At 56.7% G+C, this 228113-nt stretch carries 213 protein-coding genes, 2 tRNA genes, 1 pseudogene and 1 other annotated feature (1 of these 217 only partly in view); of the genes and pseudogenes, 107 read left to right on the forward strand and 109 right to left on the reverse strand.

Features of this window, described 5'->3' with window-relative positions; genetic code table 11:
* Positions 1-226: 226 nt before the first annotated feature.
* A complete protein-coding gene (locus tag HFD92_RS00875; RefSeq protein WP_167428114.1) occupies positions 227-562 on the reverse strand; it encodes a DUF1493 family protein in 336 nt (111 codons plus the stop codon).
* 246 nt (positions 563-808) lie between these two features.
* Between HFD92_RS00875 and iraP the strand changes: the two genes are divergently transcribed.
* From iraP to HFD92_RS00900, 5 genes are all read left to right on the forward strand, one after another.
* Positions 809-1171: an anti-adapter protein IraP gene (gene iraP, locus HFD92_RS00880; RefSeq protein WP_033736214.1), complete on the forward strand. Its 363-nt coding sequence runs from the start codon at positions 809-811 to the stop codon at positions 1169-1171.
* A gap of 196 nt (positions 1172-1367) precedes the next feature.
* Positions 1368-1541 (forward strand): hypothetical protein, encoded by a 174-nt coding sequence (locus tag HFD92_RS00885; RefSeq protein ID WP_009089766.1) that lies wholly within the window; start codon positions 1368-1370, stop codon positions 1539-1541.
* Positions 1542-1773: 232 nt separating this feature from the next.
* Positions 1774-2016: a hypothetical protein gene (locus tag HFD92_RS00890; RefSeq protein ID WP_167428115.1), complete on the forward strand. Its 243-nt coding sequence runs from the start codon at positions 1774-1776 to the stop codon at positions 2014-2016.
* Between the two features lie 132 nt (positions 2017-2148).
* A complete protein-coding gene (adhP, locus tag HFD92_RS00895) occupies positions 2149-3168 on the forward strand; it encodes an alcohol dehydrogenase AdhP (RefSeq protein ID WP_167428116.1) in 1020 nt (339 codons plus the stop codon).
* Positions 3169-3382: 214 nt separating this feature from the next.
* Positions 3383-3520: a hypothetical protein gene (locus HFD92_RS00900; protein ID WP_009089769.1), complete on the forward strand. Its 138-nt coding sequence runs from the start codon at positions 3383-3385 to the stop codon at positions 3518-3520.
* A 79-nt stretch (positions 3521-3599) separates the two neighbouring features.
* On the opposite strand, the gene HFD92_RS00905 is transcribed toward HFD92_RS00900, so the two are convergent.
* The 8 genes from HFD92_RS00905 to betI form a co-directional block, all read right to left on the reverse strand.
* The gene (locus tag HFD92_RS00905; RefSeq protein WP_009089771.1) at positions 3600-3785 is read right to left on the reverse strand and encodes a hypothetical protein; all 186 of its coding nucleotides are present in this window, start codon (positions 3783-3785) and stop codon (positions 3600-3602) included.
* 109 nt (positions 3786-3894) lie between these two features.
* Positions 3895-4155 (reverse strand): hypothetical protein, encoded by a 261-nt coding sequence (locus tag HFD92_RS00910; RefSeq protein WP_167428117.1) that lies wholly within the window; start codon positions 4153-4155, stop codon positions 3895-3897.
* Between the two features lie 147 nt (positions 4156-4302).
* Entirely contained in the window at positions 4303-5445 is a 1143-nt protein-coding gene (locus HFD92_RS00915; protein ID WP_167428118.1) for an acyltransferase, read from the reverse strand.
* A gap of 199 nt (positions 5446-5644) precedes the next feature.
* On the reverse strand, positions 5645-5974 hold the full coding sequence (mdtI, locus tag HFD92_RS00920) for a multidrug/spermidine efflux SMR transporter subunit MdtI (protein ID WP_058957316.1): 330 nt from the start codon (positions 5972-5974) through the stop codon (positions 5645-5647).
* Positions 5961-6311 (reverse strand): multidrug/spermidine efflux SMR transporter subunit MdtJ, encoded by a 351-nt coding sequence (gene mdtJ / locus HFD92_RS00925; RefSeq protein WP_111207554.1) that lies wholly within the window; start codon positions 6309-6311, stop codon positions 5961-5963. The genes mdtI and mdtJ overlap by 14 nt, the downstream gene beginning before the upstream one ends.
* 425 nt (positions 6312-6736) lie before the next feature.
* Positions 6737-8419, reverse strand: a complete 1683-nt coding sequence (betA, locus tag HFD92_RS00930; RefSeq protein ID WP_009089779.1) for a choline dehydrogenase — start codon at positions 8417-8419, stop codon at positions 6737-6739.
* A gap of 26 nt (positions 8420-8445) precedes the next feature.
* Positions 8446-9918, reverse strand: coding sequence for a betaine-aldehyde dehydrogenase (gene betB, locus HFD92_RS00935; RefSeq protein ID WP_167428119.1), 1473 nt, complete (start codon positions 9916-9918; stop codon positions 8446-8448).
* Between the two features lie 14 nt (positions 9919-9932).
* Entirely contained in the window at positions 9933-10526 is a 594-nt protein-coding gene (betI, locus tag HFD92_RS00940; RefSeq protein ID WP_009089782.1) for a transcriptional regulator BetI, read from the reverse strand.
* A 261-nt stretch (positions 10527-10787) separates the two neighbouring features.
* On the opposite strand from betI, the gene HFD92_RS00945 reads away from it, so the two are divergent.
* From HFD92_RS00945 to HFD92_RS00960, 4 genes are all read left to right on the forward strand, one after another.
* Positions 10788-12818 carry a choline transporter gene (locus tag HFD92_RS00945; RefSeq protein WP_009089785.1) on the forward strand — a complete coding sequence of 677 codons (2031 nt, stop codon included), beginning with the start codon at positions 10788-10790 and terminating at the stop codon, positions 12816-12818.
* Between the two features lie 135 nt (positions 12819-12953).
* Complete coding sequence (locus HFD92_RS00950; RefSeq protein WP_167428120.1) at positions 12954-14303, forward strand: MFS transporter; 1350 nt, start codon at positions 12954-12956, stop codon at positions 14301-14303.
* A 126-nt stretch (positions 14304-14429) separates the two neighbouring features.
* Complete coding sequence (locus HFD92_RS00955; RefSeq protein ID WP_111207558.1) at positions 14430-14642, forward strand: DUF1272 domain-containing protein; 213 nt, start codon at positions 14430-14432, stop codon at positions 14640-14642.
* 109 nt (positions 14643-14751) lie between these two features.
* Complete coding sequence (locus HFD92_RS00960) at positions 14752-15399, forward strand: metallophosphoesterase (protein WP_167428121.1); 648 nt, start codon at positions 14752-14754, stop codon at positions 15397-15399.
* 2 nt (positions 15400-15401) lie between these two features.
* Here HFD92_RS00960 and rsmF read toward each other — a convergent pair whose 3' ends face one another.
* From rsmF to yebS, 3 genes are all read right to left on the reverse strand, one after another.
* On the reverse strand, positions 15402-16829 hold the full coding sequence (gene rsmF / locus HFD92_RS00965; protein ID WP_370525214.1) for a 16S rRNA (cytosine(1407)-C(5))-methyltransferase RsmF: 1428 nt from the start codon (positions 16827-16829) through the stop codon (positions 15402-15404).
* Positions 16830-17140: 311 nt separating this feature from the next.
* The gene (locus HFD92_RS00970) at positions 17141-19774 is read right to left on the reverse strand and encodes a PqiB family protein (RefSeq protein ID WP_167428123.1); all 2634 of its coding nucleotides are present in this window, start codon (positions 19772-19774) and stop codon (positions 17141-17143) included.
* Positions 19743-20987 (reverse strand): membrane integrity lipid transport subunit YebS, encoded by a 1245-nt coding sequence (gene yebS / locus HFD92_RS00975; RefSeq protein WP_009089797.1) that lies wholly within the window; start codon positions 20985-20987, stop codon positions 19743-19745. The genes HFD92_RS00970 and yebS overlap by 32 nt, the downstream gene beginning before the upstream one ends.
* A 214-nt stretch (positions 20988-21201) precedes the next feature.
* On the opposite strand from yebS, the gene HFD92_RS00980 reads away from it, so the two are divergent.
* The 4 genes from HFD92_RS00980 to htpX all read left to right on the forward strand — a co-directional run bounded on the left by HFD92_RS00980 (position 21202) and on the right by htpX (position 25688).
* The gene (locus tag HFD92_RS00980; protein ID WP_009089799.1) at positions 21202-21702 is read left to right on the forward strand and encodes a GAF domain-containing protein; all 501 of its coding nucleotides are present in this window, start codon (positions 21202-21204) and stop codon (positions 21700-21702) included.
* A 96-nt stretch (positions 21703-21798) separates the two neighbouring features.
* The gene (proQ, locus tag HFD92_RS00985; protein WP_167428124.1) at positions 21799-22500 is read left to right on the forward strand and encodes an RNA chaperone ProQ; all 702 of its coding nucleotides are present in this window, start codon (positions 21799-21801) and stop codon (positions 22498-22500) included.
* 19 nt (positions 22501-22519) lie between these two features.
* Complete coding sequence (prc, locus tag HFD92_RS00990; protein ID WP_009089803.1) at positions 22520-24559, forward strand: carboxy terminal-processing peptidase; 2040 nt, start codon at positions 22520-22522, stop codon at positions 24557-24559.
* 244 nt (positions 24560-24803) lie between these two features.
* Positions 24804-25688 (forward strand): protease HtpX, encoded by an 885-nt coding sequence (gene htpX / locus HFD92_RS00995; protein WP_009089804.1) that lies wholly within the window; start codon positions 24804-24806, stop codon positions 25686-25688.
* Between the two features lie 53 nt (positions 25689-25741).
* Here the strand turns inward: htpX and HFD92_RS01000 are convergent, their stop codons facing one another.
* Positions 25742-27112, reverse strand: coding sequence for an MFS transporter (locus HFD92_RS01000; protein ID WP_167428125.1), 1371 nt, complete (start codon positions 27110-27112; stop codon positions 25742-25744).
* Between the two features lie 183 nt (positions 27113-27295).
* Here HFD92_RS01000 and kdgR point away from each other — a divergent pair, with 183 nt between their 5' ends.
* Positions 27296-28087: a DNA-binding transcriptional regulator KdgR gene (gene kdgR, locus HFD92_RS01005; RefSeq protein WP_009089808.1), complete on the forward strand. Its 792-nt coding sequence runs from the start codon at positions 27296-27298 to the stop codon at positions 28085-28087.
* Positions 28088-28117: 30 nt separating this feature from the next.
* Here the strand turns inward: kdgR and HFD92_RS01010 are convergent, their stop codons facing one another.
* Positions 28118-28354 carry a YobH family protein gene (locus HFD92_RS01010; protein ID WP_009089809.1) on the reverse strand — a complete coding sequence of 79 codons (237 nt, stop codon included), beginning with the start codon at positions 28352-28354 and terminating at the stop codon, positions 28118-28120.
* A 212-nt stretch (positions 28355-28566) separates the two neighbouring features.
* Here HFD92_RS01010 and HFD92_RS01015 point away from each other — a divergent pair, with 212 nt between their 5' ends.
* The 4 genes from HFD92_RS01015 (at position 28567) to rlmA (ending at position 31668) form a co-directional block, all read left to right on the forward strand.
* Positions 28567-28839 (forward strand): YebO family protein, encoded by a 273-nt coding sequence (locus tag HFD92_RS01015; RefSeq protein ID WP_009089811.1) that lies wholly within the window; start codon positions 28567-28569, stop codon positions 28837-28839.
* Between the two features lie 18 nt (positions 28840-28857).
* A complete protein-coding gene (locus HFD92_RS01020) occupies positions 28858-29862 on the forward strand; it encodes an MBL fold metallo-hydrolase (protein ID WP_167428126.1) in 1005 nt (334 codons plus the stop codon).
* Positions 29863-30511: 649 nt separating this feature from the next.
* Positions 30512-30721: a transcription antiterminator/RNA stability regulator CspE gene (gene cspE / locus HFD92_RS01030; protein WP_003852684.1), complete on the forward strand. Its 210-nt coding sequence runs from the start codon at positions 30512-30514 to the stop codon at positions 30719-30721.
* A 137-nt stretch (positions 30722-30858) separates the two neighbouring features.
* Positions 30859-31668 (forward strand): 23S rRNA (guanine(745)-N(1))-methyltransferase, encoded by an 810-nt coding sequence (gene rlmA / locus HFD92_RS01035; RefSeq protein WP_167428127.1) that lies wholly within the window; start codon positions 30859-30861, stop codon positions 31666-31668.
* Here the strand turns inward: rlmA and HFD92_RS01040 are convergent.
* The 4 genes from HFD92_RS01040 to manX form a co-directional block, all read right to left on the reverse strand.
* Complete coding sequence (locus HFD92_RS01040; RefSeq protein WP_009089817.1) at positions 31665-32123, reverse strand: DUF986 family protein; 459 nt, start codon at positions 32121-32123, stop codon at positions 31665-31667. The genes rlmA and HFD92_RS01040 overlap by 4 nt on opposite strands.
* A gap of 90 nt (positions 32124-32213) precedes the next feature.
* Positions 32214-33059, reverse strand: coding sequence for a PTS mannose transporter subunit IID (locus tag HFD92_RS01045; protein WP_009089819.1), 846 nt, complete (start codon positions 33057-33059; stop codon positions 32214-32216).
* A 15-nt stretch (positions 33060-33074) separates the two neighbouring features.
* Positions 33075-33875, reverse strand: coding sequence for a PTS mannose/fructose/sorbose transporter subunit IIC (locus HFD92_RS01050; protein ID WP_009089820.1), 801 nt, complete (start codon positions 33873-33875; stop codon positions 33075-33077).
* Positions 33876-33941: 66 nt separating this feature from the next.
* Positions 33942-34904, reverse strand: coding sequence for a PTS mannose transporter subunit IIAB (manX, locus tag HFD92_RS01055; RefSeq protein WP_167428128.1), 963 nt, complete (start codon positions 34902-34904; stop codon positions 33942-33944).
* Positions 34905-35408: 504 nt separating this feature from the next.
* Here manX and HFD92_RS01060 point away from each other — a divergent pair.
* Positions 35409-36989, forward strand: coding sequence for a TerC family protein (locus HFD92_RS01060; RefSeq protein WP_167428129.1), 1581 nt, complete (start codon positions 35409-35411; stop codon positions 36987-36989).
* Positions 36990-37120: 131 nt separating this feature from the next.
* Here HFD92_RS01060 and HFD92_RS01065 read toward each other — a convergent pair whose 3' ends face one another.
* The 4 genes from HFD92_RS01065 to pabB form a co-directional block, all read right to left on the reverse strand.
* A complete protein-coding gene (locus HFD92_RS01065) occupies positions 37121-38689 on the reverse strand; it encodes an EAL domain-containing protein (RefSeq protein ID WP_167428130.1) in 1569 nt (522 codons plus the stop codon).
* Between the two features lie 224 nt (positions 38690-38913).
* Positions 38914-40278: an L-serine ammonia-lyase gene (locus HFD92_RS01070; RefSeq protein WP_046101949.1), complete on the reverse strand. Its 1365-nt coding sequence runs from the start codon at positions 40276-40278 to the stop codon at positions 38914-38916.
* 186 nt (positions 40279-40464) lie between these two features.
* A complete protein-coding gene (locus HFD92_RS01075; RefSeq protein ID WP_140028624.1) occupies positions 40465-41028 on the reverse strand; it encodes a CoA pyrophosphatase in 564 nt (187 codons plus the stop codon).
* Positions 41012-42391 carry an aminodeoxychorismate synthase component 1 gene (gene pabB / locus HFD92_RS01080; protein WP_046101947.1) on the reverse strand — a complete coding sequence of 460 codons (1380 nt, stop codon included), beginning with the start codon at positions 42389-42391 and terminating at the stop codon, positions 41012-41014. Before pabB ends, HFD92_RS01075 begins: the two co-directional genes overlap by 17 nt.
* Before the next feature lie 110 nt (positions 42392-42501).
* Between pabB and HFD92_RS01085 the strand changes: the two genes are divergently transcribed.
* On the forward strand, positions 42502-42696 hold the full coding sequence (locus HFD92_RS01085) for a YoaH family protein (protein ID WP_009089830.1): 195 nt from the start codon (positions 42502-42504) through the stop codon (positions 42694-42696).
* 12 nt (positions 42697-42708) lie between these two features.
* Here the strand turns inward: HFD92_RS01085 and HFD92_RS01090 are convergent, their stop codons facing one another.
* Together HFD92_RS01090 and HFD92_RS01095 are read right to left on the reverse strand one after the other, a co-directional pair.
* A complete protein-coding gene (locus HFD92_RS01090) occupies positions 42709-43053 on the reverse strand; it encodes a RidA family protein (protein ID WP_009089831.1) in 345 nt (114 codons plus the stop codon).
* Positions 43054-43114: 61 nt separating this feature from the next.
* The gene (locus HFD92_RS01095; RefSeq protein WP_167428131.1) at positions 43115-43474 is read right to left on the reverse strand and encodes a hypothetical protein; all 360 of its coding nucleotides are present in this window, start codon (positions 43472-43474) and stop codon (positions 43115-43117) included.
* Positions 43475-43791: 317 nt separating this feature from the next.
* Between HFD92_RS01095 and HFD92_RS01100 the strand changes: the two genes are divergently transcribed.
* From HFD92_RS01100 to rnd, 6 genes are all read left to right on the forward strand, one after another.
* On the forward strand, positions 43792-43959 hold the full coding sequence (locus HFD92_RS01100) for a hypothetical protein (RefSeq protein ID WP_167428132.1): 168 nt from the start codon (positions 43792-43794) through the stop codon (positions 43957-43959).
* 652 nt (positions 43960-44611) lie between these two features.
* Complete coding sequence (locus HFD92_RS01105; RefSeq protein WP_140028622.1) at positions 44612-46528, forward strand: ATP-dependent DNA helicase; 1917 nt, start codon at positions 44612-44614, stop codon at positions 46526-46528.
* Between the two features lie 44 nt (positions 46529-46572).
* Positions 46573-47271 (forward strand): tRNA (adenosine(37)-N6)-threonylcarbamoyltransferase complex dimerization subunit type 1 TsaB, encoded by a 699-nt coding sequence (gene tsaB / locus HFD92_RS01110; RefSeq protein ID WP_167428133.1) that lies wholly within the window; start codon positions 46573-46575, stop codon positions 47269-47271.
* A gap of 60 nt (positions 47272-47331) precedes the next feature.
* Positions 47332-47928 (forward strand): Slp family lipoprotein, encoded by a 597-nt coding sequence (locus tag HFD92_RS01115; RefSeq protein WP_167428134.1) that lies wholly within the window; start codon positions 47332-47334, stop codon positions 47926-47928.
* A 205-nt stretch (positions 47929-48133) separates the two neighbouring features.
* The gene (fadD, locus tag HFD92_RS01120) at positions 48134-49810 is read left to right on the forward strand and encodes a long-chain-fatty-acid--CoA ligase FadD (protein WP_140028620.1); all 1677 of its coding nucleotides are present in this window, start codon (positions 48134-48136) and stop codon (positions 49808-49810) included.
* 98 nt (positions 49811-49908) lie between these two features.
* The gene (gene rnd / locus HFD92_RS01125; RefSeq protein WP_167428135.1) at positions 49909-51030 is read left to right on the forward strand and encodes a ribonuclease D; all 1122 of its coding nucleotides are present in this window, start codon (positions 49909-49911) and stop codon (positions 51028-51030) included.
* Positions 51031-51083: 53 nt separating this feature from the next.
* On the opposite strand, the gene minE is transcribed toward rnd, so the two are convergent.
* Genes minE through minC form a run of 3 tightly spaced genes read right to left on the reverse strand, consistent with a single transcriptional unit; the run spans position 51084 to position 52916 of the window.
* Positions 51084-51353: a cell division topological specificity factor MinE gene (gene minE / locus HFD92_RS01130; RefSeq protein ID WP_009089844.1), complete on the reverse strand. Its 270-nt coding sequence runs from the start codon at positions 51351-51353 to the stop codon at positions 51084-51086.
* Between the two features lie 3 nt (positions 51354-51356).
* Positions 51357-52169, reverse strand: a complete 813-nt coding sequence (minD, locus tag HFD92_RS01135) for a septum site-determining protein MinD (protein WP_046101942.1) — start codon at positions 52167-52169, stop codon at positions 51357-51359.
* Positions 52170-52202: 33 nt separating this feature from the next.
* The gene (gene minC / locus HFD92_RS01140; RefSeq protein WP_167428136.1) at positions 52203-52916 is read right to left on the reverse strand and encodes a septum site-determining protein MinC; all 714 of its coding nucleotides are present in this window, start codon (positions 52914-52916) and stop codon (positions 52203-52205) included.
* Positions 52917-53071: 155 nt separating this feature from the next.
* On the opposite strand from minC, the gene HFD92_RS01145 reads away from it, so the two are divergent.
* From HFD92_RS01145 to HFD92_RS01155, 3 genes are all read left to right on the forward strand, one after another.
* Positions 53072-53347, forward strand: coding sequence for a YcgL domain-containing protein (locus tag HFD92_RS01145; protein ID WP_009089851.1), 276 nt, complete (start codon positions 53072-53074; stop codon positions 53345-53347).
* 316 nt (positions 53348-53663) lie between these two features.
* Complete coding sequence (locus HFD92_RS01150) at positions 53664-54323, forward strand: fumarylacetoacetate hydrolase family protein (RefSeq protein WP_009089853.1); 660 nt, start codon at positions 53664-53666, stop codon at positions 54321-54323.
* 64 nt (positions 54324-54387) lie between these two features.
* A complete protein-coding gene (locus HFD92_RS01155) occupies positions 54388-54834 on the forward strand; it encodes a YcgN family cysteine cluster protein (protein WP_009089856.1) in 447 nt (148 codons plus the stop codon).
* 57 nt (positions 54835-54891) lie between these two features.
* On the opposite strand, the gene dsbB is transcribed toward HFD92_RS01155, so the two are convergent.
* Positions 54892-55422, reverse strand: a complete 531-nt coding sequence (gene dsbB, locus HFD92_RS01160; protein ID WP_167428137.1) for a disulfide bond formation protein DsbB — start codon at positions 55420-55422, stop codon at positions 54892-54894.
* A gap of 330 nt (positions 55423-55752) precedes the next feature.
* Between dsbB and fadR the strand changes: the two genes are divergently transcribed.
* A complete protein-coding gene (fadR, locus tag HFD92_RS01165) occupies positions 55753-56472 on the forward strand; it encodes a fatty acid metabolism transcriptional regulator FadR (protein WP_009089861.1) in 720 nt (239 codons plus the stop codon).
* 35 nt (positions 56473-56507) lie between these two features.
* On the opposite strand, the gene HFD92_RS01170 is transcribed toward fadR, so the two are convergent.
* The gene (locus tag HFD92_RS01170) at positions 56508-58043 is read right to left on the reverse strand and encodes a SpoVR family protein (protein ID WP_009089862.1); all 1536 of its coding nucleotides are present in this window, start codon (positions 58041-58043) and stop codon (positions 56508-56510) included.
* A gap of 504 nt (positions 58044-58547) precedes the next feature.
* Here HFD92_RS01170 and HFD92_RS01175 point away from each other — a divergent pair.
* Positions 58548-59849: a D-amino acid dehydrogenase gene (locus tag HFD92_RS01175; RefSeq protein ID WP_009089864.1), complete on the forward strand. Its 1302-nt coding sequence runs from the start codon at positions 58548-58550 to the stop codon at positions 59847-59849.
* A 19-nt stretch (positions 59850-59868) separates the two neighbouring features.
* A complete protein-coding gene (gene dadX / locus HFD92_RS01180) occupies positions 59869-60939 on the forward strand; it encodes a catabolic alanine racemase DadX (RefSeq protein WP_009089866.1) in 1071 nt (356 codons plus the stop codon).
* Here dadX and HFD92_RS01185 read toward each other — a convergent pair.
* From HFD92_RS01185 to yeaG, 6 genes are all read right to left on the reverse strand, one after another.
* Positions 60932-62125 carry a multidrug effflux MFS transporter gene (locus HFD92_RS01185; RefSeq protein ID WP_140922926.1) on the reverse strand — a complete coding sequence of 398 codons (1194 nt, stop codon included), beginning with the start codon at positions 62123-62125 and terminating at the stop codon, positions 60932-60934. The two genes, dadX and HFD92_RS01185, sit on opposite strands and share 8 nt — an antisense overlap.
* Before the next feature lie 127 nt (positions 62126-62252).
* Entirely contained in the window at positions 62253-63719 is a 1467-nt protein-coding gene (gene wbaP, locus HFD92_RS01190; protein WP_033736229.1) for an undecaprenyl-phosphate galactose phosphotransferase WbaP, read from the reverse strand.
* 376 nt (positions 63720-64095) lie between these two features.
* Positions 64096-64329: a DUF1480 family protein gene (locus tag HFD92_RS01195; RefSeq protein WP_009089872.1), complete on the reverse strand. Its 234-nt coding sequence runs from the start codon at positions 64327-64329 to the stop codon at positions 64096-64098.
* A gap of 78 nt (positions 64330-64407) precedes the next feature.
* Entirely contained in the window at positions 64408-66135 is a 1728-nt protein-coding gene (locus HFD92_RS01200) for a potassium/proton antiporter (protein WP_009089874.1), read from the reverse strand.
* Between the two features lie 277 nt (positions 66136-66412).
* Positions 66413-67690 carry a YeaH/YhbH family protein gene (locus tag HFD92_RS01205; protein WP_111207572.1) on the reverse strand — a complete coding sequence of 426 codons (1278 nt, stop codon included), beginning with the start codon at positions 67688-67690 and terminating at the stop codon, positions 66413-66415.
* Positions 67691-67778: 88 nt separating this feature from the next.
* Complete coding sequence (yeaG, locus tag HFD92_RS01210) at positions 67779-69713, reverse strand: protein kinase YeaG (RefSeq protein WP_167428138.1); 1935 nt, start codon at positions 69711-69713, stop codon at positions 67779-67781.
* A gap of 420 nt (positions 69714-70133) precedes the next feature.
* Here yeaG and HFD92_RS01215 point away from each other — a divergent pair, with 420 nt between their 5' ends.
* Together HFD92_RS01215 and HFD92_RS01220 are read left to right on the forward strand one after the other, a co-directional pair.
* Positions 70134-70883, forward strand: a complete 750-nt coding sequence (locus HFD92_RS01215) for a MipA/OmpV family protein (protein WP_167428139.1) — start codon at positions 70134-70136, stop codon at positions 70881-70883.
* 72 nt (positions 70884-70955) lie between these two features.
* Positions 70956-71807, forward strand: a complete 852-nt coding sequence (locus HFD92_RS01220; RefSeq protein WP_111207573.1) for an aldo/keto reductase — start codon at positions 70956-70958, stop codon at positions 71805-71807.
* Here HFD92_RS01220 and HFD92_RS01225 read toward each other — a convergent pair.
* Both HFD92_RS01225 and gapA read right to left on the reverse strand, forming a co-directional pair.
* Entirely contained in the window at positions 71804-72703 is a 900-nt protein-coding gene (locus tag HFD92_RS01225; RefSeq protein WP_167428140.1) for a D-hexose-6-phosphate mutarotase, read from the reverse strand. The genes HFD92_RS01220 and HFD92_RS01225 overlap by 4 nt on opposite strands.
* 74 nt (positions 72704-72777) lie before the next feature.
* The gene (gene gapA, locus HFD92_RS01230) at positions 72778-73776 is read right to left on the reverse strand and encodes a glyceraldehyde-3-phosphate dehydrogenase (protein WP_046101933.1); all 999 of its coding nucleotides are present in this window, start codon (positions 73774-73776) and stop codon (positions 72778-72780) included.
* A 341-nt stretch (positions 73777-74117) separates the two neighbouring features.
* On the opposite strand from gapA, the gene msrB reads away from it, so the two are divergent.
* Positions 74118-74528 (forward strand): peptide-methionine (R)-S-oxide reductase MsrB, encoded by a 411-nt coding sequence (gene msrB / locus HFD92_RS01235; protein ID WP_046101932.1) that lies wholly within the window; start codon positions 74118-74120, stop codon positions 74526-74528.
* Positions 74529-74533: 5 nt separating this feature from the next.
* Entirely contained in the window at positions 74534-74815 is a 282-nt protein-coding gene (locus tag HFD92_RS01240) for a YeaC family protein (protein WP_009089887.1), read from the forward strand.
* Between the two features lie 29 nt (positions 74816-74844).
* Here the strand turns inward: HFD92_RS01240 and pncA are convergent, their stop codons facing one another.
* From pncA to sppA, 3 genes are all read right to left on the reverse strand, one after another.
* Positions 74845-75453, reverse strand: coding sequence for a bifunctional nicotinamidase/pyrazinamidase (pncA, locus tag HFD92_RS01245; protein ID WP_058957288.1), 609 nt, complete (start codon positions 75451-75453; stop codon positions 74845-74847).
* Positions 75454-75470: 17 nt separating this feature from the next.
* The gene (ansA, locus tag HFD92_RS01250; RefSeq protein WP_009089890.1) at positions 75471-76484 is read right to left on the reverse strand and encodes an asparaginase; all 1014 of its coding nucleotides are present in this window, start codon (positions 76482-76484) and stop codon (positions 75471-75473) included.
* Between the two features lie 85 nt (positions 76485-76569).
* Positions 76570-78432: a signal peptide peptidase SppA gene (gene sppA / locus HFD92_RS01255; RefSeq protein ID WP_009089892.1), complete on the reverse strand. Its 1863-nt coding sequence runs from the start codon at positions 78430-78432 to the stop codon at positions 76570-76572.
* Between the two features lie 173 nt (positions 78433-78605).
* On the opposite strand from sppA, the gene HFD92_RS01260 reads away from it, so the two are divergent.
* The 3 genes from HFD92_RS01260 to HFD92_RS01270 all read left to right on the forward strand — a co-directional run bounded on the left by HFD92_RS01260 (position 78606) and on the right by HFD92_RS01270 (position 81567).
* Positions 78606-79157, forward strand: coding sequence for an NAD(P)H nitroreductase (locus tag HFD92_RS01260; RefSeq protein WP_009089893.1), 552 nt, complete (start codon positions 78606-78608; stop codon positions 79155-79157).
* A 188-nt stretch (positions 79158-79345) separates the two neighbouring features.
* Positions 79346-81262 carry a DNA topoisomerase III gene (locus tag HFD92_RS01265; protein ID WP_009089894.1) on the forward strand — a complete coding sequence of 639 codons (1917 nt, stop codon included), beginning with the start codon at positions 79346-79348 and terminating at the stop codon, positions 81260-81262.
* Entirely contained in the window at positions 81259-81567 is a 309-nt protein-coding gene (locus HFD92_RS01270) for a YnjH family protein (RefSeq protein WP_009089895.1), read from the forward strand. The genes HFD92_RS01265 and HFD92_RS01270 overlap by 4 nt, the downstream gene beginning before the upstream one ends.
* A 33-nt stretch (positions 81568-81600) precedes the next feature.
* Here HFD92_RS01270 and xthA read toward each other — a convergent pair whose 3' ends face one another.
* Complete coding sequence (gene xthA / locus HFD92_RS01275) at positions 81601-82407, reverse strand: exodeoxyribonuclease III (RefSeq protein WP_167428141.1); 807 nt, start codon at positions 82405-82407, stop codon at positions 81601-81603.
* 32 nt (positions 82408-82439) lie between these two features.
* Between xthA and HFD92_RS01280 the strand changes: the two genes are divergently transcribed.
* Positions 82440-82634, forward strand: a complete 195-nt coding sequence (locus HFD92_RS01280) for a hypothetical protein (protein ID WP_167428142.1) — start codon at positions 82440-82442, stop codon at positions 82632-82634.
* Here the strand turns inward: HFD92_RS01280 and HFD92_RS01285 are convergent.
* The 4 genes from HFD92_RS01285 to HFD92_RS01300 form a co-directional block, all read right to left on the reverse strand.
* Positions 82596-82680: transfer RNA gene (locus HFD92_RS01285), tRNA-Tyr, on the reverse strand. The genes HFD92_RS01280 and HFD92_RS01285 overlap by 39 nt on opposite strands.
* 37 nt (positions 82681-82717) lie before the next feature.
* Positions 82718-82802 (reverse strand) — tRNA-Tyr (locus tag HFD92_RS01290).
* A 144-nt stretch (positions 82803-82946) separates the two neighbouring features.
* Positions 82947-83795, reverse strand: coding sequence for a formyltetrahydrofolate deformylase (purU, locus tag HFD92_RS01295; RefSeq protein WP_009089897.1), 849 nt, complete (start codon positions 83793-83795; stop codon positions 82947-82949).
* Between the two features lie 56 nt (positions 83796-83851).
* Entirely contained in the window at positions 83852-84307 is a 456-nt protein-coding gene (locus HFD92_RS01300; RefSeq protein ID WP_072052716.1) for a YchJ family protein, read from the reverse strand.
* 96 nt (positions 84308-84403) lie between these two features.
* On the opposite strand from HFD92_RS01300, the gene rssA reads away from it, so the two are divergent.
* The 5 genes from rssA to HFD92_RS01325 all read left to right on the forward strand — a co-directional run bounded on the left by rssA (position 84404) and on the right by HFD92_RS01325 (position 89911).
* Positions 84404-85309, forward strand: a complete 906-nt coding sequence (rssA, locus tag HFD92_RS01305; RefSeq protein WP_009089899.1) for a patatin-like phospholipase RssA — start codon at positions 84404-84406, stop codon at positions 85307-85309.
* A 98-nt stretch (positions 85310-85407) separates the two neighbouring features.
* On the forward strand, positions 85408-86424 hold the full coding sequence (gene rssB, locus HFD92_RS01310) for a two-component system response regulator RssB (protein WP_009089900.1): 1017 nt from the start codon (positions 85408-85410) through the stop codon (positions 86422-86424).
* Between the two features lie 193 nt (positions 86425-86617).
* Entirely contained in the window at positions 86618-87526 is a 909-nt protein-coding gene (gene galU / locus HFD92_RS01315) for a UTP--glucose-1-phosphate uridylyltransferase GalU (protein ID WP_009089901.1), read from the forward strand.
* Between the two features lie 22 nt (positions 87527-87548).
* A complete protein-coding gene (locus HFD92_RS01320) occupies positions 87549-88889 on the forward strand; it encodes a UDP-glucose/GDP-mannose dehydrogenase family protein (protein WP_046101926.1) in 1341 nt (446 codons plus the stop codon).
* A gap of 14 nt (positions 88890-88903) precedes the next feature.
* Entirely contained in the window at positions 88904-89911 is a 1008-nt protein-coding gene (locus HFD92_RS01325) for an NAD-dependent epimerase (protein ID WP_154928226.1), read from the forward strand.
* A gap of 75 nt (positions 89912-89986) precedes the next feature.
* On the opposite strand, the gene hns is transcribed toward HFD92_RS01325, so the two are convergent.
* Positions 89987-90394, reverse strand: coding sequence for a histone-like nucleoid-structuring protein H-NS (hns, locus tag HFD92_RS01330; RefSeq protein WP_009089904.1), 408 nt, complete (start codon positions 90392-90394; stop codon positions 89987-89989).
* A gap of 409 nt (positions 90395-90803) precedes the next feature.
* Between hns and tdk the strand changes: the two genes are divergently transcribed.
* Positions 90804-91424, forward strand: coding sequence for a thymidine kinase (gene tdk, locus HFD92_RS01335; RefSeq protein WP_009089905.1), 621 nt, complete (start codon positions 90804-90806; stop codon positions 91422-91424).
* Between the two features lie 66 nt (positions 91425-91490).
* On the opposite strand, the gene adhE is transcribed toward tdk, so the two are convergent.
* Positions 91491-94178 carry a bifunctional acetaldehyde-CoA/alcohol dehydrogenase gene (adhE, locus tag HFD92_RS01340; RefSeq protein ID WP_009089906.1) on the reverse strand — a complete coding sequence of 896 codons (2688 nt, stop codon included), beginning with the start codon at positions 94176-94178 and terminating at the stop codon, positions 91491-91493.
* Between the two features lie 460 nt (positions 94179-94638).
* Between adhE and HFD92_RS01345 the strand changes: the two genes are divergently transcribed.
* The 7 genes from HFD92_RS01345 to oppF all read left to right on the forward strand — a co-directional run bounded on the left by HFD92_RS01345 (position 94639) and on the right by oppF (position 103243).
* Positions 94639-95286: a YchE family NAAT transporter gene (locus tag HFD92_RS01345; protein WP_009089907.1), complete on the forward strand. Its 648-nt coding sequence runs from the start codon at positions 94639-94641 to the stop codon at positions 95284-95286.
* Between the two features lie 582 nt (positions 95287-95868).
* On the forward strand, positions 95869-97491 hold the full coding sequence (locus HFD92_RS01350; protein WP_167428143.1) for an ABC transporter substrate-binding protein: 1623 nt from the start codon (positions 95869-95871) through the stop codon (positions 97489-97491).
* A 151-nt stretch (positions 97492-97642) separates the two neighbouring features.
* Positions 97643-99283, forward strand: a complete 1641-nt coding sequence (oppA, locus tag HFD92_RS01355; protein ID WP_167428144.1) for an oligopeptide ABC transporter substrate-binding protein OppA — start codon at positions 97643-97645, stop codon at positions 99281-99283.
* Between the two features lie 93 nt (positions 99284-99376).
* Positions 99377-100297 carry an oligopeptide ABC transporter permease OppB gene (gene oppB, locus HFD92_RS01360; protein WP_009089910.1) on the forward strand — a complete coding sequence of 307 codons (921 nt, stop codon included), beginning with the start codon at positions 99377-99379 and terminating at the stop codon, positions 100295-100297.
* A gap of 14 nt (positions 100298-100311) precedes the next feature.
* Positions 100312-101220, forward strand: coding sequence for an oligopeptide ABC transporter permease OppC (gene oppC / locus HFD92_RS01365; RefSeq protein WP_046101922.1), 909 nt, complete (start codon positions 100312-100314; stop codon positions 101218-101220).
* 11 nt (positions 101221-101231) lie between these two features.
* The gene (locus HFD92_RS01370; protein ID WP_009089912.1) at positions 101232-102245 is read left to right on the forward strand and encodes an ABC transporter ATP-binding protein; all 1014 of its coding nucleotides are present in this window, start codon (positions 101232-101234) and stop codon (positions 102243-102245) included.
* On the forward strand, positions 102242-103243 hold the full coding sequence (gene oppF, locus HFD92_RS01375; protein WP_009089913.1) for a murein tripeptide/oligopeptide ABC transporter ATP binding protein OppF: 1002 nt from the start codon (positions 102242-102244) through the stop codon (positions 103241-103243). Before HFD92_RS01370 ends, oppF begins: the two co-directional genes overlap by 4 nt.
* 84 nt (positions 103244-103327) lie before the next feature.
* Here the strand turns inward: oppF and HFD92_RS01380 are convergent, their stop codons facing one another.
* Positions 103328-103651: an HI1450 family dsDNA-mimic protein gene (locus HFD92_RS01380; protein ID WP_111207578.1), complete on the reverse strand. Its 324-nt coding sequence runs from the start codon at positions 103649-103651 to the stop codon at positions 103328-103330.
* Between the two features lie 45 nt (positions 103652-103696).
* Positions 103697-105157: a cardiolipin synthase gene (gene cls, locus HFD92_RS01385; RefSeq protein WP_009089916.1), complete on the reverse strand. Its 1461-nt coding sequence runs from the start codon at positions 105155-105157 to the stop codon at positions 103697-103699.
* A gap of 158 nt (positions 105158-105315) precedes the next feature.
* Between cls and HFD92_RS01390 the strand changes: the two genes are divergently transcribed.
* Entirely contained in the window at positions 105316-105489 is a 174-nt protein-coding gene (locus HFD92_RS01390) for a YciY family protein (RefSeq protein ID WP_128084052.1), read from the forward strand.
* Between the two features lie 78 nt (positions 105490-105567).
* Here HFD92_RS01390 and HFD92_RS01395 read toward each other — a convergent pair whose 3' ends face one another.
* Entirely contained in the window at positions 105568-105885 is a 318-nt protein-coding gene (locus HFD92_RS01395) for a hypothetical protein (protein WP_009089920.1), read from the reverse strand.
* Between the two features lie 344 nt (positions 105886-106229).
* On the opposite strand from HFD92_RS01395, the gene ycgZ reads away from it, so the two are divergent.
* The gene (gene ycgZ / locus HFD92_RS01400; RefSeq protein ID WP_009089921.1) at positions 106230-106472 is read left to right on the forward strand and encodes a regulatory protein YcgZ; all 243 of its coding nucleotides are present in this window, start codon (positions 106230-106232) and stop codon (positions 106470-106472) included.
* An 85-nt stretch (positions 106473-106557) separates the two neighbouring features.
* On the opposite strand, the gene HFD92_RS01405 is transcribed toward ycgZ, so the two are convergent.
* Both HFD92_RS01405 and HFD92_RS01410 read right to left on the reverse strand, forming a co-directional pair.
* Positions 106558-106743 (reverse strand): hypothetical protein, encoded by a 186-nt coding sequence (locus HFD92_RS01405; protein WP_058958173.1) that lies wholly within the window; start codon positions 106741-106743, stop codon positions 106558-106560.
* A 71-nt stretch (positions 106744-106814) separates the two neighbouring features.
* Complete coding sequence (locus HFD92_RS01410) at positions 106815-107111, reverse strand: YciI family protein (protein WP_009089924.1); 297 nt, start codon at positions 107109-107111, stop codon at positions 106815-106817.
* A 195-nt stretch (positions 107112-107306) separates the two neighbouring features.
* On the opposite strand from HFD92_RS01410, the gene tonB reads away from it, so the two are divergent.
* Positions 107307-108074: a TonB system transport protein TonB gene (tonB, locus tag HFD92_RS01415; protein WP_167428145.1), complete on the forward strand. Its 768-nt coding sequence runs from the start codon at positions 107307-107309 to the stop codon at positions 108072-108074.
* Positions 108075-108109: 35 nt separating this feature from the next.
* Here the strand turns inward: tonB and yciA are convergent, their stop codons facing one another.
* The 4 genes from yciA to HFD92_RS01435 are packed head-to-tail and all read right to left on the reverse strand — an operon-like array spanning position 108110 to position 110361.
* The gene (gene yciA / locus HFD92_RS01420) at positions 108110-108532 is read right to left on the reverse strand and encodes an acyl-CoA thioester hydrolase YciA (protein ID WP_167428146.1); all 423 of its coding nucleotides are present in this window, start codon (positions 108530-108532) and stop codon (positions 108110-108112) included.
* A 59-nt stretch (positions 108533-108591) separates the two neighbouring features.
* A complete protein-coding gene (locus tag HFD92_RS01425) occupies positions 108592-109131 on the reverse strand; it encodes a septation protein A (RefSeq protein ID WP_046101919.1) in 540 nt (179 codons plus the stop codon).
* A gap of 51 nt (positions 109132-109182) precedes the next feature.
* Positions 109183-109917, reverse strand: a complete 735-nt coding sequence (locus tag HFD92_RS01430; protein WP_009089932.1) for a YciC family protein — start codon at positions 109915-109917, stop codon at positions 109183-109185.
* A gap of 27 nt (positions 109918-109944) precedes the next feature.
* Positions 109945-110361, reverse strand: a complete 417-nt coding sequence (locus HFD92_RS01435) for a YkgJ family cysteine cluster protein (protein WP_009089933.1) — start codon at positions 110359-110361, stop codon at positions 109945-109947.
* A 254-nt stretch (positions 110362-110615) separates the two neighbouring features.
* On the opposite strand from HFD92_RS01435, the gene ompW reads away from it, so the two are divergent.
* Positions 110616-111248: an outer membrane protein OmpW gene (ompW, locus tag HFD92_RS01440; protein WP_009089935.1), complete on the forward strand. Its 633-nt coding sequence runs from the start codon at positions 110616-110618 to the stop codon at positions 111246-111248.
* A gap of 48 nt (positions 111249-111296) precedes the next feature.
* Here ompW and HFD92_RS01445 read toward each other — a convergent pair whose 3' ends face one another.
* The 6 genes and pseudogenes from HFD92_RS01445 to HFD92_RS01475 all read right to left on the reverse strand — a co-directional run bounded on the left by HFD92_RS01445 (position 111297) and on the right by HFD92_RS01475 (position 118324).
* Positions 111297-111611 (reverse strand): BON domain-containing protein, encoded by a 315-nt coding sequence (locus tag HFD92_RS01445; RefSeq protein WP_009089937.1) that lies wholly within the window; start codon positions 111609-111611, stop codon positions 111297-111299.
* Between the two features lie 149 nt (positions 111612-111760).
* Positions 111761-112564: a tryptophan synthase subunit alpha gene (gene trpA, locus HFD92_RS01450; protein ID WP_009089939.1), complete on the reverse strand. Its 804-nt coding sequence runs from the start codon at positions 112562-112564 to the stop codon at positions 111761-111763.
* Entirely contained in the window at positions 112564-113754 is a 1191-nt protein-coding gene (gene trpB, locus HFD92_RS01455) for a tryptophan synthase subunit beta (protein WP_009089941.1), read from the reverse strand. The genes trpA and trpB overlap by 1 nt, the downstream gene beginning before the upstream one ends.
* Before the next feature lie 46 nt (positions 113755-113800).
* Complete coding sequence (trpCF, locus tag HFD92_RS01460) at positions 113801-115162, reverse strand: bifunctional indole-3-glycerol-phosphate synthase TrpC/phosphoribosylanthranilate isomerase TrpF (protein WP_167428147.1); 1362 nt, start codon at positions 115160-115162, stop codon at positions 113801-113803.
* Between the two features lie 2 nt (positions 115163-115164).
* Positions 115165-116759 (reverse strand): annotated as a pseudogene (gene trpD / locus HFD92_RS21735) (bifunctional anthranilate synthase glutamate amidotransferase component TrpG/anthranilate phosphoribosyltransferase TrpD).
* Complete coding sequence (locus HFD92_RS01475) at positions 116759-118324, reverse strand: anthranilate synthase component 1 (protein ID WP_009089949.1); 1566 nt, start codon at positions 118322-118324, stop codon at positions 116759-116761. Before HFD92_RS01475 ends, trpD begins: the two are co-directional and overlap by 1 nt.
* Before the next feature lie 23 nt (positions 118325-118347).
* Positions 118348-118449, reverse strand: a sequence feature (Trp leader region).
* Positions 118450-118602: 153 nt separating this feature from the next.
* On the opposite strand from HFD92_RS01475, the gene HFD92_RS01480 reads away from it, so the two are divergent.
* Together HFD92_RS01480 and HFD92_RS01485 are read left to right on the forward strand one after the other, a co-directional pair.
* On the forward strand, positions 118603-119487 hold the full coding sequence (locus tag HFD92_RS01480) for a PHP domain-containing protein (RefSeq protein ID WP_167428148.1): 885 nt from the start codon (positions 118603-118605) through the stop codon (positions 119485-119487).
* Positions 119488-119499: 12 nt separating this feature from the next.
* Positions 119500-120120 (forward strand): L-threonylcarbamoyladenylate synthase, encoded by a 621-nt coding sequence (locus HFD92_RS01485; RefSeq protein ID WP_111207586.1) that lies wholly within the window; start codon positions 119500-119502, stop codon positions 120118-120120.
* Between the two features lie 10 nt (positions 120121-120130).
* Here the strand turns inward: HFD92_RS01485 and HFD92_RS01490 are convergent, their stop codons facing one another.
* Positions 120131-120778 carry a hypothetical protein gene (locus tag HFD92_RS01490; RefSeq protein ID WP_009089953.1) on the reverse strand — a complete coding sequence of 216 codons (648 nt, stop codon included), beginning with the start codon at positions 120776-120778 and terminating at the stop codon, positions 120131-120133.
* A gap of 780 nt (positions 120779-121558) precedes the next feature.
* Between HFD92_RS01490 and rluB the strand changes: the two genes are divergently transcribed.
* Positions 121559-122449, forward strand: a complete 891-nt coding sequence (rluB, locus tag HFD92_RS01495) for a 23S rRNA pseudouridine(2605) synthase RluB (RefSeq protein WP_058958472.1) — start codon at positions 121559-121561, stop codon at positions 122447-122449.
* Between the two features lie 53 nt (positions 122450-122502).
* On the opposite strand, the gene cobO is transcribed toward rluB, so the two are convergent.
* Both cobO and HFD92_RS01505 read right to left on the reverse strand, forming a co-directional pair.
* The gene (gene cobO / locus HFD92_RS01500) at positions 122503-123093 is read right to left on the reverse strand and encodes a cob(I)yrinic acid a,c-diamide adenosyltransferase (protein WP_140925463.1); all 591 of its coding nucleotides are present in this window, start codon (positions 123091-123093) and stop codon (positions 122503-122505) included.
* Positions 123093-123854 carry a YciK family oxidoreductase gene (locus HFD92_RS01505; protein ID WP_167428149.1) on the reverse strand — a complete coding sequence of 254 codons (762 nt, stop codon included), beginning with the start codon at positions 123852-123854 and terminating at the stop codon, positions 123093-123095. Before HFD92_RS01505 ends, cobO begins: the two co-directional genes overlap by 1 nt.
* Before the next feature lie 173 nt (positions 123855-124027).
* Between HFD92_RS01505 and sohB the strand changes: the two genes are divergently transcribed.
* Positions 124028-125074, forward strand: coding sequence for a protease SohB (sohB, locus tag HFD92_RS01510; protein WP_009089960.1), 1047 nt, complete (start codon positions 124028-124030; stop codon positions 125072-125074).
* A 28-nt stretch (positions 125075-125102) separates the two neighbouring features.
* On the opposite strand, the gene HFD92_RS01515 is transcribed toward sohB, so the two are convergent.
* Positions 125103-125351: a YciN family protein gene (locus tag HFD92_RS01515; RefSeq protein ID WP_167428150.1), complete on the reverse strand. Its 249-nt coding sequence runs from the start codon at positions 125349-125351 to the stop codon at positions 125103-125105.
* A gap of 372 nt (positions 125352-125723) precedes the next feature.
* On the opposite strand from HFD92_RS01515, the gene topA reads away from it, so the two are divergent.
* The 4 genes from topA (at position 125724) to acnA (ending at position 133416) form a co-directional block, all read left to right on the forward strand.
* Positions 125724-128321, forward strand: coding sequence for a type I DNA topoisomerase (topA, locus tag HFD92_RS01520; RefSeq protein ID WP_154928219.1), 2598 nt, complete (start codon positions 125724-125726; stop codon positions 128319-128321).
* 184 nt (positions 128322-128505) lie between these two features.
* Positions 128506-129480 carry an HTH-type transcriptional regulator CysB gene (gene cysB, locus HFD92_RS01525; protein WP_009089966.1) on the forward strand — a complete coding sequence of 325 codons (975 nt, stop codon included), beginning with the start codon at positions 128506-128508 and terminating at the stop codon, positions 129478-129480.
* A 495-nt stretch (positions 129481-129975) separates the two neighbouring features.
* Positions 129976-130134 (forward strand): YmiA family putative membrane protein, encoded by a 159-nt coding sequence (locus HFD92_RS01530; RefSeq protein WP_009089968.1) that lies wholly within the window; start codon positions 129976-129978, stop codon positions 130132-130134.
* Between the two features lie 600 nt (positions 130135-130734).
* The gene (gene acnA, locus HFD92_RS01535; protein ID WP_140925459.1) at positions 130735-133416 is read left to right on the forward strand and encodes an aconitate hydratase AcnA; all 2682 of its coding nucleotides are present in this window, start codon (positions 130735-130737) and stop codon (positions 133414-133416) included.
* A 216-nt stretch (positions 133417-133632) separates the two neighbouring features.
* Here the strand turns inward: acnA and ribA are convergent, their stop codons facing one another.
* On the reverse strand, positions 133633-134226 hold the full coding sequence (gene ribA / locus HFD92_RS01540; RefSeq protein WP_033783243.1) for a GTP cyclohydrolase II: 594 nt from the start codon (positions 134224-134226) through the stop codon (positions 133633-133635).
* 226 nt (positions 134227-134452) lie between these two features.
* Between ribA and pgpB the strand changes: the two genes are divergently transcribed.
* The 5 genes from pgpB to yciH all read left to right on the forward strand — a co-directional run bounded on the left by pgpB (position 134453) and on the right by yciH (position 138070).
* Entirely contained in the window at positions 134453-135211 is a 759-nt protein-coding gene (gene pgpB, locus HFD92_RS01545) for a phosphatidylglycerophosphatase B (protein WP_150029531.1), read from the forward strand.
* 134 nt (positions 135212-135345) lie between these two features.
* Positions 135346-135654, forward strand: a complete 309-nt coding sequence (locus tag HFD92_RS01550; RefSeq protein WP_046101909.1) for a LapA family protein — start codon at positions 135346-135348, stop codon at positions 135652-135654.
* Positions 135655-135660: 6 nt separating this feature from the next.
* Positions 135661-136830, forward strand: coding sequence for a lipopolysaccharide assembly protein LapB (gene lapB / locus HFD92_RS01555; RefSeq protein WP_046101908.1), 1170 nt, complete (start codon positions 135661-135663; stop codon positions 136828-136830).
* Positions 136831-137027: 197 nt separating this feature from the next.
* A complete protein-coding gene (gene pyrF / locus HFD92_RS01560; protein ID WP_167336720.1) occupies positions 137028-137747 on the forward strand; it encodes an orotidine-5'-phosphate decarboxylase in 720 nt (239 codons plus the stop codon).
* Entirely contained in the window at positions 137747-138070 is a 324-nt protein-coding gene (gene yciH / locus HFD92_RS01565) for a stress response translation initiation inhibitor YciH (RefSeq protein WP_167428151.1), read from the forward strand. The genes pyrF and yciH overlap by 1 nt, the downstream gene beginning before the upstream one ends.
* Before the next feature lie 78 nt (positions 138071-138148).
* Here yciH and osmB read toward each other — a convergent pair whose 3' ends face one another.
* On the reverse strand, positions 138149-138364 hold the full coding sequence (gene osmB, locus HFD92_RS01570) for an osmotically-inducible lipoprotein OsmB (RefSeq protein WP_003853848.1): 216 nt from the start codon (positions 138362-138364) through the stop codon (positions 138149-138151).
* A 347-nt stretch (positions 138365-138711) separates the two neighbouring features.
* Between osmB and araD the strand changes: the two genes are divergently transcribed.
* Both araD and HFD92_RS01580 read left to right on the forward strand, forming a co-directional pair.
* Positions 138712-139410, forward strand: a complete 699-nt coding sequence (gene araD / locus HFD92_RS01575) for an L-ribulose-5-phosphate 4-epimerase (RefSeq protein ID WP_009089984.1) — start codon at positions 138712-138714, stop codon at positions 139408-139410.
* A 357-nt stretch (positions 139411-139767) separates the two neighbouring features.
* Positions 139768-140634 (forward strand): crotonase/enoyl-CoA hydratase family protein, encoded by an 867-nt coding sequence (locus tag HFD92_RS01580; RefSeq protein ID WP_009089985.1) that lies wholly within the window; start codon positions 139768-139770, stop codon positions 140632-140634.
* Between the two features lie 12 nt (positions 140635-140646).
* Here the strand turns inward: HFD92_RS01580 and pdeR are convergent, their stop codons facing one another.
* From pdeR to HFD92_RS01605, 5 genes are all read right to left on the reverse strand, one after another.
* On the reverse strand, positions 140647-142632 hold the full coding sequence (gene pdeR, locus HFD92_RS01585) for a cyclic di-GMP phosphodiesterase (RefSeq protein ID WP_009089987.1): 1986 nt from the start codon (positions 142630-142632) through the stop codon (positions 140647-140649).
* Between the two features lie 159 nt (positions 142633-142791).
* On the reverse strand, positions 142792-143082 hold the full coding sequence (locus tag HFD92_RS01590) for a YbdD/YjiX family protein (protein ID WP_111207591.1): 291 nt from the start codon (positions 143080-143082) through the stop codon (positions 142792-142794).
* A complete protein-coding gene (locus tag HFD92_RS01595; protein WP_111207592.1) occupies positions 143075-145144 on the reverse strand; it encodes a carbon starvation CstA family protein in 2070 nt (689 codons plus the stop codon). Before HFD92_RS01595 ends, HFD92_RS01590 begins: the two co-directional genes overlap by 8 nt.
* A gap of 199 nt (positions 145145-145343) precedes the next feature.
* Positions 145344-147278 carry an exoribonuclease II gene (locus tag HFD92_RS01600; RefSeq protein ID WP_167428152.1) on the reverse strand — a complete coding sequence of 645 codons (1935 nt, stop codon included), beginning with the start codon at positions 147276-147278 and terminating at the stop codon, positions 145344-145346.
* A 110-nt stretch (positions 147279-147388) separates the two neighbouring features.
* Positions 147389-149692, reverse strand: coding sequence for an FdhF/YdeP family oxidoreductase (locus tag HFD92_RS01605; RefSeq protein ID WP_046101901.1), 2304 nt, complete (start codon positions 149690-149692; stop codon positions 147389-147391).
* A 261-nt stretch (positions 149693-149953) separates the two neighbouring features.
* Between HFD92_RS01605 and HFD92_RS01610 the strand changes: the two genes are divergently transcribed.
* From HFD92_RS01610 to HFD92_RS01620, 3 genes are all read left to right on the forward strand, one after another.
* Positions 149954-151540 (forward strand): PTS transporter subunit EIIC, encoded by a 1587-nt coding sequence (locus HFD92_RS01610; RefSeq protein WP_058957880.1) that lies wholly within the window; start codon positions 149954-149956, stop codon positions 151538-151540.
* 161 nt (positions 151541-151701) lie between these two features.
* Positions 151702-153246, forward strand: a complete 1545-nt coding sequence (locus tag HFD92_RS01615) for a methyl-accepting chemotaxis protein (RefSeq protein ID WP_167428153.1) — start codon at positions 151702-151704, stop codon at positions 153244-153246.
* A gap of 167 nt (positions 153247-153413) precedes the next feature.
* Positions 153414-154136 carry a YoaK family protein gene (locus tag HFD92_RS01620; protein ID WP_167428335.1) on the forward strand — a complete coding sequence of 241 codons (723 nt, stop codon included), beginning with the start codon at positions 153414-153416 and terminating at the stop codon, positions 154134-154136.
* Between the two features lie 23 nt (positions 154137-154159).
* Here HFD92_RS01620 and HFD92_RS01625 read toward each other — a convergent pair whose 3' ends face one another.
* Positions 154160-154309, reverse strand: coding sequence for a hypothetical protein (locus tag HFD92_RS01625; RefSeq protein ID WP_167428154.1), 150 nt, complete (start codon positions 154307-154309; stop codon positions 154160-154162).
* A 708-nt stretch (positions 154310-155017) separates the two neighbouring features.
* Here HFD92_RS01625 and HFD92_RS01630 point away from each other — a divergent pair.
* Positions 155018-155914, forward strand: coding sequence for a LysR family transcriptional regulator (locus tag HFD92_RS01630; protein ID WP_033736237.1), 897 nt, complete (start codon positions 155018-155020; stop codon positions 155912-155914).
* A gap of 27 nt (positions 155915-155941) precedes the next feature.
* On the opposite strand, the gene HFD92_RS01635 is transcribed toward HFD92_RS01630, so the two are convergent.
* The 7 genes from HFD92_RS01635 to sapA form a co-directional block, all read right to left on the reverse strand.
* Positions 155942-157054 carry an oxidoreductase gene (locus HFD92_RS01635; RefSeq protein WP_140925449.1) on the reverse strand — a complete coding sequence of 371 codons (1113 nt, stop codon included), beginning with the start codon at positions 157052-157054 and terminating at the stop codon, positions 155942-155944.
* Positions 157055-157271: 217 nt separating this feature from the next.
* Positions 157272-158060, reverse strand: coding sequence for an enoyl-ACP reductase FabI (gene fabI / locus HFD92_RS01640; protein WP_009090006.1), 789 nt, complete (start codon positions 158058-158060; stop codon positions 157272-157274).
* A 140-nt stretch (positions 158061-158200) separates the two neighbouring features.
* Positions 158201-159004 (reverse strand): putrescine export ABC transporter ATP-binding protein SapF, encoded by an 804-nt coding sequence (gene sapF, locus HFD92_RS01645; protein ID WP_009090008.1) that lies wholly within the window; start codon positions 159002-159004, stop codon positions 158201-158203.
* A 1-nt stretch (position 159005) separates the two neighbouring features.
* The gene (gene sapD / locus HFD92_RS01650; RefSeq protein WP_167428155.1) at positions 159006-160001 is read right to left on the reverse strand and encodes a putrescine export ABC transporter ATP-binding protein SapD; all 996 of its coding nucleotides are present in this window, start codon (positions 159999-160001) and stop codon (positions 159006-159008) included.
* Positions 160002-160892 carry a putrescine export ABC transporter permease SapC gene (gene sapC / locus HFD92_RS01655; RefSeq protein ID WP_009090011.1) on the reverse strand — a complete coding sequence of 297 codons (891 nt, stop codon included), beginning with the start codon at positions 160890-160892 and terminating at the stop codon, positions 160002-160004. It abuts the gene before it with no gap.
* On the reverse strand, positions 160879-161844 hold the full coding sequence (gene sapB, locus HFD92_RS01660; RefSeq protein ID WP_009090012.1) for a putrescine export ABC transporter permease SapB: 966 nt from the start codon (positions 161842-161844) through the stop codon (positions 160879-160881). Before sapB ends, sapC begins: the two co-directional genes overlap by 14 nt.
* Positions 161845-163467 carry an ABC transporter substrate-binding protein SapA gene (gene sapA, locus HFD92_RS01665; RefSeq protein WP_167428156.1) on the reverse strand — a complete coding sequence of 541 codons (1623 nt, stop codon included), beginning with the start codon at positions 163465-163467 and terminating at the stop codon, positions 161845-161847. It abuts the gene before it with no gap.
* A gap of 170 nt (positions 163468-163637) precedes the next feature.
* Here sapA and HFD92_RS01670 point away from each other — a divergent pair, with 170 nt between their 5' ends.
* A complete protein-coding gene (locus HFD92_RS01670; protein ID WP_167428059.1) occupies positions 163638-163781 on the forward strand; it encodes a hypothetical protein in 144 nt (47 codons plus the stop codon).
* Between the two features lie 48 nt (positions 163782-163829).
* Here the strand turns inward: HFD92_RS01670 and pspF are convergent, their stop codons facing one another.
* Entirely contained in the window at positions 163830-164831 is a 1002-nt protein-coding gene (gene pspF, locus HFD92_RS01675) for a phage shock protein operon transcriptional activator (RefSeq protein WP_046101896.1), read from the reverse strand.
* 165 nt (positions 164832-164996) lie between these two features.
* Here pspF and pspA point away from each other — a divergent pair, with 165 nt between their 5' ends.
* The 6 genes from pspA to HFD92_RS01705 are packed head-to-tail and all read left to right on the forward strand — an operon-like array spanning position 164997 to position 169010.
* Positions 164997-165662 (forward strand): phage shock protein PspA, encoded by a 666-nt coding sequence (pspA, locus tag HFD92_RS01680; RefSeq protein WP_009090020.1) that lies wholly within the window; start codon positions 164997-164999, stop codon positions 165660-165662.
* 35 nt (positions 165663-165697) lie between these two features.
* Positions 165698-165925, forward strand: coding sequence for an envelope stress response membrane protein PspB (gene pspB / locus HFD92_RS01685; protein WP_009090021.1), 228 nt, complete (start codon positions 165698-165700; stop codon positions 165923-165925).
* On the forward strand, positions 165922-166272 hold the full coding sequence (gene pspC / locus HFD92_RS01690) for an envelope stress response membrane protein PspC (protein WP_167428157.1): 351 nt from the start codon (positions 165922-165924) through the stop codon (positions 166270-166272). The genes pspB and pspC overlap by 4 nt, the downstream gene beginning before the upstream one ends.
* A 53-nt stretch (positions 166273-166325) precedes the next feature.
* Entirely contained in the window at positions 166326-166574 is a 249-nt protein-coding gene (gene pspD, locus HFD92_RS01695) for a phage shock protein PspD (RefSeq protein WP_009090024.1), read from the forward strand.
* Positions 166555-167952 carry a YcjX family protein gene (locus tag HFD92_RS01700; protein ID WP_009090026.1) on the forward strand — a complete coding sequence of 466 codons (1398 nt, stop codon included), beginning with the start codon at positions 166555-166557 and terminating at the stop codon, positions 167950-167952. The genes pspD and HFD92_RS01700 overlap by 20 nt, the downstream gene beginning before the upstream one ends.
* Positions 167949-169010, forward strand: a complete 1062-nt coding sequence (locus HFD92_RS01705; RefSeq protein WP_046101895.1) for a YcjF family protein — start codon at positions 167949-167951, stop codon at positions 169008-169010. Before HFD92_RS01700 ends, HFD92_RS01705 begins: the two co-directional genes overlap by 4 nt.
* Positions 169011-169055: 45 nt before the next feature.
* On the opposite strand, the gene HFD92_RS01710 is transcribed toward HFD92_RS01705, so the two are convergent.
* From HFD92_RS01710 to HFD92_RS01720, 3 genes are read right to left on the reverse strand one after another with little or no spacing between them, the layout of a single operon-like run.
* The gene (locus tag HFD92_RS01710; protein ID WP_111207601.1) at positions 169056-170474 is read right to left on the reverse strand and encodes a hypothetical protein; all 1419 of its coding nucleotides are present in this window, start codon (positions 170472-170474) and stop codon (positions 169056-169058) included.
* Between the two features lie 49 nt (positions 170475-170523).
* On the reverse strand, positions 170524-171474 hold the full coding sequence (locus tag HFD92_RS01715) for a glycosyltransferase family 2 protein (RefSeq protein ID WP_111207602.1): 951 nt from the start codon (positions 171472-171474) through the stop codon (positions 170524-170526).
* Complete coding sequence (locus HFD92_RS01720; protein ID WP_111207623.1) at positions 171471-171830, reverse strand: GtrA family protein; 360 nt, start codon at positions 171828-171830, stop codon at positions 171471-171473. The genes HFD92_RS01715 and HFD92_RS01720 overlap by 4 nt, the downstream gene beginning before the upstream one ends.
* Positions 171831-172059: 229 nt before the next feature.
* Here HFD92_RS01720 and tyrR point away from each other — a divergent pair, with 229 nt between their 5' ends.
* Positions 172060-173625, forward strand: coding sequence for a transcriptional regulator TyrR (tyrR, locus tag HFD92_RS01725; RefSeq protein WP_046101894.1), 1566 nt, complete (start codon positions 172060-172062; stop codon positions 173623-173625).
* A 50-nt stretch (positions 173626-173675) separates the two neighbouring features.
* Here the strand turns inward: tyrR and tpx are convergent, their stop codons facing one another.
* The gene (gene tpx, locus HFD92_RS01730; protein ID WP_046101893.1) at positions 173676-174179 is read right to left on the reverse strand and encodes a thiol peroxidase; all 504 of its coding nucleotides are present in this window, start codon (positions 174177-174179) and stop codon (positions 173676-173678) included.
* A gap of 146 nt (positions 174180-174325) precedes the next feature.
* Here tpx and ycjG point away from each other — a divergent pair, with 146 nt between their 5' ends.
* Complete coding sequence (gene ycjG / locus HFD92_RS01735; RefSeq protein ID WP_009090037.1) at positions 174326-175309, forward strand: L-Ala-D/L-Glu epimerase; 984 nt, start codon at positions 174326-174328, stop codon at positions 175307-175309.
* On the opposite strand, the gene mpaA is transcribed toward ycjG, so the two are convergent.
* Positions 175284-175991 carry a murein tripeptide amidase MpaA gene (gene mpaA, locus HFD92_RS01740; RefSeq protein ID WP_058957867.1) on the reverse strand — a complete coding sequence of 236 codons (708 nt, stop codon included), beginning with the start codon at positions 175989-175991 and terminating at the stop codon, positions 175284-175286. The genes ycjG and mpaA overlap by 26 nt on opposite strands.
* Positions 175992-176143: 152 nt before the next feature.
* Between mpaA and HFD92_RS01745 the strand changes: the two genes are divergently transcribed.
* The 3 genes from HFD92_RS01745 (at position 176144) to HFD92_RS21890 (ending at position 179308) form a co-directional block, all read left to right on the forward strand.
* Positions 176144-177763 (forward strand): ABC transporter substrate-binding protein, encoded by a 1620-nt coding sequence (locus HFD92_RS01745; protein ID WP_150029542.1) that lies wholly within the window; start codon positions 176144-176146, stop codon positions 177761-177763.
* Positions 177764-177881: 118 nt separating this feature from the next.
* Positions 177882-178865: a zinc transporter ZntB gene (gene zntB / locus HFD92_RS01750; RefSeq protein ID WP_009090042.1), complete on the forward strand. Its 984-nt coding sequence runs from the start codon at positions 177882-177884 to the stop codon at positions 178863-178865.
* A 116-nt stretch (positions 178866-178981) separates the two neighbouring features.
* Positions 178982-179308, forward strand: coding sequence for a hypothetical protein (locus HFD92_RS21890; protein ID WP_140925444.1), 327 nt, complete (start codon positions 178982-178984; stop codon positions 179306-179308).
* Positions 179309-179354: 46 nt separating this feature from the next.
* On the opposite strand, the gene ttcA is transcribed toward HFD92_RS21890, so the two are convergent.
* The 3 genes from ttcA to HFD92_RS01770 form a co-directional block, all read right to left on the reverse strand.
* A complete protein-coding gene (ttcA, locus tag HFD92_RS01760; RefSeq protein WP_150029543.1) occupies positions 179355-180290 on the reverse strand; it encodes a tRNA 2-thiocytidine(32) synthetase TtcA in 936 nt (311 codons plus the stop codon).
* Positions 180291-181383: 1093 nt separating this feature from the next.
* Positions 181384-181644: a hypothetical protein gene (locus HFD92_RS01765; RefSeq protein ID WP_167428158.1), complete on the reverse strand. Its 261-nt coding sequence runs from the start codon at positions 181642-181644 to the stop codon at positions 181384-181386.
* Positions 181645-181874: 230 nt separating this feature from the next.
* On the reverse strand, positions 181875-182531 hold the full coding sequence (locus tag HFD92_RS01770) for an MgtC/SapB family protein (protein ID WP_033736241.1): 657 nt from the start codon (positions 182529-182531) through the stop codon (positions 181875-181877).
* 184 nt (positions 182532-182715) lie between these two features.
* Here HFD92_RS01770 and HFD92_RS01775 point away from each other — a divergent pair, with 184 nt between their 5' ends.
* A complete protein-coding gene (locus HFD92_RS01775; protein ID WP_009090053.1) occupies positions 182716-182991 on the forward strand; it encodes a DUF333 domain-containing protein in 276 nt (91 codons plus the stop codon).
* A gap of 31 nt (positions 182992-183022) precedes the next feature.
* On the opposite strand, the gene HFD92_RS01780 is transcribed toward HFD92_RS01775, so the two are convergent.
* The gene (locus tag HFD92_RS01780; RefSeq protein ID WP_167428159.1) at positions 183023-184015 is read right to left on the reverse strand and encodes a 2-hydroxyacid dehydrogenase; all 993 of its coding nucleotides are present in this window, start codon (positions 184013-184015) and stop codon (positions 183023-183025) included.
* A gap of 146 nt (positions 184016-184161) precedes the next feature.
* Between HFD92_RS01780 and HFD92_RS01785 the strand changes: the two genes are divergently transcribed.
* Genes HFD92_RS01785 through HFD92_RS01795 form a run of 3 tightly spaced genes read left to right on the forward strand, consistent with a single transcriptional unit; the run spans position 184162 to position 187327 of the window.
* A complete protein-coding gene (locus tag HFD92_RS01785; protein WP_167428160.1) occupies positions 184162-186792 on the forward strand; it encodes a YdbH family protein in 2631 nt (876 codons plus the stop codon).
* Positions 186789-186977, forward strand: a complete 189-nt coding sequence (locus HFD92_RS01790; RefSeq protein ID WP_009090058.1) for a YnbE family lipoprotein — start codon at positions 186789-186791, stop codon at positions 186975-186977. Before HFD92_RS01785 ends, HFD92_RS01790 begins: the two co-directional genes overlap by 4 nt.
* A gap of 11 nt (positions 186978-186988) precedes the next feature.
* On the forward strand, positions 186989-187327 hold the full coding sequence (locus tag HFD92_RS01795) for a YdbL family protein (protein ID WP_009090060.1): 339 nt from the start codon (positions 186989-186991) through the stop codon (positions 187325-187327).
* 64 nt (positions 187328-187391) lie between these two features.
* Here HFD92_RS01795 and HFD92_RS01800 read toward each other — a convergent pair whose 3' ends face one another.
* A complete protein-coding gene (locus tag HFD92_RS01800; protein ID WP_009090062.1) occupies positions 187392-187991 on the reverse strand; it encodes an FMN-dependent NADH-azoreductase in 600 nt (199 codons plus the stop codon).
* A gap of 256 nt (positions 187992-188247) precedes the next feature.
* Here HFD92_RS01800 and hrpA point away from each other — a divergent pair, with 256 nt between their 5' ends.
* The gene (hrpA, locus tag HFD92_RS01805; RefSeq protein WP_167428161.1) at positions 188248-192150 is read left to right on the forward strand and encodes an ATP-dependent RNA helicase HrpA; all 3903 of its coding nucleotides are present in this window, start codon (positions 188248-188250) and stop codon (positions 192148-192150) included.
* Positions 192151-192204: 54 nt separating this feature from the next.
* On the opposite strand, the gene HFD92_RS01810 is transcribed toward hrpA, so the two are convergent.
* From HFD92_RS01810 to rstA, 5 genes are all read right to left on the reverse strand, one after another.
* Positions 192205-193014: a serine protease gene (locus HFD92_RS01810; protein ID WP_009090066.1), complete on the reverse strand. Its 810-nt coding sequence runs from the start codon at positions 193012-193014 to the stop codon at positions 192205-192207.
* Positions 193015-193290: 276 nt separating this feature from the next.
* Positions 193291-193818 (reverse strand): acid resistance repetitive basic protein Asr, encoded by a 528-nt coding sequence (gene asr / locus HFD92_RS01815; protein ID WP_009090070.1) that lies wholly within the window; start codon positions 193816-193818, stop codon positions 193291-193293.
* A 156-nt stretch (positions 193819-193974) separates the two neighbouring features.
* A complete protein-coding gene (locus HFD92_RS01820) occupies positions 193975-195462 on the reverse strand; it encodes a carboxypeptidase M32 (RefSeq protein WP_058957861.1) in 1488 nt (495 codons plus the stop codon).
* Between the two features lie 19 nt (positions 195463-195481).
* Positions 195482-196783, reverse strand: coding sequence for a two-component system sensor histidine kinase RstB (gene rstB, locus HFD92_RS01825; RefSeq protein WP_009090073.1), 1302 nt, complete (start codon positions 196781-196783; stop codon positions 195482-195484).
* Positions 196780-197505, reverse strand: coding sequence for a two-component system response regulator RstA (gene rstA, locus HFD92_RS01830; RefSeq protein WP_009090075.1), 726 nt, complete (start codon positions 197503-197505; stop codon positions 196780-196782). Before rstA ends, rstB begins: the two co-directional genes overlap by 4 nt.
* 178 nt (positions 197506-197683) lie before the next feature.
* Here rstA and HFD92_RS01835 point away from each other — a divergent pair, with 178 nt between their 5' ends.
* Complete coding sequence (locus HFD92_RS01835; RefSeq protein WP_167428336.1) at positions 197684-198097, forward strand: hypothetical protein; 414 nt, start codon at positions 197684-197686, stop codon at positions 198095-198097.
* Positions 198098-198111: 14 nt separating this feature from the next.
* Here the strand turns inward: HFD92_RS01835 and HFD92_RS01840 are convergent, their stop codons facing one another.
* Positions 198112-199503: a basic amino acid/polyamine antiporter gene (locus tag HFD92_RS01840; RefSeq protein ID WP_167428162.1), complete on the reverse strand. Its 1392-nt coding sequence runs from the start codon at positions 199501-199503 to the stop codon at positions 198112-198114.
* 205 nt (positions 199504-199708) lie between these two features.
* Entirely contained in the window at positions 199709-200662 is a 954-nt protein-coding gene (gene ydgH, locus HFD92_RS01845; RefSeq protein WP_046101882.1) for a DUF1471 family protein YdgH, read from the reverse strand.
* A 542-nt stretch (positions 200663-201204) separates the two neighbouring features.
* On the opposite strand from ydgH, the gene pntA reads away from it, so the two are divergent.
* The gene (gene pntA, locus HFD92_RS01850; RefSeq protein ID WP_167428163.1) at positions 201205-202737 is read left to right on the forward strand and encodes a Re/Si-specific NAD(P)(+) transhydrogenase subunit alpha; all 1533 of its coding nucleotides are present in this window, start codon (positions 201205-201207) and stop codon (positions 202735-202737) included.
* A 3-nt stretch (positions 202738-202740) separates the two neighbouring features.
* Positions 202741-204129, forward strand: a complete 1389-nt coding sequence (gene pntB / locus HFD92_RS01855) for a Re/Si-specific NAD(P)(+) transhydrogenase subunit beta (RefSeq protein ID WP_111207614.1) — start codon at positions 202741-202743, stop codon at positions 204127-204129.
* A 44-nt stretch (positions 204130-204173) separates the two neighbouring features.
* Here the strand turns inward: pntB and uspE are convergent, their stop codons facing one another.
* Both uspE and HFD92_RS01865 read right to left on the reverse strand, forming a co-directional pair.
* Complete coding sequence (gene uspE / locus HFD92_RS01860; protein WP_046101879.1) at positions 204174-205130, reverse strand: universal stress protein UspE; 957 nt, start codon at positions 205128-205130, stop codon at positions 204174-204176.
* Between the two features lie 117 nt (positions 205131-205247).
* Positions 205248-206000, reverse strand: coding sequence for an FNR family transcription factor (locus tag HFD92_RS01865; RefSeq protein WP_009090088.1), 753 nt, complete (start codon positions 205998-206000; stop codon positions 205248-205250).
* A 316-nt stretch (positions 206001-206316) separates the two neighbouring features.
* Here HFD92_RS01865 and smrA point away from each other — a divergent pair, with 316 nt between their 5' ends.
* Entirely contained in the window at positions 206317-206883 is a 567-nt protein-coding gene (gene smrA, locus HFD92_RS01870; protein WP_009090089.1) for a DNA endonuclease SmrA, read from the forward strand.
* Here the strand turns inward: smrA and HFD92_RS01875 are convergent.
* The gene (locus HFD92_RS01875; RefSeq protein ID WP_009090092.1) at positions 206880-207800 is read right to left on the reverse strand and encodes a LysR substrate-binding domain-containing protein; all 921 of its coding nucleotides are present in this window, start codon (positions 207798-207800) and stop codon (positions 206880-206882) included. The two genes, smrA and HFD92_RS01875, sit on opposite strands and share 4 nt — an antisense overlap.
* 322 nt (positions 207801-208122) lie before the next feature.
* Here HFD92_RS01875 and HFD92_RS01880 point away from each other — a divergent pair, with 322 nt between their 5' ends.
* The 4 genes from HFD92_RS01880 to HFD92_RS01895 all read left to right on the forward strand — a co-directional run bounded on the left by HFD92_RS01880 (position 208123) and on the right by HFD92_RS01895 (position 214634).
* A complete protein-coding gene (locus tag HFD92_RS01880; protein ID WP_046101878.1) occupies positions 208123-209457 on the forward strand; it encodes an aromatic acid/H+ symport family MFS transporter in 1335 nt (444 codons plus the stop codon).
* Between the two features lie 67 nt (positions 209458-209524).
* Complete coding sequence (locus tag HFD92_RS01885; RefSeq protein ID WP_167428164.1) at positions 209525-210868, forward strand: VOC family protein; 1344 nt, start codon at positions 209525-209527, stop codon at positions 210866-210868.
* A gap of 363 nt (positions 210869-211231) precedes the next feature.
* Positions 211232-212752, forward strand: coding sequence for a carboxylesterase/lipase family protein (locus tag HFD92_RS01890; RefSeq protein ID WP_167428165.1), 1521 nt, complete (start codon positions 211232-211234; stop codon positions 212750-212752).
* Positions 212753-212969: 217 nt separating this feature from the next.
* Entirely contained in the window at positions 212970-214634 is a 1665-nt protein-coding gene (locus tag HFD92_RS01895; RefSeq protein WP_009090099.1) for a methyl-accepting chemotaxis protein, read from the forward strand.
* On the opposite strand, the gene HFD92_RS01900 is transcribed toward HFD92_RS01895, so the two are convergent.
* Complete coding sequence (locus HFD92_RS01900) at positions 214592-215473, reverse strand: LysR substrate-binding domain-containing protein (protein WP_167428166.1); 882 nt, start codon at positions 215471-215473, stop codon at positions 214592-214594. The two genes, HFD92_RS01895 and HFD92_RS01900, sit on opposite strands and share 43 nt — an antisense overlap.
* Before the next feature lie 125 nt (positions 215474-215598).
* On the opposite strand from HFD92_RS01900, the gene HFD92_RS01905 reads away from it, so the two are divergent.
* On the forward strand, positions 215599-216765 hold the full coding sequence (locus HFD92_RS01905) for a methionine aminotransferase (RefSeq protein ID WP_167428167.1): 1167 nt from the start codon (positions 215599-215601) through the stop codon (positions 216763-216765).
* Positions 216766-216822: 57 nt separating this feature from the next.
* Entirely contained in the window at positions 216823-217599 is a 777-nt protein-coding gene (locus HFD92_RS01910; protein WP_167428168.1) for an ABC transporter substrate-binding protein, read from the forward strand.
* 36 nt (positions 217600-217635) lie between these two features.
* On the opposite strand, the gene pepT is transcribed toward HFD92_RS01910, so the two are convergent.
* Positions 217636-218862, reverse strand: coding sequence for a peptidase T (gene pepT, locus HFD92_RS01915; RefSeq protein WP_167428169.1), 1227 nt, complete (start codon positions 218860-218862; stop codon positions 217636-217638).
* Between the two features lie 127 nt (positions 218863-218989).
* On the opposite strand from pepT, the gene HFD92_RS01920 reads away from it, so the two are divergent.
* Complete coding sequence (locus tag HFD92_RS01920; protein WP_111207620.1) at positions 218990-220585, forward strand: ABC transporter substrate-binding protein; 1596 nt, start codon at positions 218990-218992, stop codon at positions 220583-220585.
* Positions 220586-220631: 46 nt separating this feature from the next.
* Here the strand turns inward: HFD92_RS01920 and aldA are convergent, their stop codons facing one another.
* Positions 220632-222068 (reverse strand): aldehyde dehydrogenase, encoded by a 1437-nt coding sequence (gene aldA / locus HFD92_RS01925; RefSeq protein WP_167428170.1) that lies wholly within the window; start codon positions 222066-222068, stop codon positions 220632-220634.
* A 197-nt stretch (positions 222069-222265) separates the two neighbouring features.
* On the opposite strand from aldA, the gene HFD92_RS01930 reads away from it, so the two are divergent.
* Entirely contained in the window at positions 222266-222532 is a 267-nt protein-coding gene (locus HFD92_RS01930; RefSeq protein WP_009090111.1) for a DksA/TraR family C4-type zinc finger protein, read from the forward strand.
* A 63-nt stretch (positions 222533-222595) separates the two neighbouring features.
* Here the strand turns inward: HFD92_RS01930 and HFD92_RS01935 are convergent, their stop codons facing one another.
* Positions 222596-222694 carry a YoaK family small membrane protein gene (locus tag HFD92_RS01935; RefSeq protein WP_008925225.1) on the reverse strand — a complete coding sequence of 33 codons (99 nt, stop codon included), beginning with the start codon at positions 222692-222694 and terminating at the stop codon, positions 222596-222598.
* A gap of 41 nt (positions 222695-222735) precedes the next feature.
* The gene (locus HFD92_RS01940; RefSeq protein ID WP_167428171.1) at positions 222736-223059 is read right to left on the reverse strand and encodes a hypothetical protein; all 324 of its coding nucleotides are present in this window, start codon (positions 223057-223059) and stop codon (positions 222736-222738) included.
* A 359-nt stretch (positions 223060-223418) separates the two neighbouring features.
* Here HFD92_RS01940 and rhaT point away from each other — a divergent pair, with 359 nt between their 5' ends.
* Positions 223419-224453 (forward strand): L-rhamnose/proton symporter RhaT, encoded by a 1035-nt coding sequence (rhaT, locus tag HFD92_RS01945; protein WP_009090114.1) that lies wholly within the window; start codon positions 223419-223421, stop codon positions 224451-224453.
* A gap of 272 nt (positions 224454-224725) precedes the next feature.
* Here rhaT and rhaR read toward each other — a convergent pair whose 3' ends face one another.
* Both rhaR and rhaS read right to left on the reverse strand, forming a co-directional pair.
* The gene (rhaR, locus tag HFD92_RS01950) at positions 224726-225592 is read right to left on the reverse strand and encodes an HTH-type transcriptional activator RhaR (RefSeq protein WP_046101868.1); all 867 of its coding nucleotides are present in this window, start codon (positions 225590-225592) and stop codon (positions 224726-224728) included.
* Between the two features lie 11 nt (positions 225593-225603).
* Positions 225604-226425 carry an HTH-type transcriptional activator RhaS gene (gene rhaS / locus HFD92_RS01955; RefSeq protein WP_167428172.1) on the reverse strand — a complete coding sequence of 274 codons (822 nt, stop codon included), beginning with the start codon at positions 226423-226425 and terminating at the stop codon, positions 225604-225606.
* A 291-nt stretch (positions 226426-226716) separates the two neighbouring features.
* On the opposite strand from rhaS, the gene rhaB reads away from it, so the two are divergent.
* Positions 226717-228113 carry the 5' portion of a rhamnulokinase gene (gene rhaB, locus HFD92_RS01960; protein ID WP_167428173.1) on the forward strand. The gene runs 76 nt beyond the window's last position, so the window shows 1397 of its 1473 coding nt (coding positions 1-1397); it begins with the start codon at positions 226717-226719; its stop codon lies off the right edge, out of view.

The following is a 228113-nucleotide window of genomic DNA, read 5'->3' on the forward strand; positions in this document are numbered from 1 at the left end:
TGCCTAAAATAGGTATCCAGTATCCAATAAAAGCTTAGGGTTAGTTGCATAGCTGAACCTTGGCTTTTTGATTGAACCGTTAGACAGGGCTGTTAACCGCATTTTTCAATCTCAAGCCAGCGACGCAGATTTGCACTCAGAATGCTGCAGCTAAGCAGCAACGCTAATCCGTGCACAACCTGATGCAGCCCGATACAAGAATAGCTCCACAAAAAAAAGACTTTTGTTATTTACCCAGCCAGCGACCGGCTTTTGCCGATTCTACCAATAGACGAATGGTCAGTGGATCAGGTGTCTCGGAAAAATCTTCCGGGAAGTATCTATTGAACGTGATTGAAGCAGGGTCAATGCCAGATATAACGGCATATCGCTCAAGCAATTCATACGCGTCAAGAGGATCCATGCGAAAGTCATTGTTCAGGTCGGTGTCAGGCTCAAGATTATAGCGCCGAAAGGTAAAAATACTTCTGCCGTTATAACCCTCTACCAGCGCAAACACGGCCTTCTCTATATCTTCGTCAACCCTATCCTGTCGTCCTTGTGAGTAATCAGCTCTCTCCATATCATCCTCTGCAAAAGTAATCGCGCTGATCAGAAGGTTACGCTAGTCAGTCTGCCTGTCATGCGTTTTTTCCAGCCAGTCCCGTCCTGCTGCACGTAGATTTCAGTTTTCAATGTGCGCACGGCAGACCAGAAACACCGTTAACTCACAGGCATTACCGCTGTTAAAATCACCAACTTTCAGAATAATGATATTTTCAGCCTGCTCGCGGAATCATAAAATGCTGCTTTAACAGGGAGATATACCATGAAGAATGTTGTGCTAAGTATGCTTGCCAAGATTTCACAAATAGATGCAAGCACCAAACAACTCACCGCGCGCGTTGAGGCGCAGTCTCTGTTGATCAGTGCGCTGGTGCTCGCGGTAAGTAAGCAGGGCGGCGTAACGGAGATGATCGAGGGCGCGAACAAGGCGATCAACACGGTAATTGACTCCGCAGACTCAGATGAAATGCTCAAGTCTGATGCGGCGCTTCTTTTAAGCGAACTTCAGGATTTACTGATTATCTCCCGCGCGGTTGATGGCGCAGATGAAGAAATCAATCATGAGGCACTCAATGAACTGGCCGGGGTGACCTCACCCGCACAGCTTCTTCAGGAAGATAATTGATTCGTTGCCTCTGGCCCGCCGCGCGCGGGCTTTTCAGTTCCATTTCTCGTTGAGCAACGCTCTCAGATCCCTTTCAGACAGGCTGTCACCCAGGGTGAGATATTTCCGTGCAGGGCAGGGCGTTTAATGAAGCGACAGGGCAAAAAAGGCTCTGTCATTATCAAAGGAACGTTATGCAGCGCAATCAGAGACACCCATGAAACGTGCATTATTGTGGCTGCTTCACTCTTTTTCAGATTGGATTGCTATTGCCGTTATTGTGGCGGGCATCTATCTCTTCATTAGCTTTGTGCCGCAGCATGCAACGCTGCTCAGTGTTGCATGGGTTGTCACCATTTCTTATCTCTATATCCGATACAGTCGCGGATAGTGATGACGTCCTGCGTGTAATCCGCCCTGATTCTTAGCCCGGGAACCACCCGAAGAGGACACATTGTCGTAACGTAACAGGGTCAGAAGCACCGCAAAACCTCATCCGTAATCGCTTCACGTTGACCATAGTCAATGTACTCTGCGAGCCTCCGCAAACGCGTAAATACGTTTATCCCGCGTATAAAAAAGCAGACGTACCCTGAGGCGGTGATATTCAACCAGGATGCGTTATGTTTTTGAAAAAAGTTATACCCTGTCTGATTTTAGCGCTGGCAAGTTCAGCCATGTCCGGCTGTGTGATGGCGGAAGGTGGTCGTCATCATTATGGTCACGCTTCTGACTGGCATCATCATGGCCGACCGGCTATGCCAGATGCGTCGCAGCACATGGGGCCGCCGCCTGCGGCATCCCGGCATATGGGCCCCCCGCCGGCACCGTCCTCTGACAGCGGCATCCATCGCTGGCATGCATAAGCGCCACGCATGTGGCACCGCCTTCACAGAATGCAACACAACCTCACTGGCTCGCACCCAAAGCTCAACAGCTAGCTTGTTATCACGGCCGTTTGGCTTATTCTGAACGTTCAATCAAATGGAGGAACGTTTATGAAAGCGGCAATAGCAAATAGTGAACACCAGGTTGAAGTTGTTGAGAAGACACTACGTCCTCTCAAAACCGGCGAAGCACGGCTCAGGATGGAATGCTGTGGTGTATGCCATACCGATTTACATGTGAAGAACGGGGACTTCGGCGATAAAACCGGTGTCACGCTGGGTCACGAAGGTATCGGGATTGTTGAGGAGGTTGCGCCGGATGTGACCTCTCTCAAGCCGGGCGATCGCGCCAGCGTGGCCTGGTTCTTCAGGGGCTGCGGTCACTGTGAATACTGTAACTCCGGGAATGAAACGCTCTGCCGGGAGGTGGTTAATGCGGGTTATACCGCCGATGGGGGTATGGCTGAAGAGTGTATCGTGGTTGCAGACTACTCGGTCAAGGTTCCCGAGGGGCTGGACCCTTTTGCCGCCAGCAGCGTAACCTGCGCCGGCGTCACCACCTATAAAGCGGTAAAGGTCTCTGAGGTCAAACCGGGCCAGTGGCTGGCGATTTATGGTCTCGGCGGGTTAGGCAATCTCGCCCTGCAGTATGCTAAAAATGTTTTTAACGCCAAAGTGATCGCCATTGATGTGAGCGACGGCCAGCTGGCGCTGGCGAAAGAGATGGGTGCCGACCTGGTGGTGAACTCCGCCAGCGAAGACGCGGCGCGCTTTATTCAGGAAAAAACCGGCGGGGCGCACGCAGCCGTCGTGACCGCCGTGGCCAAAGCGGCCTTTAACTCGGCGGTAGATGCGGTCAGAGCCGGGGGACGGGTGGTGGCAGTCGGACTTCCGCCGGAAGCGATGAGCCTGAATATCCCGCGTCTGGTACTCGATGGCATTCAGGTGGTGGGATCGCTGGTCGGCACCCGCAACGATCTGGCGGAAGCTTTCCAGTTTGCGGCGGAAGGAAAAGTGGTGCCTAAAGTCACCAAAAGAAAGATTGGCGAGGTGAACGACATCTTCGATGAGATGATCCACGGCAAAATTCGCGGCAGGATGGTGATCGACTTCACCGGTCACTCTGCCTGATCAGACGCACCTGACCTGATGCTGAAGCCCGCCCCGAGCGGGCTTTTTTGTGCCTGAAATGTTAAATGCTACGGGTTGTGCAGTTACCGCCAGGGTTAAAACATTAATAAGCACTGCTTTATGTTTCATGATGTTTTTTTGGCTTGCACTTTACCGGTAACATTATAGTTTAAGAGGTGATGTCGGATTACACACAACTGAAGGAGGGTTATTTATGGCGAAACATCATCTGCTTAAATCCATTGAAATTGCAGCCATTGTGCTGTTTGTCCTGATACTGGCGTATCTGGCGATCACCGGGATTTTGTCCTCAACAGGTATGGACCACGCCTGGCCTTACCCCACTAAGTAACTGAATGCAGCACCAGGGAAAATCATCAATATTATAAACAGATAACCCCCAGCCCACACCTGTGAGGCGGAATACCGGGTTACACCAGACTGACCGAAAGCAGCGTGAGCTCTTCCGTGTCCAGTGACAGACTTTTTTTCGTTTCGAACATAAACTGTTCCAGCGCCTCTTCCACATCATCCCCTTCGATAAAGGCGTGCGTGGTGACATGATGTTCACCTTCCGGCTTAATGACGTAAGACACAAACCACTTTTTCTTCTGCATGATGCTTCTCCTTCTGATGCTATAACGCGTTAAGAGCGGGCAATCGGTCGTGTGCTGTCCGGCATGGCGAACAGCGTGCTGCCGCGCTTGTCAGGGCTGATGACAGGGTTTAATCCAGCGGTGCGGGAAGGAGCAGGTCGATCACATCATCGATCTCGTTACTGGCCGCATGACGATCGAGGGCGACAGCGTAGTAGCGTCCTTTGCAGTAGTGCCGGGTCACCGCAACGCGGTGGCCGGTATCGCTGTCCGCTTCGCCGCCGGTGGCGGTCTGCAGATGGGGCGGGATCACCAGCTCACTTTCAAGTTGATCGGCTTCAATGATTAACGCGCCACCGTCGCTGGACAACAGCAGATGCTGAATGCGCATAGATTTTCCTCTCCGTCGGATTGCTGACCGGGAAAGTGTAGTTCACTCCGGCAGGTGTGCAGGGCGTAAGACGTGGTTCCCTCCTGGTCACGCCGTCGCAGGCCATAAAAAAGCCCCGCGAACGGGGCTTCTGAATCCATCTGTCACTCAGCTGGTCTGGTCAGCCAGCTTCGGGGCCAGAACGCGTTTACCCATCCGGATGCCGGGCTTCTCAACATATTTGTAGAGCAGCGACGCCAGCGCATAGGTCACCGGGATGGCGGAGACGCACACAATCAGGAAACGCATCAGATCGCTTTTGAATTCGATATCGGTGTGATTCAGCAGCAGCGCGATCAATGGAATGACAATCAGCAGGTGCAGCAGGTAGACCGAGAACGAGACGTCGCCCAGCCAGGTGCTGAGACGGTTGTTCAGCAGCTTACGCGGCAGAGCAATCAGCTGCGCCATCCGGCTGCCCTGCGGATACTGCCAGAGAATGGCTGTCATACCGACGATCATCAGCGCTTCCATAATCACCTGCAGCTTGATGAACCCCAGACCCATTGCCACGCTGGCAACCGGTCCCAGCAGCGCAAAGGCGACGTAAAGCAGCGATTTGCGGCGAATGGCTTCTGCCAGCAGCATGCCTGACAGGAACATATTCAGCTTAATCAGGATCATTGAAGGCATCTCAAACGCCTCATAATAATCGGCCAGCAGATAGCGTCCGGCGCAGCAGAGCACCATGATACCGATCAGGGAGGCAGCATAGCCAAACCGCAGCGTCACTAGCATGATGAACGGGAACAGCAGATAGAACTGCATCTCCAGTCCGATGCTCCAGTCAGGCAGTACGGTGTTAAAGCCGTAATCGGGCAGCATGCCGAACAGGAAACTGAAGTGGGTCAGCACATTTGCCAGCGACTGGTCGGTGTAACGTGACGACTCGGTTGCCGTGCCGGAGTAGAAATGCGCGATGGTGTCACGCATCTCGCCAAACCACGGCCCGTAAATCAGGGCGATGATTAACAGCAGATAGTAGAGCGGCGCGATGCGGAAAAAGCGACGGATCCAGAACTTTTTGATCGTTGCGGCGCTTTGCCATGGCTCTTTCTGCTGTCGCTCGACATAGTTTTTCGCCATCAGGTAGCCCGAAAGCAGAATAAACAGATCGACACCGATGCCAGGGGATGAAATCAGTGTGATATGGCAGTGAATCAGCAGGCTGATATGACCTACCAGTACCCAGAGAGAGGCGATGCCGCGTAATCCCTCAAGCTCAGTTGACCAACCTCGTGTTGCAGACATAACTCTTCCTCGTTTTTATCCGACCTTCGGCGCTCACTAAGCCTCAAGGCAACAGATATGTAAACGGCCCTTTACAAAAGTAAGAGGAATCTGAAGAAGAGAATGCTGAAAAAATCAACTTAAAAAGGGTAAAAACGCACAGAAAGTTAAGGGCATGCAGCCGCACACCCTTAACCATTATTACAGCCCGGAACCTCTGTCAGGCCAGTTTTAACAGGAGCATACCGGCCAGCAGCAGGCTCAGGCCAGCCCAGCCTTTGCGGTTAAGCCGCTGACCAAACAGTACCCAGCCCGCCGCGACGGTGGCGATAATGCCAAAGCCACCCCAGACCGCATAGGCTATCGACAGGTCGATACCTTTCACCGCCTGGGCAAGCGCGCTGAACGCGAGCAGCACACAGCAGAGTGAAAGCAGCCCGAATAGACGTTTTTTGAATCCATCAGAATATTTAAGGAATATATTGGCGGCAATCTCCAGCAGGATAGCGAGTGCCAGCCAGGCCGCATGGACAAAATCAGCGATGACCATGGTTAACCTCTGCTGATGATTCGGTGCCGGTTTTGATCAGGATGATCCCGACAATCAGTGTCATCAGGCCGCCGATCTTCAGCGGTGACAGCGACTCGCCAAACAGCTGCACGCTGAACAGCGTAATCAGCAGGATGCCGATACCTTCCCACAGAGCATAAGCCACGCCCAGGGCAATATGTTTGATGGCGAAACTCAGCAGAATATAAGAACAGGCAATCATAGCCAGCATCATCAGGTAGCCATACTGGCTGCCGCTGAGGCTGGACCATTTCATAAACAGCGTACCGATTATTTCAGTCACGATAGCAAGTGATAATAAAACCCAGGCGTACATGGGGATCTCCAGCAACGAATTAATGACGACCTGCCACGCGTGATTGCGTGCAGACTCAGAACCATATCGAAGCGGAAGGGGACTACAGGGCGTTACGCCAGTGCTTATCAGCGACGTTCCGGGCGGAAAGGAAAGCAGGGGAAATCAGGGAATAAAACACAAAAAGTTTGCGCATAAAGTTTACAACGCATCCACATTGTTGCTTCTCATCAGTGGACGGAAAGTGCCTCCGGTTATCTACACGCAGGATTTATAGCATCCGGCATATCGTGAAATCAACAGCAGATGCTGCTTTGTTTGATTTTGATTAAGGTTTGATGATTTGCAGATGCAGGTTAACGGAAAACAATGTGTGGAATGGGAGGGGGAATAAAAAAGCCGGGCAATAAGATGCCCGGCGAGGTTTAAAGTGACACTGTCACGATTTAGTCGCTGCGCTGTGGGGTGGTGCGCACAGGCGCCTCTCCAGCCACGTAGTAGGCCGCAGTGCTGCGCGGCAGCGGCTCGCGTCCACGGATCTTATCAGCAATCTTCTCACCGATCATGATGGTGGTGGCATTCAGGTTACCGGTGATGATCAGCGGCATGATGGACGCATCCACAACGCGTAATCCCTGCAGGCCATGCACCCGGCCTTCGCCATCGACGACCGCCATCGGGTCGTTGCCCATTTTACAGGTGCCGCACGGGTGATAAGCGGTTTCGCCGTGATTACGCACGAACTCATCCAGCTCCTCATCCGTCTGACATTCAATGCCCGGGCTGATTTCGCGGCCGCGATACTTATCCAGCGCGGGCTGGTTGATGATCTCGCGGGTGATGCGAATCGCATCGCGGAATTCATGCCAGTCCTGCTCATGCGACATGTAGTTAAACAGAATCGCCGGATGGCGGCGCGGATCACGTGATTTCAGGCGCACATGACCGCGGCTGGGTGAACGCATCGAACCGACGTGACACTGGAAGCCGTGGGCATCAACGGCATTGGAACCGTTGTAGTTAATCGCCACCGGCAGGAAGTGATACTGAATGTTCGGCCAGCTGAACTCTTCACGGCTGCGGATAAAGCCACCGGCTTCAAACTGGTTACTGGCGCCGACACCAGTGCCATTGAACATCCACTCGGCGCCGATTTTAGGCTGATTCCACCACTTCAGCGCCGGATAGAGGGAGACCGGTTCTTTACACTCATACTGCAGATACATCTCCAGATGATCCTGCAGATTTTCACCCACGCCTGGCAGGTCGTGAACCAGCGGAATATCAAACTGCTTCAGCAGTTCGGGCGAACCGACGCCGGAGCGTTGCAGGATCTGCGGCGAGGCGATAGCCCCGGCACAGAGCAGCACTTCACGGCGTGCGGTCGCTTTGTTCAGGGTGTTGCTGTCGCCCTGCAGAAACTCCACGCCCACCGCACGCTTACCGTCAAACAGGATACGGTCGGTGGTGGCATGCGTAATGATCTTCAGGTTGGCGCGGCCTTTAGCCTGATCGAGATAGCCGCGCGCGGTGCTGGAGCGGCGTCCCTGCGGCGTCACGGTGCGGTCCATCGGGCCAAATCCTTCCTGCTGATAGCCATTGAGGTCATCCGTGCGCGGATAGCCCGCCTGCACGCCCGCCTCAATCATCGCTTCAAACAGCACGTTGTTGCCCGCTTTTGGCGTTGCGACGCAGACCGGGCCGTCACCGCCGTGGAAATCGTTCGGGCCGATATCGCGGGTCTCCGCCTTGCGGTAGTAGGGCAGGCAGTCCAGATAGCTCCAGTCCTCCAGCCCCGGCGCGCTGGCCCAGTTATCGAGGTCCATGGCGTTACCACGGATGTAACACATCCCGTTAATCAGCGACGAGCCGCCCAGGCCTTTACCACGGCCACACTCCATGCGGCGATTATTCATGTAAGGCTCAGGTTCTGTTTCATAGGCCCAGTTGTAGCGTTTGCCCTGTAACGGATAGGCGAGGGCGGCAGGCATCTGGGTGCGGAAATCAAAACGATAATCCGGGCCGCCCGCTTCCAGCAGCAGGACGCTGACGTTGCTCTCTTCGGTCAGACGGGTAGCCAGAACGTTTCCTGCGGATCCAGCGCCGATAATAATGTAATCAAATTCCATTCATCGTTCCTCAGGTTAAAGGGTGATTAAAAGACTGACTGAAAACGCGTCAGCTCAACCTGCACTGACTTCACCTGGGTGTAACTCTGTAAGGTCATCAGGCCATTCTCACGGCCAATACCGGAGTGCTTGTAGCCTCCGACCGGCATCTCTGCGGCGGATTCACCCCAGGTATTGATCCAGCAGATGCCGGCTTCAATCTGGTGAATGACGCGGTGCGCACGGTTGAGATCCTGCGTCACCACTCCGGCAGCCAGGCCATATTCGGTGTCATTGGCGCGGCGGATCACTTCCTCTTCGCTGTCATAGCTCAGGATCGACATCACCGGTCCGAAGATCTCTTCACGTACAATCTTCATCTCATCACGGCAGTCGGTGAAGACGGTGGGTGCCACCCAGGCCCCCTGATCGAAGTCGCCGCCGGTCAGGCGTTTGCCGCCGCACAGCACGCGTGCGCCTTCAGCGATGCCCGATTCGATGTAACGCATCACGTTGTCGCGATGAGTGAAGCTGACCAGCGGACCAAAATTGGTGGCCGGGTCGCGCAGATCGCCAGCCCTGATGCGGGCAACGCGCTCGCTGATTTTTTCCTCAAAAGCCGCTTTCAGCGACGCGGGGACAAAGACGCGGGTGCCGTTGGTGCAGACCTGACCGGAGCTGTAGAAATTCGCCATCATGGCGATGTCGGCGGACAGATCGAGGTCGGCATCATCAAAGACGATCAGCGGAGATTTACCGCCCAGCTCCATGGTGACCTCTTTCAGGGTTGATCCTGCGGCATTGGCCATCACCTTTTTGCCGCTGACGATGCCACCGGTGAAGGAGACTTTGTCGATACCCGGATGTTCGGTCAGCAGCTGACCGGTAACTGCGCCGAGGCCTGGCAGCACGTTGAAGACCCCATCCGGCAGGCCCGCTTCGCTGTAGATTTCCGCCAGTTTCAGGGCGGTGAGCGGGGTCACTTCACTCGGTTTGAAAATCATCGCGTTACCCGCGGCCAGTGCAGGCGCGGATTTCCACAGGGCGATCTGAATCGGGTAGTTCCAGGCACCAATCCCGGCCACCACGCCCAGTGGTTCGCGGCGGGTGTAGACAAAAGAGGTGTCGCGCAGGGGGATCTGCTGGCCTTCGATGGCGGGGATCAGCCCGGCGTAATATTCCAGTACGTCTGCACCGGTGACGATATCGACAGCAGAGGTTTCGCTGTAAGGTTTACCGGTGTCGAGCATCTCCAGCTCTGCCAGCTCATCGTTACGCTGACGCAGAATATCGACGGCGCGGCGCAGAATGCGCGAACGCTCCATCGCGGTCATCGCGGCCCAGACCTTCTGGCCTTTTCTGGCGGCAGCAACGGCGCGATCGACATCTTCCTGGCCGGCGGCATGAACCTCTGCCAGTACGTCGCCGTTGACCGGATTGATCGTCTGGAACGTTTCGCCAGACGCTGCGGCCACATAGGCGCCATCGATGTAGAGTTTCTGCTCGTTGAATCGGGACATGTTTTCTCCTTCCGTTATTCGTGCTCGCCAGCCAGTTGCTGACGGATGAACTGGGTGGTTAGTGTGCGGGCGATGACCGGGTCAAAAGGCTTACCGCTCAGCGCTGCGCGCAGCCACAGACCATCTATCAGGGCGGCCAGGCCATGCGCGGCCAGACGCGCTTTTTCCAGCGGCAGCTGACGCCGGAACTCCACCGCCAGGGTGGAGTAGAGCCGCCGGCTGCTGACCCGCTCCAGGCGGTTGAGCTGGGGCTGATGCATGCTGCTTGACCAGAAATCGAGCCAGGCCTTCATCGCTGCGCTGTGCACCTGGGTTTCATCAAAATTCCCGTCAACGATGGCACACAGTCGCTGTTCAGCCGGGGCATCGGCAAGCGGCCGTAACCGCGTCAGAACCGCTTCGCGCAGCTGCCGGGTCACATCACGCATCGTGGCTTCCAGCAGGCCGTTCTTATCTTTGAAGTAGTGACTGATGATGCCGGTCGAGACCCCCGCCCGCCGGGCGATCTGGGCGATGGTGGCATCATTGATTCCAACTTCGTTAATCGTACTCAGGGTCGCATCAATCAGTTGCCGACGTCGTATCGGCTGCATCCCTACTTTTGGCATAGCTCCGCTCCGGCTCCGCCCTCAAATTGAACCCCTATTTAAACTTTTTTTGATTGCACGTTCAATATAAAAAGAAACTTTGTTAGTGTAGTGTTCTTTAAATGTAGCGTAAGCGAAACGGCAATGAGTGCTAAGCTCACTGTCAGCCGTTACGCTTAAACAGGAAGTAACAGAACGATAGGAGGCCGCACGGCCTGAACACCCCGTGAGCGGCAAATGTTATCCATTGCGTATTTTCAGGATATTAACCAGAGGTAATCGATGAATAATCCACCTGCCGGTGAAAAAGACAGACTCAATCCCGTTGTATTTTATACCTCTGCCGGATTGATTCTGACGTTTTCACTTGTGACGATTCTCTACAGTGAACTGGCCGCGAGCTGGATCCTCAAGGCGGTTAACTGGGTCTCCGCCACCTTCGGCTGGTACTACATGCTGGCTGCCACGCTCTACATTGTCTTTGTGCTCTACATGGCCTGTTCGCGCTTTGGCTCGATCAAGCTGGGGCCGGAGCACGCCAAACCGGAATTCAGCATCCTCAGCTGGTCCGCCATGCTGTTTGCCGCCGGGATCGGGATCGACCTGATGTTCTTCTCGGTGGCTGAACCGGTGACGCAATATATGCAGCCGCCGGAAGGGGCGGGGCAGACGCTGGAGGCGGCCCGTCAGGCGATGGTCTGGACGCTGTTTCACTATGGCCTGACCGGCTGGTCAATGTATGCGCTGATGGGGATAGCGCTGGGCTACTTCAGCTATCGCTATAACCTGCCGCTGACCATCCGCTCCGCGCTCTATCCCATCTTCGGCAAACGCATCAATGGCCCGATTGGTCACACCGTCGATATCGCCGCCGTAGTGGGTACGATCTTCGGTATTGCGACCACGCTCGGCATCGGGGTGGTGCAGCTTAACTATGGCCTGAAGGTGCTGTTTGATATCCCGGAAGGACTGACCGCGCAGACCGCGCTGATCATCCTCTCGGTGGTGATCGCCACTATTTCGGTGACATCCGGCGTGGATAAAGGTATCCGTATCCTCTCCGAGCTCAACGTGGTGATGGCGCTGGGGCTGATCCTCTTCGTGCTCTTCTTCGGCAACACCGAATTTCTGCTGAATGCGCTGGTGCTGAACGTGGGGGACTACATCAACCGCTTCATGGGCATGACGCTCAACACCTTTGCCTTTGATCGTCCGACACAATGGATGAACAGCTGGACGCTCTTCTTCTGGGCGTGGTGGGTGGCCTGGTCGCCTTTTGTCGGCCTCTTCCTGGCGCGTATCTCACGCGGTCGTACCATCCGCGAGTTCGTGCTCGGCACCCTGATCATTCCCTTCACCTTTACGCTGCTGTGGCTGTCGGTGTTTGGTAACGCCGCGCTCTATCAGATTATTCATGGTAATGCGGGCTTTGCTCAGGAGGTGATGAATCATGCAGAGCGTGGCTTCTACAGCCTGCTGGCGCAGTATCCGGCCTTTAAACTCAGCGCCTCTGTCGCGACGATCACCGGTATGCTCTTCTACGTCACCTCTGCGGACTCCGGTTCGCTGGTGCTGGGGAACTTCACCTCACGTCTCAAAGACATCAACAGCGATGCGCCCAACTGGCTGCGTATCTTCTGGTCGGTAGCGATCGGGGTCCTGACCCTGAGTATGCTGATGGCGAACGGCATCTCGGCCCTGCAGAACACCACGGTGATCATGGGTCTGCCGTTCAGCTTTGTGATCTTCTTTGTGATGGCGGGGCTCTATAAATCGCTGAAGATTGAAGATCACCGTCGCGCCAGCGCCACGCGTGACACCGCGCCCTATCTGGCCCACGCTACGGATCGCCGCACCTGGAAAAAGCGCCTGTCGCGGCTGATGAACTATCCGGGGTCGCGCTATACCCAGCAGATGATGGAAAAAACCATCTATCCGGCGATGGAAGAGGTCGCGAAAGAGCTGGAGCTGCGGGGTGGTCGGGTGTCGCTGGAGAGCGTCGCGCCGGATGCGGCCAACCCGATCGGCTATCTGGATCTGCGCGTGCATCTGGGCGAAGAGCAGGACTTCATCTATCAGGTCTGGCCGCAGCAGTACTCGATTCCGGGCTTTACCTATCGCGCCCGCAGCGGTAAATCGACCTACTACCGGCTGGAAACCTTCCTGATGGAAGGCAGCCAGGGTAATGACCTGATGGACTATAGCAAAGAGCAGGTGATCATCGACATTCTGGATCAGTACGAGCGGCACCTGAACTTCATCCATCTCAACCGTGAGGCACCGGGCAGCAATATCAGTTTCCCGAGCGCCTGACGCCAGGCCCGTCCGCACACTGCGGGCGGGCTTTTTTTTTGCCGTCAGCGGCAGGCAATGCCGCGCCGGACGCGGATATCGACTATCTTTAGGGCTTAACTGGCCTGATGCCTGAAGGTGTAGACAGGGAGTCATATGGGAAAAATATTCAGTACGTTTCTGCCGCTCTACACCACCACGCTGCTGATGTTGCTGGGCTCCGGTCTGCTGACCACCTATGTTTCACTCCGGCTGGCGAGCGAGCAGGTGAACGGGGCGCTTATCGGTGCCATCATCGCGGCAAACTATATTGGTCTGGTGATTGGAGGCAAAGTCGGGCACAACCTGATCGCCCGCGTCGGCCATATCCGCGCTTATGTCGCCTGTGCCGGGATCATTACCGCCTCGGTGATTGGCCACGGGCTGACCGACTTTATTCCGCTGTGGGTGTTTCTGCGTCTGATCATCGGGCTCTGCATGATGTGCCAGTATATGGTGCTGGAGAGCTGGCTCAACGACCAGGCGGAATCCTCTCAGCGCGGCATGATTTTCGGCTTGTATATGGTCGCGACCTATCTGGGGCTGAGCGGCGGTCAGGTGGTGCTGAGCCTGCAGAGTGGCTTTGGCGTGAGTACGCTGCTGATCGTGGCGCTCTGTTTTGCGCTCTGTCTGGTGCCGATTGCGCTGACCACCCGTACCCATGTCAGGCCTATGACCCCCGCGCCGATGGAGCTGGGCTACTTTATCCGCACCATTCCCAAACTGCTCGGCACCACGCTGGTAACCGGCATGGTGATCGGGGCGTTTTACGGGCTGGCGCCGGTTTACGGCAGCAGCAAAGGCTTCACCACCAGTCAGACCGGCTACTTTATGAGCCTGACGATTTTTGCCGGTCTGGTTTCACAGTTCCCGCTGAGCTGGCTTTCCGACCGCTACGACCGTCAGCGGCTGTTATTTATCATCGCGCTGCTGTTTGCCGTCTCCTGCGTGCCGCTGATTATGCTGCCGCATCTTACCTTCCACTGGATGATAGGCATCGCCTTTGTGGCCAGTATGATGCAGTTCGCGCTCTATCCGCTGCAGGTTGCGCTGGCGAACGATCAGGTTGCCGCCGAGCGACGGGTGTCGTTAACCGCCTGTCTGCTGATGGCGTTTGGGATTGGTGCCAGCATCGGGCCGCTGGTGGTAGGGGCGCTGATGCAGCCGCTGGGCAGCAATATGCTCTATCTCTTCTTCGCCGTCTGCGCGCTGGTGACGTGCGGGCTGAGCTATGTGCGAACGCCACGTCCGCTGCCGACAACCGAAGTGCCGCTGCCGCATGTGGTAATGCCTGATAGCCTGGCAACCTCACCGCTGGGTGCGGCCCTGAACCCGACGCTGGAAGAGGAGGTGATCCAGGCGTCAATGGGCGGTCAGGAGCCGGAAGATGAGAGCGATGAATCTGAAGAGCAGCCAGAAGCCGGGGAAGAGCCGGACGACCGCGCCACGGATAAGACGCAACTCTAGCGCCGGGCCACAGTCTGCACCCTTGAGGCAGAATGTCCCGATCTGACCCCGCTTTGTCTCTCCGCTGACTCGACAGCCGGGCCGCTACGCGCGAAGCTGACGCATCATCCTGACAGGAGTGCCGCCATGCCTGAACTTCGCCCCCGCTGTGAACGCTGTGACTGTGACCTGCCGCCATCTTCCCTGGCGGCACGGATCTGCTCATTTGAATGCACCTTCTGCGCGGAATGTGCCGAACACCTGCAACATCGTTGCCCCAACTGCGGCGGAGAGATGGTGCGCCGCCCGGTGCGTCCGGCGGAGAAGCTGGAGGCGTATCCGGCGAAAACGCGCCCCTGATCTGCCGCGGGGCCTGCCCGCTTTCCCACTGCGCTGCCGTTGCTTGTGTCGGTGCAGAGGCGGATCTGGCTATACTGTGCAGAGGCTTTGCGACGCAGGCGGAGGATCAATGTCTTACCAGTTTCTCGAGGGGGCAGCGTGGCGGCATATCTGGGTCGTGGGCGATCTGCACGGCTGCCGCGCTGAACTGGATGCGCGGTTACAGCAGCATCAGTTTGATCCGCAGCAGGACCTGCTGATTGCAGTGGGTGACCTCATTGATCGCGGGCCCGACAGCCTGGGGTGCCTGGCGCTGCTTAAGCAGCCCTGGTTTCGCAGCGTGAAGGGCAACCATGAGGAGATGGCCCTGTTGGCGTTACAGGGTCACGAAAAGCAGCGCTGGCAGATGAACGGCGGCGACTGGTTCTGGCGGCTGCGCGGCAGTGCCATCGTTTCGGCGCGTCACGCGCTGCTGCGCTGTCGCGATCTGCCGCTGATCGTGCATTTACAGCTGGGGGCGCGTACCGTGGTGATTGCCCATGCGGATTACCCCGCCGCGGAGTACGCCCTGGATAAACCGCTGGACTGGGAGCAGGTGGTCTGGAGCCGTCAGCGGCTGGAGGGGCTTCAGGCCGGCGCAGAAAGCGGCATCCGCGGGGCAGATGCCTTTTATTTTGGTCATACTCCGCTGAAGGAGCCGCTGACGGTGGCCAACCTGCACTATATCGATACCGGTGCGGTGTTTGGCCATCATCTGACGATGGTTCAGCTGCAGTAATTTCAGCGGAACAGACGCCCGTCCCGCACCAGCTCGCGGGGGTAGCTGTTCTTGATACGGCTGCCGACTTTCTTTGCCAGCCCCAGCGGCTGCTGCTGATAAGTGACAATCATCTCATTACCGGCGGGTTCGCTTTCCGGATAGACATCCCGCCCGCGATACCACTCTTCTGCCTCGGCTGCCGTCAGTTCGAAGGCGTGCTTCGCATCCGGTTGCGCCAGCGCGATGACCGCCTCATGCTGCCAGCGATAGCCTTTCGCGAAGGTTTCAGCCAGCTTCAGGCCAATTCTTGAGAAACGCACTCTGCCCAGCAGCGGGGTGACGGCCGCCGGGAACAGCCAGATCTCTTTATCACGCTGCCACAGCACCAGCGAATCGTCCCAGCGGAGTGAGACGGCGGCGGCGGCCTGAATGATGTCGCTCTCCAGCTTGCGGCTGACGTGCGAGAAGGGCAGCTTGCCGACTTTATAGCCCGGTGCAGGCAGCGGATCGACCGACGCGGTTTTGCGCAACCGGGCCACAAAAAAGCCTTCGCTGTCGAACATCTGCGGGAAAACGTGCAGATAACCCTCTGGCGTGGCGGCCTGCTCCGCCCCTGCAAACAGTTCGTTGAGCGGCAGGATCTCCACGGCGTCGGGGTAACGCTGCAGCAGCCAGGCGATGACCTGCTGATTCTCAATCTGATTCAGGGTGCAGGTCGAGTAGACCAGCGTGCCGCCCGGTTTGAGGGCATGGAAGGCGCTGTCGAGCAGGTCGCGCTGGGTGGCGGCAATCTCTTCTGTACTGGCCAGCGACCAGTTTCTCAGGGCATCGGGATCTTTCCGCATCACCCCTTCGCCTGAGCAGGGGGCGTCAAGCAGGATGGCGTCAAACTGTTCCGGCAGCGCAGGACCGAATACCCGGGCGTCGAAATGTGTCAGCGCACTGTTGGTGACGCCGCAGCGGGTAATGTTGGCGTGCAGGACTTTCACCCGGCTGGAGGAGAATTCATTGGCCAGAATGATCCCCTGATTGCCCATCCGGGCCGCAATCTGGGTGGTTTTTGAACCCGGTGCCGCCGCCATATCCATCACGGCGCTGACCGCTGTCTCCGCGTCGAACAGGGCGGTGACCGGCAGCATGGAGCTGGCTTCCTGAATATAGAACAGGCCGCTGAGGTGTTCCGCGACGCTGCCCAGTGGCAGGCTCTCATCTTCCCGGCTGATCCAGAATCCCTCTTCGCACCACGGCACCGGCGTAAGCTGCCACTCATAGTCAGCGGTGAGACGCAGGAAGTCAGCCACGCTGATCTTCAGGGTATTCACCCGCAGCGTGCGGCGCAGCGGCTGCTGACTGATGGCGATGAACTGCGCGAAGCTGGCCTCATCGGGCAGGCTCTGGCGCATTAAAGAGAGAAAATCGGCGGGGAAAAGCGAAGCAGCATCTGACACGAGTACATTCCAGTTAAGGCAAAGGCGGCAGTGTACCATGCAGAAAGGAAACGGGCAGCCAGGCTGCCCGTCTCAGGAGGAATAAGTCTGGCGCGGTTTTGCGCAGATGAGATTGCTCAGGCATACAGGCCGCGGAAAGATGAAGCGATGGGAGCATACGCCCGGAGTAAAGCATAGCGGGCCAGGGATGGTCCGCGCTGAGCCCGCCAGAGATGGCGGTTTTTGCGTCTTTGCGGAGGGCGTATACTCCCTGAGCCTGCTCGATGCAAAGCAACCAGGCGGGCAGCATCAGACTGCCCGCCTGACCTGACTTAGCGCGGAGACGGAATCGCCGTTCCCCAGTTGCGCCAATCTTTCGGCGCTTCATCCTGCAGCAGGAAGTGTTTATCCGGCGTCGCCTGCGGCGCCAGCGGCACCGTTGGCGGGGTGGCAAACTGGATGCCGCCGCGAATAAACTGCTGGAAGGTGCCGGTTTTCACCACGCCGCCAATCAGACCGAAGTCGAGATTGTAGCCGGACGCCAGCCAGAACACCGAGTTATTCCGCACCAGATGCTGATACTTCTTGCTGATACGCAGGGCAATCTGCACGCGATCCGCCATATTGCCCAGCGACGTGCCGGTCACGGTGCCCACTTCCACGCCGCGGAACAGCACCGGGGTGCCCAGCGACAGGGAACCGGCTTCGGTGGCATCAACGTAAATATTCAGGCCATTCAGGTAGCGCGAATCGGTAATGGTGCTCTCCTGCAGCTCAAAGGTGCGCACGGCACCGCCTTTGCCCGGGTCCACGTTTACGTAAGGCTGCAACAGCGTTTCCAGATGATTCACCCCCGTTGCGGAAATCTCTGGAGAGACCACCGAGAAACGGCTGCCGAGGCGGGCAAAATCATCCACATATTCGGGATAGAGCACCGCTTTGGCGACGACCTGATTGTTATCTTTACTGAGCGAAAGCGACTCCACCTGGCCGACATTGATGCCCAGGTAACGAATCGGCATCCCGGCTGAAAGCTTGCTGGCGTCATAGGTGTGCAGGGTAATCTGACTGCCCACCGCGCGGGCGGCGGTTTCAGACGGGTAGAGCACACGCTTGACCCCTTTGGCCGACTTCGCACCGGTCATGTTGTCGAAGCTGATTGCACCTTTCAGCGCCCGGTTTAGCGGCGATGCCTGAACTGTCAGGCCGCTGCCGTTAAGACTGACGCGGGCGCCGCCCTCGGCCCAGAAGACGCTTTCGCTGGTCAGCAGCTTGCGATACTCCGGCTGGATGTGCACCGCGATATCAAAGGCGTCAGCGCGCGGCGTGACTTTCACAATCTCACCGACCTGAAACTTGCGGTACAGCACCACCGAACCCGCCTGCACGTCAGGCAGACTGTTGGCGGTCAGCGTCAGGGTGGTGGAGGGACCATCACCGGTAATGCCTTCTTCCGCTTTTTCCGCATCGGCAAACAGCGGATAGGCGGTTTTCGGCTCGCCTTTCCTGCCCGGCTCCAGCCGGATGCCGCCATCGACCCATTCACGGGCGCTGGCACCTAACACCTGCATTCCGTCGAGACCAAATTTCACATCGAGCCGGCTGTTGACGATAAATTTGCTGTCCCCGTGCACCAGGTTGCGATTCTCAGGATTTACCGCGACCACGAAATTGACGCCATTCTCATCCAGAGAGCGCGACATCACCTGACCAATCTGCATGCCGTGCAGCATCAGCGGCTGCCCCTGATCGATACCGTAGCTCTCCGGCGCACTCAGTCTGACCGTCAGCACGTTGGGTTTCTGCAGCAGCGTCTCATTTGACGCCAGCACGGTGTAGTGCTGCTGCGGCTCACCTTCGCCGGGAACCAGTTCCAGCGTGTTACCGGTCAGCAGCGCGCTGAGGCTGGTATCGGTCAGACTGATTTTCGGGCTATGCATCTCAATGCGGGTGCCGCTGCGCATCAGACCGACCACCGACGGATCAATCGTCAGCTCGCCGGTTACCTTGCCGCCATCCTGCAGGTTGAGCTTAGTCAGCGTGCCGACCTCCAGTCCCTGATAGATCAGCGGCGTGCTGCCTGCTTTAAGGTTATTGCCGTTGGGCAGATCCAGGGTAATCAGCACGCCGCGCTGACTGTGCGCCAGGTCAGGGTAGAGCCGGTAGTTCTGCTCCGCTTTGGCCTCTCCGGCATTTTCCGGGGAGTCAAAGGCAATCGCACCATTTACCAGCGCCGCCAGGCTCTCCAGCTGTACTTTGGCACCGCTCAGGCTGACGTCAGCATTGACGCCGGAGACGTTCCAGAAGCGACTGTTGGTTTTCACCAGATGGGTGAAGCGGCGGTCAATCAGCACATCAATCGCCACCCCGTCGGATTTGCTGTTGATGTTGTAGTCATAGACCCGGCCGACCGGAATCTTGCGGTAGTAGACCAGCGAACCGGTGTTGAGCGAGCCGAGATCGGGGGCATGCAGATGGATCAGCAGTTCGCCGGTGTTCACCCGATATTTCGGCTGGGTATCGAGCGCGGTAAAGGCCTCGCTGGGTTTCCCTTTGCCGGGCATCATGCCGATATAGTTACCGCCGACCAGCGCATCCAGTCCCGACACCCCAGCCAGTGAGGCTTTCGGCGTCACCAGCCAGAACTGGGTGTCTTCGCGCAGCGCGTCGCGCATATCGCTCTTGATGCTGGCTTTGATCTGAATGCGGCGATAGTCGTCGCTGAGATTAATGCCCTGCACGGTGCCCACTTCCACACCCTGATAACGGATCGGGGTACGGCCCGGCACAATCCCATCCGCCGTCTGGAAATTGATGGTGATGGTGGTGCCGCGCTCCTGGTAGTTGGTCCAGAGCAGCCAGCAGGCGATCAGCATCGCAATTATCGGCAGCAGCCAGAAGGGCGAAACTTTACGCTTATTGCGCAGCGTGGCGTTAGTCGGTGTAGTCGGCGTTTCCTGTTGCATGTGCATCCCAGAGCAGGCGGCTGTCCAGCCACTCAACAGACATAATGGTCAGGATAACGGCGGCGCCAAAAAAGAGCGCCGCCGGTCCCATGGTAAAAGCCAGCAGCTGATCGCGATTGACCAGCGACATGGTTAACGAAATGACAAACAGATCCAGCATTGACCAGCGGCCAACCCAGGTGACAAACCGCAGTAACCGGATGCGGGTGCGCAGCCCCTGTTCACAGCGGAAATGGATGCTGAGCAGCAGGGTCAGCATCACCAGCACTTTGGTAAAGGGCACCAGAATACTGGCGATAAACACAATCGCGGCGACCGGCACATTGCCTTCACCCAGCGACAGTATGCCCGAGAAGATAGTGTCCTCACGCCGTGATCCGTTGAGGTACACCACGGAAATAGGCAGCAGGTTCGCCGGGATCAGCAGCACAATCGAGGCAATCAGCGCCGCCCAGGATTTTTGCAGGCTGTGGCGGCGACGGAAGTCGAGCGGCGTGTGACAGCGCGGGCAGCGCCCCCGTTCGTCCGGCAGGCCGGTATGGTGACAGTTCAGACAGACCTGCATCTCGTCACGCGCCATATTGCCGGGCTGCTGCGGGTAGAAATGCTCCCACAGCTGCTCCATGTTGAGATGGATTAGCGTCAGCACGCTCAGCACCGTCAGGGCGATGTAAGCCGCCAGCCCGTACCCAATCTCCAGCGAAGCATAGTCCTGCACCTTAATCGACGCCACGGCAATGCCGATCAGGTAGATATCGAGCATCACCCACTCTTTAAGCTTCTCCAGCATCAGCAGCACGGGCCGCAGGTTCATGCCCAGCCGGTGACCGATACCGAGATAGCAGATGCCGGCCACCAGGGTGATCGGCGCGCCCAGGGTGCAGAAGGCCACCATTGACGCCGTCAGGACATCCCCCTGCTGCGTCATCTGAATCACGCCTTCGAGCACGCTGGCATTGATGCGCATACCCAGCAGACGGATATCCACCAGCGGCAGGGAAAACGCGAACGGCATCAGCACCATCATGGTGGCGGCCATGGCCATCAGACGTGTCATCGACCAGTCGTGACCGCTGACTATCCGGGCGTTGCAGCGCGGACAGTAGGCCGCCTGATGCGATTTCACATCCGGTAAGGAAAAAAGGGTATCGCATTGCGGGCAACGCTGATAACGTGCGTGAGGCAATGTCTGGCTGATAGCGTGAATTTTCATAGGATGGTGCAATTTTCGCTCGTCAGAAGTAACAGATATCGGTCATTAAGACATTGTCTGTGTGCCTGTCTCGGGCATCACGCTTCGATCCACAGAATGCTAAGGTTATAGTAACTAACGCTATGATTCACCTTGTCGCTCTGGATAATTAAAACTTATTTTTAACGAACGGTCTCAATAAACCCGTTCAGATGTCATTGGTAACGGTTGAATAATGAACAAAACTGCCTTTTACGCCGATCTAAATCGCGATATGCGAGCCCTGCTGGCGGGCGAAACGGCGTTTCTCGCCGCGATGGGAAACTTTAGCGCGCTGCTGTATGAACGTCTCGATGGCGTGAACTGGGCAGGTTTCTACCTGCTGACGGAAGCCGATACGCTGGTGCTGGGTCCGTTCCAGGGCAAAATCGCCTGTGTGCGCATTCCGGTCGGTAAAGGTGTGTGTGGCACGGCGCTGGCAGAAGAGAAAGTGCAACGCGTGGATGATGTGCATGCCTTCCCGGGCCACATCGCCTGCGACGCTGCCAGCAACGCTGAGATTGTGATTCCTCTGAAAGTGAATGGCACTGTGGTTGGGGTGCTGGACATCGACAGCGTGGATTACAATCGTTTTGACAGCGATGACGAATCAGGGCTGGTCACACTGACTGATGGGCTTTGTGAAGTGCTTGCGAACAGCGACTTAGAAAAATATCTGCAGCTGACGCGCAGCTAATCGACTGGATCACATGGCATTTAGCGATGTTGTCATTATAATGTCGCCTGTTCATGCCTGCGCTGGTCGGCAAACCCGTTGTAATCAGGAAATTTCATGGAAAATCAACCTAAGTTGAATAGCAGTAAAGAAGTCATCGCTTTTCTGGCGGAGCGCTTTCCGCACTGCTTTAGCGCTGAAGGTGAAGCGCGTCCGCTCAAAATCGGTATCTTTCAGGATCTGGTCGAGCGTGTTCAGGGCGAAATGAGCCTGAGCAAAACACAGCTGCGTTCCGCGCTGCGTCTTTATACGTCGAGCTGGCGTTATCTCTACGGCATCAAAGCCGGTGCTATCCGTGTCGATCTCGACGGTAATGCCTGTGGCGTGCTGGATGAGCAGCACGTCGAGCATGCGCGTAAGCAGCTTGAAGAAGCGAAAGCGCGTGTGCAGGCACAGCGCGATCAGCAGCGTGCCGCCCGTCGTGAAGCGGGTGAAAGCGAAGAGGGCGCGGCACCGCGTCGCGCGCGCAAGCCTGCTGCACGTAAGCCTGCCGAGGGCGACGCCGCACGCAAACCGCGTCCGCAGACTGCTGCACCGCGTGCGACCGCCTCACAGCATCGCAAACCAGCCCCACGTCCGGAGCAGGAAGCCCGACCCATCACTGATACCTCAACTTTGCAACCCGGCCAGAGTATTAAAGTTAAAGCAGGCAAAAGTGCGATGGACGCTACCGTTCTTGAAGTATCGAAAGACGGCGTTCGGGTCCAGCTCGCTTCCGGCATGGCAATGATTGTGCGCGCAGAACACTTGCAGTTCTGAAACGGAGGCTAACCCCGGCATGAACACCCTTTTCAAAGTTGGACTTATTGCGGGCCTGCTGTTAGCAGGCCCAACGTTCGGCGCGGAGAATATCACCCGCGCCGATCAGATCCCCCAGCTTCACGAAGACCCGCAGGACCCGACGGTCAGTGAGCGCGTCACCTCACGCTTCACCCGTTCCCACTACCGCCAGTTCGACCTGGATCAGAACTTTTCAGCGAAGATTTTCGATCGCTATCTGAACATGCTCGACTACAGCCACAATGTGCTGCTGGCGTCGGATGTGGCGCAGTTTGCCAGCAAAAAAACCACCGTCGGCGATGAGCTGCGCAGTGGCAAGCTGGATCTCTTTTACGATCTCTATAATCTGGCGCAGAAACGCCGTTTTGAGCGCTATCAGTATGCGCTGACGGTGCTGGCGCGTCCGATGAACTTCAGCGGCAATGACACCATCGACATTGACCGCGGCAAGGCTCCCTGGCCGAAAGATGAAGCCGAGCTGAATGCTCTGTGGGATGCTAAGGTCAAATATGACCAGCTGAGCCTGAAGCTGGCGGGTAAAACCGACCAGGAGATTCGCGACGTTCTGACCAAGCGTTATAACTTCGCGATTCGCCGTCTCGCCCAGAGCAACGGTGAGGATGTTTTCCAGCTGGTGATGAACGCCTTTGCCCGCGAAATCGATCCGCACACCAGCTACCTGTCGCCACGTAACACCGAGCAGTTCAACACCGAGATGAGCCTGTCTCTGGAAGGGATCGGTGCCGTGCTGCAGATGGATGACGACTACACCGTCATCAACTCGATGGTTGCGGGTGGACCGGCAGCGAAAAGTAAATCCATCACGGTGGGCGATCGCATCGTTGGCGTCGGTCAGCCCGGCAAGCCGATGGAAGATGTGATTGGCTGGCGTCTGGATGACGTGGTGGCAAAAATCAAAGGACCGAAAGGCAGCAAAGTGCGCCTTGAGATCCTGCCTGCCGGTAAGGGCACCAAAACCCGCACCGTGACGCTGACGCGTGAGAAAATCCGTCTTGAAGATCGCGCCGTCAAAATGAGCATCAAGAATGTCGGTAAACAGAAAGTGGGCGTGCTCGACATTCCTGGTTTCTATGTCGGTCTCACCGATGACGTGAAGGTTCAGCTGCAGAAGCTGCAGAAGCAGAACGTTGACAGCGTCGTGATCGATCTGCGGACCAACGGCGGCGGTGCGCTGACCGAAGCGGTATCGCTCTCCGGTCTGTTTATTCCGAGTGGTCCGGTTGTTCAGGTGCGCGACAACAATGGTCGGGTGCGTGAAGACAGCGACAACGACGGCGTAGTCTATTACAAAGGACCGCTGGTAGTGCTGGTTGACCGCTTCAGCGCCTCAGCCTCTGAGATCTTCGCTGCGGCGATGCAGGATTACGGGCGTGCAGTGATTGTCGGCGAGCCGACCTTCGGGAAGGGCACCGTGCAGCAGTATCGCTCTCTGAACCGCATCTACGATCAGATGCTGCGTCCGGAGTGGCCGGCGTTAGGCTCCGTCTCCTATACCATTCAGAAGTTCTACCGGATTAACGGTGGCAGTACACAGCGTAAAGGCGTCACGCCCGATCTGCTGATGCCAACCGGGGTGGAAGCGGCTGAAACCGGTGAGAAGTTCGAAGATAACGCACTGCCGTGGGACAGCATCAAAGCGGCGACCTACGTTAAAACCGGCGACGTCAAACCGCTGGTGGCGCAGCTGACGAAGCAGCACGCTGAACGTATTGCCCAGGATCGTGAGTTCCAGTACATCATGAAGGACATTGCGCGTTTCAATGCCCTGAAAGATAAACGCAACATTGTGTCGCTCAACCTTGCTCAGCGCGAGAAAGAGAATCACGAAGATGATGCGTTACGTCTGGAGCGTATCAACGCGCGTTATCAGGCCGAAGGCAAAAAACCGCTGAAAAACCTGGACGAGCTGCCGAAAGATTATAAAGAGCCCGATCCTTACCTCGATGAGACGGTGAAGATTGCGAACGATCTGGCGCAACTGGAGAAATCCCAGCCGGAAGCGCCCGCGGCGAAATAACCTGCTGCGATGAGAAAAAGCACCGCCTGGCGGTGCTTTTTTTTGCCTGCGGGAGGGCCATTTAGCCGTAATCATTAGCCGCTGTAATCGTGCCAGCGTGACGGTCGGCGCAGCAGGCGTGACAAAATGTAAAGTTATGTCTTTTTAGGCACTTAAACGTTAAGGTCGCTTGAAAAGCGGCCCAATGCACATAGGATATCTATCCGCGTATAGGCGCGTGAACTACTGAGGAAGATTAACGATTATGATGCGTATTGCTCTTTTCCTGATGACCAACCTGGCTGTGATGTTGGTATTCGGGCTGATTCTCAGCCTGACAGGGATCCAGTCAAGCAGTGTCCAGGGCCTGATGATCATGGCAGGCCTGTTTGGCTTCGGCGGTGCGTTTGTTTCACTGCTGATGTCGAAGTGGATGGCACTGCGATCGGTGGGTGGTGAAGTGATTGAACAGCCGCGCAATGAAACGGAGCGCTGGCTGATGGAGACGATTGGCCGTCAGGCTCAACAGGCGGGCATTGCGATGCCACAGGTCGCGATCTATCACGCGCCTGACATCAACGCCTTTGCCACGGGTGCACGTCGTAACGCCTCGCTGGTAGCGGTTTCAACCGGTCTGCTGCAGAACATGAGCCGCGATGAGGCTGAAGCGGTCCTGGCGCACGAAGTGTCGCATATCGCGAACGGCGACATGATCACCATGACCCTGATTCAGGGTGTGGTGAACACCTTCGTGATTTTCGTGTCCCGTATTCTGGCGCAGATCGCGGCGGGCTTCATGTCCGGCAACCGTGATGATGGCGAAGAGAGCAGCAACGGCAACCCGCTGGTCTATTTTGCGGTGTCGATGGTGCTGGAGCTGGTGTTTGGTATTCTTGCCAGCATCATCACCATGTGGTTCTCCCGTCACCGCGAGTTCCACGCCGATGCCGGTTCAGCGAAGCTGGTCGGCCGTGAGAAGATGATTGCGGCGCTGCAGCGTCTGAAAACCAGCTACGAACCGCAGGAGCCGAGCAGCATGATGGCGTTCTGCATCAACGGCAAAGGCAAGTCGTTCAGCGAGCTGTTTATGTCGCATCCCCCGCTGGACAAGCGTATTGAAGCCCTGCGCAGCGGCCAGTATCTGAAATAGCCCTGAGCGGCATAAAAAAGGCGACCCCCGGGTCGCCTTTTCTTTTTCTGCCCTCAGGCGCGATTCTGCGTCATCCGTGACACGCTGACCAGCGCCGCCACGGCGGCAAAACTGCCCGCCAGCAGCAGCGAGGCGTGCGTGCCTTGCTCATCAAACAGATTAAACATCAGCGCGACCAGCGCGGCACCCGCACTCTGACCCAGCAGACGCGCGGTACCCAGCATGCCGCTGGCACCGCCGCTGCGATGACGGGGCGCTGAGGTGACAATGGTATGGTTGTTGGGCGACTGAAACAGCCCGAAACCGGCACCGCACAGCATCATGCGCCAGATGATATCGCCATTGCCGGGATTCGCCGGCAGCCAGGCAAGCAGAAACAGCCCCAGCGCGAACATCGCCAGACCGATGCCCCCCAGCAGCCCGGCGTGCACCCGCCCAATCAGCCGGCCGGCAATCGGCGCAAACACCATGGTGGCCAGCGGCCAGGGCGTCAGGAGTAAACCGGTGGCCACCTCATCACGCTGCAGGACGTTTTGCAGAAAGAAGGGCAGCGACACCATGGCGAGCATCTGCGCGCAGAACGAACAGACCGACGTCCCCATCGACAGGCTGAAAATCGGGATACGCAGCAGGTCAACCGGTAACAGCGGCACCGTCATCGCGAGCTGGCGACGGATGAAGAACCACCCGATAACCAGCAATCCGATCACTTCTGACAGCACCAGCAGGTGACTCTGACCCTGAGCAAAACCGCTCAACGCGGAGATGATCAGCCCAAAGAACAGGGCGTTCATGATGGCGCTGGGCACATCAAATTTCTGCGTAGTGGCTTTCTGCGGATTATCGGGCAGCGTCCGCAGCGCCAGCCAGAGTGCCACGGCACCCAGCGGGACGTTAATCAGAAACAGCCATTTCCAGCTCGCCACCGACAGAATGGCGGCCGCCACCGTCGGGCCCGCCGCCGTCGAAACCGCCACCACCAGCGAGTTGATGGCCATACCGCGCCCCAGATAGCGCTGCGGATAGATAATGCGTATCAGGGCGGTATTGACGCTCATCAGCGCCGCGCCGCCCAGCCCCTGCAGAACGCGGGCGCAGGTCAGCATGGTGAGTGAGGTGGAGAAGGCGCAGAAGACCGACGTCACAATAAACAGCGCCAGACCTGTCTGATACACGCGACGATAGCCCAGCATGTCACCGAGGAAGGAGAGCGACAGCAGCGAGACGATAATCGCAATCTGATAGGCGTTCACTATCCAGATGGACTGCGCCGGGCTGGCGTTCAGTTCACGTGAGATGGTGGGCAGCGCCACGTTGGCGATCGCGCCATCTAATACCGCCATCGTGAGTCCGAGCGCGATGGTGATAATCGCCATATAGCGCTGAGCGCCGGGTAAACCATCCTGAGGAGGGGAGAGTGTCATAAGTTAATTACTAAAGAGGGTGAATATCATCATGCTAATGAAGTTGACGCGAAATTGCAGCGTCCGGAGGTGAAAAAGATCGCGTGACCGGCGACACCGGGGTGAAACCATTGCCGCTTTCCGCTGCGTCACTCTATACTGGCGTTCTGTCTTATTTCTGTAACTGATTGAACAAGGTGCGCGATGTCCTCTGCTGAAAATGGCAAACAGCCCGATTCCGTCTCCTCCGTGCTGAAAGTGTTTGGCATTTTGCAGGCGCTGGGTGAAGAGCGCGACCACAGCATCACTGAGCTGGCGCAGCGTGTGATGATGTCAAAAAGCACGGTCTACCGTTTTTTGCAAACCATGAAAACGCTGGGCTATGTCACCCAGGAAGGTGAGAGCGAAAAGTATTCCCTGACGCTCAAACTGTTCGAGCTGGGGGCGAAAGCGCTGCAGAATGTCGATTTGATCCGCAGCGCGGATCTGCAGATGCGGGAGCTGTCGCGTCTGACCCGGGAAACCGTGCATCTGGGCGCGCTGGAAGAGGAGAGCATTGTCTACATCCATAAAATCGACTCGCTCTATAACCTGCGCATGTATTCGCGCATTGGTCGCCGCAATCCGCTCTATTCCACCGCGATTGGCAAGGTGCTGCTCGCCTGGCGCGACCGCGAGGAAACGGAAGAGATTCTGCGCCAGGTAGAGTTCAGACGCAGCACGCCGAATACGCTGACGAGCGCGGACGCTCTGCTGGCGGCGCTGGACGAGGTGAAGGCGCAGGGTTATGGCGAAGATAATGAAGAGCAGGAGGAGGGGTTACGCTGCCTCGCGGTGCCGGTCTTTGATCGCTTCGGGGTGGTAATTGCCGGCCTCAGCCTCTCTTTCCCCACGATCCGTTTTTCAGAAGAGGCGCGGCAGGATTATGTGGAGATGCTGCAGCGGGCGGCGCGAACGATTTCCTCGGAAATGGGCTTTCACGCCTATCCTTTCTGAACAGCGCGGGCCATGCGGCCCGCGCTTTCATCAGTTATCGATCACTTCTCCGCTTTTTTTCAGCAGCGGACAATCGGTTACGCCGACCACGCCGCTGTCCGTGTGCAGATACTGGGCGTTAATCACACCGCGTGCGGTAAGATAGCTGCACTGCAGGCCCAGTCCCGCTGCATTCTTAGTGCTGCCGGTTAACACGCCATAACCGGTAAAGAGCATCGCCAGCCAGATCACCGCCAGCAAGCCTACCATGCGAATAAACAGTTTCATTGTATCTCCTTGTGAAAGGTAACTCAGCGCTCCACCTGGTGCTGCCGGTCAGAATGATAGCAGCATGCCTGGCTTTTCGGCGGGAATCGATCAGAGATAACTGAAACGGCAAATTCTGCTTTGCCGTTAACCCCATTATCTTTTGTGATGGCGACAGGTAGAATACGCGGTTGTCGTGTTCTGGCGTTTTCACTTCGTTTTATGAGGCAGTTATGAATGAGTTAGCCGCAAATCCGGGCCCCCTGGTCAGCTATGGCCTGCTGGTCATCATTTTGATTGTGGCGTTTATCGCCTGGTTCTTCGTTAATCGTGCCAGCGTTCGAGCCGGTGAGCAGATCCGTTTGCTGGAATCGCTGCTGGAAGAGCAGAAAAAACAGAATCAGCTGCTGCGTCGTCTGATTGAGCTGCAGCCCGGCGCGGAGAGTAAAAAACCCGAGGATGAGCGGGAGAAGCGCGACTTTATCCGGTTAATCCCGGAACGTTAATCAGAACAGAGAGGCGGGATGAGCGGGAAGAATCCGTGGTATGACAGCAGCAAAGCGCACCATACGCCAGAGGGTTTCCGTAACCCTGAGCCGGAAGCGCGTCAGCCTGGCGATCTCCGGCGCTGGCGTCGGGAGCGAAAAGCGCAGGGTCTTCCGATGCCACCGCAACAGGGCTATGACGCTTTTGTTGAAGAGTGGTGGCAACCCGCCGATCTCAGCGGCAGTGACGATCGCCTCTGGTGGCTGGGTCATGCCGCCGTGCTGTTGCGGCTCAATCAGCGTTACATTCTGATCGATCCCGCCCTCTCATCCCGCGCCTCGCCGTTCTCTTTTGCCGGACCGCAGCGCAAAACCCCCGCGCCACTCAGAATTGCCGACCTGCCGCATCTGGATGTCGTGCTGATTTCTCACAATCATTACGACCATCTGGATCGGCCGACGGTCAAAGCGATCGTCCGGCGTTTTCCGCAGGCCACCTTTGTTGTGCCGCTGGGCCTGGCGGCGTGGTGCCGCGCCCGGGGAGTGCAGCAGGTACATCAGGCTGACTGGTGGCAGCAGGTCAGGGTGGGCGATCTCTGTTTTGATGCGGTTCCGGCGCGTCACTGGAGTATGCGGTCGCCCCGCGATCGCAACCGTTCGCTCTGGTGCGGATGGGTCGTACGTTCATCCTCCGTGCGCTTCTGGTTCTCCGGTGACAGTGGCTACAGCGACAGCCTGCTGGCGATCCCCGCCCGGCTTGGCCCCTTCAGCGTGACAGCCTTACCGATTGGTGCCTATGCACCGAAATGGTTCATGGCAGGCCAGCATATGGACCCCGATCAGGCCGTGGCACTCTGGCAGGCGGCGGGCAGACCGCTGACGCTGCCTATCCACTGGGGCGTATTTGAACTGGCTGATGAGGCACTGGATGCGCCTCCGCAGGAACTGGCTGCGGCACTGCGGCGGGCAGAGGAGGAGCAGGGCAGCTTCGCGCCCTGGCGAATAGGGGGAAGCCGCAGCCTGAATAATCCACCCCAGGAATAATCCTGGAGCCGGGGGAGCCGGTTACACCGGCTTTTTTTAACAGAAATCTTTTTTTATCACATTAATGGTTAAATTTTTAATAAGCCGGATTCGCGCGGCTGCTTTTATTTGGAGCAGAGCGCAGAGCAGTTTCCTGTTTTTGGTGCAGGAGAGAAGATACCTGTACCAAATAAAAAGTGTCGTACAGGATTAACGTCAGGTTATTGCTGCTTCGCTTTCCTGTCGCTTCGCTTATCAATTCGCTTACTGCCATATTTGTGAAATATTAATTTCTTATGGTATCCATTGAGTTAGCCCGGAAGAGAAGGCATCCGGAGGAAATGAACCTGCGGGTTCGTTATATTTATGCCGGGTTTTAGCGCCGCGACAGAACAGGCTGTGTGAGCCTTCTGGCAATTGTGCGTGCTGCCTCTCTGAGACTTTAAAAATGGCTTGCCATTGTTTTTAGGATATGTGATAACAATTCGTGGGTTAAACGAGGTACAGTTCTGTTTATGCATGGCATCTTCAGTGAAGAAGTACGAGTAAAGACGTTGACGTTGAATACCGCTTCCTTGCCGAACCTTAATTAGTGCCTCATGCAGTAACGTCTCTGGTTTTTCTGTAAGACAGCCTTCGGGCTAAATAAACATCTAAAGGAATTTGCAAAATGGCAAAGATTAAAGGTCAGGTTAAGTGGTTCAACGAGTCTAAAGGTTTTGGTTTTATCACCCCTGCAGACGGCAGCAAAGATGTGTTCGTACACTTCTCTGCCATCCAGGGCAATGGTTTCAAAACCCTGGCTGAAGGCCAGAGCGTTGAGTTCGAAATTCAGGATGGCCAGAAAGGCCCGGCAGCTGTTAACGTCACTGCTATCTGATTCGACTCCGCCTCGGTGCATCGCACCCTGATATGGATTCTCAAAGCCCTGGCCGGTCGGCCGGGGCTTTCTTTATGCTTCCGATGCGTAAACGATAAGGTTACACTGCGCCGCGTTATCTGATGCCGGAGTCCCCTATGTCGTTGATTTGCCCGCTTTGCCACTCTCCTCTGACTTTCCATGCCCGCAGCTGGTCCTGCGAGAATCGCCATCAGTTTGATCAGGCGAAAGAGGGGTATGTCAATCTGCTGCCCGTTCAGCATAAACGGTCGCGTGAGCCAGGTGACAGTGCAGAGATGATGCAGGCTCGACGGGAATTTCTGCAGGCGGGCTATTATCAGCCGCTGCGTGAGCAGGTCGTCGCGCTGCTGCAACCGGTGCTGAACCTGCCGGAGAGCCAGATTCTGGATATCGGCTGTGGCGAAGGCTACTACACCGCTGCGCTGGCAGAGGCGGCAGGGGAAGGCGGACAGGTGTATGGCCTGGATGTGGCCAGAATGGCTATCCGCCTCGCCGCTAAGCGTTATCCCGCGGTGCGGTTCTGCGTGGCCTCCAGCCAGCGTCTGCCTTTTGCCGATGGCTCGCTGGATGCCGTGGTGCGGATTTACGCGCCCTGCAATGAAGCGGAACTGGCCCGCGTCCTGAAGTCTGGCGGCACGGTACTGACGGTGACACCGGGACCGCATCATCTGCAGCAGTTTAAAGCCCTGATCTATCGCGACGTGCAGCTGCATGCGCCAGAGCAGAAAACCTATCCGGGCTTCCGTCAGGTGGCGCAGCATACGCTGCGTTATCCGATGGCGCTGACGGGCGGGGCCGCAACGACCCTGCTGCAGATGACGCCTTTTGCGTGGCGGGCGCGGGAGGCGGTCTGGGAGACGCTGCAGCAGAGCGAGTCGTTCAGTTGTGATGCCGACTTTACCCTGACGCAGTGGCAGCGCGACTAGCGCGCCTCAACCAGCGTGTTATAGATGCGCTCCAGGTCGTCGAGTTGCTGCACCGCAATCAGCAGCCGGCGCTGCTCAAGCTGAATGACCAGAATGCCATCCTCAGAAAGATTCATGCCCTGAATCCGCCGGTAATCAATCCAGACACCGGCATAAAATAACCCTTCGGCCTTCATCAGCAGCGTGGGCCTGCGCAGCCAGAAAAGCCAGAACGCCAGAAAGCTCAGCACCATCAGCAGGGTAGTGGTGAGCTGCGGGCCGTGATGGCTGATGTTGTTTCCCAGCAGAATCAGCAGCAGCCCGATGAAAATCAGGCTGTCGATTTTGTGCCGTCGCTGCAGGGCGACCCGCAAGCGGACAGGCCCGCGTCGACGCGGCAGAATCACCTCGTCATAAAGGGCAAACAGCAGCAGGGCGGCAATGCAGAGCGCGATCAGCGCATCAGTTAATGACATAACATCTGGCCTCAAACGGGGTGAGCTCAGCCGGTTGTGGCTCAGCTCACTACGCTTAAAAGCCGGGCGCAAGCGCCCGGCCGGGTGCGATTACAGACCGAGCAGGCCGATCCAGTAACCAAAAATACCGATGGCAAAGAAGCCGACGATAATCCACAGCGCGTTGACCTTACGGCGCAACAGCCACATACAGCCGAAGGTCAGCAGCAGCGGCACGATGCCTGGCATCAGCTGATCGAGGATCGACTGCACCGTGGTAACGGTGGTCTTACCGGTGGAGTCGGTGATACGCGACACCACCAGCGGGATGTTGACGTGCGTCCACTTGTTCACCAGCGCGCCCATCACAAACAGGCCGAGAATCGAGGCGCCCTCCGTGAGCTTCTGCAGAAATCCGCCGCCCATATCGCTGACGATATCGATCCCTTTGCGATAGCCATACGCCACGCCGTAGTAGCGGGTCAGCAGGCGCGCCAGGTTAAACAGCACAAAGAACAACAGAGGGCCCAGCAGGCTGCCGCTCATCGCGATGCCGGCACCCAGCGCGGCAAACACCGGACGCACGGTGCCCCAGAAGATCGGGTCGCCGACACCCGCCAGCGGGCCCATCAGACCGACTTTCAGGCCGTTGATGGCACCGTCGTCGATAGGCGCGCCGTTGGCACGCTGCTCCTCCATCGCCATGGTAACGCCGAGCACCGGCGCGGCCACATAAGGGTGGGTGTTGAAGAACTCCAGATGGCGCTTGATTGCCTGCCTGCGCTCATCATTATTCTCCGGATAGAGACGGCGGATCACCGGCACCATTGAGAAGCAGAAGCCCAGCGCCTGCATACGTTCAAAGTTCCACGATCCCTGAAACAGGTTCGAGCGCATAAAGACGGCGCGGACGTCACCGGGTGTCAGTTTCTTTTCGACTTTCGTAATATCAACCATGTGATCACCTGTTCCTTAATCGAGTTCGTTATCAAGATCGTTCGCGGTCGCCGGGCCGGAAGGAGCCCCCGCTACACGGTTGTATTTCGGGCTGAGCTGAATGTAGAGCACCGCCATCACCACGCCAATGACCCCCAGCGCCACCAGGTTAAAGTTGGTAAAGGCCGCGGTGACAAAGCCGAGATAGAAGAAGGGCATCAGGTAGCCCGCGCGCATCATGTTGATGACCATCGCGTAACCGACCACCACAATCATGCCGCCCGCGATATTCAGACCATTGGTGACCACTTCAGGGATCGAACTGAGCAGGGCGTGAACCGCACTGGTGCCGACGGAGATCGCCACAATCAGCGCCGGGATAGCGATACGCATCGCCTGCAGCAGCAGGGCAGAGACATGGATCCAGGAGATAGCAGTGAGGTTGCCTTTCTCTGCGGCTTTGTCCGCGGCATGCTGGAAGGCAACGGTCAGGGTTCGCACGATGATGGTCAGCACCTGTCCGGCTGCGGCCAGCGGGATGGCCAGCGCGATACCGGCTCCCACACTCTGACCGCCCGCGATCACCAGAATGGTGGAGATGATGGAGGCGAGAGCGGCATCGGGGGCCACGGCGGCACCGATGTTCATCCAGCCCAGCGCAATCATCTCCAGCGTCCCGCCGATGATAATGCCGGTTTTCATATCTCCCAGCACGATACCAATCAGGGTACAGGCCACCAGCGGACGGTGAAACTGGAACTCATCCAGAATCGACCCCATGCCGGCAATACAGGCAACGATAAAAATCAGAATAATTTGTAGCGAGGTTATTTCCATCATACTTCTTGTCCTCAGCAGGATAGCGAAAATGAGCCCGGAAACGCGGGCGCAGCAGCTCTTCTGTTACGCGTTTACTTTCGCAATCAGATCCATCATTTTCAGTTTCTGATCGCTGGAAACCTTACGCACTTCCAGTTCAATATTGCGTTCATTCAGTTTGCGGAAGGCGGCGATATCTTTTTCATCCACCGAAACCGCATTGTTGACCTGGGTTTTTCCCTGACGGAACGCCATCCCGCCGATGTTGACGGTCCTGATATCGACACCCTGTTCCACCACGCGCAGAACGTCGGTGGGGTTGGTAAACAGCAGCATCACCCGATCCTGACCATACTTTGGGTTATTCCACACCCGAACCATCTTATCGACATCGACCACATGCGCCGTCACGCCGGGCGGCGCGACCTGCGTCAGCAGGGTTTTGCGGACGTGATCCTTTGCCACCTCATCGCTGACCACAATAATGCGCTGAACGTTTGTCTCTTTGGTCCAGCGCGTCGCGACCTGGCCGTGGATCAGGCGATCATCGATACGCGCCAGCCCGATCTTCATATGGTCGCCGGGGGCCATCGGCGTAGCCGGTTGCGCGGGCGCAGCCGGTTTTGCGGCGGCGGGCGCGGGTGCCTCCTCTTTGGCTTTCAGCGCTTTAACGCCTTCACGGCCGGTCTCAACCGCCACTGCCACCAGCTCGTCGAGCGTCGGGTTGTCATCGCGCGCCATCAGCGTTTCGACCAGCATCGGGATATTGACCCCGGCGATGACCTCGTACTGCGGTTTATCCACCACGATACGGCTGGCCGCATTAAATGGACTGCCACCCCAGGTATCGACTAAAAAGAGTACCCCCTGCGTCGTATCCAGTTTTGCCAGCTGCGTTTCATATTTTTCGATCAGTGTTTCTGCATTTTCACCCGGCACAAAGTCTATCCAGCCGACGTTCTCCTGCTCACCTAACAGCATTTCTGCCGTTTTAAGCAGTTGTTCCGCTGCCCAGCCGTGAGTACCAATTACAATCGCAATGGTCACGTGCTACCTCCGTTCACTAAAGAAGCTCATCTGAGTAAATGGCCCTGTCAGAATCGTTTCGGTTATTTTTAACAGGGTGCTGGCGATGACTGGCTGAGCGCCAGAAATCATCGGTTAACACCGTTAAGGCGGTTAGGTCGTGATTTATTTTAGTGATCGAAAAAATAAATTTTGTGACATTGGTCAGTTATTTACCCCACGGCAGAACGAGTGAATCGTTTTATGCATACGATCAACCTCATTGCAGATTGTAAAAATAAGAAAATTTTTTGACGCCATTTACCGACCTGATACATTAGCCTTCTGTTTATTACTCAGGAGTGTCGGGCTTCAGCCCACCTTTATGGATCGTCACCGACGTCGCTTAATCTGTTCTTTGCGCCTGCTGGCGCGTCACCTTTCGCCTGACGGCGTTTTCTCTGTTTTCCCGACGACCCGGATGTCACGCCTCGCTGCGCCGACAGACACCGGCTTACTCTTTTCCCTGTTCAGGAGTCATAAATAATGGAATTTTTATTCGACCCCTCAATCTGGGCGGGTTTACTGACGCTTGTCGTACTGGAAATAGTCCTGGGCATCGACAACCTGGTGTTTATTGCCATCCTGGCCGACAAACTGCCGCCGAAGCAGCGTGATAAAGCGCGCCTAATCGGCCTGTCGCTGGCGCTGGTGATGCGTCTGGGTCTGCTCTCGCTGATCTCCTGGATGGTTACGCTCACCACGCCGCTCTTCAGCGTCGGCGGTTTCAGCTTTGCCGGTCGTGATTTAATCCTGCTGGCCGGGGGCCTGTTCCTGCTGTTCAAAGCGACTATGGAGCTGCACGAAAGGCTGGAAAACCGTCAGCTCGAGGGCGGCGGGAACCGCGGTTATGCCAGCTTCTGGGCCGTGGTGACACAGATTGTGGTACTGGACGCGGTCTTCTCACTGGATGCCGTTATCACTGCCGTGGGTATGGTGAACCACCTGCCGGTGATGATGACCGCCGTGGTGATTGCGATGGGTGTGATGCTGCTGGCGTCCAAACCCTTAACCAACTTCGTTAACGCGCATCCGACGGTGGTGGTGCTCTGCCTGAGCTTCCTGCTGATGATCGGCCTGTCGCTGGTGGCAGAAGGCTTTGGTTTCCATATTCCGAAAGGTTACCTCTATGCGGCGATTGGCTTCTCAATCCTGATTGAGCTGTTCAACCAGATTGCACGCCGGAACTTTATCCGCCATCAGTCAAACCGGCCGATGCGTGAGCGCACCGCAGAGGCGATTCTGCGCCTGATGGGCGGTCGCAACCGCACGCAGACGGCGAGCAGCAGCAATGCAGGCAGCAGCGAAGAGTCTGCGCTGGCCGAGGCGATGCCGCAGGAAGCCTTTAAAGATGAAGAGCGCTTCATGATTAATGGCGTACTGACGCTGGCGTCCCGCTCCATCCGCAGCATCATGACGCCGCGCGGCGAGATCTCCTGGGTCGATGCGAACCGTCCGCTGGATGAGATTCGCGATCAGCTGCTGGATACACCTCACAGCCTCTTCCCGGTCTGCCGGGGCGAGCTGGATGAAATTATCGGTGTGGTGCGGGCGAAAGAGCTGCTGGTGGCGCTGGAGCATGGCGTGGATGTGGCGACGTTTGCAGCGAATACGCCTACCATCGTGGTGCCTGAAACGCTGGACCCGATTAACCTGCTTGGCGTGCTGCGTCGTGCACGTGGCAGCTTCGTCATCGTCACCAATGAGTTTGGCGTCGTGCAGGGGCTGATTACGCCGCTGGACGTGCTGGAAGCGATTGCGGGTGAATTCCCGGATGAAGATGAAACGCCGGAGATCGTGGCTGATGGGGATGGCTGGTTAGTGAAGGGCGGCACCGATCTGCACTCGCTGCAGCAGCTGCTCGACTTCCATGAACTGGTCGATCCGACCGAAGATCACGCCTCGCTGGCGGGTCTGCTGATTGCGCAGAAAGGGCAGTTGCCGCTTCCGGGGGACGTGATCGATATCAGCCCGCTGCACTTTCAGATTATCGAAGCGACCGACTACCGTATCGATCTGGTGCGCGTCACCAAAGATAAGCCACACGATGAGGATGAAGAGGCGTAACGCTTTTCGATGCGCGGCCTGTTACTGAGGCCGCGCTGACTCTTTCCGACAGCCGCTGCCTGACCGCCGCGGCTGTTTTTTTTTATCGGTGGCGGCAAAGCGCCAGGACACATCGCTTCCGACGCGTCCGGTTATGAGGGCTGCCGCACCTCCAGCCGGTGCTGCGTCAGCCAGGCCGGGAAGTCCTCCAGCGGCATCGGGCGGGCGAAATAGTAGCCCTGCAGATGATCTACCCCGCGTTCGCACAGGTAGGCGGCCTGCTCAGCCGTTTCTACTCCCTCGGCCACCAGGCTGATGTTCAGGCGCTGCGCCAGGGAAATCACCATATCTGTCACCGTCGCGTTGATCGCGTCCGTGCCGATGGCCGCCGTAAATATCTTATCGATCTTCAGCACGTCAGGCTGCAAATCCTTCAGATAGGAGAGTGAGCTGTGACCGGTGCCGAAGTCGTCAATCGCCAGCCGCACGCCGATCTCGTGCAGTTGCGCAATCACCGACTGATCGACCACCGGCAGGGCATCCCGCTCGGTCAGCTCGACCACCAGTTTTGGCACCGGATTGGCAGGCCACCAGAGGTTCTGCAGATCCTGCAGGATGGCGCGGTCCCGGAAATGGCTGGCAGCGACGTTGATAGCGATATGGAAGTTGCGGTCATCCGGTAGCTGGGGTAACTGCCTGACCACCTCATTCAGCACAAAGCGGGTCAGCGGCTTAATCAGGTTCTGACGTTCGGCCAGCGGGATGAACACATCCGGTGCAATCCAGCCCTGGCGGGGGTTATGCCAGCGCAGCAGCAGCTCGATGCCGTCGCACTCGCCGCTGCTGCTGTTGATCAACGGCTGACAGTAGACCATAAACTCATTAGCCGTGATGCCATAACTGATTTGCCAGCTCAGGCTCATCCGGTTTGCGGTCGCCAGCCAGACAATGTAGCCCATCAGCAGACTGAGCAGCAGCGCCAGCGGCAGTTGTGAGGGCAGGGTTGCCAGGGCCAGTCGGGTCGGTGAGGGGCCATAGAGCGTCAGAGTAAAGGGGTAACGCAGCGAGCCCTGCTCATAGCTCACCTCATCTTCCGAGGGTACGGTCGGCTCAATAAGGGGATTACCATACTCCAGACTCTGGCCGTTAACGTTGAACACGGCACGTTCCACCCAGGGCAGCTGCGGTTCGAGCACATAGTTGCTCATCATCTCGATGTTAATTACCTGCAGGATCCCGGCGCGGTTATCGAGGCTTCTGGGGGTCCACAGCAGCAGAACCGGCGAGCCTTTCAGCAGGTATTGGTCGGTGGACAGGGTCATACGCTGGTTATTAAAAGCTAAATCGGGGTAGGTCTGGCTGAAGGGGATGGCGCGAGGCCCGTAAATACTGGAGCAGTAGATGCTGTCGTTATCCACCAGCAGAATTGCCCGGACGGTCTGCAGGGAAGAGATTTTTTCAATCAGCGGAAAGCGAACGTCCTGACAGGGGACGCCGACCAGACCCAGCGTGTTATTAGCGGATACCTCCAGCGGCGAGAACATCCGGTCAAAGCGCATAATCGCTTTGTCGGCAAAATCCATTGCCTGCTGCTCAATACGTGACTTCTCTTCGATATAGCGAAAGGCCAGCGTGAGTATCAGCACTACGGTGGCGATTGACAGTGCAATAAGCAAACGCTTTCGTCTGAATTGTCCAACAAATTGCTGGGCCATATACATCAGTATCCACCTTCCCTAAAGCCAGAAAAAAGCAAAAAATATCGGGGTTAATATCGGCACGGCCCCATTAAAATTGAGGCCGGAATGCAGAAAAGCGGGTCTGGATAGCTGCGCAGGCCGGACGGCTGCGCGGAAAATACTCTACCGTGTAAACCTGCGCTGAGATAGCGCAGGATGCGGATTTGATTACGTTTGCACGTTATTTGAACGTTTAAACGTTTCGCTTAATCACACTGTACTTTAATGGCCAGACCGCCGCGGGAGGTTTCACGATACTTGGCATTCATGTCTTTGCCGGTTTCATACATCGTCTCGATAACCTTATCCAGAGAGACGCGCGGCTCACTGGTGCGGCGCAGGGCCATACGCGCGGCGTTAATCGCTTTGACAGAGGCGATAGCATTACGCTCAATGCAGGGCACCTGCACCTGTCCGGCGACCGGGTCACAGGTCAGACCCAGGTTATGCTCCATGCCGATCTCAGCCGCCACGCAGACCTGCTCCGGGCTGCCGCCCAGCAGCTCTGCCAGCCCGGCCGCCGCCATGGAGCAGGCAACGCCGACTTCACCCTGGCAACCCACTTCTGCGCCCGAGATGGAGGCGTTCATCTTATAGAGCACGCCAATCGCCCCCGAGGCGAGGAAGTAACGCAGGAAGATATCGGGCGTTACGGGTTCGATAAAGTGATCGTAGTAGGCGAGCACCGCAGGCACGATACCGCAGGCACCGTTCGTCGGGGCGGTCACCACCCGGCCGCCCGCCGCGTTCTCTTCATTGACGGCCAGCGCAAACATATTGATCCAGTCGATCACAATCATCGGGTCGCTGGAGTGTTTGGTTGAGGAGGTGAGCAGGCGACGCAGCGACGCGGCGCGGCGTGGCACACGCAGAGGACCGGGCAGGACGCCCTCGGTGTTCAGACCGCGATCGATACAGGCCTGCATCGTCTGCCAGATCGTGGCGAAGTAGGCATGGATCTCGTCGCGGCTGTGCAGCGCCAGCTCATTTTTCATCACCAGGCCGGAGAGTGACAGGCCGGTTTCACGGCAGTGCGCCAGCAGATCTTTGGCAGAGTGGAACGGCCACGGAACCGAGACCTCATCCAGCGCCGACTGGCCGAAATGCTCTTCATCAACAATGAACCCGCCACCCACGGAATAGTAGGTTTTTGACAGGATCAGCAGGTCGCCGGCAAAAGCCAGCAGGCGCAGGCCATTTTCATGCAGCGAGAGATTCTCACTGCGAAATACCATGCCGCCTTCGCGCGGGAAGTCGACTTCGTGTGCACCTTTCGCCACCAGCAGTCGCTCACGCTGCTCGACGTCTTTGATAAAGGCGGGGATCGCATCAATATCGACGGTGTCCGGCGATTCGCCCGCCAGACCCATAATGATTGCGATGTCGGTGTGGTGACCCTTGCCGGTCAGCGACAGGGAACCGTAGACATCCACAGCGATTCGGGTGACCTCCTGCAGCTTTCCCTGTTCGCACAGCAAGTCCACAAACTGTTTACCCGCTTTCATCGGGCCGACAGTATGCGAACTCGAGGGGCCGATGCCCACTTTGAACATGTCGAAAACACTAATCACAGGTGACACTCCTCACAATTATTCTCACTCTGCCGGGGCAGTTTATGGCGCTAATAGTAATGGTCATGCACCGGAAAAGAGCAGCTTTTCGCATGAAATAAACTTATCAAAACCGATAGAAAATATTATAGCGGGGCCCGGCAGGGAGTTGACGGGCTTCCATGAGGTTCGTGCGGGAAAAGGGGGTCAGAAGGCGATCTGCGTGCTCAGTGCGCGGATTATTCCGGCGGTCATCCCCCACACCAGGTAATCCTGATAGCGTGACAGCCAGACCGGGTGCCGGACACCGGCCCGGTGAACCTCCAGCGAACTGTAGCGGCTAAGCTGTAACGCCTCAGCCAGCGGCATCTCAAAGGCGCTGTGCACCTCATCCGGGTTGAGGGTTAAACGCAGACTGGCCGGAATGATCCCCAGCACCGGCGTCACCTGAAAACCGGTACTGCTGGTCACCGCAGGCAGCGAACCCAGTATCTCGACCTGCTGCGGTTCGATGCCCACTTCTTCATGGGCCTCGCGGAGTGCTGTGGCGATCAGCGAGGCGTCGTCGTCATCCTGCATTCCGCCGGGAAAGGCGACCTGTCCGGCATGTTTGCGCAGGGCGTGCGAGCGCTGTGTCAGCAACAGGCCCGGCTCAGGCCGCGCCACGATGGGCACGAGGACTGCCGCGTGCCGGCCAGAGAGGCGCTGCGTCGTGCGCGCCGGCTGCTGCAACAGAAAGCGGCAGCGAAAAGTCTCAAGCGTCAGAGCCAACTGAACCTCCCGATTGTTCCAGTGCCGGTAAGATCCGGCTCACTTTATCCAGCGTCTCCTGATATTCCGCGTGCGGATCGCTGTCTGCCACCAGGCCGCCACCGGCAGCACAGTAGAGCTGCTGGCCCTCGGCAATCAGGGTGCGAATGGTGATGCTGCTATCCATCCGCCCACAGAGGCTGAGATAGCCAATGCTGCCGCACCAGGCGTTGCGCCGCTGGGGCTCCAGCTCATCGATGATCTCCATGGCCCGGATCTTGGGCGCGCCGGTAATCGAGCCTCCCGGAAAACAGGCCCGCAGCAGGTCGGTGGCCTGAAGAGGGTCGGGCAGTCGCGCACGAACCGTACTCACCAGATGATGCACGGCGGGGAAGGGTTCCACCTCAAACAGTGCCGGCACGGTAACGGAGCCGGGCTGCGCCACGCGGCCAATGTCATTACGCAGTAAGTCGACGATCATCAGGTTCTCGGCCCGATCTTTCTCCGCATGGCGCAGCGCCTCCGCCTGCTGGGCATCCGCTATCGGGTCCGCGCAGCGTGGCCGGGTTCCCTTAATCGGGCGGGTTTCGATCTGCCGGTTATTCAGCGAGAGGAAACGCTCCGGCGACAGGCTGAGGATGGCACTCTCCGGCAGGCGAAGAAAAGCGCTGAACGGCGCACGGTTAGCGTCATTCAGCTGACAGAACGCCTGCCACTCATCTCCCTGATAAGCCGCCTGGAAACGCTGTGCCAGATTAACCTGGTAGCAGTCACCGGCCTGGATATAGTCCTGAACCGCCGCGAAGCGGGCGGCATAGTCGGCGTAGCTCAGATTAGAACGCCAGCCGCTGGTCAGTGAAAAGGGCAGCGCCTCACGCGCGGGCCACTGTGTCAGCCAGGCGAGCCGCGCCTGCGCCGCCTCCAGCGCCACCAGGGTCAGGGTCTGCTGATGGTGATCGGCAATCAGCGCCCAGTCATAGATCCCTACGGCCATATCGGGCGTGATGAGGTCGGCCTCGGCCCTGGCGGGCAGCGTTTCAAACCGGCGGCCCAGGTCGTAGCCAAACAGACCCAGCGCGCCGCCCTGAAACGGCAGCGTCTCACTGGCGGCAGGCGTCACGCCCAGCGCATCGCACTGCTGCTGCACCAGCAGCAGAGGGTCGGCGGCCGATTCACGGGTGCCGCTGCGATCGCTGATCGAGGTGATCGCCCCGCGGGTCACCAGGGTGGCGCGGGGATTGGCTGTCAGAATATCAAAGCGGTTATCGCTGTGGCTGGCCTGGGCGGAGGAGAGCAGCATCGCCCAGGGCAGATGGGCAATGGGGGCAAAACGCCGGGTCAGCGCATCCGGGGTATAATCAAGCGTGAGGGTTTCAACAATCATCGGGCAGAAAAATCAGCAAGCAAAGAGGCGGTCAGACTGACATATTTTTTCCTGACTGGCACCTGTTAGTTCCGCGTGGGATACTGTCTGACCCAACACAGGAGCAGAACATGTTTACAGGATTACCGGCGCTCTCTCATGAGCAGCAGCAGCAGGCCGTCGAGCGTATTCAGGAATTGATGGCAGGGGGTTTATCGAGTGGTCAGGCTATCGCCCAGGTGGCGCAGGAGATCCGGCAGACTCACTCGGGCGAACAGATCCGGGCGCTCTTCGACGACGAAGATGACGAAAACGAAGAAGAATAACGCCCGCTCTGCTTAACGTGCAGCGATAATTTTTATCTCAATTTTGTACTTTGGATTTAACAGCCCGGCCTGAACCGTACAGCGCACCGGTGCATTACCGGGAGAGACCCAGGCGTCCCAGGCGCGGTTCATGGCAGGGAAATCAGCCTTATCCACCAGAAACAGCGTGGCATCGAGAATTTTGCTCTTGTCACTGCCGAGACGCGTCAGCATCGCATCAATCACCGCCAGCGCATTGGCCGTCTGCGCTTCGGCGTCGGCGTCCAGGTTTTCCGGTACGCTGGTGTAGTAGATCGTGTCATTGTGAATCACGGCTTCGGACATACGGTGTTCCGGGTCAATACGGGTAATACTCATCGGCTTCTCCCTGAATAAAGTGGGAGGTAGCCTGCCATATTCCCCGCATCGCTGTCACCCCTCACAGGCAGCGCTTAACAATCGCCTGCCTGTCTGCCATCACCTGAGGTGCCATCCGGAAGGTGGTAAAATATTTGACCTCTGCCCCTCGCCCGTGAGGCGAGACATCCGCAAAGATGGAATCCTCCCAGGTAAAGACGCTGATCGCACTGCCGCTGGGCCGGGTATGGGTCGTGTCATCGCGGGCAACCACGCTGGTCGTGGACCAGCCGCGATAAATGCAGTCGCTGAGTTGAGGAACGGTGCGGGTGCTCTGGCCCTGAAAGAGGGGTTCCTGCAGACGCGCCTGATCGGGGGTGGGGGCCTGACAGCTGCAGAGCAGCAGCACGCCAGTCAGAGAGCCGATGCGGAAAGTATTCATAGCAATCCTCCGCCTGAGTCAGGCAGTCGGGTTAAGGCCATCTGCTTAACGCAGCCTGAAGACATCGTTAAGCCAGTCTCAGCACGTCAGCTTACGGGTACCACATCCCAACGGTAAGCCGATTTAATCATTATAATTCGGGCGGTTATTTCCTGCTGTTATCCTCTGTATTTGCTGACTGCGTCACAGGCTTTAGCGGACAGGCGGGGACGGAATGCGGCAGCAGCCGGCTGGCGAGGCGCGGGAATGCAGGACAGGCCAGGCGTAAAAATGGTATAAATCAGCGAAATATCGCGCCACAGGATGAGGATGAGCACATGGCGAATACGCAGTATCTGTTTTGGGTGATGGCGGGCGCACTGACGCTGCTGTTTATTGTGATATCGGCCTTTGTCGGTCTCTCTAAAGGCAGTAAGCAGGGTTTTATTACCTTTGCCCTGCTGTTTGTTGCCATGCTGGCGGGCGCGTTTTATATCCGGCACTAGCACAGCGCGGCGTCACCTCGCGATCGTTTTCAATCTGTTACAACGATCTTACGCCTGGCTCACAGTTCACAAGGAAACTCAGCGGCCTCCGGCGCCGGTTAACTATGCTCAGATCAAATAGCAGTGCTGCTATTTATCACCGGAGGTAATTATGTCTGAACGTCCAGATTACGATGAGCCATTGCCAGATGATGCTGAGATCTACCCGGAAGATGAAGAAGAGGATGAGGAGGACGATCCGACCGTAAGGGATGTCTGACACCGGTCGCCCCCTCTGCTAACACCGCAAAACCGCCTGTGCGCCGTTTTGCGGTTCTTTATTTCCGCAGCAGATTCATGTGCGATGAAAATAGCGTTCAATCCCTGCTTAAATAATCCTGCGCACGCACAACGTTAATGAAACCCGCCTCTCTTCAGTTGTTACTGGGTTATTTTCTCTCCGTTCCTTCCCCGCATTCACGGACACGCGAATTAAACGTTCAGTGGATGTGACTTTATGCCGCAGGGGAAGCACTAACAGCACGTTCAGGAGAACACGCACGCTGTCGGAGAACTGACCATTCCTGCATAACTTATTGATAAGCCTCCGTTTTGCTTTGTCTGTGCAATACTGACATAATTACAGTGTTTTTGCCGTTCTTAGTGAGGGTATGTGGCAGACGATTTTGCAGTGGATGGCGCGCTGGCGCTGGGTATCCCGGGTTTTAAGCCGCGGGAAGCACAACGCGAGATGGCGCAGGCGGTCTCTGAAGCCGTAAAAGAGCAGGGTGAACTGGTCGTCGAAGCCGGTACCGGTACCGGTAAAACATACGCTTACCTGGCACCCGCCTTACGGGCCAATAAAAAAGTGATTGTCTCGACCGGATCCAAAGCGCTGCAGGATCAGCTCTATGGGCGCGATCTGCCTACCATGGTCAGGGCGCTGAAGTTCAAAGGCAAAACCGCACTGCTGAAAGGCCGCTCTAACTACCTCTGTCTGGAACGCATGGAACAGCAGTCGATGGCGGGTGGCGATCTCACCGCGCAGGCGCTCACCGATCTGGTGACGCTGCGCAGCTGGTCATCACAGACCGAAGATGGCGACATCAGCAGCTGCGCGGGCGTGACCGAAGACAGCCCGGTCTGGCCGCTGGTCACCAGTACCAACGATAACTGCCTGGGCACCGACTGCCCGCGTTACAAAGAGTGCTTTGTGGTGAAGGCGCGAAAGCGCGCCATGGACGCGGATGTGGTGGTGGTGAACCACCATCTTTTTCTCGCCGACCTGGTGGTTAAAGAGGGCGGTTTTGGGGAACTGATCCCTGAAGCGGATGTGATGATCTTCGACGAAGCCCATCAGCTGCCCGACATCGCCAGCCAGTATTTTGGCCAGCAGCTCTCCAGCCGTCAGTTGCTCGACCTCGCCAAAGATATCATCATCGCCTACCGCACCGAGGTGCGCGATGCCCAGCAGCTGCAGAAATCCGCTGACCGTCTGGCGCAGTGCGCGCAGGACTTTCGCCTGTCACTGGGCGATCCCGGCTATCGCGGGAATCTGCGTGAGCTGCTGAGCGACAACGCCATTCTGCGGATGTTTACGCTGCTGGATGATGCACTCGAACTCTGTTACGACGTCATCAAGCTCTCTCTGGGACGTTCAGCCCTGCTGGATGCCGCTTTTGAGCGCGCCGCGCTCTATCGTACCCGGCTGAAACGGCTGCGGGCCATCAACGAGCCAGGCTACAGCTACTGGTATGAATGTACCTCACGTCACTTTATCCTGGCGCTGACGCCGCTCTCCGTCGCGGAGCGTTTTCGTGAAGTGATGGATAACCGTAAAGCCGCGTGGATCTTTACCTCAGCCACCCTGGCAGTGGATGAGAAGATGGCGCACTTCTCAGAACGGCTGGGTGTCAATGCGGCAAAAAGCCTGATCCTCAACAGCCCATTCGACTTTGCGAAGCAGGCGCTGCTCTGCGTGCCGCGCAATCTGCCGGAGCCAAACCGTCCGGGGGGGGCCCGCCAGCTGGCCGCGATGATGAAGCCGCTGATTGATGCCAACAAAGGTCGCTGCTTCTTCCTCTGTACTTCACACCTGATGATGCGTGAGCTGGCGGCCGAATTTCGCGCCTCCATGACGCTGCCGGTGCTGGTGCAGGGTGAAACCAGCAAAGGCCAGTTGCTGCAGCAGTTTATTGAGAAGGGGAATGCGCTGCTGGTCGCGACCAGCAGTTTCTGGGAAGGGGTGGATGTGCGCGGGGATGCCCTGTCGCTGGTGATCATCGACAAACTGCCTTTCACCTCACCGGAAGATCCGCTGCTGAAAGCCCGGATGGAAGATTGCCGGATTCGCGGCGGCGATCCCTTTGCGGATGTGCAGTTGCCGGATGCGGTGATCACCCTGAAGCAGGGCGTGGGACGGTTAATCCGTGACACCGACGATCGCGGCGTGCTGGTGATATGCGATCAACGGCTGGTGTCACGCCCTTACGGTGCGCTGTTCCTGAACAGTCTGCCGCCGACGCCGCGCACCCGGGACATCCGTCGCGCCATCGCCTTTATCCGCCAGCAACCCGAACCAGACGCATAATTCTGTGCTAAGATGCGCGCCGTTTTCTTTCTTCTGAGGTAGTCATGTCAGCCCGAATTTTAGCGCTGGATACGGCGACAGAAGCCTGTTCAGCCGCCTTGCTGAATCAGCAACAGATCGATGCCCGATTCGAAATCGCCCCGCGCGATCACACCCAGCGTATTTTGCCGCTGGTCGAAGAGCTCCTGCTCGCCGGTCAGCTGGAACTGACCGATCTGGACGCGCTGGCCTTTGGGCGCGGCCCCGGCAGCTTTACCGGCGTCCGTATCGGTATTGGTATTGCGCAGGGCCTGGCACTGGGCGCAGCCCTGCCGATGATCGCGGTCTCGACGCTGGCGACGATGGCGGAAGGGGCGTGGCGTCTGCACGGTGCCCGCCGCGTACTGACCGCCATTGATGCGCGAATGGGTGAAGTCTACTGGGCAGAGTATCAGCGGGATGAGCAGGGGCGCTGGCAGGGTGAAGCCAGCGAAAGCGTGCTGACGCCCGAGGCAGCGGTGGCCAGAATGCAGGCGCTTACCGGTGAGTGGATGACCGCCGGCACCGGCTGGGAAGCCTTCCCGGCATTGCAGCAGGGGCACGCACTGATGCTGACCGCCAGTGAGGTGACCCTGCCTGCCGCACAGGATATGCTGCCGCTGGCAACGCTGGCGCTGGCGGACGGGGATACCCTGCTGCCGGAAACGGCGGAGCCGACCTACCTGCGCAATGAAGTTGCCTGGAAAAAGTTACCTGGCCGCTAAGTCGCACGCAACTTATTGTTATGCGTCCAGTCTAAGACTTTACCTAACGGGAGAGCGTCTATGTCGTCAATGTGTGGTAAAGGGCTTTCAGGTCTGCTGCTGACCTGTGTGCTGGTGTTAACGGGTTGTGTCTCTATTCCTGACACGCTGCAGGGCAGTTCCCCTCAGCCTCAGCAGGATCTGCTGCGGGTGATGAATGATCCTGCTATCTATGTCGGCCAGGAGTCGCGCTTTGGCGGTAAGGTGGTGAACGTCACCAACCTGAACGGCAAAACCCGTCTGGAGATTGCGGCACAGCCGCTGGATGAGAGCGCCAGACCGCGTCTGGGCGCGGCGTCAGTCGGCCGGATCTATGCTGACATCCACGGTTTTGTTGATCCGGTGGATGTCAGAAATCAGTACGTCACGGTGCTGGGCACGCTGAAAGGCACGGAGCAGGGCAAAATCGGCGAGGCAGATTACAAATTTGCCGTCATCGATGTGCGTGGTTATCAGCGCTGGCGTCTCGCCCAGCAGGTGACCGCACCGCCACAGCCGATGGACCCCTGGATCTGGTACGGTCCGACCCGCCATCGCGGGGGACACTGGGGACCCAATCCCTACTGGGGCATGGTTAACAGTGGCCCGACCGAGGTGCAGACCATACTGACCGAGTAACATTAAGACCTGCTATTCAGCCCGGTCGCGGTGCTCGCTGCCGGGCTTTTTATTTGTCTGTTTTCACAGCACGAAATTTAGTGATGGACTTCGCAACCTCAACATGCCGAAACAGGCAAACTGGTACAATCAGTTAAAATATTGTTAACAAACCAGATTGGCTGAGGCGGCGATGGAAATACAACATAATTATCGGGGTGGATCCTTGAATAAGGTTTGGCTGAAACGCTACCCGGCAGATGTGCCTGCCGAAATAAGTGCAGATCGTTATACCTCTCTGGTGGATCTGTTTGAGCAGGCCGCAAAACGCTACGCTGATCAACCCGCGTTCCTGAACATGGGTCAGAAAATGAGTTATCGCCAGCTGGAGGAGAAGAGCCGCGCCTTTGCCGCCTATCTCCAGCATGAACTGGGCCTGAAAGCGGGTGACCGGGTGGCGTTAATGATGCCTAACCTGCTCCAGTATCCGGTGGCCCTGTTTGGCGTGCTGCGCGCGGGAATGGTGGTGGTCAATGTCAATCCGCTCTACACGCCGCGAGAGCTGAAGCATCAGCTTAACGACAGCGGCGCCAGCGCCATTGTCATCGTCTCCAACTTCGCGCACACGCTGGAAAAGGTGGTGGGGGAAACCGCGGTCCGTCATGTCATCCTGACCCGGATGGGTGACCAGCTCGCCCCCATTAAAGCGACGCTGGTGAATTTCGTCGTCAAGTATGTCAAAAAGCTGGTGCCGAAATACCATCTGCCGGGCGCTATCTCATTCCGTCAGGTTCTGGACGTGGGGGCGACGCTCAATTATCGCCGTCCGACCGTGTCGAATGACGATCTCGCCTTCCTGCAATATACCGGCGGCACCACCGGGGTGGCTAAAGGGGCGATGCTGACGCATCGCAACATGCAGGCGAATCTCGAGCAGACGAAAGCGACCTACGGCAAACTGCTGCGTGACGGCAAAGAGTGCGTCGTCACCGCGCTGCCGCTCTATCACATCTTTGCATTAACGGTGAACGGGCTGCTTTTTCTTGAGCTGGGCGGTCAGAACCTGCTGATCACCAATCCGCGCGATATTCCTGGCTTCGTTAAAGAGCTGAGCAGGTTTCCGTTTACCGCCATCACCGGGGTCAACACGCTGTTTAATGCGCTGCTGAACGATGAGCAGTTTACGAAACTCGATTTCTCCACGCTGCGGCTTTCCGCAGGCGGCGGGATGGCGGTGCAGAAAGTCGTGGCTGAACGCTGGGAAAAGCTGACCGGGCACTATCTGCTGGAGGGCTACGGCCTGACGGAGTGTTCGCCGCTGGTTTCGGTCAATCCCTACGACATCAGCTGTCATACCGGCAGCATCGGCCTGCCGGTGCCCTCGACCGATGTGCTGATCCTGGATGAAGCGGGAAATGAAGTGGCACCGGGCGAGCCGGGTGAGCTCTGCATCAGCGGCCCGCAGGTGATGCTGGGTTACTGGCAGCATCCGGAAGCGACGGCGGAAGTCCTGAAAAATGGCTGGCTCCACAGCGGTGATATTGTTACCGTTGATCAGGAAGGCTTTATTCGCATCGTCGACCGTAAAAAAGATATGATTCTGGTGTCAGGCTTTAATGTCTATCCGAATGAAATCGAAGATGTGCTGATGCAGCACCCGAAAGTGCGTGAAGCCGCGGCCATCGGGGTTCCCAGCGATCTCTCCGGTGAGGCGGTCAAAGTCTGCATCGTGAAAAAAGAGGCGTCGCTGACGAAGGAGGAGGTGCTCGATCACTGTCGCCGTCAGCTGACTGGCTACAAGGTGCCCAAAATCATTGAGTTTCGTGATGAGCTCCCCAAGACCAACGTTGGCAAGATCCTGCGGCGTGAGCTGCGCGATGAGGTGAAATCCGGCACCCGCTGAATCCGGATAAGAATTGAGGTTGAACGCCGGCATGTCCGGCGTTTTTATTGTTTTTAACATGGAGCGCCGCGCGGAGTCTGCTGCGGTGGAAATCAGACGTGAACTATTCCCTTATCGACCAGGATGATCAACTGGCAGACGTGTGCCAGAAAGCGCGCCAGCACGCGGCGGTGGCACTGGATACCGAGTTTGTGCGCACCCGCACGTATTACCCTCAGCTTGGCCTGATCCAGCTGTATGACGACGAACAACTGGTGCTGATAGACCCGCTCAACATCCGCGACTGGTCACCCTTTGTGGCGCTGCTGACCGACACCGCCGTGACCAAATTCCTGCATGCGGGCGGCGAAGATCTGGAGGTGTTCCTGCACCGTTTTGGCGTGCTGCCGACACCGATGATCGACACCCAGATTCTGGCGGCCTTCTCCGGCCAGCCGCTCTCCTGGGGCTTCGCTGCGATGGTGGCGCACTTCACCCAGGTTGAACTCGATAAAAGCGAATCACGCACCGACTGGTTAGCCCGTCCCCTGACGGAACGCCAGTGTGTCTATGCGGCAGCCGACGTTCACTACCTGCTGCCGATTGCCCGTCAGCTGATGGTCAATACGGAAGAGGCGGGCAACATGGCCGCCGCACTCAGCGAGTGCGATAACCTCTGTCAGCGCCGTCTGGATAGTCTGGCCCCGGAAGAGGCCTGGCGCGATATCACCAACGCCTGGCAACTGCGTCCGCGTCAGCTGGCGGCGCTGCAGCGCCTGGCGGCCTGGCGTCTGACGTTGGCGCGTGAAAAGGATATGGCGGTTAACTTTGTGGTGCGTGAAGAAAACCTGTGGAAGGTGGCGCGCTTTATGCCGGGCTCGCTGGGTGAACTCGATCATCTGGGGCTGTCAGGACACGAAATTCGTTTTCACGGCAAAACGCTGGTCGCGCTGGTGGCGGAAGCGGCGGCACTGGAGGAGAGGGAATTACCGGCTCCGCTGGGAAATCTGATCGAACATCCGAATTACAAATCGGTCTTCAAAGCGATGAAGGCGCTGGTGCAGCAGGTCAGTGAGCAGAGTGGCTTCAGTCAGGAGTTGCTGGCGTCACGCCGTCAGATTAATCAGGTGCTGAGTCAGCACTGGGGCATTAAGCCGCAGGGGCGTCCACCGGAGTTACTGACCGGATGGCGGGGCGAACTGCTGAAACCCGGCATTGATGAGATCCTGGCGGGTTGCTGACCGGATAAATTTCCCCTGCCACTGCGCAGGGGAAATTCAGGCGGCGGTCAGAATCATTTAGTCGCGTCTTCCGTCTCCGGAAGCGTCACGTTCAGCTCCAGAATCGAGATATCATCACCTTTCTGATCGAGCTGTACCGTGACCATCTCTGGATCGATCTTCACATATTTGCAAATCACTTCCAGAATGTCGCGCTTAAGTTGCGGAAGATAGTGGGGCTCACTGTCGCCCCTTCTCCGTTCTGCCACGATAATCTGCAGCCTTTCCTTGGCTATGTTGGCAGTGTTCTTCTTCCGGGATAAAAAGAAATCAAGTAATGCCATGGTTTATCCCCCGAACAGGCGTTTCAGGAAACCCTTCTTCTCTTCTTCAATAAAGCGGAAGGGGCGTACTTCACCGAGCAACCGTTCAACGGTATCGGCATAGGCTTTGCCAGCATCAGATTCACCGTCCAGGATCACCGGTTCGCCCTGGTTGGAGGCACGTAATACCGACTGATCTTCCGGAATGACGCCGACCAGAGGAATTCGCAGGATTTCCAGCACATCTTCCATGCTCAGCATATCGCCACGGCTGACGCGACCCGGGTTGTAGCGGGTCAGCAGCAGGTGCTCTTTTACCGGCTCCTGACTGTTTTCTGCGCGACGGGATTTAGAGGAGATGATACCGAGAATACGGTCGGAGTCACGGACTGAAGAGACTTCCGGGTTGGTGGTGATGATGGCTTCATCGGCAAAGTAGAGCGCCATCAGGGCGCCGGTTTCAATCCCTGCCGGTGAGTCGCAGACGATGAAATCGAACTCCATCGCGGCCAGATCGTTCAGGACTTTTTCAACGCCTTCACGGGTCAGCGCATCTTTGTCGCGGGTCTGTGACGCAGGCAGAATGTAGAGCTGCTCGGTGCGTTTGTCGCGGATAAGCGCCTGGTTCAGGGTGGCATCGCCCTGAATGACGTTGACGAAATCGTAGACCACACGGCGCTCACAGCCCATGATCAAATCCAGATTACGCAGACCGATATCGAAGTCGATCACGACCGTTTTCTTGCCTTTCTGCGCTAAACCGGTGGCGATGGCCGCGCTTGACGTGGTCTTACCAACGCCCCCTTTACCGGATGTAACTACAATAATGCGTGCCATAAATGTTGATTTCCTTAACAAAAGAAAAGGGGCCTAATTAAGTGTCTGGATAGTCAGCGCGCCATCCTGCAGGCACAGGCGCGCAGCTTTACCAAAAAATTCTTGCGGGATCTGATCCATGATCCAGTACTCCCCGGCAATCGAAACCAGCTCTGCGGCCAGGTTAGTACAGAATATCTGGCAGTTGCGGTCACCGCTGGCACCCGCCAGGGCGCGACCGCGCATCATGCCGTAAATGTGAATATTGCCATCAGCAACCAGTTCGGCACCGGCGCTGACGCTGCTGGTGATGATCAAATCGGCATCACGTGCATAAATCTGCTGGCCTGAGCGCACCGGGGTGTTCACGATGCGGGTTTTCGCGGCCACCGCTTCCGCGGCCACCGACTGCGGTTCAGGCACAGCGGCAGGGGCAGGGGCTTGCACCTGCGGCCTGGCCTCTTTACCCTCTGCCAGTACCGGCAAACCGGCACGGGCGATCATGCGTTTCAGCGCCTCATCCTTGCAGCCGCTTACGCCAACAATGCGTAAGCCGGTGGCAAGAATCGCCTGCTGCAACTGCTTCCAGTTAACATCGGCACTCAGGGTGGCAACGTTAAGCACCACCGGGGCGTTTTTCAGGAAGTCCGGAGCCTGGTCAATCTTGTCCTGAAGTGCCTTGCGAATCACCGCCGGGTCATGGTGATGCAAATGGACGACAGACAGGGTGAAACTGCTACCTTTGAATTCGATTGGCGTTTGCGACATCTGTCCCGACTCAGTCCTGTTTTCACTACCGTCAGCCAGGCGATGATAAAATCGTCACTGAAGCGCTAACGGTGAATATTCGAAGTTCTGCAAGCATGTTATAGTTACAGCTATATTCAGACAAGCCTCAACCCCGGTTAATTCGAGTAAAAAATATGTTTTGTGTGATCTACAGAAGCCCGTTACGTGACCAGACTTATCTCTATGTTGAAAAAAAGGACGATTTCTCCCGCGTGCCGGAGGAATTGCTGAAAGGGTTTGGCAAGCCGCAGCTGGCGATGGTGCTAAAGCTGGCGGGGCGCGACAGGCTGGCAAATGCGGATATCAATAAAGTTAAGCAGGGATTGAGCGAGCAGGGCTATTATTTGCAGATTCCACCGCCGATCGAAAGTCTGCTGAAAATTCATTTAGAGGCCGATAAAAAAGTTTAACTCGGATTCTTCTGTAAATATAAATCCTGCCGTCGCGATTTTGTCAGGATAATATTGCTCTGAGGCTGCGCAGAATTAACGGCGCAGCTTATCTGTTTTCACTCTCATTAAATTTCCTGCCCGGCTTTTTGTCCTTATTTGTACGATTATTCAGCACTTCGGCGGTGCTGTTTACGCTTTTTGACAAATTCCGCACCCCTGACCGTTAAAAGGATCTTATTATCTCGCCATGAGGCTGGCAGATCGACCAGCGCAAAAGCAAACATCAACCCGCCAGCAGTGCTGGCATCACACCTAACCTGAACAGGGGATGAGCATGTATCAGCATCGTAACTGGCAAGGCGCTCTGTTAGATTTTCCGGTCAGCAAAGTGGTTTGCGTCGGCAGTAACTACGCAAAACACATCAAAGAGATGGGGAGCGCCACCCCAACAGAACCGGTGATCTTCATCAAGCCGGAAACGGCGCTCTGTGATCTGCGTCAGCCGCTCTCTATCCCAGATGCGTTTGGCGAAGTGCACCATGAAGTTGAACTGGCCGTGCTGATTGGCGCAACCCTGAAACAGGCAACCGAAGAGCATGTGGCGAAGGCCATTGCAGGCTATGGTGTGGCGCTGGATCTGACGCTGCGTGACCTGCAGGCCGGGCTGAAAAAAGCGGGCCAGCCGTGGGAAAAATCGAAAGGCTTCGACAATGCCTGCCCCATCTCCGGTTTTATCCCGGTCGCGGAGTTCAGTGACGACCCGCAGAATGTTGAGCTTAAGCTGCTGGTGAATGGTGAAGTGCGTCAGCAGGGCAGCACGGCAGATATGATTCATAAAATTCTGCCGCTGATTGCCCATATGAGTCGCTACTTCACCCTGCGCGCCGGCGATGTGATTCTGACCGGTACGCCGGAAGGAGTGGGTCCGATGCGCGCAGGCGATCAGCTCGAAGTCTCGCTGGCGGGGCGTGGGATCAGCACGCGCGTGCTCTAAAGACTTGCATCACCACCGCATAGGCTTTATAAGGTGCGGTTTAGGCACACTGCGGACAATCATCATGACTGACACCCCTTTCTGGCAACATAAACGCCTGGCACAAATGAGCGATGAGGAATGGGAATCCTTATGTGATGGATGCGGCCAGTGCTGCCTGAACAAGTTGCAGGACGCCGACACCGATGAGATCTATTTCACTAACGTCGCCTGCAACCAGCTCAATATCAAAACCTGCCAGTGCCGCAACTATGAGCGCCGCTTCGAGTTAGAAGAGGATTGCATCAAGCTGACGCGTGAAAACCTGACCACCTTCAACTGGCTGCCGCGCACCTGCGCCTACCGGTTGCTGGGCGAGGGCAAGGGCTTACCGGCCTGGCATCCGCTGCGCGCCGGTTCGAAAGCGCAGATGCACGCACAGCGTATTTCGGTGCGCTACATTGCGGTTCGCGAGAGTGAAGTGCGGGACTGGGAAGATCACATCATCGATCGGCCCGATCGCAACGGCTGAGTGCCGCTGTCCCGGACAGGATGTAAAAAAGGCTGCCACGGGCAGCCTTTTTTCTGTTCAGCGACCAAACAGGTCGCGCCGTTTTGCTTTAAAAGGCTGGGCAATCAGCACCAGCACCGCCACCAGCAGATAAGCGGCAAATACCCCAATCATCCATTGCGGCATACTGAGCGTCAGAAAGGTCCAGCTGCGCTCGGCGCAGTCACCGCTGGCGAGAAACACCGACGGCAGCCACTTATCCAGCGGCAGACCGCTGGGGAAGCGGGCGGCAAAATCACAGGTGGTAAAGGGGTTAGGGTGCAGCTGAATCATGGTGTGTTCCCAGGAGAGACGCAGACCTTCCCAGGCACTGTAGATCCATAACGCCAGCGCCGCCAGACGCAACGGCGATTTTGGCGCAATCGCGCCGACCAGACCCGCGGCCATCACACCAAACAGCGCGTTGCGCTCGTAGATACACATGACGCAGGGCTTCAGGCCCATCACATGCTGAAACCATAATGCCGTGAGCTCCAGCGCCAGCGCAGTCAGTGCCAGTAATAACCAGGCTCCGCGGCCCCGGGAACAGTGATTCAGATATCGCAACATATTGCATTCCCTGTAAACGTTAATGCCACGCAGTGTAAACCAAAAGCGGGGGCAAACCAGCCCGGGCCAGGGAAAAATCGTATCCGGACATGACCTCAGACTGATCCAGAACAGGTTATGTGAAAATAAGCCGCGTGTTTTGCGATTATGGGGCGTCTGGCATTTTGCTGCGCAATCAACTTTACTCCGTTAGCCCCCAGGAGCACCGGAGAGGCAACCTGAAATATGCGCTGCGCCCGGTTTTAATGGTTGCGCAGGCTATATCCGCTATAGGGCGTCTGGTATGATGAGTGCCCATCACGATTAGAAAAGCAACGAGAACACATTGCTATGGTTATAAAGGCGCAGAGTCCAGCGGGATTTGCTGAAGAGTACATTATTGAAAGCATCTGGAACAGCCGCTTTCCCCCGGGGTCGATTCTTCCTGCTGAGCGTGAGCTTTCTGAATTGATCGGGGTGACACGTACGACCCTGCGTGAAGTGCTGCAGCGCCTGGCGCGTGATGGCTGGCTGACGATTCAGCACGGTAAACCGACCCGGGTGAACGATTTCTGGGAGACCTCTGGCCTGAATATCCTCGAAACCCTGGCGCGTCTCGACCACGACAGCGTGCCGGTGCTGATCGACAACCTGCTGTCAGTGCGCAGCAATATCTCTTCCATCTTTATCAGCCGAGCACTGCGTCATCATCCTGACAAGGCGCGTGAGGTGCTGGAGACGGTCGATGCGACGGCCGACCAGGCGGATGCCTATACCGAACTCGACTACCGCGTCTTCCGCGGTCTGGCATTTGCTTCCGGCAACCCGATTTATGGTCTGATCCTTAACGGCCTGAAAGGGCTCTACACCCGTGTGGGACGTCACTACTTCTCAAATCCCGAAGCCCGTCAGGTGGCGCGTGATTTTTATCTGACGCTGCTGGCGCTGTGTGACACATCGCCGGGACAGGATGAGATTGTGGAGGTGGTGCGCAACTACGGTCGCCGCAGCGGTGAAATCTGGCACAGCATGCAGAAGAATCTGCCTGACGATCTCGGCAATAAACGATAAAAAAAACCGGACATCGCGTCCGGTTTTTTATGCGGTCAGAGTGAGGTATTTCGCGGCGGGTTGCGGTCCAGCAGCTCAACGCTGCCATCCTCATTCTGTTGCTCCAGAATCACATCAAATCCCCACAGCCGATGCACGTGCTTCAGCACTTCGCGGCGGCTCTTGTCCAGCGGCGTGCGGCTCTGCGGCACATAACGCAGGGTCAGCGAACGGTCACCTCGCAGATCGACATTATAAACCTGAATATTGGGTTCGAGATTACTCAGGTTGTACTGGGCGGAGAGCTGCTGGCGAATCGCCCGATAGCCGGCCTCATCGTGAATGGCGGCGATTTCGAGATAGTTGTTGCGGTCATCATCCAGCACGGTAAACAGCCGGAAGTCGCGCATCACCTTCGGCGACAGGAACTGGCTGATGAAGCTCTCATCCTTAAACTCACGCATCGCAAAATGGAGCGTATCCAGCCAGTCAGAACCCGCAATATCCGGGAACCAGTAGCGATCCTCTTCGGTAGGGGACTGACAGATACGCTTGATATCCTGCATCATCGCGAAGCCCAGAGCATAGGGGTTAATGCCGTTATACCACTGGCTGTTGTAGGGCGGCTGATAGACCACATTGGTATGGCTGTGCAGAAACTCCATCATGAAGCGTTCCGACACTTTGCCTTCGTCATAGAGGTGATTAAGGATGGTGTAGTGCCAGAAGGTTGCCCAGCCCTCATTCATCACCTGAGTCTGCTTCTGCGGATAGAAATACTGGCTCACCTTGCGCACAATGCGCAGGATCTCACGCTGCCACGGCTCCAGCAGCGGCGCATTCTTCTCCATGAAATAGAGCAGGTTCTCCTGCGGCTCAGAAGGGTAGCGTGCGGCTTCGAACGTGACCGCCTCTTTTTCACGCCGCGGCAGCGTGCGCCAGAGCGTGTTCACCTGACTCTGCAGATACTCTTCCCGGCTTTTCTGGCGGGCTTTCTCCTCCTGCAGGGAGATCTTCTGCGGGCGTTTATAGCGATCCACGCCATAATTCATTAAGGCGTGGCAGGAGTCGAGCAGCCGCTCCACCTCTTCAACGCCATAGCGCTCTTCGCAGTCACTGATGTAGTTTTTGGCAAACAGCAGGTAATCGACAATCGATCCGGCATCCGTCCAGCTGCGGAACAGGTAGTTATTTTTGAAGAAAGAGTTATGACCATAGCAGGCATGTGCCATCACCAGCGCCTGCATGGTCATGGTGTTCTCTTCCATCAGGTAGGCGATGCAGGGATTGGAGTTGATGACAATCTCATAGGCCAGGCCCTGCTGACCGTGCTTATAGCGCTGCTCGGTTTCGATAAACTTTTTGCCGAATGACCAGTGTGAATAGTTGATTGGCATGCCGACGCTGGAATAGGCATCCATCATCTGTTCAGAGGTAATCACTTCGATTTGGTGCGGGTAGGTATCCAGACGGTAGAGCTTCGCGACGCGGTCGATCTCCGCTAAGTAGACATCAAGCAGTTCGAATGTCCAGTCTGGTCCGTCATTGAGTCGTTTGCTGTCTCTGATGGCTTCGTCAAAGATTGTCGTCATAGCGCACCTCTTTGTGGCAAACCGGCTGACCCGAAAGACAACCCGTTCTGGTTATTTAAGGCTTCATCCTGAAAAAGGGAACCCGAAAAAAACTGAGCGAACACAACAATGATAGCCCACTGTCGCCTATCCGAAATGCGAACTCAAATGAAATCTTTGGCACAAAATCATTAAGTGTGAGGCAACAGGGAATTTAACCGTTTTTAATTCGACTCATACGCCCGATTGCGGAATAAAATCCTGTTTATAAGTGGAATGTATGAGGTTGAATGATTCTCCTGCCATGCGCAGATTTAACTGTCTTTGTTGTCATTTATTTCTGCGTTTAAGGAATAAGGCGCATAAAGCGCTGAAATTCATCGTGCAGCAAGATTTTAGTTACCTGAAAAGTGAAAAAGATGTGAAATGGATGCTGTGATTTCGGGGTGGTGTCCGCTGCGGTGATCCGCTGACTATCATCTTCTGAACAGTGAATTATGCTTTTAGACGTTGGGTGGGGAAACTATGCACGTAGTGATTCTTGGAAGTGGGGTTGTCGGCGTAGCCAGTGCCTGGTATCTGGCGCGAGCCGGACATCAGGTCACCGTCATCGATCGTCAGCCTGCCGCGGCGATGGAGACCAGCGCGGGCAATGCCGGTCAGATCTCGCCAGGTTATGCCGCCCCCTGGGCCGCGCCAGGCGTGCCGCTGAAAGCGGTGAAGTGGATGTTCCAGCGCCACGCGCCGCTGGCTATCCGGCTGGATGGCAGCAGCTTTCAGCTGGAGTGGATGTGGCACATGCTGCGCAACTGCGACATCAACCACTATCAGCAGAATAAAAGCCGCATGGTGCGGATTGCCGAATACAGCCGGGACTGCCTGAAAGCGCTGCGGAGTGAAACCGGCATCGCCTATGAAGGTCGTCAGGGCGGAACGCTGCAGCTGTTCCGCACCCAGCAACAGTTCGACAGCGCCAGCAAGGATATTGCGGTGCTGCGTGACGCGGGGGTGCCTTATGAACTGCTGCAGGCCGATGAGCTGTCACGCGTGGAACCTGCACTGGCGGCAACCCGGCATAAACTCACCGGCGGATTACGTCTCCCCAACGATGAAACTGGCGACTGTCAGCTCTTTACCCAGCGGCTGGCCAAAATGGCCGAAGAGGCGGGCGTGGTATTCCGCTTCAACACCCCGGTCGATCATCTGCTGCGCGATGGAAATCGCATTTATGGCGTGAAGTGCGGTGATGAGATCATCAAAGCAGACAGCTATGTGGTGGCCTTTGGCTCTTACTCGACGGCGCTGCTGAAGAACGTTCTGAGCATCCCGGTTTATCCGCTCAAGGGTTATTCACTCACCATTCCAATCAAAAATCCCGACGCCGCACCGGTTTCCACCATCCTCGATGAAACCTATAAAGTGGCGGTGACCCGGTTTGACGATCGCATCCGCGTTGGCGGGATGGCAGAGATTGTTGGTTTTAACACCAAACTGACCGAAGCGCGGCGGGAAACGCTGGAGATGGTGGTCAGTGATCTCTATCCTGAAGGCGGTCATCTTGCACAGGCGAGTTTCTGGACCGGTTTACGTCCGATGACGCCAGACGGTACGCCAATTGTCGGCGCCACCCCCATCTCTAATCTCTGGCTCAACACCGGTCACGGAACGCTGGGCTGGACGATGGCGTGTGGTTCAGGGCAGTTACTGGCCGATCTGATCTCCGGTAAAACGCCGGCGATTGCGGCGGATGACTTAGCGGTATTCCGCTACTTACCTGGTTTCGCGGCGACCTCATCGCCGCTGCGTAACGCCAGCGCAACTCGTTAAGTATTCAGGGAGAGAGAGGATGTCACGTCCGATTGTCGCGACCATCAACCCGGAGGCGTTACGTCATAACCTGGCTATCGTGCGCCAGGCCGCCCCCGCATCCCGCGTCTGGTCAGTGGTTAAAGCCAATGCTTACGGCCACGGTATCGATCGGGTACGCGAGCCGCTGTCTGACACCGATGGCTTCGCGCTGCTCAATATGGAAGAGGCGATCCTGCTGCGTGAGCGCGGCTGGAACAAACCGATTCTGCTGCTGGAAGGCTTTTTCAGGCCGGAAGATTTGCAGCTGATCGACCGCTATCGCCTGACCACCAGCGTTCACAGTAACTGGCAGATTAAAGCGCTGGCGAACGCCAGACTCTCAGCGCCGGTGGATATCTATCTTAAGGTCAACAGCGGGATGAACCGGCTCGGTTTTCGCCCGGAGCAGGTCAGCGGGGCCTGGCAGAGCCTGCGTGCGCTGAGCAACACGGGCGAGATGACGCTGATGGCGCATTTTGCCGACGCCGAAAACCCCGAGGGACTGATTGCGCCCATGCAGCGCATTGAGCAGGCGGCAGAAGGACTCAACTGTCCGCGGTCGCTCTCCAACTCCGCCTGTACGCTGTGGCATCCCGAAGCGCATTTCGACTGGGTTCGCCCGGGTATCGTGCTCTATGGTGCGTCACCCAGCGGCGACTGGCAGGATATCGCGGGCAGCGGCCTGAAACCGGTGATGACGTTAAGCAGTGAGATCATCGCCGTGCAGCAGCTGCAGGCGGGCGACGGGGTCGGCTACGGCTACCGCTATCATGCCAGCGCCGCGCAGCGGATTGGCGTGGTCGCCTGTGGTTATGCCGACGGCTATCCACGGCATGCCCCGACCGGCACCCCCGTCTGCGTTGACGGCGTGATGACCCAGGTCGTCGGCGCGGTGTCGATGGATATGATCACGGTGGATTTGACCCCCTGTCCCCAGGCGGGAATCGGCTCAGCGGTTGAGCTGTGGGGCGAGCAGGTGAAAATCGATCAGGTGGCGAAAGCAGCCGGAACGGTAGGGTACGAGCTGATGTGCGCGCTGGCACCCCGCGTTCCGGTCACTCTCAGCTAAGCGCGGTCAGACTGCCGCGCATTTTTCTGCTGCAGCGCCAGGCGATAAAGGCCAGCGCTGCACCCATCAGCATCATCAGACTCAGTGACAGCTTCTCCGCCACCGGCAGTGTGACAATAATCAGGCTGCCTGCGGCACCGCCCGCCATCTGAATAAATCCCTGTAACGCCGACGCCACACCGGCCTGCTGCTGGTAAGGCTCCAGCGCATAGCTGGTGGCCGGGCCGACGGTGAAGGCCAGACCGGCAACAGAAACCGCCACCGGGAACATGTAGAGCGCCCAGTGCGTCTGCATCGCCGCCGGGAAGATCTGCATCCCGGCAACCAGCAGCACCGCGCCCAGCAGCATGGTGAAGAATCCCATCGCCAGGCAGAAAGGCCGCCCAGCCTTGCGAATCGCTTTATTGACGAACATGCTGACAAACATGATCCAGAAACCATTTGCGCCAAAAGCAAAGGAGAACTGGATCGGCGTCAGCCCGCCTTCGGTCATCAGCACCTGAGGTGCCAGCGATACGTAGGTCAGCACCATGCCCAGTGCTCCGGCATTGGCGAACGCAAACGCCAGAAAGCGTGGCTGACGCAGGATGGCGGCGTACTGCTTCACCGGTAAGCCTTTTACCCGCAGGGTATCTGCCGGACGCGTCTCGGGCAGGCCGATCAGCACCAGCAGCGTAATCACCACACCATAGGCGCAGAGGAACCAGAAGGGCGCGCGCCAGCCGAAGGCGCTGGCCAGCAGGCCGCCTAGCAGCGGGGCCAGCGCCGGAACAATGTTCAGTGCGCCATTCAGAAAGCCGTAAGCGCGGGCGGCGGCATCGCCACTGAGGCGGTCACGCACGCCGCTGAAGGCGACGACCGCGCTGCAGCAGACGCCGCAGCCCTGCACCAGACGGGCAATCACGAACAGCGGGAAGGAGGTGGCGGTGGCGGCAATCACGCTGCCGGCGATGTAGAGCGCCAGCCCCAGCAGGGCGATGGGCTTTCGGCCATAATTGTCCACCAGCGGCCCGGTCACCAGTTGCCCCAGCCCCATCACCAGCAGAAAGAGAGGAATGGTGGTCTGCACCAGACTGACCGGGGTATTCAGCCCTTCAGCAATCTGCGGCAGCGTGGGCAAATAGAGGTCGATGCCTAAGGGTGCCAGCAGCACCAGGCTCAATAACAATAAAGTAAATTTTTGCATAACAACCAGAGGGTAAACGTTCTGTTAAAAAACGAGCCGAAGAGGGTAATGATTCAGAGGGGAAAAAGAAAGCGTAAGCTGTGCGGAAAGTGCGATGCCTGCTTTTTACAGGCATCGCGGCTTTAACTCAGTAAGCGCCGTCGCGACGTAACACGACGCCTGCGGTTTTAAACAGAATGGCAATATCGGTCCAGAGTGCCCAGTTTTTCACATACCAGGAGTCAAAGTAGACGCGGGTATCGTAGTCGATATCGTTGCGTCCGCTGACCTGCCACAGGCCGGTCATGCCGGGCTTGGCCATCAGGTAGTAATCTACATCGCCGGCGTAACGCTCCAGCTCCGCCTCAATCACCGGGCGCGGGCCGACCAGGCTCATCTCACCGCGGATCACGTTCCACAGCTGCGGTAACTCGTCGAGGCTGGTTTTACGCAGGAAGCCACCGATACGGGTAATGCGCGGGTCATTCTTCAGTTTGAAATCTTTGTCCCACTCCATTCGGGCTTCTTCACTGGTCGCCAGCAGCTTCTCCAGCACCTCTTTAGAGTTGGTCACCATGGAACGGAATTTCAGACATTTGAATTTTTTGCCATCCTGACCCACACGCTCATGCCCATAAATCGCATTGCCGCCATCGCGCTTCACCATAAAGCAGAGCAGGGCGAAGATCGGGCCGAGGAACAGCAGCAGCATGGAGGCGACGACAATATCAAAGGTCCGCTTCAGGAAGCGCGAAGAGTGCTTCGCCAGGTTGTTGCTGACACGCAGGATCATCACTTCATGACTGAAGATAAAGGACATGTCGGTGCCGTAGAGCGGCACGCCGCGCAGCGTCGGGATCACGGAAACCGAACGGCAGTTCATCTTCGACAGGAATTTCAGCCAGCGGTCACGCATCGGCTGCTGCTCATACTCCATGGCCACAATAAACTGCACGTTGTCGCGGTCAATGGTCTGCCAGTTAATGTCTTTCCAGGTGATCACTGGCACGCCATTGACGCTCTGCTGAGAGGGCTCATCGTCGACAGAGATAAAGGCCTGTACGTTGTAGCCCAGGATCTCCTCACTCTGCAGGGCGGCATAGGCTTCGGTAGCGTTGCGGCCGGAGCCGATGATGATGGTCTCTTTCTGCCACTGGCCCGCCCGGTTAATGGCGCGTTTGACCAGCGTTCGCATCAGCGGCAGCAGCAGCAGGGCATATGTCCAGCTGAAAACCCACACCATGCGGGAGAAGTCCCATTTCGAAAACGCGATCAGCGCGAGGTCGAGCAGTGAGAAAACAAACAGCGTTTTCACAATCTCCTTCAGCTCGAACCAGAAGGGTTTGCGATAGGTGTAGTGACGCAGACGAACCCAGAACCAGCCGGTGCACATCACGGACATAATAAACTGCGCCACAAAACGGTATTCAATCTGATGCGGGGGAATAAACGTATCCAGCTCGCCCCAAATACCCTGTATGGTTGCGGCGGATAAAAATAATGCGAGGTTGAGTGCAATCAGATCGGAAAAGCTCAGGGCGAATTTCACGATGATATTTTTACGCGTGCCGCTCCATGAGCGGCTCGGGCTATTCATTATCAATGTACTTGCCATAAAACCTGCTCTCTTTCTTAAGTAAAAGATGGCCTGACCAGAATCAGGGACGCGCTCAGGAGTGAGCCACCGAAAAATTAAAAAATAATTTTCAGTCTGTTGCAGTCAGTAAAGCCAGTACAGCTGCAAAAAAGATGAAGATTAAAGCGTGATGGTACTCACGAAATGTTGCAGCATTGAGAATGAGTATGCAGGAGATATTTGACGGCGTTAATACGGAAAAAATCTGAAAACAACAAAAGTGATTAAAGTTTTAAACGGCTAACGCCATGTAATATAAGGATAAAATAAGCAGGGGTGCAGTTATAACTAAACTGTTTAAGACGCTTTTTAGGAATTACCGCCAAATCTCGCGACTGGCGGTAGTGATAAGGCATCAGGCGGGTCTTTTTAAAATCCAGCGGTCCTGCTCTTTATCATAATGACCAATCTGCAGATCCACCGGTTTTCCATCAATCCACGCCGGTACGCTGGTATCGCGATCCCAGCCGTCGAGTTGGGTAATTAAGCCGGGATTGGTGTGACAGGGAATGCTGACGGTGTCAGGGTGCTCACCGTCAAGATCGGCATCAACAATCTCATAACGACCAATTTTAACCACGTGTCCCATTCATTTCTCCCGTTTTTTCTGGCACAGAGCTGTAAGCTTAGCGTATCAACAGAAAATAACGTGGCTGAATGATTAGGATTATTCCTTCTCTTCTGCCGGCCGGACACCAATTTTCACGATACGATTATCCTCTTTTTCCGCCACGGTCCAGGTCAGCTCATTCCATTCAACCTGATCCCCGACCACCGGCGCGCCACCCAGCATGCCCAGCATCAGCTGTCCCAGCGACTGCTGATCGTTGGTGCTCTCATCCAGTTCCAGTCCGTAGATCTGCGCGACGTCGCGCAGGCGTGCTTCTGCATCCAGAATAAAGTCACCAAAGAACCGCTGGTCGAGCGAAACTGGCGGCGACTGACTGAACATTTTGCCCAGGGCTGGCAGGTCGCGCTCACGGCCAATCACGCAGATCACATCGTTCTCTCTGAGGCGTGTCCCGCCGTTGGGATGCATCAGCACATTGTCACGAAACAGGGCGGCGATGCGTGTCTCACGCGGCATCTTCAGATCGCGCAGCGCAGCCCCGATACACCACTTGTCGGCGCTGAGCTGATAAACAAACTGCTCCCACGGATTCTCCGGATGGATATCCAGACCGATACGGCTGATGGGGGAGGCCGTCGGCGGCACCACCACCTTCGCTTTTTTTGCCGCAAAGCCCAGCGAGGTTCCCTGCAACATCAGCGAGACCAGCACCACAAAGAAGGCGATGTTGAAATAGAGTGAGGCGTTTTCTAATCCGGCCATCATCGGGAACACCGCCAGGATAATCGGCACCGCTCCGCGTAACCCGACCCAGCTGATAAAGAAGCGTTCACGGGTGGTAAAACTGCGGAACGGCAGCAGGCCAACAAACACCGACAGGGGGCGCGCCACCAGAATCAGCCACAGTGAGAGGATCATCGCCGGCACGGCGATGTGCCACAAGTCGGAAGGGGTGACCAGCAGCCCCAGCACAATGAACATGCCTATCTGGCTCAGCCACGCCATACCATCAAAGGTCTGCAGAATACCGTGGCGGTTGCGAATCGGACTGTTGCCGAGTAAAAAGCCGCACAGATAGACCGCCAGGATGCCGCTGCCCTCCAGCACGGTGGTCAGCGCGAACACCAGAATGCCGCCACTCAGCGCCAGCAGCGGATAGAGGCCACCCGCCAGGCTGATGCGGTTAATCAGCTGCTGCAGCGCCCAGCCGCCGCCCAGGCCCAGCACGATCCCCAGGCCGAACTGCTGCACCAGGTGCACCAGAAACATCCAGTCAAGCCCGCTGCGGCCCTGTTCGATCATCTCAATCAGGGTGATGGTCAGAAACACCGCCATCGGGTCGTTGCTGCCTGACTCGATTTCCAGTGTCGAGCTGACGCGCTCGTTCAGGCCCTTATCACCCAGCAGGGAGAAGACCGCGGCGGCATCCGTGGAGCCGATAATCGCGCCAATCAGGAATCCCTGCATCATATCCAGCTTAAACAACCAGGCGGCAACCACACCGGTTAAGCCGGCGGTGATCATCACGCCGATGGTAGCCAGCGACAGCGCGGGTCCCAGCGCGACCTTAAACGAACTGGCTTTGGTGCGCATGCCACCATCCAGCAGGATAATGGCCAGCGCCAGGTTGGAAATCAGATAGGCCGCCGGATAGTTATCAAAGGCGATGCCTCCGATACCATCGACCCCGGTCAGCATACCCAGCGCAAGGAAGATGACCAGAATAGGAATGCCCAGCCTGGATGAGAAAGAGCTGAGCAGAATGCTCGATGCGACCAGCACGGAACCGATGATAAACAGACTGTAGACGATAGTGTGGTTCAAACCCGGTCTCCTGAGATATGACGGTGCGATGCCCAAGCGGTGATAAATATCCATGCTATCTCTGAAAGATAATGGTTTATCAAGGAGTTGTCATTGTGAAAATGCACATTATACGAATTGCTTAAACGTATACGGAATCAGATTAATGTGAAGAATGAGGGGGTTGGCAGGCAAGGGGAGGAAAACAGGTTGTTTTAACAGGTTATTCAGCTGATAAAAAAGCCGGTGGTTAACCGGCTTCGTGTAAAAAAGAGCGTCACTCTGCAATGTCTGCGAATCAGGCTTCCGTGGCCTGTTTGTGAAACAGAGAACGAAACACCGGGTAGATATCTTCCGGTTCACGGATGTGCTCAATCGCAAAGTTGTCGAACATCGCCTGCAGATGCTCATATTCGCGCCACAGCGTCTGATGGGCACGGCGGGTGATTTCGATATAGCTGTAATAGCGCACCACCGGCAGAATGTGCTTCGCCAGAATCTCATGACAGAGGGGCGAATCGTCGGCCCAGTTATCGCCATCGGACGCCTGCGCCGCATAGATGTTCCACTGCGCCGGGTCATAGCGATCCTTCACCACCTCATCCATCAGTTTCAGCGCACTGGAGACGATGGTTCCGCCCGTCTCCTGCGAGTAGAAGAACTCCTGCTCATCCACCTCTTTCGCCTGGGTGTGGTGACGGATGTAGACCACATCGACGTTCTTGTAGGTGCGGCTCAGGAACAGGTAGAGCAGGATATAGAAGCGTTTCGCCATATCCTTGGTCGCCTGATCCATGGAGCCGGAGACATCCATCAGACAGAACATCACCGCCTGGCTGGAGGGCTCCGGGCGCTTCTCAAAGTTTTTGTAGCGCAGGTCGAAGGTGTCGATAAAGGGAACCCGCTCAATGCGGGCCCGCAATTCGGCAATCTCTTTGCGCAGCCGCTCCTCCTCCAGCAGCTGTGCCGGTTCGGTGTTCTCCACCTGCAGAAGCGTCTCTTCCAGTTCGTGCAGCATCCGGCGTTTGCCCGCCGTCATCGCCGTACGCCGCGCCAGCGAGTTCTGCAGCGAGCGCACCACGCTGATATTGGCGGGTACGCCGTTAGAGGTAAAACCCGCCCGGTGGGTCTTATACTCGTTCAGCTGACGATGCTGGTTGCGGCGCAGGTTAGGCAGGGCGAGGTCTTCGAACAGCAGGTCGAGATACTCATCTTTCGAGATCTGAAAGACAAACTCATCCTGACCTTCACCATCCTGACTGGCATTGCCCTGACCACTGCCGCCACCGCCACCACCCCCCTGGGGCCGTTCGATGCGGTCATTCTGCACAAAATGGTCGTTACCCGGATGGACCCGATGGCGATTACCGCCCCGTCCCTGATGGAAGATCGGCTCATTGATGTCGTCAATCGGGATTGAGACAGACTCACCGCTGCTGACGTCGGTCACCGAGCGTTTATTGATGGCCTCGGAGATCGACTGCTTGATTTGTGACTTGTAACGGCGCAAGAAGCGCTGGCGGTTGACCGCGCTCTTGTTCTTGCCGTTCAGCCGGCGATCGATGAAATAGGCCATGGTATTCCCCCAAACTGCATTGTAAGCAGGCCGGGCGAACCCGACCTGTGGTGCCGGTCTGACATCCCGGCATGCTTACAGACTCTTATCAGGACGACTTGCGCACTCGCAGATACCACTCACAGAGCAGGCGAACCTGTTTGCGGGTATAGCCTTTTTCCATCATGCGATCGACAAAATCATCATGCTTTTTCTGCTCATCGGTAGAGGTCTTGGTGTTGAACGAGATGACCGGCAGTAACTCTTCCGTGTTCGAGAACATCTTTTTCTCGATGACGGTGCGTAATTTCTCGTAACTGGTCCAGTTCGGATTACGACCGTTATTGTGTGCCCTGGCACGCAGCACGAAGTTCACGATCTCATTACGGAAATCTTTCGGGTTACTGATACCGGCGGGCTTCTCAATCTTCTCCAGCTCCGCGTTGAGCGATTCACGATCGAACAACTGTCCGGTATCGGGATCGCGGTACTCCTGATCCTGAATCCAGAAGTCGGCGTAAGTAACGTAGCGGTCAAAGATGTTCTGACCATATTCAGAGTAGGATTCCAGATAGGCGGTCTGAATCTCCTTGCCGATGAACTCAGCATACTTAGGAATCAGGTAGCCTTTGAGGTGCTCAAGGTACTTCTCAGCCTGATCCTGCGGGAACTGCTCACGTTCAATCTGCTGCTCCAGCACATAGAAGAGATGGACCGGGTTAGCCGCCACTTCTGTGTGGTCAAAGTTAAACACCCGCGACAGAATCTTAAAGGCAAAGCGGGTCGACAGGCCGTTCATTCCCTCATCCACACCGGCGTAATCGTGATACTCCTGCCACGACTTCGCTTTCGGGTCGGTATCTTTCAGGCTTTCACCATCATAGACCCGCATTTTGGAGTAGATGCTGGAGTTCTCCGGATCTTTCAGACGCGACAGGATGGAGAAGCGGGCCAGCGTTTCCAGCGTTCCGGGCGCACAGGGCGAGGTAGCCAGCTCACTGTGGTTCAGCAGCTTGTCATAAATCTTGATCTCTTCAGAGACGCGCAGGCAGTAAGGCACCTTAACGATGTAGACACGGTCAAGGAACGCCTCGTTGTTTTTGTTGTTGCGGAAGGTGACCCATTCGGATTCGTTGGAGTGCGCCAGGATGATGCCGTTGAAGGGCAGCGCCGAAATTCCTTCGGTGCCGTTGTAGTTCCCCTCCTGGGTGGCGGTCAGTAACGGATGCAGCACCTTGATCGGCGCTTTAAACATCTCTACGAACTCCATAATCCCTTGGTTGGCGCGGCAGAGGGCACCGGAATAGCCATAAGCATCCGGATCGTTCTGCGCGTGGTTCTCCAGTTTACGGATGTCCACTTTACCCACCAGTGCGGAGATATCCTGGTTGTTCTCATCACCCGGTTCGGTTTTCGCGATGGCCAGCTGTTCCAGAATGGATGGCCAGACTTTTACCACCTTAAAGCGGGAGATATCGCCACCGAAATCGTGCAGCCGTTTAGCGGCCCACGGCGACATGATGGTACCTAGGTAACGACGCGGAACGCCATACTCTTTCTCAAGAATGTGCGCATCTTCCTGCGGGTTAAACAGGCAGAGAGGGTGATCGTTCACCGGACTGCGCTCGCCGTCGGCGCTCAGCACATAGATGGGCACCCGCTGCATCAGCGATTTGAGTCGTTCCGCCAGTGACGATTTACCGCCACCGACCGGGCCGAGCAGATAGAGAATCTGTTTCTTCTCTTCCAGTCCCTGGGCGGCATGTTTCAGGTAAGAGACAATCTGTTCAATCGCCTCCTCCATACCGTAGAACTCCTCAAACGCCGGATAGCGTCCCATCACACGATTGGAGAATATTCTGGAAAGGCGTGGCTCCTGAGCAGTGTCGACCATTACCGGCTCTCCGATAGCCATTAACAGTCGTTCTGCAGCGTTGGCGTATGCACTGCGATCCTGCTTACAGATGGCAAGAAATTCCTGCAGTGTGAACTCTTCGTCCTTGGCAGCTTCATAACGCTGACGATAGTGATCGAATATATTCATAGCGATGCCCGTCCTTTCGTTTTTAGCACAGGTAAGGAGCGTAATTAGAGGCTTGTAGCAGCTCCCGGAAGATATTCTCTGTTGAGTACAGCAACCCTTATGCCAACCTGATCTTTTTTATCGGGATACACCACGTTTGTGGTTACTCTGCTCGTCCAAACTCTTTGCTGTTACTTCTAACTGTAGATGGCTTCTAAGAAATTTCCTCCGTGGGTTTGCGTGAATGCGGGGAAGATCAACGGCAATTTTGATTTGTTGTGAGATGGGTTCAACTGACTGAAGCATTAACTTAACGTACTTTTAACCTTTAATGCCACCTGCATCGGTAACTGACTTAAAGGATTTTGATATAAGTTAATCCAGCGGTAAAAAACCGTTAGACTTAGGGTTTGATTGTTATATTTATGGAATGAATAAATTGTGAACCAATTCAAATTTAAGACGCTTGTTGCCCTTCTGCCCTGTTATTTACTTACCGGGCAGGCGAGTGCCGATCCGCTTTCTCTGGGTGCATCGGTCATCTACGCTGAGTCACCGTATCGCGGCGGACAGGACCGGTATCTTCCGGTTCCGGTGATCAACTACGAAGGTGAAAACTTCTGGTTCCGCAGCCTGCAGGGCGGTTACTACCTGTGGAAAGATCCGCAGAATCAGCTGTCGCTGACCCTGCTGGGGTCACCGCAGGAGTACAAACCCAGCGACAACGATCTGGGCGATATGAAAGGACTGGATAAGCGCCGCATGACGCTGATGGGCGGTGCCACTTACCGTCACACGGCAGACTGGGGGATTGTCCGCACCGCGTTGCTGGGTGATGTGCTGAACAACAGCAACGGCGTCATCTGGGACCTGACCTATCTCTATCGCTTCCAGATGGGCGACTTCAGCCTGACGCCAGGCATCGGTGCCATGTGGAACAGTGCCAATCAGAACCGTTATTACTACGGTGTCTCCGGTCATGAGAGCGCCCGGACCGGCATCAATCGTTATAATCCGGATGACAGCTGGTCACCTTATGTTGAGCTGAGCGCCAGCTATCAGATTGACACGCAGTGGAACGTCGGAGTAGTAGGGCGTTACACCCGCTTTGACAGCGAAATCAAAGACAGCCCGATGATTGATAAAAGCGGGCAGGCGACGGTCTGGACCGGCGTCAGCTACAGCTTCTGAGTATGCACTAAAAGAGGGCGTTTACCGCCCTCTGTTCTTTTACAGGGCCCCGTAATGGGGTAAGGGAAGAGAATGCGCAACAGAATGACGTTTGCCGGCCATGCGTCGCTGCCGGTTATCGGTCAGGGCAGCTGGTTTATGGGTGAAAATCCGTCGCAGCGTGCCCGTGAAGTCGCTGCCCTGCAGGCCGGACTCGACTGCGGGTTACGGCTGATTGATACGGCCGAAATGTATGCGGATGGCGGCGCGGAAGAGGTCGTCGGTGAGGCGCTGCGCGGCCGCCGCGATCAGGCCCTGCTGGTCTCCAAAGTCTATCCCTGGAATGCAGGTCACTCGGATGCGATTGAAGCCTGCGAGCGCAGTCTGCGCCGGTTACAGACGGATTACCTCGACCTCTACCTGCTGCACTGGCGCGGAAATATTCCACTGGAAGAGACACTGCGCGCGATGGAAACGCTGCAGCAGCAGGGCAAGATTCGTTTCTGGGGGGTGTCAAACTTCGATACAGATGACATGGCCGAACTGTGGGATGAACCCAATGGGGAACACTGTGCGACCAATCAGGTTCTCTACCATCTGGCGTCACGCGGTATTGAGTTTGATCTGTTGCCAGCCTGTCAGCAGCGGGGCGTGCCGGTGATGGCCTACTGTCCCCTGGCGCAGGCGGGTCGGCTGCGGGATACGCTCTTTACCGATCCTCTGCTGACTCAGATTGCACAGCAGAAGGGCATCAGCGTGGCGCAGCTTCTGCTGGCGTGGGTGATTCGTCAGCCTGGCGTGATCGCTATCCCTAAAGCCAGCTCTGTGGCCCACGTGCAGGAGAATGCTGCGGCGCTGGAGGTGGTGCTGACCGACGAAGAGCTTCAGCTTATCGATCGCGCCTGGCCTGCACCGCAGCATAAATTACCGCTGGATATCGTTTAGCCGATAGCCTTGTCGCTGGCGGCGGCTTTCTTTTTCAGACGGAACGTCGTGGCCAGCCGTGCCGGTTTCTCGCCCGCACTGCGCAGCGGTTTACTGATGCGCGCGGTTTCCACGCAGACCATCGTTTTATAACCCTCATTCGCCATATCGGCCATGCTACAGGAGAGTTCTACGCCGGGGTTCCAGGTGACAACGTCACTTTGATGGTGATGATAAACCTCGACCTGACGCTGACCCGCTGTGTCATGAATCACCGAGCAATTTTCCGGCGCGGTGAAGATGCGGTCGATGCGGCCAGGATAACGCTGTCTGCCGTCGCTGCTGCCGGTCTCGCCGTTGTTCACTTTATCGATATAGCTGTTGCCGAGACCGGAGACCTCTACACCACTGATATCGCTCACGCTGAAGTAGCTGTGCAGCGCCGCCGTGGCCTCATAGTCACCATAGGCTTCCAGCTCAATCTCGCAATGCTCACCCAGGCGGAAGCGGGCAATCAGGGTAAACTCATGTGGCCAGAGTTTCAGCGTCTGGGGATTGCTCTCCAGCACCAGCGTCAGCATCACCCCCTCATCATTTTCGTCATGCGCGGTCAGCTTCCACGGCTGAACCCGGGCAAAACCGTGTGCCGGTTCACCAGCGGGGCCAAACCAGGGCCAGCAGATTGGCACGCCGCCGCGAATGGCTTTACCCGGTGAGAAGAGGCTCTTATCACTCAGCCAGAGCACCGGCTTTTCACCGCTGGGTTGCCAGGCGATCAGGTGTGCGCCCTGCAGCGTAATCGCCGCCCGGACTTTAGGATGGCTGACGACAATGGTCGGTAATTCACCCACCTGGCGCTGCGAGAGGTAAGGGGAGATCTGCGTGACTACCGGCAGAGAAAACAGTTTGTCTTGCATGTTCGATTCCTTCCTGTGCGGATCAAAAAAAGGGCGACCGAAGTCGCCCTTGTTCTCAATGATGTATGGCTGCCTTATTTAGCAGAAACCAGTGCAATCAGGTCGAGAACTTTGTTTGAGTAGCCAGTTTCGTTGTCATACCAGGAAACCAGTTTCACAAAGTTGTCGTTCAGCGCGATACCCGCTTTAGCGTCAAACACGGAAGTCAGGACTTCGCCGTTGAAGTCGGTAGAAACCACGTCATCTTCAACGTAGCCCAGAACGTCTTTCATCTCGCCTTCTGCAGCAGCTTTAATCGCAGCACAGATTTCTTTGTAAGATGCCGCTTTTTCCAGACGCACGGTCAGGTCAACAACGGAAACGTTAGGGGTAGGCACGCGGAACGCCATACCGGTCAGTTTGCCGTTCAGCTCTGGCAGAACTTTACCAACGGCTTTCGCTGCGCCAGTTGATGAAGGGATGATGTTCTGCGATGCGCCGCGGCCGCCGCGCCAGTCTTTGTGAGACGGGCCATCAACGGTTTTCTGCGTAGCAGTGGTCGCGTGAACGGTGGTCATCAGGCCTTCAACGATACCAAACTTGTCGTTGATGACTTTTGCCAGCGGTGCCAGGCAGTTAGTGGTACAGGATGCGTTAGAAACGATATCCTGGCCTTCATATTTGTCGAAGTTTGCACCACGAACAAACATTGGGGTGTCATCTTTAGATGGACCGGTCAGAACGACTTTCTTAGCACCTGCGGTGATGTGTTTGCGTGCGGTTTCGTCGGTCAGGAAGATACCGGTTGCTTCTGCAACAACGTCAACGCCTGCTTCATCCCACTTCAGGTTAGCCGGGTCACGTTCAGCAGTAACACGGATTTTTTTACCGTTTACGATCAGTGCGCCATCCTGAACCTCTACGGTGCCGTCGAAACGACCGTGAGTAGAGTCATACTTCAGCATGTACGCCATGTAATCCGCGTCCAGCAGGTCGTTGATAGCAACGATTTCGATGTCAGAACGCTTCTGTGCAGCACGGAAAACGATGCGACCGATACGGCCGAAACCGTTGATACCTACTTTGATAGTCATATATTCCACCAGCTATTTGTTAGTGAATAAAAGGTTGCCTGTAAAATTACAAAAACCTTACCAGGCGTCAAGCGGAATCGTGTCAATTGTTGCGACAAATCAATTCGCCTGAGAGGAATTATTCGGTGCGCAACCGCTTGCGCGCCGCCAATGATATCGCGCTTCATTGAATCAATCGCCGAATATATAGGGATGCTCCGGATAAAAGGTGATCGAAGTCACAAATCCGCTTTGCGATGGGCAGAGTGAAAGGGTGAGCACAAAAAAAGACCCGGGTTATGTTGATCATTTGTTAGAATAATAGACGAAATTTTCAGAATGGCACTGCCCGGAATCCTAAAATGGCTAAAGAGACCGCACCCGAAGCAAAAATTGCGCAGCTGACTGAAATGCAGCGCTACGTTACTCAGCATCGCGGAACGGAACCGCCTTACAGCGGCGCCCTGTTGCACAACAAGCAGGAGGGCATCTATCACTGTCTGGTGTGTGAAGCGCCCCTTTTTCTGTCAGAAACCAAATATGACTCAGGCTGTGGCTGGCCCAGCTTCTATCAGCCGGTCAGTGATGAGGCGATTCGCTATATCGAAGACAACTCTCACGGTATGCAGCGCGTGGAGATCCGCTGCGGCAGCTGTGACGCGCACCTCGGGCATGTTTTCCCGGATGGTCCGCAGCCTACCGGCGAACGCTACTGTGTAAACTCCGCCTCGCTGAATTTCACCGATGAGCAGGGCGAACAGACCAGAGGGTAAAGGCGATGAAGGAACAACTGGAAGCCATGCTGGCGTCAATGACGCCGGAAGTCTATCAGCGTCTGGCAACGGCGGTGGAGATCGGTAAGTGGCCGGACGGCGTGGCCCTGACCCAGGAGCAGCGTGACAACTGCCTGCAGCTGGTCATGATGTGGCAGGCGAGACACAACGATGCGCCGCAGCACATGACCATAGGCAAAGGGGGGGAGATGGTGATGAAGTCAAAAAAAGAGCTGAAGGAAGAGTTCGGCATTGAATCGGATGTGACCCGTATTCATCTGCACTAAAAAAAAGCTGGCGTCCTGCCAGCTCTGTATTAAATCAGAACCGCGCCCTGCGCGGTCATCTGCGCAAAAGCGATCTCGCTGTCTTCAGGATTCAGATTGACGCCGCGGCAGCCCTCTTTGACCACCTCAACGTGATAACCCAGCTCCAGTGCATCCAGCACGCTGTATTTAACGCAGTAGTCGGTCGCCAGCCCCAGCATCACCAGATGAGTGATGCCACGCTCGCGCAGCCAGCTGTCCAGCTCGGTTTTACGGCGATGACCATTGTCAAAAAAGGCGCTGTAACTGTCGACATCCTGGTCCTGACCCTTGTGGAAGGTTGCATCGAACAGCGAACGATCCAGGCCGGGGTGAAAGTCTGCGCCGGCCGAGCCCTGTATGCCGTGATCCGGCCACCAGATCTGTGCCAGACCGTTCAGCTCACCCAGGGTATAGACCGGCTCACCGGAGACCGAGGCGAAACTGCCATGGTCGGCCGGATGCCAGTCCTGCAGGGCCAGCACGCATTCCCCGTTCTCGCGAAAGGCTCGCGCATAGCGATTTGCCACGTCGACCGTCTGGTCTCCCTCATGGACTGCCATCGGGCCGCCGGGGCAAAAATCGTTCTGTATATCAATAATGATGAGTGCCCGCTTCATTCTGATTCGCTCCGTAGTCAGTCTTCGGTCAGTTCGCCGCGCAGATTCTGCTGCATCCGGGCGCGGATTTGATCGGCAGAGAGATCCTGGCTGAGTAAAAAGTGTAGTTTGGTCAGTGCCGCTTCCACGGTCAGATCCGATCCGCTGATCACGCCCGCATGTTCCAGCGCATTGCCGGTGGCGTAGCCGCCCATATTGACCTTGCCTGAAATACACTGGGTGAGGTTCACCACGACGATGCCACGTTCGCTGGCCTGTTGCAGTTCAGCCAGAAACTCTTTGTTCTGTGGCGCATTACCTACGCCATAGGAGCGGAGGATCAGCGCTTTCACCGGCTGACGCAGGAAGTTACGCACCACATCCGCAGAGATACCCGGATAGATAGTGACCACGCCAATCGGCTGCGGGGTAATGGTGTGAACTTTCAGCTCTCCCTGACCGGCAGGGGCTGGCGGCGTATTGAGGCGGCGGATATGAATACCCGCTTCCAGCAGCGCCGGAAGGTTAGGCGAGGCAAAGGCGTTAAAGCCATCGGCATGCGCCTTGGTGGTCCGGTTACCGCGATAGAGCGTGTTGTTGAAAAACAGCGACACTTCGCTAATCGGATAGTTGGCCGCCACATAAAGGGAGTTCAGCAGATTCTGCTGACCGTCCGAGCGTAATTCCGCTAGCGGAATCTGTGAGCCGGTGACGATAACCGGCTTGGCCAGATTTTCCAGCATAAATGAGAGCGCGGAGGCGGTGAAGGCCATGGTGTCTGTGCCATGCAGGATCACAAATCCGTCATAGCGATCGTAGTTCTGGCGGATATCTTCAGCGATAGACTGCCAGTCCTCCGGCGTCATGTCAGAGGAGTCGATCAGCGGCTGATATTCGTGAATCGTGAAATCAGGCATTTCAGGGCGGTGGAACTCCGGCATGTCTGCCAGCTGTTGTTGCAGGTGGCCGGAAACCGGAATATAGCCCTGCGCCGAACGCTGCATACCGATTGTCCCGCCCGTGTAGGCTACATAGATATTTTTCTTTTGCATGAAAACACTCAGACTTGCCGTAAAACGCGCAGTATAAGGGGAATAGCGGGGAAAAGCAGCCCGACCAGCGGCCGGGCTGCGAGGTTTATCGCACTTCGCCGCAGTTGAGGCAGAATGCGTAACGGTTCTGCGGATCGTTGAGATGGTCCAGCAGACCCGGCTGGGCTTTCATCGCACTCATCACATCCAGCATAGGAGCGGGCAGCCAGGCCTTAAGCGTGGCAGGCAGCACGGCCTGCACTGAGGCATTCATCTGACCCAGGATCAGATCCAGGAAGCCCGGCTCATCCTGATACCAGCTTAGCTGCGGCTTGCTGACTTTGGCCAGCTCACCCGCTTTCTTCACCGCATCGTCAAAGTCACCCAGCGCATCCACCAGACCATTGGCTTTCGCATCGCTGCCGGTCCAGACGTGGCCCTGGGCTATCGCATCGATCTGTTCCGGCGTTTTATGGCGGGACTTCGCCACCAGGCCAACGAAGTTGCGGTAGCCATTTTCGATGGTCAGCTGCATCAGCTGCTGCACTTCAGCAGGCAGTGCCTTGGTGGTGGAAATATCCGCCAGCGGCGAGGTTGCGACACCATCGGTGTGAACCCCGATGCTATCCAGGCTGTTTTCCAGGGTATTGATGACCCCGAAGATGCCAATCGAGCCGGTGAGCGTGCTGGGGTTCGCCACGATATAACTGGCAGGCGTTGAGATCCAGTAGCCGCCGGATGCGGCCATACCGCCCATCGAAACCACAATCGGTTTGCCCGCTGCCTGCGCCGCCGCCAGCTCTTCGCGAATCGCTTCAGAGGCGGTGACGCTGCCGCCCGGGCTGTTCACCCGCAGAATAATCGCTTTGATTTTGGGATCGAGACGCGCATCGCGGATCTGCGCCGCCGTGGTGTCGCCACCGACGTTGCCCGGCGTCTCTTCACCATCCATGATAGCACCGCTGGCCAGCACCACGGCGATGTTGCCATCCTGCTGTGCTGAGGCGGACTTCACGCTGTAGTCATAGATGCTGACGCTGCGGTAATCGTTAGTCTGCTTATCCAGACCAAAGGTTTTTACCAGCTCCTGATCGGCCGCCGCGCGCGAGTCCAGAACATCGACCAGCTTGTTATCCAGCGCATATTGCGCGGTGTCACCTTTGACTGCATTCAACCCGGCAATAATCGCCGCCGCACCCGGGAACAGCTGTTCCGGCGTAATCTGACGATTCGCCGACACGGTGTTCAGGTAGTTCTGCCACAGCTGACCAATCCAGCGGCTGTCTGCGTCACGGGCAGCAGGGGACATATCATCCCGCAGGAAAGGTTCGACCGCCGATTTGTAGGTGCCGACGCGGAAAACGTGCGAGGTCACTTTCAGCTTTTCCAGCAGGGTTTTGTAATAAAGCCCGTTGGTGGCGAAACCGTGCAGATCCACGGTGCCCTGCGGTGAGAGATAGATTCTGGTGGCGTAGCTGGCAAGGTAATACTGCGCCTGGCTGTAGCTGTCGCCCAGAGCATAAATCGGCTTGCCGCTGTCACGAAATTCCCGCAGCGCTTTACCCACATATTGCAGTGACGGCTGATCGCCGCCCGCAAACTCACGTAAATCGAGCACCATCCCTTTGATGTTGCTGTCATCTTTCGCCTGGCGAATGGCATCGACCACATCAAACAGTGAGTTTTCCTGCAAACGGTCGCTGCTGGCGCCCAGTAACTGACGGCCAATTTTGCTGAGGCGGTTGCTCACTGAGGGTTTATCGACCAGCACACCGCTGAGATCGACTTTCAGTGCGCCCTGCTGAATGGGGGCTGAACTGCTGCCAGAGCCACTGACCTGCAGCCAGATCCCTACACCCACCACAATCAACAAAATCAGGAAAATATTCAGAATGAATTCCCTGATAAAATTTAATACCCGCCAGCTCCAGCGGAACAGACCTGCGATTATTCGCCACAATGTGCGCATCAGACTCTCCATAAATATGTAGCAGGAAGTGGCCGCCGCGCGGCCCCGGCTTCCCCGACGAGCTCATCCTAAAGAGCGTCGTGTTAAAAGTCAGCAGGAAATCACCGCGCACTGTTACAAAAAATCTGGCTGTGCCAGGATGAAGGCAACAATACAGAGATCGGGAGAGAAACATGGACGCCCTTGAATTACTGGTAAATCGTCGTTCGGCCTCACGCCTGAGTGAACCTGCCCCGGCGGGTGAGATCCTTGAAAATATCCTGCGAGCGGGCATGCGCGCCCCGGATCATGGCACCCTGCAACCCTGGCGCTTCGTCATTGTGGAAAAGGAGGGGCGCGATCGGATGAGCCAGCTGCTGGAGCGGGCGGCACGGGAAAAACAGCTGGATGAAAAGGCGATTAACAAAGCAAGTCAGTCGCCGTTTCGCGCTCCGATGATCATCACGGTGGTGGCCCACTGCGAGGAGCATCATAAAGTGCCGCGCTGGGAGCAGATTGCCTCAGCCAGCTGTGCAGTCATGGCAATGCAGATGGCCGCCGTCGCGCAGGGTTACAACGGCATCTGGCGCAGCGGTCCCTGGACCGATGACGAGCAGGTGCGGCAGGCATTTGGCTGCCGGGAGCAGGATGCCATTGTCGGCTTCCTCTATCTGGGCACGCCACAACTGAAATCAAGCACTACGGTTCTCCCGCCTGACACCACGCCTTTCGTGCGTTATTTCTGATCCTCTTTATCCGCTGGCAGCAGGGCCTTCTCAGCCCTGCTTTTTGCACGGTTCCTGTGCGAACGATCGCTAACACTGCGCGTCATGCTTACGCCAGCAGGCCTGCCAGGCTAACATAGCCCTGAATTTACACCGACAGCCGAGCCGGTTACTCTCCGTTTCCCTGATGTTAAGGACTAGCTGATTCAATGCGTTTGTTTATTGCGGAAAAACCGAGCCTGGGACGTGCGATTGCCGATGTACTGCCGAAACCGCATCGACGGGGTGATGGATTTATTGCCTGCGGCAACGATCAGATTGTCACCTGGTGCGTAGGGCACCTGCTGGAGCAGGCGCAGCCCGACACTTATGACAGCCGCTATGCACGCTGGTCGCTGGCGGATCTGCCGATTATTCCCGAAAAATGGCAGCTGCAACCGCGCCCGTCGGTCGCGAAACAGCTGAAGGTGGTCGAGGGACTGCTGGCACAGGCGACAGAAGTGGTGCATGCCGGTGACCCGGATCGCGAAGGTCAGCTGCTGGTCGATGAAGTGCTCGACTACCTGAAGCTGCCCGCGGAAAAGCGCAGCAAAGTGCAGCGCTGCCTGATCAACGATCTCAATCCGCAGGCGGTGGATCGGGCGGTCAACCGTCTGCGTGAGAATCGCGAATTTATTCCGCTGTGTGTTTCGGCGCTGGCTCGCGCCCGGGCAGACTGGCTCTATGGCATTAACATGACCCGCGCCTGGACACTGCTGGGGCGAAATGCAGGCTATGATGGCGTGCTGTCGGTTGGCCGGGTGCAGACCCCGGTGCTCGGGCTGGTGGTGCGGCGTGATGAAGAGATTGAAAACTTCCTGCCGAAAGAGTATTTCGAAGTTAAAGCCCATATCGTCACGCCTGATGGCACCCGGTTTGTGGCCAGCTGGATCCCCAGCGAAGCCTGTGAGCCGTGGCAGGATGAAGAGGGCCGTCTGCTCAGACGCGCCCTGGCAGATCATGTGGTGGCCCGGATTACCGGTCAGCCAGCGACGGTCACGGCCTACAGCGATAAACGGGAAAACGAGGGGGCACCACTGCCATTCTCCCTCTCCAGCCTGCAGATTGAGGCGGCAAAACGTTACGGGCTGAGTGCGCAGACGGTACTGGATACCTGTCAGCGGCTGTATGAAACCCACAAGCTGATTACCTATCCCCGTTCGGACAGCCGCTATCTGCCCGAAGAGCATTTTGCCGGGCGTCATGCAGTACTTAAGGCGATTCAGGCGCATCAGTCACAGCTGACCCCGCCCGCTGATTTCGATGCGGATCGGCGCAACCGCTGCTGGGATGATAAAAAGGTGGATGCCCACCACGCCATTATTCCGACGGCCCGCGCCGGCGCGGTAAAGCTAACAGAAAACGAGCAGCATATTTATGAGCTGGTGGCGCGCCAGTATCTGATGCAGTTCTGCCCGGATGCGGTGTTCCGTAAGTGCGTCATCGACCTCGAAATTGCCGGGGGAAAATTTGTTGCGAAAGCGCGTTTCCTGGCGGAGGCGGGCTGGCGTGCACTGCTGGGCAGCAAAGAGCGTGACGAGGAGAATGACGGCATGCCGCTGCCGGTGGTGGCGAAAGGGGATACGCTGTTGTGCGAGCGCGGCGAGGTGCTGGCGAAGCAAACTCAGCCGCCGCGTCCGTTCACCGATGCCACGCTTCTCTCTGCGATGACCGGTATTGCCCGGTTCGTTCAGGATAAAGAATTAAAGAAAGTGCTGCGTGCGACCGATGGTTTAGGAACGGAAGCGACGCGGGCTGGCATTATTGAACTGCTGTTTCGTCGTGGTTTCCTGGTGAAGAAAGGGCGATATATCAACGCGACCGAGGCCGGACGCGCCCTGATTCACTCGTTGCCCGATCTGGCTGCCCGCCCGGATATGACGGCGCAGTGGGAGTCGACACTGACCCGTATCAGTGAAAAGGCCTGTCGTTATGAGGAATTTATGCAACCCCTGGTCCAGACCTTAACCGGTCTGATCCACCAGGCGCGACAGCAGCCTGCGGCGCATGCCTTTCGGGGATTACCCTCCACCGGACAGAAGCGTCCGGTGCGCAAAACCAGACGTAAAGTGAAGGAGACGGAATGAGGCGTTACTCAGTATTGATGGTGCTGGCCCTGTCGCTGGCAACCAGCGCAGTTCAGGCCAACGGTCGCTATCAGTCGATGCCACCCGGTAATAACGGTGTGAACACCGATGTGGTAGTGGATATGCCGCCGGAAGCCTGGACGCAGGCAGAGCGACGTCAGCCAGACTGCCTGCGCTGCTGTATTTTTGAAAACCGTAACTACAGTGAAGGCGCGGTGGTGAAGTCGGAAGGGGTGCTGCTGCAGTGCGCCCGGGATGAGCACTCCATCGGCACCAACAACCTGATCTGGAAGATCGTGAAATAAGTGTCGCGTGGCGCTCTGCCACGCGACCATCAGTTAAAAGCGAAACAGCGACCAGATGGGAGCGTGATCAGAGGGCTTCTCCATGCCACGGATCTCATAATCAATGCCGGTTTCAACGCAGTGTGCTGCCAGATTTTTGCTTGCCAGCACCAGATCGATGCGCAGGCCGCGATTATCATCGAAACCTTTTGAACGGTAATCAAACCAGGAGAAGCGATCGGCGACTTCCGGGTTATGTTCACGCCAGGTATCAACCAGGCCCCAGCCCAGCAGCCGATCCATCCACTCGCGCTCTTCCGGCAGGAAGGAGCATTTACCGGTTCGCAGCCAGCGCTTGCGGCTATCCTCGCCAATTCCAATATCCCGATCGGTGCTGCTGATATTCATGTCACCCATGATCAGAACCGGTTTATCGGCAGGCAGATCTTCGGTCAGCAGACGCTGCAGGTCGCGATAGAACTTCTCTTTTGCCGGAAACTTGGTGGGATGGTCGCGGCTTTCACCCTGCGGGAAATAGCCGTTAATGACCGTGATGTCGCCGACCGGGCTGGGAATTTCCGCCATGATCAACCGGCGCTGTGCCTCTTCATCCTCTCCCGGAAAGCCCCGGCTCACTGAAACCGGCTGCATTCTGGTGAGCAGTGCCACGCCGTAGTGGCCTTTCTGACCGTGATAGAAAACGTGATAACCCAGCTTTGAGACCTCTTCCAGCGGGAACATTTCGTCATGGACTTTGGTTTCCTGTAAGCCAATGACATCGGGCTGATGCTGTTCAACCAGCGCCTGAAGCTGATGAGGTCGGGCGCGCAACCCATTGATGTTGAATGAAACAAATTTCATGAGGTCAACCATGGTTCAGAAAATGAGAGGCGGTGATGGTAGCGATTTTTACTGAAAAAGTCATGGCAGAAGAGGGGGCAGAACGTTTGAAAAACGTGGAGGTGCTCTGTCAGCAGGGGGTTCTCATCCCTCTCCCCGCAGAACAGGAAGCTGATGTATCGATTAGGGGAAATGTGCTGAATGCAGGATGGTGGTGGGAGAAGGATTCGAACCTTCGAAGTCTGTGACGGCAGATTTACAGTCTGCTCCCTTTGGCCGCTCGGGAATCCCACCGGGGATAATGCTGGCTTGAGGCGTATTCAGATTCAGATGGTGGTGGGAGAAGGATTCGAACCTTCGAAGTCTGTGACGGCAGATTTACAGTCTGCTCCCTTTGGCCGCTCGGGAATCCCACCATGGCCTGAATCTTTCACTCTCAAAGCGGGGCGCATCATACCAAATGCGATAAGGGTGTAAAGCGCCCACTGGCAAAACAGGAACTGTTTGCCCACTTTTTACGCGTAGCGCTGAATCCGCAGTCAATTCAGCGCGCTGGCTGATTAAAGAATAATCGTACGGTTGCCGTAAACGAAGACGCGCTGCCCCAGCACTTTATAGAGGGCGTTGCTCAGTACGTTTTTTTCGACGTCACGACCCGCACGCATCATCTCGTCAGCGGTATAGCTGTGATCGACATTAATCACATCCTGCATGATGATCGGGCCTTCATCGAGATTGTCATTCACGTAGTGCGCGGTGGCACCAATGATCTTCACGCCACGCTCGTAGGCCTGATGATAAGGCCGGGCACCGATAAAGGCAGGCAGGAAAGAGTGGTGAATGTTAATAATCTGGTTCGGGAAGCGCTGCACAAAGGCAGGGGTCAGAACGCGCATATATTTCGCCAGCACCACATAATCGGGCTGATAGCGGTCAATCTCTTCCACCATGCGGTTATCATGCTCTTCCCGCGTCAGTCCCTCGTGACTCACCAGAACGAAGGGAATATCAAACCGCTCAACCAGCGAACGCAGCGTGTCATGGTTACCAATGACCGCGGCAATCTCCATATCCAGACCGCCAAACGCGCTCTTCATTAACAGGTCACCCAGGCAGTGCGCCTCTTTGGTGACCAGAATCACCACGCGACGGCGACCGGCGCTGTGCAGTTCACGCACTGACCCCTGGGGCAGGGCGCTGTCGAGATCGGCCAGCAGGGTGTTGTCGTTGAAGATGCCTTCCAGCTCGGTACGCATGAAAAAACGCCCGGTGCGATGATCAACAAACTCATTGTTCTGCACGATATTGAGTTCGTGCTTGTAACAAATATTGGTGATTTTGGCGATCAGACCTTTTGCATCGGGACAAATGGTTCGTAAAACTTTTCTTTGCATGGTTTGCGCTTGCATCTCAATCAGAGTCCTGTCAAAGCATTAGGGGTTAAACTGCGGGCTCAGCCTTCAGCTCAACCACAACATTTTTTGTATTTCTTATCACTGCCGCACGGGCAACGATCGTTGCGCCCAACGGGCGGCACGGAACCGTCAACATAGTACCAGCGTTGATCCTCGCGAAGAAAGCGGGAACACTCATGAATGGCATGAATGTTCGTTTTCTCGCGGTATCGCGCAAAAAAAGTCACGAACGCTTCATTATCATGGCTTCCATGATTACAACGGGTTACATTCAGGCTAAGCCAATCGGTACCGGAAAAACTTTCAGATAAAAGCCCTGACATCTCCGGATGACGTTTGTCAGGATGCCAGGTCGCGACCAGATATTCGGCATTGTGCTTAACATAGGCACAGTAGCGGGAGCGCATAAGTTGTTCAGCCGTAACAGGAATCTGGTTACCCTGCAGAAAGGGCTCGCAACATACGCTATACTGCTGTCCGCTACAACATGGGCAGGTTTCTGACACATTAGCTCCCGAAAATGATGAGTCGGTTTCATAAGCGCGCTATGTTAGCTGACCCCACGCTGTGACGCTACGTATTGACGGCAGGACCAGATACAAATGAGAAAGGTAAAAATAGGATTGGCGCTGGGGGCCGGCGCGGCGAAAGGATGGGCGCACATTGGCGTGATCAACGCACTGGAGCGTGCGGGTATCGGGATCGACGTCGTGGCGGGTTGCTCTGTCGGCGCGCTAGTCGGGTCAGCCTATGTGAATAACCGGCTGCCGCTGATGGAAAAGTGGGTCAGTGCGTTTCGCTACTGGGATGTGATCCGGCTGATGGATGTCTCCTGGCAACGGGGCGGACTGCTGCGCGGTGAGCGGGTCTTTAACCATGTGCGTCAGCTGATCCCCAATGATGCGATAGAGCAGTGCAGTAAACCTTTCGGCGTGGTGGCCACCAATCTCAGCACGGGGCGGGAGCTCTGGCTGACGGAGGGCGATCTGCATCAGGCGGTTCGCGCTTCCTGTAGTATGCCAGGTTTATTACCGCCGGTGGGCTACAATGGGTATTGGCTGGTGGATGGTGCCGTCGTCAATCCGGTGCCGATCTCACTGACCCGCGCGCTGGGTGCAGACATTGTGATTGCGGTTGACCTGCAGCATGACGCGCATTTAATGCAGCAGGATCTGTTTTCCGTTACGCCTAAAAATAGTGAAGAAGAAGCCGCTGCAGCGGCATTGAGTTGGGGTGGAAAGCTGCGTCAGCGACTGGTGAGTTTCACCCAGCGCCGTGCGTCTCAGTCACCGGGTGCGATGGAGATTATGTCAACCTCTATCCAGGTGCTGGAAAATCGCCTGAAGCGCAACCGTATGGCAGGCGATCCACCCGATGTTTTAATACAGCCGGTCTGTCCGCAGATTTCAACGCTGGACTTTCATCGGGCTGAAGAGGCCATTGAGGCAGGCAGGGCCGCCGTGGAAAAGAAAATGGATGAACTGTTACCACTGGTCCGTGGCAGATAATCAGGTTGTTCATTCAAAACGGTGACTTTACGCAATTCTGAAGGCGCAACTGCGTTTTATGAACCACTATTGAATTATCTGGCAGGCAGGGGGAAAGAATGGAAAAACCACTACTCGGCAAAAAGATACTCATTGTCGAAGATGAGGCTGTTTTCCGTTCGTTGCTGGACCAATTTTTGTTATCGATGGGTGCTGTAACGTTAAAAGCGGAAGATGGACTGGAAGCAATTGCACAACTACAACAGCATACTGTCGACCTGATCATCAGCGATCTCGAAATGCCCCGTATGAGCGGTATTCAGTTCGTTGAGCACATTCGTACCCGCGGTAACGTTGTGCCGATTTTGATTATCTCAGCGACAGAAAATATGTCTGACATCGCACATGTGCTGCGCCTTGGCGTGCAGGATGTGCTGCTTAAACCACTGAAAAATCTGGAACGCTTCCGCGAAGCGGTCTATGAATGTCTCTATCCCTCCATGTTCACCTCAAAGGTGGAAGAGGATGAGCAGCTGTTCCAGGACTGGGACGCCCTGGTCCGCGACCCGAAAGCGGCCGCCAAACTGCTCAAACAACTCCAGCCGCCGGTGCAACAGACCGTCGCCAACTGCCGGGTTAACTATCGTCAGCTGACGATGGCCGAACAGCCGGGCCTGGTGCTCGACATTGCGGCGCTCTCTGAAAAGGACCTGGCCTTCTACTGTCTGGACGTCACCCGTGCGGGTGATAATGGCGTGCTGGCCGCTCTGCTGCTGCGTGCGCTGTTTAACGGCCTGCTTCAGGAGCAGCTCTCCGGGCAAAAACAGCGTCTGCCGGAACTTAACGGGCTGCTCAGACAGGTCAATCTGCTGCTGCGCCAGGCGAACCTCAGCGGCCAGTTCCCTCTGCTGGTGGGCTACTATCATCGTGGTCTGAAAAATCTGATCCTGGTCTCGGCCGGATTAAATGCCACGCTTCACGTTGATACCCATCAGATTCAGCTCAGTAATGGTGTTCCCCTTGGCACTATGGGTAGCACCCACCTCAATCAAATCAGTCAGCGCGCAGACAACTGGCAGTGCCACGTCTGGGGCGCGGGTGGTCGCATTCGGCTGATGCTGTCAGCAGAAGAATAAACGGCAAAAATGGAAAGATTCTGGCGCTGAGGACAGGGCCAGAACTTAGCTTTACAGTTGGGTAATAGTCTTAATTTCGACGGATTGATGCCTTCCAGGATAAATCCGTTCGATACTAACTGATATACTCATTTTCGATTTTAAACCGACATATCAAGTATTAACTTGAACGGCCTATGAGAGAGGTAACTTAATGTCTGCCAATAATACCAAAGTAAAAAAAGCGGTAATCCCGGTCGCGGGTTTGGGTACGCGTATGCTCCCGGCCACCAAAGCGATTCCAAAAGAGATGTTACCGCTGGTTGATAAGCCGTTAATCCAGTATGTCGTTAACGAGTGTATCGCTGCAGGCATCAACGAGATTGTGCTGGTTACGCATTCATCTAAAAATGCCATCGAAAACCATTTTGATACCAGCTTCGAACTGGAATCTATGCTGGAAAAACGTGTTAAGCGTCAGCTGCTGGATGAAATCCAGTCAATCTGCCCGCCACACGTGACCATCATGCAGGTTCGTCAGGGTATCGCGAAAGGCCTGGGCCACGCAGTGATGTGTGCACACCCACTGATCGGTAACGAGCCGTTTGCCGTTATCCTGCCAGACGTCATCATCGACGAATATGAATCTAACCCAACCAAAGATAACCTGGCCGAGATGCTGACCCGTTATGAAGAGTCAGGCCGCAGCCAGATTATGGTTGAGCCGGTTGCCGATGTAACCGCTTACGGTGTTGTCGATTGCCAGGGCGCAGAACTGAACCCAGGCGACAGCGCACCGATGGTGGGTGTGGTTGAGAAACCAAAAGCGACCGAAGCGCCATCTAACCTGGCGGTCGTAGGTCGTTATGTTCTGTCTGCAGACATCTGGCCTCTGCTGGCGAAGACGCCTCCGGGTGCGGGCGGCGAAGTTCAGCTGACCGACTCTATCGCCATGCTGATGGAAAAAGAGACCGTTGAAGCTTATCACCTGAAAGGCGTAAGCCATGACTGTGGTAACAAACTGGGCTACATGCAGGCTTTCGTTGAGTACGGTGTTCGTCATCCGGTATTGGGCAAAGATTTCTCTGAATGGCTCGATAGCGCAGTTGGCAACAAAAAGTAATTTATAAACACAGGATAACTCGATGAAAGTCACTGTATTTGGTATCGGCTATGTCGGTCTGGTTCAGGCTGCGGTGTTAGCCGAAGTCGGACATGACGTTCTCTGCATTGATGTCGACGCAAACAAAGTCGAAAATCTGAAAAAAGGCATCATTCCTATTTTCGAACCAGGTTTAACCCCGCTGGTAATGTCCAATTACGAAGCGGGTCGTCTGAAGTTCAGCACTGATGCTGCACAGGGCGTAAACCATGGTGTTATGCAGTTTATTGCAGTAGGTACACCACCGGATGAAGACGGCTCTGCCGATCTGAAATATGTGACCGCCGTAGCGCGCACCATTGCGCAGCATATGAACGATCACAAAGTGGTTATCGACAAATCAACCGTACCGGTTGGCACAGCAGACAAAGTTCGTGCGGTGATGGCGGAAACGCTGAAATCGCGTGACGCCAACATCACCTTTGATGTGGTGTCGAACCCGGAATTCCTGAAAGAAGGTGCGGCAGTGAATGACTGCATGCGTCCTGAGCGCATCGTTGTCGGTACCGACAACGATGACGTGGTCGAGCTGTTACGCGAGCTTTATGAGCCGTTTAACCGCAACCACGATCGCATGATCATGATGGATATCCGCAGCGCAGAGCTGACCAAGTATGCAGCAAACTGCATGCTGGCGACCAAAATCAGCTTTATGAATGAGATGTCCAACCTGGCTGAGCGTTTAGGCGCGGATATTGAAAAAGTACGCCAGGGCATCGGTTCCGATCCCCGTATCGGCTACCACTTCATCTATCCTGGCTGTGGCTACGGTGGCTCCTGCTTCCCGAAAGATGTGCAGGCGTTAATCCGTACAGCGGAGTCTATTGGCTATCAGCCACGTCTGTTGCAGGCTGTGGAAGATGTCAATGACAACCAGAAAAACAAGCTGCCAACCTTCATCAAACGCCATTTTGGCGACGATCTGAAGGGTAAGACGTTTGCTCTCTGGGGCCTGTCATTTAAGCCGAACACTGACGACATGCGTGAAGCCTCCAGCCGTGTGCTGATGGAAACGCTGTGGGAAGCAGGCGCGTCTGTTCAGGCGTTTGACCCGGAAGCGATGGATGAAGCGCAGCGTATCTATGGTCACCGCAGCGATCTTAAGCTGATGGGAACCAAAGAAGCGGCACTGCAGGGCGCAGACGGTCTGGTCATCTGTACGGAGTGGCAGAACTTCCGTGCGCCAGACTTCGACGTTATCAAAAATGCGCTGAAAGAAGCCGTGATTTTTGATGGTCGTAACCTGTATGATCCAGAGCGTATCAGCAAACGCGGTTTCGTTTATTATGCAATCGGCCGCGGAGCGTCTATTCAAACTGCATAATTAACGAGGGATTTATGAACTTTCTGGTCACCGGCGCCGCAGGCTTTATTGGTTTTCATGTCAGTCAGCGTCTGCTGGCCGCCGGTCACCAGGTTGTCGGTATCGACAACCTGAATGATTATTACGACGTAAATCTCAAGCGTGCCCGTCTCGATTTAATTAATGCTGAACCTGGCTTTACTTTTATCGAGCGGGATCTGGCCGACCGTGACGCGATAGCGTCACTGTTCGGGCAGTATAATTTTCAGCGCGTTATTCATCTTGGCGCGCAGGCTGGCGTCCGCTACTCCATCGAAAATCCCCATGCTTATGCAGATTCCAATCTGACAGGTCACCTCAATATTCTTGAAGGCTGCCGTCATCATAAAATTGAACATCTGCTCTACGCGTCGTCGAGTTCCGTTTATGGCCTGAATCGTAAAATGCCGTTCTCAACGGACGACAGTGTGGATCATCCTGTCTCTTTATATGCAGCGACGAAGAAAGCGAACGAGTTAATGTCTCATACTTACTCGCACCTTTATCAGCTGCCGACCACTGGATTACGCTTCTTCACCGTCTATGGCCCGTGGGGCCGTCCGGATATGGCACTCTTTAAATTCACCCGCGCAATGATTGCCGGTGAGGCGATTGATGTCTATAACCAGGGGCAGATGAAGCGCGACTTTACCTATATTGATGACATTGCGGAAGCGATTGTGCGTCTGCAGGATGTGATTCCGCAGCAGGACGATCACTGGACGGTTGAATCGGGATCGCCAGCAACCAGTTCAGCACCGTATCGTGTTTATAATATCGGTAACAGTCAGCCGGTAACGCTGATGAGCTATATTGAGGCGATTGAAAAAGCACTGGGGATGGCCGCGAAGAAAAATCTGATGCCGATGCAGCCCGGTGATGTGCTGGAAACCAGTGCCGACACCGAAGCTCTGTTTAAGGCGATTGGTTTTAAACCCCAGACCAGTGTGGAGGAGGGCGTAAAGCGCTTCGTTGACTGGTATCGTGATTTCTATCGCGTCTGAATAAAAAAGGAAGCGTACGCTTCCTTTTTTTTATTCCACCTCAGGCTGCCCGTCGGGCAGCAAAATAACGCGCCGTTACAGTAAAAAATCGTCCAGCTTTTTACCCTCTTCTTCCAGCGCTTTTTTAATTATGGCTGGCGTGCGGCCCTGACCGGTCCAGGTCTTTGACTCACCTTTTTCATCGGTATAACCATATTTAGCCGGACGCACCGAACGTTTGCTTTTTGCTGTCGCGCGTGTTTCAGTCAGCATGCTGACCAGCTCAGAAGGGTCAATACCATCAGCCAGCAGCATTTCACGATACTGATTCAGCTTGCGCGCGCGCTCTTCATTTTCAGCCTGGAAATGCGACTCTTCTTCGCGACGTTCTTTTACCACTACGTCCAGTTTTTCCAGCATCTCTTCCAGTGTTTCAATGGAATACTCTCTGGCCTGGGCGCGCAGCGTACGAATATTATTAAGAACTTTTAGTGCTTCGCTCATTGTCCTGGTCTCTGAATAAGGGAGAAGTTGTGTTGCCCGCTAATAGTAGTGGTGACATTAAATAACTTCAATCACAAACGTATTTCTTCAGCGAATAAAATGAAAATTAAAAAATAATGTTGATCATAAAAAATCAAAGCGATGCCCGGAAGAAATAATCTCCCTCATGCCGTTATGAAATAAATTTAATGTATTTAAGTTGCTGCAAATAATGTCATCTCTTTTATTGCGGTTGAAATAAGAAAAACCTATTTCACTCTGCGACAGAGCCCATCGGCACTGGAAACGGTTCCTGATGAAAATTCCGGCTATCTGTCAGGCATTCTCCCTCTCTCAGCAGCAATGCATGGGCTGTGCTTTGTGATAATATGCGCACCATTCTGTTCAGTCCTGATGAAGATACGCTCCTATGGCCCAACTCTATTTCTATTACTCTGCGATGAACGCAGGGAAATCGACCGCACTGTTACAATCCTCCTATAACTATCAGGAGCGGGGCATGCGCTCGCTGGTCTACACTGCCGAAATCGACAACCGTTTTGGGGCTGGTCAGGTAAGCTCACGTATCGGACTCTCGTCACCAGCCTTGCTCTATAATGCCGATACCGCGCTGTTCAGCGACATTGCGGCGGAACATGCCGCACAGCCTATTCACTGCGTGCTGGTCGATGAGAGCCAGTTTCTCACCCGTGAGCAGGTCAAAGCGCTCTCTGATGTGGTCGACGATCTTGATATTCCGGTGCTCTGTTATGGCCTGCGTACCGATTTTCGCGGCGAACTCTTTGTTGGCAGTCAGTATCTGCTGGCGTGGGCCGATAAGCTGGTCGAACTCAAAACCATCTGTCACTGTGGCCGCAAGGCCAGCATGGTGCTGCGACTGGACAGCGAAGGGAAGCCTTTCAGTGAAGGTGAGCAGGTAGTCATCGGGGGGAATGAACGCTACATCTCGGTCTGCCGTAAGCACTATAAACAGGCCATAGAGCAGGGCTCGCTGCAGGCGATTCACGGCGCACATACGCCGGTCATCTGACATGCTTTTAGCCAGTAAAAAACCCGCCGCGGCGGGTTTTTTTATCAGGTTATCAGAACGGTACTATCAGACTTTCTTCGCTTTCTTCTCCGCTTTAACTTCTTTTACCGGCTGTTCAGCGACCGCTTCGGCAACGCTTGAGAAAGGTTCGACAAACTCACGGCCGTAGTAGGTGTCGAGCATAATCTGTTTCAGCTCGGCAATCAGCGGATAGCGTGGGTTTGCGCCGGTACACTGATCATCAAACGCATCATCGGCCAGCTTGTCGACTTTGGCCAGGAAGTCCGCTTCCTGTACGCCGGCTTCACGGATAGAGGTCGGAATGCCGAGCTCAGTTTTAATCTCATCCAGCCAGGCCAGCAGCTTCTCAATTTTCTGCGCGGTGCGGTCGCCAGGGGCGCTCAGGCCCAGGTGGTCAGCAACCTCCGCGTAGCGACGGCGCGCCTGTGGGCGGTCATACTGGCTGAACGCGGTCTGCTTGGTCGGGTTGTCATTTGCGTTGTAGCGGATGACGTTCGAGATTAACAAGGCGTTAGCCAGACCATGCGGAATATGGAACTCTGAACCCAGCTTATGCGCCATGGAGTGACAGACCCCAAGGAAGGCGTTGGCAAAGGCGATACCGGCGATAGTGGCCGCATTGTGAACACGTTCGCGCGCCACCGGATTTCTGGCACCTTCCGCGTAGCTGGCGGGCAGGTTCTCTTTCAGCAGTTTCAGTGCCTGCAGTGCCTGGCCGTCTGAGTATTCATTCGCCAGCACAGACACATAGGCTTCCAGCGCATGGGTAACCGCATCCAGGCCGCCGAAGGCACAGAGTGAGCGGGGCATTTCCATCACCAGGTTGGCATCGACAATCGCCATATCCGGGGTCAGCGCATAGTCAGCGAGAGGATATTTCTGGCCTGTCGCATCATCGGTGACGACGGCAAACGGTGTCACTTCTGAACCGGTGCCGGATGTGGTGGTGATGGCCACCATGCGCGCCTTGACGCCCATTTTCGGGAACTTGTAGATACGTTTACGGATATCCATGAAGCGCAGCGCCAGCTCTTCAAAGTGGGTTTCCGGATGTTCATACATGACCCACATGATTTTCGCTGCGTCCATCGGAGAGCCGCCACCCAGCGCGATGATAACGTCCGGTTTAAAGCTGTTCATCTGCTCGGCACCTTTACGCACAATGCTCAGCGTCGGATCGGCTTCCACTTCAAAGAAGACTTCCGTTTCAATACCGTGTGATTTCAGGACGCGGGTGACCTGATCGGCATAACCGTTATTAAACAGGAAGCGGTCAGTCACGATAAAGGCCCGTTTCGCGCCGTCCGTTGCCACCTCTTCCAGCGCAATAGGCAGGGAACCGCGACGGAAGTAGATAGATTTAGGAAGTTTATGCCACAACATATTCTCAGCTCGCTTGGCGACAGTTTTGGTGTTGATAAGGTGTTTCGGACCGACGTTCTCTGAAATCGAGTTGCCGCCCCATGAACCACAACCCAGCGTCAGAGAGGGGGCCAGTTTGAAGTTGTAGAGGTCCCCGATACCGCCCTGAGAAGCGGGCGTATTGATCAGAATACGTGCGGTTTTCATCCTGTCGCCAAAGTAGTGAACACGCTCGGTCTGGTTATCCTGGTCGGTATAGAGGCACGAGGTGTGGCCGATACCGCCCATGGCGACCAGTTTTTCTGCTTTATCTACCGCGTCGTTGAAATCTTTCGCCCGGTACATTGCCAGGGTTGGCGAAAGTTTTTCATGGGCAAAGGGTTCAGATTCGTCCACCAGCTTCACTTCGCCAATCAGGATTTTGGTGCTGGGTGGCACGCTGATGCCTGCCATCTCCGCAATTTTGAACGCGGGCTGGCCGACGATGGCGGCGTTCAGACCGCCGTTTTTCAGAATGATATTCTGCACTGCGCTCAGCTCCGCGCCCTGCAGCAGGTAACCGCCGTGGCTGGCAAAACGCTCACGCACTGCGTCGTAGACCGCATCAACCACGATGACCGACTGTTCCGAGGCGCAGATCACCCCGTTATCGAAGGTTTTGGACATCAGAATCGAGGCGACGGCCCGTTTCAGGTCGGCGGTTTCATCAATCACCACTGGCGTATTACCGGCACCTACGCCGATGGCGGGTTTACCGGAGCTGTAGGCCGCTTTCACCATACCCGGACCGCCAGTGGCGAGGATCAGGTTAATGTCAGGGTGGTGCATCAGCTGGTTTGACAGCTCAACGGAGGGGGCATCGATCCAGCCGATAATATCTTTTGGCGCACCGGCTGCAATGGCAGCCTGCAGCACGATGTCCGCCGCTTTGTTGGTGGCATCTTTGGCACGGGGGTGTGGCGAGAAGATAATACCGTTGCGGGTTTTCAGGCTGATTAACGCTTTAAAGATGGCGGTAGAGGTGGGGTTAGTGGTCGGCACAATGCCGCAAATCAGACCAATAGGTTCGGCGATAGTGATGGTGCCGAAGGTGTCATCGGTGGCTAACACACCGCAGGTCTTTTCATCTTTATAGGCGTTGTAGATATATTCTGACGCAAAATGGTTTTTAATGACTTTGTCTTCGACAATGCCCATGCCGGATTCGGCAACGGCCATTCTGGCGAGAGGAATACGAGCGTCTGCGGCGGCGAGGGCGGCGGCACGGAAAATGGCGTCGACCTGCTGTTGAGAAAAATTGGCATATTCACGCTGGGCTTTTTTTACACGTTCAACCAGTGCATTGAGTTCAGCGACATTCGTAACGGCCATGGTGTTCTCCTGAGGAAGTTAAACTTTTTTAGTAAACAATCCTGCGCCCTGAGTATAGTCACGCCGTCATAACGCGTCCTATCGGCCCGAAATGCATGGATTTTCAACTGTTTACTAAAAGAGTCTTGTCAGGCAGTCCGCCAGATTTTCATTGAAACTGCTAATACTTCCGTTACGAAAAGATTACCTGGTTTGGGGTAGGGTAATTTTGATGCAAATCAATTTAACCCCATGCTGACACCTTTCAGCCGGGCTTTTTGCGCCACCTTGTTTCGAATCTGTTTGCACCATGTAAGCCGGCTTGCCATAGCGACAAAATCCAGTCTCATTCGGAACGCTGGGGGAATCCGCTATGGGTTCCGCCTTAAGTGGCATAAATAGCGGCGTATGCATCTGGCGTCTGTGCCGCTTTTCACTTACATTAGGCGCGATTTCCCCCCCAGCGTTACGGAGCCATGTCGTGAACCCTGCACTGTTAGATCTTTCAGGCTATATAAAATTCTTTGTCGGGCTGTTCGCGCTGGTTAATCCGGTCGGCATTATTCCGGTGTTCATCAGTATGACCCGCTATCAGGCGGCAGCTGAACGCAATAAAACGAATCTAACCGCCAACCTGGCGGTGGCTATTATCCTCTGGACCTCGCTGTTCCTCGGCGATGCGATTCTGCGGGTGTTTGGCATCTCGATTGACTCGTTCCGCATTGCGGGCGGGATTCTGGTCGTGACCATTGCGATGTCGATGATCAGTGGCAAGCTGGGCGAGGATAAGCAGAACAAACAGGAGAAGTCAGAAACGGCCATTCGTGAAAGCGTTGGCGTAGTGCCTCTGGCGCTTCCCCTGATGGCCGGTCCGGGTGCCATCAGTTCGACGATTGTCTGGAGCACCCGCTATCACAGCTGGCTTAACCTGCTGGGCTTTACGCTGGCGATTGCCATTTTTGCCTTATGTTGCTGGCTGCTGTTTCGGGCCGCGCCTTTGATGGTGCGGATACTGGGACAGACTGGTATTAACGTGATTACCCGTATCATGGGACTGTTACTGATGGCCCTGGGTATTGAGTTTGTTGTTACCGGCCTGAAGTCTATATTTCCCGGACTGCTCAATTAACGCCTCACTTATTTCAGGCAGCGAAGCGTAAACCTGATCCGTAATGGTGCAATCGACGGTTTTATTGCACCATTACAATGCAATTATTCGTCGCGCTTAAAAGATTCAGTCGATTATAAATTTCATTACTGCTGGCCGGTTCACAGACTTTTGTCAGCGAAATAATGTCACGATTTTCACACCATATTCTTCTGTCTTGATTCTTCCCTCCCTCATAAACACCCGCCTGAGAGCCATCAGGCTGGATTTTTCTCACGCCAGATGCCGACTTTGGAAGATAAGTGCCAAAAACCGTGCGTATTCATGATGCAAAGCACGTCTGCACAGGGTTTTCGACGAAAACGCCTATTTTTCATATCGATATGATATTTTCAGGTCAAAAATTAACACTTCCGCTGCGTGACAACTCGTGATAAAAGAGAATTAGTTAACATTTTAGCTATTTTACTTTGGCGCCCTCTGATGGCTTCTGATAATTTCTGGCCCAGCGTGAATTTTTTTCTCCGAAAGTGCAAAGTGAGAACGCTTTTTGCTTAAGCCTGTCGGGATACTTAAAAAAGGTTGGCGTTTCGGATGACTGGGATGATGAATGTGCAGCAACAGCGGCTGACTCTCGCCGCACTGTTAATAGCGTTTACGCCGGCTTATGCCGCCACGGTTCCGCCCGGAACGACGCTGGCCGCGCAGCAACAGATTGTGATTAACAATGGCAATGAAGTCTCTTCGCTGGATCCCCATAAAACCGAAGGTGTGCCGGAATCCAATATTATTCACAACCTGCTGGACGGTCTGGTTAACACCGATAATTTCGGTCAGGTCGTCCCCGGCGTTGCCCTGAGCTGGGAGAATCCGCAGCCCACCGTCTGGATCTTTAACCTGCGGGATGATGCTAAGTGGAGTAATGGTGAGCCGGTGACCGCCGCAGATTTTGTCTACAGCTGGCGTCGGCTGGTGGACCCTGCCACCGCGTCGCCTTACTCCAGCTATCTGCAGGCCGCCCATGTTGCCGGGATCGATGCGATTCTGGCTGGTAAAGCGTCACCCGATCAGCTGGGCGTGAAAGCACTGGATGACCACCGGCTGCAGATTACGCTGACTGAACCAGTGCCTTACCTGGTAGCCATGCTGGCGCACACGGCGCTGAAGCCGGTTTATGCACCCGCTATCAAAGAGTGGGGCGATGCCTGGACCCGGCCGGGCCACTATATCGGTAACGGTGCTTATACCTTAAGCGACTGGGTAGTGAATGAAAAAATTGTTCTGAAGCGCAATCCTCACTACTGGGACAATGCCCATACGGTGATTGAGCAGGGGACCTTCCTGCCCATCGCCTCTGAAAACAGCGATATCAACCGCTACCGCAGCGGCGGAACGGACATCACCAACAGCGCCCTGCCGCCGGAGATGTTTGGCAAGCTGCGCAGGGATCTCGGCGATGAGGTGAAGATCAGTCCGCTGCTCTGCACGTTTTATTATGAAATCAATAACAAAAAGGCGCCGTTCACCGATCCACGGGTGCGCGCCGCCCTAAAGATGACCCTCGACCGTGAGGTGATTGCCAGAAAAATCATGGGGCAGGGACAGATTCCGGCTTACAGCCTGACGCCGCCCTTTACCGCCGGTATTAAGCTGACACCGCCAGCCTGGTTTACCTGGACGCAGGCGCAACGCAATGAGGCGGCGAAAAAGCTGCTGGCAGAGGCGGGATTCAACGCCGCCAATCCGCTGACCTTTACGCTGCTCTATAACACTTCCGATCAGAATAAACGGCAGGCGATTGCGGCCGCTTCAATGTGGCAGAAAAATCTCGGCGCAAAAGTCACCCTGCAGAATCAGGAGTGGAAGACGATGCTGGAGACCCGCCATCAGGCCCAGTATGACGTGGTGCGAGCCACCTGGTGCGCCGATTACAATGAGCCTTCAACCTTTCTCAACATGCTGATCAGCAACGCCTCGATCAATACCGCCTTTTACAGCAGTGCGGCCTTTGACGAGCTGATGGCGAAGAGTCTGACGGCGGGCAGTGAGGCGCAGCGCGCGGAGCTCTATCAGCAGGCTGAAACACAACTCGACAAAGACTCACCCATTGTGCCAGTTTACTACCGCGTCAGTGTGCGCCTGGTGAAGCCCTGGGTTGGCGGTTTCACGGGCAAAGACCCGCAGGATATGACAGACCTGAAGTACTATTTTATTAAAAAACACTGATCTGCTCGCCATCCTGGTGAGACAGACGGGAAGCGCATCAGCAAACAGACCAATTTTTTGGGGTCACTCTCCCGGGTTAAGGGAGCCCGGAAACGGGGGACGCCGCGGCAGAACAGCGCTGCGGTGACGATAATAAAACTGGAGTGTAATAATGAACAACATCACGAAAAAAAGCCTGATAGCAGCGGGCGTCTTCGCCGCAATAAGTGCCCTGGCAGGGAATGCGGCTTTCGCGGCGACCGTGCCTGCAGACGTTGAACTGGCAGCCAAACAGGAGCTCGTTCGCGGCAATGGCGATGAAGTGCAGTCGCTCGACCCGCACAAAATCGAGGGCGTGCCGGAAGATAACGTGGCGCGCGATCTCTATGAAGGTCTGCTGGTCAATGACAGCAACGGCAAACCGATCCCGGGCGTGGCGGAAAGCTATGAAAATAAAGATTTCAAAGTGTGGACTTTCCACCTGCGTAAAAATGCCAAATGGTCTAACGGCGAGCCGGTAACCGCGCAGGACTTCGTCTACAGCTGGGAGCGTCTGGTTGACCCGAAAACGGCTTCACCCTACGCCAGCTATCCTCAGTATGGTCATATCCTGAACGTTGATGACATCATCGCAGGTAAAAAGCCCATTACCGATCTGGGCGTGAAAGCGATTGATGACCACACGCTGGAAGTGACCCTGAGTGAGCCGGTTCCCTATTTTGATAAGCTGCTGATCAACTCCGTGATGTCACCGGTTTATAAACCGGCGATTGAGAAATTCGGCGAACAGTGGACTCAGCCGCAAAACTGGGTCGGCAACGGTGCCTTTAAGCTCGACGCACACGTCATTAACGAACGCATCACGCTGGTGCGTAACCCGAACTACTGGGACAACGAGCACACCGTGCTGAACAAGATTACCTACCTGCCAATCAGTTCTGAAGTCAGTGACGTCAACCGTTACTTCTCCGAGAACGGCAGCGACATGACCTATAACAATCTGCCGATCGAGCTGTTCAAAAAGCTGCAGCGCGAAAACGGTAAAGAGCTGCACGTCGATCCTTATCTCTGCACCTACTACTACGAAATCAATAACCAGAAAGCGCCATTTACCGATCCGCGCGTTCGTGCCGCCCTGAAGCTGGGTCTGGACCGTGACATCATGGTGAATAAAGTGCTGGCGCAGGGTCAGAAGCCGGCCTACAGCTTCACACCGCCAGCCACCGACGGTATGGAAATCCTGCCGCCAGACTGGTTCAAGTGGTCACAGGATAAACGTAACGCCGAAGCGAAAAAACTGCTGGCTGAAGCGGGCTACACCGCGGATAAACCGCTGACCTTCAACCTGCTCTACAACACCTCCGATCTGCACAAGAAGCTGGCGATTGCCGCCTCGTCGATCTGGAAGAAAAACATCGGTGTGAATATCAAGCTGGAAAACCAGGAGTGGAAAACCTTCCTGGACACCCGTCATCAGGGTAACTTCGATGTGGCTCGTGCGGCCTGGTGTGCGGACTACAACGAACCGACTTCCTTCCTGAACATCATGCTCTCAAACAGCAGCAGTAACACCTCGCACTATAAGAGCGATGCGTTTGACAAAGTGGTGCGTGACGCAATCAAAGCGCCGGATGCCAAAGGCCGTGCAGCGGACTATCAGCAGGCCGAGCAGATCCTGGATAAAGACAGCACCATCGTACCGGTTTACTACTACGTGAATACGCGTCTGGTGAAACCTTACGTTGGTGGTTATACCGGTAAAGATCCGCTGGATAAAACGCTGTCTAAAGACTTCTACATCATTAAACACTAATAGCGTTCAGGCTATCAGCAGTGGCGGCGCTTCTCGCGCCGCCTTTTTACTATTTTTTATATGTTGTGAAGCAACAGCCTGGTAGGTACGGCAATGTTAAAATTCATCCTGCGTCGCTTGCTTGAAGCGATTCCGACGCTGTTCGTCCTGATTACCATCTCCTTCTTTATGATGCGACTGGCACCCGGCAGCCCCTTTACCGGCGAGCGCACCCTGGCACCGGAAGTGATGGCCAACATTGAGGCGAAATATCACCTCAACGATCCTATCGGTAAGCAGTATGTCGATTACCTGGTCCAGCTGGCCCACGGCGATTTCGGCCCATCCTTTAAATACAAAGATTATTCGGTTAACTATCTGGTCGCGCACGCGTTCCCGGTCTCGGCAAAACTGGGTCTGGCCGCGTTCCTGCTGGCGATCGTGCTCGGCGTCACGGCCGGGGTCATCGCCGCGCTGAAACAGAACACCCTGTGGGACTTCGCGGTAATGGGGGTGGCGATGACCGGCGTGGTGATACCCAGCTTTGTGGTCGCGCCGCTGCTGGTCCTGCTGTTCGCGATCAGCCTGAAATGGCTGCCGGGCGGGGGCTGGAATGGCGGGCAGTGGAACTACATGCTGCTGCCGATGGTGGCACTCTCACTGGCTTACATTGCCAGCATTGCCCGTATCACCCGTGGATCGATGATTGAAGTGATGCACTCCAACTTTATCCGCACGGCTCGCGCCAAAGGCTTACCGCTGCGCCGCATTGTGCTGCGTCATGCGCTGAAACCGGCTCTGCTGCCGGTCATCTCCTATATGGGACCCGCCTTTGTCGGCATCATCACCGGTTCGATGGTGATCGAATCGATCTACGGTCTGCCGGGCATCGGTCAGCTGTTTGTAAATGGTGCACTGAACCGCGACTACTCGCTGGTGATGAGCCTGACGATTCTGGTCGGTCTGCTGACCATCCTGTTTAACGCGATTGTTGACGTGCTCTATGCCGTTATCGATCCCAAAATTCGTTACTGATTGCGGAGTTCGCCATGATGTTAAGTAAGAAAAACAGCGAAGCTCTTGATGCGTTCAGTGAGAAGCTGGAAGTAGAAGGGCGCAGTCTCTGGCAGGACGCGCGTCGTCGTTTTATCCATAACCGGGCAGCCCTGATCAGCTTGCTGGTGCTGCTGGTCATTACGCTGTTTGTGATTATCGCGCCGATGGTGGCGCAGTTCACCTACGACGATACCGACTGGGCGATGATGTCTTCACCGCCGGATACCACCTCCGGTCACTGGTTCGGCACCGACTCGTCGGGGCGTGACCTGCTGGTGCGTGTGGCCATTGGCGGCCGGATCTCCCTGATGGTCGGCGTCGCTTCTGCCCTGATCGCCGTGGTGGTCGGTACCCTGTATGGCTCGATTGCCGGTTACCTGGGTGGCAAAACCGACTCGGCGATGATGCGTGTTCTGGAAATCCTCAACTCCTTCCCGTTCATGTTCTTCGTGATCCTGCTGGTGACCTTCTTTGGTCGTAACATCCTGCTGATCTTTGCCGCCATCGGCATGGTTTCGTGGCTGGATATGGCGCGTATTGTGCGCGGCCAGACGCTGAGCCTGAAGCGCAAAGAGTTTATCGAAGCTGCTCATGTAGGTGGGGTATCGACCTGGAAAATTGTGGTGCGCCATATCGTGCCCAACGTGCTGGGGGTGGTGGTGGTTTACGCCTCACTGCTGGTGCCCAGTATGATCCTGTTTGAATCCTTCCTGAGCTTCCTGGGTCTGGGCACGCAGGAACCCCTGAGCAGCTGGGGCGCACTGCTGAGCGACGGAGCCAACTCTATGGAAGTGTCGCCATGGCTGTTGCTGTTCCCGGCGGGTTTCCTGGTGGTCACGCTGTTCTGTTTCAACTTTATCGGCGATGGCCTGCGTGATGCCCTCGACCCGAAAGATCGTTAAGGAGTTTCCCGATGACTATTCATGAATTTCAGCCAGCGATGGCGGCCCGCGCGGGAAGCGAACAGCTACTTACGGTCAAAGATTTACGCGTCACCTTTGGCACGCACGATGGTGATGTCACCGCGGTGAACAATCTGAACTTCTCGCTGCGCGCAGGGGAGACGCTGGGCATTGTCGGTGAGTCCGGTTCGGGCAAGTCACAGACCGCCTTTGCCCTGATGGGGCTGCTGGCGAAAAACGGGCGCATTGGCGGTTCTGCGCTGTTCAACGGCAAAGAGATCCTGAATCTGCCGGAAAGCCAGCTTAACCGGCTGCGCGCTGAGCAGATTGCGATGATCTTCCAGGACCCGATGACCTCGCTCAATCCCTATATGCGGGTCGGCGAGCAGCTGATGGAAGTGCTGAAACTGCACAAGGGGATGAGCAGCGCACAGGCTTTCGAAGAGTCGGTGAGAATGCTGGATGCGGTGAAGATGCCGGAAGCGCGCAAGCGAATGAAAATGTATCCGCATGAGTTCTCCGGTGGGATGCGCCAGCGCGTGATGATCGCCATGGCGCTGCTCTGCCGTCCAAAGCTGCTGATTGCCGATGAACCGACCACGGCGCTGGATGTGACGGTGCAGGCGCAGATCATGACGCTGCTCAATGATCTGAAGCGCGAGTTCAACACCGCCATCATCATGATCACCCACGATCTCGGCGTGGTGGCGGGGATCTGCGACAAAGTGCTGGTGATGTACGCCGGACGCACCATGGAGTATGGCCGCGCCCGCGATGTCTTTTACCAGCCCGCCCATCCTTATTCGATCGGCCTGCTCAATGCCGTACCACGCCTGGATGCCGAGGGCGAGAGCCTCACGACCATTCCGGGGAATCCACCCAATCTGCTGCGTCTGCCGCAGGGCTGTCCGTTCCAGCCGCGCTGCCCGCACGCGATGGATATCTGCACCCAGTCGCCGCCGCTGGAGCCGTTTGGCGATGGCCGTCTGCGTGCCTGCTTTAAGCCGGTGGAGGAGTTAGTATGAGCACCGTAGCTGAAAAGAAAGTGTTACTGGAAATCGCCGACCTGAAGGTGCATTTCGACATCAAAGATGGCAAGCAGTGGTTCTGGCAGCCCTCAAAGACCCTGAAAGCGGTGGACGGGGTCAGCCTGCGTCTTTATGAAGGGGAAACCCTGGGCGTGGTGGGCGAGTCCGGCTGCGGCAAATCGACGCTGGCACGCGCCATTATCGGGCTGGTCAAAGCCACAGAAGGGCGTGTCGCCTGGTTAGGCCGCGATCTGCTCGGTCAGAGCGAAGAGGAGTGGCGCAAGGCGCGTAGCGACATTCAGATGATCTTCCAGGACCCGCTGGCCTCTCTGAATCCGCGTATGACTATCGGCGATATCATCGCCGAGCCGCTGCGCACCTATCATCCGAAGATGGCGCGTCAGGAAGTGAAAGATCGCGTCAAAAATATGATGATGAAGGTGGGCCTGCTGCCGAACCTGATTAACCGCTATCCGCATGAGTTTTCGGGCGGCCAGTGTCAGCGTATCGGCATCGCCCGTGCGCTGATTCTGGAGCCAAAGCTCATTATCTGTGATGAGCCGGTTTCGGCGCTCGACGTGTCGATTCAGGCGCAGGTGGTGAATCTGCTGCAGCAGTTGCAGCGTGAAATGGGACTGTCACTGATCTTCATCGCGCACGATCTGGCCGTGGTGAAACATATCTCTGATCGCGTGCTGGTAATGTATCTGGGACATGCGGTGGAGCTGGGCACCTACAGCGAGGTCTATGGCAATCCGCAGCACCCTTATACCCGGGCGCTGATGTCTGCCGTGCCGATTCCCGATCCCGATCTGGAGAAGAACAAGCAGATTCAGCTACTGGAAGGGGAGCTGCCGTCGCCGATCAATCCGCCGTCAGGCTGTGTGTTCCGCACCCGCTGTCCGATTGCCGGACCGGAGTGTGCGAAAACCCGTCCGCTGCTGGAAGGCAGCTTCCACCATGCGGTCTCCTGTCTCAAGGTCGACCCGCTCTGAAGCAAAACGCCGGGCAATTGCCCGGCGTTTTCTGTTGTGGGATGCTGCGCCACGACGTCATTCACGTCACCGCGCATCTACGGTCTATTCACGCCACAGGATATGACACAGCTTGTGATCTTTTTCACGGCACAGCAGCACACGCGCAAAGACGTCGGTGATCGGCTCACCGTCCGCGTCACCCAGCCCAATCACCACCTCGGCGAAAAAGTCAGGGTTCAGATCGAAATCAACATGATCTTTCCAGTCTTCAGACGGGTCGAACAGCTCTGCGCCACCGCGCTCCTCAAACTGCAGATTGAAGAGAATGATGTCTGCCGGATCGAGATTGTCACCTGCCAGTTCGAGAAAAATATCGTAGGCCTGTTCCAGCGTTTCATCTTCGGTAAGGCGATTATTTAAATCCATAGTCTGTCCTGTCTGCCTGCGGCCATTTACACAATCTGGCTCGTTTTACAGTAAAGGGCTGAAGAAGTAAAACAGTCGTTCAACAATGCGCTGCCACCAGGCACGTTTTGCCCAGCGCTTACCCTCCAGCAGGCGCGACCGCGCGATATAGTCATCCTGTACGCAGGCCAGGTCACTGCCGAAGCCCGCATCATCCACCACCAGCGTCACCTCGAAATTAAGCCATAAACTGCGCATATCGAGATTCACGGTGCCGACCAGGCTCAGCTGTCCGTCCACCAGCACGCTCTTGGTATGCAGCAGGCCATCTTCAAACTGGTAAATCTTCACGCCCGCCTCCAGCAATTCACTGAAGAAGGCGCGGCTGGCCCAGCCGACCAGCAATGAGTCATTGTGACGCGGCAGGATCAGGCTGACGCTGACGCCACGCTGCGCCGCCGTGCAGATCGCATGCAGCAGGTCGTCGCTGGGCACAAAGTAGGGGGTCGTCATGATTAGCTGCTCACGCGCCGAATAGACGGCGGTCAGCAGGGCCTGATGGATCATATCTTCCGGAAAACCGGGACCGGAGGCGATCACCTGCACGGTGTGGCCGCTCTCCTGTTCAAACGGCATGATGTTGCGATCGGGCGGGGGAGGCAGAATGCGCTTACCGGTCTCTATTTCCCAGTCGCAGCTGAAAACGATCCCCATCGCGGTCGCGACCGGGCCTTCCATACGCGCCATCAGATCTATCCACTGACCCACACCGGCACTCTGTTTAAAGAAGCGGGGGTCGACCAGATTCATACTGCCGGTGTAGGCGATGTAGTTATCAATCAGCACGATTTTACGATGCTGGCGCAGATCCATCCGCCGCAGGAAGACGCGCAGCAGGCTCACCTGTAACGCTTCCACTACGTCAATGCCGGCGTTGCGCATCATGCCCGCCCAGGGGCTGCGGAAAAAGTTTACGCTGCCCGCTGAGTCCAGCAGCAGACGACAGTGGACGCCACGGCGCGACGCCGCCATCAGCGATTCGGCAACTTCATCTGCCAGACCACCGGGGTGCCAGATGTAAAACACCATCTCGATATTATGGCGGGCCAGCTGGATGTCACGAATCAGTGCCTGCATCACATCATCGGCGCTGGTTAACAGTTGCAGCTGATTTCCCTTTACCCCGGCAATGCCCTGACGATGGTAGCAAAGCTCAAATAACGAGCGCGCGACGTCGCTGTGTTCCGTCGCGAAAATCTCGCGGCACTGCTTCAGATCATTCAGCCAGCGGGCCGTTGACGGCCACATGGTGCGGGCGCGCTCCGCGCGACGTTTACCCAGGTGCAGTTCGCCAAAGGAGAGATAAGCGATAATGCCGACCAGCGGCAGAATATAGATAACCAGCAGCCAGGCCATCGCCGAGGTGACAGCCCGGCGCTTTATCAGGATGCGCAGTGTGACACCGGCAATCAGCAGCCAGTAACCAAACAGCAGCAACCAGCTGATCAGCGTATAAAAAGTGGTCATAAAGTGGACATCCCGTTCGCGCTTCCGTCTGGCAAGTTTACGTGCAGATGACGGCTAACGAAACCTTTATCCCTGACGAGAATAATGAGAGAACAGATTGGGTATTGTCGCAGAGATCTCTATAATGCGGCGGCGTAGACGATGGCAGAGAGGAAGTGATGAAACGAAGCAGAAATGAAGTGGCACGCTGGAGAATGTTACGACAGGTTCACCGTCGCCGTTCACGCTGGCTGGAAGGGCAGTCACGCCGCTATAAGCGCATCCATTGTATCCGCCACCAGCTGGCCCAGCAGCAGCGCCGATCAATTCTGTTCATTACGCAGATGGTCTAATCCCGCACCTCTTCAGCCCGCCCTGTAAGCCGATACCCTGTGAGGCAGCAGGCGGGCTGCGCATTATCCGGGGCACCCTTACGCTTCAAAAAAGCCCTGCTCGGCCAGTAACCGGCGCGCCTGAGCCTGCTCCTGAGGCGACGCTCCCCGATCGTTGACCTCGAGCATCAGACAGGGCATTGCGCTGCCCAGCGCCGCTGGCCGGCGATAACCCTCCCGATCGTACCATTCGTAACTCCACCGGCCTGATTTGCGCTGATAGTAGATCGTCAGCCAGGCAGAGCAGTTCGCCGGATAACCGCTTAATACTTCAATCTTAGGATCGGCCAGCGCGGCAAGCCGGGATAACAGCGTGTCAGCCAGAGTGAGAACCGGAACAGGATAGGTTTTATTCATAGTGAGCTCGCGACAGTGCGGTGCATCCATTCAGAGGTGTAAATCACGAATAGTAAATGTAGACAGAGGTAACAGATAAATCCTCTCGCCGGTCAAAAAAAGCCGTAAGTAAAAAGGATCAGGCGGAAAAGGGGCGCGTCTGAGGGGGTTGACAGGGGATGTGTACAAAGAGAAAAGAAACTTGTACAACTTTACATTGTTTTAAGTCTATGTATTAAATGAATTTAATGAAAAATGTCACGCTTTGGGTGATTTTTCGCGCTAAATACCTGTACAGGAGGGGCGTTTTTGTATAACTTTACCGCATCGCTTAGTAACTTTAACGACGCCTTTAAGGGACAATCATGCAGACTAACGTACATATTCCCGCTTCAGTTTCAGACATTACTGCCTATCTGCACAGTGCTGCACAGCCTTCACAGCAGGCGATCCTGGGGTCGGTTGTCACGGAAATTATTCGTTCCGGCCGCAGCCTGAACCGCAAAGCGATCTGTTCAAAACTGATTAGCCGCCTGCAGCATGTTACCAGCCCGGAAGAAGAACAGCACTATCACGCGCTGATTGGTCTGATTCTGGATCGCGGCTGATATAAAGATAACAGAGTATGAAGAACAGGACAGTCAATCAGCTGTCCTGTTCTTTAATGCCTTTTACCCCAGCGGCTATTTATGGTCAGCCGGGATGAAGCGGCTTCGTCATCATCAGCGTGACATTTACCAGCTGCAACGCTGCTGCCAGCACAATCAGCATCACGATCGTCTGTTTCTTCCTGCGCCAGCCCTGCGTCCGCCAGAGATAAATAGCCCTGCCAAGCAGTAAAGCGATGACCAGCAGCAGCGCCAGAATAACAATCTGCATATTCCCTCTCTCTACGAAAAAAAATGGCTTCTGCGCCAGGCACAGAAGCCATTTTTAATACTCAGATGCAATCAGAAGACGCGTTTGAACGGTTTAACCGCGACCTGACTATAGACGCCCGCCGCAATATAGGGATCATCCTGCGCCCAGGATTGCGCCGCTTCCAGCGACGGGAACTCCGCAATGACGGTGGAACCGGTAAAGCCCGCCACGCCGGGATCGTTACTGTCCACGGCAGGCATCGGGCCAGCGATAATCAGGCGTCCCTCTTCGTGAAGCAGTTTGAGCCGTGCCAGATGGGCAGGGCGCACGGCGTTACGCTTTTCCAGTGAATCTGCAGTATCTTCTGCATAAATGACGTAAAGCACTCAGGAACTCCCATTAACCAGAATTTTGCACACGTTAAGGGATTGCCCTTCAGAGTGCAAACGAAAACTCGGGCGGCTGGGAGGCGCAGCATAAAGGGCTAAATGCGCTTTTCTGATGGCCTGAAGGCGGGAGTTATTGAAACTGATTGCTATTTGCATTTAAAATCGCTGCTTCATTCAATCACTGCGACTGTTATGACCACGCTGACTATGCCCTTACCCAAACGCACGCCACTCTCCATGTTGCTGTCTGTTGTTCTGCATGGGGCCGTCATTGCCGGAATTCTGTATGCGTCATTCCAGCAGGTGACGGAAGTGCCAAAGGCCTCTCAGCCCATCAGCGTCACCATGGTTGCCCCGGAAGTTCAGCCCGAGCCTGCTCCGGCTGTTGTGCAGCCGCCTGCACCAGAGCCTGAGCCGCAGCCAGAACCTCAGCCAGAACCGGAACCTCAGCTGGCGCCGGAACCGCCGAAAGCGGAACCGGTGCCGATACCAAAACCTGAGCCGAAGCCCAAACCAAAACCCAAACCCAAACCTAAAACCGAGCACAAGCGGGAGAAACCTGTACGCGACGTGAAGCCGCGTCAGGAGAGTAAACCGCAGGATAATCCGTTCCGGCAGGAGGCGCCGGCGACCCAGACCCGCCCAGCCACTGCGCCAAAAGCGACTCCGTCACCGACACCATCGGTATCAACCGGCCCGAAAGCGCTGAGCGTCAGTAAGCCAGGCTATCCTCAGCGCGCTTATGCGCTGCGGGTTGAAGGGCGCGTGCGGGTGAAGTTTGACGTGGACAGTGACGGTCGGGTAGATAACATTCAGATCCTCTCTGCGGAACCGCGCAATATGTTTGAGCGCGACGTAAAGCAGGCGATGAAAAAGTGGCGTTACCAGAGCGGTCGCCCGGGTCAGGGACTCACAATGAATATCGTCTTTAAGCTTAAAGGCGGGGCCAGCATAGAGTAAGAGGCCGGGTCAGGCGGAGATGCCTGACCCGTTTTTTATTCGCCGGGCTGCTGATTGGCGCGGCCGGCTGGCAGCGAACGGGAATTGCCCGCACTGTCCACGGCCACATAGATAAAGACCGCTTCGGTGGCACAATAAGTCTGTCCAATCGGCTCAGACGACACTTTCTTGATCCACACTTCGACGTTAATGGTCATCGAACTGTTGCCGGTCCGGATACAGCGCGCATGACAGCTCACGACATCCCCTACCGCCACCGGCTTCAGAAATGACATGCCGTCGACGCGTACCGTTACCACGCGGCCTTCCGCGATCTCTTTAGCCAGAATCGCGCCGCCCATATCCATCTGTGACATCAGCCAGCCACCAAAGATATCGCCGTTAGCGTTGGTGTCTGCCGGCATGGCGAGCGTACGCAGCACCATTTCACCTTGCGGTAATTTATGTTTTTCGCCCATTGCTTCCCGTTCTTATGCAGATGAATGCTGAAAAAAAGCCCGGCGAACCGGGCGGATGATTATTTTTGTTCCTGCTGCGGCATCTGTCGCCAGATATAGAGCCCGCTAAGCAGGGTAAACAGTAAGGTCAGACCGGTGAGACCAAACACTTTAAAGTTAACCCAAAACGCCTGGGATAACCAAAAGGCGACGTAGATGTTCACCAGGCCGCAAATCAGAAAGAAGAGTGCCCAGGCAACGTTCAGACGACGCCAGACCGCGTCCGGCAGCTGAAGCTCTTTACCCAGCATGCTCTGGATCAGCGGCTGCTTCATAAACCACTGGCTGTAGAGCAGGGCGAGCGCGAACAGGCTGTAGATGACCGTCACTTTCCACTTAATAAACTCATCGTTGTGGAACACCAGCGTCAGGGTGCCAAAGACCGCGACCAGCACAAAGGTGAAAATGGTCATCTTTTCCAGTCTGCGATAGAGCACCCAGCTGACGACCAGCGCCAGACCGGTCGCGACAATCAGTGCGCCCGAGGCGACAAAGATGTCATAGAGCTTATAGAAGATGAAAAAGACTACCAGGGGGAGAAAGTCGAGTAACTGCTTCATAGTGATTCCCGTCAGGGTTGCATGCCAGTGCGCCCGCAGGCGCACCGTCCGTCAACGTAACAGCATATAGAGCCGATAGAGATAGATGATCAACAGGGCTGAAACCAGATTGCCGGCCGCGGTAAAAATGACCGACGAAACATTCAGCGGCAGCACGGTCAGCGAAGCGAAAAAGAGCATCACGACCACTTTCGCCAGCAGCCAGAGCAGGATGGCGGGGGCGATCAGCTTCACGTTCTTCCAGGCCATGCGCATGCTGGCGCGCATGGCGGCAAACACGCCCATCTTCTCACTGGCAAGCATCACCGGCGCCAGTGACAGCAGGATCGTCAGCAGAATACCGGGGACCACCAGCACCATAAAGCCAAGCTGGGCCACCAGCGTCATCAGAAAGGTCAGCAGCAGCAGTCTGGGCAGCAGCGGCGCAGAAGTCCCGATAGCCCGCAAAGCGCTGACCCGCTGACCGGAAGAGACCATCGGAATCAGGCAGAGCATGCCGCCCAGCAGCAGCGTGTTACCCAACAGCGCAGCGAAGGTGCTGGCAGCCGAAGCCCGCAGCAGAACCTGCTGCTGTTCCGGCGACATGCTCTGCACTATCTCAAACAACGATCTGGCACTGTCGTCACCCTGCTGCAGAATGGCCATCTCATCGACACCAGGCGTCAGCACATGCACCAGCATGACAGTGATAAAAGCGGTCAGCAACGACAGCAGCAGCAGGGTAGCCAGCTGATGTCGCGCAAAATTTCCAGTGTCACGGTATAACGAGCTTGCCGTGATAGACATGTACACTCCTTGGAGGAACCGGGTTAATTAACCCGGCGATTGTACATGTTCTGGCAGCTCACGGGCACCCGCTGTGGCATAACTTTCTGTCACGACAGGTAAAGATGGCGAAAAAAGCGGGGGAAGGCCATAGCGGGCGCGGGCCCGATCGCAGGCTTCGTTGTGAATGCCGCCTTCTCCTGACAGCGAGAACTCCCGACAGGGGGTGGGACGCTGTTCATAGATTCCGCATGAAACGCATCCGCCGATCTCTCCCTGCAGGGCGACACAGCGCGGGGTGCGATCGTTGGTGCCCCGCATGTTACGCATGAGCAGGCTGAGCGGCTCGGTCAGGTCGGTCGGCACCAGACCGCCCGCATCGTCGGCTTCCGCCCAGTAAAATGAGACGCGAAAATGGGCGCAGCAGGCGCCACAGCTGATACAAGGATTTAATGTGTCACTCATTTGATCACCCGCCCCTCCCGAGGCATCGAACCAAAATCAACCAGGAAGAGAAGCAAAATAGGGCCGCCGGAATTTTTCAGCAAGGGGAATTTGCGGGCGCCGAAGCGTGCCGAAATTGATCTAAATCAATTCATTGTTTTTTAAGCAATTTATCTGAAGCGTTCAGAGTGCAATTTCCTGTAAATCGCGTTAAATAACTGCCAGCAAAAAAATGATAATCCCCCGCGACATCAACATTAAGCAAAGGAGTGATAATGAAACTGGCAAAATGCGCGATGCTGCTGGCGCTGGCTTTACCCCAGCTGGCGATGGCCCACGAAGCAGGCGACTTCTTTATGCGTGCCGGCAGTGCAACCGTACGCCCCACCGAAGGCTCCGATAATGTGTTAGGCATGGGGGAGTTCAGCGCCTCCAACGACACGCAGCTCGGCCTGACCTTTACCTATATGGCGACGGACAACATCGGGGTGGAACTTCTCGCCGCCACGCCGTTCCGTCACAAAGTGGGTCTTGGCCCGACCGGCACGCTGGCTACCGTGCGTCAGTTACCGCCGACGCTGATGGCGCAGTACTACTTCTTCGACAGCAAAAGCAAAGCCCGTCCCTACGTGGGCGTGGGCGTCAACTACACCACCTTCTATGATGCCGATTTCAACCAGACCGGTCGCGATGCAGGCCTGACCGATCTCAGCGTCAAGGATTCGTGGGGCGTGGCGGGTCAGGTCGGCCTGGATTATCAAATCAATCGCGACTGGATGCTGAATGCGTCGGTGTGGTACATGGATATCGACACGGAAGTGAAGTTTAAAGCGGGAGGCGAGCAGCAGAACATCAATATGCGCATCGATCCGTGGGTCTTCTTCTTCGGGGCAGGTTACCGCTTCTGATGAGAAAAAGGCCGCTGATTCAGCGGCCTTTTTTGTGTCTGTGTAACGTTATTTAATCTGCATATTGTTCACGACAGATTTCACGCCCGGTACGCTGCGCGTTACCTGAACAGCACGATTAGCCATTTGTGGCGATGACACAAAACCGCTCAGCTGAACTTTACCCTTAAAGGTTTCTACGTTGATTTCAGTCGATTTCAGCGAGTCATCCTTCAGCAGTTCACCTTTCACTTTCGTGGTTACAACGGTGTCATCGATGTAGCCACCGGTTCCCTCTTTGGTTGCGGTTGGCGCACAGGCGCTCAGTGTCAGCGCAACCACACCCGCCAGTACAGCACCTGTCAGCAGTTTAACGAATTTCATTGCTTTCTCTCCCTGTCACAAAATGGATGCGACGTTACCGTAACGGCGCTTTGTCATTGTGGTGCAGATTCTGAAAAAAGGGCAAATGGCGGAATGAAAAAAAAGGAAACAAATCATGCCTTATCGCGTGATAAGGCATGCTGACAGGATTAACGACTGGCGGCTTTCAGGCGACTGACAAAGTTCTTCAGTTCGCTCAGCATCACGTCCGGTTCGGCATGATGCTTCTCAATGATCCTGACAATGGCGGAACCGGAGATGGCTCCGGCGGCACCGGCGGCAATCGCTTCCTTCACCTGCTCAGGTTCTGAGATACCAAAGCCCTGCAGTGGCGGAGCGGCATGATATTCGCGCAGCTTGTCGATCAGGTGCTGTAGCGGCAGGCTGGCACGGTTTTCAGCCCCGGTCACCCCGGCACGCGACAGCAGGTAGGTGTAGCCCCGGCCGTGCGACGCGATCTCACGCAGCAGCGCATCGCTGGCATTGGGTGGACAGATAAAGATAGGGGCCACGCCGTGACGCATCGCCGCCTGGCGGAACGGCGCCGACTCTTCAACCGGCACATCGGCGACCAGAACCGAATCGACACCGGCTTCGGCACAGCGTGCATAGAACGCATCCACGCCGTTGGTGAAGACCAGGTTGGCATACATCAGCAGGCCAATCGGCAGGTCAGGATATTTACGGCGGATTGTCGCCAGCATTTCAAAGCACTGGCTGGTGGTGGTGCCTGCGGCAAACGCACGTAAGGTCGCATTCTGAATGGTCGGGCCATCCGCCAGCGGGTCGGAGAAAGGAATGCCCAGCTCCAGCGCGTCCGCACCGCCCTCAACCAGCGCGTCAATCACGCGCAGGGAGAGCTCAGGTGAAGGGTCGCCCAGCGTGACGAACGGGACGAAAGCGCCTTCGTTGCTGGCTGACAGGCGCGAAAACAGTTGATTATAACGTTCCATCAGATTTCTCCCTGCGCGGTCAGAATGTCGTGAACGGTGAAAATATCTTTATCGCCGCGGCCGGAAAGGTTAACCACAAGCAGCTGCTCTTTCTCCGGCTCCTCCTGAATCATCTTCAGGGCGTGCGCCAGGGCGTGAGAGGATTCTAGCGCCGGAATAATCCCTTCCGCCCGGCAGAGCTGTTTGAAGGCAGCCAGCGCTTCGTTATCGGTAACCGAGACGTAATCCGCCCGACCCGTGCTGTTCAGGTGCGCATGCTGTGGCCCGACCGACGGGAAGTCGAGACCGGCAGAGATGGAGTAGGACTCTTCGATCTGGCCATCTTCCGTCTGCATCATCGGCGCTTTCATGCCGAAGTAGATACCGACGCGACCATGCTTCAGCGGTGCGCCATGCTCGCCGGTTTCGATGCCGTGACCCGCAGGCTCAACGCCGATCAGCTTCACGCTGGTTTCATCGATAAAGTCAGCAAACATGCCGATAGCGTTGGAGCCCCCGCCCACGCAGGCGAGAATAGCGTCGGGCAGGCGACCCTCTCTTTCCAGAATCTGTTTTTTCGTCTCTTCGCCGATCATGCGCTGGAACTCACGCACGATGGTCGGGAAGGGGTGCGGGCCCGCGGCGGTGCCAAGCATGTAGTGCGCCGTTTCATAGCTGCCAGACCAGTCGCGAAGCGCCTCGTTACAGGCATCTTTCAACGTGGCAGAGCCGCTGTGAACCGGGATCACCTCCGCGCCCATCAGTCGCATACGGAAGACGTTAGGCGACTGACGCTCCACATCTTTCGCGCCCATGTAGATACGGCATTTCATGCCCAGCAGCGCACAGGCCAGTGCAGAGGCCACACCATGCTGACCGGCGCCGGTCTCGGCGATAATTTCATTTTTACCCATGCGCTTAGCCAGCAGTGCCTGACCCAGCACCTGGTTAGTTTTGTGCGCACCGCCGTGCAGCAGATCTTCACGCTTAAGGTAGAGGCGCGTTTTGGTGCCTTTGGTCAGGTTTTTGCACAGCGTCAGCGCGGTCGGACGACCCGCATAGTTCTTCAGCAGTTCGGTAAACTCTTCCTGGAAGGCAGGATCTTTCTGCGCGTCGACAAACGCCTCTTCGAGCTGGCGCAGGGCAGGCATCAGGATCTGCGGAACATACATTCCGCCAAATTCGCCAAAGTAGGGATTCAGTAACGTCATCTTTTCTCTTCCTTTCTCAGGCCCGCCGTCGGGCAGGCCAGGCAAATCAGTACGCGCGCAGTGTCTGGAACACGGCGGCAATTTTACGGGCATCTTTGATGCCAGGCGCGCTTTCCACGCCAGAGTTGAAGTCAAGTCCGGCACAGCCCAGCTGCGCGGCTTCAACACAGTTGTCCGCACCGAGGCCACCGGCCAGCAGTACATTATTCAGCGTCTGACCCTGCAACAGGGACCAGTCGAAACGCTGACCGGTACCACCGTTACCATTGTCAAACACATAACGGTCAACGTGTGGCCAGTCGCGCGCCGGGAGATGGCCTTCGATGCGCAGTGCCTTCCAGATCTGCACGGTGGCAGGCAGGGCGGCGCGCAGATCGGCGACAAACGCCGGCGTTTCATCGCCATGCAGCTGAACCGCAGAGAGAGAAAGGGCGCTGACCTGCGTGACAATGTCACTCACGCTGGCGTTGCGGAACACGCCAACGTAACGCAGCGGGGCCGCGGCGATCACGCTCTGCGCCGTGGCAGTATCAATCTGACGCGGCGATCCTTCAGCAAAGATCAGACCACCAAAGAGTGCACCCGCTTCATAGGCGGCACGCGCATCTTCGGCACGGGTCAGTCCGCACACTTTGTTGCTGCCCAGCGTAACCCGACGCACCGCGGCTGTCAGGTCTGTCTCTTCCATCAGGGAGGAGCCGATCAGGAAACCATTGGCGAAGTGGCTCAGCTCGCGAATGTCCGCATAGCTGTTGATACCCGATTCGCTGATCACCGTCACGCCATGCGACAGACGAGGCGCCAGCTGGCGGGTACGGTTAAGGTCGATAGAGAGGTCGCGCAGATCGCGGTTGTTGATGCCCACCACTTTCGCCTGCAGGGCGATAGCACGCTCCAGCTCCTCTTCATTACTGACCTCAGTCAGAATGCCCATCTTCAGGCTGTGTGCCACCGCGGCCAGCTGACGATACTGTTCATCATCCAGAACCGACAGCATCAGCAGAATCGCATCCGCCTGATAGTAACGCGCCAGATAGATCTGGTAAGGATCGATAATAAAATCTTTGCACAGCACCGGCTGCGTGATCGCTGCGCTGACAATCGGCAGGAAAGCGAAGTCACCCTGAAAATATTTTTCATCCGTCAGCACAGAGACCGCTGACGCATAGTGGCGGTAGACCCCGGCAATCGCGGCCGGATCGAAGTCCTCGCGAATCACGCCTTTCGACGGAGAGGCCTTTTTACACTCCAGGATAAACGCCGTTCTGGCCCCCTGCAGCGCGTCGTAAAAATGACGGCTGGAAGGCTCAATGCTGTTCTGAAAGGTGGAAAGAGGCTGCTGCTGCTGACGGGCTTCAACCCAGATCGCTTTGTCCTGAACAATTTTTTCTAACACGGTGCCTTTCATGATTACCCTCTTGCTGCCAGTGCGACAACGCGCTCATAAGCCTGTCCGCTGCGGATGGCGTTAAGCGCCTGCTGTGCGTTTTCACGCAGGTCTTCCTGACCAAATACTTTAAGCAACATCGCCACGTTAACGGCGACAGCTTCCTCATGAGCCTGCTGGCCATTACCCTGGAGTAAAGCTGTCAGAATGTCACGGTTTTCTTCCGGGGTGCCGCCCGCCAGCGCCTCTTTCGGGTGGAAGCCAAAGCCAAAGTCTTCAGGTGAGAGCTGATAACGGGTGATTTCCCCCTCGCGCAGCTCGGCGACGTGCGTCACATCGTGCAGGGCCACCTCATCCATACCGCCGCCGTGGACCACGGCTGCACGCTGGTAGCCCAGCACTTTCAGGGTCTGAGCAATCGGCATCACCAGTTCCGGGCTGTAAACACCAATCACCGCCAGCGGAGGACGCGCCGGGTTGATCAGCGGCCCCAGCACATTGAACAGCGTGCGGGTCTTCAGCTGCTGGCGCACCGGCATCGCGTGGCGGAATCCGGTGTGATACTGCGGCGCAAACAGAAAGCAGACGTTAAGATCGTCCAGCGCCTTGCGCGCCCGGTCAGCAGGCATATCCAGATTGATGCCAAATGCCGCCAGCAGGTCGGAGGAGCCCGATTTGCTGGAGACGCTGCGGTTGCCGTGCTTCGCCACCTTCAGACCGCAGGTCGCCGCCACCAGGGCGCTGGCAGTGGAGATATTGATGCTGTTGCTGCCGTCACCGCCGGTGCCCACGATATCGGCAAAGGTATAATCCGGGCGCGGGAAGGGGCGGGCATCTTCCAGCAGCGCGGTCGCCGCCCCGGCAATCTCTTCCGGCGTTTCGCCCCGCACCTTCATGGCGATTAAAGCGGCGGCGAGCTGCGTCGGTTCCAGCTGGCCGGTGATAATGGCGCTGAACAGCTGATGACTCTCAGCCTGATTCAGCGTCTGCGCCTGGTAAAGTTTTTCCAGTGTCTGTTGCATAGTCATTCTCCCTGTTACTTCGCCAGCGCCCAGGCCAGCGTCTGCTCAAGCAGACGCGCACCCTGAGAAGTCAGAATGGATTCAGGATGGAACTGGAACCCGCACACCCGGTCGGTCTCATGACGCACCGCCATCACCATCCCGTTGAAACTGGCGTTGACCGTCAGCTCATCCGGCGTGTTGCTGCCCACCAGTGAGTGGTAGCGCGCCACCGGCAGCGGATTGCTCAGGCCGGCAAACATTGCCTCACCGTCGTGGTCAATAGAGGAGGCTTTGCCGTGCAGGATCTCACCGGCCTGACCCACGTGGCCGCCGTAGGCTTCAACGATCGCCTGATGCCCCAGGCAGATGCCGATAATCGGCAACCGTCCCCGCAGCACCCGCAGTAACTCCGGCATACAACCGGCATCTTTTGGCGCGCCGGGGCCGGGCGAGAGCATCAGCACCGGGTCTTCCATCCGCTGCAGCTGCTCAATTAAGAGTTCCGCAGGCAGGTTGTTCCGGTAGATCACCACGTTGTGACCAAACGTCCGCAGCTGATCAACCAGGTTATAGGTAAATGAATCGATGTTATCGAGCAGCAGAATATCGGCCATCAGAAGATCTCCTTGCAGTGATGGGCAGTCGCGATAGCGCGCAGAACGGCGCGGGCTTTGTTGCGGCTCTCATCCGCTTCAGCCTGCGGATTGGAGTCCAGCACTACACCGGCGCCCGCTTGGACGGTGGCCACGCCTTCTTCAACGTAGGCCGAACGGATCACGATGCAGGTATCGAGATCGCCGTGAGCCGTGAAGTAGCCCACCGCACCGCCGTAGCTGCCGCGGCGGGTGCGTTCCGCCCCGGCTATCAGCTGCATGGCGCGCACCTTCGGCGCACCGCTCAGGGTGCCCATGTTCATACAGGCGCGATAGGCATGCAGCACGTCAAGGTCGTCACGCAGCGTGCCCACAACGCGGGAGACCAGATGCATGACGAAAGAGTAACGGTCTACCTTAGTCAGGTCTGCCACGTAACGGCTGCCCGGCACGCAGATACGCGCCAGATCGTTGCGCGCCAGATCCACCAGCATCAGGTGTTCCGCCAGCTCTTTATGGTCGGTTCGCATCTCCAGCTCAATACGGCTGTCGAGATCGCGATCCAGCGAGCCATCTGCATGGCGGCCACGCGGGCGGGTACCGGCAATCGGGTAGATCTCAATCTGACGCGAGATGGCGTCATACTTCAGTGAACTCTCCGGCGAGGCACCAAACAGCGAGAAATCCTGATCCTGCATAAAGAACATGTAGGGGCTGGGATTGCTGTTCTTCAGCGTGTCATACGCCGCCAGCGGTGAAGGACATGGCAGCGAGAAACGGCGTGAAGGGACGACCTGGAAAATTTCGCCGATGCGAATTGCCTGCTGCATGCTGCGCACCACGTCGCAATACTCTTCATCACTCTGGCTGGTGGTCAGCGTCATCTGCTCCACCTTTTGTACCGGCAGTACAGGTGCGGGCTGAAGCATCTGGCCATGCAACTGCTCAATGCGGCGCTGCAGGCGCTGGAATTCGCTGGTGGACGGACAGAACAGACTGGCCTGCAGACGTGCGCTGCGGCTCTGGTGATCGATCACCAGTAAGGTCTCGGCCAGGTAGAAGCAGTAGTCGGGGCAGCGCTGCTGATTATCCAGCGCCGGCAGGGTTTCAAAACCGGCAACCAGATCATAAGCAAACAGACCGCCCAGCAGCACCGCTTCCCGTTCGTCGGCAGGGGCGTTAACCAGTTGCGGAATCAGACGCAGCGCGTCAAACACCGACAGGGCCTTGAGGCGGGAATCTTCATCCTGCTGCTGATCGCTGCTCTGCGGGAACGTCAGGACACGGCCATCGGGACGCACCTGATTCATCACTGACGCGGGCAGGGCTTCATCCAGCAGCGGCAGCAGGGCGCGGCCATTTTCTGACAACGCCTGCACGGTGACTTCGCTGCCCAGTGCGCTGACGCGCAGCGCACTGTCGACGATCAGCAGGCTTTTAAGGTTGCGCTTGCTGTCGATATCAGCGGATTCGAGCAGCAGGGTTGCCGGACGTGCGCCGCACAGCTGGTGAAACACTGCGGCCGGATCTTCGCGGTAGGGCGCGGTGCCGGTAATCAACTTCACTGTAGGTTTCGCATTTGGCATGATGATTTCTCTGAATTTCGCTCAAAAAAAAGCCCGCTCGGTGGCGGGCTCAGGTATCTGCACAGCGTTTACGCAAAATGTGCACGACCGTGTCGCCCGGTTTCGGGAACATCGCGCCAGCCATGTAAATGCGTAATTGTAATCGCCATGATGAAATACCCGTTGCGTGTGAACTTGTGTACTAGTTAACGGGTTCGGGGCGGAAATGTCAATACACTTTTTCACTGAGCGTTAAAATCGTTATCATGCTGGCCGGTTTAGTTTAAGCAGGAGTTCTCTTGAGCGATATCGCCCGTTTCCCGGTTTATGATCTACACAGCCACACGCGCGCCTCCGATGGTTTACTGATGCCCGCCGTGCTGGTGCAGCGCGCGGTAGAGATGCGGGTTGGCGTTCTGGCGATCACCGATCACGACAGCGTGGACGGGGTGGACGAGGCGCAGCAGACCGCCCGTGACCACGATCTGCCGATAAAAGTGCTGGCCGGTGCTGAGATTTCTACCCTGTGGGAGAATCATGAGATCCATATCGTGGGGCTGAACATCGATATTCATCATCCGGCGATGGTGACTTTTCTGGCGGGGCAACTGGCCTGCCGGCAGCGGCGCGCGGAAGAGATTGGTGAGCGGCTGGCGAAGGCACGTATTCCCGACGCGCTGGCGGGGGCAACCCGACTGGCCGGGGGCGGCATCATTACCCGCGGACACTTTGCCCGCTTCCTGATAGAGCAGGGCAAAGCCGGTGACATGGCCCAGGTTTTCAAAAATTACCTGGCGCGAGGCAAAACCGGCTACGTGCCGCCACAATGGTGTACAATTAAACAAGCCATTGATGCGATTCATCATTCTGGTGGCTGCGCCGTGCTGGCTCATCCGGGCCGGTATGGTTTATCGGCGAAGTGGCTGAAACGGCTGATCGCCCACTTCCGCGAAGCGGGGGGCGATGCCATGGAAGTGGCACAGTGCCAGCAGCCACCCAATGAGCGCACGCAACTGGCGCAGTACGCCAGAGAGAATGACCTGGCCGCATCGCAAGGTTCAGATTTTCATCAACCCTGCCCGTGGATTGAGCTGGGCCGCAAACTCTGGCTGCCCGGCGACGTTGAGCCGGTCTGGGAACGCTTTCCGGACCTCGCTCCCGCAGTGGCAATCACGGAAAGGTGACACGAGGTTTCTATGAGTCAACTGTTTCATATTCATCCGGACAATCCGCAGCCGCGCCTGATCAACCAGGCGGTCGACTACCTGAACAAAGGCAGCGTTATCGTCTATCCCACCGATTCCGGCTATGCGCTGGGCTGTCGGCTGGAAGAGAAGGGCGCGATGGAGCGTATCTGCCGTATCCGTCAGCTCGATGGCCGCCACAATTTCACCCTGATGTGCCGTGACCTCTCTGAGCTGTCGGTCTATTCTCAGGTGGGAAACTCGGCCTTTCGCCTGCTGAAAAACAACACGCCAGGTAACTACACCTTTATTCTCAAGGCGACCAAAGAGGTGCCGCGCCGTCTGATGAACGAAAAGCGTAAGACCATCGGTCTGCGTGTGCCGTCCAATCCGGTGGCGCTGGCGCTGCTGGAAGCCCTGAATCAGCCGATGATGTCGACCTCGTTGATCCTGCCGGGCAACGATTTTACGGAATCCGATCCGGAGGAGATTCAGCACACCATTGGCAAGCTGGTCGATCTGATCATCGACGGCGGAACGCTGGGGCAGCAGCCGACCACGGTGGTCGATCTGACCACCGATACGCCGGAAATTGTGCGTGAAGGTGTGGGTGATACCCGCCCGTTCCTGTAATCAATCCGGCTCAGACACCGCGCGTCGGTGTCGGGGCCAGATTTGACTGCAACCAGCTTTTAAACTGGCCGTAGGGAATATAAAGTGAAACGTCTTTCAGGATCACTTTCCCGTTACGGCCATTTTTAATGGCATCGGAATAACCGACAATCACGCCGCTCAGCGTTTCATCGCGGTTATAAACACCGCCGCCCGACATTCCCTGAACCACGCCTGCATTAGAGGCCATCGCAATACAGGGACTTTTATTCCATTTATTCCGAATAGCCGTGCGGGCTAAATTCACCCCCGTCGACTCTACCGGCATCGCGGAAATAAAGCTGTATCCGTACATTTTAACGGGATCGCCAATATCACCACTGCGGAATTTCGCCAGGGTGGTGGCATCATTCTTGTGATAAATAATCGCAAGGTCGCAATAGGGATGATAAGACTTCACGCGCTGCACGGCGGTTTTGGCGACGTGCGCTGCGGTAAGGCTATATTCAGGCGTCAGTGGAATGCTGGTGCCCAGTGTGCCGAAACCGAGGATCGTCGGGATGCCGGTCACGCTCATATCTACGTGCTGCATCGCCGTACGACTGTACTCAGTGTGGCCCACGGAACACCCGCTCAGCACCAGTGCAGCCAGCACCGGGCACAGAAACAGGTTTCTCATGATGGCATTCTTTATTCCGGCATGTCGGAAAATCCCTGGTGAAGACTTATGACATGCAAGCAAGGTTCATCAGTGAACCGTATTAACGCAACAATTCCGGATGCGCCGGTTTATTGGATTATCTGAAAACACGATTTTTATTAACGAATAACAAAGGGCCGTACTGTTATGATGCAGGACCATGAAATTTCAGGTGCTGCTTTTTTATTGTGCTGCTGAGAGAAAGTGTATCAGCTTAATAGTGTCAGACAATTTATTAAAGCTAATAAGAATTAAATACCCCTGAAAATAGGGTTTTAACAGAATCTGCATTAGGAATAATCTTACCTGGGCCGTTTATTTGGCTTATCGAGCTGACTAAAGATAATTTTACGGTTTTTTATTCTTCCTTTGAGAGAGAAGCCAGAGGATTAGATTCGCTGATAAATCTCTGGAAGTTTAAGATAGTGTTAAGTTTTTGATCGCTGCGGCCTCTTTTTACAGCCCCGCCAGTGTTTAAAAAATTTAATTTTCTTCAGCTATAAAGTTTTCGCTAATGCCGTTTTATTCAGTATATTTCCTTAACTGAGTCTGCTGTTATTTTAATCAGGCATGTAAATAATGAGGAATATCATTATCCGGTCTCTATGCTTTTTTATCGGCTATTTACAGAAGGAGAAAGGGCGTTACATCGGGGTTAAATGCCTGTATAATGGGCCAAAGTTAATAGGTTAACCTGTTGATAAAGAAAGAATTATCACCCTGCCATGACGCCTGGGAAGGCGACAAAGAGGAAGCTCAATGAGCGAAAAGTTACAGAAAGTCTTAGCGCGTGCCGGTCATGGCTCGCGTCGTGAAATCGAATCAATGATTGCCGCTGGCCGTGTCAGCGTCGACGGAAAGATCGCCACCCTGGGCGACCGTGTCGAAAGCAGCAAATCCCTGAAAATCCGTATTGATGGCCATCTGGTTTCGATTGCTGAATCAGCAACCGAAGTCTGCCGCGTGCTGGCCTATTACAAACCAGAAGGTGAACTCTGTACCCGCAGCGATCCTGAAGGGCGCCCGACGGTCTTCGATCGCCTGCCGCGTCTGCGCGGTTCACGCTGGATTGCCGTCGGCCGTCTGGATGTGAACACCTGTGGTCTGATGCTGTTCACCACGGACGGTGAGCTGGCGAACCGTCTGATGCATCCCAGCCGTGAAGTGGAACGTGAATATGCGGTGCGCGTCTTTGGCCAGGTGGATGATGATAAAATTCGTCAGCTGAGCAAGGGCGTTCAGCTGGAGGATGGCCCGGCTGCGTTCAAAACCCTGCGTTTTGGCGGCGGAGAAGGGATCAACCAGTGGTATAACGTGACCCTGACCGAAGGACGTAACCGTGAAGTGCGTCGGTTATGGGAAGCGGTCGGTGTCCAGGTCAGCCGTCTGATGCGCGTTCGCTATGGTGATATTACCTTACCGAAAGGCCTGCCGCGCGGCGGCTGGACGGAGCTGGATCTGCCGGCGGTAAACTATCTGCGTAACCTGGTGGAGATGGATGATGAGACGGTGACCAAACTGGTCGTTGAGAAAGATCGTCGTCGCACCAAAGCAAACCAGATCCGTCGTGCGGTAAAACGCCACAGCAAAGTCAGCTCGACCCCTCGTACGCCGCGCCGCAATCCGGGCAGCAAACGCAATTCCGGTTAATTATGCCGGCAGGATAAAAAAACGCAGCCTCCGGGCTGCGTTTTCTTTTTCTGTCACCAGTCGATACCCTGCTGGGCCTGTATACCGGCATCAAAGGCGTGCTTAACCGGGCGCATCTCCGTTACGGTATCGGCCATCTCAGTCAGGGTGCGGTGACAGCCGCGTCCGGTAATAATGACGCTCTGCTGCGCCGGGCGCTGCTGCAGCGCGGCGATCAGCGCCTCCAGCGGCAGATAACCCATGCTCACCATATAGGTAATTTCGTCCAGTACCACCAGATCGATCTGCGCATCCGCCAGCATCCGCTGGGCATGCTGCCAGACTGCCAGACAGGCGGTGGTGTCCGTCTCACGGTTTTGCGTCTCCCAGGTGAAGCCGGTGGCCATAACCTGAAATTCCACCCCGTGCTGCTCCAGCAGGTTTCGCTCGCCGTTCGGCCAGTCACCCTTGATGAACTGGACCACCGCCACGCGCTTGCCATGGCCGGTGGCGCGCAGTGCCGTGCCGAAGGCCGCGGTTGTTTTGCCTTTGCCGTTGCCGGTAAACACCATCAGAATGCCGCGAACCGCTGTCGCGGCGGCGATACGCGCATCCACCTGCTCTTTCAGGCGCTGCTGACGCTGCTGATGACGATCGTCAGCCACTATTCCGCGGCTCCGGGTTTCCTGCCCGGCTGCGCATCGAAGCTCATCCCGGTTTTGCGGCGGCTGTCATCGCCCATCAGATAGAGATAGAGCGGCATCAGATCGGCAGGCGTTTTCAGTTTATTTGCATCTTCCTGCGGGAAGGCGCTGGCGCGCATTTTGGTTCGCGTGCCGCCCGGATTGATACAGTTCACCCGCAGCGACTGGCTCTTATACTCATCCGCCAGCACCTGCATCATTCCTTCCGTTGCAAATTTAGAGACCGCATAAGCGCCCCAGCCTGCACGACCGGTGCGGCCCACGCTGGAGGTGGTAAATACCAGCGAACCCGCCTCTGACTTCAGCAGCAGCGGCAACAGGGCCTGAGTCAGGAAGAAAGTCGCATCCAGATTGACATCCATCACCTGACGCCAGATCTGCGGATCGAGTTCAGCCAGCGGCACGATTTCACCGAGCAGACCGGCATTATGCAGCACGCCATCGAGACGCGGAAACTGTTGCGCCAGCTGGTCGGCAACCTGCTGACAGCGTTCTGGTGTGGCCTCGGCCAGGTCCAGCACCACCTGGTGAGCAGGGCGTTTATTGAGTTGATTGATTGACATTCTGACCCGTTCGAGTTTTTCCGGGTTGCGGCCCATCAGGATCACTTCTGCGCCATAGCGGGCATAGGTCAGCGCCGCTTCCTGGCCGATGCCATCTGACGCGCCCGTGACCAGAATAATACGATGATTGAGCAGGTCACTTTTCGGTTGATAATGCACAGCGGGGTCCTCCGGCGAAAACAGCATGATTCCGCTTTATGCCTGAATTTACGAATGGGTGCAATCGCCAGCCCGCGCAATCTGTGCCAGCTGCTGGCATTTCAGGCGACGGGACAGGGTAAAACGGCTAAACTGGCGAACTGTTTTTGATTCTTTTTTACTAAGGCGACCTGATGGATTTTATTTCAACGTATGGACTCTTTTTAGCGAAAGCGGTGACGCTGGTGGTTGCGGTCGCGGCGATTGTCATGATTGTGATGAATGCGGCACTGCGTAAACGCTCGCAAAGTGGTCAGCTGCGCCTGACCCATCTGGGTGATGACTATCAACAGATGAAAGAAGATCTGCAGCTGGCAAAAATGAAACCGCAGGCGCAGAAGGTCTGGCTGAAAAACCATAAAAAGAGCGAAAAGCTGAAAGCCAAAGCGGAAAAACAGGCGGCGAAGCAGGGCGCGCGTGGGGGCGAGAAGCCGACGCTTTATGTGCTTGATTTCAAAGGTAGCATGGATGCCAGTGAGGTCACGTCGCTGCGCGAAGAGATTTCAGCCGTGCTGGCGGTGCAGCAACCGGGCGATGAAGTGCTGCTGCGTCTGGAAAGCCCTGGCGGTGTGGTGCATGGCTATGGTCTGGCCGCGTCACAGCTGCAGCGTCTGCGCGACCACGGGCTGCGCATCACCGCGGCCGTTGACAAAGTGGCAGCCAGCGGCGGATATATGATGGCCTGTGTGGCCGATCGCATTGTGGCGGCCCCGTTCTCCATTATTGGTTCAATCGGTGTGGTGGCCCAGATCCCTAACTTCAACCGTCTGCTGAAGCGCAATGACATCGATATCGAACTGCACACGGCCGGTCAGTACAAGCGAACGCTGACGCTGTTTGGCGAGAACAGCGAAGAAGGGCGGGAGAAATTCCAGCAGGATCTCGACGAAACGCACCTGCTGTTCAAGCAGTTTGTGCATCAGATGCGCCCGTCGCTGGATATTGATAAGGTCGCGACCGGTGAACACTGGTATGGACGCCAGGCGCTTGATCTGGGGCTGATTGATGAGATCGGCACCAGCGATGATTTAATCATCCGCCAGATGGATCAGTTCAACGTGCTGGGGGTGCACTTCGCCCGCCGTCGTAAAATGATGGATCGCTTTACTCAAAGCGCGGGCTCGGTGGCAGAGCGTCTGCTACTGAAACTCTGGCAGCGCGGCGAAAAGCCGCTGCTGTGATGCGAAACCCGGCCTGTGCCGGGTTTTTTTATTCCAGGTGATAGTGCGGCGACAGGACCACCGCCAGATGTTTGAAGACGTTAAACACCGCTGTGGTTTTAGCCGTCGGCAATCCCTGATCGTCGAGAAAAAACGGGCCGCGAAAAACCAGCACATCACCCTGCTGACTGACGTCATCCGCCTGCATGCCCGCTAAATAATCATCATGTTCTTTAATCAGGGAGTTGGCCTTTTCCAGCAACGCCTGGCGGGAAATAGCCTGGGTCGGTGTCTGCATTTATTTGCTCCTTTTTTGACAGCACTCGAATCCTTTCTATATTACTGACGAGTCTGCTGGCATGACAACCCGCTCTGACCGATGAAAACCTGGCGTAACGACGGGCTGAATGCTAATTAAGTTGCGTAACAGATTTTATCAGGTAGAGTGTGGGCGATTCCGATTTCAGGGATTTTGCACCAGGATGTGCGAAGAGTTCAGATGGAAAAATCATGCTTTATCATGCAGTTGCATTTAGCCGGATCATCTGTTCTGAGATTGACCCCTCCGCCTTGAAATGTTAGACAGGCGCAGCAATATTGAACCCGATGGGTTTTTGGGCATCCAATCCTCTCCCGTTAAGCAGGATGTTTTCATTAGGTAAAGGTAAATATGGGTAAAGCACTCGTTATTGTTGAGTCCCCGGCAAAGGCCAAAACAATCAATAAATATCTGGGCAATGACTACGTGGTGAAATCCAGCGTGGGTCATATCCGGGATCTGCCGACCAGTGGTTCAACCGCAAAGAAAAGTGCTGACGCCTCGACAGATAAGAAAGTCAAAAAAGTTAAAAAAGATGAGAAAGCCGCCCTTGTCAGCCGCATGGGTGTTGACCCCTATCATGGCTGGGAAGCGGATTATCAGATTCTGCCCGGCAAAGAGAAGGTGGTGGCAGAACTGAAGGCGCTGGCCGCCAATGCTGACCACATCTATCTCGCAACCGACCTTGACCGCGAAGGGGAAGCCATTGCCTGGCACCTGCGGGAAGTGATCGGAGGCGATGACTCACGCTTCAGCCGCGTGGTGTTCAACGAAATTACCAAAAATGCGATTCGTCAGGCGTTTGAAAAGCCGGGCGAACTCAACATCGACCGGGTTAATGCTCAGCAGGCGCGCCGCTTTATGGACCGCGTGGTGGGTTACATGGTGTCACCGCTGCTGTGGAAAAAGATCGCCCGTGGCCTCTCAGCCGGTCGTGTGCAGTCAGTGGCCGTTCGCCTTGTAGTGGAACGTGAACGTGAAATTAAAGCCTTTGTTCCCGAAGAGTACTGGGAAGTTAATGCTGCGCTGACCACGCCAAACGGCGATGAGCTGTCGATGGATGTGACACACCGAGGCGACAAGGTGTTCCGCCCGGTCAACCGTGACGAAACTTACGCCGCAGTGGCGCTGCTGGAAAAAGCGCGCTTTGAAATTGTGGATCGTGAAGATAAGCCGACCAGCAGTAAGCCGGGTGCGCCCTATATCACCTCGACGCTGCAGCAGGCGGCCAGCACCCGTCTGGGCTTTGGCGTTAAAAAGACCATGATGATGGCGCAGCGCCTCTACGAAGCGGGTCACATCACTTACATGCGTACCGATTCGACCAACCTGAGTCAGGATGCGGTCGCCATGGCGCGGGGCTACATCGAAAACAACTTCGGTAAAAAATATCTGCCAGACAGCCCTGTCACTTACGCCAGCAAAGAGAACTCTCAGGAAGCGCACGAAGCGATTCGTCCTTCCGATGTGGAAGTCGTGGCGGAAAAACTGAAGGATATGGAAGCGGATGCGCAGAAGCTCTATCAGCTGATCTGGCGTCAGTTTGTCGCCTGCCAGATGACCCCGGCCAAATATGATTCCAGCACCATCACGGCCGCCGCCGGTGAGTTTAAACTCAAAGCGAAAGGCCGTATTCTGCGCTTCGACGGCTGGACTAAAGTGATGCCTGCGTTGCGTAAGAACGATGAAGATCGCACGCTGCCTGCGGTCAGTGTGGGGGATAGCCTCGACCTGCAACAGCTGCTGCCGGGTCAGCACTTCACCAAGCCACCGGCACGCTTCAGCGAAGCCTCGCTGGTGCGTGAGCTGGAGAAGCGCGGTATCGGCCGTCCGTCGACCTACGCCGCCATTACCTCGACCATTCAGGACCGTGGCTATGTCCGGGTAGAAAACCGCCGTTTCTATGCGGAAAAAATGGGTGAAATCGTCACCGATCGTCTGGAAGAGAACTTCCGCGAGCTGATGAACTACGATTTCACCGCGCGCATGGAGGACAGCCTGGACCAGGTCGCCAATAACCAGGCGAAATGGAAAGCGGTGCTGGACCACTTCTTCAGCGACTTTACCGAGCAGCTTGAAAAAGCTGAAAAAGATCCTGAAGAGGGCGGCATGCAGCCCAATCAGATGGTGCTGACCTCGATTGACTGTCCGACCTGTAGCCGTCCGATGGGGATCCGCACCGCCAGCACCGGTGTCTTCCTGGGCTGTTCCGGCTATGCGCTGCCCCCGAAAGAGCGCTGCAAGCAGACCATCAACCTGATTCCGGAAAACGAAGTTCTGAACATTCTGGAAGGGGACGATGCCGAAACCAACGCCCTGCGTGCCCGTCGTCGCTGCCAGAAGTGCGGCACAGCGATGGACAGCTACCTGATCGACAATGAACGCAAACTGCACGTCTGTGGTAATAACCCGGAGTGTGATGGGTACGAAATCGAGAAAGGCGAGTTCCGCATTAAGGGTTATGACGGCCCGGTCGTAGAGTGCGAGAAGTGCGGTTCGGAGATGCATCTGAAGATGGGACGCTTTGGCAAGTACATGGCGTGTACCAACGAAGAGTGTAAAAACACCCGCAAAATTCTGCGCAGTGGGGAAGTGGCGCCACCGAAAGAAGATCCGGTGCCGCTGCCTGAGCTGGCGTGTGAGAAGTCAGATGCCTACTTCGTGTTGCGCGACGGGGCAGCGGGCGTCTTCCTGGCAGCCAATACGTTCCCGAAATCGCGCGAAACCCGTGCGCCGCTGGTGGAAGAGCTGCTGCGCTTCAAAGATCGTCTGCCTGAGAAGCTGAAATATCTGGCAGATGCGCCGGTCGCCGATCCGGAAGGGAATAAAACGCTGGTGCGGTTCAGCCGCAAGACTAAACAGCAGTATGTCTCCTCAGAAAAAGAGGGTAAAGCCACCGGCTGGTCAGCCTTCTTTATTGATGGCAAATGGCAGGAAGCGAAAAAGTAATCTTATCAGGCCAGCGTTCGCTGGCCTTTTTCTGAGCCTTATATCAATCCGTTCTATTCTTACACTTAAACTGATATAGTTGTTATAGCATTTCCGACCTTTCCTGATGCATAGCCTTTCTTCACCCTTGCGACTGTCGGTCAAGCGGGGATGCGACTCTGTAACTTACCAGGACAAAACAGATATGAAATTACAGCAGTTGCGCTATATCGTCGAAGTGGTGAACCATAACCTCAACGTCTCTTCGACGGCGGAAGGTCTCTATACCTCGCAGCCCGGCATCAGTAAGCAGGTCCGGATGCTGGAAGATGAACTGGGTGTGCAGATTTTTGCCCGGAGCGGGAAACATCTCACGCAGGTCACGCCAGCCGGGGAAGAGATCATTCGTATTGCGCGTGAAGTGCTCTCCAAAGTGGATGCCATTAAATCGGTTGCCGGTGAGCACACCTGGCCCGACAAAGGTTCGCTCTATGTGGCGACCACCCATACCCAGGCGCGCTACGCGCTGCCCGGCGTGATTAAAGGCTTTATCGAACGCTATCCACGCGTCTCTTTGCATATGCATCAGGGATCGCCGACCCAGATTGCCGAAGCCGTTTCCAAAGGCAATGCCGATTTTGCCATTGCCACCGAAGCGCTGCATCTCTATGACGATCTCATCATGCTGCCGTGCTACCACTGGAATCGGGCGATTGTGGTTACCGCCGATCACCCGCTGGCCGGAAAAGGGCAGGTGACCATTGAAGAGCTGGCGGAGTATCCGCTTGTGACTTACACCTTTGGCTTTACCGGGCGGTCAGAACTGGATACCGCATTCAATCGCGCCGGGTTAACACCTCGCATCGTCTTCACCGCCACCGACGCAGACGTCATCAAAACCTATGTCCGTCTGGGGCTGGGTGTCGGCGTGATCGCCAGTATGGCGGTTGACCCGGTCTCCGATCCCGATCTGATTCGCATTGAAGCCGCGGATATCTTTACCAACAGCACCACCAAGATAGGCTTCCGTCGCAGCACCTTCCTGCGCAGCTATATGTATGATTTCATCCAGCGTTTTGCCCCGCACCTGACGCGTGACGTGGTGGATACCGCCGTTGCGCTCCGCTCTAACGAAGACATTGAAGCGATGTTTAAAGATATCAAGCTGCCGTTTAAATAGGGTTTATCCCCTGCGCGACAACATAAGGCTGCCTGGTGCAGCCTTTTTTGTTGCCAGCCTTTAGCGCCAGATGAGACTGAAAGTTTTTATGATTTTTTTGTAAATGAAACATTGATCACATGTTTTCCGGTTCGGCTTTCTTAAATGCGAATCACAACACATTTTTAACTATGTCACTTTGCGACATGCCAGGATTATTCCCATACTCCAGTTAACCGCCTATGTTGGAAGCCAGTAAACATCAGGCTCTGGGGTTTGCTCTTTAGTTTTAAATGGATCTGAAATGGAATTAACTCAAATTGATTAGTGCTTCATTTAATTAAAGAGTGGTTCCGCTGTTAATGATTTCTGGCGTTATTTAAGACTATTGATTAATACCGTTAATCGTTTTACTCAATAAAAATAACTGGATTTTTGGCCTTAACGCGTTTAGGATTCCTCCTAAATCTTAATCGTTGTTATCAATCATTTTGTTGAGAGTGATTATCAGAAACTATGAATACACGACTGACTGTAGAACCGGGTTTCCCGGTAAAAAGCACCAAGGTTGAGCGTACTGGTAACACCCGTCGCAAAGCCTGGTTAACCGTATTCGCTGCCTCTGCGCTGTTCTGGGTGGTTGTCGCGTTAATGATTTGGCGTATCTGGGGCTAAAGCCATGTGGGCAAACACACTCAGCCATAAACGTTCTCTGACGGCGCGTCAGACCAAGCCGGTCAGCTGCAAAGCGAAAGAGCCGCTTGCAAAGGACGAAAAAGTGTCTATCCCCGAGTCATGGGATTTGAGTGATAACCAGCGACTTTTTATTGAGTCGTTTCTGCAGCCTGAAACTAAATAACGTTGTCTGACTCTCTTTAGTCACCGCTCTTTTATTACCGGACATTCCGGCGGGCTTTTATAAATGCCCCTTTCCACATCCAGTACGACCCAAGGGTGTCGCCAGAGTAAGGTGACCGCAAAAAACTTTTACGCCCGATTCCTGCGAAGGAGTGAACCAAATGAATATGATTAAAATGTCCTGGCTTAGCGCGTATGCGTTCTCCTTTGCGTTCTGGTCTGCGGCGGTGTGGATAACGCTTTAATCTGAATTACCTCCCCTTTTTATGATGCCTCGTGATTTTCACGGGGCATTTTCGTTTATGGGCGATTGTAGCAATTTGTGTTGTAATCAAAACGTTAACGAATTTGTGGACTATCTTTAACATAAACCTTTGTCTCTCTAAGGTTTAAAGACCATGAATGAAAGGAGGAGCTATGTCGTCTACCCTACGCGAGCAGAGTCAGGAAATACTGCAGGTCGACAGCAAAAAATATCATATCTTCAGTCTTCCCCGCGCTGCTCAACACCTCGGCAATATCGATAACCTGCCGAAATCGCTCAAAGTTCTGCTGGAAAACCTGCTGCGCTGGCAGGATGGCGACTCCGTCACCGCGGAGGATATCCAGGCGCTGGTTGACTGGCAAAAAGAGGCGCATGCCGATCGCGAAATTGCCTACCGGCCAGCCCGTGTTCTGATGCAGGATTTTACCGGCGTGCCGGCCGTCGTTGACCTGGCCGCCATGCGCGAAGCGGTGAACCGGCTGGGCGGCGACGTCGCGAAGGTGAACCCCTTGTCGCCGGTCGATCTGGTGATCGACCACTCCGTGACGGTTGACCATTTTGGCGACGATGATGCGTTTGAAGAGAACGTCCGGCTGGAGATGGAGCGTAACCATGAACGCTACGTCTTTCTCCGCTGGGGGCAAAAAGCGTTCGATAAATTCCGCGTCGTGCCGCCGGGCACCGGTATCTGTCACCAGGTGAACCTGGAGTATCTCGGCAAGGCAATCTGGCATGAAACCCTGAATGGTGAAGAGTATGCCTGGCCCGATACGCTGGTCGGTACGGACTCCCACACCACCATGATCAACGCGCTGGGCGTGCTGGGATGGGGCGTGGGGGGGATAGAGGCCGAAGCGGCCATGCTCGGTCAGCCGGTTTCTATGCTGATCCCGGATGTGGTTGGCTTTAAGCTGACCGGCAAACTGCGCGCCGGCATCACGGCAACCGACCTGGTTCTGACCGTGACCCAGATGCTGCGTAAGCACGGTGTGGTCGGCAAATTTGTTGAATTCTATGGCGATGGCCTGGCCGATCTGCCCCTGGCTGACCGCGCCACCATTGCCAATATGGCACCCGAATATGGCGCCACCTGCGGATTCTTCCCGGTGGATGATGTCACTTTGAGCTATATGACGCTGACGGGGCGTGATGCGGAGCAGGTCGCGCTGGTGGAGGCCTATGCCAAAGCGCAGGGCCTGTGGCGTCATGCCGGGGATGAGCCGCGCTTTACCAGTTCTCTGGCACTGGATATGAACGACGTGGAGTCCAGCCTCGCCGGCCCCAAACGTCCGCAGGATCGGGTGTCGCTGGGGGATGTGCCTGCCGCGTTTGATGCCAGCAACGAGCTGGAAGTCAACCAGGCGCAGAAACCCCATAAAAATGTCACCTATACCGACAGTGATAGCGGGCTGACACACACCCTCTCAGACGGTGCCGTGGTAATCAGTGCAATCACCTCCTGTACCAACACCTCTAACCCCAGCGTGCTGATGGCGGCCGGTTTACTGGCGAAAAAAGCGGTTGAGCGCGGCCTGAAACGTCAGCCATGGGTCAAAGCCTCTCTGGCTCCCGGTTCTAAAGTGGTGTCAGACTATCTGGCCGTGGCACAGCTGACCCCGTGGCTGGATAAGCTGGGCTTCAACCTGGTCGGCTATGGCTGCACCACCTGTATTGGTAACTCCGGGCCGCTGAAAGATGAAATCGAGTCCGCTATCAAAGCGGGCGATCTTACTGTCGGGGCTGTCCTCTCCGGTAACCGCAACTTTGAAGGCCGCATTCATCCGCTGATTAAAACCAACTGGCTGGCTTCACCGCCGCTGGTGGTGGCGTACGCACTGGCGGGTAACATGAAGATCAACCTGCAGACGGAACCGCTGGGCAAGGATCAGCAGGGCCAGCCGGTCTACCTGAAAGATATCTGGCCGACCCCGGAAGAAATTGCCACGGCGGTGCAGCAGGTCACCAGTGATATGTTCCATAAAGAGTACGCTGAAGTCTTCGACGGCACGCCAGAGTGGCAACAGATCAAAGTCAGCGAGGCGGCGACTTACGACTGGGACGAAGGGTCAACCTATATCCGGCTGTCGCCTTTCTTTGATGATATGGAGAAAGAGCCGAAGCCGGTGCAGGATATCCGCGGCGCGCGGATCCTTGCCGTGCTGGGTGATTCCGTCACCACTGACCATATCTCGCCAGCGGGCAGCATCAAAGCGGAGAGTCCGGCCGGACGCTATCTGCTCTCTCACGGCGTGGAGCGCACCGACTTTAACTCCTATGGTTCGCGGCGCGGTAATCATGAGGTAATGATGCGCGGTACCTTTGCCAATATCCGTATCCGCAACGAGATGGTGCCGGGTGTGGAGGGCGGTTATACCCGACACTATCCGAGTGGCGAACAGCTGGCCATCTATGATGCGGCGATGAAGTATCAGGCGGACGGTGTCCCGCTGGCCGTGATCGCCGGCAAAGAGTATGGCTCCGGTTCAAGCCGCGACTGGGCGGCAAAAGGGCCGCGTCTGCAGGGGGTCAGGGTCGTCATTGCTGAATCGTTTGAACGTATTCACCGTTCAAATCTGATTGGTATGGGTATCCTGCCACTGGAATTCCCGCAGGGCGTGACCCGCAAAAGCCTGGGACTGACGGGCGAAGAGCGCATCGACGTGGAAAATCTGCAGGCCCTGACGCCAGGCTGCAGCGTTAAAGTGACACTGACCCGCGCCGATGGCAGCAAGGAAGAGCTGGATACCCGCTGTCGCATCGACACCGGTAATGAGCTGACCTATTACCGCAACGACGGCATCCTGCACTATGTGATCCGCAACATGCTGAACTGAGTGACAAAAAAGCCGGGGAAACCCGGCTTTACCACTTCCTGATGTCTTTCTCACCGCATCAACAATGCCAGCACGAAGGGAACACGGGCAGAGGAGGAAAGCGTCCCGCGCCATGGATGGCGCGGGCCGAGCGTGTCAGGGATGACGGCTTTTGCGTCTTTCCGATCTGACCGTGTTCCCTTCGCCGTTGCGGACTGACAGCAGGGAGTTGTTCAATTACGACTTCGGCAGCAGATGTCCCATCTTCTCGGCTTTAGTGTCGAGATAGTGCGCATTTTTCGGGTTACGGCCCACAACCAGCGGCACACGCTCCACGATATTGATCCCGGCTTCGCTGAGGATCTCCACTTTGCGTGGGTTGTTGGTCAGCAGGCGCACTTCATTCACGCCCAGCAGTTTGAACATGTCGGCACACAGGGTAAAGTCGCGCTCATCAGCGGCAAAGCCAAGCTGATGGTTCGCCTCGACAGTATCGTAACCTTTATCCTGCAGCGCATAGGCGCGGATCTTATTCAGCAGACCGATATTACGGCCTTCCTGACGATGATAGAGCAGGACGCCGCGACCCTCTTCTGCGATGGCGTTAAGGGCGGCTTCCAGCTGAAAACCACAGTCGCAACGCAGGCTGAAGAGTGCGTCGCCGGTCAGGCATTCGGAGTGAACGCGCGCCAGTACCGGCTCATTATCGTTAATATCGCCAAAGACCAGGGCAACATGGTCATGTCCGGTTGCCAGTTCTTCAAAACCAACCATCAGGAAATCTCCCCATGGCGTGGGCAGTTTGGCTTCTGCCACCCGTTTAAGCTGCATGTGACTCTCCAGAACCTTCAGAGGATGCACTATCATCATGATAGTGCACAGGCCAGTGTGGCCTGACAAACGTGCAATATTGTGCCACAACCCTGAGTCGGGCTGGTAATCTCTCATACCAATTGCATTGATAAAGCACAATTATCCAATCTGCAACAGGTATGTTATTCTTTTTTAAGCTAAAGTTATGCATGCTTTGTGACCTGACACCGGGATAAGGGAAGAGATGTTTAAGATTTCGCGCCGTACCACCCTGGGAATGCTGCTGCTGTTGATCATGCCCGTTACCGTCTGGCTTAGCGGCTGGCGCTGGCAACCCGGCGAAAGCAACGCCCTGCTAAAAACGCTGTTCTGGATGACCGAAACGGTCACCAGCCCGTGGGGCATTGTCACCAGCGTGCTGCTGAGCGCCTGGATGCTCTGGTGCCTGCGCTTTCGCCTGAAGCCGGCGATCCTGCTGCTGCTGATCATGAACGCCACTATTCTGGCGGGGCAGTACACCAAATCTTTCATCAAAGAGCAGATCCAGGAGCCGCGTCCCTATGTCATCTGGCTGGAACAGCATCACGGCCTGGATGAAAAAACCTTTTATGAACTGAAGCGCAAACAGCGTGGTGAGATGGTAACGTCGCTGATCGCCGATGAGACGCAGATACCCGGCTGGCTGAAACGGCACTGGGCTTTTGAAACCGGTTTTGCCTTTCCGTCAGGCCATACGATGTTTGCGGCCAGCTGGGCGCTGCTGGCCTTAGGGCTGCTCTGGCCGCGCCGTCACTATAAAACCGTGGTGGTGATCTTTCTCTGGGCCACGGGCGTCATGGCGAGCCGGATGCTGCTGGGCATGCACTGGCCTCGCGATCTGGCGATGGCCACCGTGATCTCCTGGATACTGGTGACCTTGGCGACCTGGCTGGCCCAGCGCGTCTGCGGCCCGCTTACGCTGCCACCTGAAGAGCAAAAAGAGGTGGCACAGCGGGAGCCCTGATTGTAATTCCCCGCGAAGACCCCATATTATTGATCGGTCTTGCGCAAAAGCGACTCGGCCAATGCTGCTGGGAGCAGCATTTTTGCTGTAGTTTTGGCATAATTCTACCTGACAACCTCACAACAGGACGCACTGTGAAATATTTGCTGATTTTTTTAGTGGTACTGGTCATTTTCATTGTTTCCGTCACCTTAGGCGCGCATAACGACCAGGTCATTACTTTTAACTATCTGCTGGCGCAGGGTGAGTTCAGCATCTCGACCTTACTGGCATCACTGTTTGGCGCAGGGTTTGTCCTCGGCTGGGTCATCTGCGGCCTGTTCTGGTTACGTACCCGCGTCGCACTGGCGAATGCCAACCGTAAAATCAGGCGTATGCAGACGCAGATTGAACAGAGCACCGCGCTGGCGACCACGCCATCCTCTCCGGCCGGCCGGGAATAATCCCCGATGCATGAATTGCTGTTTCTGTTACTGCCGGTTGCGGCTGCGTATGGCTGGTATATGGGCCGCCGTAGCGCGCATCAGGACAAGCAACAGGAAGCCAACAGACTCTCGCGTGAATATGTTGCTGGCGTAAACTTCCTGCTTTCTAACCAGCAGGACAAAGCGGTCGACCTCTTTCTGGATATGCTGAAAGAGGACAGCGGCACCGTAGAAGCACACCTCACACTGGGCAATCTGTTCCGGTCGCGTGGCGAAGTAGACCGCGCCATCCGAATCCATCAGGCTTTAATGGAAAGTGCCTCTCTGAGCTACGAGCAGCGCCTGCTTGCCGTGCAGCAACTGGGCCGGGACTACATGGCGGCAGGCCTGTATGACCGCGCCGAAGATATGTTTAAACAGCTCACCGATGAAACCGACTTTCGGGTGGGGGCGTTGCAGCAGCTGCTGTTAATCCATCAGGCCACCAGCGACTGGCAGCAGGCGATTGAAGTGGCAGAGCGGCTGGTTAAGCTCGGCAAAGAGAAACAGAAAGGCGAAATCGCTCACTTCTACTGTGAACTGGCGTTGCAGGCGATGAGCAGCGACGACCTGGATCGTGCCATAAGCCTGCTGAAGAAAGGGGAGGCGGCCGATCGCAACAGCGCCCGCATCTCCATCATGATGGGCCGTATCCTGATGGAAAAAGAGGATTTCGCCCGTGCGGTGGGGCATCTGCAGCGGGTGCTGGATCAGGATAAAGAGCTGGTCAGTGAAACACTGGCGATGCTGGAAACCTGCTACCAGCGACTCAACCAGCCTGAGGCCTGGGCGGCGTTTCTGCAGCGCTGCGTCGATGAGAACACCGGTGCGGCAGCGGAACTCTATCTCTCTGATATTGTTGAGCAGCAGCAGGGTTCAGAGGCGGCCCAGAACTACATCAGTCGTCAGTTGCAGCGTCATCCCACCATGCGGGTGTTCCATCGTCTGATGGATCTCAACCTGCTTGAAGCCGAAGATGGCCGGGCCAAAGAGAGCCTGATGGTGTTGCGTGACATGGTGGGTGAACAGATTCGCACCAAGCCGCGCTATCGCTGCCAGAAGTGTGGTTTTACCGCTCACGCGCTTTACTGGCACTGCCCATCCTGCCGCACCTGGTCTTCCGTTAAGCCTATCCGGGGACTCGACGGCCAGTAATCCGGCCGACGCTGTCCGGTGTTTATCAGTGCGTTGTAGTTACAACATACTATAGGGGTGAACTGACGCCGGGGACAGGCAGCCGTGCATTTATTGCCGAGCAGAGGGGCACGGCGATTGTGATGCTCCGGAGCCGCAGGTAGAATGCTTGCCGTTTGTCTATTGCGCCTGCGGGTGCCTACTGCAGAGGAAATGCCATGCCTTCACCCCACCACGTGACCGCCTCGCCGATTCTGGTAGCGCTGGATTATCATGACCTCGACAGCGCATTGCGTTTTGTCGACCAGATCGACCCCCGCAGTTGCCGCCTGAAGGTGGGCAAAGAGATGTTTACGCTGTTTGGCCCGTCGCTGGTCAGAACCCTGCAGCAGCGCGGCTTTGAGATCTTCCTCGACCTGAAATTTCACGATATTCCTAACACTACCGCGCATGCTGTGGCGGCTGCGGCCGATCTCGGTGTCTGGATGGTCAACGTCCACGCCAGCGGCGGGGCGCGGATGATGAATGCGGCGCGTGAAGCGCTGGTTCCTTATGGCAACGATGCCCCCTTGCTGATTGCGGTCACCGTACTGACCAGCATGGATGCCGATGATCTGAACGGGCTGGGCATCACGCTCTCGCCGGCTGAGCAGGCGGAGCGACTGGCGAAACTGACTCACGCCTGCGGGCTGGATGGCGTCGTCTGCTCCGCGCAGGAAGCCGTTCGCTTTAAAGAAGTGATGGGCAACGACTTCGCGCTGGTCACGCCGGGGATTCGTCCGGCAGGCAGTGAGGCAGGCGATCAGCGTCGCATCATGACGCCTCAGCAGGCGAAGCAGGCAGGCGTGGACTATATGGTTATTGGTCGTCCGATTACCCAGGCGGCCGATCCGGCTGCCGCACTGCAGGCAATTCTGCACTCTCTGGAGATACGCTAATGGCCAATGATAATCCACTGGTTTACTCAACCGACAGCGGCCGAATTGCTCAGCCGCAGCCGAAAGCGGAACGCCCCAAAGGGGATGGCATTGTGCGCATCCAGCGTCAGACCAGCGGCCGTAAAGGCAAAGGGGTCTGCCTGATTAGCGGGATTGACCTGGATGATGCGGCACTGACACTGCTGGCGGCGGAGCTGAAAAAGAAGTGCGGCTGTGGCGGATCCGTTAAAGAGGGCGTGATCGAGATTCAGGGCAATAAACGCGATCTGCTGAAAAGTCTGCTGGAAGCCAAAGGCATGAAGGTGAAACTGGCGGGCGGCTGATAAAAAAATCGGGCTACAGACGTAGCCCGATTGTAACGCAGATGCTTAGCGTAGCCGATTATAGTTTTAATAAGGTCCTTAGTGGACCTGATGACCGATAATACCACCCACAGCGGCGCCGCCGACTGTTCCGAGTGCGCTACCATTGGTCAGAACTGAACCCCCAATTGCGCCCGCACCCGCGCCAATCGCGGTGTTACGGTCACGTTTGGACCAGTTAGAGCAGCCGCTCAGTGCGACGGCTAAGGTGGTCGCCAGTACAACGGCAGTGATTCGTTTCATTGTTGTTGTCATACACTTCTCCTTTGATGTGCTCACAGAGGCAACACTCTTAGTATAGCTCCGATATTGACTCAGCCCGCTTGTGCCGCATCATTGCCGCGTCCGTGACGGCATCGAAATGTGATCACCATGGACAAACCGTTTGTAGCGGATGAGTAGCCATGCTGTTCCAACAGGTCCATGCATTGCCGGAGAGAATTTTAATCGTTCTGCGGAAATTCCGAAGATAGAAAATTCTTAAATCACGGCACATTTTTGCATTCACAGCCATTCCTTCTGCGTTTATAGCTAATCGCTCCATAACCCTTTGTCGGCCAACTCCGCAAAATTCAGGGACGATTGTCAGCAGGAGAAGAGGCATGCTGGAACACCTTAAACAACAGGTTCTGGAAGCGAATCTGGATCTACCCAAATATAACCTGGTGACCTTCACCTGGGGCAATGTCAGCGCGATCGACCGCGAACAGGGCCTGCTGGTGATTAAACCCTCCGGCGTACGCTACGAGGTCATGAAGCGCGACGACATGGTCGTGGTCGATCTCACGACGGGTGAGGTGGTGGAGGGCGACAAGCGTCCCTCATCGGACACCGCGACGCACCGGGCGCTCTATCTCGCCTGGCCGGAGGTGGGGGGCATCGTCCATACCCATTCCCGGCATGCGACGATCTGGGCGCAGGCAGGACGACCGATTCCCGCCTGGGGAACCACCCATGCCGATGATTTCTACGGAGAGATCCCCTGTACCCGCTCCATGCGCAGCGAAGAGATTCAGCACGATTATGAGTGGAACACCGGAGAGGTGATTATCGAAACCTTTGCGCAGCGTGGCCTGTCTCCCTCCGCGATTCCGGCGGTGCTGGTCAACTCGCATGGCCCGTTTGCGTGGGGGAAGGATGCCCACGCGGCTGTCCACAGCGCCGTCGTGCTGGAGGAGGTGGCCTACATGGGCTTATTCAGCCAGCAGCTGACAGCAAACCTGCCGCCCATCCAGCAACCGCTGCTTGACCTTCACTACCTGCGAAAGCACGGCGAAAATGCCTGGTACGGGCAAAAATAATCATCAGGACGCTTCGGCGTCCTTTTTTTTACCCGCTTTACGCCGGGTGCCACGTTCTCTGTTCTGTTTTTTTCTGACTTTTCAACAGCCGAAACCTGCGGCCACCCCCTTTTAAGACGACTGCCGGATGACTGCACGCCGGTCCGCTTTATCTATTCAGTGCGCGTTAAGCATCGGCCTGGTGCTGCCTGACCGCATGCTGACAATGTGTAACGTGCCTAATCTATTTCTGACGAGCCTGTCAGGGATCACTCTGGATTTTGTGTTGTAAATCAATCTCTCATTTGGTCTGGCCTCACTCTGCATTACGCTGATGTCGCGTATTAAACGCATCAAATATAAACAGAGGATGAGACAATGACAGTAATTAACCAACCCACTTGCAGATTATTTACCGAAGCCGGCAACACCACGCAGTTAGTCGCCTATTACGAAGAAGGGCGTCGGACGATGTGGATGATGCTGCGTGCGCAGCCGCGCCCGAGTTTCAACCATGAACTGATTGAGGAGATCATGAATCTGAGCTACGCCGCACAGCGTTCTGGTCTGCCCATTGATTTCTGGGTCACCGGGTCACTGGTGCCGCAGATGTTCAACGCCGGTGGCGATCTGCGCTTCTTCGTCGAGTGCATCCGCAATAACCGCCGTGAGGCGCTGCGAGCCTATGCCCGTGCCTGCGTGGACTGCATCCACTCGGCGGCGCGCGGATTTGATACAGGAGCGGTAACGCTGGCGATGATCGAGGGGAGTGCCCTGGGCGGAGGATTTGAAGCGGCGCTGGCGCATCACTTCATTCTGGCGCAAAACAATGCGCGGATGGGGTTCCCGGAAATCGCCTTTAACCTTTTCCCAGGCATGGGCGGTTACTCGCTGGTGGCCCGTCGTTCCGGCATGAAGCTGGCCGAGGAGTTAATCTGTGAAGGGGAGTCCCATAGCGCAGAGTGGTATGAAACGCGCGGTCTGGTGGACAAAGTCTTCCAGCCGGGCGACAGCTACCGTGCCACCCGCACCTTTATCGATACCTTACGGCCGAAGCTGAATGGCGTCCGGGCGATGCTGAAAGCGCGTCAGCGCGTGCTGCAGTTGTCACGCGCCGAGCTGATGGATATCACCGAGGATTGGGTCGATTACGCCTTTACGCTCGAACCTAAAGACATTGCTTACATGGAACGCCTGGTTCAGTTACAAAACCGCCACAGCGCATCACTGCGTAAAGCGGGATAACCGGACTCAGCGTTAAACGCGGGCAGGATGCTTAGCCAGCCAATGCCCAAATTGCTCCGCGGGCATTGGTTTTGCGTAGTAGTAACCCTGACGCCCATCCACACCACTTTTGAGAACAAACGACTCTTCATCCGGGGTTTCAATGCCTTCCGCGATGACCTGCAAATCGAGCGCTTTGGCAACGGCGACGATGGCGCGCACCAGCGACTGGGAAACCGGCTGCGTACTAATATTGCGGATAAAGCTCTGATCGAGCTTGATGGCATTAATCGGCACACGGGCCAGCTGCGACAGCGAGGAGTAACCGGTGCCGAAGTCATCAAGATGAATCTTCGCGCCCAGATCCTGAAACTGCTTCATCAGCTTCAGCGCTTCGGTCTCATTCTCAATCAGGCAGCTTTCAGTCAGCTCAATGTCGATGGGGCAGTCGGTAAGCCCCGCCTCATGCAGCGCCTGTTTCAGGTCGGTGTAGATGCTTTGATCGATCAGCTGGCGGGCTGAGACGTTCACGGCGACGCGCAGAAAAATGCCCTCCTGGCGCCAGGCAATGATCTGCTTCAGCACGTTGAGCATCACCCAGCGGCCCAGCGGCACAATCAGTCCCGACTCTTCGGCATAGGGAATGAAATCGGCCGGCGAGACCAGGCCCCGTTCCGGTGAGTTCCAGCGAACCAGGGCTTCCGCACTGCGGACTTCGCCATCGCTGTCGATTTTGGGCTGGTAGTAGACCAGCAAGTGGTCGAGTTCCAGCGCCTTGCGCAGATTGGTGTCCAGCCAGAGGTATTCAAAAACCCGCTGGTTCATCTCGGCGGCAAAAACGCAGAATTTGCCGCGACCGTTCTCTTTGGCGTGATACATCGCGGTATCCGCATTACGAATCAGGCTTTCACGATCTTCGCCATGCAGCGGTGCGAACGCGATGCCGATTGAGCAGCCGCTGTAGACTTCGATCAGGCCAATACGGAACGGCTGACGCAACCGCTCCAGAATACGTGAGGCCATCGCCTCCAGCGCGGCCTGGCTGGTGTGCTCGGCCAGCACCACAAACTCATCACCGCCCAGCCGGCCCAGCGTCTGATCTTTGCCCAGACAGCTCAGGATCGCCAGCGACACCGCCTGCAGAAGCTGGTCGCCAAACATATGGCCGTAGGCGTCATTCACTTTCTTGAAGTTATCGAGATCCAGGTAAACCACACCGGTCTCATCTCCCCCGGAACGCTCCAGCGCCAGGCTAATCTGTTGATGGATGGCGTTACGATTGGGTAAACCGGTCACCGTATCGGTGTTAGCCAGTACCCGGAGCCGTTCCTGAGCCCGACGCTCCTCGGTGATGTCGGTCCCGGAACAGATGAGGAAAATTTCATTTTTGCCACTGCCGCTGTGAACAAACTTATTACGAAACAGAAAGAGTCGCTGGCCTTTGCGGGTTTTGACCCAGCGTTCGACCTCATAGGAGTTGCCGTCGCGAAAGAAGCCCGCGATGTTGCGGCGCGACTGGGACGCTTCCTGTTTGGTCATAAAGAGCTGGAAGACGTTGCGGCCAATCACCTCATGCTCATTCAGGCCGGTATATTCTTCACTGAGGCGGTTAAAACGCTGAATATTGCCGCGCTGGTCGAGGATGACAATCACCGAATTGGCTTCAGAAACCACCTGTTCGGCGAAAGAGAGTCCCAGCGTTAAATCGCGTGCAACCGCCGAGGTGTCGCCCCAGGCGGAGGCGGTGCCAGCCCAGGATGCCTGGTTCACTTTACGCCCGACAAAATGCATAGGCACATCAATGCCTTGTAAGGTCATGGTCAGGTTAATGCTTGACGTGATGACGGGCATCGCGCGAATCATCGCGGCCTGGCCGGGGGTCAGCGGCAGGGCGATATTGGTCTGTGACGACTCATCTTCAGCAAAATGTAGCGCATCGCTGTCCGCGGTCAGACGCCAATGAGGGCTGGTTGTACCAAACAGGGTGTACAACAAGGTTTGCCCTTGTTCATCGGTCATGGAAACTTCCTCCGGGAAGTGCTCTGCAGGCGTTATCTCATTATTTTAGCAACAGTATTCATCATCTGACGCCAGCACAAGATGCAAACCAAATATATTTTTCCATCCAGATAAGAATGGCACAAAAAAGCCCTGACGGTGCGGGGCATTAAGCGATGATCAGCAGGGACATTTCCCCAGTTTTCCCGCCTGACTTGGGAAGCGCGCATCCAGACAGTAACGGTGGAAATCGCGCTCGTTCATTGTCGGCTGGCCAGGATGATGCTGCCGCATATGCTGCAGATAGTTTTCATAATCCTGTACCCCGACCATTAAGCGAAAGCACTGCTGCAGGCCGCGCCAGAAGCCGCGCCAGCTGAACGCGACAGGAGCAGAGGCGGTAAGGGGATGACAGCCGATAATCTGCCATTTCCCCTGCGGCCGCTGGAACTGATGAATCGCATCAGACATGGCGCACCTCCTTGTTACGCAGCGCCACCGATGACTCGTGGGTGGTTGGCGTGTCACTGCGCAGCGCCTTGCGGATAACAAAGAACGCGGCGATCAGCATCGTCACGGCCACCAGCATAAAAAAGGCACACAGCGCCGCGTTGATCTGATTGCTGAACACGATGGTCTGCATGTCCGCCACGCTTTTTGCCGGGGCGATAATCACGCCGTCCTCCACGCCTTTGCGGAACTTGCTGGCCTGCGCCAGGAAGCCGATAGCGGGTTTCTCATGGAAGATTTTCTGCCAGCCTGCAGTCATGGAGGTGATAAACAGCCAGACGGTGGGCAGGATGGTGACCCAGGCGTAGCGCTGCTTTTTCATTTTGAACAGCACGACGGTGCCGAGGATCAACGCCATCGACGCCAGCATCTGATTGCCAATACCGAACAGAGGCCAGAGCGTATTAATGCCGCCCAGTGGATCCACCACGCCCTGATAAACAAAGAACCCCCAGCCCGCAACGGCGACGGTGGTGCCCGCCATATTGCCCAGCCAGGAACGGTTGTTCGCCATGGAAGGCACCACGGTGCCCACGAGATCCTGCACCATAAAACGGCAGGCGCGGGTGCCGGCATCGACCGCAGTCAGGATAAACAGCGCTTCAAACAGGATGGCGAAGTGGTACCAGAACGCCATCATCGCCCGGCTGTTAAAGATCTCGGTGATGATATGGGCCATCCCCACGGCGAAGGTTGGCGCACCGCCGGCGCGCGACAGAATTGAGCCTTCGCCCACGTCACGGGCGATGCCGCTCAGCATTTCAGGCGTCACCACAAATCCCCAGCCGTTAATCACCTGTGAGGCGCTCTCCACGGTGGTACCAATCAGCGCCGCTGGCGAGTTCATGGCAAAGTAGACGCCGGGGTCCAGCACCGAGGCGCAGATCAGCGCCATAATGGCCACAAAAGACTCCATCAGCATCGCGCCGTAGCCAATAAAGCGGATATGGCTTTCGCGCTCCACCAGTTTAGGCGTGGTGCCGCTGGACACCAGCGCATGGAAGCCTGAGATCGCGCCACAGGCGATGGTAATAAACAGGAAGGGGAACATCGCCCCGGAGAAGACCGGGCCAGTGCCGTCGATAAAGCGGGTCACCGCTGGCATTTTCATCTCCGGCATGGCAAAGACAATGCCCACCGCCAGGCCGACAATCACGCCGATTTTAAGAAAGGTTGAGAGATAGTCACGCGGTGCCAGCAGCAGCCAGACCGGCAGCACTGAGGCGATAAAGCCGTATATGACCAGCACCCAGGTCAGCGTGGTGCCTTTCAGGGTGAAGAAGGGGCCCCAGTAGGGGTGTTGCGCCACATCGCCGCCATAGATAATCGCCGCCATCATCAGCACAAAGCCAATCAGCGATACCTCCGCGATTTTACCCGGACGGATAAAGCGCATGTAGAGGCCCATAAACAGCGCGATAGGAATGGTCGCGGCTATCGTAAACAGCCCCCACGGACTGTTAGCCAGCGCCTTCACCACCACCAGCGCCAGCGCCGACAGGATAATGATCATCACGCCCAGTGCGCCGAGCATGGTCACCACACCGGCAAACGCGCCGAGCTCCTGACGGGCCATCTCACCCAGCGAACGACCATCCCGGCGGGTTGAGATAAACAGGATCAGGAAATCCTGAACCGCGCCCGCCAGCATTACCCCCACAAGGATCCAGATAGTACCGGGCAGAAAGCCCATCTGCGCCGCCAGAATCGGCCCGACCAGGGGACCGGCACCGGCAATCGCCGCAAAGTGATGACCGAACAGCACCCATTTATTGGTCGGGACATAATCCAGCCCGTCGCTCAGCCGCTCGGCCGGGGTCATCCGGCGGTCGTCCAGCTCGAAGATATTACGGGCAATAAACAGGCTGTAGAAACGATACGCGATGCTGTAACAGGCGACAGCGGCTATCACCAGCCAGACTGCGTTGACGTGTTCGCCGCGGCTGAGGGCCAGCATGGCAAAAGCGCCTGCGCCGATTAACGCCACCACTAACCAGATCGCGCTGGTTTTGACGTTTTTCATGACTAACTCCTTGTAGGGATCGAGAGGAAGGCGATCGAAAACAACGAGTTAAACTTAATGTAATGGAATGTAAGTGAAAGTTAATCAGTGGAGAAGTGTGAAGCGGGGTACAAATATAACCTGTTTGCAACCTGAACGGGGGCGGGAACGGGCGGGATAACCGGAGTTATCCCGCCAGATGGCATAAGTCAGCTGGAACTCAGACGGCGGGACGCGCCACGACGCTGCGGGTTTCCATGCGGACTTCGGCGATGGTGACATCAATCACGTCAGTCACACGGTAAACCACCTCGCCTTTAATCTGAACGCTGCCATTCTCCTGGCTGCAGACCATCTCATCACGCACCGCGTGAATGAACGGAGCAGGGATAAAGGCCACCGCGCCATACTCCAGCAGACGAACGCGCATACCGCCGCGTGACACGTCGATGATCTCGGCGCTGAAGCGACGATCGGTGCCGGCAAACGGCGCAAGATAACGGGCGTAGAGCCAGTCACCCACATCACGCTCGGCCATGCGGTTCAGACGACGGCGCTCGCTCATCGTGACCGTCACGGCATCGTCCGGACGGGCGATCGTCTCGCCACGGATGATCGCTTTCAGCAGGCGATGGTTGATCATGTCGCCAAACTTACGGATGGGTGAGGTCCAGGTGGCGTACGCCTCCAGTCCCAGCCCGAAGTGCGGGCCCGGCTCGGTGCTGATCTCGGCAAAGGTCTGGAAGCGACGGATGCGGCTGTCCAGGAACGGCGTCGGCTGGGCATCGAGTTCACGACGCAGCACGCGGAAGCCTTCCAGGGTAGTAATCGCCTGAGCATCCACGGTGATGCCGTGATTCGCCAGCACTGCGGCGGCCTGTTCAGCATTGGTGGCATCGAAACCGGCATGGACGTTGTAAATACCAAAGCCGAGACGGTCACGCAGCACCTTCGCCGCACAGATGTTTGCCAGGATCATCGCCTCTTCAACGATGCGGTTAGCGATGCGACGCGGTTCCGCGACGATCTCCAGCACTTCACCTTTTTCTCCCAGCAGGAAGCGGTAGTCAGGGCGATCTTTGAACACCAGCGCGTGGGTCTGACGCCACTCGCTGCGCGCCTGGCAGAGGCGATGCAGCAGACGAATCTGTTCTGCAATCGCGTCACTCTCCGGCTGCCAGCTGCCGCTGTTTTCCAGCCAGTCAGAAACGTCATCATAAGCCAGCTTGGCTTTGGACTCGATCCAGGCCGCAAAGAAGGTGACATCATCCGCCAGGCTGCCATCGGCGGCCACGGTGACGCGGCAGGCCAGCGCCGGACGGCGGACATTCGGACGCAGCGAGCAGACATCATCAGAGAGTTCGCGCGGCAGCATCGGGATGTTAAAGCCCGGCAGGTAGTTGGTGAAGGCGCGCTTCGCTGCCAGCTTATCCAGCTGACTGCCTTCCGCGACATAAGCGGTCGGGTCGGCGATAGCGATGGTCAGGGAGAGCGAGCCATCCGCCTGCGCTTCCACATAAAGCGCATCATCCATATCCTGGGTGCTGGCGCTGTCGATGGTGACAAAATTGAGCGCGGTCAGATCTTCGCGCGTCAGATTCTCATCCATCATCTCGCCAAAGCTGACATCCGGCGCTTCACGCTCAAGGTTGTGACGCGACAGCGTCACCCACCACGGCGCCAGATGGTCATCCGCTTTGACGATAAAATCGGTGATTTCGGCGTAAAAACCGCGGTCGCCTTTCAGAGGATGACGACGCATTTCAGCGACAGCCCAGTCGCCATTCTCAAACTCATGGCTGACATCGCGCGCCGGGCGGCACGGGATAGCCTCTTTCAGCAGGGGATGGTCCGGCACGATCGACAGGCGATCGTCTTTCTTCTGTACCCGGCCGACAAAACGGCTCAGGAACGGCTCAACCAGGGTTTCCGGTTCAGCACTTTCGCGGTCTTTATCGGTGTGGATCACAGCGACGATACGATCGCCATGCATCACTTTCTTCATCTGCGGAGGCGGAATGAAATAACTTTTCTGCGCATCGACTTCCAGAAAGCCGAAGCCTTTTTCGGTGCCTTTTACCACGCCTTCTGCACGTGGTGTCTGTGAATGGAGCTTCTCTTTCAGCTGCGCGAGCAGCGGGTTATCCTGGAACATAATTTTTACGTTTCGTGGCCTGAATGCGGCTGACAGTTTTACGCGAATCGACGCCGCGCGGCAAGGCAAAAAGCCGGACGAACCGGCTTTTCAGAGGGGCTGACAGGGGATCAGGCGATGCGCTGATCGGCCTGTGCCTGGGAGAGTTCCAGCTTCACGGGCACCGATTTGGAGGTCGGTGTACCGCTGCCATCACCAAAGCTGTTCAGCGGCACCAGCGGATTGGTTTCCGGATAATAGGCCGCCAGATTTCCGCGCGGAATATTATAAGGAACCAGCTTGAAACCGCTGACGCGACGGGTGATGCCATCATTCCACAGCGTTTCGATATCGACATTCTGGCCTTCGGTAAAGCCCAGATCCGCCATATCGTCCGGATTGATAAACACCACTTCGCGCTGACCAAACACGCCACGATAACGATCATCAAGGCCGTAGATGGTGGTGTTGTACTGGTCGTGTGAACGCAGGGTCTGCAGGGTGAACGGCACCGCCTGCTCCAGCGCCGGGAACAGCGAGTCCGGCAGCATCGACGCATTAAATTCCGCTTTCTGGCTTGGCGTATTGAAGCGTAACTCCGCAGCGGCATTGCCCAGGTAGAACCCGCCAGGAATATCGCATTTCGCGTTAAAATCGGCAAAGCCCGGAATGGTCGCGGCGATATGGTCGCGGATCAGGTTGTAGTCACCCGCCAGGTCGCGCCACTTCACTTTGTCATCACCCAGCACCGCCTGCGCGATCCCGGCGACGATGGCCGTTTCAGAGCGCTGCGTCTCTGCCAGCGGAATGCCGATCCCTTCGGAGGCGTGCACCATGCTGAACGAGTCTTCGACGGTAATGAACTGATTGCCGGTCGCCTGGCGGTCACGTTCCGTGCGGCCCAGCGTCGGCAGAATCAGCCCTTCATGACCCGGCACCAGGTGGCTGCGGTTCAGCTTGGTGCTGATGTGGACAGTCAGACCACAGCGCGATAACGCCTCTTCCGTGCGCGGTGAATCGGGCGCCGCCGCGGCCAGGTTGCCACCCAGCGCAATCAGCACTTTGACTTCATCACGCAGCATGGCATTCAGCGCTTCAACGGTGTTGTGGCCCGCGGCACGCGGTGGCTCGAAACCAAAATGGTTGCCCAGCGCATCCAGGAACGCCTGAGTCGGTTTCTCATCAATGCCCATCGTCCGGTTGCCCTGCACGTTACTGTGACCGCGCACCGGGCAGAGACCTGCGCCTTTTTTGCCCAGCTGGCCAAACAGCAGCTGCAGGTTGGTGATTTCACGCACCGTGTCTACTGAATGCTTGTGCTGGGTTATCCCCATCGCCCAGGTGCAGATCACCCGGTCAGCGCTCTGATAGATGGCCGCCGCTTCACGGATTTGCGCCTGCGTCAGGCCCGACTGCGCCACAATCTGCATCCAGCTGGTGTTGTCTACGGCGTCGAGGTAGGCCTCAATGCCGTTGGTTTTGGCATTGATAAAGGTCTGATCGAACAGGCCGCTTTCACCTGCCGCCAGGCGGGCACGGTGGGTTTCCAGCAGGGATTTCACCATGCCGCGCACGGCGGCCATATCACCGCCCAGATTCGGCTGATAGTAAGAGGAGCTGATGGTGCCGGCTTTAGAGGTCACCACTTCCAGCGGTTTCTGTGGATCGGCAAAGCGCTCCAGACCGCGTTCGCGCAGGGTGTTAAAGGTCACGATTTTTGCGCCGTGGTCGGCAGCGTGACGCAGGCTGTGCAGCATGCGCGGATGGTTGGTGCCGGGGTTCTGACCAAAGACAAAAATCGCATCCGCATGGTCAAAATCGTCCAGACGAATGGTGCCTTTCCCGACGCCAATACTGCGCTTCAGCCCGGTGCCGCTGGCTTCGTGACACATATTGGAGCAGTCAGGAAAGTTATTGGTGCCCACCAGGCGACCAAACAGCTGATAGAGCCAGGAGGCTTCATTGCTGGCGCGACCGGAGGTGTAAAGCTCCATCTGATCCGGATTGTCCATCGCCTTAATGTGCTGGGCGATCAGCGCAAAGGCGTCGTCCCAGCTGATTGGCTCATAGTGGTCAGTTTCGGCGTTGTAACGCAGCGGATGCGTCAGACGACCCTGATATTCCAGGAAGTAGTCACTCTGGGTGTAGAGGGTGGTTACGCTATGGCGGGCGAAAAAGTCGGTATCAACCACCCGGCGCGTCGCTTCCCAGGTCACCGCTTTGGCGCCGTTTTCGCAGAAGCTGAAGGTACTTTTATTGTCATCACCCCAGGCGCAGCCCGGACAGTCAAAACCGCGTGCTTTGTTCATGCGCATCAGGTTGCGCATATTTTTCAGGGCCGCTTTGCTGTCAAGAACGAAACGCGTGGTGGCTTCCAGTGAACCCCAGCCGCCCGCAGCCGCGCGGTAGGGTTTGATTTGGCGTTTAAATTTCATATTGAGTGCAGGCTTTTTATAGTAGGAATAATTGTTTGATGATTGTTATCAGGTTATAGCCTGATGGTGAAGGGGAGTGTGCAATTATCGTCATACCTTGTCTAATTGATTGACATAATGGTGCGATAGCTGGCGTTTATCGTGCATCGGCCAGAAGTGTGATGTTGGTCAGATTTTACCCAGTTTTAACGCGCTGATAACGGGAGTTCTCCCGGTAACGGGCTAATACTTGCTGTTTATCATCAGAGAGGGCGCGACACCATGAAACAGCTGACCAGCCAGATCCACGCGTTCGGCAAAGCGCTAATGATGCCAATCTCGGTGATCGCCGCCGCAGGGATCTTTCTCGGGCTGGCGGCGGCGATGCAGAACCCGGCGGTGACCGGTGAGGCGTTTGTTCAGATGGCGGTGCCGCAGGTCATCATCGGCTTTATCCGCAAGATCGCCGGTGCGCTGTTTACAAACCTGCCGCTCTTCTTTGCCGTGGCGAGTGCTATCGGGCTGGCAAAAGCGGAGAAGCCCACCGCCGCGTTTGCTGCGGTGATTGGCTACATCGTGATGAATGTCGGCATCAGCGCCACCCTGGCGGCCAAAGGGATCACGGCCGCCACCACCACACCGGCCGCTCTGCAGCAGGCGGGGATGGATCAGACGACGGCGATGATGACCTCGGCGGAATATATCAGCATGCTGGGGGTCTTTACCTACAACATGAGCGTGCTGGGTGGGGTGATTGCCGGGCTGATAACGGTCGCGCTGCACAACCGCTTTTACACCCAGCAACTGCCTACTGCGATCAGCTTTTTTGGCGGGCGGCGTTTTGTGCCAATCGTCACCGTCGTCTGCCTGCCGCTGGTGGGGGTGCTGCTGGCGCTGGTCTGGCCGACCATCGGCCAGGGGATCGCCTGGATCGGCGCGATGATCGGCAAAAGTGGACAGTATGGCGCGTTCCTGTTGGGGGCATTTGAACGCATTCTGATCCCCACCGGCCTGCACCATATCCTCAACGAAACCGTTCGCTTCACCCCGATCGGCGGTATGGCGGTGGTCGATGGCCAGACCATTGTCGGTGCGCTCAACATCTTCAACGCGTCGCTGACCCACCCGGGGTCGATCCCGGATGCGACGCTGCGCACCGCCACGCAGTTTCTGGCGCAGGGCAAAATTCCGGTCATGATGTTTGGCCTGCCCGCCGCTGCCCTGGCGATCTATCACACCGCACGGCCAGAGCATAAACAGCGGGTCAAAGCGCTGGTGATGGCGGGCGCGCTGACCTCGTTCACGACCGGTATTACGGAACCGCTCGAGTTCTGCTTTATTTTTGTCTCGCCGGTACTCTATCTCCTGCACGCCTTCCTGACCGGTCTCTCCTTCATGCTGATGTCGATGCTGCATCTGATGATTGGCAATGTGCAGGGCGGCATCATCGACCTGGTGGTATTCGGCATGCTGGGCGGGGCGAAAACGCACTGGTGGTGGACACTGGCGCTGGGGGCCGTCTATGCACCGCTTTACTACTACGCTTTCCGGCTGGTGATCACCCGGATGCATGTCGAAACGCCGGGCCGGGAATCGGAAGAGGAGAAACCGCAGCAGGTCGCTGCGGATGAGCGCACCCAGGTGATTATCAGCGGGCTGGGCGGGCAGGCCAATATCGAGGATGTCGATTGCTGCTTTACCCGACTGCGGGTCCGGGTCAGAGAGATGAATCAGGTGGTGGACCAGACGCTGATGAGCACCGGTGCCAACGGCGTCAATCGCGTCAGCGAGCATGATGTTCAGGTGATTTACGGGCCGCAGGTCGAGAAAGTCGCCAGTGAGGTGAAGCGGGCGCTTGGCGTGGCATAGCGACAGCCTGTTTCGGGTCATCAGCGGGCGGTCTGCCGGAAAGGGGAAGAAAGGCTGCACGCTGCCGCTCCGCTTATTGTAACTAAAAAAAGTTCAGCCCTAATGAGCTGCTTTTTTTTGCCGATATAGCCACTCATCCTCCCAATTTCCGGAACGTAGCGATGTCGTTAAAAAAGTCCTCCCTGATTATTTTTTCTTTCCTGCTGGCGCTGTTTCTTACCAGCGTGGCAATCAGTACCTGGCTGCTTGTTCAGAGCAATCACTCCCTGAATGCGGTTAACAAAGAGATCCGCGTTGTGCTGTCGGTGATCGACCCTATCAACCACAGCCGTACGCTGCGTGTCCGCCTGATGGAGTACATGAAGTCGATAGAGGGCAGTGAGGCGAATAACCCGGCCACGCTGGACAGCGTTCGCACCGTTGCCGGTAAGGCGGATGCGGCGTTTGAGGCCTATATGAACGCGCCGCGTCTGCCGGGCGAAGAGGCTGAAGCGGAAGCCTATCGTCAGGCCTATCAGGCCTATCGCCAGCAGGGCCTGCAGCCGTTAATTGAGGCAGCAGAAGCGCACGACCAGCTGCGATTCAAAAACCAGATTGCCACCGTGGTGCGTCTGGATCGCCAGTATGAAATCATTCTGGATCGGGTGCTGGCACAGCATGAAACCTACGCCAGAAAACTCAACAGTGATGCGCAGAGTCATTTCACCACCGGCATTACCCTGCTGGGACTGTTTGGCGTGCTCTTTTTTGCCATCATCATCGCGATCTACATCTTCATGAAGCGCTACGTGCTCTCTCCGCTGAATGATGCGCAGGAACACTGCAGGCTGATTGCGGCGGGCGTGCTGGACAGCAGCGTCCCGGTCAGGGCGAACTCCCGCAGTGAAATTCAGCTGCTGATGGGCTCGCTGGAGCAGATGCGCAGCGCGCTGACCTCTATCATTCTGCAGGTTCGTGACTCGACCCGCTCTGTCTCCACCGCGTCACAGGAAATTGCTGCGGGCAACATCGATCTCGCCTCACGCACCGAGCAGCAGGCTGCCGCGCTGACCGAGACCGCCGCCAGCATGGAGCAGCTGGGCGCAACGGTGAAACAGAACACCGAAAACGTCTTTGAAGCCTGCCGCCTGACCAGTGAAGCGGTGAAAAATGCCGAAAGCGGTGAGAAAGTGTCGCAGGAAGTGGTGGTTTCAATGGGGCTGATTAACGCCAGCTCGAAGAAGATTGAAGAGATCACCACCGTTATCGACAGCATCGCTTTCCAGACCAACATTCTGGCGCTGAACGCAGCGGTGGAAGCGGCCCGCGCCGGGGAGCAGGGGCGCGGTTTTGCGGTGGTGGCGGGCGAAGTCCGGAACCTGGCACAGCGCAGCGCCACGGCCGCCAAAGAGATTGAGAGCCTGATTGCCGAATCGGTCGCCATCATTCATGCCGGTTCTGATCAGGTCAGCCGCACCGGTGAGGCGATGAGCGCGATTATCTCCTCGGTGAGCCAGGTTAACCTGCTGATGGAGCATATCTCTACCGCGTCAGATGAGCAGAGTCGCGGCATCGGCCAGATTGAACAGGCCGTGACCGAGATGGACAGCGTGACGCAGCAGAACTCGGCGCTGGTGCAGGAGTCTGCAGCGGCCTCCGCATCGCTGGAAGAGCAGGTGCGGTACCTGACGCAGTCGGTATCCACGTTCCGTCTTGCCAGTCATTAACCGGCGGTTCCGCGCGGCGCCAGTGCCGCGCGGAACCTGCTGCCGGTAAGGCATGTTATCCGGGCAGCTTGCCCTGACGTCAGGGCGCCGGGAGAGTTTGATTCAGCGCCTTGTCGCCGGCCGGGAAACGGCGGATGATAAGGCTTTCCTCTGAATATGTGGTGGTCATGCTAATCAGTACAGAAAGTGCCCGCAGCCACAGCGCCGATACCCGTCTGGCCTGTACGCTGGCGGCCGCTGCGGGGTCGCTGAACACCGCCGCCTTTGAGATTGTCGGTTTCTTTTCTGCCAACATGACCGGCAATGTTTCGCTGCTCTCCGATCATCTGGCAAAAGCGAATCCGGGAACCGGCCTCTTTTTTCTCGCCATCGTTATACTCTTCATCGCCGGGTCGGCGCTCTCCACCCTGGTTATCAATTCCGGTCGCCGCAGAAACATCCGCACTATTTATGCCTTTGTTATCCTGGCTGAAGGCGCTGCGCTGATAGTTCTGGGGGTGATAGAAAATCACTTTCCGCCGCTGTCGCCGGGCGTGGTGTTAATCCTGAGCCTGAGCTTTCTGATGGGGCTGCAGAATGCGGTGGTGACACGGATTTCGGACGCCCGCGTCCGTACCACCCATGTCTCCGGCACGGCGACCGATATCGGGATTGAGTTGGCGATGCTGTTTGAGGTGCTGCGGCGTAAAATCTCCCCGAAAGAGGCACCGCTCTACCTGAGCCGGCTGCGGCTGCATGTGCTGACGCTGCTCGCATTCCTGGCGGGCGGTATAGCCGGAATAGGGCTCTACAGGCTGCTCAGCTACGACTTTCTGCTGCTGGTGGGGTTCGGCCTGATCTGCCTGGCGCTGAACGCCATTTTCCGCCGGCCGGTAAAGACGGCAAGCTGATGGTCGGGCATCTGCAGAGAAAATTAGCAGGCGCCAGTTAACAGCATGGCCGGATGAGACCGGTTATCCAGGGCAATCTCAATCATCTGCTGCTCGCGTTCTGCGGCTTCATCTGCTGAGCCTGGAAAATTCATAGTTACCACCCAATTAAAGGCAATAAAAAACCCCGCCATGGCGAGGTTTCATGGTTTATCTTTGTCGCGTTTATCCTGCCCTGGCTTCCATTCGACTCCGCACATACCGCAGGATCATCTACCGCCAGGATTCTTTTCAGATCTCCAAAAGTTGCAGAAGGGGCACGTTCTGGGTTGGCAGCTTATTTACCTTACTCCTTCAGGTAAGCCGGGGCCGATCCCCGCAGCGTCTCGCTTTCAATAATTCATCCACCGAAATCAGAGCGCAAAAAAGCCCGCGTTACGCAGGCATGAATTGGGACAAAAAGGAAAAATCTCAGTATCAGCATTCGCTGACAGTCGCACCATACAGTGTTCCGGGCCAATAGATAGTGATGAATATGGCAATAGCGAAGCGTGAGCACGTTATGTATGTTCGCCCTGTAAAACGAGGCAGCGCCCGTGCTGTAGTGCACAAATTCAGCACCAGCCGCAGCTTTACAATAGTGCTTATCAAGAGGGGATTACTGATGGCGAGACGATGCAGGTTCATGGACTACAGGACATTATCGTGTTGGGTAAGGTTACAGCTGAGGTTCTGTCAGCGTTCGAGTCATACCGACCCACAATTTGAAGCCCACCTGCAACAGGCATAGTATGATGTGAGAAGAAAAGAAATCTGAGGTGAAATTTCATTTAGGTCATCGCGTCGTACATAACACTAAATGGAAATTTAATTAACACCTGACTAATTGATTGGTAATTAAAATCGACATTAAACAACTGATTTACCTGTGTAACCTGGAGCGCGAACGCCATTTCGGGCGCGCCGCGGAAGCCAGTTTCGTTACACAGCCGACACTCTCAATGCGCCTGAAAAATCTGGAGCGAGAGCTGGGCCTGCCGCTGATTAACCGCAGTAATAACTTCGCCGGATTTACGCCAGAGGGCGATCGCGTGCTGGCATGGGCGCGGGAAATCGTTTCGGTGTATCAGGGGCTGAAGCTGGAAGTCGAATCACTCAAACATGGGGTAAACGGCACGCTGCGGGTGGGAGTGGTTCCGCAGTGCAGCATGGCCCTGCCGCTGCTGCTGAAAGTGGTTCAGGAGAGATATCCGCAGCTCGACTACCGCATCGCGGTGCTGAGCGCTGATCAGCTGCTGGATGCGCTTAACAGTCACACCGTGGATGTCGGCATCGGCTTTTTTGAGATGGCGACCCTGCGCGAACTCCATTTTCAGACCGAGCTGCTGGCGGACCGCGGCGTTGAAGCGGTGTTCCATCCTGACCATTTCCCGGCGCTGGTGGGTGATACGCCGCTGGCGCTGTCGGATCTGGCGCAACAGCCGCTCTGCCTGGCGGAGCCGACCCGCTATTTCCGCCGTTATCTCGACATGGCCTTTCGTGAGGCGGGGCTGGTGCCACGGGTGATCGTCGAGAGCGCGTCCGTCATGCAGCTGATGCAGTGCGCCCAGGTCGGGCTGGGGCTGCTGGTGTCACCAGTGGGGCATCTGTTGCCCGCTTCACTTCAGGGGCTGCAGCAGCGCGCCATCACGCTGCCACCCATGGCACGTCAGGCGGCGCTGGTTATCGCCGAGCCTGGCCGTGCCACCCCGCTGGCCCAGCACTTTTTCGATGAAGCGCGCGCGCGGCTGCCGATGTAACCGGCGGCAGGCTCTCACTTTTTACGATTACTGCGCTTCGCCCAGCGCGTAAAAGAGGCGACTGTTCCAGTTGCCTATCGCGACACGCTGAATCAGTGCGAACAGCGCATCATTCTCCCAGCCCGCTTCCATGAGGGGTTGCAGATGGGCCGCGCTGAAGCGCTCCGGTGAGCGGGTCAGCTGCGCCGCCAGTGCAATAATCTGCTGTTCTGCGCCGCGTGATCCGGCATCATCGACCCCTTCAATCAGACCCGCCTGACCGTTCAGCAGCCGGAAAAGCCAGCGACTGCCGAGGATGCGGGCGGCGACCGCCTCTGGCAGAGCCTGATCGTCAGAGAGGTGCTGACGCAGCTGCGCCCAGCCATATAACGCCGCAGGATCGTGTGCCAGCACCCAGACTGCCTCCTGCATACCCGGCAGTGACTGGCAACGGGTAATTGCTGCGAGCTGCTCCGCGCTGGCATAACGCAGCTCCAGCGGCTTCAGCACCGGCTGCCAGCGGGCGGGCTGATCGAAGCCGGTTGCCTCTGCATCGGGGGGCGCGGTACTGCCGGGCAGCCAGCGAACCGGCTGAGCCTGCAGTGCCTGTAAGCCCGCCACCACCCGCGCCTGATAACTGACAAACCCGATCACCTGATTCAGCGTCACGATATCGGGCTCGGTCAGGCCAACCCCATCCAGTGCGGTAATGGCGCTGCCGTTGATCAGCTCAGGCTGCATCGCCAGCTGACGGGCGTATTGCGTGATCTGGGTCAGGCGGTTGTTACTTTCGCGTGAAGAGTCGGGGCCGGGCAGCGGATTCAGGCGGGCAGAGTAGTGGTTACACAACCGCTGGATCCCCGCCACCTGCGCGACGGTCAGCGCGGTGCTGAGGCGGTCGTAGAGCGTTAACGTATGGGTGAGCGACGTGGTCACCCGATCGGGAAACAGCAGCTGCGCCAGATCGCGTGCAGCCAGCAGGGCGGGCTGCTGCGAGCGCAACAGAGAGTGCATCCCGGCGTGATCGGCGTGGCAGCCCAGCAGAAAACGGTCATCGATATGGGCGGCCTCGGGCACCAGCGGCGCGGCCTGAGAGGTTCGTGGACTGGTCTGGCTCTCGTAAAACCAGTGGTTATGGCCCGGATAGCGGCGTTGTTCCATGATCAATCCTTTTGCAGATTCGGGTTCGGTATGCAGGCGGCAGAATCTGAAAATGTGCATAAACCGAAGGGCAGGCTTATCGTCGCTGATGGCCGGGCCGGGGCAAAAGAATGATCGGTGATAATTAATAGCGTTACGCTATAACGGCAGAAAAATCAGGGAGTGAGGCGGGGCGGGGGCAAAAAAAGAGGGCGAGCCAGGCTCGCCCTCAGGGAACTTATTTCAGTTCCAGTTCGTTCATCGCGGCGATGCTGAAGCCGCCATCAACGTGAACGACTTCACCGGTGATGCCGCCTGCCAGATCAGAGCAGAGGAACGCGGCAGAGTTGCCGACATCTTCGATGGTGACGGTACGGCGAATCGGGGTAACCGCTTCGCAATGCGCCAGCATCTTACGGAAATCTTTGATGCCTGAGGCGGCCAGGGTGCGGATTGGACCTGCAGAGACGGCGTTAACACGCACGCCTTCCGGGCCCATGGCGTTTGCCATGTAACGCACGTTCGCTTCCAGGGACGCTTTCGCCAGACCCATCACGTTGTAGTTCGGGATCGCGCGCTCAGCACCCAGGTAAGAGAGGGTCAGCAGACCGGAGCCTGGATTCAGCATCTCACGGCACTCTTTCGCCATCGCAACGAAGCTGTAAGCACTGATGTCATGCGCGATTTTAAAGCCTTCACGGGTAACGGCGTTCACATAGTCGCCATCCAGCTGGTCGCCAGGCGCGAAGCCGATAGAGTGAACGAAACCGTCAAATTTCGGCCAGGTTTTTGCCAGTTCAGTGAACAGAGATTTGATGCTCTCATCTTCTGCGACGTCACATGGCAGCACGATGTCTGAACCCAAATCTTTAGCAAACTCTTCCACACGACCTTTTAACTTGTCGTTCTGGTAGGTGAAAGCCAGTTCTGCGCCCTGTTTGTGCATCGCCTGTGCAATACCGTAGGCGATGGAAAGTTTACTGGCAACGCCAGTAATCAGAATGCGCTTACCGGAAAGAAAACCCATAGCTGTAATCCTTATGGTCATTGTTGTTGGCGGCCGCATGATTAAAAAGTAAGCGACCGACGTTAATCGACGTGCGGATTCTAGCACGTCTCTCATAAATCAGGTAAACCGGCCCGCAATTTCCGCGACGGGCAGCAAAATCAGCGTTCGCGTCGCCAGGCTTCGGCACTCAGCGCTTCGCCGAAATGGCTGCTGATCAGGCGTCGGGTCAGATCGTGCAGCGGCGAGGCCAGCACATCCGCGGTGCCGCCGCGCTCGACCACTTCGCCCTGATGCATCACCAGCACCTTGTCGCTGATATGTTTCATCATGCCCAGATGCTGCGTCACATAAATGTAGGAGATACCGTGTTTTTCCTGCAGCTCCAGCATCAGGTTCACCAGCTGGGAGCGCATGGTCATATCCAGCGAGGCCAGCGCTTCATCGGCCACGATCACTTTGGGCTGCAGGATCAGCGCACGGGCCAGACCCAGACGCTGCTTCTGACCGGGTGCCAGCATATGGGGATAATAACCGGCGTGATCGCGCAGTAATCCCACCTGCCGCAGGGTTGCGATGATGCGCTTCTCGCGCGCTTCCGCATTGAGATCGGTGTTGAGCCGCAGCGGAAAATCGAGAATCTGACTGATGCGCTGGCGCGGATTCAGGGAGGTGGAGGGGTCCTGAAAAATCATGCGGATGCGCTGACTGCGGTAGCCATAATCGCCGAAGGTCAGCGGATGATCGTCAATCAGAATCTCACCCTCCGTCGGCGCGACCATGCCGCTGAGCATCTTCGCCAGGGTGGATTTGCCTGACCCGTTCTCGCCGATGATGGCCAGCGTCTGCCTTTCACGCAGGGTAAAGCTCACCGATTTCACCGCCTCGACATGCTGACGGCGGAACAAACCGGTGCGATAGCGAAACGTTTTACTCAGGTTGCGCACTTCCAGCAGGGTTTCCATGTTACTGGCCCTCCATATTGAGCGGGAAATGGCAGGCGTAAAGATGCGTTTTGCTGCCGGTCAGCCTCGGCGTTTCAATACATTTGCGCTGGGCGTAAGGACAACGCGGCCCCAGCCGGCAACCTATCGGCAGGCTCTCCAGCGAAGGGATCGCCCCGGAGAGGGTGTTGAGACGACTCTTGTGCGGCAGCGCACGCCCGAAATCGGGCATCGCCCGAATCAGCGCCTGGGTATAGGGGTGATGCGGTGTGCTCATCAGATCGTCGCTCTGCGCGGTTTCTACCGTCTGGCCGCAGTACATCACGTTAATCCGATCCGCCCACTGGCTCATGGTGCGCAGGTCATGACTGATCAGCAGAATGGTGGTGTTGTTATTCTGATTCAGGCGGCTCAGCAGGCGGAAAATCTGCGCCTGCGTGGTCGGCTCCATGGCGTTGGTCGGTTCATCCGCGATCAGCAGACGCGGCTGATTCGCCAGCGCAATGGCGATCATCACTTTCTGGCACTCGCCTTCGGTCAGCTCATAGGGGAAGCTGCGCATGATATCTTTGTGGTCTTTAATACCGACGCGATGCAGCAGCTCGATGGCACGGGTTTTGCGCCAGAACCAGAAACGTTTCAGCCACGGCCCTTTATATGTCCAGCGCGGGATCACCTGCATCAGCTGACGACCGATACTTTCAGAGGGATCAAGACAGGATTGCGGCTCCTGAAAAATCATCGAGACGTTATGCCCGATAATACGGCGGCGCTCGCTCGGCGTCAGGCGCAGCAGATCCACATCATCAAACACCATACGGTCTGCGGTCACACGCCAGTTGTCATTGGTTACGCCGCAGATGGCCTTTGCCACCAGACTTTTGCCTGAGCCGGACTCCCCGACCAGACCGCGGATTTCCCCTTCGCCCAGCGTCAGGTTTACGCGGTCCACCGCTTTAACCGGTCCGTCAGCGGTCATAAATTCGATGGTGAGATTACGAATATCGAGTAACGGCATCTATTCCACTCCCGCTTCGACGGCGCGACGGATGCCGTCACCGAGCAGGTTAACAATCAATACGCTGACCATCAGCGCCACGCCCGGCAGCATCACGGTCCAGGGGGCCACGTAGATCAGCTCCAGCGAGTCGCCCAGCATCGCGCCCCACTCGGGTGAGGGCAGCTGCGCGCCCAGGTCGAGAAAGCCGAGTGCGGCAATGTCCAGAATCGCCATCGACAGCGCACGGGTGATTTCCGTGATCAGCAGCGGCAGAATGTTCGGCATAATGGCGTAGCGCAGGATGTTGCGGCCGCTGGCCCCGTCCAGACGTGCGGCGACCACATACTCTTTTTCCAGCTCATCATGCACCGCGCTGTATATCTCACGCACCAGGCGAGGCATCAGCGCCAGCCAGACCGCCAGCAGCGCATGCTCCAGTCGCGGTCCGAGAAAAGCCACGACAATGATCGCCAGCAGCAGCGAAGGAATAGAGAGCAGCGTATCCAGTACGTGGTTCATTACCGCCGAGCGGATGCCGTGGGTCATGCCGGCCAGCACGCCCAGTATCAGCGCGCCCAGCGTGGCGAACAGCGTGACCAGCATCGCTGACCCTACCGTCGGGCCTGCACCGCTCAGCAGGCGGCTCAGCACATCCCGCCCAAGATCGTCGGTGCCGAGGAAAAAGGAGACGTCGCCATAGCGTGACCACGACGGCGGCAGCAGCTGATACCCCAGGAACTGCTGATCGATGCCGTAAGGCGCGATCAGCCCGCCGAACAGGCAGAGCAGCAGCAGGGCGCCAAAGCCATACAACCCGACCATCGAAATCGGATTGCCGTAGAAATGGTGCCAGCTCTGACGAAACGCGCTGGGCAGGCGTTTCTCGGCATAGATATTATCTAAGGGCATACCATTCCTTATGTTTTAGCGGATTCATTGCCGCGCCAATCACATCAGAGATGACGTTGACCAGGATCACCAGCCCGCCAATCACCATCACCCCGGCGGAGATAGCCGCATAATCCTGCTGACGAATCGCATTGATCAGCCAGCGGCCCAGTCCGGGCCAGTTGAACACCATCTCGGTAATCATCGCCAGCGTCAGCATGGTGGAAAACTGCAGCCCCAGACGCGGGATGACCGGCGGCAGGGCGTTATGCAGCACGTGCCGGCGGATCACCGTAAAGCGCGACAGCCCCCGGGTAGCGGCTGCTTTAATATAATTTTTATCCATCACGTCGCTGGTGCTGTTGCGCAGCAGGCGGATCACCTCTGTGGTGGGGGCCATCGCCAGCACCAGCACCGGCAGAATCAGGTGGGTCAGCGCGCTGATGATCATCTCGTGACGCCAGGGCGAAGGACTCAGCCAGGCATCGATCAGCGCAAAGCCCGTGATATTCTGCACCGGGTAGAGCAGATCGTGGCGACCCGACACCGGCAGCCAGCCGAGCGTCAGCGAGAAGAAAAGCGTGAACAGCAGCGCCAGCCAGAAAATCGGCGCGGAGAAGCCGAACAGCGCCAGCGCACTGATGGTTTTATCCTGCCATTTATTGCGCATCACCCCGGCGCAGATCCCCAGCGGGATCCCCACCAGCAGCGCGAACAGAAACGCCAGGATGCAGAGCTCCATCGTCGCCGGGAACACCTCGCGCAGCTGCAGGCCAATCTCCTGACCGTTGGTGCTGGAGACGCCAAAGTCGAATTGCAGCATTCCTTTAAACCAGAACCACCAGGCGTCCGAAAGCGCAGCGCCTTCCAGCGGCGCGTTGGGGGTAAAGTAGCTCAGGCTGAAGCTGACCAGCGACAGCAGAAACAGGGTAATGACCAGCAGCAGCAGACGCCGCAGAAGATAGATAATCACTTACTTTTCCTTATCGCTTTCACGATAAACCCCGGCAAACGAGGCGTTGCCAAACGGACTCAGCACCAGCCCTTTAATATCATGGCGGAATGCCTGCAGACGCAGCGAGGAGGCCAGCGGCAGCACCGGCAGCTCCTGCGCCAGAATCTGCTGCGCTTTGTCATAGCTGTCGATGCGGCCAGAGAGCTGCTGCGACAGCAGGGCATTCTGCAGCGTTTCATCAAAGGCGGGTGAGCACCAGTGCGCGTAATTGGTCTGGGAGCGAATTGCCGCGCAGCTGAGCAGCGGACGGAAAAAGCTGTCCGGGTCATTACTGTCAGTGGCCCAGCCAGAGAGGGTCAGATCGTGATTCATCGCCATCAGCTGTGCCTCCTGGAAGCGCCCCTCCACCGGCACAATCATCAGCCGGACACCCACCTGGGCCAGATCCGCCTGCAACAATTCAGCCGTTTTCAGCGGGCTGGGATTCCAGGATTGCGACGCTGCGGGCACCACCAGCCGCAGATGCAGATCGCTGATGCCCAGCGCGGCCAGCGCTTCGCGTGACTTCGCCGGGTCATAGCCAGTGATACGCGCATCATTGTCATACGCCCAGGAGGCGCGCGGCAATATCGACGCGGCCGTTTCAGCCGTTCCGTAATAGATGGACTCCATCAGGCGTTCGTTGTTGATCGCCAGCGCCAGCGCATGCCGCACCTCAGGCCGGTCCAGCGGCGGCTTGCGGGTATTGAAGGCCAGATAGGCGATGTTCATGCCAGGGCGCAGCGTCATCCGCAGGCGCGGGTCATCGCGCAGGATACTGAGCTGACTGGCGGCCGGGTAGGCCAGCACGTCACACTCACCGGTTAACAGTTTAGAGAGTCGCCCGGTGCCGCCGGAACCGAGATCGATGACCGCCTGCTGCAGACGCGGCACGCCTTTCCAGTAATGCGGATTGCGCGCCAGACGAATGTACTGGCCGGTGCGATATTCGCTGAGCTGATAAGGGCCGGTGCCCACCGGCTGCCGGTCCAGCTCCTCCTGATGCCCCTGCGCCGTCAGCTGGTCAGCATACTCTTTCGAGAGGATCGGCGCATAGTGCGTCGCCATGTGCCACAGGAACGACGCGTCCGGGCTGTTGAGCCGGAACTCGACCGTCCGGTTATCGATCTTCTTCACGCTCTGAACAGAATCGGCGAACTGCAGGCTGTCAAAGTAGGGGTAGTTGCCGCCATTCACGTTATGCCACGGGTGATGGCGATCAAACATGCGGGCGAAGCTGAAGACCACATCCTCAGCATTGAGGGTGCGGGTGGGGCGGAACTGATTCGTCTGCTGGAAGGCGACGCCACTCCGCAGGTGAAAGCGGTAGGTCGCGCCGTTATCGCGCACTTCCCAGCTGGAGGCCAGATCGGGTTTCAGCCGGTAGGTATAGGGGTCGACATCCAGCAGACGGTCATATAGCTGAGCCGCCAGGGTATCCACCGTCAGCCCGCTGCTGGCCATCTGCGGATTAAAGGTGTTCAGCGTGCCGCTGACGCAGTAGACAAAGCCGGACTGGCGGATATCACCCGCCGGTGCTGACCATGCAGGGGCACTCAACACGCTGAGGCTGAGCAACAGCGAACTTAGTAGTTTTGACATAGAACTCAACGATTTTGAGGCATTGAACAGAGTGTATCGCAAAGCGGGCGTTGTCCCAAAACCTGCAACCGCTGTCAGCCTGATTTTCATCCTCTGCGGGGCAAAAGGGCGCACAGAAGGTGGGGTAATGAGAAATATTCTCAATTACACCTTTACAGATGATAATAAGAATGATTATTATTCATGTGCACTTCGACGGTGGCTCTGCCGAAGAGGAGCACGACATTGCTCACATTGCTTCCAGTATTGTTGCCCGCCTGATGGCGGGCTTTTTTTTGCCTGACGCAGCCCGGGTGGGAAAGAAAGCAGAATAGTGAACCCGGCTTTACCCCGGTGCATCAATCAGCCGTGCAGCAGGCGGATCAGTTCTCGGCTTTGATATCGTGCTTTTTCATCATTGCGCGCAGCTGGTGGTAGGTGACGCCGAGCAGACCGGCAGCGCGGCGCTGGTTGTAGCGTGCCTGTTGCAGACTCGCCTCCACCAGATCCCGCTCCTGCTGGTTTTGCCACTGTCGCAGATCGAGCGGCAGTCCGGGCAGCGCAGCGCTATCCGCAGCCGGATTTAACGGCATTCTGGCGACCGGTTGCTGGCGCGAAGCAAAGGGATTAATAATGATGTTATCCAGCGGCTGCTCGCTGCTGTTATGCCGGTAGACCGAACGCTCCACCACATTTTTCAGTTCACGCACGTTGCCGGGCCAGTGGTAATCGAGCAGCGTCTGCTGCGCGCGGGCCGTAAAGCCAGGAAAGAGTAACAGCCCCAGCTCCCGGCACATCTGGATGGCGAAATGTCCGGCCATCACCAGAATATCGCTGCGGCGTTCGCGCAGTGGCGGCAACTGCACCACATCGAAAGCCAGACGATCCAGCAGATCGGCGCGGAATTTGCCCGCTGCCGCCAGCGCAGGGAGATCTTCGTTGGTGGCGCAGACCAGACGTACATTGACCTGCAGGGAGTGGTTGCCGCCGACCCGCTCCAGCTGACCATACTCAATGACCCGCAGCAGTTTCTCCTGCACCAGCATGGGTGCGGTTGCCAACTCATCCAGAAACAGTGTACCGCCATCGGCCCGTTCAAAACGCCCAAGATGACGCTTCTGCGCGCCGGTAAACGCGCCCGCCTCATGGCCGAACAGTTCCGAATCCAGCAGGTTCTCGTTAAGGGCGGCGCAGTTCAGCGAGATAAATGGCCCCTGCCAGCGGTCGGAAAGATAGTGTAACCGGCTGGCGATCAGCTCTTTACCGGTTCCGCGCTCGCCAATCACCAGAACGGGTTTCTCCAGCGGGGCGAGTTTAGAAACCTGCTCCAGCACCTCCAGAAAATTGTTCGACTCACCGAGAAGATTATCATTAGTTCCGGTCATGATGAATTTCGCTACCCGTTAATCATTTTGACTATCTTAAAGCAGCCGGGAGAGGGTGTAAAATTTAAAAGATGATTAAAATCAATTATATGTAAAATTGGCACGCATCTTGTATTAATCAGGCAGGGCAACACTGTTTAAGACTTTTAAAAGAGGAACATCATTATGGGTATTTTTTCTCGTTTCGCCGACATCGTGAATGCCAATATCAATTCGCTGCTGGAGCGTGCGGAAGATCCACAGAAACTGGTGCGGCTGATGATTCAGGAAATGGAAGACACGTTAGTTGAAGTGCGTTCTACCTCTGCGCGGGCGCTGGCAGAGAAGAAACAGCTGTCCCGTCGTATTGAGCAGGCGGAGATTCAGCAGGCGGAGTGGCAGGAAAAAGCGGAGCTGGCGCTGCGCAAAGATAAAGACGACCTGGCCCGCGCTGCGCTGATTGAAAAACAGAAGCTGACTGATCTTATCGCCTCGCTGAAGCAGGAAGTCACTCATGTTGAAGAGACGCTGGAACGCATGAAGGGCGAAATTGGCGAGCTGGAGAAAAAGCTGAGCGAAACGCGCGCCCGTCAGCAGGCCTTAACGCTGCGTCATCAGGCGGCGTCGTCGTCACGTGATGTGCGTCGTCAGCTGGACAGCGGTAAAATCGATGAAGCGATGGCGCGTTTTGAATCCTTTGAACGCCGTATTGATCACATGGAAGCGGAAGCGGAAAGTCACGGCTTTGGTAAAACCAAAACCCTGGACCAGCAGTTTACCGATCTGAAAGCGGACGATGAGATCAGCCAGCAGCTTAACGCGCTGAAAGCCAAAATGAACCGCAGTGAGTAACCTTCGACGTTGCAAAAAGTGATTAAGGAGAGTCAATGAGCGCACTTTTTCTCGCCATACCGCTGACGATTTTCGTGCTGTTCGTGGCACCCATCTGGTTATGGCTGCATTACAGCAACAAACGCAACGGCGGTTCGGAACTGTCGCAAAGCGAACTTCAGCGCCTGCAGCGTGTGACCCAGGATGCGCAACGGATGCGCGAACGGATTGACGCGCTGGAAGCGATTCTGGACGCCGAGCATCCTAACTGGAGGCAGCCATGATGAAAGGCCGTAAGTTATGGCGTAAGCCAGACGAAGGAAAGCTGATGGGGGTCTGTGCAGGGCTGGCCGAGTATCTCGACATCCCGGTTCGCCTGCTGCGGATCATCGTGGTGTTATCCCTGTTCTTTGGTCTGTTTGTTTTTACAATTATCGCCTACTTTGTGCTGGGGTTTGTGCTGGATGAGAAGCCCGCCTCGGTCGCAGAAGGGGAACGCCCGCCCAGCGCCAGCGAACTGCTGGACCAGCTGGAAAGCGCACTGCAGCGTGATGAACGCAGCGTGCGTGATGTGGAACGCTACGTAACGTCTGAAACGTTCAGCGTACGCAGCCGCTTCCGCCAGATCTGAAACCGCCTGTACCGGGCCGTTTCAGGCCCGTTCGTTCACGCAATGGAGGTGTTATGTCTTTTTCGCGATCCACAATGTTCCGTCACCGCGCGGCACCTGCATTGAAGTCGGCGGCCAGATTCATCATTATCAATGCTGTTACCTATGGTCCGGCCGGTGTGACGGGCTGGGCGGTGAAATCGGTAGCGCGACGCCCGTTACGTCTGCTGCTGGCCGTGGCGCTGGAGCCACTGCTGAAGCGGGTGATGAATCGGGTTGCGTCGCGCTTCATCAGGGAGAAAGATGAAAAGACTGCAAACTGAACTACTGGCGTTAATGAACCGCGGCGTCGATCGCCATCTTCGTCTGGCGGTCACCGGATTAAGCCGCAGCGGTAAAACCGCCTTTATCACTTCTCTGGTTAACCAGCTGTTAACCGTTCACAGCGGCGCTCGTTTGCCGCTGTTTTCCGTTGTGCGGGATGAGCGTCTGCTAGGTGTCAAGCGGGTGCCGCAGCGCGACATGGGCACCGCACGCTTTACCTACGACGAAGGGCTGGCACAGCTCTACGGCACGCCACCCGCCTGGCCCGTGCCCACCCGTGGCGTCAGCGAAATGCGTCTGGCGCTGCGTTACCGTCCCAGCGATTCCCTGCTGCGCCACCTGAAAGAGACCGCGACCCTCTATCTGGAAATTGTTGATTATCCTGGTGAGTGGCTGCTGGATCTGCCGATGCTGGCGCAGGACTACCTCGCCTGGTCCCGGCAGATGAACGGACTGTTGCAGGGCGACCGCGCGGAGTGGGCCGCGCCGTGGCGCGCCCTCTGCGAGAACCTGGACCCGCTGGCACCCGCCGATGAAACCCGGCTGGCAGAAATCGCCGCCGCCTGGACCGACTATCTGCACCGCTGTAAAGCCGAAGGCTTACACTTTATCCAGCCTGGCCGCTTTGTCCTGCCCGGTGATATGGCGGGCGCGCCTGCGCTGCAGTTCTTCCCCTGGCCGACCACCGATGAGGCCCGGCTGACAAAGTTGGCCCAGGCGGACAAGGGCAGTAACTTCGGCATGTTGCAGCAGCGGTTTAACTACTACTGTCAGCATGTCGTGAAGGGCTTCTATAAGAACCACTTTCTGCGTTTCGACCGCCAGATTGTTCTGGTTGACTGCCTGCAACCGCTGAACAGCGGGCCGCAGGCGTTTAACGACATGCGTCTGGCCCTGACGCAGCTGATGCAGAGTTTTCATTACGGCCAGCGCACGCTGTTTCGCCGGCTCTTCTCGCCAGTGATTGATAAATTGCTGTTTGCTGCCACCAAGGCCGATCACATCACCAGCGATCAGCATGGCAATATGGTTTCGCTGTTGCAGCAGCTGGTGCAGGATGCCTGGCAGAACGCGGCGTTTGAAGGGATCACGATGGAATGCATCGGGCTGGCTTCGGTGCAGGCGACGCAGAGCGGGCTGGTCGATCACCGTGGCGAAAAGATCCCGGCACTGCGCGGCAACCGGCTGGATAATGGCGAGCCGCTGACCGTTTATCCTGGCGACGTTCCGCCACGTCTGCCCGGCAACGCCTTCTGGCAGCAGCAGGGTTTTCAGTTTGAACAATTCCGCCCGCAGCAGCTCGACGTCGATCGTCCGCTGCCTCATATCCGCATGGATGCCGCGCTGGAATTTTTGTTGGGAGATAAATTGCGATGAGTGATCCGCTGAAGCCGCGTATCGATTTTGCCCGTCCGCTGGAGGAGAGCCGCGCCACGCCACTGCGCCCGGCACACGCCTTTGATGCAGAGGCCGATGCCGCCTTTCTGGCGGTACAGGATGAAGATGTCGCCGTTGAAGAGGAGGGCGCAGGCGAACGGGCAGTGGAGGCCGCGCTGAAACCGAAGCGCAGCCTGTGGCGTAAACTGGTGACTGCTGGCGCACTGCTGTTTGGCGTCAGCGTCATTGCTCAGGGCGTGCAGTGGACCCATGACGCCTGGCTGGCCCGCGACTGGTTCTCACTGGGCAGCGGTGTAGCTGGTGGCCTGATCGTCCTGGCGGGGGTGGGGGCCCTGACCACGGAGTGGCGTCGTCTCTATCAGCTGCGTCAGCGCGCTGAAGAGCGCGATGTCGGTCGTGAACTGCTGCACAGTCATGGCATCGGCAAAGGCCGGGCCTTTTGTGAAAAGCTGGCGCAGCAGGCGGAACTGGACCAGGCGCATCCGGCTTTGCAGCGCTGGCACGCGTCCCTGCATGAAACCCAGAACGACAGTGAGATTGTCCGTCTCTATGCGCAGCTGGTGCAGCCGGTGCTGGATCGCCAGGCGCGGCGTGAAATCAGTCGCCATGCAGCCGAGTCCACCCTGATGATTGCGGTCAGCCCGCTGGCGCTGGTTGATATGGCGTTTATCGCCTGGCGCAATCTGCGGCTGGTCAACCGTATCGCTGCCATCTACGGCATCGAACTGGGTTACTTCAGCCGTATCCGCCTGTTCCGTCTGGTGCTGCTTAACATGGCTTTTGCCGGGGCGTCAGAGCTGGTGCGGGAAGTGGGAATGGACTGGATGTCGCAGGATATCGCCGCCCGGCTTTCAACGCGTGCCGCGCAGGGCATTGGTGCCGGTTTACTGACCGCACGTCTGGGTGTGAAAGCGATGGAGCTTTGCCGTCCGCTGCCCTGGCTGGAGCAGGATAAGCCCCGGCTGGGCGATTTCCGGCGTGAGCTGCTGGGACAGATGAAAGAGGCGCTACAGAAGGGCAACAACAAATCCTCCTGAAGCGCGTCTGCAAGCATGAAGGCGGCCAGGCCGCCTTCATGCCGATTACGGTGTCTGACGCAAAACCTGACGGGAATCGATAATCAGACAGTCACCCGGACAATGCCCTTCATCTGTGATAACCGGATTTTCGGGTAGGGTATAGGCCATGCCATTTTTCTCGCGGATAAAATGGGCCATCCCGGCAAAGGTCCATGACATGCTCAGGCCCAGTCCGCCAAAATCATCATATTTCCGCAGCGTAGCGACTTTCGGTAAATACTCCCCGGTCAGGCGATAGTAGAGCGCCCCGTTGAACGCTTTCGGCACCTGCTGCGTGATCGCCCGTTCGAGCAGGGCAAACTCCTTGCGGGCAGGTACGGAATAACCGTTGATAAGGTGACTGATGGACAGTGAGGCCGCCGCGATAACCAGCAGGGCATAGAATGTCTTTTTCCACTTCAGCTTTTTACTGAGTTCAAACAGGCCCAGAATAAAAGCGCTGGTAGTCATCAGCGCACCGGCAATAAGCGTCCGGTAGGCCGCCATGCTCTCACTGACAATCAGGTTAGGCAGAGCGGCGATAACCAGTAAGATAAACATCAGATAAAATTTGTCGTTACCGGCTGCCTTAATTTTCTTCAGCCCAAAACCGATAATGATCGACGAGATGATGACTGAAACCGTTTTTGCGCCGAGGTCAAAATTGCAGATCACGTTCTTAAGGTATTCCGTGAAAAACCAGCTGAGCTTAGCCGGGACGTTATAGCTGAAGGCGGAGCGCGGCAGCGTGTGGCCATAAAGCTGGACCGGGAGGACCTTTGATGCGAGCAGCGCCGCAAACATACCGGCACCCAGTACGATCAGAGAGATTGCAGCCCGCTTCCTGTCAATTCTTCGTGCTGAAAGGCAGAGATCCAGCGCGGCAAAAAAGGTAAAGCTCATTGCGGCTGGCTGATAGAGACAAAAGGCAACGGTCAGCAGGCACACCGCTGACACGCGCCCTGACACGCCGGGTTTAGTCGAGAAGTGGTAGCTGGCACCTGCCAGTAAAATGGCCGCGATGTAAGGGAAGCAGGATGCCCAGGCAATATAAACCTGAAAGGAGGGAAGCAGGCAGAGTAATAACGCAAAGGTTATCCGCTGAGCCTGGTTTTCCATAAGCTGATATTTCTGGCAAAGGGTATAGAGATAATAGCCGGTAAAGATAAGCAGAATAATGGCGACAGCACGCAGGAGTGCCAGTCGTTCTATGCTCGCGACCAGGAATGAGGCGCTGTACTGAATAATGCCATAGACCGGTCTGCCCGACAGGGTGTCCCAGTTTAAAATACTGAGCCTGTCAAAATTGGCCCAGTAGAGATTGGTCCAGTCATCGGTATAGGCGTATTGGGTCAGCCAGGCGGGACTGTAGGCCACCAGAAAAATTAACGCAAAAAGTAAAAAAACCTGACGGCGGGTCAGGCCGTTATCGGTGGCGATCATCTGTCATCCTTTTATTCTGACCATTATCTCTGCCCGTTTACCGGACAATCTAATCGATGTTTTCGGGCGGGCTTGATTTATTTTCCACGGGTTTTCGCAAAATATAGCGAGGCCGGTTTTTGGTTTCCATATAGATGCGGCCAATATATTCACCCAGTACACCAATGCCAATCAGCTGAACTCCGCCAAGAAACAGGACGGAAACCAGGATAGAGGGATAGCCAGGCACAGGATTACCGAACAGGAGTTTATCTGCGATCATCCAGAGCCCATAAAGGAAGGCCAGCGAGGCAACCAGGAAACCCAAGTAAGACCAGATACGTAGCGGTACGGTTGAGAAAGAGGTCAGCCCCTCCAGCGCCAGATTCCACAATTTCCAGCCTCCGAATTTACTGTGCCCCGCGACCCGCTCAGTCCGGACATATTCAACAATGTCAGTCTGTCCGCCGACCCAGCTCAGAATGCCTTTCATAAAAAGATTTTTTTCGGGCAGCCGTTTAATGTTCTCAACCACTTCCCGCGACATCAGCCGGAAATCACCCACGTTCTCTTCAATCTGCGGATAGCTGATTTTGTTATGCAGCTTGTAAAACCAGCGGGCGGTTTTGCGCTTCAGATGGCCATCAGCACTTCTGTCAATCCGTTTGGCTAAAACGATATCGGCACCCGCCTGCCATTTACGGACCATTTCGGGAATTATCGAAATCGGATCCTGTAAATCGACATCGATTGGAATTATGGCCTCGCCGGTTGCCGCTTCCAGTCCGGCAAACAGCGCCGGCTCTTTGCCAAAATTACGAATAAACGACAGGCTGCGCACCAGCGGATCACGCTGGCTCAGTTGAGTAATCAGCGCACGCGTTGCGTCCGTGCTGCCATCATCGATAAAAACAATCTCAACCTGCCAGGCCGCAAGCGCCTCATCTTTTCTAACGGCCTGATAAAAATGGGGAATAGCCTCTTCTTCATTGAATACCGGTACCACCAAAGAGATGTTCATGACTCTCCTTTAAAGACGATAAAGCGGGAAAAAAGGAAGCCACACGCCAGACTCAGGGCGGATGAGGCGATCAGCGTTATCAGAGGGTAGAGGCCGAGCCGGTCAGCGAGATAACCCACGCTAAAGGCCATTGCCCCCATAAACAGGACGTAAAGAAGATAGCGCCAGGCTGTTGCCTGCTGATTAAAGGTCCAGCGTGCATTCACAAAGAAAGAGAAGGTGACGGCCAGACAAAACGCCAACAGATTAGCGGTTGACTGGAAAAGACCCAGGCTAAGGCAGATAAAGAAGGTGACCCAGTGAAGCAGGGTATTGATGACACCTACCGTCAGATATTTTGCGAAGAAAGTCAGCATCTTATAGTGGTTTTTATTCGGTTTTGAAAAATATACAGCAAGTCGGATGGGATAAAAACTCCGGCGCTGACAAATCCTGACACTCTGAGACAGAATCATGATCTCAGCGGCACAGTACAAAACGCCATCATCCACGCCAGAAGTGTCAACTTTTCCTGACAGAGTTCTTTCTGCCGGTGCGCGACTTAGCGTATCATTGAACCATCTGAACCTGATTAAGGCGAACGCAATGCGTCTGGAAGTGTTCTGTCAGGACCGTATCGGTCTGACGCGTGAACTGCTCGACCTGCTGGTGGCACGCAATATTGATTTACGCGGTATCGAAATTACGGCGATTGGGCGCATCTATCTCAACTTTGCTGCACTGGAATTTGATGCCTTCAGCAATCTGATGGCTGAAATCCGGCGTACGCCCGGCGTGACAGATGTGCGCACTGTCACGTACATGCCTTCTGAGCGGGAACACCGTGCGCTGAGTGCGCTGCTGGTGGCGATGCCCGATCCCGTGTTCTCTGTCGATCTGAAAAGTAAGGTTGAGTTAGCTAATCCGGCGGCACAGAACCTCTTCAATCTCGATGAAGAGAAGATGCGCAATTTCAGCGCCGGTCATCTGATCACCGGCTTTAACTTTATGCGCTGGCTCGAGAGCGATCGGGTGGAAGCGCAGGCGCAGCATGTCGTTATTGAGGGCCGGGATTTTCTGATGGAAGCGCGTCCCATCTATCTGCCGGGTGAAGAGGGCCAGAGCGACCGGCCGGTCGGCGCGATGGTGATGCTGAAGTCGACCGCCCGCATGGGCCGTCAGCTGCAGAATCTGGTGGTCACCGACGATTCGGAGTTTGATCACATCATTGCCGTGACGCCGAAAATGCGGCAGGTGGTGGATCAGGCCCGCAAGCTGGCGATGCTGGATGCGCCGTTGCTGATTGTGGGCGACACCGGCACCGGGAAAGACATGCTCGCGCGCGCCTGCCATCTGCGCAGCGCCCGCGGCAAGAATCCTTTCCTGGCGCTGAACTGCGCTTCACTGCCTGACGACGTTGCGGAAAGCGAGCTGTTTGGACATGCTGCCGGCGCCTATCCTAATGCGCTTGAAGGCAAGAAGGGCTTTTTCGAACAGGCGAACGGCGGCTCGGTGCTGCTGGATGAAATCGGTGAGATGTCGCCGAGAATGCAGACCAAACTGTTGCGTTTTCTCAATGACGGCACCTTCCGCCGCGTCGGTGAAGAGCATGAAGTGCATGTGAATGTGCGGGTGATCTGCGCCACGCAGAAGAACCTGATTGAGCTGGTACAGCGCGGAGAGTTCCGCGAAGATCTCTTCTATCGTCTCAACGTCCTGACGCTGCAGTTGCCGCCTCTGCGCGACCGTCCGCAGGATATTCTGCCGCTGACCGAGATGTTTGTTGCCCGCTTTGCGGATGAGCAGGGGATGGCACGTCCACGCCTCTCTCCGCAGCTCAACGCGTTTCTGACCCGCTATGCCTGGCCGGGCAACGTACGTCAGTTAAAGAATGCGCTTTACCGGGCGTTAACCCAGCTGGAGGGTTACGAACTGCGTCCTCAGGACATCATACTGCCTGAGCAGGCGCTGGATGTGTCGCTGGGTGATGAGGCACTGGAAGGAACGCTGGATCAAATCACCAGCCGTTTCGAGCGCTCAATCCTGACGCGGCTTTACCTCTCCTATCCCAGCACCCGAAAACTGGCAAAACGGCTCGGCGTGTCGCACACGGCGATTGCCAATAAGCTGCGGGAATATGGTCTGGGGCAGAAGCGCAGCGACAGCGAATAGGCTATGCGCGAAAGGGAAAAAGCGGATAACCTGGTTATCCGCTTTTTTTATTACTTCAGCGCGGCCAGCGCTGCGTCATAATCAGGTTCGTTGGTGATTTCATCCACCAGCTGGCTGTAAAGCACTTTATCATTCTCATCCAGCACCACCACCGCACGCGCGGTCAGCCCTTCCAGCGCACCATCGGCAATTTCCACGCCATAATCATACTTAAACTCTGAGCCGCGCAGCGTCGACAGGGTCACCACGTTGCTCAGGTTCTCTGCGCCACAAAAGCGCGACTGGGCAAACGGCAGGTCAGCAGAGATACATAACACCACGGTGTTATTCAGTTCGCTGGCTGCCTGATTGAATTTACGCACTGATGACGCACACACGCCGGTATCCACACTCGGGAAAATGTTCAGAATTTTGCGTTTTCCTGCATACTCAGAGAGCGCAACGTTAACCAGGTTCTTCGCCACCAGGGTGAACGCTTTGGCTTTATCGCCCGCCTGAGGGAACTGACCTGCAACCGGGACGGCATTACCCTGAAAATGAACAGTCTGAGACATAGTGATTCCTTTTGATGATAAAAAAGCGCTGATACAAAAAGGCTAAACTTAGCCGTTGTTTATGACATAAATGTTAAGGGTTTACGAGTGTAATTGTCGAAATCTCTGTGGCGGTCTGCCACTGCATCTTTCATTCTGGAGTGGAAATGAGAACGGTAAAAAGTTATCCCGAAGCCTGGCCGTTGCATACCCCGTTTGTCATTGCCCGTGGAACCCGAACCGAAGTGAAGGTGGTGGTGGTTGAGATTGAAGAGGCGGGCGTCAAGGGGGTAGGTGAGGCGACGCCTTATGCCCGCTACGGCGAAACCGAGGCATCCGTGCTGGCGCAGATCGCCTCTCTGCTGCCCGCGTTGCAGCAGGGCATGACGCGTGAGGCACTGCAGCAGGCGCTGCCCGCCGGTGCCGCACGTAACGCTATCGACAGCGCGCTGTGGGATCTCGCCGTTCATCAGCAGAAAAGCAGCCTGTGGCAGCTGAATGGCGTCACCGCGCCCCCGGAGGTGGTGACCGCCCAGACGGTGAGCATTGACACTCCGGCAGCGATGGCCAGCAGCGCTCTGGCGCTGTGGCAGCATGGTGCCACGCTACTGAAAATTAAGCTGGATGATAATTTCATTACCGAGAGGTTGATGGCGATCCGCGCAGCGGTGCCGGAAGCCACCCTGATTGTCGATGCGAACGAATCCTGGCATGCAGAGGGGCTGGCGGCGCGCTGTCAGCTGCTGGCCGATATTGACGTGGCGATGCTGGAGCAGCCGCTGCCCGCCGGTGAAGATGCGGCGCTGGAAAACTTTATTCATCCCCTGCCGATCTGTGCCGATGAGAGCTGTCACACGCGTGACAGCCTGCCAGCGCTGCGCGGCCGTTATGAGATGGTCAATATCAAGCTGGATAAGGCTGGCGGGCTGACCGAAGCGCTGGCGCTGGCCGAAGCGGCGCAGCAGCAGGGCTTTGCGGTCATGCTTGGCTGCATGCTCTGCACCTCGCGGGCGATACGCGCTGCACTGCCGCTGGTGCCGCAGACCCGTTTTGCCGATCTTGATGGCCCGACCTGGCTGGCGGTGGATGCCGAACCACCGATTAACGTGCGGAACGGTCAGTTACTCATTGCTGCCAGCGCAGCAGGTTAACCATCACCTCAAGGTAGACTTCCGTCGCTTCATCTACGGAGATTACCGGCAGCTCCGCGGTCACGCAGGGCAGGCTGAGATCTTTGCACCAGCTGCCGAAGGAGCCGGGAGTGTCATATCCGACGCTGGTGACGCGGGGGAGGCCGGTGTGGTCGGCCAGCCAGCCGCCTATCTCTGACTGATGCGGGTCATCAATGCACCCCAGCGGCTCATGCCAGGAGACAATCCAGCGTGGTTTGATCTGATGAATCAGGGCGCAGAGCGCCTGGGTTTCCGGTTCTGAGGCGGGATGATTGCCGGTTGAGAGCGCCACATCGCGCGCATCGGCGGCGCTGTTCCAGCGATAAACGGTATCGCCCGACTGCCAGTTTGCGGCCGGAAAGTTACGGTTGAGATCCACGCCACTGGCATTCGCGCGCAACCCCAGCTGACAGCCGTCTGGATTAACCGCTAACACCACATGATGCCGCCGCATGCCATCGGGCAGCGTCCGCAATGCCGCGGAGAGCGTGGCGATAGCCGCATTCTCATCCCCATGGGTGCCTGCCAGGATCAGCCCGCTCTCCGAATCGCCCAGCGGAGCCGGAAACCAGAGCAGCGGTGCGCCCAGGAGTGAGCGACCATACTGCTGATACGGAACGTCCAGCTTGCCACGCAGCGGGCGCGGATGAAGTGGCGACATAATGATTTCCTCGAAGGGTTTTATTAAAAGTAGCGGAAAAGCAGAAGGCGGAAAATAGTTATTTATCCATCAGCGATTTGCGTTAAAGTGCCCTGCACAAGCTGCATCGCGATCGGCGTCGTGCAGCGCTTCTTTGGGGTAAAGGAGTGATTATGGTTAAAACCTTTCGCATGACGCTGGCCGCCATCAGTCTGAGCAGCCTCTTCACACCCGCCCTCGCGGCGAATCCACCCGCTGGCGCGCAGCTGGCTGAGCAGCAGCAGATCGTGCGTCATATCAAGGATGAACCCGCTTCGCTCGATCCGCTTAAAGCGGTCGGCCTGCCAGAGATTCAGGTCATTCGCGATCTCTTTGAAGGCCTCACCAATCAGGATGCGCACGGCAAAATCGTACCGGGCGTGGCACAGAGCTGGAGCAGCAGCGACAACAAAACCTGGATCTTCACGCTGCGCAACAACGCACGCTGGTCGAATGGCGAGCCGGTCACCGCGCAGGATTTTGTTTACAGCTGGCAGCGCCTTGTCGACCCTGAAAACAGTTCACCGTCGGCCTCGTTCGCCGCCTTGAGCGGTATTGAGAATGCGGCGGCGATCGCCAAAGGTCAGATGACCCCGGATAAGCTGGGCGTGGTGGCGCAGGATAACAGCCGCCTGAAGGTCACGCTCGATCGTCCGGTGCCGTGGTTCCCGGCGCTGGTGGCTAACGTGGCGCTCTTTCCGGTGCCGCAGAAGACCCTGGCGCAGCAGGGCGACAGCTGGACCGCGCCCGGTAAACTGGTCGGCAACGGGGCCTATCAGCTCAGCGAGCGCGTGGTAAATGAGAAAATTGTCCTGACGCGCAATCCGCACTACTGGGATGATGCCCATTCGGTTTTGACCCGGGTGACGTTTGTTCCGATCAACGAAGAGTCGAGTGCCACCAAGCGTTATCGCGCCAACGACATCGATATCACCGAATCTTTTCCCAAAGAGATGTATGGTCTGCTGAAGAAGAGTCTGCCGGGTGAGGTCTACACGCCTGACCAACTGGGCACCTATTACTATGCGTTTAATACGCAGAAGGGGCCGACCGCTGATGCGCGGGTGCGCAAAGCGCTCTCCTGGTCTATTGATCGCCGGATTATTGCGGAAAAAGTGCTGGGAACCGGTGAAAAACCCGCATGGCACTTTACCCCGGATGTCACCGCTGGCTTCAGGCCGCTGCCTTCTTTCCTGCAGCAACATGACCAGAACAATCTCAACGCGCAGGCAAAAGCACTGCTCACCGCAGCGGGCTATGGCCCGGGTAAACCGCTCAGGCTTAAGCTGCTTTATAACACCTCGGAGAGCCATCAGAAGATTGCTATCGCGGTGGCGTCTATGTGGAAAAAGAACCTTGGCGTGGATGTCTCGCTGGAAAATCAGGAGTGGAAAACCTACATCGACAGTCGTAACAGCGGCAACTTCGACGTGATCCGGGCATCCTGGGTCGGCGATTACAATGAGCCGTCCACCTTCCTGAATCTGCTGACCTCCGGCAACAGCAGCAACATTCCCCGCTTCAGCAACGCGGATTACGATGCCGTGCTGGCCAAAGCGAGTCGCGAGACCAGTGACGAGGCGCGCAACAGCGATTATAACCGCGCGGAACAGATTCTGGCGGATCAGGCACCCATCGCCCCGATCTATCAGTACACCAATGGCCGCCTGATTAAACCCTGGGTCAAAGGCTATCCCATCACTAACCCCGAAGATGTCGCCTATAGCCGCGAGCTCTGGATCGAGAAACATTAAGCCTCCGGTGGCTGTTCATCCGGCCACCGGCTGACATCTTTCTACACAGCCCGGAGATTGCAACTCATCGCCGCCACGCTAGACTGTATCGTATTGATTTTGATAGTGAGGGGACGGTGTGGACGTAATTGAAGGAAAAGCATTGCAGGTTTCAGACGCCATCATTTCCTGCCAGCTTGATGGCAAGGGCGGCATGATCCCGATCGCGGAAGATGAGGTGATTCAGTGCGAGCAGCCCTGCTGGCTGCATCTGAACTACACCCATCGTAAAAGCGCAGAGTGGCTGCAGTCGACGCCTCAAATTCCCGATGCCGTCCGTGATGCCCTGGCGGGTGACAGTATGCGTCCGCGCGTCAGCCGTCTGGGCGATGGCTTCATGATTGTGCTGCGCAGCGTTAACCACAACAGCGACGCGCGGCGTGACCAGCTGGTCGTGATGCGGGTCTTTATCAACGACAAGCTGATTGTTTCGACCCGCCGGCGCAAAGTCTCTGCCGTGGATGAAGTGCTGACCGACCTGCAGAACGGCAACGGCCCGATCGATTGCGGCAGCTGGCTGGTCGATGTCTGTGATGCCCTGACCGATCACACCAGCGAATTTATCGAAGAGTTGCATGACAAAATCATTGAGCTGGAGGATGCGCTGCTGGATCAGCGGATGCCCGCGCGGGGTGAGCTGGGTCTGCTGCGCAAACAGCTGATTGTGATGCGACGCTATATGGCCCCGCAGCGCGATGTCTATGCCCGGCTGGCGAGCGAAAAACTGGCCTGGATGGATGACAACGAACGGCGTCGGATGCAGGAGATTGCCGACAGGCTGGGACGCGGGCTGGATGACCTGGATGCCGGCGTGGCGCGAACCGCCATTCTGGCCGACGAGGTTGCCTCTGCTATGGCCGAATCGATGAACCGGCGCACTTATACCATGTCAGTCATGGCGATGATCTTCCTGCCAGCCACCTTCCTGACCGGTCTGTTCGGCGTCAACCTCGGCGGCATTCCGGGCGGAGAATGGCGATACGGCTTTTCCATTTTCTGCCTGCTACTGGTGGTTCTGGCTGTCGGCGTCGCCGGTTATCTGCGTAAACGGCACTGGCTGTAGCGCGACGGAGATGGGGCATCTCAGCACAGGCGCTGAAATTCGAGGAAAGGCGGCAAAAGCTGATCGATATCAAGAACCCGATGTCGCCGTTGACGCAAACTCTCTCCCGCAGGTGAATGCAACGTCAAGCGATGGGCGTTGCGCTCCATATTGTCTTACTTCCTGATTTAGAATTAATGCATAGCACATTTAATTCGAAACATGCCGGCCAGTGCGCCGGCTTTTTTTTGCCTGGCTGGCTGGAACGCCGTTCCTTACCTAAGCTTAAAGTCCATTCGCAAGAAAAGGAGTACGGCATGAGCGCGATTTATAACAGCGAGCCGATCCCCACGGATCCGACCCCGATTCCTGACCCGATCCCCCATCCGCAACCTCAGCCCGATCCGCCGACGGATCCGGAATTTCCGCCGATAATGGATCCACCGCCACACCGCAACATATAAAAAAAGGGCGTGCTGCCAGCAGCACGCCCTTCTGTTTATGCGGCATTTACTTAATCTGAAGCACATCCAGACGTGCGCCTGTGACAGGGGCATCTTCATCATCGAGCCGCCAGCCTGCCGGCTGTAACGGCAGCGTTTCGCGGTCAAAGGCGATATCGCCCCCGTCCACCACCGCATCGCCATGTTTGATGCCTTTGAAGTCGAACAGACTGACATCGGCGAGGTGCGACGGCACGACATTCTGCATCGCACTGAACATCGTTTCGATACGGCCCGGGTAGCGCTTATCCCAGTCACGCAGCATATCGGCTACCACCTGACGCTGCAGGTTTGGCTGAGAACCGCAGAGGTTGCAGGGGATAATCGGGAACTGACGCGCTTCCGAGAAACGGATGATATCTTTTTCACGGCAGTAGGCCAGCGGGCGGATCACAATCTGCTTGCCATCGTCGCTCATCAGCTTCGGTGGCATGCCTTTCATTTTCCCGCCATAGAACATGTTGAGGAACAGCGTCTGCAGAATGTCATCGCGGTGGTGGCCCAGCGCAATTTTCGTGCAGCCCAGCTCCGTGGCAACGCGGTACAGAATGCCACGGCGCAGGCGTGAGCAGAGAGAGCAGGTGGTTTTCCCTTCCGGAATCTTCTCTTTGACGATGGAGTAGGTATCTTCTTCGATAATCCGGTACTCCACACCCTGAGACTCCAGATAGGCCGGGAGAATATGCTCAGGGAAGCCAGGCTGCTTCTGGTCCAGGTTAACGGCAATCAGGCTGAAACTGACCGGGGCGCTTTTTTGCAGACTGCGCAGAATTTCCAGCATGGTATAGCTGTCTTTTCCGCCCGACAGGCAGACCATGATGCGGTCACCTTCTTCGATCATATTGAAATCTGCAATGGCTTCGCCGACATGACGGCGCAGGCGTTTCTGCAGTTTATTGAGGTTGTACTGTTCTTTCTTGTCAACCGTTTGATTATCTTGCATTTTTACCTATCTCTAAAACCAGAAAGCGTAGCCTGAGGGCAAATCAACGTGCGCATTCAGCCAGCCACTTCTCTGCGGTGTCACGAATATGCAGCGTATGGTACGGATTGTTGCCGCGAATGCCAGTGCCGGAGTGAAGTAATCCATGGATCAAGACGCCAGAGTTCACCTTCCGCACGTTGCGTAAAGGCAAACGGGGAGAGAAAGGGATGTTGCAGCATTTCGCAGTGGCGCATGCGGAGGAGAAAAGTCAGCGTTACGTCCTCAGCTGGCGGGGACCTCTTTCCACTGACAGTCGATTTCATCACTGTGCGAGGAGCAGGAGGGGGATGAAGCCTGGTCAGTCGCGGTTCGCGCGCTATCGTTCTTTGTCGCGCAGCCTGCGATCATAAAAATGAAGGGGAGGATTAACAGATATTTCATTGACGCCACCGGTTCAGCAAATTAACCAGCATGAGCAGGTAAAGATCAATCAGACATAAACAGGCACTATTATATCGGGAGTGAAATTTGACCCATATCAAATTTAAATATTTTGCTTTTTAAATCGGGCGTTCTGCGTGAGTCAGGCTGGGACAGATTAAACGGAGTGATCTGAAAGTCGCACGCGGTTTAATCTGTGTTGAGCGGAAAAGCTTATAATCAGCTTCATCGACAGGCTGGATTAATGGCCTGAATCGAACGCTCTGTTAATTTCAGACTGCACTTTGTTATCTGGAAAAAGAAATAGTAAACAGTCAGTTGTCTATTGCTTAAGAACGTCTTCACCGGATAAAAAAGCATAACGTCAGGCTGGGGTTTATCCAACGTAAAATCAACAGACAGACATCCGGGGCGTCGTTTCGCACATTTCGGCAATACAGCGGAACAAAGGAACCGTTTAATATCCCGCTGTGCAATCAGGTTAAAAAAGGAGTGGTGATTAACCGCGATGAGAAAGCCGGATGACGATCACAAAATAAAAAAGTCTGGTGTGAAATTTTTCATGACGCTGCTGCTTTTTTTAATCTGTTATGTCGCCGTAATGTATGGTGGCGTTCTGCTGCTGCTGAACCGGCACGGCTTACTCCATTTTCTGCTGCACTGAATTTAATTAGCCGCAGGCTTTAAAGATCCAGCGATAGGCATGGTGTAAAAAATGCCTGAGTACGCCAAGAATGTTTTCAGCGCCTTCCTCAGCCAGACATTGTCCGGTTTCAAGCGCATTATTCACTGAGTTGCGATGGTCCAGAATCATGATAATGGCCACCGCAGCCGCGAGCAGGATAACCGTCAGCAGGCTTAGCCCGCGCCAGTTGCTTTTACGTGCGGTCGCGGACAGGGCATTGTCTGAAGGGTCAGAGTCAGGGCGCATTGGTCTCCGGCTGTCATCATTTCGCTGATAAATAATACCGGATTATGTCATTAATTTCTGACCGGCTCCATGTGTCAGGTCAGGGGGATGGTCATTCTGAAGGGTGACAATGGATCAGGCTGTTAACAACGTCGGCAGCAGGCAAGGGGAGCGCCATCGTCTGCGCCGACATTTTCAGGGTATGAAACCCACCGGGCTGGCGCACCGGCCCGGTGAGACAGGAGAGATGCTCACATCATCTCCAGCGACTGTACCCCTTTAATCTCCATCACCTTATCGTAAAGATGCGCGTCATTTGACCTGCGCGACAGCGTAACCTGCACGCTGAGTTCACACAGTCCGCTTTCCTGATCGCGATTGATCACCGTCACGTTGCCGTAGCGGATGCCTTCCCGCTGCATCACCAGCAGTACCAGCGGCACACTCTTCGGCTTCAGGAAAACCAGCAGAGTATGGTGTTTACCGATTAAAACGTGGCTCAGACGGCGGAACACTTCCAGCACGACCAGCGCCAGTACGGTGCCATAGATGCCGATCTCATACATGCCGCTGCCGATGACCAGGCCAATCGCTGCGGTTACCCATAAACCCGCCGCCGTGGTTAAGCCTTTCACCACCTGCTTCTGGATCATGATGGTACCCGCGCCAAGGAAGCCCATGCCGCTGACCACCTGCGCCGCAATACGGCTGGGGTCCAGCGCGACATGGTCGCTGTTCAGCATATCGGCAAAGCCATATTTCGACACCAGCATGAACATCGCACTGCCGATCCCGACCAGGATGTGGGTGCGAAGTCCGGCTTCTTTGGCCCGCATCTGCCGCTCCAGGCCGATGAGGCCGCCTAGAATACCGGCCAGCGCAATGCGAATTAACATATCCATTAACATGGCTTTACTCCGAAATAAGGGGGGCCGGAAAAGGGTGACAGTTCAGTGTTACCAGGTAAACAAGATAATTCTGCTTGCAAAACACGCCGCAGAAATTTGTAAAAAGCTGTTTCACCTCTCGACCCCTTGTGCTGCCTGACATATGCTGAGCCAGCCTATTATCCCAATTCCCGGAGTCCGACTGATGAAAGCAGCCACCTTTTTGCTGGCCGGTGCCGCGTTATTCCTCTCTGCCTGCAGCAGCCACAGTGATGATAACGAGCCACCGCAACAAGCCACCGCCGCCCATGTTCAGCCCCGCGTGGTGATGTCTTCTCTGGCAGAAAGCACCTGTGAAAATGCAGGCGGAACCCTCGCTTTTTCGCATCAGCTGGATGGATCCCGGGTGGGGATGTGTCAGTTAGTGAACGGGCGTCGTTGTGATGAGCAGGCGCTGATCGGCGGGCACTGCGCGCGCTGATAGACAGGCCGGATTGCTCCGGCCCGCACCCTCAGACGGAGAGTCGGTTCGGGCAGTGTTCACCGCGATCGAGCTGACTGAGATTGCTTAACGTGGTTTCAGAAATGGCGGTCAGGGCTTCGGCGGTTAAAAACGCCTGATGACCGGTGAAGAGCACGTTATGGCACGCCGACAGACGGCGGAAGACATCGTCCTGAATCACATCATTCGACTTATCTTCAAAGAACAGGTCGCGTTCGTTCTCATAAACATCCATGCCGAGCGCGCCAATCTTCTGCTGCTTCAGCGCATCAATCGCCGCCTGTGAATCGATCAGACCACCGCGGCTGGTATTGATAATCATGACGCCGTCACGCATCTGGCTGAACGCCTCGGCATTGAGCAGATGGTGATTTTCCGGCGTCAGCGGGCAGTGCAGCGTAATGACGTGCGACTCCGCAAACAGCGTCTTCAGATCGACATACTCCGCGCCAAGTTCCAGCGCCTGCTCGCTCGGCCAGGGATCAAACGCCAGCAGCCGCATGCCAAAGCCTTTCAGGATGCGCATGGTCGCAATGCCGATTTTACCGGTGCCTATCACGCCCGCCGTTTTGTTATGCATGTTAAAGCCGGTCAGGCCGTCGAGTGAAAAGTTCGCGTCACGGGTGCGCTGATAGGCGCGATGAATACGGCGGTTCAGCGTCATCATCAGGCCGATAGCATGCTCCGCGACCGCTTCCGGCGAATAGGCGGGCACACGCACCACCTCCAGGCCCAGCTCTTTTGCAGCGTCCAGATCGACATTATTAAAACCGGCACAGCGCAGCGCGATATACTTCACTCCCAGCGCGGCCAGCTCTTCCAGCACCGGTCGGCTGCCATCATCATTGACAAAGATGCAGACCGCATCGCAATCCACTGCCGTTTTTGCGGTGCTTTCAGTGAGTAAAAAGTCGAAGAACACCAGTTCAAAGCCGAACTGCTGATTGACCTGCTCAAGGTATTTCTGATCGTAATGCTTGGTGCTGTAAACCGCGATCTTCATCGTTGTGCTCCTGCAGAGGTGATAGACCAAGGATAACGTTTTCTGACGGACTTTGCTGAAACCGCTGAAATGCGTCCGGGGCAGACCTTCACCTCGCGCAATTTACATGCCATCATCATGGTCAGGATAGGGTGAGGAAAAGGATTATGGCTTTTATGCCACGGAGAGTCCGGCGGCGGCTGGCGGCTATTCTGGCGCTGATTCTGCTGCTGCTCGGCCTGATGTTAACAGTGACACAGTGGCTGCCCCGGCTGGTCGGGATCTGGCTGCCGCAGGAGACCCGCATTGAGCTGTCTGGCGCACCGCGCTGGCGGGAGGGAGGCCTGTGGTTGCCAGAAATTCGTTATCTGGCGGGCGACTGTACGCTGGCAACGGTTGAAGCCGTCTCGCTGGGCTGGCATCAGTCGCGCTGGAAACTTAACGCGTCCGCGCTGACGCTGGACAGCGCCTGTCTGCAAAAACTGCCGGCGGACGACGACAATCCCGGTTCGCCCAGAACGCTGGCCGAATGGCAGGCAATGCTGCCGGGTGCCGATGTCCATCTGGATAAGCTGACGGTGGCCCCGTGGCAGACCTACGCGGGTGCACTGGATCTCACGCTGGAAAAAGATCGCCAGCGTCTGACTTATCGGGGTGACAATCTGCAGCTGGCGGCAACGCTGACCGGTCAGCAGCTGGCAGTCGATCATCTGACGCTGACCCATCCGGCACTCTCTGAACCCATCACCCTCAAGGGTCATCTTGAACTTCCCACCTTTGCCAGTGACCTGCCGGTAAATGGCGAGGTGGCCGGACAACTGGCGCTGGCTGCGCTGCCGCATCCGCTTCAGCTCAGCCTCAACTGGCAGCAGCAGCAGGGCGTAGTCGTCGCAACGACGGCGGAACAGGATCGCCCGCTTCTGCGTCTGCCCTGGCAGATCAGTCGCGACCAGATTCAGATTGAGAAGGGGGAATATTACTGGCCGTTCGCCGCTCAGCCGCTCTCCGGCTTTGTTAACCTGACGCTGGAGAACTGGCAGTCGGGGCTTGAACAGAGCCAGATCAGCGGACGCCTCAATCTGCTGACCCGGGGGCGCGGCGGCAAGGGCAACGTTGTGCTGGGTCTCGGCCCCGGCCACCTCAGCCTGACAGAGAGCCATCTGCCGTTTCAGCTGACCGGCGAAAGTAAGCTGGCGGATCTGCAACTCTACGGCTCCATTCCGGGCGTGCTCAGCGGGTCACTCCTCGATCCTCAGCTGCAACTCCAGCCTAAATCGCTGCTGCGCCTGCGGGGCCGCCTGCTCTCCACGCTGGAGGTGGACGAGGCGCGCTGGCCGCTGGCGGGCGTGCGCCTCTCATCGCAGGGAATTGATGGCCGTCTGCAGGCGATTCTTAACGCGCACGATGCCAGTTTTGGCCGTTTCCGGCTGCATCTCGATGGGCGTGCCAGCGACTTCTGGCCTGATAAGGGCGAATGGAACTGGCGCTACTGGGGCGGAGGCGAGATGCTGCCGCTTCAGGCACGCTGGGATGTCAAAGGCACGGGCGGCTGGCACGATACGCTGATCCATCTGGATACGCTCTCCACCGGGTTTAATCAGCTGGCCTACGGCAGTGTCAACGTCGCCAGTCCGCGTCTGACGCTCACTGAACCCGTTAACTGGCAGCGCGATGCGGCCCACCCGGCGTTTAATGGCCATTTCCGGCTGCAGGCGGGCGAGACCCGGTTCAGCTATGGCGGCAGGCTGGCTGATTCAACGCTCGATTTCGAGGCGAAAGGCCGCGACCCCGGCGACTTTATCTGGCGGGGCAGCCTGAATGCCGGCAGGATTGGCCCGCTGCGGGTCAATGGTCGCTGGGATGGCGAACGGCTGCGCGGTCAGGCCTGGTGGCCGTCACAGTCGCTCCGGGTGTTTCAGCCGTTAATCAGCCCGGACATGAAAATGCAGATTCAGGATGGTCAGCTGCAGGCGCAGTTCGCCTTTTCCGCTGCTCCCGATCAGGGTTTTCAGGCCGGTGGACACTGGTCGGTGAAGCAGGGCAGCGTCTGGACGCCGGACAGCCAGATCAATGGTATCGACTTCTCACTGCCCTTTCGCTTCAGGGCCGGGCAGTGGCAGTTTGGTCAGCATGGCCCGGTTTCCCTGCGCATTGCCGAGGTAAAAAACCAGTTTGCCATGCAGAATATCCGTGCCGATCTGCAGGGCAGCTGGCCGTGGAGCGAAGCCGCGCCGCTGAGGTTGCAGGATGTCAGTCTGGAACTCCTCGGCGGGCAGATTACGCTGCCCGCATTGCAGATGCCACAGCATGAGCCTGCGCGGGTAACGCTGCGTCAAATCAGCCTCAGCGAGCTGGTGACCGCACTGAAGCCTAAGCAGTTCGCCATGTCGGGACGGGTTAACGGTGAACTGCCGCTGTGGCTCAATAATCCCCGCTGGCTGGTCGAGAAAGGGTGGATAGCCAACAGCGGCCCTCTGACCTTCCGGCTGGACAACGATATGGCGGATGCGATTACCCGTAATAACGTCGCCACTGGCGCGGCGCTGGACTGGCTACGCTATATGGAGATCTCCCGCAGCTGGGCGACGATTAATCTGGATAACCTCGGCGACCTGAGCATGACGGCAGAGGTGCAGGGCGTCAGCCGGTTCAGCAACCGTCGTCAGACGGTGAATCTTAACTACCATCATCAGGAAAATCTGTTTCAGCTCTGGCGCAGCCTGCGCTTTGGCGATAATTTGCAATCCTGGCTGGAACAACACGCGACTTTGCCATCGAACAAGGACACTTCACCATGAGCCTGAGGGCACTACTGGTTTTGGCAGCCGGACTGCTGAGCATCGGCTGCGTGCCGCGCATTGAGGTTACGGCACCCAAAGATCCCATCACCATCAATATGAACGTAAAAATTGAGCATGAGATCCACATCAAGGTGGATAAAGACGTGGAAGCGTTACTGAAAAACCAGAGCGGTCTGTTCTGAGGAGAGCACGTATGAGACGCAAAAGCGCGGCGCTGCTACTCGCGCTGATGATGATGCAGCCCGCCTGGGCGCTGACGCTGGATCAGGCCCGGCAGTCGGGGCTGGTGGGCGAAACGCTCTCCGGCTACCTCGCGGCGCGCGCCGGAGACAGCGAAACGCAGGCCCTGGTGCAGCGCATCAACGCCGGACGGCATCAGCAATATCAGCGGCTGGCAGAACAGAACAATCTCTCCACGGCGGATATCGCCAGCATTGCCGGGCAGAAACTGGTGAGCCGGGCGGCGGTGGGGGAATATGTGCGGGGCATTAACGGTCAGTGGCTGAGAAAAGAGGCTCCGGGCACGCCCTAAGCCGTAAAAAAAACCGGGCGCGTGGCCCGGTTGATTGTGCGTCTCATCCTGAGATGAGCGCCTTTTAAGCGGTGACGATCTGTTTGATCGCGTCTTTCGCTTCAGCGGTCGCTTTGCTGGCCACTTCTGGACCGTAGGCGATACCTTCAGCAAACACGAACTCAACGTCAGTGATGCCGATGAAGCCCAGGAACAGCTTAACGTATGGCGTCAGCAGATCGGTCGGGGTGTCTTTGTGAATCCCGCCACGGCTGGTGATCACAACCGCTTTTTTCCCTTTAACCAGACCTTCCGGGCCTGCTTCGGTGTAGCGGAACGTCACGCCTGCACGGGCAATCAGGTCGAAATAGTTTTTCAGCTGGGTCGGGATGTTGAAATTGTACATCGGTGCCGCAATAACCACTTCGTCATGTGCCTGCAGTTCTTCAATCAGCGCGTTGGAGAGATCCAGCGCTTCCTGCTGACGCGGAGACAGCGGCGTGTCAGAAGGACGCATAGCACCGACCAGTTCACCATCCAGAACCGGAATCGGGTTCGCCGCCAGATCACGAACGGTCACGTCTTTACCCTGGGCTTTTGCCTGTTCAACGTAGAAGTCAGCAAGCTGGCCTGATTGTGAGTAGCCTGCGAGGATGCTTGATTTCAGAACTAAAACTTTGCTCATGGTGATTTCCTGTCTGTAACGCGGAAGGGTTTCCGCTCAATGGTTTACACTCTACGGTTATCAATGGCGCGGTGAAAGCGCAATATTTCGAGAGCTATGTTCGAATTTATTGAATAAGCGTAACCGGGGCACGTCCCCGGAACAGTTCAGAATGTGCTATTATGCGCGCAATTATTTTCACTGAATCAGCTGGTTATCCCGGCGTCCAGGGCGCTGTTTCTGCAGCGACACTGTCTGAGTAAGGTACGTCACTATTATGTCATCTCCCGATACGTCTCCACTGACCGCGCTCCGGGCCCGGCTCGACGGCTTAATGCTTCGCGATCGCCAGCGGCTGCAGCGCCGTCTGCAGGGGGCCAGAAAAGTCAAAAGCCCCGAGGCACAACAGGGCATAGCCCGCGAGCTGGAGCAGGACGTTTTCGCCGCTGAACAGCGTGTCGCCCAGCGGCGCGCGGCGACGCCAGCCATCACCTTCCCGGACAATCTGCCTGTCAGCCAGAAACAGCAGGATATCGCTGACGCGATTCGCGATCACCAGGTCGTGATTGTTGCCGGGGAAACCGGCTCCGGCAAAACCACTCAGCTGCCGAAAATCTGTCTGGCGCTGGGGCGCGGCGTGACCGGATTGATTGGTCACACCCAGCCCCGTCGCCTGGCGGCACGCACCGTGGCCAATCGCATCGCCGATGAGCTGAACACCTCGCCCGGCGGCTGTGTCGGCTATAAAGTGCGGTTTAATGACCAGGTCAGCGAGCTGACCCAGGTCAAACTGATGACCGATGGGATCCTGCTGGCGGAGATCCAGCAGGATCGCCTGCTGATGCAATATGACACCATCATCATCGACGAAGCGCACGAGCGCAGCCTGAATATCGACTTCCTGCTCGGTTATCTGCGTGAGCTGCTGCCGCGGCGTCCCGATCTCAAGGTGATCATCACCTCTGCGACCATCGACCCGCAGCGTTTCTCGCGGCATTTCAACAATGCGCCGGTTATCGAAGTCTCCGGCCGCACCTTCCCGGTGGAAGTGCGCTACCGGCCGGTGGTTGAAGAGGCGGAGGATGGCGACCGCGACCAGCTGCAGGCGATCTTTGATGCCGTCGATGAACTCGGACAGGAGAGCCGGGGCGATATTCTGATCTTCATGAGCGGCGAGCGCGAAATCCGCGATACCGCCGACGCGCTGAATAAACGCGACCTGCCCCACACTGAAGTGCTGCCGCTGTATGCACGACTGTCGAACGCCGAACAGAACCGGGTGTTTCAGTCACACAGTGGCCGCCGCATCGTGCTGGCCACCAACGTGGCGGAAACCTCGCTGACGGTGCCCGGCATCAAATATGTGATTGACCCCGGCACTGCGCGTATCAGCCGCTACAGCTTCCGCACCAAAGTGCAGCGTCTGCCGATTGAGCCGATTTCTCAGGCCTCGGCCAATCAGCGTAAAGGACGATGCGGACGTGTTTCCGACGGTATCTGTATCCGCCTCTACTCGGAAGAGGATTTCCTGAGTCGTCCGGCCTTTACTGACCCCGAAATTCTGCGCACCAACCTGGCGTCGGTGATCCTGCAGATGACCTCGCTGGGGCTAGGCGATATCGCGGCGTTCCCCTTTGTGGAAGCGCCCGATAAGCGCAATATTCAGGATGGTATCCGCCTGCTCGAAGAGCTGGGCGCGCTGACGCTGAATGAAGAGACGGGTCACTACACCCTCACCGGCTCCGGGCGACAGCTGGCGCAGTTGCCGGTCGATCCGCGCCTGGCGCGAATGGTGCTGGAGGCGCAGCGGCTGGGCTGTGTGCGCGAAGTGATGATCATCACTGCGGGCCTGTCGATTCAGGACCCGCGCGAGCGTCCGGCAGAGAAGAAGCAGGCCTCTGATGAAAAACACCGGCGCTTTGCTGACAAAGATTCCGATTTCCTGGCCTATGTCAATCTTTGGAACTATCTGGCGGAGCAGCAGAAAGCCCTGTCCGGCAACCTGTTCCGACGCCAGTGCAAAAGCGACTTTCTCAACTATCTGCGCGTGCGGGAGTGGCAGGATATCTACACCCAGCTGCGGCAGGTGGTGCGCGAACTGGGTATTCCGGTCAACAGCGAACCGGCCCCGTTACAGCAGGTTCACTGTGCGCTGTTGAGTGGTCTGCTGTCGCACATCGGACAGAAAGATGCCGACAAGCAGGAGTACACCGGCGCGCGCAATACCCGCTTCGCCATCTTCCCCGGCTCCGGGCTGTTTAAGAAGCCGCCGAAGTGGACCATGGTGGCAGAGCTGGTCGAAACCAGCCGCCTCTGGGGGCGGACGGCGGGACGCATTGAGCCGGAGTGGATTGAACCGCTGGCGCAGCATCTGACGAAGCGCAGCTATAGCGAACCGCACTGGGAGAAATCGCAGGGGGCGGTGATGGCAACCGAGAAGGTCACGCTCTATGGCCTGCCGATTGTTGCCGCGCGCAAGGTCAACTACGGCAGTATCGATCCCACCCTGAGCCGCGAACTCTTTATCCGCCACGCCCTCGTCGAGGGCGACTGGCAGACGCGTCACGCTTTCTTCCGCGCCAATCAGAAACTGCGCAGCGAAGTGGAAGATCTGGAGCATAAATCCCGTCGCCGCGACATTCTGGTCGATGACGAAACGCTGTTTGCTTTTTATGATCAGCGTATCGGCAAAGAGGTGGTCTCGGCCAGACATTTTGACAGCTGGTGGAAACGGGCCAGCCGCGATAACGCCGACCTGCTCAACTTCGACAGGCAGATGCTGATCAAAGAGGGCGCGGACAAGGTCAGTCAGCTCGACTATCCCAACTTCTGGCATCAGGGCAACCTGAAACTGAAGCTGAGTTACCAGTTCGAGCCAGGCGCAGATGCCGATGGCGTGACGGTCCATATACCGCTGCCGTTGCTGAATCAGGTTGAGGATAGCGGCTTTGAATGGCAGATCCCCGGCGTGCGCCGTGAGCTGATTATTGCGCTGATTAAGTCGCTGCCGAAACCGCTGCGCCGCCATCTGGTGCCTGCTCCTAACTACGCCGAGGCGTTTCTGGGAAGGGTGACGGCGATGGAGATGCCGCTGGCAGATGCGCTGGCGCGCGAGTTTCGCCGCATGACCGGCGTTACGCTGGAGCGGGAGAACTGGCAGTGGGAACAGGTGCCCGATCATCTGAAAATGACCTTCCGGGTAGTCGACGAGCACAACCGTAAACTGCTGGAAGGCAAGGACCTCACCGCGCTCAAGGCCCAGCTGAAGGACAAGGTGCAGGAGACGCTGTCGAAAGTGGCCGATGACGGGCTGGAACAGAGCGGGCTGCATCTCTGGAGCTTTGGCGAACTGCCTCGCAGCTATGAACAGAAGCGCGGCAGTTACCAGGTGAAAGCCTGGCCTGCGCTGGTGGATGAAAAAGAGAGCGTCGCGATCCGCCTGTTTGACAGTGAGCAGGAGCAGCAAAAAATGATGTGGCGTGGCCAGCGTCGTCTGCTGCTGCTGAATGTGCCGTCGCCGGTGAAGTATCTGCACGAGAAGTTACCGAACAAGGCCAAACTCGGACTCTACTTTAACCCCTATGGCAAAGTGCTGGAGCTGATCGACGACTGCATCGCCTGCGGCATCGATAAACTGATGGGGGAGGCGGGCGGCCCTGCCTGGGATCAGGCCTCGTTCGAGCAGCTGCGTGACAAAGTCCGCGGTGAGCTTAATGAGACCGTGGTGACGATAGCTAAGCAGGTAGAGCAGATTCTGACGGCGGTCTTTAACATCAATAAACGGCTGAAAGGCCGGGTGGATATGACCATGGCGCTGGCGCTGTCCGATATCAAAGCGCAGTTAAACGGACTGGTCTATCGGGGCTTTGTCACCGGCAACGGCTGGCAGCGACTGGCCGACACGCTGCGTTATCTGCAGGGCATTGAGCGGCGACTGGAGAAACTGCCTGCCGACCCGCACAGCGATCGGGCGCGGATGCTGAAAGTTCAGGCGGTGGAACAGGCGTACCAAGGGTGGCGCAACAAGCTGCCGCCGCAGCGTCAGGATGATGAAGAGGTGCTCAGCATTCGCTGGATGATTGAAGAGCTGCGCATCAGCTACTTTGCTCAGCAGCTGGGTACGCCTTATCCGATCTCGGATAAGCGTATTCTGCAGACGATGGAGCAGATAGCGGGCTGAAAGCCGGGTGCGCACGGAGCGTGTGCACCCGACAGCCGCTCAGGCTACACGCAATTACTGCGCGAGGGATTCCAGCTTATCTTTAAATGAGGTGACCGCAATCGCGCGGTTGTCCGCCAGATAGCGATCCTTTGCCGCGGGAGCGGAGCTCTGCACCGCAATCAGCTGCCAGCCTTTGTCGCTGTTGAGCAGCAGCGGTGAACCGCTGTCGCCGGGCAGGGTATCGCACTGATGTGACAGCACGGCGCGCTGCGCCCAGCCGGTAATCAGACAGTTGCTGTGGGAATAGAGGGTATCCAGGTGATCGGCCGGATAGCCCGCCTGCGTCACTTTACGGCCGGTCAGCTTCAGGGCGGCCGTCAGGTCGCTGCGCGAGCCCTCAAACAGCGGGATAGGGGTAATGGCCGACGGTGGATTGCGTAATATCACAATGCCATAGTCATACGGCGCCGCACTGCTCGGCACGATCCAGCCTTCACCATCCGCCTTTAACTTGGAGGCCAGCGAGGGCTCAACCCGCGCATCAATGTCATGCAGTTCATAGCGCCAGCCTTTGTCGCTGGCCATAAAACGCAGCGCAACCGGCTTATCAAAGTTACCCGGCGGGGCGAGCAGACAGTGTCCGGCCGTCAGCGCCAGATGGGGAGAGATGAGCGTGGCTGTACAGAGGTTACCGCTTTCTGTTTCGAGCTGACCAATCGCATCCCAGGGAGCAGCGGTGATATCCGTGATTGCCTGGCGATGATCCTTGCCGAAGAACAGCATCTTAATTTCAGCCGGTGTCGGCGAATCATCGTCATCATCGGCATGAACCGTCGTGGCAAAGCTGAAAAGTCCAACCATTAACAAGGTAGCCAGGCGCATAGAAATCTCAATGGCGAGAAAATAGACGTTATTGTTATCACGTAAGAACGATAACTATAGTCGGTGAGCGTTAAAAAAGGGAGTTTTATCGGTTAATCAGTACGCTACAGCAGTTAAATAAAGAAGCTGGCAGCAACAATGCCACACAGGATCATCACAAGCAGAATAATTTCGAAGCGATAGCGACGCACCATTTCATCCACTCCAGTAAAGAAACACCCGGCAGAACCGGGTGTTTTTAAGCATTATCGCGTGGCTGTGCGCCTGTAGGCGATCTTATTTAGCCGCTGATTTAACAACTTTCTTGTGGTGAACTTTCTTAGCTGCCTGCGCTTTCTGAGCAGGTTTTACTGCTTTCTTGTGGTGAACTTTCTTAGCAGCCTGCGCTTTCTGAGCAGGTTTTACCGCTTTCTTGTGATGAACTTTTTTCGCAGCCTGGGCTTTCTGTGCAGCGGGCTGAGTGGCTTTTTTGTGGTGAACTTTTTTAGCTGCCTGCGCTTTCTGGGCAGCAGGTTTTACCGCTTTCTTGTGGTGAACTTTTTTAGCTGCCTGCGCTTTCTGAGCAGCATCTTTTTTCACCGCTTTTTTGTGGTGAGTCTTTTTAGCAGCCTGCGCTTTCTGTGCTGCTTTATGGTGTTTCTTGTGTGCAGTTTTGTGAACGGTTTTAGCCGGTGCAGCTGCGGTGGTTGTGGTGGTCGCTGTTGCGGCTGGCGCAGCGGCTGGCGCAGCTGTGGTTTCAGCAGCGAAAGCAACAGAAGACATACCCATAGCAGCGGCGACAACCAGTGCAAATAATTTTTTCATTGCAAATCCCTCGGACTCTTTTTTCATGTGTAGCCCACTGCGGGGCCGGTGAAGAGACTATAGGGAAATCAACAAAGCCTGTCCGTGGGTGTTTGGTATCGGCGTGTAACCGATTGTACAAAGGGGGAAAGGGCGGCGTGATGGCCGCCCGGAGGGTCAGTTCTTCAGATAACGCTGTTCAAGATGCTGGCGGAAATAAGCCGGGTTCAGCGCTTCGCCTGTCGCATTGATCAGCAGCTGGTCGGTGGAAAAGCGGCTGCCGTGCTGCCAGATGTTCTGTTGCAGCCAGTCGAATACCGGCTGCAGTTCGCCGTGCTGAATCAGTTCGCTGAGCTGAGGAATGGCGGTCTGGACGGAGCGGAACAGCTGCGCGGCGTACATCGCGCCCAGCGTGTAGGTGGGGAAGTAGCCAAACGCGCCATCGGTCCAGTGAATATCCTGCATACAGCCATCGCGGTAGTTGCCGCGGGTATCCAGACCCAGCGACTGCATCATCTTCTCATCCCACAGCGCCGGAATATCCTCAACCTCAATTTCCCCTTCAATCAGCGCCTGTTCGATTTCGTAGCGCAGAATGACATGAGCCGGGTAGCTCAGCTCATCGGCGTCCACCCGGATCAGGCCCGGCTTCACCTGCTGGGTCAGACGAATGAAATTATCCGCCTGCAGGGCAGGCTGGTCGCCAAAGGTGGCGATGATGGTCGGCAGAATGCGCTGCAAAAATTCGCGGCTGCGACCAAGCTGCATCTCCATAAACAGGCTTTGTGACTCGTGGATGGCGGTAGAACGCGCCAGCGCCACCGGCTGCCCCCGCCACTGCTGCGGCAGATTCTGCTCATAGCGGGCGTGGCCGGTTTCATGGATCACACCCATCATGGCGCTGAGAAACTCAGCCTCATTGTAACGGGTGGTAATACGTACATCTTCCGGCACGCCGCCGCAGAAAGGATGCGCGCTGATATCCAGGCGACCATGATTAAAGTCGAAGCCCAGCGTTTCCATGATGCTCAGCCCGAGCTGGCGCTGCGCAGGCACGGCGAACGGCCCCTGCGGCGTGACGATCGGCTGTTGTGCCTGCTTCTCCACGACCTGCTGTAACAGATCGGGCAGCCAGCTTTTCAGTTCGCCAAACGTCGCATCCAGCCTGGCGCGGGTCATGCCCGGTTCATAGAGATCGAGCAGGGCATCGTATCGCGAGCAGCCGCTGGCATCGGCGCGTCGCTGCGCCTCTTCGCGGCTCAGGCGCACCACCTCTTTCAGGTTGGTGGCGAAGCCCTGCCAGTCATTAGCCGGGCGCTGAGTGCGCCACGCATGTTCACACACCGAACCGGCAATCGATTTGGCTTCCACGAAGTCGTCAGGCAGCAGGCTGGCCTGCTGATAAGCACGCTGCATCTCATGAAGATTGGCACGCTCAACATCGTTCAGCGACGCCTGCTCTGCGGCCTTCAGCCACTCTCCGACCTGGGGAGCCGTCAGGATCTGATGCTGCAGAACGCTCATCTCGGCCAGGGCTTCACCCCGCGCCTGACTGCCGCCTGGCGGCATGGTGGTCTGCATATCACAGCCGGCGATGGCCGTGACATGGCTGAAACGGGAGAGGCGCTGGAAGGTCGCGCTAAGGTGCTGATACGCTGAGGTCACGTGAGACTCCTTGTAGTGTTTAACGCAGCGGAATTTCCCGCAAGGGTAGATCAACCGGCCAGCAAAAGCGAACGCTGGCTCCGCCCAGCGGGCTGGCCTCAATGGTGACCTGGCCGCTCAGCGCCTGCGCAATAGAGTGGACAATCGCCAGCCCCAGTCCGCAGCCGCCCGTCGCGCGATCGCGGCTCGGATCGAGCCGGACAAAAGGTTCGAAGACCCGTTCCCGCTCTTCTGGCGGAATGCCCGGACCATCATCCTCCACCTGCAGGCAGCCGGTTGCGCCGTCGAACCATAAGCTCACCCGCAGTCGCTGCTGCGCATAACGCAGCGCATTATTGACCAGATTATCCAGCACCCGCTCCATCAGGCGGCTGTCAGAAATCCCGATGTTTTCACGCTGCGGCAGGTCGAGATCGATCCGGACATCGGGATTGATGGTGCGGAAGTCATCGAGGCGCTCGCGCAGCCAGCTGGCGAGATCCTGCGACTTCAGATTGAGGTCCACGCGTGGCCGATCCAGCCGCGCATAGGTCAGCAGCTCCTCAATCAGGCTTTCAAGCTGGCCGATGTCGCGGTTCAGCGCCACCCGTTCGGCGTCCGTGAGGTTATCGCTCATCTCCAGCCGGTAGCGCAGACGCACCAGCGGCGTCCGCAGCTCATGGGCGATGCCGTCGATCAACTGCTTCTTACTGGCAACCAGGGTGTTGATGTTTTCCGCCATCTGGTTAAAGGCGATACCGAGCCGGAACAGGCTGGAGGTGCTGTCAAAATGGGTGCGCACATCCAGCTCACCGCGACCAAAGCGCTGAGCCGCTTTTTCCAGCCGCTGCATCTCCTGCCAGTGGGGGCGTAGCCAGATAAACACCGGCAGCGCCAGTGACATGCCGATAAAGACCAGCAGGGCAATATCGAGCAGTCGCATCTGATGCAGATAGAACAGATAGGGGATAGGCCCCACCGACAGCACGTAGTGGCTGCGCGGGATATGCTGCAAAAAGGTGTACTGGTCGTCGAGCGCCACAATCTCACCGGCGTGCAGGCGACGCATGTTGGTCTCGTCGAGCTGGAATTTGTTCATCGGCTCAATATGCAGGTCAAACGAGAGGCCAAGATCGAGACTCTTGATGGTTTTGTTCCAGTCGCGCGGCGGGATCTCCCGCAGTTCGCTGCGGATCAGGTAGAGCGAGCTGGCCATCAGGTCATTCATCGACTGTCGGCCTGCGCGCTCGGCGGTGAACTTATAGACCAGTCCCACCAGCAGCGCCATCACCAGAAAGCAGACAAACAGCAGCAGATAGAACTGAATAAAAAGCTTTCTCATAGGACGCGGGTATCCCAGGCCTGAGGCGCAAACAGGTAGCCTTTGTTGCGGATGGTCTTGATACGAAACGGCTCGGTGGCGCTGTCGTGCAGCTTTTTGCGCAGGCGGGAAATGGCCACGTCAATGCTGCGATCCAGACCGTCATAGCTGACGCCTCGCAGGGTTTTCAGCAGCGCATCGCGGTTAAGCGTCTGACCGGCATGGCTGGCGAGGACCCAGAGCAGGTCAAAATCGGCCGTGGAGAGGGCGATCTGTTCGTCAAACAGCGTCACCTGTCGATTCAGAGCATCGATGGTCAGCGAGCCAAAACGCAGCATACGGTTCGCGGCAGGAATGGCGGGCGCATCCTCCGGCTGCGTCTGCTGAGACTGACGCAGATGCAGGCGCAGACGGGCCAGCAGGACCGCAGGTGGCGTGGTCTTCAGAATGTAATCCTGCGCGCCCATCTCCAGCGCCAGAATGTGATTCATGTCGCTGTCGAGTGAGGTGAGCAGCACAATGGGCCCCTGCCAGTTGGCCCGTAAATCACGGCAGATCGTCATGCCATCCTTGCCGGGCAGCATGATATCCAGCATCACCAGATCGGGTTGCTGCTCGGCAATCACCGCTTCAGCGCGGTCGCCGCGCGTCTCAACAATCACTTCAATGTCATGACGGCCCAGGTAGGCCGCAATCAGTGAACCCACTTCGGGTTCATCTTCTACATAAACAATTTTGTTCATAGTTTACAAAGCAGAGACAGGGATGGACGAAAGCATATCTTTTCCTGGTCCTGAGCTCTACGCTACCGCACGAAATATCCTTAGCTTGCTGGTATATAACCGGCAAAATGTGCAATCATTAGCGCGGCCTTTTTGCGCCAGGTTTGGGATATCGTTGATTATTATGAGGAGCATTAGTGTGTCTGATAAAGAGCTGGCATCAGCCATATACCCTGACCGCATCTGCTTCAATTACAGTGACTTTCTTTCCGCTTCCTGCAAAAAACGCTGGAGCTTTGTCGATGCGATTTATGGCGTGATGCCGATATTCGGCATGGTGACACGGAAATCAGCCCACCGCTTACAGGGCAGTGACGACCCGTTAAAAGAATTAGCATTACAAATCATTTCTACCCAGGTGAGTGACGAAATTAACATCGCGCGCCTGGTCACTCTCGCGGAACAGCAGCAGATCAGCCGCTTTGATATCCAGCTCCCATATCCGCTGTCGGCGGAGCAGCTGGATGCCATTCATCATGAATATGCCAAGCCGCTGAATCTCACACAGCAGGATGACCTGCTGTGTGTGTCGATTCCGCTGCAGTCACACTAAGCGCACCTTCCGCGCTATTTCGTCAGCTGCCACACGGCGGGCAGCGTCGCCGCGATCAGTAATCCCATCACAATCCGCTCCGGTGCGGTCAGCGCAGACGCTGCGCGGCCTCCCCGGCGGGCAAAGAGAAACAGCAGCAGGCCTGGGGTATAGAGCACCACCGACATCATCAGATGCAGGGGGCCTGAGGCATAAAGCAGCCAGATGCCATAGAGGCTGGCACCGAGACCGATCGCCATTGCCAGCGGCTTGTGCTGTCCGCGCACGACTTTGATCAGATACAACCCCACCAGCAGATAGGGCACCAGAATCATCTCCGAGGCAATGGTCAGCAGATTGTTGTAATCCGCGCCGGTCATGGCGATCAGAATCAGGCAGACCTGAATACTGCCGTTGGTCAGCCACAATGAGGCGGCGGGCGCGTTGTGGCGGTTTTGCCGGGCAATGCTGCGTGGAAAGGCACCCTGCTGCGCGGCAATCAGCGGCACTTCGGCAGCCATAATCGTCCAGCTCAGATAGGCGCCGCAGACGGAGATGATCAGGCCGATGGCAATCACCGCATCGCCCCAGTGTCCCATCAGTCGCGTCATCAGTCCTGCCATGGAGGGGTTGCGCATCCCGGCCAGTTCGGCACGGGGCACCACGCCCAGCGACAGCAGCGTCACCAGCAGATAAACCAGCAGGGCGGCCAGTACCGCCAGCAGGGTGGCGCGGCCCACATCTTTTTTCTGACGTGCGCGGGCAGAAACCACCACGGCACCCTCAACCCCGATAAAGACCCACAGAGTGATCAGCATCGTCTGTTTGACCTGCTCCCACAGGGGTTGCCCCAGCGTGACGCCGGAAAGGTCGACCCGGAAGCGATCGTAGTTAAACGCCATCACCGCCAGTACGATAAACAGCAGCAGCGGCACCAGTTTGCCCAGCGTCGCCATCAGATTGATACTGGCCGCAGTCTGTACCCCGCGCAGTACCAGCCAGTGAACCAGCCACAGCAGCACCGAGGCCCCCAGCATCGCCTGCCAGGTGTTGCCATCCCCAAAGATCACCCGATCCGGGGTATCCGTGAAAAAGCTCAGGGCGGAGAAGACGATCACCAGATAGGAGACGTTGGCGATGACAGCACAGAGCCAGTAGCCCCAGGCGGAGCAGAAGCCTGTCAGTTCACCGAACCCGGCGCGGGCGTAGGTGAAAATGCCGCCGTCGAGTTCAGGTTTCAGGCGGGTCAGCAGCAGCATCGCCAGCGACAGAAAGATGATGCCGACGCCGGTAATCAGCCAGCCCAGCAGCAGCGCCGCCGGACCCGCCACCGCAGCCATATTTTGCGGCAGACTGAACACGCCGGCACCCAGCATGGAACTGAGTACCAGCGCCGTCAGCGCACCGAGACCTAATTTTTTCTCCAAAACAACCTTCCCGCTAGCATATATGGCTGGATAAATCGGATTTCATCGCTGGGTTATCGCAGACTCGCGGCAGAAAACAGGGACAAACTCCGGCAAAACAGGCGGCAGATTTTACGGAGTGTGGCGGGGGATGGCAATGCGTGACTATGCAAATCCGCGCAGGAATTATGCAAACAGCAGGGCGGCGGGCGCCGCCCTGAAGAGATTACTTAAACAGGTCAGCGGTGACGGTCAGGTTACCGCCACTCTGGTTCTGCCACTGACGGGTCACGTGATAGAACTTCGCACCTTTATCAGACGCACGCTTCGCCACTTCTTCAGAAACTTCGGTAGGGGAACCGAAGTGACCGGTAAACGTCACGGTGTCGAATGGCTGCATCTGCGCGGCCGTAATCGCGTTCACTTCCTGCACGGATTTGCCGTTTGGCAGATTGACCGTGTAACGCTTGCCGGTTGAGCTCTGGGTTTCGAAGAAGCGGCCCACTTTATTGCTCGGTGTCTCAGAGGAGGCGACGCCAGGGATTTCAACCTGAGCGGCCGCTGCGCCACCCGCAGCCAGTGCAGCTTTACCGGCTTCTGAGTCGGCAGGAATCGCGTTCGGCGTCTGAACCACACGCGCTTTAGCATCCGCTTTATAGACGTAGGCTGTGATGTACTGGTTGCCGCCGCTGTTGGCGTCAATCTGACGAACAATAAAGAATGAGGCGGCGCCTTTCTCTTTAGCCGCTTTTGAAATCGCATCGTTGACATCAGGCTGGCTGGCAAAGAAGCCGCTGACGGAAACAGTGTCGAAAGGTTCGAGCTTATAAGCTTCAGCCTTTGGCAGTTCGTTGACGCCGTTAAAGCGACGGTATTGGGTGGTTTCGGAAGCGGCCGGGGCATCAGCCTTGTAGAGGTCGGCAGTAACGCGCCAGTTGCCGCTGTTGCCGTTGCTGTCGTTGATCCCCTGAATGTAGAAAGAAGCAGCGCCCATCTCATCTGCACGCTTAGAGACCGCATCGGCTGCGTCGCCAATTGCGTTGAAACGGCCGGTGATATTAATACGTTCGAATGGCTTCAACGCGGCCGCTTTTTCTGGCGTTAACTCCTGCGCAGCGAATGCATTAGCTGCCAGCAGGGACAACAGAGTGGACGCCAGAATAGTGTTCTTCAGCTTCATAAAAATAATCCTTCGCCTTACGCAAAAATGAGTACGAAAACGTGCTGGACTCTTGATGTATAACAGATTAGCCGCTGATTATTGCATGTTATAAACAGACTGTCGCAGCGATTTTTTGCGCGATATCGCGTTATTCAACTCCCTGTTTTTCATCTGACTGTCATGAAATGCGTTTAAGGCGTCATTTCTGGGCGCTGTTACCACTAAAAGCGGTAACACTTAGCGCTATAACAGTTAATGTATTGTTAATTAAGGGTTTTTATTGTTGATTAATTCGTCCGGAGCGCAATTTTCATAGCAGATTATCTGCTGATGACGCGTTTTAATAGCGTAATAATGCAGGATTTCAAAGCGAATACTGAATAATCAGGTGAATGTCTCCATCTGCGGTTACCGCAGTGGATCAGGCGTCACAATTTAAGTAGGTTATAAACACTTTGAAATATCTGCAATTCGACTATAAGCAGCTGAAACCGCGTTTCGGCTGCGCTGTCGTGGTGCGGATTCGGGCCATCATCCTTTAACCGATGAAAGGAAACACTATGTTAATTGGAATACCCAAGGAAAGGTTGCCAAACGAGTCGCGCGTGGCAGCCACGCCAAAGACCGTGGAACAACTTATCAAACTGGGTTTCAGCGTCACGCTTGAGCACGACGCCGGTAAACGCGCCAGTTTTGATGACGAAAGTTACCTTGCTGCGGGTGCCACCCTCAGCGACCGTCAGCAGGTCTGGCAGGCCGATATCGTCATGAAGGTAAACGCACCCGATGAGGACGAAATTGCGCTGACCCGTGCAGGCAGCACGCTGGTCAGTTTTATCTGGCCCGCCCAGAATCCGGCGCTGCTGGAAAAGCTGGCTGCCCGTCAGGTGACGGTGATGGCGATGGATTCGGTGCCGCGTATTTCGCGCGCGCAGTCGCTGGATGCCCTGAGCTCGATGGCCAACATCGCCGGTTATCGCGCTATCGTCGAGGCGGCACATGAATTTGGCCGCTTCTTTACCGGTCAGATTACCGCGGCAGGTAAAGTGCCACCGGCAAAAGTGATGGTGATTGGGGCTGGCGTGGCGGGACTGGCTGCGATAGGCGCGGCGGGCAGCCTGGGCGCCATCGTCCGGGCGTTTGATACTCGTCCCGAAGTCAAAGAGCAGGTGCAGAGTATGGGCGCCGAATTCCTCGAACTCGATTTTGAAGAGGAGGCGGGCAGTGGGGATGGCTATGCCAGAGTCATGTCCGACGCCTTTATCAAAGCGGAGATGGCGCTGTTCGCCAGCCAGGCCAGAGAGGTGGACATCATTGTCACCACCGCGCTCATCCCAGGCAAACCGGCTCCGAAACTGATCACCGAAGAGATGATCGCCAGCATGAAGCCGGGCAGTGTGATTGTGGATCTGGCGGCGCAGACCGGCGGCAACTGTGCGCTGACCGTTGCCGACCAGGTGACCGTGACACCGAATGGCGTGAAAATTATCGGCTATACCGATCTGCCCAGCCGGCTGGCGACGCAGTCCTCCCAGCTGTACGGCACCAATCTGGTCAACCTGCTCAGGCTGCTCTGCAAAGAGAAAAATGGCGCAATCCAGGTCGATTTTGAGGATGTAGTGGTGCGGGGCGTGACGGTGGTGCGCGACGGCGAAATCACCTGGCCCGCGCCGCCGATTCAGGTCTCTGCTGCCCCTCAGGCCAGACCTGCCGCCGCGAAACCCGCTGAGAAACCGGAAGCAAAACCGGCCTCGCCGTGGCGCACCGCGCTGCTGATGGCTCTGGCGATTGTGCTGTTTGGCTGGCTGGCCAGCGTGGCACCGGCGGAGTTCCTCTCCCATTTTACCGTGTTCGCGCTCTCCTGCGTGGTTGGCTACTACGTGGTCTGGAACGTCAGCCATGCACTGCATACCCCCCTGATGTCCGTGACCAATGCCATCTCCGGCATCATCGTCATCGGAGCGGTTTTGCAGATGGGGCACGGTGGCTGGGTCACCTTCATCTCCTTTATTGCCGTGCTGATTGCCAGCATCAATATCTTTGGTGGCTTCACCGTCACGCAGCGCATGCTGAAAATGTTTCGTAAGGGGTAATTCATGTCTGGCGGATTAGTCACTGCAGCCTATATTGTGGCTGCCATTCTGTTCATCTGTAGTCTTGCTGGTCTTTCGCGTCATGAGACCGCTAAACGGGGCAACATTTTCGGCATCAGCGGGATGGCGCTTGCCCTCATCGCAACCATCTTCGGCCCGGACAGCGGCAATGTGGCCTGGATCCTGCTGGCGATGGTAATTGGCGGTGCAATCGGCATTCGCCTGGCAAAAAAAGTCGAAATGACCGAAATGCCAGAGCTGGTGGCGATTCTGCACAGCTTTGTGGGTCTGGCCGCGGTGCTGGTCGGGCTTAACAGCTATATCGACCATGCGCCAGGCCTGCCGGCCGCGATGGAGAATATCCATCTCAGCGAAGTCTTTATCGGGATATTTATCGGTGCCGTTACCTTTACCGGCTCACTGGTGGCGTTTGGCAAGCTGTGCGGCAAAATCTCCTCACGACCGCTGACGTTGCCCCACCGTCATAAGCTCAATCTGCTGGCGCTGGTCGTCTCCTTCCTGCTGCTGCTCTGGTTTGTTGACACCAGCAGCACCGCGGCGCAGGTGTTTGCCCTGCTGCTGATGACGGTCATTGCGCTGGCCTTTGGCTGGCATCTGGTTGCCTCCATTGGCGGTGCAGATATGCCGGTTGTGGTGTCGATGCTTAACTCTTACTCAGGCTGGGCTGCGGCCGCGGCCGGTTTTATGCTCAGCAATGACCTGCTGATCGTGACCGGTGCGCTGGTGGGCTCATCCGGTGCGATCCTCTCCTACATCATGTGTAAAGCGATGAACCGTTCGTTCATCAGCGTGATTGCGGGCGGCTTTGGCACCGAAGCCAGCAGCGGCGATGAGAGTCAGGAAGCAGGAGAACATCGCGAGATCTCCCCTGAAGAGACGGCTGAGATGCTGAAGTCCTCTGCGTCGGTGATTATCACGCCAGGCTACGGCATGGCGGTGGCACAGGCACAGTATCCGGTGGCGGATCTGACCGCCCGACTGCGTGCACTCGGCATCCGGGTGCGCTTCGGTATTCATCCCGTGGCGGGCCGCCTGCCAGGACACATGAACGTGCTGCTGGCAGAGGCCAAAGTGCCGTATGACGTGGTGCTGGAGATGGATGAGATCAACGATGACTTCAGTGAAACCGATACGGTGCTGGTTATCGGCGCGAATGACACGGTGAACCCGGCGGCGCAGGATGATCCCCGCAGCCCGATTGCCGGCATGCCGGTGCTGGAGGTGTGGAAAGCACACAATGTGGTGGTCTTCAAACGTTCCATGAACACCGGCTATGCCGGGGTGCAGAATCCGCTGTTCTTCAAAGAGAACAGTCAGATGCTGTTTGGCGATGCCAAAGCCAGCGTCGAAGCGATTATCAAAGCGCTGTAACAGAAAAGGGGCGGCTAATCAGCCGCCCCTTTTTTTGCGGAGGTTTAATCCTCCTCATCCTCTTCATCATCCAGATCAATTGGCGACTTGAAATCGTCTGGCTTAATCGCCAGCAGATCGCAGCGCAGGTGATCGATCACCTGTTCCGCCGTATTACCCAGGAACGCTGCCGAAAGTCCGGTGCGTCCGATGGTGCCCAGCACCACCACACCGGCTCCCAGATGCGAAGCCAGATCCGGGATAACCTCTTCAGGCAGCCCTTTGGCAACGTGGGTGAACTCTTCACCAATGGAAAACTTCTGCCGCAACGCTTTCATGGCCACCAGATGCTGACCGCGGATGGCGTCGTTATAGACGCTGGGGTCGAAATCAGGCAGCTCAATCGCGATGTTGATCGGCGTAATCGGGTAGGCACCCACCAGATGCACCTCGGTCTGGTTGACCTTTTCGGCCAGCTTCACCGTTTCACGAATCAGCTTCTGATTCAGGCCATCATGATGCGGCTCTTCGCTGGCAAGATTGACGGCGACGATAGCTTTACCGCCCTCCGGCCAGGGCTGATCTTTCACCATCCAGACCGGGCAGGGGCATTTACGCAACAGATGCCAGTCGGTGGGGGTAAAAATCACGGACTCCAGGCGGTCATGCTGGTGGGCCATTTTCAGCACAAGGTCATGCTGATGGGCGAGCACTTCCTGAATAATCGCTTCATAGGGGCGGTTATGCCAGATAACCTTGATGTCGATTTCGACACCGGCATCCAGATAGGCGCGGGCCTGTTCACGAATCCATTCGGTGCGCTGGCTGATGACGCCCTGACGCATGGAGGCGCGTTCGTCCGGCGACAGCAGGGTGGTCATCTCATAGGAAAAGTCATAGATAGGCAGAAAGGCTTTAATTCTCCCGCCAATACGTTGATTCAGATAGACCGCACGTCGCAGCGCGGGCTGATCGTCTTGCTGGGCATCAATGGCGACCAGAATATTTTGGTACTGGGACATGAGGCGTTCTCCTTAAACCAGAGCGACTGGAATAAAGATAGCCTATGTTGCACAGGGGAAGAAGTGAAAAAGTTACTGCCGGATCAACAAAATAAGATTTATTGATCCGGCGGCGGATCAGGCGGCCTGATGGCTCTGACCCGCTAACTCTTCCAGCAGGGCGTGGTTCTCAATGGTGATATATTTGCCTTTTACCGCCAGCATGCCGGACTTCTGGAAACGACCCAGCAGACGGCTGATCGTTTCAACCGTCAGGCCCAGATAATTACCGATGTCGCCACGCGTCATGGTGAGGCGGAATTCACGCTGTGAGAAGCCGCGCTGGCCGAAGCGGCGGGAGAGGTTCCAGATAAAGGCCGCCAGGCGCTCCTCTGCGTTTTTCTTGGAGAGCAGCAGGATCATATCCTGGTCGCCTTTGATTTCACCGCTCATCAGACGCATCATCTGCTGACGCAGGGCAGGCATTTTGCCTGACAGGTCATCCAGGGTTTCAAAAGGAATTTCACAGACCATCGCGGTTTCCAGCGCCTGCGCAAAGCTGGGATGGCTGGCACCCATGATGGCATCAAAGCCGACTAAATCCCCCGCCAGATGGAAGCCGGTTATCTGCTCATCACCCTGCTCAGTAATGGTGTAGCTTTTGATCGTGCCGGAACGGATGGCGTACAGTGACTTCAGTTCGTCACCCGCTTTGAAAAGCGTTTGCCCTTTCTGAATCGGTTTTTTACGCTCAATGATGTTGTCGAGCTGATCCAGCTCATGTTCATTTAGCGTGAAGGGGATGCAGAGCTGACTGATGCTGCAATCCTGGCAGTGAATGGCACAACCGCCCGACTGAATACGACGAATGCTGCGTTTTTCAGGGATCATAATGGTTCGCTCGACGATTATTGACTGGGGTCAATTTTAACATTTTTTGAGCTGAAGGGAACTCATCCGAGCAGTTTTACACTTACAAAAACCAGGGATGATTCACACATCGCTAAACGCAGATGTGACGGGCTTCTCAGAACGGCGCGCGGCAAAAGTGTCACGAAAAGTTTCCGTTTTTTTGATCCGTTACCCGAAAAGCTGCGGCCAGTCATAATCAGAAAAGTGGGCTGGCCCGGTGTTTCCACCTTTTGCTACGCTATCGGATAAGACCTGTTTTTGTACGCTATCAATTTTAATCAGGTGTGAGAAAACCATGAACCTTGATGATAACGATCTGTTTCGGGATGCCATGGGTGATGTCACGCCGCTGAAAGACACCACCACAACCCTGTGGCTTAAATCCCCCTCAACCAAAGCGCCACGCAAAGCACCCGATGAGTCGGTGCTGGAGAACTTTCTTACCCGGGGCGATCTGGAGATTATTCCGCTCAATACGCCGCTGGAGTATAAAGCCGACGGCATTCAGCAGGGCATCGTCGATAAGCTGCGCAGAGGAGAATATAAACTGGATGCCAGTCTCAACCTGCTGCGGCAACCGGTCGAAACCTGCCGTCAGGCGCTGTTTAACTTCATGATGCAGGCGCACAAACTGGGTTTACGCAATCTGCTGATCATCCACGGCAAGGGCCGCGATGATGAATCGCACGCCAATATCGTGCGCAGCTATCTGGCGCGATGGCTGCAGCAGTTCGATGACGTTCAGACTTTCTGTGTGGCGCAGACCCGGCACGGTGGCGCCGGGGCGCTCTATGTCGGGCTGCGGAAAACGGACAAGGCGCGGCTGGAAAACCGCGAGCGGCATGCCAAACGCAGCCGCTAGCTATGAAATTTACGGATGGTCGACATTAACACTTCGGCACTCAGGCTCAGTTCCGCGCCGGTGCGGGTAATGATGCCGACCGGTTCACCCGGTCCGGAGGAGTGAATTGGCAGGGCACAGACAGCATTGTGGCTGAGGTCCTCCTTGATGGCCCCGGACGGCACAAACCAGATGTAGTCGTAGCGCAGCGCCAGCTGACGCGCCAGTGAGGTGGAGGAGGTTTCAATACAGTGGGGCGGCAGCGTGCAGCCCTGTTCATCAAGCATCTGCTGCGCGATGCGGCGCGGGGCGGTGCCTTCCGGTGAGATCACCACCGGCCACTGCATCGCCCGGGATAAGGTGACATTGTCACTTAAAAGGGGATGCTCCGGCCTCACCACCAGCTTCAGAGACTCCAGAAACAGCAATTCATAGGTGAGACCGGTCATCATGTCGCTGTCAGCCATACGGCCGATACCGATATCAAACTCGCCGCCGCGCAGGCCAGCCAGCAGGACGTTATTATGCAGCGTTGCTACCTGAATAGTGGTATTGGGTTGCAGCTGATGAAAACGATCCAGGATACGTGGCAGCATGCCCATCGCCGCCGTGGTGAGCGCCCCCAGCCTGATAATGGCCGGGGCGTCACCGGGCTGCTCATTGAAACTCTGTCCGGCATGGTTCAGGGCGTCCAGCACCCGAACCGCATGGGTCAGAAACTGCTCTCCCATTGTGGTCAGCTGCGCGCCCAGCCGCCCGCGTTCAAAGAGGCGGGCACCCGTCAGCTCCTCCAGCTCGTTCAGGGTCTTTGAGAGGGCGGGCTGACTCAGGCTGAGGGTCTCTGCCGCCCGTCCAAGCGTGCCTTGCTGCGCAACCGCAACAAAGGTGTGAAGGTGGCGCAAGCGAATGCGCTGATTGAAAAGGATATTTTTGTCCATAGCGTAAACTTAATGAGAATGGCCAACATTAAGCAATACTTTAAAATGAAATCTGTTAACTTTGCTGCAAATTTTATTTAACAAAAAGGGTAAATCTGGCCTTTCTTTAGTTAACTGACTGATCTGACTGACTTATGCCATCCCTCCCGCCGTCACCGCCCATCACCCGCCAGTGTAATATCAGGCACTTACCGCGCTGAAACTGAAGAATTCTCATCACCCGATAAAAATCTGACCGCTTAAGGTTAACGATGGGCTATCATAAGCGCCGTTTTTTTTACTTAAACTGATGTCCGATCCCGTTACTCCCGAGGAGTGTCCATTGACCAGCGTCGAGGCGGTAGATGTCCGCCAGCTTATCAACCAGCAGGGGCTCAGCCACTGGCAAAAGCGGCTTATTGCACTCTGTTTTATCGTGGTGGCACTCGATGGCATGGACATTGCGATTATGGGATTTATCGCGCCAACGCTGAAAGCAGCCTGGGGCGTAAGCAATCATCAGCTGGGGGGCGTCATCAGCGCCGCACTGATCGGCCTGGCACTGGGTGCGATGGTGGCAGGGCCGCTTGCTGACCGTTATGGCCGGCGCATGATGATTATCTTCAGCGTCTTCTTTTTTGGTCTCTGGACGCTGGCAACCGCCTTTTCTCAGAACATCGAACAGATGATGCTGTTTCGCTTTCTGACCGGGCTGGGACTGGGGGCCGCGATGCCCAACGTTGGCACGCTGGTCGCGGAGTATGCGCCCGAACGTCGTCGCGCCTTCATTATCACCGTGGTCTTTTGCGGTTTCACCTTCGGCGCGGCCAGCGGCGGTTTTGCCGCCTCCTGGCTGTTGCCCCGCTATGACTGGCATTCGGTACTGCTGCTGGGCGGTATCCTGCCGCTGCTGGTGCTCCCTTTTCTGATCCGTGGCCTGCCGGAGTCGGTGCGATTTCTGATCGGTCGTGGCGCGCCGGCTGCACGCATTCACGCCATCCTGGAGCGGATGCTGCCGGGTAAAACCGCACCCGACTGCGCCTTTCACGCACCGGAAGCCAGCGTGCCGGTGCGTGGCGCAATCGGTACCGTGCTCTCGCGCCGCTATCTGTTTGGCAGCGTGATGCTGTGGGGCGGCTATTTTATGGGCCTGTTCATGGTCTACCTGATTGGCAGCTGGCTGCCCTCACTGGTTAACACCCTGGGCATGTCGGTCACCGAAGCGGCGATCATTACTGCGATGTATCAGGCGGGTGGGACCCTCGGATCGCTCTTTGCGGGCTGGATGATGGATCGGTTCAACGCCAATCTGGCGCTGGCGGCGATCTACGGCTGTGGCGGCCTGTTTATTGTCGCCCTGGGATTCTCACCGGCCGAAGTGGGTATGATGAGCGCCATCGCTTTTTGCAGTGGCTTTTGCTTTAACGGGGCCAACACCGGGATGAATGCGTTATCTGCCAGCTACTATCCCACCCATGCCCGCGCGACCGGCTCCAGCTGGATGCACGCTGTGGGTCGCGTCGGGGCGATCCTGAGCGCTTTCGTGGGAGCAGAGATGATGTCCCTGGGCTGGTCGTTCAGCGTGATCTTTCTGCTGCTGGCGATACCGGCGGTGATCACCACCCTGATGCTGCTGCTGAAAAACCGTTACGGCTTTAAGCCGATCACAGATTCGTGATTTTTTCCGCTGAGACCGGCGCGTTGCATTACATTAGCTGCAACGCTCACGGTGTCAGGTGGATAAGATGGAAAACTTTCTCAGTGCGGATCGCATCCGTACCCGTTTCTCTCAGGCGATGTCAGCAATGTATCAGCAGGAGGTGCCGCAGTACGGCACGCTGATGCAGCTGGTCGCCACCGTCAACGAACGCACGCTGAACGCAGATTGCGCGCTGAAAGATCGCCTTACGGCCGCAGATGAGATTGACCGGCTCAATATTGAGCGTCACGGCGCCATTCGGGTCGGGACGGCGGATGAACTCGCCACGCTGCGCCAGCTGTTTGCGGTCATGGGCATGTCCCCGGTGGGCTATTACGATCTCTCTCAGGCAGGCGTGCCGGTTCACTCCACCGCGTTCCGACCGGTCGATGACGCGGCGCTGCGTCGCAATCCCTTCCGGGTTTTCACCTCACTGTTGCGTCCTGAACTGATCGACGATCCCGCGCTGCGCGAGAAGGCGACAACGATTCTCGCCGCGCGTGACATTTTTACTCCCCGCTGCCGGGCGCTGCTGCGGGTGCATCAGGAGCAGGGCGGCTTCACCGCCGACCAGGCGGAGGCCTTTGTTACCGAAGCGCTGGAAACCTTTCGCTGGCACGCTCACAGCCCTGTCGACAGTCAGACCTATCAGGCGCTTAATCAGCAGCATCGCCTGATCGCCGATGTGGTCTGCTTTCCCGGCTGCCACATCAACCATCTTACGCCGCGCACGCTGGATATCGACCGTGTCCAGCAGCTGATGCCGTCGCGCGGCATCGATCCGAAAACGCTGATCGAGGGGCCGCCACGTCGTCAGGTGCCGATCCTGCTGCGTCAGACCAGCTTCAGGGCGCTTGAAGAAGCGATCATCTTTCAGGATGGACATCCGGGCACCCACACTGCGCGCTTCGGGGAAATTGAGCAGCGAGGCGTTGCGCTGACGCCGAAAGGCCGGGCGCTCTACGACCGGCTGCTGAGTGAGGCGGGCAGCGGTCAGGATAACGAGCAGCATCAGCAGCACCTGGCCGCGATTTTCCGCGACTTCCCCGACGATGAGACGACGCTGCGTCAGCAGGGGCTGGCCTGGTTCCATTATCGCCTGAGTGAAAAGGGCATGATGACACCGCCCGCTCAGGGCGAATCCCTGGATACCCTGATTGCGCAGGGCCGGGTTGTGGCCGATCCCATCGTCTATGAGGATTTTCTGCCGGTCAGTGCGGCGGGGATCTTTCAGTCTAACCTGGGGGACCAGGCGCAGGTGCGTTCTGCGGGACAGGCGAGCCGACAGGCCTTTGAGGCGGCGCTGGGCTGTGAGGTGCTGGATGAGATGGCGCTTTACGAAGCGCGCCAGCAGCGCTCGCTGGCGCAGTGTGGGTTACGCCCGGCATAGATCCAGCGCAGATTCACGTTGTCTGCTGACCCGTGCCGGTAAAGCGCAAATCCTCGCTTTACCGGCCTGCACAGGTTTAGCGCTGTGATTACCCCGATTGATTAATGCCATCAGGGGGTCCGGCGCGCCGGCTGGCGGGGAAAACCGTCAGTCCCCCCTCAGCGCTGTGCGGTCACCTCACTCTCCCGCCATTTTAAAGATAAACAGAATTAATCGGAAACCGCCCCTGACTCCCGCAACTGGCTGCTGAGCATGATGAGGGCTGCCGGGCGTTGTTCAGCATATTCTGCAAATCCCGCCTGAACCTGGACAATGCAGACGGGCCTGCAAATAATGGAGGAACGAGTAAACAGGGAATCAGGAATGAAAAACGAAACAGGTCTGAGGATCATGACTGCTGAAGGGGAGTTACGTGGAAGCATGGACGATGACCTTTTCGTATTCAAAGGCATACCTTATGCAGCCCCGCCCGTGGGCGCGTTACGCTGGCGGCCACCCCAGCCGGTCACACGCTGGCAGCAGGTGCGTGATGCGACACAGTTTAGTGCCTCGGGCTGGCAGAATCGGGCCTGGTGTGAGGCTGTCGGCGGAGGCAATCCCGGCGAGTTCAGTGAAGATTGCCTCTATCTTAACGTCTGGACACCCGATGTGGAGCCAGCCCGACCGCTGCCGGTGATGGTCTGGCTGCACGGCGGTGGCTTTACCATTGGCGCAGGCGGACTGGCCCCCTATAACGGCAAACCCCTGGCGTCACGTGGCGCAGTGGTGGTGACCCTGAACTACCGGCTGGGCCATCTTGGTTTCTTCTCTCATCCCGCGCTGGATACGGAATACCCTGTTGCCGGCACGGTGAACAATTTTGGTCTGCTCGACCAGATCGCCGCCCTGCAGTGGGTTCAGCGCAATATTCCCGCTTTTGGCGGCGACCGTCGCAATGTGACCCTGTTCGGTGAATCGGCCGGCGCGCGCAGCGTGCTGTCACTCTGCTGTTCGCCGCTGGCAGAAGGGTTGTTTCACAAGGGCATTGTCCAGAGCGCCTACAGCCTGCCTGATACCCCGCTGAAAAAGGCGCGTCAGCAGGGTATGGCGGTGGCACGACACTTTGGCCTGCCGCCTGATGTCACCGCAGAGCAGTTGCGCGCGCTGCCTGCCGATGCCTTCTGGTCGCTGGAGGGGACGCTGGCGATCCCGCCGGTGCCGATTGCCGGGGACGCCGTTCTGCCTGAGCCGATGCTGAAAACCTTCCTGGCGGCTAAACAGCACCGTCTGCCACTGATGGCGGGCAGCAACAGTGATGAGGCCAGCGTGCTGGACTATTTTGGTGTGGATGCCACTGCCGTGCTGCATCAGTTGCGTGACAAAAACCGGCTGACCTACCGCACACTTAAATGGATGTATGACATCCATGACGACCGACTGCTGGGACGGGCCGTGGCGCGCGATATGGCCTTCAGCCTGATGCCGTGGCTGGTGATGCGGGCGCAGTATCGTGTCGGCATGCCGGGCTGGCGCTACTGGTTTGATTATGTCTCTGAGCACGCCCGCGACCTCTATCCCCATGGTGCCTGGCACGGTAATGAAGTGCCATATGTGCTGGATACGCTCAGTCAGATGCCCGATCCCAATGAAGCCCGGCCGTTCAGTGAGGCGGACAGGGCGTTTGCGGCGCAGGTCAGCGACTACTGGTTCAGGTTTGCCCGCGACGCCACGGAATATACGCATCAGCTGGACGGTGAGGTAGTCTGGCCCGCGTGGCACCCCGGCAATGACGTGACAATGTCACTTGGTGACGACCGCCAGCACGCCCTGAAGCTGAAGCGAAACTTTATGCGTGCCCGTCTGCGCCTCTTCCGGTTACTGATGACGCGCATGGTCAGGCTTTAGTGGGGATTTAATGATTAGCTCGCTAACCATTAAATAAAGCGAATGGAAAAAATCTGCTTTTTTAATCCTAACTGATTGATGAAGCGTGTTTTTAACCGAAATCTGACATCCGGACGCTGTAAAATATTAGGTAACAAAACAGTTACATCTTCACAATTCCATGCCGATAAACCTCCTATGCCCGACACTTGCGGGTCAACGTGTATAGGATTTTGGTATGGGAATGCTTAAAAATTTTACCATCAGAGCAGTGATGCTCTCCATTCTGGGACTGTTCTGCTTACTCTGGAGCGGCGTCGGGCTCTATAGCATCCACTCGCTTGGCGCGCTGAGCGAAGGCAACGATGTTGACCGTCATCTGGTTGAACAGATGACGGTTCTGAGCAAAGGGAACGATCAATATTTCCGCGTCGTGACGCGCCTGTCGCGCGTTATGGAAGGTAAAGCTGCCGGTAAAACATTAACGGATGAAGCCTATGCCCCGGTGCAGCAGGCGCTGGACAGCATGACACAGCAACTGGCGCGCTTTAAGCAGCTGGCACCGGGCCCGATGAACCCGGAGGTGGTGGATAGCGTGATTCAGAGCTGGCAGAAACTGCTGGACGAAGGCGTGACCCCGCAGCTGCAGCTGGCCCGTCAGGCGTCGCCGGATGCCTATCGCCAGCAGGCGAACAACGTGACCCCGCCGCTGAGCCGCGCCTTTGGCGTGAGTGCCGACAAATTTAACCAGGGTGCGGCTGAAAAACTCGATACCACCCGCGTGGAGGTCGATCATCTCACCTCCATTACCAAGACGATTATCACCATTGCAGTGATCATCGGCCTGCTGATTCTGCTGTTTACCGATCGCTATCTGGTGGCGATGCTGGTGCGTCCGCTGGAGAGCATCCGCACGCACTTCGCGGTCATTGCCACGGGCGATCTGAGCCAGCCGGTGACCGATTTTGGCCGCAACTGCGTCGGTAAACTGGTGCCGCTGTTGGGTGCCATGCAGGACAGCCTGCGCGAAGCGGTCAGTGCGATTCGCAACGGCACGGAAAATATCTCCCGTGGCGCGGCGGAGATCTCTGCCGGGAACAACGATCTCTCTTCCCGTACCGAAGAGCAGGCCTCAGCGCTGGAACAGACTGCGGCCAGCATGGAGGAACTGACGGCGACCGTGAAATTTAACGCCGACAATGCGCGCCAGGCCAGCCTGCTGGCCGAGACCGCGACCACGACAGCGCAACGTGGTGGTCAGCTGGTGAGTGAAGTGATCAGCACCATGGATGGCATCTCCGGCAGCTCGAAGAAAATTGCTGAGATCACCAACGTGATTAACGGTATCGCCTTCCAGACCAACATTCTGGCCCTCAACGCCGCGGTTGAAGCGGCGCGTGCCGGGGAACAGGGGCGCGGATTTGCGGTGGTGGCTTCAGAGGTGCGGAGTCTGGCCCAGCGCAGTGCTAACGCCGCCAAAGAGATCGCCACGCTGATCGAAGAGTCGGTTCAGCGGGTGGATAAAGGCGCCGAACTGGTCAGCACCACGGGTGGCACCATGAACAACATCCTGAAATCGGTGCAGGATGTGGATGCCATCATGAAACAGATCGCCTCTGCCTCGGAAGAGCAGAGCAAGGGCATCTCTCAGGTTGGCACGGCAGTGACCGAAATGGACAGCGTGACCCAGCAGAACGCCTCACTGGTCGAAGAGGTCTCTGCGGCGGCCAGTGCGCTCGCCCTGCAGACGGAAGCGCTCCAGGCGTCGGTGTCGAAGTTCCGTCTTTCCGGCACCAGCCAGCCTGCGCCGGTCATCAGCCACAAGCCTACCGCGCCAAAAGCGCCAGCGCTGAGCGTGGCTCAGGCTAAACCTGTGGATAATGGCGACTGGGTCACCTTCTGATCCCGGCACAGCCACGCCACCAGTTCCGCCAGGAAGGGTGGCGCATCCTGCGGCGCCCGCTGCATTAGACTGTAAACGGCGCCGGTTTTCACCTCGCCAGCGAACGGCTTAATCAGCCTGCCGCTGGCGATATCACTCTCCACCAGATTGCTGTCGGCAATCGCCACCCCGAATCCCTGAATCGCCGCGCTGATCGCTAAGTCCATGGTGGAAAAATGCTGATTGCGCGGCATCTTCAGCGTCACCTGCTGCGCCTCCAGCCAGCACTGCCAGTCACGTTTGTCCTCTGTGGGATGCAGAAACGTCATCGTCTCCAGCGCCGCCAGGTCGTCTGGTGCGGGCTGAACCGCCGCCATGACCGGCGTCAGTGACTCGCTGAACAGGGTGATCCCGTCGGGCTGTGGCTTGCCATACACAATCGCCGCATCAAAGTTTCCCAGCCGGGCTGCGTGATCCAGCGTGGTGGTCAGCGCCACATGCAGTTCCGGCCGCTGCCGCTCCAGCGCGATCAGCCGGGGAACCAGCCAGCGCATCGCGCAACTCGGCGCTTTCAGCCGAATGCTGACCTGCGTGCGCCGCACCTTCTCGCTGGCCTGCACCATCATCTCAAATCCCTGACGCAGTTCCGGCAGCAGTGCGCTGCCCTGGGCGGTCAGCCGCAGCCCGCGGGCATGACGGTCGAACAGCGTTACCCCCAGCCACTGCTCCAGCGCGGCAATTTTGCGGCTCACGGCCCCCTGAGTCAGACAGAGTTCACCCGCCGCGTGGGTCAGGTTGAGATGGCGGGCGGTCACCAGAAAAGCGTGGATGGCATTAAGCGGCAGCGATGAGCGCGACACGATAAACCTCAGCTATGCATTTTTGTCATGGCTATTATGACGACATTTCGCTTGCCGACTCAAGCCGCAGCCCGTTGAATAGTTTTTTACCGGATCAGACCGGCTATGTTTCTGATGGAGAGAGTATGTCCCTGACAACGCCTGTTGCTGTTCACTCAAAACTGCCGGATGTCGGCACCACTATTTTTAGCGTGATTGGCCAGCTGTCAGCGCAGCATCAGGCGATTAACCTGTCGCAGGGCGCACCGGGTTTTCCCTGTGACCCGGCGCTGGTCGCCTCCGTCAGCCGCGCGATGGAGGAGGGGCACAATCAGTATGCTCCCATGATGGGGCTGCCCGCCCTGCGTGATGCGCTCGCCACGAAAGTCGAGGCGCTTTATGGCGCGAAATACGATCCCGCCAGCGAAGTGCTGATCACCGGCAGCGCCAGTCAGGGGATCTATATGGCGATCACCGCGCTGGTGCATCAGGGGGATGAGGTGATCTTCTTTGAGCCAGCCTTCGACAGCTATGCGCCAGTCGTCCGGTTGCAGGGCGGAAAGCCGGTCGGGCTGAAGCTGGCGGTGCCTTCCTTTGCAATCGACTGGGAGGCATTACGGGCTGCGATTACGCCGCGCACCCGCATGATCATCATCAATACGCCACACAACCCCAGCGCGCAGGTGCTGACGCCTGAGGATCTGAACCAACTGGCAGCCTTAATCCGCAACACAGACATCGTGGTGCTCTCGGATGAGGTTTACGAGCACATTCTGTTTGATGGCCGCCCGCACTGCGGGATGGCGACGCATCCGGAGCTGGCTGCGCGCAGCGTCATCGTCTCCTCATTTGGCAAGACCTTTCACGTTACCGGCTGGCGGGTGGGCTACTGTCTGGCCCCGGCGGCGCTGATGACCGAACTGGTTAAAGTGCATCAGTTCATGATGTACGCCGCCGATACGCCGATGCAGGTGGGCTTCGCACACTATCTGCAGACACCGGATCATTATCTGTCGCTCAGCGCATTCTATCAGCAGAAACGCGACCGGCTGATTGCGCTGATGCAGGATTCGCCCTTCAGGCTGCTGCCGAGCGCCGGTTCGTTCTTTATGCTCGCCAGCTACGGACATTTCAGTGACGAACCCGACAGTGAAATGGTAAAACGTCTTATCGTCGATCACGGCGTGGCGACCATTCCGCTGTCGGCGTTTTATATGGATGGCACAGACAACAAACTGATTCGTCTCTCTTTTGCAAAGGACGAGGCGACGCTGGAAGCTGGCGCAGCAGCGCTGAGTGCGTTTTCCTGCTGAATCACGCGACAGCGTGAAGCCGGGGAAACGGGTAAATAATACTTTTCGGGGCTAATAATGAAGAAACTGAACGCGCTTTTCCTCGCTCTGGGCATGATGACATCGCTACAGGCACTGGCACAGGATTTACGTTACGGCGTGGAGTCACAATATCCCCCGTTTGAAAGTCGCAACGCGAAGGGCGAACTCGAAGGCTTTGATATTGAGCTGGGTAATGCAATCTGTCAGGCGGGCAAATTTACCTGCCACTGGGTTGAGAGCAGCTTTGATGCGCTGATCCCGGCGCTGCAGGCGAAAAAGTTCGACGCGATTAACTCGGCGATGAACATTACTGAAGCCCGCGCCAGAAGCATCGCCTTTACCCAGCCCATCTACCGTATTCCGACGATGTTAGTGGCGAAGACCGGTGAGAATCTGGCCCCGACCGCTGACGGTCTGAAGGGCAAAAATATCGGGGTTCTGCAGGGGTCCATTCAGGAAACTTACGCGAAGAAGCACTGGGAGCCGCAGGGCGTGACGGTGACCTCTTATCAGGATCAGAACCAGATTTACAACGACATGGTCGCGGGGCGTCTTGACGGCACGCTGGTGATGTCTGCTGCCGGTCAGTCCGGCTTTCTTGATAAGCCACAGGGCAAAGGTTTCGGCTTTGTCGGCAAACCGGTCGAGGATGACGCGATTCTTGGTTCCGGCATCGGCTACGGACTGCGTAAGGATGACACCCAGCTGAAACAGTCGCTGGATGCGGCAATTGCCAAAGTGCAGAGCGATGGCACCATTAAAAAGCTGGCGGAAAAATATTTCCCTGGCATTGATGTCAGCGCGAAACCCTGACCTTAATCGGGCGCGAAATGCGCCCGATTTTCCGGTTTACTCTGCCGCCAGGTGGCAGAGTTTCTCCGCGACCTGATAGGACTTCACAAACGAGGAGATGGGCAGAAACTCAAAGCGCGAATGGAAATTATGCGCGCCGGTAAAGAAGTTCGGCGTCAGCAAGCCTTTGGCCGAGAGGGCCGCGCCGTCCGTTCCTCCGCGCATCGGGATCACTTTGGGTTCAATCTCCAGCGCGGCAAAAGCCGTGAAGATCAGATCGATCGCCCGCCGATCCTCTCCCAGCGCATTGCTGATGTTGCTGTAGATATCACTGATGATGATGCTGACCTCACCGGTCGGATAACGCGCCGCAATATCCCTGGCTGCCGCTTCTAACTGCTCTTTGCGTGCCGCAAAGCGGGTCAGGTCAAAATCGCGGATGGAGGCTTTCAGGGTCGCCCGGCTGGCGTTGGCCTGAATCTCGTTAAACCAGATATAGCCTTCACGTCCTTCGGTATGCTCCGGGGTCTGCTGGCGGTCAAACAGGCTGATATAGTCGTGCGCCATCAGCAGGGGATTTACCAGCACCCCTTTGCCCGACATCGGATGCGCCGGCACGCCGGTAAACACGATTTCTGCGGCGGCGCCATTGAAGTTCTCATAGACCACTTCGCCCAGTTCACAGCAGTCGATGGTCCAGGCAAAGTCCACATTAAAGCGCGTTTCCAGATCCAGCGCTTTCGCCCCGCGCAGGCCGATCTCCTCATCCGGCACAAAGGCCACCACGATATCGCCATGGTCGCCGCTGAGGTTTGCCATCAGCGTCATCACCACAGCCACGGCGGCTTTGTTGTCCGCCCCCAGCACGCTGGTGCCGTCGCTGAAAATCACCGGCTCACCGATGTAGGGCGCGATCTCCGGATGTTCATCGCGGCGCAGCCAGATATCCTGCTGTGCGTTGAGACAGAGATCCTCGCCCTGCCAGGTGAGGATCTGCGGATGGATATCGGGCGACAGACCGACATCAACGGTGTCGATATGGGTAATAAAGCCGATGCGTGGCGCGTCAGGGCGGTTGCCGCGCTTCACGGCGGTCACGGTGGCATGTTCATCCACCACCACCTGATCCAGTCCCAGCGCACTCAGCTCCTCCGCCAGCAGCGCGGCCATGGCGTGCTGGCTCGGTGTGCTGGGCAGGGTGGTGGATTTGGCATCGCTCTGGCTGCTGACGGCGAGGTAACGGAAAAAACGTTCGGTGAGCTGCGACTCAGGTTTGTCTGTCATCACTATTCCTTATTAGTCAGCTACAGGCAGGGTTCGCTATGGTGCCGAATCGTGCTATCAATGAAGCATCTGAATGATTCATTTAGATATTGTGCCCACCAGAAGTCAATACAAAGCGAGGATGATAATGAAAACAAAGATAGCCACCTTAGCGCTGATGACGGCAGGCGTCGCGCTGGCTGGCAGCGTGAACGCCAGAACCCTGGTTTACTGCTCTGAAGGTTCGCCAGAAAACTTCAATCCTCAGCTCTACACCTCCGGGACCAGTGTGGATGCCAGCGCCGTGCCGGTGTTCAACCGGCTGGTGGACTTCACCCCCGGCACCACCGAGCTGGTGCCCAGTCTGGCTGAACGCTGGGAGATCAGCCCTGACGGCAAGGTTTATACCTTCCATCTGCGGCACAACGTAAAGTTTCAGAGTAATAAGGCGTTTAAACCCAGCCGCGACTTTAACGCCGATGATGTGATTTTCTCGTTTATGCGCCAGATGGACCCGAAAAACCCCTACCACAACGTCTCTGGCGGCACCTACTCGAACTTTGAGAGTCTGGAACTCTCCACCCTGATCAAAAGCATCGACCGGGTGGACGATCACACCGTCCGCTTTACGCTCTCACATCCTGAAGCGCCGTTTCTGGCCGATCTCGCCTGGTATTTCGCCTCTATCCACTCAGCCGAATATGCTGATGCCATGCTGAAGGCGGGGACGCCGGAGAAGGTGGATATGAATCCGATTGGCACCGGTCCGTTTGAGCTGGTGCAGTATCAGAAGGACTCACGCATTCTCTACAAGGCGTTTCCGGACTACTGGCAGGGCAAGGCGAAGATTGATCGGCTGGTGTTCAGCATTACGCCGGATGCTTCCGTGCGCTATGCCAAACTGGAGAAGAACGAGTGTCAGGTAATGCCGTTCCCTAATCCCGCCGATCTGGAGAAGATGCGCGCTAACCCCGACATCACCCTGGAACAGAAGGCGGGGCTGAACACCGGCTTCCTGGCGTTTAACACCACTAAAGCTCCCACCGACAATGTCAAAGTGCGCCAGGCGCTGGCGATGGCCATTAACAAACCGGCCATCATCGAGGCGATTTTCAAAGGCACCGGCACGGTCGCAAAAAATATCCTGCCGCCGGGCGTCTGGAGCGCCGACAAGGATCTGAAAGATTACGACTACGATCCAGAGCAGGCCAAAGTTTTGTTGCAGCAGGCGGGGGTCAAACCGGGCACGGAGATCGCGCTCTGGGCGATGCCGGTGCAGCGCCCCTATAACCCTAACGCGCGCCGCATGGCCGAGATGATTCAGGCGGACTGGGCCAAAGTCGGCATCAAAGCCAGCATCGTCAGCTACGAGTGGGGCGAGTACCTGAAACGGGTACGCAGCGGCGAGCATCAGGCGGCACTCATGGGCTGGACCACTGCGACCGGCGATCCGGATAACTTCTTTGGCCCGCTTTACAGCTGCACGTCGGCACAGGGCGGGTCTAACTCGTCGAAATGGTGCTATCAGCCATTTGAAAAGTTAATTACCGAAGCGCGTGCCGAACCGGATCAGGGCAAACGCACCGCACTCTATCTGCAGGCGCAGCAGATGATGCATGATCAGATGCCCGCGGTGATGATTGCGCACTCGACGATCTTCGAGCCGGTGCGCAAATCGGTCAGCGGCTATCAGGTCGATCCCTTTGGCAAACACATCTTCTATCCGGTCGACATCAGTCAGTGAGTCGCGAACAGAAAGATTAAGCGGGCCGCCTGTGCGGCCCGTTTTGTTAATGGCCCTGCAGATAGGCGACATGGGTCTGCAGATAGGCCTCCAGACCATGTTTACCATCGGCACCGCCAATGCCCGATTTGCGCCATCCGGCATGAAAGCCCTGCATGGCCTCAAAATTTTCACGGTTAACATAGGTTTCGCCAAACTTCAGCTTACGCAGGGCATAGAGCGTGGTGTTGAGATCCTGCGTATAGAGGGAAGAGGTCAGCCCATACTTGCAGTCGTTTGCCAGGGCTATCGCCTCATCCAGCGTTTTAAAGCTCATTACCGGCAGCACAGGCCCGAATATCTCCTCCTGCATAATCGGCATCTCCTGTCGAACCCCGGTCAGCAGCGTGGGCTGGAAGAAAAAGCCTTTCTCGCCGGCGCGCCGGCCGCCCAGCACCACGCTGGCACCTGCGGCGACCGCCTCAGCCACCTTCTGCTCAACGCGATCCCGTGCCGCAGCGCTAATCAGCGGCCCCATATCAATATCGCTCTGTTCGGCGGGGTCACCCAGGGTCACCTGCCGAAAGGCCGCCGTGAGCGCGTTGATAAAGCGGTCATAAATCGCCTCCTGCACATAGAGCCGTTCAACGCAGTTACAGACCTGGCCGCTGTTGATCATTCGCGAAGCGACGATGGCGCGCACGGCCAGCTCCAGGTCAGCATCCGCCATGACAATCGCCGGGGCCTTACCGCCCAGCTCCAGGGAGACGCTGGTGACGTTCTGTGCTGCGGCCTGCATGGTGGCGATGCCTGCACCGACGCTACCCGTCAGGCTGACCAGCCCGACTTTCGGGTTTGCCGCCAGCTCCTGGCCCACGTCCTGCCCGAAACCATAGACGATATTGATCACCCCAGCGGGCAGGCCTGTCTGCTGCAAAATATCGGCGAAGATCGCCGCATTGTTTGGCGTCAGCTCACTGGGTTTAATGACGATGGTGTTGCCGGTGATCAGGGCAGGCGCGGCTTTACGGGCGATCAGGAAGAAGGGGAAATTCCACGGCAGTATCCCGGTTGTCACCCCAATCGCCTTTCTGAACAGGAAGATATGCTCACCGGGTCGGTCGCTGTTGATGATTTCGCCTTCATAACGCCGCGCCCACTCCGCCATGTAATCGAGATAGTCGGCGGTAAACAGCACTTCGGTCTTCGCCAGTCCCTGCGTTTTTCCGCCTTCGGCCACAATCGTGGCCGTCAGCTCCGGTTCGCGCTCACGGATGGCCGAGGCGATTTTATGCAGCCAGAGACCACGCTCTACCGCAGGCAGCGCCTCCCAGTCCGGCTGAGCGGCTTCTGCCGCGCGGATGGCAAGACGGGCGTCCTCACGACTTCCCTGCGGGATGCGTGACAGCAACGCCTCGGTGGCCGGGTTGATCACCTCAATCCACTGGTCACCCTGTGAACCGACAAACTGGCCATTAATGTAATGTTGATGATGTGTTGTCATTTACTTAACTCTCCGCTATCGACACGTTGCAGTAATGTGATTGCAGGGTGAAGCAGATGCGGGCGGGTGACCTTATGCTGAGTGCCAGTGTCGGCGTCTGGCTGGCAGCCAGTGACAGATAGTGCGCTGCTCTGCGGCAAAAACGTCAATATGTTGTAGATTTATAGAAGCAACGTAATGAAAAAAGGGGGTGTATCATGGCTAACGGATGGGCGTCAGAAGGCGCAGTACAGGAGCAGATTGACAGCACCGTCAATGATGGCATCGAGCGGGTGAGGCAGTCGCTGGGTCATGGCGAAAGCGCGACCGAATGTGAACTCTGTGGCGAGCCGATTCCTGAAGCCCGCCGCCAGGCGCTGAAAGGGGTACGCTACTGCGTAGCCTGTCAGGAAAAAATCGATAAACAGCAGCAGACCAGCAGTTTGTATAACCGTCGGGGCAGTAAAGACAGTCAGCTGCGCTAGCCTTGACCCGCAGTCGGCCACGCCGGGGGACGGGCAGCGCGCGTCACGCTGCTGCCTTAGCCGTTACGAGCCTGGCATGGCCAGACCGCTGCCGATAAACCACGCCAGAAAGCCGACGCCTGCCACAATGATGGCGATCGGAAACAGGATTCCAATTCTCATATTCTACCTGCTGCAAACAGCACTATGGAGGCGCAATCTTATCATGAGATCTGCAGCACTGCGCGATGGGTTTTCAGCAGCGTAAAGAGCTGAAACTGCGTGGCCTCCGTCTCCTCCCTTAACACCTCTCCCTTCTTATACAGAATATGCTCGATATGCCCCAGCTGACGCCAGACCACAATCGCGGAGGCGATCAGCGCGCAGTGCTGCTCCGCCTGTATAAATTCGATGGTGGCGTAGTGGGCTTCATCCATGCCATTCACAAACACCTTTAGCGCCTCAGCAGGCACTATCGCGCGGATGTCATCCAGCATCACCCGGCTGACTGCCTGCGAAAGAAACAGTGTTAACCACTTAGTCGTCATCCTGAACCCTGAACCGATCAATTTTCCCCAGTGTATACGACCTTGCAGGTGGGAATGAAAGGCTTCTTTGCGCCTCTGCCACGCGGATGGCGTGCATGGCAGTGAAGCGGGAATTGTGCTGCGCCACACAGCAGAAAGGGGAAAAACAGTGAATTATAAGTCACTTACCTGTTCAGGCAGCCCGGCCTCTGACAACTGCAGAATTGTGATCCCTGACAGCAGCATCGGGTCAATATTGCCACTCCGCGCGGGCTTCCGGCATTCATCCAAAGGCTGAGGAATCGATGCAAACCGTAGACTGCCTGCTGAGCGGAAGCTGAGCGCTTTCCGACAGACCTCAACCAAACCGGGGAATAACAATGAACAGTGCCATTATTGCGGGGATTTTCTGGCATTTTGTCGGCGCTGCCAGCGCCGCGTGTTTCTACGCGCCGTTTAAGCAGGTAAAAAGATGGTCCTGGGAAACCATGTGGTCGGTGGGGGGCCTGATCTCCTGGCTGATCCTGCCGTGGGCGGTCAGTGCCATTCTGCTGCCCGACTTCCGGGCTTATTACAGCAGCTTCACGCTTTCGCAGCTGACACCCGTGTTTCTCTTCGGCGCGATGTGGGGCATCGGTAATATCAACTACGGGCTGACCATGCGCTATCTCGGCATGTCGATGGGCATCGGCATTGCGATTGGTATTACGCTGGTGGTCGGCACGCTGATGACGCCGCTGCTGCAGGGGCGCTTTGGCGAGTTATTTGCCTCTGCGGGAGGGCGGCTGACCTTACTGGGCGTGCTGGTGGCCCTGGCTGGTGTCGGGATTGTGTCGCGTGCCGGATTGCTGAAGGAGCGGGCGCTGGGGATCAACGCCGAAGAGTTTAATCTCAGGAAGGGTCTGCTGCTGGCGGTGATGTGCGGCATCTTCTCGGCGGGGATGTCCTTTGCGATGGATGCCGCCAAGCCGATGCATCAGGCCGCCGCGAATCTGGGGATCGACCCGCTCTATGTGGCGTTACCCAGCTATGTGATCATCATGGGCGGCGGGGCGCTGGTGAACCTGGGCTTCTGCTTCTGGCGGCTGGCTACCCGACCCGATCTGTCAGTTCGCAGGGACTTTTCCGTCGCCAGGCCGCTGCTTATTGCTAATACCGCGTTCGCCGTGCTTGGCGGCACCATGTGGTATCTGCAGTTTTTCTTTTACGCCTGGGGCCATGCCCGAATCCCGCCGCAGTATGACTATGTCAGCTGGATGCTGCACATGAGCCTGTATGTGCTGTGCGGGGGACTGGTAGGCCTGCTGTTGAAAGAGTGGAAGTCAGCGGGACGCCGCCCGGTCAGTGTGTTATCGATTGGCTGCGTGGTCATTATCATCGCGGCAAACATCGTTGGGCTGGGTATGGCAGCGTAAGCCGCAGGCATCCTGCGGCGCGGAGGAGAACGGGCCTGTCTGACAGGCCCAATCATCAGGTTTCCATCTTACCGGGCGGATCAGGCCGCGATGCAAAATTCAGGGTACAGGGAACAGGGTCAGAGGAGGAAAGCGTCCCGCGCCAGGGACGGCGCGGGCCGAGCGGCCATGGATGGCTTAAGCGACTTTCCGATCTGACCCTGTTCCCTGTACTGGCTCCCGCTCACAGCGATACGGAACAGATCTTTACGAGCCCGCTCTGCAGAGACGTGTTATTCCGGTTCGGCGCTTTTCAGCGCTGGCCCGGAGGGGAGAAATCGCTGACGCCAGGCACTGGGTGTCAGGCCGGTTTCACGGGTGAAAACCACGGAAAAATAGTTACTGTCATCGAAGCCGCAGCGGGCCGCCACTTCGCTGATCAGGCACGCCTGCGTTCGCAGCAGATATTTTGCCTGACAGAGCTGTAACTGACGCAGGTAATGGCCGATGGTCATCCCGGTCTGCTGACGGAAAAGCTGTTTCAGCGCTCGTTCGCTCAGCTGGTTTTGCTGGCAGAACGCTGCCAGATCAAACGGCCGGGAAATCGCCCCCTGCAACGCTGACATCAGCAGATCGAGCTGTTCCCCCTCCGGCAGAACCCAGGGGCGATCGGCGGCGTAGCCGTGGCGCCGCAGAATCAGCACCAGCTGCAGAAACAGGGCTTCAGAGAGCTGAACCGACAGGGGATCGCTCTTGCGACTTTCACGCTCCAGCTGGCTGATCACACCGCGCGCCAGCCCCATACCGCGCGTAGTCAGACGCCAGCAGCCAGGGGCTTCGGGGCCCTGTGGCGGCAGCAGGCTATCCCAGTCAAGCGCCAGACCAAAGCGGTCGCGGCAGTAGAGAATGTTATCCAGCACCAGGTCGTTAACGCTGTCGTAACTATGGCAGTCGCTGTCGCGGATAAAAAAGAGGTCGCCGCAGGTGATGAGCCAGGGGCGATCGTTGAGGACGTGCAGGCCATTACCGCGCCAGACGATGACGATTTCGCTGAACTCGTGTCGGTGCGGCGGAAAAGAGGGCTGTGGCATCCTTTCGGCAACCGCCACCGGTAAACTGGGGGCGGGAAAATAGTCATCACGACTGAGTATCAACGCCATAGTCGGCTCCTTTACCTCATCTGCTGGCGCTCCGCTCGCGGGGCGCAGCCAAATTCGCGCCTGAACAGGGTAGAGAAATGGTTGCTGTCTCCAAATCCACACTGGAAGGCGATGTCGGTAATGCGCAGATCGCTGTGACGCAGCAGGTGACGCGCCTGTAACAGGCGCAGACGGTTCAGATAACGCTGCGGCGTACTGCCGGTCTGCTGCTTCATCTGTCGGTGCAGCGTGCGCAGCGACAGAGAGAAACGGTCGGCCAGTTCATCCCAGACAATCTCGTCACTGTAATGATCCGCCAGCCAGTCCAGCAGGCGATGCAGCCGCGCCTCATGATCCTGACGACCGCCATCACGACAGGCTTCACGTAACAGCACCAGCAGCTGTAAAAAGAGCTGCTCCTGCCGCGCCTGCCTGTCCAGTGACCAGGCCTCATGCTGCTGCATCTGCGCTGCCACACTCAGGGCCTGCGCCATCACCTTCTGATTGATGCGCCAGTGAGAAGGATAATCCCCATCCCGTTCGCACGGCAGCAGCGCCTGCAATCCGGAGAGAAAACGGAACGCGCCGGGGCTGCGATAGAGCACATTGGTCAGGCAGAGGTTATCCGTCTGTTCATAAAGATGACGATCGTGATCGCGGACAAAGCAGACACAGCCGGCGCAGAGCGTTTGTGGCTGACCATTAAACACATGAATCCCGGCGCCGTGCTCAACCAGAACGATTTCATGAAAATCATGATGATGCTCCGGAAAGGGGGCCTGGGGGATACGGGGTTCAATCGCAATCGCGTAATTGCCGTCAGGAAAAAAATCCGCACTGTGCAACAGAGTCATGATCGTCCCTCACTGATTAACAAAACTGCAACGCAGTCTAATCAGGACACCGTTACCTTACCTTGAATTTTCAGCACGTCTCATCAGGAATCCTGCTGATTTTTCAAGAAATCCCCGGTAGTTAACAGATTTGCGGCAGGGGTCACATCGTGCTTACTGCTGCCTCTGTGATCTCTCTCACGACATTCTTTGCAGGTCTGCCAGGGCACCCCAGGCGCTGGCACTGCCGGGAAGGTGTTCAGGCGACCCGATTTTTACTCTGTGACCACTTAATCACAGGGAAAAGCCACCATGACCAGGCGAAATATCATTGCTATCGATCTCGGCGCATCCAGCGGCCGGGTCATGCTCGCCCGCTGGGATGACGCGCAGCGCCAGCTGGATCTGCGTGAAATCCGCCGTTTTGAAAACCGGCGTCTGCGTCGTGCCGGCTATGACTGCTGGGATCTGGCGATGCTGGAGCAGGCGATCCGTGTCGGGCTGGAGCAGGCTGTTAACGAGGGGATCGTGCCGGACAGTATCGGCATCGACACCTGGGGCGTGGATATGGTGCTGCTGGATGCGCAGGGTGAGCCGGTGGGTGAAGCGGTCAGCTATCGTGATGCACGCACCCACGGCCTGATGGCGCAGGCGCAGCAGGAGCTGGGCCACAGCGCCATCTATGCAAAAACCGGCATTCAGTTTCTGCCTTTCAATACGCTCTATCAGATGCGCGCCCTGCATCAGCAGCAGCCAGACTGGCAGGCGCGTGTGGCACATGCGCTGATGATCCCGGATTACCTGCACTACCGCCTGACCGGCAACCTCAACTGGGAGTACACCAACGCCACCACCACCCAGATGCTCAATATTCACAGCGGCGAGTGGGATCGCGATTTAATCGGCTGGGCGGGGATTGAGGCAGGCTGGTTCGGTCAGCCGCAGGCGCCGGGCAACACAGTGGGACACTGGCGGAGTCAGCGGGGCGAGGCGGTGCCGGTCATTGCGGTGGCCACCCACGACACCGCCAGCGCAGTGCTGGCCACGCCGCTGCTGCAGGAGGATGCCGCCTATCTCAGCTCCGGCACCTGGTCGCTGATGGGCTTTGAAAGCCTGCAACCCTATGCGAGCGAGGCGGCACTGCGCGCCAATATTACCAACGAAGGCGGCGCTGAAGGCTATCGCGTCCTGAAAAATATCATGGGTTTATGGTTGCTGCAGCGTCTCTGTGCTGAACGGCAGATTGACGACCTCTGTGCGCTGATCGCTGAGACCGCCCGTCAGCCCGCCTGTCTTTCGCTGATTAACCCCAACGATCCGCGCTTTATCAATCCTGACAACATGGTCAGCGAGATTCAGAAAGCCTGCGCAGAGCAGGACATGCCCGTGCCGCAATCCGCCGCTGCGCTGGCCCGCTGCATTTTTGACAGCCTGGCGCTGCTCTACCGTCAGGTCATCAGCGAACTCGCGGCGCTGCGCGGGAAGCCTTTCACCCGGCTGCATGTGGTCGGCGGTGGCAGCCAGAATCGTTTTCTGAATCAGCTCTGTGCGGATGCCTGTGAGATTCCGGTGCTGGCCGGGCCGGTAGAGGCCTCCACGCTGGGTAACGTCGGTTGCCAGCTGATTGCCCTCGGCGAACTGACGGATGTCGCCGATTTCCGCAACTGCGTGATGAACACCTTCCCCCTCGAAACATTCGAACCACACAT

The organism is Pantoea sp. EKM101V, assembly GCF_011800325.1.
In the GTDB taxonomy this organism is placed as follows: Bacteria; Pseudomonadota; Gammaproteobacteria; order Enterobacterales; family Enterobacteriaceae; genus Pantoea; species Pantoea anthophila.

What these genes read in the sequence shown, in the direction of transcription:
- HFD92_RS00875 (WP_167428114.1), bottom strand. Translation starts at nt 562, where the DNA reads ATGGAGAGAGCTGATTACTCACAAGGACGACAGGATAGGGTTGACGAA.
- iraP (WP_033736214.1), top strand. Translation starts at nt 809, where the DNA reads ATGAAGAATGTTGTGCTAAGTATGCTTGCCAAGATTTCACAAATAGAT.
- HFD92_RS00885 (WP_009089766.1), top strand. Translation starts at nt 1,368, where the DNA reads ATGAAACGTGCATTATTGTGGCTGCTTCACTCTTTTTCAGATTGGATT.
- HFD92_RS00890 (WP_167428115.1), top strand. Translation starts at nt 1,774, where the DNA reads ATGTTTTTGAAAAAAGTTATACCCTGTCTGATTTTAGCGCTGGCAAGT.
- adhP (WP_167428116.1), top strand. Translation starts at nt 2,149, where the DNA reads ATGAAAGCGGCAATAGCAAATAGTGAACACCAGGTTGAAGTTGTTGAG.
- HFD92_RS00900 (WP_009089769.1), top strand. Translation starts at nt 3,383, where the DNA reads ATGGCGAAACATCATCTGCTTAAATCCATTGAAATTGCAGCCATTGTG.
- HFD92_RS00905 (WP_009089771.1), bottom strand. Translation starts at nt 3,785, where the DNA reads ATGCAGAAGAAAAAGTGGTTTGTGTCTTACGTCATTAAGCCGGAAGGT.
- HFD92_RS00910 (WP_167428117.1), bottom strand. Translation starts at nt 4,155, where the DNA reads ATGCGCATTCAGCATCTGCTGTTGTCCAGCGACGGTGGCGCGTTAATC.
- HFD92_RS00915 (WP_167428118.1), bottom strand. Translation starts at nt 5,445, where the DNA reads ATGTCTGCAACACGAGGTTGGTCAACTGAGCTTGAGGGATTACGCGGC.
- mdtI (WP_058957316.1), bottom strand. Translation starts at nt 5,974, where the DNA reads ATGGTCATCGCTGATTTTGTCCATGCGGCCTGGCTGGCACTCGCTATC.
- mdtJ (WP_111207554.1), bottom strand. Translation starts at nt 6,311, where the DNA reads ATGTACGCCTGGGTTTTATTATCACTTGCTATCGTGACTGAAATAATC.
- betA (WP_009089779.1), bottom strand. Translation starts at nt 8,419, where the DNA reads ATGGAATTTGATTACATTATTATCGGCGCTGGATCCGCAGGAAACGTT.
- betB (WP_167428119.1), bottom strand. Translation starts at nt 9,918, where the DNA reads ATGTCCCGATTCAACGAGCAGAAACTCTACATCGATGGCGCCTATGTG.
- betI (WP_009089782.1), bottom strand. Translation starts at nt 10,526, where the DNA reads ATGCCAAAAGTAGGGATGCAGCCGATACGACGTCGGCAACTGATTGAT.
- HFD92_RS00945 (WP_009089785.1), top strand. Translation starts at nt 10,788, where the DNA reads ATGAATAATCCACCTGCCGGTGAAAAAGACAGACTCAATCCCGTTGTA.
- HFD92_RS00950 (WP_167428120.1), top strand. Translation starts at nt 12,954, where the DNA reads ATGGGAAAAATATTCAGTACGTTTCTGCCGCTCTACACCACCACGCTG.
- HFD92_RS00955 (WP_111207558.1), top strand. Translation starts at nt 14,430, where the DNA reads ATGCCTGAACTTCGCCCCCGCTGTGAACGCTGTGACTGTGACCTGCCG.
- HFD92_RS00960 (WP_167428121.1), top strand. Translation starts at nt 14,752, where the DNA reads ATGTCTTACCAGTTTCTCGAGGGGGCAGCGTGGCGGCATATCTGGGTC.
- HFD92_RS00970 (WP_167428123.1), bottom strand. Translation starts at nt 19,774, where the DNA reads ATGCAACAGGAAACGCCGACTACACCGACTAACGCCACGCTGCGCAAT.
- yebS (WP_009089797.1), bottom strand. Translation starts at nt 20,987, where the DNA reads ATGAAAATTCACGCTATCAGCCAGACATTGCCTCACGCACGTTATCAG.
- HFD92_RS00980 (WP_009089799.1), top strand. Translation starts at nt 21,202, where the DNA reads ATGAACAAAACTGCCTTTTACGCCGATCTAAATCGCGATATGCGAGCC.
- proQ (WP_167428124.1), top strand. Translation starts at nt 21,799, where the DNA reads ATGGAAAATCAACCTAAGTTGAATAGCAGTAAAGAAGTCATCGCTTTT.
- prc (WP_009089803.1), top strand. Translation starts at nt 22,520, where the DNA reads ATGAACACCCTTTTCAAAGTTGGACTTATTGCGGGCCTGCTGTTAGCA.
- htpX (WP_009089804.1), top strand. Translation starts at nt 24,804, where the DNA reads ATGATGCGTATTGCTCTTTTCCTGATGACCAACCTGGCTGTGATGTTG.
- HFD92_RS01000 (WP_167428125.1), bottom strand. Translation starts at nt 27,112, where the DNA reads ATGACACTCTCCCCTCCTCAGGATGGTTTACCCGGCGCTCAGCGCTAT.
- kdgR (WP_009089808.1), top strand. Translation starts at nt 27,296, where the DNA reads ATGTCCTCTGCTGAAAATGGCAAACAGCCCGATTCCGTCTCCTCCGTG.
- HFD92_RS01010 (WP_009089809.1), bottom strand. Translation starts at nt 28,354, where the DNA reads ATGAAACTGTTTATTCGCATGGTAGGCTTGCTGGCGGTGATCTGGCTG.
- HFD92_RS01015 (WP_009089811.1), top strand. Translation starts at nt 28,567, where the DNA reads ATGAATGAGTTAGCCGCAAATCCGGGCCCCCTGGTCAGCTATGGCCTG.
- HFD92_RS01020 (WP_167428126.1), top strand. Translation starts at nt 28,858, where the DNA reads ATGAGCGGGAAGAATCCGTGGTATGACAGCAGCAAAGCGCACCATACG.
- cspE (WP_003852684.1), top strand. Translation starts at nt 30,512, where the DNA reads ATGGCAAAGATTAAAGGTCAGGTTAAGTGGTTCAACGAGTCTAAAGGT.
- rlmA (WP_167428127.1), top strand. Translation starts at nt 30,859, where the DNA reads ATGTCGTTGATTTGCCCGCTTTGCCACTCTCCTCTGACTTTCCATGCC.
- HFD92_RS01040 (WP_009089817.1), bottom strand. Translation starts at nt 32,123, where the DNA reads ATGTCATTAACTGATGCGCTGATCGCGCTCTGCATTGCCGCCCTGCTG.
- HFD92_RS01045 (WP_009089819.1), bottom strand. Translation starts at nt 33,059, where the DNA reads ATGGTTGATATTACGAAAGTCGAAAAGAAACTGACACCCGGTGACGTC.
- HFD92_RS01050 (WP_009089820.1), bottom strand. Translation starts at nt 33,875, where the DNA reads ATGGAAATAACCTCGCTACAAATTATTCTGATTTTTATCGTTGCCTGT.
- HFD92_RS01060 (WP_167428129.1), top strand. Translation starts at nt 35,409, where the DNA reads ATGGAATTTTTATTCGACCCCTCAATCTGGGCGGGTTTACTGACGCTT.
- HFD92_RS01065 (WP_167428130.1), bottom strand. Translation starts at nt 38,689, where the DNA reads ATGTATATGGCCCAGCAATTTGTTGGACAATTCAGACGAAAGCGTTTG.
- pabB (WP_046101947.1), bottom strand. Translation starts at nt 42,391, where the DNA reads ATGATTGTTGAAACCCTCACGCTTGATTATACCCCGGATGCGCTGACC.
- HFD92_RS01085 (WP_009089830.1), top strand. Translation starts at nt 42,502, where the DNA reads ATGTTTACAGGATTACCGGCGCTCTCTCATGAGCAGCAGCAGCAGGCC.
- HFD92_RS01090 (WP_009089831.1), bottom strand. Translation starts at nt 43,053, where the DNA reads ATGAGTATTACCCGTATTGACCCGGAACACCGTATGTCCGAAGCCGTG.
- HFD92_RS01095 (WP_167428131.1), bottom strand. Translation starts at nt 43,474, where the DNA reads ATGAATACTTTCCGCATCGGCTCTCTGACTGGCGTGCTGCTGCTCTGC.
- HFD92_RS01100 (WP_167428132.1), top strand. Translation starts at nt 43,792, where the DNA reads ATGGCGAATACGCAGTATCTGTTTTGGGTGATGGCGGGCGCACTGACG.
- tsaB (WP_167428133.1), top strand. Translation starts at nt 46,573, where the DNA reads ATGTCAGCCCGAATTTTAGCGCTGGATACGGCGACAGAAGCCTGTTCA.
- HFD92_RS01115 (WP_167428134.1), top strand. Translation starts at nt 47,332, where the DNA reads ATGTCGTCAATGTGTGGTAAAGGGCTTTCAGGTCTGCTGCTGACCTGT.
- minE (WP_009089844.1), bottom strand. Translation starts at nt 51,353, where the DNA reads ATGGCATTACTTGATTTCTTTTTATCCCGGAAGAAGAACACTGCCAAC.
- minD (WP_046101942.1), bottom strand. Translation starts at nt 52,169, where the DNA reads ATGGCACGCATTATTGTAGTTACATCCGGTAAAGGGGGCGTTGGTAAG.
- minC (WP_167428136.1), bottom strand. Translation starts at nt 52,916, where the DNA reads ATGTCGCAAACGCCAATCGAATTCAAAGGTAGCAGTTTCACCCTGTCT.
- HFD92_RS01145 (WP_009089851.1), top strand. Translation starts at nt 53,072, where the DNA reads ATGTTTTGTGTGATCTACAGAAGCCCGTTACGTGACCAGACTTATCTC.
- HFD92_RS01150 (WP_009089853.1), top strand. Translation starts at nt 53,664, where the DNA reads ATGTATCAGCATCGTAACTGGCAAGGCGCTCTGTTAGATTTTCCGGTC.
- HFD92_RS01155 (WP_009089856.1), top strand. Translation starts at nt 54,388, where the DNA reads ATGACTGACACCCCTTTCTGGCAACATAAACGCCTGGCACAAATGAGC.
- dsbB (WP_167428137.1), bottom strand. Translation starts at nt 55,422, where the DNA reads ATGTTGCGATATCTGAATCACTGTTCCCGGGGCCGCGGAGCCTGGTTA.
- fadR (WP_009089861.1), top strand. Translation starts at nt 55,753, where the DNA reads ATGGTTATAAAGGCGCAGAGTCCAGCGGGATTTGCTGAAGAGTACATT.
- HFD92_RS01170 (WP_009089862.1), bottom strand. Translation starts at nt 58,043, where the DNA reads ATGACGACAATCTTTGACGAAGCCATCAGAGACAGCAAACGACTCAAT.
- HFD92_RS01175 (WP_009089864.1), top strand. Translation starts at nt 58,548, where the DNA reads ATGCACGTAGTGATTCTTGGAAGTGGGGTTGTCGGCGTAGCCAGTGCC.
- dadX (WP_009089866.1), top strand. Translation starts at nt 59,869, where the DNA reads ATGTCACGTCCGATTGTCGCGACCATCAACCCGGAGGCGTTACGTCAT.
- HFD92_RS01185 (WP_140922926.1), bottom strand. Translation starts at nt 62,125, where the DNA reads ATGCAAAAATTTACTTTATTGTTATTGAGCCTGGTGCTGCTGGCACCC.
- wbaP (WP_033736229.1), bottom strand. Translation starts at nt 63,719, where the DNA reads ATGGCAAGTACATTGATAATGAATAGCCCGAGCCGCTCATGGAGCGGC.
- HFD92_RS01195 (WP_009089872.1), bottom strand. Translation starts at nt 64,329, where the DNA reads ATGGGACACGTGGTTAAAATTGGTCGTTATGAGATTGTTGATGCCGAT.
- HFD92_RS01205 (WP_111207572.1), bottom strand. Translation starts at nt 67,690, where the DNA reads ATGGCCTATTTCATCGATCGCCGGCTGAACGGCAAGAACAAGAGCGCG.
- yeaG (WP_167428138.1), bottom strand. Translation starts at nt 69,713, where the DNA reads ATGAATATATTCGATCACTATCGTCAGCGTTATGAAGCTGCCAAGGAC.
- HFD92_RS01220 (WP_111207573.1), top strand. Translation starts at nt 70,956, where the DNA reads ATGCGCAACAGAATGACGTTTGCCGGCCATGCGTCGCTGCCGGTTATC.
- HFD92_RS01225 (WP_167428140.1), bottom strand. Translation starts at nt 72,703, where the DNA reads ATGCAAGACAAACTGTTTTCTCTGCCGGTAGTCACGCAGATCTCCCCT.
- gapA (WP_046101933.1), bottom strand. Translation starts at nt 73,776, where the DNA reads ATGACTATCAAAGTAGGTATCAACGGTTTCGGCCGTATCGGTCGCATC.
- msrB (WP_046101932.1), top strand. Translation starts at nt 74,118, where the DNA reads ATGGCTAAAGAGACCGCACCCGAAGCAAAAATTGCGCAGCTGACTGAA.
- HFD92_RS01240 (WP_009089887.1), top strand. Translation starts at nt 74,534, where the DNA reads ATGAAGGAACAACTGGAAGCCATGCTGGCGTCAATGACGCCGGAAGTC.
- pncA (WP_058957288.1), bottom strand. Translation starts at nt 75,453, where the DNA reads ATGAAGCGGGCACTCATCATTATTGATATACAGAACGATTTTTGCCCC.
- ansA (WP_009089890.1), bottom strand. Translation starts at nt 76,484, where the DNA reads ATGCAAAAGAAAAATATCTATGTAGCCTACACGGGCGGGACAATCGGT.
- sppA (WP_009089892.1), bottom strand. Translation starts at nt 78,432, where the DNA reads ATGCGCACATTGTGGCGAATAATCGCAGGTCTGTTCCGCTGGAGCTGG.
- HFD92_RS01260 (WP_009089893.1), top strand. Translation starts at nt 78,606, where the DNA reads ATGGACGCCCTTGAATTACTGGTAAATCGTCGTTCGGCCTCACGCCTG.
- HFD92_RS01265 (WP_009089894.1), top strand. Translation starts at nt 79,346, where the DNA reads ATGCGTTTGTTTATTGCGGAAAAACCGAGCCTGGGACGTGCGATTGCC.
- HFD92_RS01270 (WP_009089895.1), top strand. Translation starts at nt 81,259, where the DNA reads ATGAGGCGTTACTCAGTATTGATGGTGCTGGCCCTGTCGCTGGCAACC.
- xthA (WP_167428141.1), bottom strand. Translation starts at nt 82,407, where the DNA reads ATGAAATTTGTTTCATTCAACATCAATGGGTTGCGCGCCCGACCTCAT.
- purU (WP_009089897.1), bottom strand. Translation starts at nt 83,795, where the DNA reads ATGCAAGCGCAAACCATGCAAAGAAAAGTTTTACGAACCATTTGTCCC.
- rssA (WP_009089899.1), top strand. Translation starts at nt 84,404, where the DNA reads ATGAGAAAGGTAAAAATAGGATTGGCGCTGGGGGCCGGCGCGGCGAAA.
- rssB (WP_009089900.1), top strand. Translation starts at nt 85,408, where the DNA reads ATGGAAAAACCACTACTCGGCAAAAAGATACTCATTGTCGAAGATGAG.
- galU (WP_009089901.1), top strand. Translation starts at nt 86,618, where the DNA reads ATGTCTGCCAATAATACCAAAGTAAAAAAAGCGGTAATCCCGGTCGCG.
- HFD92_RS01320 (WP_046101926.1), top strand. Translation starts at nt 87,549, where the DNA reads ATGAAAGTCACTGTATTTGGTATCGGCTATGTCGGTCTGGTTCAGGCT.
- HFD92_RS01325 (WP_154928226.1), top strand. Translation starts at nt 88,904, where the DNA reads ATGAACTTTCTGGTCACCGGCGCCGCAGGCTTTATTGGTTTTCATGTC.
- hns (WP_009089904.1), bottom strand. Translation starts at nt 90,394, where the DNA reads ATGAGCGAAGCACTAAAAGTTCTTAATAATATTCGTACGCTGCGCGCC.
- tdk (WP_009089905.1), top strand. Translation starts at nt 90,804, where the DNA reads ATGGCCCAACTCTATTTCTATTACTCTGCGATGAACGCAGGGAAATCG.
- adhE (WP_009089906.1), bottom strand. Translation starts at nt 94,178, where the DNA reads ATGGCCGTTACGAATGTCGCTGAACTCAATGCACTGGTTGAACGTGTA.
- HFD92_RS01350 (WP_167428143.1), top strand. Translation starts at nt 95,869, where the DNA reads ATGATGAATGTGCAGCAACAGCGGCTGACTCTCGCCGCACTGTTAATA.
- oppA (WP_167428144.1), top strand. Translation starts at nt 97,643, where the DNA reads ATGAACAACATCACGAAAAAAAGCCTGATAGCAGCGGGCGTCTTCGCC.
- oppB (WP_009089910.1), top strand. Translation starts at nt 99,377, where the DNA reads ATGTTAAAATTCATCCTGCGTCGCTTGCTTGAAGCGATTCCGACGCTG.
- oppC (WP_046101922.1), top strand. Translation starts at nt 100,312, where the DNA reads ATGATGTTAAGTAAGAAAAACAGCGAAGCTCTTGATGCGTTCAGTGAG.
- HFD92_RS01370 (WP_009089912.1), top strand. Translation starts at nt 101,232, where the DNA reads ATGACTATTCATGAATTTCAGCCAGCGATGGCGGCCCGCGCGGGAAGC.
- oppF (WP_009089913.1), top strand. Translation starts at nt 102,242, where the DNA reads ATGAGCACCGTAGCTGAAAAGAAAGTGTTACTGGAAATCGCCGACCTG.
- HFD92_RS01380 (WP_111207578.1), bottom strand. Translation starts at nt 103,651, where the DNA reads ATGGATTTAAATAATCGCCTTACCGAAGATGAAACGCTGGAACAGGCC.
- cls (WP_009089916.1), bottom strand. Translation starts at nt 105,157, where the DNA reads ATGACCACTTTTTATACGCTGATCAGCTGGTTGCTGCTGTTTGGTTAC.
- HFD92_RS01390 (WP_128084052.1), top strand. Translation starts at nt 105,316, where the DNA reads ATGAAACGAAGCAGAAATGAAGTGGCACGCTGGAGAATGTTACGACAG.
- HFD92_RS01395 (WP_009089920.1), bottom strand. Translation starts at nt 105,885, where the DNA reads ATGAATAAAACCTATCCTGTTCCGGTTCTCACTCTGGCTGACACGCTG.
- ycgZ (WP_009089921.1), top strand. Translation starts at nt 106,230, where the DNA reads ATGCAGACTAACGTACATATTCCCGCTTCAGTTTCAGACATTACTGCC.
- HFD92_RS01405 (WP_058958173.1), bottom strand. Translation starts at nt 106,743, where the DNA reads ATGCAGATTGTTATTCTGGCGCTGCTGCTGGTCATCGCTTTACTGCTT.
- tonB (WP_167428145.1), top strand. Translation starts at nt 107,307, where the DNA reads ATGACCACGCTGACTATGCCCTTACCCAAACGCACGCCACTCTCCATG.
- yciA (WP_167428146.1), bottom strand. Translation starts at nt 108,532, where the DNA reads ATGGGCGAAAAACATAAATTACCGCAAGGTGAAATGGTGCTGCGTACG.
- HFD92_RS01425 (WP_046101919.1), bottom strand. Translation starts at nt 109,131, where the DNA reads ATGAAGCAGTTACTCGACTTTCTCCCCCTGGTAGTCTTTTTCATCTTC.
- HFD92_RS01430 (WP_009089932.1), bottom strand. Translation starts at nt 109,917, where the DNA reads ATGTCTATCACGGCAAGCTCGTTATACCGTGACACTGGAAATTTTGCG.
- HFD92_RS01435 (WP_009089933.1), bottom strand. Translation starts at nt 110,361, where the DNA reads ATGAGTGACACATTAAATCCTTGTATCAGCTGTGGCGCCTGCTGCGCC.
- ompW (WP_009089935.1), top strand. Translation starts at nt 110,616, where the DNA reads ATGAAACTGGCAAAATGCGCGATGCTGCTGGCGCTGGCTTTACCCCAG.
- HFD92_RS01445 (WP_009089937.1), bottom strand. Translation starts at nt 111,611, where the DNA reads ATGAAATTCGTTAAACTGCTGACAGGTGCTGTACTGGCGGGTGTGGTT.
- trpA (WP_009089939.1), bottom strand. Translation starts at nt 112,564, where the DNA reads ATGGAACGTTATAATCAACTGTTTTCGCGCCTGTCAGCCAGCAACGAA.
- trpB (WP_009089941.1), bottom strand. Translation starts at nt 113,754, where the DNA reads ATGACGTTACTGAATCCCTACTTTGGCGAATTTGGCGGAATGTATGTT.
- trpCF (WP_167428147.1), bottom strand. Translation starts at nt 115,162, where the DNA reads ATGAAAGGCACCGTGTTAGAAAAAATTGTTCAGGACAAAGCGATCTGG.
- HFD92_RS01475 (WP_009089949.1), bottom strand. Translation starts at nt 118,324, where the DNA reads ATGCCAAATGCGAAACCTACAGTGAAGTTGATTACCGGCACCGCGCCC.
- HFD92_RS01485 (WP_111207586.1), top strand. Translation starts at nt 119,500, where the DNA reads ATGAGTCAACTGTTTCATATTCATCCGGACAATCCGCAGCCGCGCCTG.
- HFD92_RS01490 (WP_009089953.1), bottom strand. Translation starts at nt 120,778, where the DNA reads ATGAGAAACCTGTTTCTGTGCCCGGTGCTGGCTGCACTGGTGCTGAGC.
- rluB (WP_058958472.1), top strand. Translation starts at nt 121,559, where the DNA reads ATGAGCGAAAAGTTACAGAAAGTCTTAGCGCGTGCCGGTCATGGCTCG.
- sohB (WP_009089960.1), top strand. Translation starts at nt 124,028, where the DNA reads ATGGATTTTATTTCAACGTATGGACTCTTTTTAGCGAAAGCGGTGACG.
- HFD92_RS01515 (WP_167428150.1), bottom strand. Translation starts at nt 125,351, where the DNA reads ATGCAGACACCGACCCAGGCTATTTCCCGCCAGGCGTTGCTGGAAAAG.
- topA (WP_154928219.1), top strand. Translation starts at nt 125,724, where the DNA reads ATGGGTAAAGCACTCGTTATTGTTGAGTCCCCGGCAAAGGCCAAAACA.
- cysB (WP_009089966.1), top strand. Translation starts at nt 128,506, where the DNA reads ATGAAATTACAGCAGTTGCGCTATATCGTCGAAGTGGTGAACCATAAC.
- HFD92_RS01530 (WP_009089968.1), top strand. Translation starts at nt 129,976, where the DNA reads ATGAATACACGACTGACTGTAGAACCGGGTTTCCCGGTAAAAAGCACC.
- acnA (WP_140925459.1), top strand. Translation starts at nt 130,735, where the DNA reads ATGTCGTCTACCCTACGCGAGCAGAGTCAGGAAATACTGCAGGTCGAC.
- ribA (WP_033783243.1), bottom strand. Translation starts at nt 134,226, where the DNA reads ATGCAGCTTAAACGGGTGGCAGAAGCCAAACTGCCCACGCCATGGGGA.
- pgpB (WP_150029531.1), top strand. Translation starts at nt 134,453, where the DNA reads ATGTTTAAGATTTCGCGCCGTACCACCCTGGGAATGCTGCTGCTGTTG.
- lapB (WP_046101908.1), top strand. Translation starts at nt 135,661, where the DNA reads ATGCATGAATTGCTGTTTCTGTTACTGCCGGTTGCGGCTGCGTATGGC.
- pyrF (WP_167336720.1), top strand. Translation starts at nt 137,028, where the DNA reads ATGCCTTCACCCCACCACGTGACCGCCTCGCCGATTCTGGTAGCGCTG.
- yciH (WP_167428151.1), top strand. Translation starts at nt 137,747, where the DNA reads ATGGCCAATGATAATCCACTGGTTTACTCAACCGACAGCGGCCGAATT.
- osmB (WP_003853848.1), bottom strand. Translation starts at nt 138,364, where the DNA reads ATGACAACAACAATGAAACGAATCACTGCCGTTGTACTGGCGACCACC.
- araD (WP_009089984.1), top strand. Translation starts at nt 138,712, where the DNA reads ATGCTGGAACACCTTAAACAACAGGTTCTGGAAGCGAATCTGGATCTA.
- HFD92_RS01580 (WP_009089985.1), top strand. Translation starts at nt 139,768, where the DNA reads ATGACAGTAATTAACCAACCCACTTGCAGATTATTTACCGAAGCCGGC.
- pdeR (WP_009089987.1), bottom strand. Translation starts at nt 142,632, where the DNA reads ATGACCGATGAACAAGGGCAAACCTTGTTGTACACCCTGTTTGGTACA.
- HFD92_RS01590 (WP_111207591.1), bottom strand. Translation starts at nt 143,082, where the DNA reads ATGTCTGATGCGATTCATCAGTTCCAGCGGCCGCAGGGGAAATGGCAG.
- HFD92_RS01595 (WP_111207592.1), bottom strand. Translation starts at nt 145,144, where the DNA reads ATGAAAAACGTCAAAACCAGCGCGATCTGGTTAGTGGTGGCGTTAATC.
- HFD92_RS01600 (WP_167428152.1), bottom strand. Translation starts at nt 147,278, where the DNA reads ATGTTCCAGGATAACCCGCTGCTCGCGCAGCTGAAAGAGAAGCTCCAT.
- HFD92_RS01605 (WP_046101901.1), bottom strand. Translation starts at nt 149,692, where the DNA reads ATGAAATTTAAACGCCAAATCAAACCCTACCGCGCGGCTGCGGGCGGC.
- HFD92_RS01610 (WP_058957880.1), top strand. Translation starts at nt 149,954, where the DNA reads ATGAAACAGCTGACCAGCCAGATCCACGCGTTCGGCAAAGCGCTAATG.
- HFD92_RS01615 (WP_167428153.1), top strand. Translation starts at nt 151,702, where the DNA reads ATGTCGTTAAAAAAGTCCTCCCTGATTATTTTTTCTTTCCTGCTGGCG.
- HFD92_RS01620 (WP_167428335.1), top strand. Translation starts at nt 153,414, where the DNA reads ATGCTAATCAGTACAGAAAGTGCCCGCAGCCACAGCGCCGATACCCGT.
- HFD92_RS01625 (WP_167428154.1), bottom strand. Translation starts at nt 154,309, where the DNA reads ATGGCGGGGTTTTTTATTGCCTTTAATTGGGTGGTAACTATGAATTTT.
- HFD92_RS01635 (WP_140925449.1), bottom strand. Translation starts at nt 157,054, where the DNA reads ATGGAACAACGCCGCTATCCGGGCCATAACCACTGGTTTTACGAGAGC.
- fabI (WP_009090006.1), bottom strand. Translation starts at nt 158,060, where the DNA reads ATGGGTTTTCTTTCCGGTAAGCGCATTCTGATTACTGGCGTTGCCAGT.
- sapF (WP_009090008.1), bottom strand. Translation starts at nt 159,004, where the DNA reads ATGGAAACCCTGCTGGAAGTGCGCAACCTGAGTAAAACGTTTCGCTAT.
- sapD (WP_167428155.1), bottom strand. Translation starts at nt 160,001, where the DNA reads ATGCCGTTACTCGATATTCGTAATCTCACCATCGAATTTATGACCGCT.
- sapC (WP_009090011.1), bottom strand. Translation starts at nt 160,892, where the DNA reads ATGCCCTTAGATAATATCTATGCCGAGAAACGCCTGCCCAGCGCGTTT.
- sapA (WP_167428156.1), bottom strand. Translation starts at nt 163,467, where the DNA reads ATGTCAAAACTACTAAGTTCGCTGTTGCTCAGCCTCAGCGTGTTGAGT.
- HFD92_RS01670 (WP_167428059.1), top strand. Translation starts at nt 163,638, where the DNA reads ATGATTATTATTCATGTGCACTTCGACGGTGGCTCTGCCGAAGAGGAG.
- pspF (WP_046101896.1), bottom strand. Translation starts at nt 164,831, where the DNA reads ATGACCGGAACTAATGATAATCTTCTCGGTGAGTCGAACAATTTTCTG.
- pspA (WP_009090020.1), top strand. Translation starts at nt 164,997, where the DNA reads ATGGGTATTTTTTCTCGTTTCGCCGACATCGTGAATGCCAATATCAAT.
- pspB (WP_009090021.1), top strand. Translation starts at nt 165,698, where the DNA reads ATGAGCGCACTTTTTCTCGCCATACCGCTGACGATTTTCGTGCTGTTC.
- pspC (WP_167428157.1), top strand. Translation starts at nt 165,922, where the DNA reads ATGATGAAAGGCCGTAAGTTATGGCGTAAGCCAGACGAAGGAAAGCTG.
- pspD (WP_009090024.1), top strand. Translation starts at nt 166,326, where the DNA reads ATGTCTTTTTCGCGATCCACAATGTTCCGTCACCGCGCGGCACCTGCA.
- HFD92_RS01700 (WP_009090026.1), top strand. Translation starts at nt 166,555, where the DNA reads ATGAAAAGACTGCAAACTGAACTACTGGCGTTAATGAACCGCGGCGTC.
- HFD92_RS01705 (WP_046101895.1), top strand. Translation starts at nt 167,949, where the DNA reads ATGAGTGATCCGCTGAAGCCGCGTATCGATTTTGCCCGTCCGCTGGAG.
- HFD92_RS01710 (WP_111207601.1), bottom strand. Translation starts at nt 170,474, where the DNA reads ATGATCGCCACCGATAACGGCCTGACCCGCCGTCAGGTTTTTTTACTT.
- HFD92_RS01715 (WP_111207602.1), bottom strand. Translation starts at nt 171,474, where the DNA reads ATGAACATCTCTTTGGTGGTACCGGTATTCAATGAAGAAGAGGCTATT.
- HFD92_RS01720 (WP_111207623.1), bottom strand. Translation starts at nt 171,830, where the DNA reads ATGCTGACTTTCTTCGCAAAATATCTGACGGTAGGTGTCATCAATACC.
- tyrR (WP_046101894.1), top strand. Translation starts at nt 172,060, where the DNA reads ATGCGTCTGGAAGTGTTCTGTCAGGACCGTATCGGTCTGACGCGTGAA.
- tpx (WP_046101893.1), bottom strand. Translation starts at nt 174,179, where the DNA reads ATGTCTCAGACTGTTCATTTTCAGGGTAATGCCGTCCCGGTTGCAGGT.
- ycjG (WP_009090037.1), top strand. Translation starts at nt 174,326, where the DNA reads ATGAGAACGGTAAAAAGTTATCCCGAAGCCTGGCCGTTGCATACCCCG.
- mpaA (WP_058957867.1), bottom strand. Translation starts at nt 175,991, where the DNA reads ATGTCGCCACTTCATCCGCGCCCGCTGCGTGGCAAGCTGGACGTTCCG.
- HFD92_RS01745 (WP_150029542.1), top strand. Translation starts at nt 176,144, where the DNA reads ATGGTTAAAACCTTTCGCATGACGCTGGCCGCCATCAGTCTGAGCAGC.
- HFD92_RS21890 (WP_140925444.1), top strand. Translation starts at nt 178,982, where the DNA reads ATGCAACGTCAAGCGATGGGCGTTGCGCTCCATATTGTCTTACTTCCT.
- ttcA (WP_150029543.1), bottom strand. Translation starts at nt 180,290, where the DNA reads ATGCAAGATAATCAAACGGTTGACAAGAAAGAACAGTACAACCTCAAT.
- HFD92_RS01765 (WP_167428158.1), bottom strand. Translation starts at nt 181,644, where the DNA reads ATGCGCCCTGACTCTGACCCTTCAGACAATGCCCTGTCCGCGACCGCA.
- HFD92_RS01770 (WP_033736241.1), bottom strand. Translation starts at nt 182,531, where the DNA reads ATGTTAATGGATATGTTAATTCGCATTGCGCTGGCCGGTATTCTAGGC.
- HFD92_RS01775 (WP_009090053.1), top strand. Translation starts at nt 182,716, where the DNA reads ATGAAAGCAGCCACCTTTTTGCTGGCCGGTGCCGCGTTATTCCTCTCT.
- HFD92_RS01780 (WP_167428159.1), bottom strand. Translation starts at nt 184,015, where the DNA reads ATGAAGATCGCGGTTTACAGCACCAAGCATTACGATCAGAAATACCTT.
- HFD92_RS01785 (WP_167428160.1), top strand. Translation starts at nt 184,162, where the DNA reads ATGGCTTTTATGCCACGGAGAGTCCGGCGGCGGCTGGCGGCTATTCTG.
- HFD92_RS01790 (WP_009090058.1), top strand. Translation starts at nt 186,789, where the DNA reads ATGAGCCTGAGGGCACTACTGGTTTTGGCAGCCGGACTGCTGAGCATC.
- HFD92_RS01795 (WP_009090060.1), top strand. Translation starts at nt 186,989, where the DNA reads ATGAGACGCAAAAGCGCGGCGCTGCTACTCGCGCTGATGATGATGCAG.
- HFD92_RS01800 (WP_009090062.1), bottom strand. Translation starts at nt 187,991, where the DNA reads ATGAGCAAAGTTTTAGTTCTGAAATCAAGCATCCTCGCAGGCTACTCA.
- hrpA (WP_167428161.1), top strand. Translation starts at nt 188,248, where the DNA reads ATGTCATCTCCCGATACGTCTCCACTGACCGCGCTCCGGGCCCGGCTC.
- HFD92_RS01810 (WP_009090066.1), bottom strand. Translation starts at nt 193,014, where the DNA reads ATGCGCCTGGCTACCTTGTTAATGGTTGGACTTTTCAGCTTTGCCACG.
- asr (WP_009090070.1), bottom strand. Translation starts at nt 193,818, where the DNA reads ATGAAAAAATTATTTGCACTGGTTGTCGCCGCTGCTATGGGTATGTCT.
- rstB (WP_009090073.1), bottom strand. Translation starts at nt 196,783, where the DNA reads ATGAGAAAGCTTTTTATTCAGTTCTATCTGCTGCTGTTTGTCTGCTTT.
- rstA (WP_009090075.1), bottom strand. Translation starts at nt 197,505, where the DNA reads ATGAACAAAATTGTTTATGTAGAAGATGAACCCGAAGTGGGTTCACTG.
- ydgH (WP_046101882.1), bottom strand. Translation starts at nt 200,662, where the DNA reads ATGAAGCTGAAGAACACTATTCTGGCGTCCACTCTGTTGTCCCTGCTG.
- pntA (WP_167428163.1), top strand. Translation starts at nt 201,205, where the DNA reads ATGTTAATTGGAATACCCAAGGAAAGGTTGCCAAACGAGTCGCGCGTG.
- pntB (WP_111207614.1), top strand. Translation starts at nt 202,741, where the DNA reads ATGTCTGGCGGATTAGTCACTGCAGCCTATATTGTGGCTGCCATTCTG.
- uspE (WP_046101879.1), bottom strand. Translation starts at nt 205,130, where the DNA reads ATGTCCCAGTACCAAAATATTCTGGTCGCCATTGATGCCCAGCAAGAC.
- HFD92_RS01865 (WP_009090088.1), bottom strand. Translation starts at nt 206,000, where the DNA reads ATGATCCCTGAAAAACGCAGCATTCGTCGTATTCAGTCGGGCGGTTGT.
- smrA (WP_009090089.1), top strand. Translation starts at nt 206,317, where the DNA reads ATGAACCTTGATGATAACGATCTGTTTCGGGATGCCATGGGTGATGTC.
- HFD92_RS01875 (WP_009090092.1), bottom strand. Translation starts at nt 207,800, where the DNA reads ATGGACAAAAATATCCTTTTCAATCAGCGCATTCGCTTGCGCCACCTT.
- HFD92_RS01885 (WP_167428164.1), top strand. Translation starts at nt 209,525, where the DNA reads ATGGAAAACTTTCTCAGTGCGGATCGCATCCGTACCCGTTTCTCTCAG.
- HFD92_RS01890 (WP_167428165.1), top strand. Translation starts at nt 211,232, where the DNA reads ATGAAAAACGAAACAGGTCTGAGGATCATGACTGCTGAAGGGGAGTTA.
- HFD92_RS01895 (WP_009090099.1), top strand. Translation starts at nt 212,970, where the DNA reads ATGGGAATGCTTAAAAATTTTACCATCAGAGCAGTGATGCTCTCCATT.
- HFD92_RS01905 (WP_167428167.1), top strand. Translation starts at nt 215,599, where the DNA reads ATGTCCCTGACAACGCCTGTTGCTGTTCACTCAAAACTGCCGGATGTC.
- HFD92_RS01910 (WP_167428168.1), top strand. Translation starts at nt 216,823, where the DNA reads ATGAAGAAACTGAACGCGCTTTTCCTCGCTCTGGGCATGATGACATCG.
- pepT (WP_167428169.1), bottom strand. Translation starts at nt 218,862, where the DNA reads ATGACAGACAAACCTGAGTCGCAGCTCACCGAACGTTTTTTCCGTTAC.
- HFD92_RS01920 (WP_111207620.1), top strand. Translation starts at nt 218,990, where the DNA reads ATGAAAACAAAGATAGCCACCTTAGCGCTGATGACGGCAGGCGTCGCG.
- aldA (WP_167428170.1), bottom strand. Translation starts at nt 222,068, where the DNA reads ATGACAACACATCATCAACATTACATTAATGGCCAGTTTGTCGGTTCA.
- HFD92_RS01930 (WP_009090111.1), top strand. Translation starts at nt 222,266, where the DNA reads ATGGCTAACGGATGGGCGTCAGAAGGCGCAGTACAGGAGCAGATTGAC.
- HFD92_RS01935 (WP_008925225.1), bottom strand. Translation starts at nt 222,694, where the DNA reads ATGAGAATTGGAATCCTGTTTCCGATCGCCATCATTGTGGCAGGCGTC.
- HFD92_RS01940 (WP_167428171.1), bottom strand. Translation starts at nt 223,059, where the DNA reads ATGACGACTAAGTGGTTAACACTGTTTCTTTCGCAGGCAGTCAGCCGG.
- rhaT (WP_009090114.1), top strand. Translation starts at nt 223,419, where the DNA reads ATGAACAGTGCCATTATTGCGGGGATTTTCTGGCATTTTGTCGGCGCT.
- rhaR (WP_046101868.1), bottom strand. Translation starts at nt 225,592, where the DNA reads ATGGCGTTGATACTCAGTCGTGATGACTATTTTCCCGCCCCCAGTTTA.
- rhaS (WP_167428172.1), bottom strand. Translation starts at nt 226,425, where the DNA reads ATGACTCTGTTGCACAGTGCGGATTTTTTTCCTGACGGCAATTACGCG.